This window comes from Streptomyces lacaronensis, from assembly GCF_047337785.1.
Lineage (GTDB): Bacteria > Actinomycetota > Actinomycetes > Streptomycetales > Streptomycetaceae > Streptomyces > Streptomyces lycopersici.
Genome location: NZ_JBLHDK010000003.1, coordinates 2,050,961 through 2,269,610 on the forward strand (window position 1 = coordinate 2,050,961; position 218,650 = coordinate 2,269,610).

Consider the following 218,650-nt stretch of genomic DNA (forward strand, 5'->3'; position numbering starts at 1 on the left):
CGGCGTTGCTGAGCTTGGCCCAGCCGCCCTGCTCGCCGGAGGGGACCTGCTGGAAGTTCACCTTGATGTCGGTGTGGGTGCGGTTGAACTCGTCGACGACCTCCTGACTGCCGCGCAGCGCCGACCAGAAGGTGAGGCGCACGGGGCCGTCACCGGCGGTGTCGGCCCCGCGGCTTGTGGAGCAGCCCGCCAGGACGAGGACGAGCAGCGTGAGCAGTGCGGTGGTGCCCGCCGTAGCCCGGTGTCCGGGCATCGGGCGTCCTGGGCGTCTATGACCAGGCATGGACCCTCCCCTGATTCAACGGTGGAGTCAGAGGGAATCCTGAGCGCTTGACTGAAATTCCGTCAATACTTCGAACAGTAGAAACTAAAGCGGTCAAACGCTCAGGGGAGCTGGGCGGTGGAATCCCGGACCACCAGGTGCGGCAACAGCTCCAGATGGCGGGCGGCGCCGGCCCACCGCCCGGCCCGGGTCCGCTCCAGCTGGCGGGTCAGCAGTTCCAGCGCCGCCTGCCCGACCTCCCCCTTGGGCGGGGCCACCGCCGTCAGCGCGATCTGCCCCATGTCGGCGACCACGTCGTTGTAGGCCACCACCGAGCAGTCGCGCGGCACCTCGATACCCGCCTCGCGCAGCCGCTGGACCAGCACCAGCGCGTCCATGTCGCCGTGGATCAGGGCGGCGGTGGCCCCGGCGCGGCGCACCGCGGCGGCCAGGTCGGCCTCCCGTTCGTCGCGCGGGCGGGGATCGGGCCCCGCGGTGCGCGAGCTGAGCATCACCGGGCACCCCTCGCCGATGCCGCGGGCCGTGGTCTGCGCGGCGAACTCCGACCGGATCACCCGTGCGGTGGGGCTGTCGTCGCGCGCCGCCAGCACGATCCGCAGGTGCCCCAGCGAGATCAGGTGCTCCAGCGCCAGATGCACCCCGTAGGCGTGGTCCGAGCGCACACAGTCCAGCCCGTAGATCGCGCTGCCCCGGTGGGGCCGGCGCTCCACCAGCACCACGGGGACCTCCAGGGCGGCGAGCCAGGCGTGGTCCGCCCGCGCCTCCGCCTCGGTGCGCCAGCGCGGGGCGAGCAGCAGCCCCCGCGCGCCCGCGTCCAGCGCCTGGCGGACCGCGCGCTCGGTCCCGCGCTCGTCAGCGGCGATGTGCAGCGCGAGCCGCAGCCCGGCCTTCTCGGCGGCCTCGCGCGCCGCCTGGACGACCTCGGTGAGGTAGGTGTTGCGCTCCGGGACCACCATGCCGATGGTGTCGCCGGTGGCGGTGGACTCCGTAGGCATGGGCCGCAGCGAGCGCGCCACTCCGTGGCCGCGGCGCAGCTCCCCGCGCTGGGCCAGTTCCTCCACGTCCCGCCGTACGGTGACGACGGACACCGCCAGCTCGTCCGCTAGATCGGTGATCCGGGCGCTGCCCCGGGCCTCCACGAGGGCCGCGATCCGTGCCTGCCGCTTCTGCGCCGGCTCCCGCATGTTCCCCACCTCCGACGCGATCGGCTTTCGTCTTCATATCGAAACACCGCCATAGTAGCGATCATTCGATCAGAAAGCAGTCGGCGAGTGGCCGGGGCAGTCAGCAGTCGGTGATCCCCCGCTCTCGCAGGGCCGACCGCAAAGCCCGAGTCGCGTAGTACGTCCGCGACTTGACGGTTCCGGGAGGCACCCCGAGCGCCCGGGCCGCCTGGCTCACACTGCGGTCCAGATAGTGCAGATGCAGCAGCACCTCCCGCTGCGGGGGCGCCAGGTCCGCCAGCGCGTCCCACACCACCCGGGCGGTGAGCGTCTGATCGACCGCGTCCGGCGCGGCCAGCATCGCCATATCGGCCTCACCGGCCATCTCCATCCGCGGCTCCACCTGGTCCTGGCGGGCGTCGCCGACCAGATCGCCGACCAGATCGCTCACCACCGTGAACAGCCGGTGACGGGCGGTGGCGTCCATGGGGCCGACGTCCATCGGCCGCTGCCAGGCCCGGATCGCCACCTCCTGCACGATGTCCTGGGCCCGGTGCCAGTCCCCGCCCAGCAGCCGGGCCGCCAGCCGGCGCAGCGCCGAGCCGTGGCGCCGGTACAGCGTGTTCAGGAAAGTGTCGGCGTCGGTCATGGCGGCCGCCGCGTTGATGTCCATCGTCCCGTTCCCCCCGAGGCGAATGTGTTGATGGCGGGAGCGTAAGAGAAGGGGGACGCCGATTGAGTGACGAAAGTCTGACGAGACACCACGGCCGGAAGAGGACGGTGCCCGAAACGGGCTCGACTAAGATCCCTACTTGTGCGATTTACGGTGTTAGGCCCGGTCAGGGCGTGGCGCGAGGACGCCGAACTGGAGCTGGGCCCGCCCAAACAGCGGGCGCTGCTGGCGCTGTTGCTGGTGCGGGCGGGGCAGCCGGTGGCCCTCAGCGAGATCGTCGACGTCCTCTGGCCACAGGATCCGCCGAGCACCGCGGTGAATGTGGTGCACCGCCATGTGGGCTCGGTGCGCCGGCTGCTGGAACCGGGTCTGGCGGCGCGGGCGGAGGGCAGTCGGCTGGTGCGCAGCTCCGGCGGCTACCGGCTGAACGCCGACCCGGACGCGCTGGATCTGCTGCGCTTCCGGCACCTGAGCGAATCGGCCCGGCGCACCGCCGCCGAGGGGCAGCCGGAGCGGGGTGCCGAGCTCTTCGCACGGGCGCTCGCCCTGTGGCGGGGACCGACCGCCACCGGGGTCCCCTCCGACATCCAGACCCATCCCGTCTTCTCCGGTGTCGACCGTGAACTTCTGGCCATTGCCAAGGAGGCCGCCACCACGGCGCTGGCCTCCGAGGTGCCGGAACAACTGCCCACCGTGCTCCAGCACTTCGCCGCCCACCACACGCTGGACGAGACCCTCCAGGCGCAGCTGATCCGGGTGCTCGCCACCACCGGACGGCGGGCCGAGGCGCTGGAGGTCTTCGCCGCGGCGCGGAACCGGCTGGCGGACCAGCTCGGTGTGGCGCCCGGCCCGGAACTGCGCGCCGCCCACCGCGAGGTGGTGCCCCGGTCGACCCCGGCCCCCGCCGAGCCGGTCCGGCCCGCCCCTCCGGCGACGCCGCCCACCCCGGCGGTCCGCCCGGCCCAACTGCCGCCCGATCTGCCCGCGTTCAGCGGACGCCACAGCGAACTCGCCGGTATCCAAACCCTGCTGCCGGAGGGCGCCGGGATCGCCTCACCGGCCCCGCTGGTGATCAGCGCGATCGACGGGATGGCCGGGATCGGCAAGACCGCGCTGGCCGTGCACTGGGCGCATCGGATCGCCCATCGCTTCCCGGACGGACAGCTCTACGCCAATCTGCGCGGCTTCGATCCGACCGGTTCGATGGTGTCGCCGAACGAGGCGCTGCGCGGATTCCTCCACGCGCTGGGAATCCCGCCGAGCCGGGTGCCCACGGGTCTGGACGCCAAGACCGCGCTGTACCGCAGCCTGCTGGCGGGGCGGCGGATGCTGGTCCTGCTGGACAACGTGGTGGACTCCCAGCACGTACGGCCGCTGCTGCCCGGCTCCCCCGGCTGTCTGACCGTCGTCACCAGCCGCAATCAGCTGCACGGTCTGATAGCGAGCGAGGGAGCCCGTCCTCTTACTCTGGGGCCGCTGTCCCCGGCCGAGTCCCATGAGGCACTCGTCCGGCGGCTGGGCACGGACCGGGTCGCCGCGGAGCCACAGGCGGTGGCGACCATCATCCGGCTGTGCGGGCGGCTGCCGCTCGCGCTGGCGGTGGTGGCGGCCCGCGCCGCGACCCGTCCTTCCTTTCCCCTTTCTTCTGTCGCCGCTGAGTTGCGCGAGAGCCAGGGCAACCTCGACGCGTTCGCGGGCGCCGATCCGAGCACCGACGCGCGGAGCGTCTTCTCCTGGTCCTACCGGGCGCTGGAGCCGGAGGCCGCCCGGCTGTTCCGGCTGCTCGCCCTGCATCCGGGGCCCGAGGTCTCCACCGCGGCGGCCGCGAGCCTCGCCGGGCTGCCGCTCCGGGTCACCCGGGCCCTGCTGGCCGCGCTCACCCGCGCCCATCTGCTGGTGGAGCACGACCCGGGCCGCTACACCTTCCACGATCTGCTGCGGGCGTACGCCATGGAGTTGGTCCAGGACCATGAGGCGGAGGAGATCCGCCAGGACGCCCGGCACCGGATGTTCGACCACTATCTGCACACCGCGCGCACCGCCGCCACGCGGCTCGCCCCGCACCGGACCGAACCGCTGCCGGTGTCCCCGGCCCGGCCCGACGCGGCGCCCGAGCACCTCGGTGGCCAGGAGCGCGCCGAGGCATGGCTCTCGGCGGAGCGCCGCGTACTGCTGTCGGTCGTCGAGCACGCACGCGACCACGGATTCCCGGCCCATGCCTGGCAGTTGGCCGTGACACTGGAGATCTTCCTGGACCGGCGCGGCCACTGGCAGGAGCAGACCGCCGTCCAGCGCACCGCGCTGGGGGCGGCCCGCGCCCTGTCCGATCGGCTCGGCCAGGCGCACAGCCACCGCACCCTGGGCTTCGCCGAGGGACGGCTGGGCCGGTACGAGGAGGCGCACGGCCAGCTGGAGCGGGCGCTGGAGCTGTTCGCGGAGCTCGGCGAGCGGGGCGGTCAGTCCCGCACCCTGCGCGCCCTGGCCTTCCTGGCCAACTGTCAGGGCCGCTACCAGGAGGCGCTGGACCACTACCGGCCCGCGCTCGGCCACTATGCCGCCCTGGACCACATCAGTGGACAGGCCAGCGTGCTCAACGAGATCGGCTGGACCCATATCCTGCTCGGTGAGTACGAACACGCCCTGGCCCGCTGCCGGGAGGCCGTCGAACTGCACCGGCGGATCGGCGACGCGTCCGGTGAGGCCGCCGCGCTGGACAGCCTGGGGTACGCGTACCACCATCTCGGACGGTATGAGCGTGCCCTCACCTCATACGGCCGGGCGCTCGCCATCTACCGCGAGATCAGCGACCGGTATCTGGAGGCCGACACCCTGCACCACCAGGGGGACACCCGGTTGGCCGAGGGCGATGTGGCCACCGCCCTCGCCGACTGGCGGCGGGCCCTGGAAATCCTCCAGGAGCTGAACCACCCCGATGCCCGGGTCCTCGACGGCAAACTGGGGCAGTACCGGCAGTCGCCGCATCCGGTCTCGGCTCTGAGCAGATGATGACGGGGCCTGAGCAGTTGACGGGGCCTGGCGGGCCTGGTCTTCCGCGCTGTCGCATCCACGGCGGGCGCCTCCGGGTCGTCGGGACGGTGTGCGGCCGGGCCGCTCGGGCGCGGCCGTGCACCGGGTTCTCCCTGCCGTACGTACGGGCCCGGTGAGTTGCTCAACCGGGTGGGAAAAATCTTTGTGAGCGCCCCCCGGAGGGCGGCCGCGCAGAGTACCAGCAGGTAATGATCTCTGTCCCGGCTTTATTCACTAGTGATGAGGTCTCCACGACCGAGCCACACGAGGTACTAGCGTCCGGTGTCACTCCGAACCAAGGAGGGCGCTGTGCCATCAGCAAACCTCACCAGATCCATCGCCTCCAGCCGTACCATCGGCACCGGGCTCATCATCGGGGCGCTCGCCGTCACCCTGGCGGCGATCCTCATTCCGGTGTCGTTGTTCGGTGAGAGCAGCGTGGCCCAGCCGCGCAATGGCGTCACGGACGACGGCGGTGGGACGGTCAGCACCCAGTACGGGCCGCTCACGGCCACTGACCGGGACTTTGTCCGCAAAGTCAGGCTCGCCGGAACGTGGGAACTCCCCGCCGGGCGCCTCGCGCAGGAGCGTGGCGGCCGGGACGCCGTGAAGACCGCCGGTGAGCATCTCATCGAGGGACACACCGAACTCGACCGCCGCTCCGAGGAGGTCGGCCGGGCCCTCGGAATCCAGCTGCCCAGTCAGCCCAACGCACAGCAGCAGGGCTGGCTGAATGAGATGACCAACGCTGGCAGCAGTGCCGAGTTCGAGCGGGTTTTCGCAAACCGGTTGCGGGCCGCTCACGGCAAGGTGTTCAACCTTGTGGCGCAAGTGCGAGCCGAGAGCCGCAACTCCATGGTCAGATCTCTGGCCACCAGGGCCAATGCCATCGTTCTCGACCACATCACGGTCCTCGAGGACACCGGGCTTGTCGACTTCGACGCCCTCTAACGACTAAGTGAAGTGATCTCATGAGGCAACAGACCCACAAACGCGGGCGGTTCACGAACAAGACCGTCGCCATCGTCGCCGCGCTGGCGCTCGGCGGCGGCGGGGCCGCGATCATCGCCGCCAACGCGTCCGCCCACGGCGACAAGAGCGGCTCCGACCAGAACAACACCGTGGCCGCGAAGGCGGGGACGATCCAGTGCCCCGATGTGGGGCAGCAGCTGAGTGACGTGCCGTCGAAGGCCAGGCCCGAGGTCGACAAGAACCTGGCCGAGCTGGACAACCAGGTGGCCAAGGCGTACCAGCAGATGAACCAGCAGCAGGGTTCGAACGACGCCGTGCTCTCCAAGCTCAACGACGACCGCTCCCAGACGCTGAACAACATCGGCTCGGCCATGGGCGGCGGCGACTCCCAGCTGCAGGGCATGGCCGACTGCAAGTGGCAGGAGGTCGCCACCCAGGCCGACCAGGGCCAGGACGGTCAGCAGCAGGGCGGTCAGCAGCAAGGCGGCGACCAGCAGGGCGGCGACCAGCAAGGTGGCGACCAGCAAGGTGGCGACCAGCAGGGCGGCGAGGGCGCCAACGAGGTGCCCGGCAACGCCGGCGGCCAGGCCGGCAACGGCCCGTCGCAGGACGACTTCGTCGACATCACCAAGGTGCAGCCGAACGTCCAGCAGCCGCCGGAGGCCCAGGGGAACGGCTCCACCGGCACCTTCTCCTCGGAGTGCGGAGTCGGCGACCCCCAGCTGCGCAACAGTGACAACGTCATCGTCGCGCCCGGTGTCGGCAACGGCGCCCACCACATGCACGACTACGTCGGCAGCGACAAGAACGACGCCTTCGCCAACAACCAGACCTTCGAGCAGGGCGGCACCTCCTGCGAGAACCAGGACGACAAGTCGACCTACTACTGGCCCGTGGTCCGCGCCCAGGACGGCAAGGACGAGGCGGACGCCGACCAGCTCGGCGGCGGCCAGGAGGGCAACGTCGGCACGATCCTGACCCCCAAGAGCTCCAAGATCGAGTTCAAGGGCAACGCGCAGAGCAAGGTCACGGCGATGCCGAAGTTCCTGCGCATCATCACCGGTGACGCCAAGGCGTTCACCAACGGCGACAAGAACGCCAACGCCTCCTGGAGCTGCACCGGCTTCGAGGACCGTCAGCTGACCGACAAGTACCCGCTCTGCCCCGAGGGCAGCTCGGTCACCCGGACCTTCGACTTCCAGAGCTGCTGGGACGGCCAGAACATCGACAGCGCCAACCACCGTGACCACGTGGCCTTCGCCAATGAGGACGGCTCCTGCCCCAACGGCTTCAAGGCCATCCCCCAGCTGGTGAACACCATCACCTACGACGTGCCGGCCAACACCCCGTTCGCCGTGGACGGCTTCCCCGAGCAGTTGCACAAGCCCATCACGGACCACGACGACTTCATCAACGTGATGTCGGAGGACCTGATGAACGAGGCGGTGGACTGCATCAACAGCGGCAAGCAGTGCGGCTGATGGAACACACTCACCAGGCGCGCGTCGGCCGGAAGGCCGGCGCGCGCCGCGCTGTCACCGGGCACTTACACCAGTCCGCGGACGACGAGGCGGCCACCGACCCTCCGGCGGTGGAGCACCCGGACACCGAGGGGTTCCCGGGACCGGAACATACCGACCGACCGGTCCGTCCCCTCTCGGACCAGGAGCTCACCCGGCAGTTGGTGGAGGGCTACCGGTCGGGCAGCAGCAGTCCGGCCGCGGCCGACCTGCTCTACCGCCGCCACCACCCGGCGACCCTTCGCTACGCCCGGACCTGCTGCCGTGACCCCCACGACGCCGAGGACCTGGCCTCCGAGGCGTTCTTCCGCACCTTCCAGGCCGTTCGCGCCGGGGGCGGTCCGCGGGGCCCCTGGCGGCCGTATCTGCTCACCGTGGTGCGCCATACGGCGATGGAGTGGAGCGCCGGGGAGCGCCGGGTGCTGCTCACAGCCGACTTCGAGTCCTGGCGGCAGCACGCGGCCACGGCCGACCCCCAGCAGCATCTGGTGGCCCGGGAGGACCGCCGGTTGCTCATCCGCAGCTTCCGGGGACTCCCCGAGCGCTGGCAGACCGTGCTGTGGCTGACCCTCGTCGAGGAGGAGCCCCCGCACCGGGTGGCCATGGCCCTGGGCATCTCCCCCAGCGGGGTGACCTCGCTGGCCTTCCGGGCCCGGGAGGGGCTGCGGGAGTCGTATCTGCGCGCCCATCTGGACTCGGCGCGCGACGACCGGTGCCGGCACTACAGCGGGCAGCTCGGCGCCTCGGTGCGGCGCGGCGGGGTGCGCGGCCGGGCGCTCGCGCGCCATCTCGCCGAATGCGCCTTCTGCTCCCACGCCTACCGCGAACTCCTCGGCCTGAACGCCGCGATGCGGACCGCCCCGCGTACGGCGGCGCCCGCCGGGGCGAGGGGCTGAACCACCCCGCTCCGGCCGTCCCGGCGGGCTTCCCGAGCCCCGGCCGTCCCGGCGGGCTTCCCGAGCCGCCGGGGGCAGCGAAAACCGCCGACCGCGTGAGCGCGGCCGGCGGTTCGCCTCCTGTTGGCGAAAGTCCTGGTCAGAGTCCGTTGACGCGCGCCTCCCTGGCGATGCCCAGCGGCCGGACACCGGGGGGCGCGCCGGTACGGGTCCGGCGGCTCACCCGGGACGCGTGACGCCGTATCCGGTCCACCTGCGCCATCAGCCTGCGGCCGCGCAGCGCCATCTCCAGCTCGAAGCGTATTCGGGGGTCCCGGAGGCCGGGCCCGAAGAGCTTCTCGATCTGGCGCAGCCGGTATCGCACGGTCTGCGGATGCACCTTGAGGGCCTTGGCAGCCTCGGGTGCGCCACCGCCCTCCAGCCAGGCCAGCAGCGTCATCTGCAGACGCTCGCTCTGCCGGGGGGTCAGCCCGACCAGCGGCTTGAGCCACCGGGCGGCCAGCGCCCGGACCAGCGACTCGTCCTGAAGGAGCAGCAGCATCGACAGATGGTCGTCGACGAAGAGCACCCGGGCCTCGGGGCCGGAGCGGGCGGGCGCCAGGGTCAGCAGGCGCCGGGCCCAACGCACCGAGGAGGACGCGTCGTTGAGCGGCACCACATGGCCCACGGCCGCGGTACGGCCGCGCAGCGCGGTCTCCAGTGCCGCCCGGGGGCCGGGCTCGGCCGGTGTGGGCTCCCGCTCCGGGTCCTTCTCGCCCTCCTGGGCGGCGGCGCCGGTGTCCGGGGTGGGTCCCGGGTCCGCGTCCGGGTCGGGGATCAGCAGGCACAGCTCGTCGCCGACCGCGCCGATGAGGGTGTCTCCCAGCACGGCGGCCAGCTGCGGGGCCTCGCCCGGAGTGGGCAGGGCGATGGCCTGCACCGTCTCGGGAAGCGGCCAGCGGGCGGCCCGGGAGAGCTCCGCCAGGGTGCGCTCGGGGACCGCCACCTCGCCGATGAGGGCCTCGAACAGATCACGCCGGGCCCGCTCGGGCGGCACCTCGGCCAGCGCCTCCTCACCGGAGGCGGCGGCCAGTTCGCCCGCGCTGTCCTCGCCCGCCTTGCGGTGGCCGAGTGCGGTCAGGAGAGCCTGCTCGACTCCCCATCGGACCTTGTCTCGCTCAGAGTCCTCCAGGAGTTCGGCGAATCCCGGGATTCTGTGCCGAAGGTTCTCAACCACCTCGTCGGCCAGGGACGGGAGTTCATTGCGCAGAACGCGGGTCCACTCGCCACGGGGGCGGGACCAGATGCGGTTCACGAGTTCGCCCATCATTACCTCGTTCTTGCCGGGGGGAGACCTGGCCGTTGGGGGGTCGGTCAGGTCCGTGGAGGTTGCCTCCGTCACCGGTTCGTCCAGTACCGGTCAGGGAGTCGAGGGTCCTCCGCTACGTCATAGAGGACCCCGCCCCCTCCCGGTCCCGGCACTTTGCCGGTTCTTTGCCATTGAGATGACAGTGGATCAGCCGGGGACGGTGTGGGCACGGTGCGTCCACTAGAAGTTGTCACGTTACGACAAATCTTATGGAGATCAGGTGTACTTCCGAGAAGCTGCTGCCCCCAAGACGACTTTGACGTATCTCGTCACCCGCGCGAATCCGCGCGATCGGGAGGCTCCAATGTCCATGTCCCAAACGCCGCTCCCCTCCTCTCAGGGGCGTCACGGGGGACGCCGAGCTCGTGGCGGACGACGAGCCGCTCGCCGGACCCAGCAGCATGATCCATCCGGCCTGGGATGGCCACGCCACATCCGGATCTATGCCGTCGTCGGCTCCATCGCACTGTCCTTGTACGTGACATGGAGCGCCGGCGCGTTCTCGAAGATGTTCGTGTTCCTCGACTTCGGCGCGGGTGTGCTCGCGCTGGTCTGTCTCACCTCGGCGGTGCTGTGGGGGCTCGCCGCGACCGACCAGCTGATCCTGCACACCAAACAGCGGCTGCTGGCCCAGGCCATCCACCGGGCGGCCGCGGTCGCCGGGCTGCTCTTCCTGGCCGTCCACATCTGGGTCAAGGTCGCGGAGAGCCACACCAACACCGCGGCCATCGCGATACCGTTCGCTGACGCAAATCAGCCGGTGCTGATCGGGCTCGGTACCATCGCCGGCTATCTCTTCGTGATCGCCGCGGTGACCGGCGCCGCCCGCAGCTCGTTCGCCTCCAGGGGCAACTCCCGCTGGCGCTACCGCTGGTGGCGGGCGCTGCATGTGGGCGCCTACCCCGCGTGGTGCGCCGCGCTGATCCACGGTCTGAAGGCCGGGCGCGCCGCCAAGACCTGGGCGACGTACGGCTACATCGCGGCGCTCGCCGGTGTGGCCATCGCGCTGTGGCTGCGGCTGGTGCAGCGGCGGCGCCAGGACATCGACCGGGCGGACGGCATCGAGGTCCGGAACCCTCCGGCCCGCAGCATGCAGGAGGGCCGGACCGGGCGGTCCGATCCCACCGTGCCGCGCCCCCGTTCGGCGGAACCCGGACGGCGTGACAGCCAGCCGCTCGGTGCCTCTCGCGGGTGGGACCGGTGACCGCGACCAAACCCAGGCTCGCCTGTGTCGATCCGCCCCGGCTGCTGGCCGGGCTCGACGAGGTGTACCGGCTCGACCGCGTCGGCCATCTGACCGTCCATGGCACCATGCCCGCCCTCCGGGCGGACGAGCTCGTGGCGCTCGCGGAGAACATCGATCTGCGCGGGCGCGGCGGCGCCGGATTCCCCTTCGCCAAGAAGGTCCAGGCGGTCGTGGAGTCGGCCGGCCGGCGCGAGGGCCGCTGCACCGTAGTGGTCAACGGCAGCGAGGGCGAGCCCAGTTGCCTCAAGGACACCGCGCTGCTGCTGCACACCCCGCATCTGGTGATCGACGGTGCCGTACTGGCCGCCGAGGCGCTCGGCGCCGAGGAGGTGGCCATCGCGGTGCACCGCCAGGACGTCGAGGAGTCCGTGGCCGCCGCGATCGCCGAGCGCGGCCCCAGTGGCGTCCCGGTGGGGGTGAGCCGCACCCCGGACCGGTTCGTGGCCGGTGAGGGCGGCGCGGTGATCAACGGCATCAGCGGCGCCCCGGCCATCCCCAACGGCCGGAAGATCCGGACCAGCGACAGTGGGCTCGGCGGGCTGCCCACCCTGCTGTCCAACACCGAGACCTTCGCCCAGCTCGCGGTGGCGGCGCGGATGGGCGCCCTGCCGTACCGCTCGGTGGGGCTGCCCACCGAGCCGGGCACCACGCTGCTGACGGTCGGTGGCAAGTACGTGATGGAGACGCCCACCGGGGTGCCGCTGACCTACGTCCTGGAGCTGTGCGGCCTCACCCCCGGCCAGGCGGTGCTGGTGGGCGGCTACCACGGCAAGTGGCTGGACCCCAAGAGCATCAACGCCGCCACCATCTCCCGGGAGTCCATGAAGAAGTACGGCGCCCGGCTGGGCGCCGGTGCGGTGCTGCCCATCCCCGAGAACACCTGCCCGCTCGGCGAGACCGCACGGATCGCGCGCTGGCTGGCCGCCGAGACGGCCGGTCAGTGCGGGCCCTGCTTCATCGGGCTGCCCGCGCTCGCGGACGCCATCGGCCAGGTGGAGCGCGGCGGTGGCCAGTCCTCGATCGACAATGTGCGCGCCTACGTCAACTCGGTGAGGAAGCGGGGGGCCTGCAGCCATCCCGATGGCACCGCCGGTTTCGTGACCACCGCGCTGGACGCGTTCCCCGAGGAGTTCGAGGCGCATGCGCTCGGGGCCGGCTGCGGACGGCCCACGATGGGGGTGCTGCCGCTGCCGGAGGACGCGCTGCCGCTCGCCCTGCCGCCCGCCCCGCTGAACCCCGCGGCGCGCGATGAGCGCCGCCAGCGGGGGCCGATGGAGAAGCTCCTGGTGGACTGGTCGCTGTGCCAGGGCCACGGGCTGTGCGCGGACATCCTGCCGCCCGAGGTGCTGACGCTCGGGATCGACGGCTATCCGGCCTCGGCCACCATGGAAGTGCCCCGGCAGCTGCGGGCGCAGGCGGTCCGCGCGGTCCGCCGCTGCCCCGCCCTGGCGCTGCGCATCGAGGAGTAGTCGAGGAGCAAGGGGGCGATCCAGCCGCACCACCGACACCGCGACGGCCGTGAGAAACGGCCGTCGACTGCTGTGTGCTCAGCGATCCGGCGAATTGTGCGTCCGGTGACAAATTCGCAAGCCGCTGAACGCCGGTCCGCACGGGCTCCGTATGGACCGGCGTCGGCGCAATCACCGCCGGACCGATCGAGATTGCAGAGGAATGGTCATGGAGAAGCGGCGTCACATCGCATTCGCCGGGGTGTCGGTAGCGATGGTTCTGCTGACGGCGGCTTGCGGCAGCAGCAAGGACAACAGCGCGGGCAGCGCCAATGTGCAGCCGGCCGGTGGCAGCCAGACCGTGGGTGCGGGGGCCTCCGCGTCGGCGGGCGCGGGGGCCGCGGCCGGTGCCGGCGGCGGGTACGAGGCGGGCGGTGACACCGGTGCCGGCGCGGGCGGCGAGGCCGAGCGCACCGGTCCGGCGAAGCAGCTGGCGGTCAAGGAGGACGCCAAGCTGGGCAAGTTCGTCACCGACAGCAAGGGCTGGACGCTCTACCGGTTCGACGAGGACACCCCCAAGCCGGCCAAGTCCAACTGCAACGACGACTGCGCCACCAAGTGGCCAGCGGTGCCCGCGGACGACGCCGCGGCCACCACCGGTATCGAGTCCGGCAAGCTGGGCTCGGTCACCCGCGCCGACGGCACCAAGCAGCTGACGCTGGCGGGCTGGCCGGTCTACCGCTTCGCGGGCGACAACAAGCCCGGTGACACCAAGGGCCAGGGCGTGGGCGGCACCTGGAACGCGCTGGCGCCCGACGGAAAGCCGGCCGGCAAGACCGCGGCCGCGGACGACAGCCTCCAGCTGATGGTCAACAACAACGCCGAGCTGGGCAAGATCATCGTGGACGGCAAGGGCATGACCGTCTACCGGTTCAACAAGGACAGCGCCTGGCCGATGAAGACCGGCTGCCTCGGTGCCTGCCTGGACACCTGGAAGCCCGTCAAGGCCGTGGACACCACCAAGGTCGCCGGGCTCGACGCGGCGAAGGTCACCTCCTTCAAGCGCCCCGACGGCACCAAGCAGGCGGCGTTCGACTGCTGGCTGCTGTACACCTTCACCGGGGACAAGAAGCCCGGTGACATCAACGGCCAGGGCGTGAAGGGCACCTGGTTCGCGGTCACCGACAAGGGCAAGAAGGCGGGCCAGTAAGGGAGACAACCACTACTTCTGGTCCACCGCGGCGGGTGGCCCGAGGCATCAGAGCCCGGGCCGCCCCGCCGGATTTTCTACGGGAGGTTGATGTGTCACTCGCTCTCCGTGCCACCGCGGTCGGCGCGGCCCTGCTGTTTCTGGCCGGCTGCGGTGGAGGCGATCGGACACATGGCTCCGGCCACGAGCAGAAGAAGGTGTCCCCCGCCACCAAGGAGTTCGCCAAGCCCGGGAAGCCCGCGCCGCTGACGAAGATCGCCGACGCCATCGGCTGCAAGGCCACGATCGTCACCGAGGCGGAGGAGCTGCGTCAGGGCTCCTGCGGGTCCGGCCAGAAGCGGTTCACGATGGTCACCTTCGCCACCGACAAGGGCCAGCACGACTGGCTGACCACGTCGAAGGACTACGGGGGCATGTACCTGGTCGGCAAGCGCTGGTCGGTCACCGGTCTGTCCATGGGCTCGCTGGAGCCGCTGCGCGAGAAGATCGGCGGATCGCTCGAGAAGGGGATGTCCATGTCCCACGGCGGGTCCCACGGCGGGACCAGGACGGGGGACGGAATGGACGGAATGGAGGGCATGGACGGCTCGGCGAGCGATGCGGGTCACAACGGGAAGAAGTGACCCGCGGCGCCCGCCGGCCAGGCGGTGAGCCTGACTCAGGCGGTGGCGTGGCTCAAGCCCCTCAAGCCCCTCAGGCCGCCCGGGAGTCCGCCCACTTGACCAGGTCCGGGTCGGCGAGGGTGGAGACCCACACATCGACCGGCGGAGGCTCGTCCACCGGCTTCCGCGGGCCCACGCCGAGCACTGTCAGCCCGGCGCGCGAGGCGGACAGAAACCCGCAGTGGGAGTCCTCCACCGCGAGGGCGTCCTCGGGAGCCGCCCCGCACAGCCGGGCGGCCTCCAGATAGACGTCGGGATACGGTTTGGGCCGTACGTCCCCCTCGGGGACCAGCACATGGCCGAAGTACCGCAGCAGCCCGGCCTTGGCGAGTCCGTCCTCGACGACGTCCCGCGGGCAGTTGCTGGCCACGGCCAGCGGTGCGAAGGCGGCCGCCTTCGCGACCAGTTGGGGCGCCCCCGGCATGGTGACCGGGTCGTCGGCCACCAGCCGGCGGAAGGCGTCCAGGAGTTGTTCGGTCATGTCGTCGGCGAGTTCGGGGCGCCCGGCGAATTCGGCCAGCATTCGCCCGCATTCGGTGTAGTGGAGCCCCTTCGTGCGCCGTGCGAACTCCTCGTCGGGGGCGGTTCCATGGCTTCTGAGGACCACTTCGCGCGCCTCCTCCCAGTGTCGTTCGGAATCCATCAGGGTGCCGTCACAGTCGAAGACGATGGCGGCTGGGGTCCATCCGAGAAACTTTTCGGCTGTCATCTGTCTGCCGTTCCATGGGAGGTGGAGGAATCGGCGCAGGGGATGCCTGTACCTGCGGGAGCCACGCGGTGGAAATCGTCCTGGCGGCTCATGAGGGCGCTGCGCGCCGACCGCTGTTGTCGTACAGGTCGTGGGGTTCGCCTGCCCGAAACATAACGATCACTACGTTAGTTTGATGACCCGCAGTAAGCAAGAGGCTACTGAGTGTCGGCGTTTTGTTCGTCGTTCAGCCTGTTCGTCGTCACATTGTTCGTCACACGGCGTGTTCGTCGCTCAGAGGTACTGGAGCACGCCGACCGCCGTGCAGATACCGGCCTGGCGCAGCCGGAAGACACACGTCCGGCCGTGGGAGGTGCACTCGACCACGGCCGGCGGATATGACTCGGTGAAGCGGATCGCCTTCATCCGGCAGGCGACGGGCCGGGTCAGCGTCCCGCCGGTGGCCAGCGCCGCCGCCTGCCGGGCGCCCTCCAGCAGCACCAGGCCCGGCATATGGTCGCTCCAGTGGTCGAAGAAGAACGGATGGCGGGGGTCGGCGGGGTCGAGGTAGACCACTCCCCCGTCCCGCACCACCAGGACGTCCCGGGCCGCCGGAACGGCCAGTTGCGCGGGTGAGGGCCGTACGGCGGCACGCAACCTGCGGCGCGCGGTGTGCCCGTGGACGGCGGCCCGGGTCTCCGCGTAGGTGGTGCCGTCGAGGAAGCGCGCGGTGCCCCCGGCCCATGCGAAGAGCTTGCCGCCCGCCGACAGCACCACATCCAGCCGCATCCCGGTGACGAAACGTCCGCAGGGGCTGGTGCGGACGTCGGTGACGGCGCCCCGGCAGGTGATGTCGGAGGCCCCGTACGGCGCCCTGGGCTCGGTCTCGGGGTCCAGCCGGTAGGAGATGTCCCGGATCAGGAAGTGCGCCCCCGCGGGCACCGCGTAGTACCGCGTGGGGATGTAGATCCCCAGCTCGCGCAGGGTTTCCGCGATCATCAGCGGATGATGGCGGCCATCTCCGCCGTGCGGGAAGGTGGGATGGGACCTCGGCCACTGGGCCGCGGCCTCGAACCGGTTGTCACCGTGGTTGCGCACATCGGTGAGCAGCACCTCGGCCACCGAGACCCGGTGCACCGCCTCCCGCGCCACCGTGCGGGACCAGCTGAGCGGCCGCCCGGCGGGACCGGACGGCTCCGAAAGGCCATGAGCCTCACGAACGATCACCTTAAAATACTAATAATGTTTGACCTGTCTCGCCTCATCACCATCTCAGGCCGAAAGTCCGCTAAGTTCTCCCCGTCACATCCGACGGGGAAGGACGGCGAACACGTGCAAGAACGGGCCGAACAAACACGCCGATCCCTTCTGGAGGCCGCAGCGTTCCTTTTCGACGAACGGGGATACGCGGGAACGAGCATCAGCGACATCACCTCCCGGTCCGGCCACACCAGCGGCGCGATCTATTTCCACTACACGAGCAAGGAAAGGCTCGCCCTCGCCGTGGTGGAGGAGCACTTCGCCACCTGGCCCCCGCTGATCGAGCGCTTCGCCGCCCTCGACACGCCGCCCCTGGAGCAACTCGTCCGGCTCAGCTTCGCGGTGGCCCGCGCCTTCCGCGATGACATCGTGGTGCGGGCCGGAGCCCGGCTGTGGGCCGAGCGCACCCTGATCGAGGCGCCCATGCCACCGCCCTTCGTGGGGTGGATCGACGCGGTGGGGCAGCTGATGGAGAAGGCGCGCGCCGAGGGCGATCTGGCCACGCATGTCGACCCGCTGCCCGCCGCCCGGACCGTCGTATGCGCCTTCTTCGGGCTGCACACCGTCTCCGAGGCGCTCGACGGGCGGCGGCTGGTCGAGGACCGGCTGGCCGATCTGTGGACCCTGCTGCTGCCCTCGCTCCAGGCCCGGCCCGGGGACACATCTGGGCTGCTGGCGCTCGCCCGCGGTGACGCCGCGCCGCCGTCAGAGTGAGGCGCCCGCGCACATCACCAGTGTCTGGCCGGTGACCGCACCGCCCTCCGGGCCCAGCAGGAACGACGTCAGCCCCGCCACCTCCTCCGCACGGACCAGCCGCCCCAGCGGTGGCATCACGGGCGGGGTGCGGCTACGGCCGGGGTCCCGCAGCATGGGGGTGTCCGTCGGCCCCGGCGCCACCACGTTGACCGTGACCGCCCTCGGCGCCAGCTCGGCCGCCCAGGACCGGGCCAGCGCGGGCAGCGCCGCCTTGGTGGCGGCGTACTGGCTCTTGCCCGGGACGCCCGTCATCGTCCGGCTGCCCACCAGCACCACCCGGCCACCGTCCGCGACCCGGTCCACCAGCGTGTCCACCAGGACACCCGCCGCCTGCACATGGATCCGCCACATGAGGGACCCGTCCTCGGGGTCGAGCTCCCCCAGCCGCGCCGAGCGCTGAACGCCCGCCGCGTGCACGATCGCGTCCACCCCGGACACCGGGGCGAGCACCTCGGGGAGACCCTCCGGCCGGGACATATCGGCCGGAATCCAGTGCAGCCGGGTAACCGGGTGCGCGGGGGCCGTACGGCTGAGTCCGGTGATCCGCCACCCCTCGTCCAGCAGCCGGGCGGCGATCGCGGCGCCGATACCGGAGCTGACACCGGTGACCACGGCGTGGCGGGGGTCAGCCATCGGCCGCCCAATCGGGGGCGACGCGGACGTACTTGATGGCCTGGCGGTGGTAGGTGTACGCGATGTGCAACGTGCCGTCGGAGCCCTGCCGGATGGTGGGGTAGGACAGCTCGCGGTTGAGCCGGTCGCGTGAGTTGTTGGTCAGGCAGTGTCCGTCGCCGGTGTCCAGATCGCGTCGTACGGGCCAGGTCAGGCCGTGGTCGGAGGAGAGCGCGAGGGTCATCGGGGCGCGGGGCGCGCCCCAGAAGGCGCCGGGCGCCGAGTCGTCCGGCGTGGCGGCCGGTGCCGGTGTCCCTCCGGTCCGCCCCTCGTCGTCGATCTCGTCGTAGAGGGACAAGCGGCGGGCCGTGGCGTCCGCGCGGCTGCTGTGGTTGTAGACCAGCGCGAGCCGTCCGTCGGCGAGCGGGACGTACTGCACGGAGGAGTTGTTGTTGGGCAGTTCGGTGCGGACCGGCTCGCTCCAGGTCTCCCCGCCATCGGTGCTGTGCGAGCGGTACACCGCGTCGGCCCAGCGGCTGCGGAAGAGGGCCAGCAGGGTGGTGTCCGGCAGCTGGTGGACGTTCATGTGCACACAGCCGGTCGAGCCCGGCACCGGCCGCTCGCGCCAGGTACCCCCCTGGTCGTCGCTGATCATCACCGCGCTGGTGTCACGGTCGCCGACCCATTTGACACCGGGGGTGGCCACGCAGTGGAACACCGGCAGCAGCCACCGCCCGGAGTCCAGGACGGCCACCGGCTGACGGATGAACACCCCGCCCGCCCCGGTGGCCGGGAACAGCGTACGCGGCGCGCCCCAGGTGACACCCGCGTCGGCGGACACCCGCAGCCGGACCTCGGCGGTGTCCTGATCGCCCGCCCGCTGGGCGGTGTACAGCAACCACAGCTCCCCGGCCGGGGTCGGGAACAGCAGCGGGTTCTGCTCCGAGCGGGTGTCATCGTCCGAGAGCCGGACCGGCTCGGTCCAGGTGTCGGCCCCCGGGGCGAGCCGGGACAACCACACGGAGATGTCCGGCACGCCCTCCTGCGTACCCCCGAACCACACACACCCGAGGTCCCCTCCGGGCAGCACGGTGAGGTTGGCGGCATGGTTCTGCACGGCGGGCGCGGGCAGGAACGCCTCCTGGCGCGCCGGATCGTCCGGGCGCGCCCGGAGCCGCCCGTCCGTCGGCGGTATCGCGGTGTCATGGTCGGCGGTCATGGCGCCGGGCTCCTCATGGTTGTGGTGGTACGGGAATGTCTACGGCCGGTCCGCGCCTCGGGAAGAGCCCTCGGGCGGCGCCCGCCTGCGGCCGCGCCGCACGGCGCGGTGCGGGAGCCGGGTCCCGACGCGCGTTCGGGGTCCAGGGGCGGAGCCCCTGGCATAGGCATGACGGCCCGTCAGCAGGCCACCGCCCAGCGGGTTGTAGACCATGGCGCGCAGCACGCTGGTGGCCGCGTACTCCCGGTACACCTCCTCGATCCGCCGCGCCGGCAGGTTGTACAGCTGCTGGGCCACCACCGGGCGCGGCGCGCCGACCCGCTCGGCGGTGTGGGTGATCCCGGCGATCTGCCAGGCGGCGTAGTTGGAGACGCCGACCGGCGTCCAGCGCGGTGTCCGGCATCGCGGCGGCGCCCACCCGGACCACCGTGTCACCGAAGGTCGTGGTGCCGAGCACCAGCCGCGAGAGCGGCACCGGGATGCCCGGCGGGGCGACCCCGCCGGGGGACGCCTGGCTGGTGGTGTGGGTGTGTGGGTGCGCGTTCACCGCGTCGCTCCTGGTTCCTGGGCGGTCGCGACGTCGGTCGCGACGGGTTCCTGGTCGGAGGCGATCGCGGACACGAGGGCGCGCGGTTTGCGTCCCCGCATGGTCGTCGGGTCGAGCGCCGCCCGTCGCAGCGCCCGGGTGTAGGGCTCGGCGGGCGCGGAGAGCACCGTGCCGGTGGGCCCGGATTCGATGATCCTCCCGGCGCGCATCACCACCACCTCGGAGCTGATCTCGCGGACCACGCCGAGGTTGTGGGAGATGACGATGTAGGCGAGCCCCTGTTCGGTCTGGAGCTCCCGCAGCAGCTGGAGCACCTGGGCCTGTACGGAAACGTCCAGCGCGGAGGTGGCCTCGTCGCACACCAGCAGCTCGGGGCCGCTGGCCAGGGCGCGGGCGATGCCGATCCGCTGCCGCTGGCCGCCGGAGAACTCGGCCGGGCGGCGCTGGAGCGCACCGGCGGGCAGCCCGACCTGGTCGATGAGGGCGGCGGCGCGGCGGGCGCGTTCGGCTCCGGAGCGCATGCCGTTCAGCCGCAGCGGCTCGGCCACGATCTCCTCGGCCGTCAGATGCGGGTCCAGGGAGCCGTACGGATCCTGGAAGACCATCTGCACCCGCTTGCGCAGCGGACGCAGCCGCCGCTCGGGCAGGCCCGCGATATCGGTTCCGTCGAGCAGGATCCGGCCCCGGGTGGGGCGCAGCAGCCGGACGATGGAGCGGGCGATGGTGGACTTGCCGCAGCCGGACTCGCCGACGACGCCGAGCGCCCCGCCGGGCGGAACGGCGAAGCTGACGCCGTCCACCGCGCGGAAGACACCGCCGGCGACCGGGTATTCGACCACCAGGTCCTCGACGGCCAGCAGGGGGGTGGGGGTCACAGCGCCTCCTCGGTGACGGCTGCCGCGGGGGTCTCGTCCCAGGGGCCCAGGGTGGGCACGGCGGCGAGCAGATCGCGGGTGTACCGCTCGCGGGGGTGGTCCACGATCTGTTCCACCGGTCCCGACTCCACGAAACGGCCGTCGCGCATGACGTGGATGCGGTCGGAGACCAGCCGGGCCACCCCCAGGTCGTGGGTGATCATCAGGATGCCGATGCCGGTGCGCTCCTGGAGCTCCATCAGCAGGTCCAGGACGCCCGCCTGGACGGTGACGTCGAGCGCCGAGGTCGGCTCGTCGGCCACCAGCAGCCGGGGCTCGGCGGCCAGCGCGACGGCGATGAGGACGCGCTGGAGCATGCCGCCCGAGAACTGGTGGGGGTAGGCGCCCCAGCGGGTCTCGGGGCGGGGGATCCGCACCCGGCCGAGCAGTTCCACACCCTTGGCGCGGGCGTCGGCGCGGGACATCCCCGGGTGGCGCAGCCGGAGCGCCTCGCCCAGTTGTCGGCCGATGGTGTGCACCGGGCTGAGCGCGGTCATCGGGTCCTGGGGGATCAGGGAGACCCCGCGGCCGCGGATCCGCCCGGCGGCGGTGGCGTCGGCGATGACGTCGGCGCCGAAGATCCGGGCGGTTCCGGAGAGGACGGCTAGCCCTTCGGGCAGCAGCCGCAGCAGCCCCATCGCGGTGGTGGACTTGCCGGAGCCGGACTCGCCGATGATGGTCACCGTCTCGCCGGGGCCGATGGTGAAGCCGACCCCGTCGACCGCGCGCACCACACCGCGGTCGGTGATCAGCTCGATCTGCAGGTCCTCGACGTCCAGCAGCGGGGTGTTCGCCGGATCGCTCGTCGTGTCGCTCATCGGGAGCCCTCCGTCGTACGCCGTCGGGTGCGGTCGCGCAGTCCGTCGCCCAGCAGGTTGACCCCGACCACCAGCAGCACGATGACGAGGCCGGGCAGGGTCACCAGCCACCAGGAGGTGGTGATGTAGTCCTGGCCGTCGGAGATGATCCGGCCCCAGGTGGCGAACGGCCGCTGGGGGCCCGCGCCGAGGTAGCTGAGGGCGCTCTCCAGCAGCACCGCCTGGGCGAGCAGCAGCAGGACCACGAGCGATGCCTGGCGGACGATATTGGGGATGACATGGCGGGCCAGGATGGCGATCCGGGGCAGCCCCAGCACCTGGGCGGCGGCCACATACGGCTTCTCCCGCTCGACCAGCACCAGCGACCGGGTCAGCCGGGCCACCTCGGGCCACTGGGCGATGGCGATGACACAGGTGATGACGGTGACGGAGGGGCCGAAGAGGGCCACGACGAGCAGCAGCATCATCAGCAGCGGCAGCGACATCTGGGCCTCCAGCAGCCGGGAGACGACGGCGTCCACCCAGCGGCCGTAGTACCCGGCGGCGGCGCCCGCGACGATGCCGATGAGGCCGGAGACGACGACGGCGAGCACCCCGACCGTCAGGGACACCTGGCCGCCGTGCAGCACCCGGGAGAGCACATCGCGGCCGAGCTGGTCGGTGCCGAAGAGATGGCCGTCGGTCAGCGGGGCGAGCCGGCGCCGGGAGAGGTCCTGGTCGCCCGCGCCGGGCAGGGGCAGCACCTGGGCGAGGGCCACGGGCACCACGACCAGCAGGGTGCACACCGCGCCCGCCCACAGCTTGAGGCTCACGCTGCGGCGGCGCCGGGTGGCGGTGGCGCGGGCCAGATCCCTGGCGGTGACCGCGCTGGGGCGGGTCCCGGGGCCGGCCTGCGCGGGGGCCGGGGGTTCGAGGGCGCCTTGCATCTCAGGCCGCCTTTCCCAGGCGTACCCGCGGGTCGAGCAGCGGGTACGCCAGGTCGATGAGGAGTTGGACGAGGACCGCCAGCGCGGCGGTGACCAGCACGGTCGCCTGGATCAGCGGATAGTCGCGGGTCTCCAGGGCGCGGACGACCAGCGAGCCGACGCCGGGCCAGCCGAACACCACCTCGACCACCACGACACCGTTGAGCATCGCGGCGAACCGGGTGCCGAGCGCGGTGAGCACCGGGATGGCGGAGTTGCCCATGGCGTAGCGCCAGGTCAGTACGCGGGTCGAGACCCCGCGGGAGCGGGCGACGGTGACGTACGGCGAGGCGAGGGCCGCCACCATCTCCCGGCGGACCAGCCGGGAGATCAGCGCCATCTGGAGGATCGCCACGGTGACGGTGGGCAGGATCAGTCCGCCCCAGGTGGTGAAACCGGATGCGGGCAGCACCGGGAAGGCCACGGCGAAGAGGGTCAGCAGCATCACGCCGATCCAGAAGTCGGGCATGGACTGCCCGGCGATGGTCAGCACATTGGCGCCCAGCTCCCGCTTGGTGTCGGCGCGACGGGCCATCCACACGCCGAGCGGCACGGCCACCACCGTGGTGAGGGCGATCGCGGACAGCGAGAGGGTGATGGTGTACGGAACCCGGTCCAGCACCACGTCCAGGGCGGGCGCGTGGAAGGAGTAGCTGGTGCCGAGGTCGCCGGTGAACAGATCGCGCAGGAAGAGCCCGTACTGGGTGAGCAGTCCGCGGTCGAGGCCGAACTGCTCCCGGATCCGGGCGAGGTCCGCGGTGGAGGGGTTGGGCCCGGCCAGGGCGGCGGCGGGGTCGCCGGGGGCCATGCGGACCAGGACGAAGACGGTGGAGAGGGTCAGGAAGACGGTCAGGACGCTCTGGCCCAGGCGGCGTATCAGATAGCGCGTCACGGCTCAGCCCTCCAGACGCACGGCGGCGAGGTCGTAGGAGTTGAGCTGGAGCAGGCCCACATCGCGCACCCGGGTGCGACGGGCCAGCACCACATCGGGGACGAAGGCCCACAGGCAGGGGCGGGTGTCCCAGATCTGCTTCTGGACGGCGGCGAGCCTCTCGTTACGCGTCTTCTCGTCGGTCTCGGCGGAGGCGTCGGCCAGCCGGGTGGCGATCCGGGGGAAGACATAGCCCTGGTAGGTGTCCCGGGTCTTCTCCTTCTCCGGCGTGCCGCCGTACATGCCCTGGAGGCTGGTGGAGGCGTGGCCGGTGGGGACGGAGAAGCCGTTGCCGAGGACGTCCCAGTCGCCGCGGCGGCCCTGCCGCCACTGCTGGATGTCGCCGCCCGGTTCGAACTGCTGGAGGCTGGCGCGGACGCCGACCCCGCGCAGCATCTCCAGCACGGCCTCCATCACCGAGGTGTCCGCGGGGAACTCGCCCGACTCCCAGATGATCTTCACCTTGAGATCGCTCGCGCCCAGCGCGGCGAGGCGCTTGCGGGCCTCGCCGGGGTCGTGGACGTAACGCCCGGTGCGTACGGCCCCCTTGAGGGCGAGCGGAACGACGCCCTCGGCCTGCTGGGCCGAGTCGGTGAGCACATCGCGCACCAGGGCCTCGCCGTCGATGGCGTAGCTGAGCGCCTCGCGCACCCGGGCGTCGGCCAGCGGATGCCCGCGTGGCTTGCGGAAGTTGAAGAACAGCTGGTTGACGCGGGTGCCCGAGGTGCGGTCCAGACGCACCCCCGGCAGGCCCTTGAGCTGCTCGGCGGAGTCGGGGGTGATGGTGTCGATGACGTCCAGCTCACCGCTGCGCACGGCGACGACACGGCTGGACTCCTCGGGCACGAAGCGCACCCGGACCCGGTCCACGGTGGGGCGGCGGCCCCAGTACCGGGGGTTGACGGCGAGGGTGTACTCGCCGGTGCCGGAGTTGGCCGAGGTGACCACGTACGGGCCGGAGCCCGCCCCGCCGGACAGCTCCTCGGGCCGGTTCCTGGCGGCCGGGCTGATCAGGATGTTGGCCATCAGCTGGTCGAGGATGGGCACCGGGCGCTTGGTGTGCAGGCGGAAGGTGCGCTCGTCGACCGGCTCGACGGTGGGCATCTCGGGGAAGAGACCGACGATGAACGAGCCGTTGACGCCCGCGTACATCTTCAGCGCGGTCGAGACGTCCTTGACGGTGACTGGAGTTCCGTCGGAGTAGCGGACCCCCTCGCGGAGCCGCACCGTCCAGGCGGTGGGCTCGGTCATCTCGAAGCGGTCGGCGAGCACGAGTTCGGGGCGGAGCCCCCTGCCGATCCGGGTCAGCGCCTGGCGCACCGCGCGCTGCACGGTCACCGCCGCGTCGAACTGGTTGAGCTTGTTGTCCAGGCTGACCAGCGAGCGGTTCAGCCCGAGACTGATGGCGCCGGGCCCGGGGGCGCCGGTGGGTCCCGCGCACCCGGTGAGCGGGGCGAGGGCCATACCTGCTGAGGCGCCTGCTCCGAGGCGCAGCACGGACCGGCGGCTGAGGGCCGGAGCGTAGGGGATACGGGTCATCGTTGACCTCTCGGCGTTCCTGAGGCGAGCGACGTTCTGGGCGAGCTACCGGCTCGCTCGACTCGTGCGGCGCCCGGATGAGGGCCGTACGGGTCGAAGTGTCGCGGCGGTCACCGTGACATGGCTGCGCGCTTTACGCAATACTTCTCGCGCACTTCGCGCAACGTATGTCATCATCGGGGCCACGGAGACGATGCCCACGGCGTTGGGCCGCTCCGCCTGTCATGGTCATTCGAGGAGGTACCGGTGGACATGACGCCCAGCCGGAGACTGCTGGCCATCGCGGATGACCTGTCGGGCGCCGCGGAGGTGGCGGCCGCGGTTTGCTCGCGCACAACACGCAGTCGGGTGCTGCTCTTCGGGGGGCCGGGCGCTGTCGGCATGGCAACGGCCCTTCGCCCCCGCCATGCCGGCGAGGCGACCGTCCTGGACCTGGACTCCCGGTACCGCCCGGCGGCGGAGGCGGCGGAGGCGGTCCGCGGGGCACTGCGGATGTCCTGGCCGGACGGGGGCGGCCAGGACGCCGTGGCCGCGCCGGCCGCCTCGGCCGCGCTGGACACCCTGGACACCTTCGTCCTGAAGAAGATCGACTCGCTGCTGCGGGGCAATGTCGCCGCCGAGATCGCCGCACTCGCGGAGGGCGGGGCGGGGGTGGTGCTCGCCCCCGCGCTGCCGATCGCCGGGCGCGTGGTGCGCTCGGGGGTGGTCCACATCGGCGGAGTGCCGCTCCACGAGGGCGACGCATGGCGCGCCGAGGCCGTCTCCCCGCCCGCCTCGGTGGCCCAGGCGCTGGGCGGGCTGCCCACCGCCCTGATCCCGCTCACGACCGTACGAGCCTCCCACTCCACCCTGCTCACCGCCCTGCGCGCGGCCGCGACGGCGGGACGGGTGGCCATCTGCGACGCGGAGACGGACGCGGACCTCGACGCGATCGTCGAGGCATCGCTGGCGGACGGCCCCGGGATGCGCCTGGCCGGTTCGGGCGGCCTGGCCCTGGCCGTGGGCCGCCACCTGGCGACGACCTCTCCGGTCACGGGGGCGCTGGCCGCACCGGATGCCACGGACCTGGCCGCGCCGGATGCCACGGGCCCGGCCGGGCCGGGTGCCACGGGCCCGGCCGGGCCGGGTGCGGCTGGTCCGGCTGCGCCGGGTGCGCCGGGTGCGGCTGGTCCGACCGCTGCGGGCACCACGGGCCCGGCCGCGCCAGATGCCACAGGCCCGGCCACTCCGGCCGCCACGGGCCTGGCCGCTCCGGGTGCCACGGGCTCAGCCACTCCAGGCACCACGGGCCCAGCCACCCCAGGTGCTACGGGCCCGGCCGCACCGGATGCCACAGGCTCAGCCGCGCCAGATGCCACGAGCCCAGCCACTCCGGGTGCGGCGGGTCCGGCCGCCACGGGCCCGGCCACTCCAGATGCCGCGGGCCCAGCCACTCCGGGTGCCATGGGTCCGGCCGCGCCAGATGCCACGGGCCCGGCTGCGAAGGGTACTGGGAGTCCGGCCGCCGCGGGCCTGGCTGTCCCTGACGCCACATGCCCGGCTGTCGCTGACGCCACAGGCTCGGTTGCCACCGTCGTCGGGGGTCCGGCTGTCTCGGACACCCTGCGCCGGGGCGCCGTCGATACCACCAGGGCTCCGGCCCTCGCCACACCGACGGCGGCCGCGTCGACGGCCGGAACAGCCGCGCCCTCGGCGCACACCGGGCGGCCGGTACTGGTCGTCGTGGGTACGGCCGAGCCGGCCGCCGTTGAACAGGTCCGGCGGCTGGTCGAGGACGGGGCAAGCCACCAGCGGCTTCCGCTCGCGGGGCTGTTGGCGGACGGACCCCCGGTGGGGCTGCCCGCGCTGACCGCCGCCGTCACCGTCGTCTCCCTCGGCGCCTCGCCCAAGTCCCCGGGACCGGCACCCGCGTACGAGGCGGTGCCCCTCCCCTCCATCCGCGAAGCCGAGCCCGTGTCCGGGCGGCGGCTGGTGCTCGGGCTCGCCCGGGCCGTCGGCGCGGCCGTCGCCGCGCACGACGGGGCCGTCGACCTCGTGCTGACCGGTGGCGAGACGGCGCGCCGGGTGCTGGACGCCCTGGCGGTGACCGAACTCGACCCGGTCGGCCAGGTGCACCACGGCGCCGTCCATCTCCGCACCCCCGACGGGCGATCCGTCGTGACCCGACCGGGCAGCTTCGGCGATCCCGACTCCCTGCGCCACATCGTCCAGGCGCTGCGCCCCCACTCGACCGAACGGAAGGTCACCTCATGAACTCCTCCCCCCACCTCGCCCCCACCGGGGCCGCTGGTGCGGACGCCGGTCCCGCCCCGCTTCCGCTGATCGCGGTCACCATGGGCGACGGCACCGGCATCGGACCCGAGGTGGTCGTCCCCGCGCTGCTCGACCCGGACACCCTGCGGCGCTGCCGTCCAGTGGTCGTCGGGGACGCGGAGCGGCTGCGGCAGGCCGCCCGGCTGCGCGACATCGCGTGCGAGGTCGTCACGGTGGCCGCGCCCGGCGAGGCGGTGTTCACCCCGGGCCGGATCAACGTCATCGACCTCGGGCTGCTCCCCGCCGATCTGCCCTGGGGCGAGCTCTCCCCCGTCGCCGGGGACGCGGCGTACCAGTACATACGGACCGCCGCCGAACTCGCCATGAACGGTGAGGTGCAAGGCATCTGCACCGCGCCGCTCAACAAGAAGGCGCTGCACGCGGGCGGCCATGTCTTCCCCGGCCACACCGAGCTGCTGGCCCATCTCACCGGGGTCGAGGAGGTGTCGATGATGCTGGCCACCCCCACGGTGAAGGTCATCCACGTCACCACCCACATCGGGCTCATCGACGCGGTGCGGAAGATCGAGCCCGGCCTGGTCGAGCGCACCGTACGCCGCGGCCATGAGGCGATGGTCCGCGCCGGCACCCCCGAACCGGTCATCGGGGTGTGCGGGATCAACCCGCACGCCGGTGAGAACGGCCTGTTCGGCTACGGCGAGGAGGAGGAAAAGATCGTGCCCGCGCTGGAGGCGCTGCGCGCGGATGGCATCGACGCCCGCGGTCCGCTCCCCGCCGACACCGCCTTCTTCCTGGCCGGGCGCGGGGACTACGACCTGATCGTGGCGATGTACCACGACCAGGGGCACGGCCCGGTCAAGGTGCTGGGTCTGGAGGCCGGGGTCAATCTGACCGTCGGTCTGCCCGTCATCCGCACCTCCGTCGACCACGGCACCGCCTTCGACATCGCGGGTACGGGTGTGGCCGACGCCGGTAGCATGATCGAGGCGCTGCGGCAGGCCGCCGAGATGTCGCCGTCTCCCGCCCGCTGACGCGGAGAGCCACGTCGAGGAACGCGAGGCCGAGTCCACGGTGAAGAACGCGAAAGACATGCCGGTGAACGGAGCGCGAGCCCGGCGCGACCAGATTGTCCACCTGGCCACGACCACGGGTCTGACCAGCGTGGAGGAGCTGTCCCGCACCTTCGGGGTCACCGCCTCCACCATCCGCCGCGACCTCGCCCAGCTCACCGCGGACGGTCGGCTGGCGCGGACGTACGGCGGGGCGATGGCCCTGGTGGCCCACCCGGAGGCGTCGCTGCGCCAGCGCACGGGCGAGGCGTTCGAGGCCAAGCGGGCCATCGCGCTCTGGGCGGCGTCGACGGTGCGCGCCGGGGAGACGGTGCTGCTCGACGCCGGTTCGACCGTCGGCGCCCTCGCGCATGAACTGCGCACCGCCGAGGGGCTTACGGTCGCCACGACCGGGCTCACCGCGCTACAGGAGCTCGCCGATGTGGAGACCGTGCAGGTGGAATGCCTCGGCGGTACGCTCCGCCCGCTGAGCCAGAGCTTCCTCGGCCCGCTCGCCGAGGCCGCCCTGGAACGCATGACCTTCGACCGGGTCTTCCTGGGCGCCGACGGGGTGACGGCCGAACACGGCATCTGCGAGGCGGATCTGCGCCAGACCCGCCTGAAGGAGCTGATGGCCCGCCGAGCGGAGGCGGTGTACGTCCTGGCCCACTCGGCGAAGATCGGCCGCCGCCCCTTTCACACCTGGGTACGGCTGCCGCCCGGCTGGACCCTGGTGACCGACGGCGACGCGGACCCCGAGGAGATCCGGGCACTACGCGCCCAGGGGGTCGAGGTCACGGTCGTCGAGGACGAGTAGCCTCCGCCTGCCTGGGCCGGCCCATCGCGTGTGAGCCGCGCACATCATGCGCGATCCGCGCACATCATGTGCGATCCGCGCATCCGTCGTACGTACGATGTGGGTGAGGGATGGTCTGGATCTCCCGGATCCGGATCAGGAAGACGTCGCATGGCGACAGCGACCGCGGCGACAGCGACCGCCGGGACCATGCGTATATCACGGGGGACCGGGGCACCCGCCCCGGGAGTGACGTGGCCACCAGCCCAGGAGCTTTGGAGGACACCGTGGCACGGCAGACCGACCCGACCCCCATCCACCCGACGCTGCGAGATCCCGGGCCGCCGTCTCCGACCCCGTCGCCCGGTCCGGGCGGACCCGAACCGGGTCCCGCACCGGGCCCCGTGCCCGGACCGCCCCCGGGTCCGCCGCCCGACCCGATTCCCTCCCCTCCGCCCGAGCCGCCGCCGAACCCCACGCCCGGCCCCCCACCGGACCCGTCCCCCGACCCGGTGCCCAAGCCGCCGGGCCCGGATCCGGTCCCGGACCCCTCACCGGCGCCCGGCCCCTTGACCCGGTGAGGCCGTTGCCTCGGTGAGCTCACCGGCTCGGTGAGTGCCCGGGTGGCGTAACAGCGGTGGGTGCCGCGGCGGCCGGGGTGAGACCGTCGGACGGAACCGGACCGGCAAAGGAGAAGCAGATGGCCACCACCGCTCCGGCCCGCCCCGTCCTCGAACCCGCCGCCGCGGCGTTCGCCGAGGCCACCGCCAAACCGCCGTATCCGTACCAGGTGACGCCCGCCGAGGGCCGTCGCACGCTCGACGAGGTGCAGTCGGGCGAGGTGCCCAAACCCGAGGTGGACGAGGAGTGGATCAGCGTCGGGGGCATCCCGGCGGGCGGCGTCAGGGCGCGGATCGTGCGCCCTCCGAAGGCCGTCGGCACCCTCCCGGCGATTCTCTACGTCCACGGCGCGGGCTGGGTGTTCGGCAACGCCCACACCCATGACCGGCTGGTCCGGGAGCTGGCCGTCCGGGTGGGCGCCGCGGTCGTCTTCCCCGAGTACGACCTCTCCCCCGAGGCCCACTACCCGGTGGCGGTGGAGCAGAGTTACGCGGTGGGCCAGTGGATCGTGGCCCACGGCGAGGGCGCGGGGCTCGACGCCTCCCGGATCGCGGTGGCCGGGGACTCGGTAGGCGGCAACATGGCCATCGCCCTCACCCTGCTCGCCAAGGAGCGCGGCGATCTGCCGCTGGTGCGGCAGGTGCTCTTCTACCCGGTGACCGACGCCGCCTTCGACACCGGCTCCTACGAGCAGTTCGCCGAGGGCTACTTCCTCACCCGTGAGGCGATGAAGTGGTTCTGGGACCAGTACACCACCGACCCGGCGCAGCGCGCCGAGATCACCGCCTCCCCGCTGCGCGCCACCCCCGACCAGCTCGCCGGGCTGCCGCCCGCCCTGGTCATCACCGGCGAGGCGGATGTGCTGCGCGACGAGGGCGAGGCGTACGCGGCCAAGCTGCGGGAGGCCGGGGTGCCGGTCACCGCCCTGCGGATGCAGGGGATCATCCATGACTTCCTGATGCTGGACGCGCTGCGCGACACCCGGGCCGCACGGGCGGCGCTCACCCTGGCCGTGGACACTCTGCGGGACTCGCTGGGCACCGCCTGAAGAGCCCCGCCCCGAAGTGAACGGGATCCCCGACGGGATCCCCGAATTGAAGGGGATGTCCCGCCTCAGGCGCCGCCCTTCGTCCGCTTCGCCTGCCGCTTGAGCTCCTGCTTGTGGGCGCGGACCTTGTCCAGCGACTCGGGCCCGGTGATGTCGGCGACCGAGCGATACGCGCCCTCCTCGCCGTACGCCCCGGCCGCCTCGCGCCAGCCTTCAGGCCGCACCCCCATCCGCTTCCCCAGCAGGGCGAGGAAGATCTGCGCCTTCTGCTTGCCGAAACCGGGCAGCTCGTTCAGCCGCCCGAGCAGTTCCTGCCCCGAGGAGACATCGCGCCACAGGGCGGTCGGATCGCCCCCGTAGTGCTCGGCCAGATACCGGCACAGCTGCTGGACGCGACCCGCCATCGAGCCCGGGTAGCGATGCACCGCGGGCTTCTCCGACAGCAGCGCCGCGAACCCCTCGGGGTCGTGGGCGGCGATCTCCTGGGCGTCCAGGTCGTCCCCGCCCAGGCGCCGCGCGATGGTGTACGGACCGGAGAACGCCCATTCCATGGGCACCTGCTGATCGAGCAGCATCCCGATCATCAGGGCCAGCGGGTCGCGCTCGAGCAGGGCGTCCGCCTCGGGCTGCTGGGCGAGACGAAGGCGTGCGTTCATCCCGTCTGAATACCCCGCCACGACCGGGACGAAGCACCTAAAACCCGCATACCACCCAAAGGTGCTCACACCGTAACCAATTTGGTCGAATTGCGAGGTGTTCGGGCTCATGCGAATCTGGTGGCGACCGCCGTGACATCGGACCACGGAGGCGAGTGACCATGTCAGCAACCGCGACTCGCCAACGACGCCATGACGACACTCCCGACACCGGCGGTGCCTTCCTGCGTCTGTCCCGGCTCCCGTCCGGGCCCGAACGCGACGCGCTGCGCGAGGCGATCATCTGCGCCTGGCTGCCCGTCGCCAAACGCCTGGCGCTGCGCTTCCGCAACAAGGGCGAGAACATGGAGGATCTCACGCAGGTCGCCTCGCTGGCCCTGGTGAAGGCCGTCGACCGCTACGACCCCGACCTCGGCCACGCCTTCCCCTCCTATGCGATCCCCGTCATCACGGGCGAGCTCAAGCGCCACTTCCGCGACTATCTGTGGACCCTGCACATCCCCCGCAACATCCAGGAGGTTCGCTCCCGCACCCGCTCCGCGCGTGACGCGCTGGAGCAGGAGCTCGGCGGGCGCACCCCCACCATCCACGAGATCTGCCTGCGCACCGGTATGCCCCAGGAGGATGTGAAGGCCGGTCTGGAGGCCAGCGCCTCCTGCACCCCGCTCTCCCTCAACGCCGCCGTACAGGGCGCCGAGGAGCGGCTGCTCGCCGAGACGGTGGGCGCGGACGACGCCGCGATCGAACGCGTCGTCAACCGCGAGGCGCTGCGGGTGCTGATCGCCGAGCTGTCGGAGCAGGACCGTTACGTGCTCTATCTGAGGTTCTTCGCGGGGCTTTCGCAGAGCCAGATCGGTGAGATCCTGGGCTTCTCCCAAATGCACATATCCCGCAGGCTCTCCCGGCTCTACAGCGAGCTGCGGCAAGGGCTCATGGCCTACGCCTAGCGACGGCGACGCCGACAGCGACAGCGACAGCCCGCGCAACCCTCGGCAGGAGGTGGCCGATGCGCTCCGAAACCGCCCGTATCGCCGCGGACGACGCCATGCTCGTGGGCGATCTGGCCCTTCCCGAGCAGCCCATCGGCGTCGTCGCGTTCGCCCACGGCAGCGGCAGCTCCCGGCACAGCCCGCGCAACCGCGCGGTGGCCCGGGTGCTGCAGGACGCGGATCTGGCCACCCTGCTGTTCGATCTGCTCACCGAGGCCGAGGAGCGGGTGGACGCGATCACCGCGGAGCTGCGCTTCGACATCCCGCTGCTGGGCCGCCGGCTGGGGGCCGCCGTGAACTGGCTCGACGGGCACCCGGCCACCTCCGGATTGCCGGTGGGGCTGTTCGGCGCCAGTACGGGCGCGGCGGCGGCGCTGACGGCCGCCGCGGAGCGGCCGGAGCGGGTGGCGGCCGTGGTCTCCCGCGGCGGGCGGCCCGATCTCGCGGGCGGTGCGCTGAACCGGGTGCGGGCGCCGGTACTGCTGATCGTGGGCGGTGACGACCATGAGGTACTGCGGCTCAACCAGCAGGCGGCCGCCATGCTGGCCGCCCCGCAGGAGATCCATGTGGTGCCCGGGGCGAGCCATCTCTTCGAGGAGCCCGGCACCCTGGAGCAGGCCGCCGAGGCGGCGCGCGACTGGTTCGTACGGATGGCCGAGCGCCCGGCCCGGGGCGGCAAGCGCTGACGGACCGCGGCTAGGACCCCGGGGCGAGCCCCAGCGCGGCTAGGACCCCGGGGCGAGCCCCAGCACCTGCCGCAGATCGTAGGAGACCGGCTCCTCCAGCTGGTCGTAGGTGCATTGCGGGGGCTCCCGGTCCGGCCGCCAGCGCCGGAAGCGGGCGGTGTGCCGGAAACGGCGGCTCTGCATGTGGTCGTAGGCCACCTCGCACACCCGCTCCGGGCGCAGCGGCACCCACGACAGATCCTTGACCCTGGTCCAGCGGCTGGGCGCGCCCGGCATCCGGCCCTGGGCATGGGCCTCCTCCCGCGCCCAGTCGGCCCACGGGTGGCCCTCGACGGTCTCCATGCGCAGCGGCTCCAGCTCCGCCAACAGCTCCTGGCGGCGGCGCGCGGAGAAGGCGGCGCTGACGCCCACGTGCTGGAGACGGCCGGTGTCGTCGTACAGGCCGAGCAGCAGCGAGCCGATGCCCTGGCCGGACTTGTGGACGCGGTACCCGGCCACCACACAGTCCGCCGTGCGCTCATGCTTGACCTTGACCATCACGCGTTCACCGGGGCGGTAGCGGAGGTCGGGGCTCTTGGCCACCACGCCGTCGAGCCCCGCACCCTCGTAACTCTCGAACCACTGCCGGGCCACCTCGAGATCGTCGGTGCAGGGGGCCAGGTGCACCGGGTCCTCGGCGTGGCGCAGCGCCTCGGTGAGGGCCGCGCGGCGCTCGCTCTGCGGGGTGTCCAGCAGCGAGGCGTCCCCGAGGGCGAGGAGGTCGAAGGCGACGAAACTGGCCGGGGTCTGCTCCGCCAGCATCCGCACCCGGGAGTCTGCGGGGTGGATCCGCTCCAGCAGGGCGTCGAAGTCCAGCCGCCCCTCCCGCACGATGACGATCTCGCCGTCCAGGACGCAGCGCGGCGGGAGGTTGGCGAGCAGCGCCTCGGCCAGTTCGGGGAAGTAGCGGGTGAGCGGCTTGGTGGTGCGGCTGCCGATCTCGATCTCGTCCCCGTCGCGGAAGACGATGGCCCGGAAGCCGTCCCATTTGCCCTCGTAGACCATCCCGGGCGGGATGGAGGCCACGGCCTTGGCCAGCATCGGCTCGACGGGAGGCATCACCGGAAGGTCCATGATGTCCGATTGTGCTCCTGTGGCGGGCCGGGCGCCCGCCGGGAGGCGGCCCCGGGCGGGCGGGCCTAGCGTGTCCGTATGGGAGAGTCGGTGGAGCTCACGGTCGGCGGTCGCACGGTGCGGGTGACCAACCCCGGGAAGGTGTACTTCCCGGAGCGCGGGTTCACCAAGCTGGACCTCGCGCGCTACTACCTGGCGGTCGGCGAGGGCGCGCTGCGGGCGCTGCGGGACCGGCCGACGACGCTGGAGCGCTATCCGGACGGGGTGGACGGGGAGTCGTTCTTCCAGAAGCGGGCCCCGAAGAACCTCCCGGAGTGGATTCCGACCGGCCGGATCTCCTTCCCCAGCGGGCGGCACGCGGACGAGATCTGCCCCACCGAGACGGCCGCGGTGGTGTGGGCGGCGAATCTGGGCAGCCTGACCTTCCATCCGTGGCCGGTGCGGCGCGGGGACACCGAACACCCCGATGAGCTGCGGATCGACCTCGACCCGCAGCCGGGCACCGACTACCAGGACGCGGTGCGGGCCGCGGGAGAGCTGCGCGAGGTGCTGGACGGGCTGGGGCTGCGCGGGTGGCCCAAGACCTCGGGCGGCCGGGGGCTGCATGTCTTCGTCCCGATCGCGCCGGAGTGGACCTTCACCCAGGTGCGACGGTCCGCGATCGCGATCGCGCGGGAGCTGGAGCGACGCGCTCCGGAGCGGGTGACCACCAAGTGGTGGAAGGAGGAGCGCGGCGAGAAGATCTTCGTGGACTACAACCAGACCGCCCGCGACCGCACCATCGCCAGCGCCTATTCGGTGCGCCCCCGCCCCCATGCCCCGGTCTCCGCGCCGCTGCGCTGGGAGGAGGTCCCCGACGCCCGGCCGCGCGACTTCGACCTGGCCACCATGCCGGTGCGCTACCGCGAGCTGGGTGATGTGCACGCGGACATGGACGAGCACACCTTCCGTCTGGAGGCCGCGCTGGAGCTGGCCGCGCGGGACGAGCGGGAGCACGGTCTGGGCGACCTCCCGTATCCGCCGGAGCATCCGAAGGTGAAGGGCGAGCCGAAACGGGTGCAGCCGAGCCGCGCCAAGAAGTGATGGCCGGATCCTTGGCTGCTGCGAGAATCGCGCCATGTCCGTCTTCATCCATCCCGGCCGCCATCGGGTGGCGGTGCTGGTCCGCCACGGGCTGCTGCCGTTCGAGCTGGGCATCGCGCACCGGCTGTTCGGCCGGGCCGTATCGGCCGCGGGCCGGCCGCTGTATGAGGTGGTGACCTGCGCGCTGGTCCCCGGTGAGGTGCGTACGGATTCCGACGTCACGATGAACGTCGCACATGGCCCGGAGGCGCTGGCCGAGGCCGACACCGTGCTCGTCCCGGCCGCCAACGAACCGGACGCACCACAGACCGAGGGCAAGCTGGACGCCCCGCTCACCGGCGCCTTCGCCCGGATCCGCCCCGGCGCCCGGATCGCCTCGATCTGCACGGGGGCGTTCGTCCTGGCGGCCGCGGGGCTGCTGGACGGCCGCCGGGCGACCACCCACTGGCAGGAGGCCGACCGGTTCCGGGAGCTGTTCCCGGCCGTCGCCCTCGACCCGGACGTCCTCTACGCGGACGAGGGCGAGGTGCTGACCTCGGCCGGGGACGCCGCCGGTATCGATCTGATCCTGCACATCATCCGGCGCGACCACGGCGCGGCGGTGGCGGGCGAGGTGGCCCGCGCATCGGTGGTGGCCCCGCATCGCGACGGCGGCCAGGCGCAGTTCATCCGGCGGCCGGTGCCGGAGCGGCGCGGCGGCTCCACCGGCGCGGCCCGCGCCTGGGCACTGACCCGGCTCGACCGTCCGCTGACCCTGCGGGAGCTGGCCGAGCGGGAGTCGATGAGCGTACGGACCTTCTCCCGGCGGTTCCGGGACGAGGTGGGGATGACCCCGGTGCAGTGGCTGACCCAGCGGCGCCTCGAGCGCGCCCGGCAGCTGCTGGAGGAGAGCGATCTGCCGGTGGACCGGGTCGCGGCGGACGCGGGGTTCGGCACCGCCGCCTCGCTGCGGCAGCATCTGCACACCGCCCTCGGGGTGTCACCGAGCGCCTACCGCGCCACGTTCCGTGGCAGCGCCGCCCATCCCTGAGGGGTGTCCGGTGGCAGGGGCTCGCCCCCTGGACCCTGGGGTCGGTTGCGCCCCGAAGGGGCCCGTGTCGATGTGCGGCTCCGCCGCGTGGGCGCGACCAGCCACGACGCGGCCGCGGATGAACGACCGAACCTTGCGCCACTCCCCGCGGAGCGCCTAGGGCCCTTCTGACGGATCTCCGCGGCGTCGCGACGCCCGGCACGCCCTCTCGCCCCACCGCGCGAAAACCCAAGTAGCTCCGCTACGAGGGCTTCCGCGCGGCACGCCGAGAGCACGCACCGGACGCCGCTCCTTCCTCCACGGAGATCCGTCAGAAGGACCCTAGTGACGGGCCGTGAACTGGCCCGTGCCCAGGGTGTGGAACCAGGTCTGGATCCGGTGCTCGTTGTGGGTGGTGGCGAGCGAGAGGAGCAGCAGCAGCCGGGCCTTCTGCGGGGTGAGGTCCTGGGCGCCGATGACGCCGCGCACATCGGGATCGTAGACCGCGCCGGAGCCGGTGCGGGAGGCGGAGACCATGACCACCCCGTTCTTGACGGCGTCGTCCCGGGCCTCGGTCATGGCCGGGGAGAGACCGCCCGCCCCGGTGCCCGCCGTGACGATCCCGGCCGCCCCGGCGTCGGCGAACGCCTTGACGGCCTGGGGTCCGGCGCCCTGGTAGCTGTAGGCGATGTCGACCTTCGGCAGCGGCCGCCGGGCGATCCGGTCGAGGTCGAACGGCGTCTTCCAGCCTGGCTTGCCGCACTGCTCGACCCGGGCGGGCGCGTGGTTGACGCGGATGTGGTTCTGGTCGATGACGCCGAGCTCTCCGCTGCTGCCGCTGTTGAAGGCGTTCAGCCGCAGGGTGTCGGACTTGCGCACCTCGCGGGCGGCGTGGATCTGGTCGTTGAGCATCACCACGGTGCCGAAGCAGGTGGTCCGGCCGCTGGCGGCGAGGTGGATGGCGTTGTAGAGGTTGGCCGGGGCGTCGGAGCCGATCACCGTCCAGGGCCGCATGGCGCCGGTGAGCACCACGGGCTTGTCGCTGCGGACGGTCAGGTCCAGCCAGTACGCGAACTCCTCCATGGTGTCGGTGCCGGTGGTGACCACGACCCCGTCGTTGAACTTCAGGGCGTGGTCGACGGCGGCGGTGAGCCGGCGGTACTCGGGGATCGTGTAGTTGTTGGAGTCCTTGTTGCCGAACTGCTGGGCGGTCACGTCGGCGATCCGGTGCACCCCGGGTCCGAGGTCGTTCACCAGCCGGGACACCGGGAGCTTCCCCGCCTGGTAGTCGTCGAAGGACACCTTGGTCTTGCTGACGCCCGCGATGGTGCCCCCGGTGCCGATGACGGCGACCTTGGGGGTGGGCCTGGGGATCGGCTCCGCGGCACCGGCGAGGGAGGCCGTGGTCCCCAGGGCGAGGGCCACCAGAGTGATCAATACGCCGGAGCGGCGGGCGAGCTGAGCCATGGGGACGTCATCTCATCGATGGAGTGTATGAGGGGTCGGCCCTTCTTCAGCCACTCTCCACGGTAACCACGGAGTTCTCCGGCAGGCGAGGGCGGCGCAGCCGGGCCAGCAGCAGGGCCACGTCGTCGTCCGGCGCCCCGTGCAGCGCGGCCAGCACCTGGTCGCAGATCCGCTCCAGCGGGCCCTGGTGGCGGCGCAGCAGCTGGACCAGGGTGTGCAGCCCCACGTCGAGGGACTGGTGGCGCTTCTCCACCAGGCCGTCGGTGAACAGGGCCAGCAGCGCCCCCTCGGCCAGTTCCCGCTCCACCGAGGCGAACGGGACGCCGCCGACGCCGAGCGGGGCGCCGGTGGGGATGTCGATGAGTTCGGCGTCGCCGCCGGGGTGCACCAGCACCGGCGGCAGATGGCCGGCGGTGGACATCTCGCACCGCCCGGTGCGCGGATCGCACACCGCGTAGAGACAGGTGGCGATGGACTCCCCCAGGCTGGGCGTGAGCTCGTCGAGATGACACAGCACCTTGGCCGGGGGCAGCCCGAGGCAGGAGAAGGCCCGGGTGGCGGTGCGCAGCTGGCCCATGATCGCCGCGGCGTGGATGCCCTTGCCCATGACGTCGCCGACCACCAGCCCGACCTTGCCGTCCGGGAGGGGCAGCACATCGAACCAGTCGCCGCCGGCGGCGCTGACCGCGGGCAGGTACCGGGAGGCGATCTCCAGGCCGTCCAGGTCGCGCGGCTGCTGGGAGAGCAGGCTGCGCTGAAGGGTGAGGGCGGCGTCGCGTTCGCGGGCGTAGAGCCGGGCGTTGTCGATGCACAGGGCGGCGCGGATGGCCAGTTCGCAGGCGAGGGTGAGGTCCTCCTCGTCGAACGGCCTGGGGTTGATGGTGCGGTGCAGGCTGAGGGTGCCGAGCACACTGCCGCGGGCGATCAGCGGGGCGGCGATGTACGAGTGCACTCCCTCGCGCAGCAGCACCCTGGCGGCGGCGTCGTCCCGGGCGATCCGCCGTACGTCGTTCTCGGTCACGTGCGGCACCAGCAGCGGCCGGGCCTCGCGGACGCACTGGGTGATCAGCCGGGTGGGGTCGTAGCGGGCGATCTCCCCGACCGGGTCCGCCGCGTGGACGGCGTCGGTGGGGTACCCGGCGGCGACGGCGAGCGCCCGGAAGCGGGCGGAGCCGTCGGTCCACACCCGGGGCGTGGCCTCGCGGTGCACCACGGAGTCCAGGACGTCGACGGCCGCGAGGTCGGCGAGCCGGGGCACGGTCACATCGGCGAGTTCCTGGGCGGTCTGGCGCAGATCCAGCGTGGTGCCGATGCGGACGCTCGCGTCGGCGATCATCGCCAGCCGCTCCCGCGCCTCGGCGATCTCGCTGGTCTCCCGGTGGCGCCGGGAGATGTCCATGATGGAGACGGCGATGCCCAGGATCCGCCCGCTGGGGTCCTCCAGCCGGTAGTACGACTCCGACCAGGCATGGTCATGGTCGGGGTCGGCGGGGGTCCGGCCGACGCTCTGCTGGTCCAGCAGCGGCTCACCGGACGCCAGCACCTGCCGCATGGCACCTTCTATGGCCCGGACGTCGAGCCCCGGCAGCACCTCGCCGAGGCGGTGGCCGCGCACCTGGGACTCGGTGATCGAGTTCATCTGCTGGAGGGCCGGGTTGGCGAGCAGCCAGCGCAGCTCGGTGTCGAACACCGCGAGCCCCACGGGCGACTGTTTGATCAGGAAGCCGGAGACGGCCAGGTCGGTCTCCAGCCGCCGTACGGTCCCCTCGTCGGCGGCCAGGCCGAGGGCGTAGCCCTCGCCGTGGGCGTCGCGCAGGCCCATGGTGCGGAACTCCACCTTGAGGGTGGAGCCGTCCGGGCGGCGGACCGGGAAGACACCGGCCCAGGTGTCGCCCGCCCGTACCCGTGCGAAGAGCTCCACGGCCGCCCGGCGGTCCCTCGGGTGGACCAGCAGCTTGTCCGCGCGGCGCCCCAGCGCCTCGGCCGCCCGGTAACCGAACAGCTGTTCAGCCTCGGGGCTCCAGAGGGCGATCCGCCCCTCGACGTCCAGGGCCACGGCGGCGACCCGCAGCAGGTCGAGCACCCCTCCCGGGCCGGTCGCCATGCTGCTGATAGCCGCCTCTTCCTCCTGGTCCACACGGTCATGCGTCGTCATACCGGCACCTCACCGGCTCGCCGTGCCCTCCTACTGTCATACCTCGCCCGGCGGGCCGACGCACACGGATATGACATGGGCACGGTCTCAGATCCCGGTTCAGATGGTGAAGGGCCGCTGCCGGGCGAAGGCGGAGTTCAGCGCACCCGCCTGGAAGAGGTTGGGCGTCTGGTCGGGCGGCATCCGCTGGACGATCTCCCGGTGCAGCCCGCGGTAGCTGCCCGCGAAGGCACCGCCCCGCCAGACCTCCAGCAGGGTCCCGGTGAACAGCCCGTTGACGATCCCGTCGGCCGAGGTCTGATTGTCCTGGCAGCCGGAGATCTGCAACACACTGGCGTCGATCTTTGCGAGGTCCTTGGCGGTACGGGTGTTCTGGATCCGGTCGTAGACGTCGCGGTCGCGCCGGTAGACGGCGGCCTGCACCGACTGGGGCATGGCCCGGATCCTGCGGCCGACCTCCTGGGGGTCGGCGGTGCTGAAGCGCCGGTCGAGCTCCTGGGGGCTGAGCATCTCGGGCAGCCGCCGGGCCACGGTGCCGCTGTGGCAGCTGTCGGAGAGCAACCAGATCCGCACGCCCTTGGCGAACTTCCCGAACAGCTCGAAGAGCTCGTCGTCGACCAGCTGCCGGTCGTACAGCACCCACGTCTCGTCGAGACGGTCGCCGGTCTCGTCGTGGTTGAGGTCGGGCACCTGACCGCCGTGACCCGAGTAGGTGAGGAAGAGGATGTCCCCCTCGGCCAGCCGCCCGGCCGCGGCCTCCAGAGTGGCGGTGACCGTCTCCGCGGTGGCGGCCGGGCTCAGCAGCGGGCCGGTCACATCGAACCCCGCGGCGTCGGCGAGCCCGGCCATGTCCACGGCGTCCTGCTCACATGCGCCCAGCTCACCGCTCCAGCCGTCGTACGCCGCGGGGTCGACCTGGTTGAGTCCGATGTGGACGGAGAGGCCGATGGACATGGGGGCTCCTTGGGTCGAGGACGTGCGGCGGCTCACCATCGCTCGTCACTAAGCGATGATGCGGGGCCGCGCCCCGCCATGCCCTGTTCTCCGGCCCATCCGGAGGAGGCACCTCGCACGCACTCGGCGGGCGACCCGGCCGTCAGGCCCCGCGCGGCCGGGCGTCCAGGGCCCGCAGCGCCATATCGGCGGCGCGCTCGAAGTAGCCGGGCTCCAGGGGCGCGCCACGGGCCGAGACCCGCCAGTAGACCAGCCCGCCGAGCAGATCGAGCGCCAGCTCGCGGTCGAGGTCCGGCGGCAGCTCGCCGCGCTCGACCGCCCGGTCCAGCGCATCGGTCATCCGGGCGCGCCGCGGCTCGCCGATGCAGCGGGCCAGGGCCTGGCTCAGCTCCTCGTCGCGCTGTGCCTCGGCGATCAGGTCCGGCAGGATGCGGGAGAACCGCGGATGGGTCAGCCAGTCGGCCACCGCGCGCAGCCCGGCCAGCACGTCGCCGCGCAGGGTCCCGGTGTCGGGCAGCTCGACCAGGGCGACGCTCAGCTCGGACACGACCGCGATGACCATCCGCTGCTTCGACGGCCACCGCCGGTACAGGGCGCTCTTGCCCACCCCGGCCCGTTTGGCCACCGCCTCCATCGACAACCGGCCGTAGCCCTGCTCGGCCAGCTCGTCGAGGACGGCTTCGGAGATGGCCGCGGTCTTGTCCGCGCGCAGGGTGGCGGCGCCGCTCGGGGGGCGCCGGGTGGGCTCCGACATGACTCCGAGGTTAACAGATGGACGGGACGGTACCGTCTCGTCCTATGCTGTGTCGGCGGGACGGTACCGTCCCGTCCTGTTGATTTCCGTTGACTGAGGAGAGGTACGTCATGGACGACCGCGTCAAGGTGTTCGAGCGGGCGAAGGAGCTGCTGCTCGGCCACGACATGATGGGTTTCGCGGATCTGTGGGCCGTCGACGGCACCATGGAGTTCCCCTTCGCCCCGCCCGGCCGGCCGCGGCTGCTGGAGGGGCGTGAGGCCGTGCGCGCATACGTGCGGGACTACACCGACCACATCGACCTGCGCGCCGTCGCGCACGAGGTCGTCCATCTCACCGATGACCCCGGCGTGCTGATCGTGGAGTTCTCGATGGACGCCGTGGCCGTCGGAAGCGGCCGCCCGCTCCGCCCCGGCTACGTCGCCGTCATCACCGTCCGCGACGGCGAGATCGCCTCGTACCGTGACTACTGGAATCCGCTGATGCTCGACGAGATGAGCTTCGGTTCCGAGGAGGGCCGGACCCATGGCTGAACCCACCGTTCTGGTCCTCGGCGCCACCGGGAACACCGGCTCCAAGGTGCTGCGGATGGTGCGCGCGGAGGGCGCGCGGGCGCTGGCCGCCACCCGGCGGCCCGAGGCCGCGGCCGCGGCGGGCGTGGCCGACGCCGTGCGGTTCGACTGGCACGACCTGGGCGGCCACGCGGCGGCGCTGCGCGGCGTGGACCGGCTCTATCTCGTCGCGCCCCTGGGGGTGGCCGAGCCGCTGCCGGTGGTCGAGCCGTTCCTGAGGACCGCGGCCGCCCAGGGCGTACGGCGGGCGGTGCTGCTGAGCTCGTCCGCGGTCGACGAGGCGGACACCGGCCTCGGCGCGCTGCATACGCTGGTGCGGCGGACCCTGCCCGAGTGGGCGGTGCTGCGGCCCTCGTGGTTCATGCAGAACTTCACCGGTGACCATCCGGCGGCCCAGGCCGTCCGCGGCGACGGCGAGATCGTCACCGCCACCGGGGACGGCAGGGTGGCCTTCGTCGACGCGGCGGACATCGCCGCCGTCGCCACCCGGGCCCTGCTGGACGAACGTCCGCACAACACGGACCACGTCATCACCGGCCCGGAGGCGCTCGGTTACCGGGAGGCGGCGCATATCGTGGCGGAGGTCGCCGGGCGGCCGGTCCGCCATATCGCGGTGGAGACCAGGGAGTTGGTCGCGAGGCTGAGGGCGACAGGGCTGCCGCCGGAGTACGCCGCGTTCCTCGCCGGGCTCGACGAGGACATCCGGCACGGCGCGGAGGACCGTACGACGGACACCGTCGAGCGGGTCACCGGGCGCGCTCCCCGTTCCTTCCGCGCCTTCGCCGAGGCACACCGCGCCGCGTTCGCCCCGGAGTCCGCCGCCTGAGCGGCCTCGCTGAAGTCCGGTGCGGTCCGGTCGCGCCCCGAAGGGGCGCGGGGCTGTGTCGATCCGCGGCTCCGCCGCGCGGCCGCGACCAGCCACGACGCGGCCGCGGACGACCGACCGCACCTCGCGGCGCTTCCCGCGGAGCGCTCAGCGGAACAGCACACCCGGGAGGCCGGGGCGGTCGACGGCCTCCTGGAGGGCGGCGCGCAGGGTGTGGCTGTCGGTGAGGGGGCCGCCGGGCCGGATCAGCCAGACATGGCCCTGCCGTACGCAGCCGGGCCTGGGGCAGCGCAGCACCCGGCCCGGCCCCGCCGCGGCCACCGTCCGGCGGCGGGCGTAGGCCGTCCCGGCCAGCCAGACCTTCCACTCGGCCGCGGATCCGGGCGGCACGAGGAAGGAGAGCACATGGCTGGCGGTGGCCAGCATCACCGGCCCCGCCGCGTCGCGCCGCCGCAGCGCCTGGACCACCGCGGTGCCGATGTCGTCGCACATCCGCACCAGGTCGAAGACCGGGCCCACCGGCAGATCGGCGAGGCCGGTGCCGCTGGCCCACTGGAGCCGCACCCGCCCGGGGTCGTCGCTCGCGGCCAGCAGCCATTCGGCCGCGTCGGTCTCCACGGTGACCCGCATCCGGCGCTCCCCCCGCGCCCCCGCGTTCATGAAGTGACCGCCAGCGGCAGGGTGAACCACACCTTCTTCCCCCGGACTCCGGGATCGGGCGGCTCGGTGCCCCAGTCGGCCGCCAGGTCATCGACGATGGCCAGCCCCCGTCCGGACTCCTCGGTGGGCTCCGGCCTGCGGGCGACCGGGATCACCGGCGAGCCGTCGGCCACCTCCACCCGCAGCTCACGGCCGAAGCGCTCCAGCGAGACGGTGATGGTGACGGTGTCGGCGGGGCCGGAGCTGCCGTGCTCCACGGCGTTGGCGAACAGTTCGTTGGTGGCGAGGACGACATGGTCCACGATCGCGCCGAGCCGCCAGTCGCGCAGATGCCCGGCGACCATCCGGCGCACCGCGGCGGCGCGGTCGGGGAGGGCGGGGAACTCCGCCCGGAAGAGCCGGCGGGTGTCCAGCGGGATCACCGGCCTCTCCCCTCCGGGGCAGGGGACGGGGATCGCCGCGACGGCCGGGCCGTCGACCGGCGCGGTTCTCGGCGCGGCGGCCCGCCCGGTAACCGGATCGGTTCGCGGGCGGTCCGCGGAGACCGCGACGCCACGGCTCGGGCCCATCGTCTCGCCCTCCTCATCGGCCGACGCCGGCCGGTGCGACAGTCCTGGACAGGATCGGCTCACGGTGTCGGTCCTCACGGTCCTCATCGGTCTGTGGACTCTGGTGGCATACGGGCACATGGGGTGATTGATGTTCGGGTAAGCGGGTAAGCGCATTCTGGCGACCGACGGCGTGGCATCTGGGCTGGTGACAGGTGGTGCGCACGCCCCACCCGACCCGCCTGGACCAGCTGCCACGGACGGAGACGGCCCGGTCGCGGTGAGTGCCGGTTACCGGCATGGTTCCTCCTTCGAAGGCAGCGCAATGCGCCATCGGTCGCCGTTCATGTAGACAAACGGTTGGACCGGCCGGTGGGCGAGAGGGCATGGGGGTTGTCCGGTTGTACGGGCGTAGTGGTTCGGGCTGTACGGTCCGGACGTGGCAAGCGTGAGCGGGGGCCGCGAGGGGCGGCCCGGCCCGGGGGAACGGTCCGGTGTGGACGGCAAGCGCGTCCTGGTGACCGGGGGCTCCCGGGGGCTGGGTGAACAGATCGTACGGCTCCTGGCCGCCGGCGGGGCGCGGTTGGCCACGTGCGCGCGGACCCCGGAGCACCTGCGGTCCCTCACGGCGTCCCTGAGCGCCGGGGGGCACGGGGAGTACGGGGACGGGGAGTACGGGGAGCCGTTCACCCGTGCGCTGGACGTCACCGAGCCGGAGCTGCTGGAGCGGTTCGTCGATGCGGCGGCGGAACGTTTCCGCGGTCTTGACGGCGTGGTGGCCTGCGCCGGTGGCGCCCGCGGCCGCGGCATCGAGGACGCCGGTCCCCAGGACTGGTCGCTGACCTGGGAAATGAACGTCGGTCATACGGCCCGGCTGGTGAAGGCCGCGGTGCCGCATCTGCGCCGGGCGGGCGGCGGCTCCGTGGTGGTGATCGCCTCCATCTCCGGCTGGAAGCCGGGGCCCCAGGCACAGTACGGGGCGGCCAAGGCCGCCCAGATCCATCTGGCGGCCTCACTCGCCCGTGAGCTGGGCCCGGACGGGATCCGGGTGAACGCCGTCTCCCCGGGGTCCATGCTGATCCCGGGGAAGCGGTGGGACCGGATGCGCACCGAAGAGCCCGAGGCCTACGCCCGGTTCACGGCCGAGCTGCCACGCGGTGAACTGGTCACCCCGCGGGAGGTCGCCCAGGTCGTGGCGTTCCTGCTCTCGGACGCCTCGAGCGGGGTCTCCGGTGCGCATCTGCCCGTGGACCGAGCCCAGAACGCCCCCACGCCGGGAGGCTATTGACCCCCCGGCGCTCCCCCGAGCGGAGGCGCTCCGGACACGCCACCGGCCGCCCCCGTGGAGCGGCCGGAGACTTCACCCAAGGCACCGGCGGGGCGAGGCCCCAGAGACTGGATGCCCCAGCGGCCGGATGCCTCAGAGGCCGGATGCCTCAGGCGGCCACGCCGAGCACGGTCCGGGAGCGCTGCTCGAACTCCCTGACCATGGGCTCCCCGCGGTGCGGCCGCAGCCGGGTGCGGAAGTCGCGCAGCGCCTGGATCGAGCGCTCGCTGTGCACCCCGCTGAGCGTGTCGAGCGCCTCGCCCGCGGTGCCCACGGCCTCGTCCAGCCGGCTCTGCTGGAGATAGGCCGTGGCCAGCACGGATCTGCTGATGGCCTGGCGCCGGCGCCGCTCGGCGTTGGCGCGCACGGATTCGGCGGCGGCGTGCTCGGCGTCCGTGGCATTGCCCAGGTCGCGGAAGCACAGCGCCGCCTCGGCGGCCAGATAGTGGTGGTCGAGGAAGCGCACCCAGGGCGACTCCTGCTCGGGGCCCTGACTGGCCTCCAGCTGGGCGTCGGCCGCGCGCAGCGACTTGGACGCCTCCCGGGGCTGGTCCAGCGCGGCGTAGCCACGGGCGGCCATGGCGTGCAACCGCATCAGCCCGAGCGGGCTTCCGGCGTGCTTGGCGGTGGCGACACCGACCCGGGCCAACTCGACCCCCGCCTCGGGCTGGCCCAGGTTGGTCGCCAGATGGGACAGGCCGGCCAGGATCTGACCGCCCAGGACCCGGTCGCCGCCCTCGGCGCACAGCCGCAGCGCCTGGGTCATATAGCGCTGGGCCAAGCCGTATTCGGCGTTGTCATAGCTGCTCCAGCCGGCCATCGCGGCCAGCTTGGCGGCGGCGGTGAACAGCTGGCGCCGCTCCTGCGGAGGCGCGCCGCGCTGCTGGAGCATGGGGACGACCTCGGTCGACAGATAGAGCACGATGCTGGCGCGGACCTGGCCGCCGCCGAAGCGATTGTCCATCTCGTCGAACATGTTGATCGCCGCGTGGACCTGTTCGACGCGGCCGCCTTCGGCCGCGGGTGCGAGCCGGGCGGTGTCCTGGTTCTCGACCAGCCACAGCAGCCATTCGCGCTGTGGGGTCACCAGCGCGCCGGCGACGAAGGGCACCGCACCCAGCAGGCTGCGGCGGGATATGTCGGTGGAGCCGAGTTCGGCGAGCGTGTGCAAGGTTTCGCTTACGTCCTCCCGGTAGGCCAGCGCCCGGGCCACGACCGGGCGCTGTCGGTCGGAGATGAACCCCAGTTCGGCGGGGCCCACGGGCCTGCCGAGCCGGTGGGAGAGCACGGCGGCGATCAGCTCCGGCGTGGTGCCGCGCGGCTGTCCGCCTTGCAACCAGCGGGTGACGGACGCCTTGTCGTAGTTCGACTCGCGCCCCTGCCTACGGCCCAGTTCATTGACCCGCAGGGCCAATGAGGCGTAGGAGCACCCGGATTCCTTCAGAGCGGCGGCCAACGCGCCGTTGACCACGGCGCCCTGGCGCCCGGTCACCGGCTGTGCGTGATGCGTCACCGTGACTGTCCCTGTTTCGGGCCACGGCGGCCTGCGGGATCCCCGCCGCTCGCCGCCCACCGGTCAGCCGGGGGCCTCAACGACGTTGTGGACATAGGTGGTTGGGAGCCCTCGCCATCGAGGGTGAGATGGGTCACGTGCTCACTATGAGTGGTGAAGCCGTCACCCCGCAACCTTCGTTCTGATAATTTCAAAGCGCTCCGCTCGCTCTGTCTGTGTCATCCATCGCGTGGCACACTGTGCAGGCATATGACAGCCATTCCTACGGGAGGCGGACGTGAGCGAGGCACGGCCGGCCGGCGCCGCCCCCACCGTCTTACGGAGAGTCCTGGGCAAGCGTCTGCGGCATCTGCGCGAGCGGGCGAAGGTGTCGTTCGAGGAAGCCGCGAAGGCCATCGAGGTCACCCCGTTGACCGTGCGCAGGATGGAAAAGGCGGAAGTCGGCCTCAAGATCCCGTATCTGAAGGAGCTGCTGCGGAACTACGGCGTCCGCGGTCCGGAGATGGAGGATTTCCTCGCTCTGGCACGCGAGGCCAACCAGCCGGGCTGGTGGCATCAGTTCCGCGATGTGCTTCCGGACTGGTTCAGTGTTTACGTAAGCCTCGAAAGTGAGGCCACCGTCATTCGTGCGTACGAGCCCCACTACGTTCCCGGGCTGCTCCAGACGGAGGACTACGCACGAGCAGTGCTACGCATGGGCTTCCCGCGGGACACCGAGGAGGAGCTGGAGCGCCGGATCGCCCTGCGGGTCAAGCGCCAGGGCCTGCTCACCAAGCCGGACGCGCCGACCATCTGGGCCATCCTCGACGAGACGGTGCTGCGCCGTCCGGTCGGCGGCTCGCGGGTGATGCGCGACCAGATCGACCACCTCATCGAGACCTTGGACATCCCCAAGGTCAGGCTGCAGATCATGCGGTTCGCGGCGGGGCCGCACCCCGGGGCCTTCGGCCCCTTCCACTACTTCCGCTTCGGATTCTCCGAACTGCCGGACGTCGTCTACACCGAGAGCCTCACCGGGGCCGTCTATGTGGACAAGCCGGCCGAAGTCGTCGCCTATCTCGAGGTCCTGGACCGGATGGCGGTCCAGGCCGAGCCGATCGGCGACAGCAGCACCATCCTGGCCGAACTGCGTAAGGAGCACTGAGATGCATGACCCCGTCTACACCGGAATGCCGGCCACCGACCTGGGCACGGAGGGCTGGGAAAAGCCCTGGAGCGGGTCGAACGGCGGCACCTGCATCGAGGCCAAACGACTGCCGGACGGGCGGATCGCGCTGCGCCAGTCCACCGACCCGGCCGGGCCCGCGCTGATCTACACCCGCTCGGAGGTGGCGTCCTTCCTGGAGGCGGCGAAGGCCGGCGAAGCGGACTTCCTCATCGCCTAGGCGGCCACCCACCATCGGCTCGCCGAAACTCCGCGAAAACCACTACGCCCGCACAACCGCACAACCCCGCACCGCACTCCCGTCCCCACCGTCCCGCCACGCACACTGAAGACGCCGTGGCGGGCGGCGGTGTCGTCCCCCTTGCAGATGTGCAGAGCCCATGGGACCGACAGGATGCCGTAATGAACCTCGACCACGCGGTGACACAGCACCGCACCCTGATCGTCGAGGGCTGCGACGGAGTCGGCAAGGACGCGTTGCTGACCGGTCTCGCCCGCCGGCACGGCTACACCGTCACCCGCGCCTCCCGCGAACTCCCCCATGTCGACCCGGTCCGGCCGTACCGCGAACTCCTCCAGCACGACGGCGCGCTCGCGGTCGACGCCGGGCTGGTCGGCGAGCTCGTCTACGGTCCACTGCGCCGTGGCCACTCCCGGGTGACATGGATTCAGGCGTTCGACTTCGCCGAGGCGGTGGCCGAGCGCCACGGCGCCTTCGTCCATGTGACCGCCCCGGTGCATGTGCTGGAGCACCGGCTGGCCGCGCGCGGCGCCTCGGCGGCGGCGCTCGCGGAGATCGACGCCGCGGTCACCGGTTATGACCACGCCTTTTCCACCCTCGCCGAGCACGCCCCGGTCCTCACCGTCGAGGAGCGGCCGGCCTCCGGCGGCGGTCCGGACCCGGATCCGGGCCACGGCGAGGCGGCGCCGGAGCCCCCGGTGGTCTCGTTCGCCCGGCCCTTCCCGCGCATCCGTTCCCCCGTGCCGTTCGCCGAGCAGAGCTGAACTCCCCGGCACCGGCCCTAAGTTGGTGCCCCGCGAATCGCATCCGCATCGCATCCGCATCGCATCCGCACGGCAGGAGACTGGCGCTATGACAAACGGCTCGTCCACCCCCGACCAGCAGGCCCTGACCAAGATCGACACTACGGTGCCGCATTCGGCCCGGATCTGGAACTACTGGATGGGCGGCAAGGACAACTACGAGGTCGACCGGATCGCCGGTGACGAGTACCGGGAGGTCGCCCCGAACATCGAGACCATGGCCCGCGCCTCGCGCGCGTACCTCATCCGCACCGTCACCCATGTGGCGGGCGAGTGCGGGATCCGGCAGTTCCTGGACATCGGCACCGGGCTGCCCACCTACGACAACACCCACCAGGTGGCCCAGCGGGTGGCGCCCGAGGCCCGCATCGTCTACGTGGACAACGACCCCCTGGTGCTCCGGCACGCCCAGGCGCTGCTCACCAGCACCCGCGAGGGGGTGACCGACTACATCGACGCCGATCTGCACGAGCCCGAGCGAATCCTGGAGGCCGCGTCGAAGACGCTCGACTTCGGCCGGCCCATCGCCCTGATGCTGATGGGCATCCTCGGCCACATCCAGAACTACGACGAGTCGGTGTCGATCGTGCGGCGGCTCCAGGCCGCCTTACCGTCCGGCAGCTACTTCGTGCACTACGACAGCACCGACACCGACCAGGCGCTCAAGCAGGCCCAGCAGGGGTACGACGACACCGGCGCCGTGCCGTACGTGCTGCGCAGCGTCGAGCAGATCAGCCGCTTCTACGAGGGCCTGGAGCTGATCGAGCCCGGTATCGTGTCGTGTCCGCTGTGGCGCCCGGCGCCCTCCGAGACGGACATCGAGACCACCGATGTCCATGGGGGCGTGGCGCGCAAGCCGTGACGGCGGTGACGACCAAACGAATGGTTCGGCCACCGGGGAGGTAACCCCCGCCCCCGTCGCGTCGTCAGACACGGCGCCGGGAAGCGAGGCGGAGGGACGCGCGGGTGTTCGAGGTCGGGGCCTGGAGAGTGCCCTCCTTCAGGCGGCTGCTGCGGGCGTCGGTCGCCGGTGCCCCCGCCGTCGTACGGCAGCGCCGCGGCCCCCAGGAGGAGGCGCCGGGGCGGCCGCGGCACGTGGCCATCATCATGGACGGCAACGGCCGCTGGGCCGCCCTGCGCGGCCTCTCCCGCACCCGCGGCCATCAGGCCGGGGTGCTCGCGCTGCCGCGGGTGGTGGACACGGCCCTGGAGGAGGGCATCGAACACCTGTCGCTGTTCTTCTTCTCCACCGAGAACTGGAACCGGCCGCGCGGCGAGGTGGCCGCGCTGATGCGGCTCACCGCCCAGCTGGCGGATGTCTTCCGCGACTACGGCGAGCGGGGGGTGCGGCTGCGCTGGCTGGGCTCGGAGGCCCGGCTCCCCCGGGCCACGCTGGCCGCACTCCGCCGGGCGGAGGACGACACCCGCGACAACCGCGCCATGACGCTGGCCTTCTGCTTCAACCACGGCGGCCGGGAGGAGATCGCCCGTGCCGCCACCTCGCTGGCCCGCGCCTCGGCGGACGGCGCGCTGGACCCCGGGCTCATCGACGAGGCGCTGTTCACCCGCCATCTGCCGCACGCCGATCTGCCGGACATCGACATGCTGGTGCGGACCTCCGGGGAGCAGCGCATCTCCAACTTCATGCTCTGGCGGGCGGCCTACGCGGAGCTCTTCTTCGTGGACACCCTGTGGCCCGACTTCACCGGTGAGGAGCTCCGCGCGCTGTTGGCCGCCTTCGCGACCCGTAAACGGCGCTTCGGCGCGGGCGTCGGCCCCGTCTGACGCGCCCGCCGCTCCTGGCGGATCCGGCCTAGCGGATCTGGACGCCGGAGAGGGTGCGGGCGATGACCAGCCGCTGGATCTCGCTGGTGCCCTCGAAGATGGTGTAGATGGCGGCGTCGCGGTGCATCCGCTCGACCGGGTACTCGCGGGTGAAACCGTTGCCGCCGAGGATCTGCACCGCCTGGGCGGTGACCTGCTTGGCGGTCTCACTGGCGAACAGCTTGGACATGGAGCCCTCGGCCGACTCGAAGGGCCGTCCGCTCACGGCCATCCACGACGCGCGCCACACCATCAGCCGCGCGGCGTCGATCCGGGTGCGCATGTCGGCGAGCTGGAAGGCGACGCCCTGGTTGTCGATGATGGGGCGGCCGAACTGCTGCCGGGTCTTGGCGTAGTCCAGCGCGACCTCGTACGCGGCGCGGGCGGTGCCGACCGCCATGGCGCCGACGGCCGGGCGGGACGCCTCGAAGGTGGCCATGGCGGCGTTCTTCAGCCGCTCCCCGCCCGACTTGGCCCGCTCCCGGGCGCGCGCGAGGCGTTCGTCCAGCTTCTCCTTGCCGCCGAGCAGGCAGCTGCCGGGCACCCGCACCTGGTCGAGGACCACTTCGGCGGTGTGCGAGGCGCGGATGCCGTGCTTCTTGAACTTCTGCCCCTGGGAGAGACCGGGGGTACCGGGCGGGATGATGAACGAGGCGTGGCCCTTGGAGCCGAGGTCGGGGTCGACGACCGCGACCACCACATGGACGCCCGCGATGCCGCCGTTGGTCGCCCAGGTCTTGGTGCCGTTGATGACCCATTCGTCCTTGGCCTCGTCGTAGACGGCCCGGGTGCGCATGGCGGAGACGTCGGAGCCCGCGTCGGGCTCGGAGGAGCAGAAGGCGGCGACATTCACGTCATTGGCGTCGCCGTACATCTGCGGGATCCAGGTGCCGATCTGCTCCTCGGTGCCGTTGGCGAGGACGCCGACGGCGGCGAGGCCGGTGCCGACGATGGACAGGGCGATGCCCGCGTCGCCCCAGAACAGCTCCTCCATGGTCATGGGGATGCCGAGGCCCGTGGGGTCGAAGTACTGCTGGGCGTAGAAGTCCAGGGAGTACAGGCCGATCTTGGCGGCCTCCTGGATAATCGGCCAGGGGGTCTCCTCGCGCTCGTCCCATTCGGCGGCGGCCGGTCGCATGACGTCCGCGGCGAAGCCGTGGATCCAGTCGCGCACCGCCTTCTGATCGTCGTCGAGCTCGAACGAGAACTCCGCCATGACCCCTCCACGTGCTTATTACCTGCGGTAACAGCAGTCTGTTACCGCCCAGTAGGCGATGTCAACTCCCCCGGGCACGCGGGCCCCGCGCCCCCTTCGAGTGTTACGTTGCGCTCCAGCGCGGAGCGCGATCGCGCCGGGAAACGCGAGGTGCGTAAGGCGCGAGTACGACATCGGGGGCGGGGAGGCAACGCATGCGGACCGGGACCAGCCAGCGGGACGACCAGCGGCAGACGGCCCAGCAGAGGCGCAAGGAGCTGCTGGAGGCCGCGGACCGGGTGGTGCTGCGCGACGGACCAGAGGCCTCGATGAACGCCATCGCCGCCGAAGCGGGCATCACCAAGCCCATTCTGTACCGCCACTTCGGCGACAAGGGCGGACTGTACCGCGCCCTCGCCAAGCGCCACACCGACGCCCTGCTCGCCTCGCTGCGCGCGGCCCTGGACGCGCCCGCCGACAACCGCAGGCAGCGTGTGGAGGCCACCCTGGACACCTATCTGGCCGCGATCGAGGCCCGGCCCCAGGTGTACCGCTTCCTGATGCACCCGGCCGACCACGGCCAGCAGGAGCCGGAGCAGAGCTTCGACGTGGGCCACCACTCCGCCCCGCTGCTGCGGCGGCTCGGCGAGGAGTTGGCCACGGTGATCGCCGACCGGGTGGAGCTGGGCCCCGGCGGCGACGAGGTGGCCCGGGTCTGGGGCCATGGGATCGTCGGCATGATGCACGCGGCCGGTGACTGGTGGCTGCGCGACCGGCCCTGCGCACGCGGCCAGTTGGTGCACCATCTCACCGATCTGCTGTGGGGGCGGCTGTCACTGGCGGACGACCGGGGCGGCGCACCCGGCTTCTGAGGCCCCGGCAGCTCCCCGGCATCGCTCGCGGCCCGCCCGTAGCCCGCTGGTGCCCCGGCTGGAACGGGCCGCGCGCCCAGGGTGTGTGCCGCGGACCGTGACGCCTGCGGGGCCCCTACGCCTCCACAGCCTCGGCGCCGCCGGTCGGCGCCCACGGGGCGCGGCGGATCGCGCGCAGCGCCCTGCGCCGCCGCAGCCCGGTCAGCCGGTCGATGAACAGCCCGCCGTCCAGATGGTCGCACTCATGCTGAAGGCAGCGCGCGAAGAAGCCCGTGCCCTCGATCCGCACCGGCTCCCCGGTCATCGTCGCGCCCTCGATCACCACGTGGTCGTGGCGCGGGGTGCCCGCCTCGAGCCCCGGCAGCGACAGACAGCCCTCCGCCCCGCGCACCGTCACCCCGTCGGCCGCGACCGGCCGGGGGTTGACGACATGCCCCAGATGGCGGTGGTCCTCGTCGTCCGGGCAGTCGAAGACGAAGACCCGCAGCCCCACACCGATCTGATTGGCCGCGAGGCCCACCCCGTGGGCCGCGTACATCGTGGCGTACATGTCCTCGATCAGCAGGGCCAGCTCGGCGTCGAACGCGGTGACCTCCTCGCACGGCGCGCGGAGCGCCGGATCGCCGAAGAGCCGCAGGGGCCGCACCGCTCCGCGGCTGCCCGGGATCACGCCATGTCGCATGGCAGCCAAGCCTACGGCGCCGATGAGGTGGGCCCCGTGCGCGCGGCCGGAATTCGGGACAGCCGCCGGATCTCGATAGGCTGCTCTCCGACCGTGGCCTCCCGGCCGGCGACGCGGCACGGAGGGGGCCTACCACCGGCGCCTCGGGGGGCAGAAGCGGCGCCGGTATGCGAGGAGGATCGAGAAGACGATGGCAGGCAACTCGGAGCCGCTGTCACCGCGGGCCAAGCTGGCCGTGACGGCGGGCAAGGCCGCGGCGGCGGTGTCGCGGGCCGCGGGCCGCGGCAGTGGATCGGTGATCGGCGGCAAGGTGGCCCTGCGGCTCGACCCCGATCTGCTGGGCAGGCTGGCGCAGCACCTGGACGTCATCCTGGTGTCGGCGACCAACGGCAAGACCACGACCACCCGGCTCATCGCCGAGGCGCTGCGGGCGGCCGGCCCGGTCGTCTCCAACGCGCTGGGCGCCAATATGCCGGCCGGTATCACCTCCGCTCTGGCGGGCGGGTCCGATGCCCGCTACGGCGTGATCGAGGTCGACGAGAAGTACCTCGCCGGTGTGGCGCGCGACACCGAGCCCAAGGCCATCGCGCTCCTCAACCTCTCCCGTGACCAGCTCGACCGCGCCGCCGAGACCCGGATGCTCGCCGAGAAGTGGCGCGAGGGCCTGACCGGCTCCAAGGCGGTCGTGATCGCCAACGCCGACGACCCGCTGATCGTCTGGGCCGCCTCCTCCAGCCCCAATGTGGTGTGGGTGGCGGCCGGGCAGGAGTGGAAGGACGACGCCTGGTCCTGCCCGTCCTGCGGCGGTGTGCTGCAGCGCCCGGGCGACGACTGGGTCTGCGGGGAGTGCGGCTTCCGCCGCCCCGTCCCCAGCTGGGCGCTGAACGGCGACTACGTCCTGGACCCGCACGGCGCCGCCTGGCCCATCCACCTCCAGCTCCCCGGCCGCGCCAACAAGGCCAACGCGGCCACCTCGGCCGCCGTCGCCGCCACCTTCGGGGTGCCCCCGCAGGTCGCGCTGGAGCGGATGTACCAGGTCCAGGCCGTGGCCGGCCGGTATGACGTGGTCACCTTCCAGGAGCGCCAGCTGCGGCTGCTGCTGGCGAAGAACCCGGCCGGCTGGCTGGAGACCTTCTCGCTGATCGACCCGCCGCCCACCCCGGTGATCCTCTCGGTGAACGCGCGCGGCGCCGACGGCACCGACACCTCCTGGCTCTGGGACGTGGACTACACCCGGCTGGCCGGGCACCCGATCTGCGTGATCGGCGACCGCAAGCTGGACCTCGCGGTGCGCCTGGAGGTCGCCGGGCTGGACTTCCGGGTCTGCGCGGACGTGGACGAGGCGGTGCGGATCTCCCCGCCCGGCCGCATCGAGGTGATCGCCAACTACACCGCGTTCCAGGACCTGCGCCGCCGGGTCGGCAACTGACCCCCGTACGAGAGGCACGAAGATGCGTAGCACGAGCCAGAACGGCCTGCGTCTGGTGTGGGTCTACCCCGACCTGCTGAGTACGTACGGCGACCAGGGCAACGTCCTGGTGGTGGAGCGCCGGGCGCGGCAGCGCGGGCTGGAGGTCTCCCGCCTGGACGTCCGCTCCGACCAGCAGATCCCCACCTCCGGGGACGTCTATCTGATCGGCGGCGGCGAGGACCGCCCGCAGCGGCTGGCCGCCGAGCGGCTGATCCGGGACGGCGGGCTGAGCCGGGCCGTCGCCAACGGGGCGATCGTCTTCTCGGTGTGCGCCGGGTACCAGATCCTCGGCCACGAGTTCATCAACGACCTCGGCCAGCGCCAGCAGGGCCTGGGCCTGCTGGACGTGGTCAGCACCCGCGGCGAGGGCGCCCGGTGCGTCGGGGACGTGCTGGCCGACATCGACGAGCGGCTGGCGCTGCCCCCGCTGACCGGCTTCGAGAACCACCAGGGCGTCACCCACCTGGGCCCGACCGCCCGCCCCTTCGCCCGGGTCCGGTTCGGCAACGGAAACGGCACCGGGGACGGATTCGAGGGCGCGTACAGCGACACCGTCTTCGGGACGTACATGCACGGCCCGGTGATGGCCCGCAACCCGCACATCGCGGACCACCTGCTGAAACTGGCCCTCGATGTGAACGCGCTGCCGCCGGTCGACGACCAGTGGTACGAGGCGCTGCGCAACGAGCGGATCGCGGCGGCGACCCAGCCCGCCTGAGCCGCGTCCCGCTCGCTCGAGCGCAGCTCAGAGGCCATTCGAACGCAGGGTGACCGCATGGCGGACATCAGGCCACAGGCCGCGCCCCCGTCGCCCGCGCGCTTGTAGGGTGGCGGGGTCCCGCCGGACGACGCGGTCCGGCCGTCGGCCCCCATCTCAGACAGAGGTATGCGTGCCATGCGCATTGGTGTGCTCACGTCCGGCGGCGACTGCCCCGGCCTGAACGCGGTCATCAGGTCAGTCGTCCACCGCGCCACCGTCGACCACGGCGATGAGGTGATCGGCTTCCAGGACGGCTGGAAGGGCCTGCTTGAGTGCGACTACCGCAAGCTGGACCTGGACGCCGTGAGCGGCATCCTGGCCCTCGGCGGCACCATCCTCGGCTCCACCCGGGTGCGCCCCGAGCATCTGCGGGACGGCGTGGAGCGGGCCAAGGGCCATGTGGCGGAGCTCGGCCTGGACGCGGTCATCCCCATCGGCGGGGAGGGCACGCTGAAGGCCGCCCGGCTGCTCTCGGACGCCGGGCTGCCGATCGTCGGCGTGCCGAAGACCATCGACAACGACATCGCCTCGACCGATGTGACCTTCGGCTTCGACACCGCGGTCGGGGTGGCCACCGAGGCCCTGGACCGGCTCAAGACCACCGCCGAGTCCCATCAGCGGGTGCTGATCGTCGAGGTCATGGGGCGGCACACCGGCTGGATCGCGCTGCACTCGGGCATGGCCGCGGGCGCCCACGCCATCGTCGTCCCGGAGCGCCCGTTCGACATCGAGGAGCTGGCCGGGACCGTCGGGGCACGGTTCGAGGCGGGCAAGAAGTTCGCGATCGTGGTGGTGGCGGAGGGCGCCAAGCCGCGCGAGGGCACGATGGACTATGAGGCCGGCGGCAAGGACGTCTACGGCCATGAGCGCTTCGCGGGCATCGCCCGCCACCTCTCCGTGGAGCTGGAGCGGCGGCTCGGCAAGGAGGCGCGGGCGGTCATCCTGGGCCATGTGCAGCGCGGTGGCACCCCGACGGCGTACGACAGGGTGCTCGCCACCCGCTTCGGCTGGCACGCGGTCGAGGCGGCCCACCGCGGCGAATTCGGCACGATCGCCGCGCTGCGCGGCACGGACATCACGCTGGTGCCGCTCGCGTCGGCCGTGGAACGGCTGAAGACGGTCCCCGCCGAGCGGTACGCCGAGGCCGAGTGCGTACTGTGATCTGAGCGGTTCTAGGCTGGTGCGAGCACATTTGGTGCGCACCGGGAGGAGATCTTGCTGATGGATCACGGCGGGCACGGCATGATGATGAATCTGCCGCCGTTCACGCTGTCGCGCGGCCTGGAGCTCGGCGGCGATCCGTTCTTCCTGGTCGGCTGTGTGCTGGCGCTCGGTCTTTACGGCTGGGGCGTCGCGCGGCTGCGGCGGCGCGGCGACGCCTGGCCGGTGGGGCGCGTGGTCTCCTTCGTCCTCGGGGTGCTGACCATCGCGGTCGCGATGTGCACCAAGCTGAACGACTACGGCATGGTCATGTTCAGCGTCCATATGGTGCAGCACATGATCATCAGCATGGTCTCGCCGATCCTGCTGCTGCTGGGCGCGCCGGTCACGCTGACCCTGCGGGCCCTCCCGGCGGCCGGGCGCGGCCGTAAGGGGCCCCGGGAGCTGCTGGTCGCGCTGTTGCACAGCCGCTATATGCGGATCATCACCCATCCGGCGTTCACCATCCCGCTGTTCATCGCGAGCCTGTACGCGCTGTACTTCACCCCGCTCTTCGACTTCCTGATGGAGAGCAAGGCCGGGCATATCGCGATGATGGTCCACTTCCTGGCGGTGGGCCTGGTCTTCTTCTGGCCGATCATGGGCGTGGACCCGGGCCCGCACCGGCCCGGCTATGTGATGCGGATGCTGGAGCTGTTCTCGGGCATGCCGTTCCACGCGTTCTTCGGCATCGCGCTGATGATGGCGTCCGAGCCCATGGTCGGCGCGTACAAGCACCCGCCCGCCTCGCTGGGCGTCGACGCGCTGTCGGACCAGACCTGGGCGGGCGGTATCGCCTGGGCCTTCAGCGAGATCCCGTCGGTGATCGTGCTGGTGGCGCTGGTCTACCAGTGGTACAAGTCCGAGCAGCGCCAGGCGCGGCGCATCGACCGCACCGCGGACCGGGACGGCGACCAGGAGCTCGCGGCGTACAACGCGTATCTGGCCTCGCTCCAGTCCCGGAGCCAGTGAGGGGTCACCGGGTCCTGCCGCCCGCGGCGGGCTGTTCCCCTCCCCGCCCCTTCCCCCAACTGGGGCTCCGCCCCGGACCCGGGGTCCAGGGGCGGAGCCCCTGCCACGCGGCGGAGCCGCATAAAGACCCGCCGGACGGCCCGTAGCGGCCAGGGCCCGGACCGCGAGACCATGGACCCGGGCCCTGGGTGGCCCGGGTCCTGGCGAAGGGGCGTCGGGACCGCCGTGAGGAGGTCGGGGATGCCCGGTTCCGCGAAGGCGATGACGGTGGCCACGGTGGGGGGTCTGGTGCTGGTGACGGCCTACACCGTGGCTCTGGGGAGCAACGGCTGGCTGTGGTTCAGCTGGGTGGTGCTCGGACTGCTGACCGTGGGGGTCGTGGTGGCCCGGGGCTGATCTCTCTACCGTGCGGAGGACCCCTTCGCAGCGGATCCCGAGCGCCTGCCCAGCAGCCACCGCCGTAACGCCGCCCACCACGGGACGCGCCCGGGGGCCACCGTCTCGGGCCCCTCGGTGCCGGACCGGACCGGGGCCGCCGTCTCCTCGGGGATCGAGGGCACCCGCTGCCGAGGGGGCAGGAGCGCCTCGACGGGGAGGTCCATGACATCCGGCTCGGGGCGCCGGGGCATGAACTCCACCGGCAGCTCCACGAGATGGCGGGAGATCCAGGACGAGAGCCAGGTCAGCTCGGACTCGTCCACGGCCAGCCGCAGATCGGGCAGGCGCAGCAGCAGGGTGTCGATGGCGGTGTCCGTGATGGCGCGGCCGATGTCCTGCCCCGGGCATTCATGGGGGCCGCCGCTGAAGGCGAGATGGGACCGGTTGCCGTACATGGGCGCGGCGATGTCGGGGCGGATGGCCGGGTCGACGTTCCCGGCGGCCAGCCCCAGCAGCAGCATGTCCCCGGCCTTGATCCGCTGACCGCCCAGCTCGGTGTCCCCGGTGGCCCAGCGGCCGGGGACGACCGTGAGCGGGGGCTCGTTCCACAGCACGTGCTCGATGGCGTCCGGCAGCGTCATATGGCCGCCGGCCAGGGACGCGCGGAAGCGCGGATCGGTGAGGACCATGCGCAGCGTGTTGGCCATCAGATTGGTGGTGGTCTCGTTGCCGGTGAGCAGCACCAGCCGCAGATGCTGGACCACCTCCTCCTCGGTGAGGCCGGAGGGGTGGGCCAGCAGCCAGGACGCCAGATCCTCGCCGGGTTCGGCGCGCCTGCGGTCCACCAGACCCTTGAGGGCGCCGGTGACGTACGCGTCGCTGCGCAGGGCCGTCTCGGTGCCCTTCATCAGGTCCCGGGTGGCCTCGACCAGCCGTGGGCCGTACTCGTCCGGCATGCCCAGCAGTTGGGTGAGGACGAGCATGGGCAGCTGCTGGGCGAAGGCGGTGACCATTTCCGCGCCTCCTTCGGCACAGAAGTCGTTCACCAGCTGGTGGGTGAAGCGGGTGACATGGCGGCGGATCCCGCGGCGGTCGAAGCGCCCCATGGACTCGGTGAGCGCGGCCCGCAGCCGCTCGTGCTCGTCGCCGTCGGCGAAGGTGCACATGGGCTGCCAGCCGACCACCGGCAGCAGGGGCGAGTCGGCGGCGATCCTGCCGTCCTTCCAGGCGTGCCAGTGGCGGGAGTCGCGGGAGAAGCGGGAGGGGGTGCGGGAGACCTCCAGGTTCTCGCGGTAGCCCAGCAGCAACCAGGCCGGTATGCCACCGTCGAGCACGATCGGGGCCACCGGGCCGTGCTCGGCGCGCAGCCGCTCGTACAGCCCCATCGGGTCCTTCTCGTTCTCGGGCCCGAGGAGGTCCACCAGACCGCCGTCTCCGTCGGAGAGCGCGGTGTGGACGGGGCACCGGGTGGGCGGCAGACCGGCGGGCCCGGTGCCGGGGTCGTCGGGATGAGGAGTCACGGTGTCTCCGGGGTCACGGTGTGGAGAGATTGCAGATGGCGCACGAGGGCGAGGAGGGTGTCGCGGCTGGAGCCGCGGTCGCGGGCATCGCAGTCGATCATCGGTACGGAGTCGGGCAGGTCCATGGCAGCGCGCAGGTCCGCCATGGGGTGGACGGGGGCCCCGGGGAACGCGTTGACCGCGACCACGAAGGGCACCCCGCGCTCCTCTAGCCGTCCGACCGCGTCGAAGCTGACCTCCAGACGGCGGGTGTCGATCAGGACCACGGCGCCCAGGGCGCCCTCGAAGAGGCCGTTCCACAGGAACCAGAACCGCTCCTGGCCGGGGGTGCCGAACAGATAGAGCACCAGCCGTTCGTTGAGGCTGATCCGGCCGAAGTCCATCGCGACGGTGGTCTCGGTCTTGCGCTCGATCCCGGCGATGTCGTCGACGCCGACCCCGGCCTGGGTCATGGTCTCCTCGGTGGTCAGCGGGCGAATCTCGCTCACCGAGCCGACCATGGTGGTCTTGCCCACGCCGAAGCCGCCGACGATCACCACCTTGACGGCGGCGGCCGCGGAGGCCGGGAGGGTGTCCTCGCTGCGCGGTCCGGCGACTCCCTCAGAGGTTCTGTAGTCCATGCATCACCGCCTGCAGCAGTTCGGGGTCGGGCAGCACGGCGGCCGGGACCGGCGCCCTGACCTCCACCCGGTCGTCCCGCAGCAGCCCCGCGAGGAGCACGGTGACGGTGGAGACGGGCAGGACCAGATACGCGGAGATCTCGGCCACCGAGAGCGGGAACTGGCACATCCTCAGCACGGCCGCGGCCTCGGGAGCCGTCCCCGGCTCCGGTTCGGCGCGTGCCACGATGAGGCTGACGAGTTCGACGGGCCGGTGCCGGGGTTCCTGCGAAGCGCGGCCGCGGCTGACCGTGTAGAGCCGCTCGGGGCCGCCCTCGTCCCACGGCTTGCCGGGCTCGCTCATGTCACGCGTCCGTCGACCCGCGGCGGGCTGCTGAGGTGCTCCCCGAGCCGGGCGACGAGATCTCTCATGCACTGGCCCATCAGCCCGGCGTCCACGCTGTCCTCGGCGAGCACCGCCAGATACGAACTGGTACCGGCCGCCATCAGATAGAAGAACCCGCCGTCGACCTCGATGACGACCAGCCGCATCCGCCCGTCCCCCTCGGGGAACTGGGCGGCGATCGCGCCGGAGAGGCTCTGCAGCCCGGCACAGGCGGCGGCCAGACGGTCGGCGGTGTCCTTGTCCGTGCCGACCTGGGCCATGCACAGGCCGTCCGAGGACAGCAGGACCACGTGCCGGGTCTCCGGAACGCTGGACGCGAGGTCCCGGAGCATCCAGTCCATGTTGAACCGCGGTTGCGTCACTTGCCTACTCATCCTTGTCCGACGTGTTCGGGGTGCTTGAGTTGTCCGGGGCGTCGGGCGACTTCCGGGGGTCCGGCGCGTCCGCGGCGGCGTCCGCCGCCGGGATCGGCTCGCCGTTGAGCCCCTTGGTGAAGGCGTCCAGCCAGATCCCCGGCTGTACGGGCTGCCGGGCCGGATCGCGGGGCGGGGCGGGCGCCGCCGGGGGCGCGGAGTCGACGCGGAACGACGAGGGGGCCGGGGCGACCATGGGCATCCGGCGGCGGCGCTGCGGGAGTCCGGCGCCGTTCTGCCGGAAGCCGGGGCCGGGGCGGCCCTGCGCCACCGGGCCGGTGCGGGTGGGCGACGGGAGGGGCGTGGCCCGCTTGATGGGCTTGGGCGGGGGCAGTTTGGCCGCGCGGGCGATCGCGCCACCGGGCGCGGGGGTGGGGCAGATGATGTCCTGCGGGACGACCAGCACCGCGCGCACCCCGCCGTACGCCGAGGGCCGCAGCGAGATCTGGAACCGGTACCGCACGGCGAGCCTGCCGACCACGGCCAGGCCGAGCCGCGGTGTCTCGCCGAGGTCGTTGAGGTCGAATCCGGTGGCCGCCTGGAGCAGCACCGCGTCGGTGCGTCTGCGGGCCTCCTCCGACAGGCCCACCCCGGCGTCCTCGATCTCGATCGCGACCCCGGACTGGACCTCGATCGCGGTCAGGTGCACCCGGGTCTTGGGCGGCGAGTAGCGGGTGGCGTTGTCCAGCAGTTCGGCCAGGGCGTGGATCAGCGGCTCCACCGAGGGGCCGACGATGGCGACGTCCGCCACCGAGTGCAGATCCACCCGCTCGTACTCGAGGATGCGGGACATGGCGCCGCGGCAGACGTTGAACAGCGGCACCTCCTTCTGCCACTGGCGGCCCGGCCGCGAGCCGCCCAGGACCGCGATGGAGTCCGCCAGCCGGCCGATCAGGGCGTTGCCGTGGTCCAGGTGGAGCAGATCCTCGAAGACGTCCGGGTCGGCGCCGTGCTTGTCCTCCATCTCCCGCATGTCCTGGGCCTGTTGGTGGACGATGGCCTGCACCCGGCGGGCGATGTTGACGAACGCCCGCTGGGCCGCGTCCCTCAGGTCCTCCTCGGTCCGCACGGTGTCCAGCACCCACCGCAGCAGTTGCTCGTGGGCGGCGTCGAAGTCCGGGTCGAGACGGGGCGCGTAGTCGACGTCCTTCATCGCCTCGTGCACCATGGCGCCGCGCCGCAGCCGGGCCACCGTCGCGGGGAGCACCTCCCGGGTCAGCCGCCGGATCTCCGCCTCCTGGGCCGCCAGGCGCTGCCGGAACCCGGCCTCCTGGGCGGAGAGCCGGGTGCGCAGCGTGGTGATCAGCCGGCCGCGGCGCATCGCCTCGGCCGCCGCGAGGGCCACCGCGAGCGTCGCCGCCACTCCGCACCAGGCGACCGTGGCCCGCGCCCCGGACGGGACCACGGCGACGGCCAGCGCCGCGCAGAACGCCATCGCGGCGGGAGGGATGACCCATACGAGCGTGGAGGCGGGCCGTCGGCCTCCGGGTGAGGTGCCGCCTCCGGATGAGGTGCCGGCGAAAACCATGGGCATCCTTAAAAACAGCGAAGAGAAAATGAGTGCGAAATGCGGGCGATGAGCCAGCCCGTCATGGGCCCTGGAGCATAGCGGTTTCACCGTCGCATGAATTGAAGATGCTTTTTTCTTCGGAATGCATCACGGTGAATTCAAAGAGCGTGAAAAAGCGATCATCTGCACTCACCCTTTGACCGTGAATGATCGGCCGAGGGCGAATCTGCTCATGGCGAAGGAGTCTGGGCAGCGTGGCGCTCGGGCCCTTAGCGTCCCGGCATGAGCACTGGGAGCGCATGTGTGATCGGGGCCACGGGGCAGATCGGCCGGGCGGCGGTGCGCGCGCTCGCCGAGGAGGGATGGCGGGTGCGGGCCGCCTCGCGCGGTGGGGGCCGCGACGAGGGCTGGCCCGGGTCGGTGGAAAGCGTGGCCGTGGACCGGGACGACGACGCCGCGGTGGCCGCGCTGATCGGCGACGGCTGCGATGTGGTGCTGGACTGCGTCGCCTACGGCCGGGCACACGCACGGCAGTTGCTGGACCTCGCCGACCGGATCGGATCGGCGGTGGTGATCTCCACCGGAGCGGTGTACGAGGACGACCAGGGCCGGGGCTTCGGGACCCAGGACCGGCCGGACGGCGGCCCGCGGTATCCGGTGCCGCTCCCCGAGTCCCAGCGAACCGTCCCGCCGGGCGACGGCTACGGCAGCCGGAAGGTGGCGCTGGAGCGGGAGCTGCTGGCCGCCGGGGACCGGCTGCCGACCACTCTGCTGCGCGCCGGGGCGATCCACGGCCCGCACTGCCGCACCCCGCGTGAGCTGTACTTCGTCAAACGGGCGCTGGACGGGCGGCCAGTGCGGATCCTGGCGTACGGCGGCCGCAGCCGGTTCCATCCGGTACATGTCGACAACATCGCGGAGCTGGTGCGGCTGGCCGCCCACCGGCCCGGTTCACGGGTGCTCAACGCGGGCGACCCGCAGGCCCCGACGGTCGCCGACATCGCCGCCGCCGTGGACGCGGTGCTCGAGGTGCGCGGCGAGCTGGTGCTGGTCGACGGGGAGCCGCCGCATCCGCATATCGGCAGCACCCCCTGGAGCCTGGCCCACCCCCTCGTCTACGACATGACCGCGGCCGAACGGGAGTTGGGCTACCGCCCGGTGACCGGCTATGCGGAATCGCTCCCGGCGACCGTCGCCTGGCTGACGGACCGGCTGACGGCCGACCCGGACTGGCGCACGGCTTTCCCCGACATGGCCGCCGCCTACGATCCGATGACCGATCTGTTCGACTACGCGGCCGAGGACGCGTGGCTGCGGGGCGGCGGGAATTCCCCCGCGCCCTGATCGACGCGGGCGTACGGCGAAGAAACGGAACCGGGCCCGTGCGGGGAACGCACGGGCCCGGCCCAGCACCGCATACCGCCGACCAGCCGACTACTTGACGACGGCGGCCGCCTCCTTGGCGGCCTTCGCGTCCTTCGCGGACGCGCCCGACTTGGCGGGCACCGGCGTGGCGTGCGGGGCGCAGGTCACGTCCTTGGCGTCCACCGTGCCCTTGAGCAGGTAGGCGTCCACCCGGTCGTTGACACACGGGTTCACCAGACCGGTGACCCCGTGCGAACCGGCGTCCTTCTCGGTCACCAGACGCGAGCCCTTCAGCCGCTTGTGCAGCTCGACCGCGCCCTCGTACGGGGTCGCGGCGTCACGGGTGCTCTGCACGATCAGCGTCTTGGGCAGCCCCTTGGCGGCACCCACCTCCAGCGGGGTCCCCTGCTTGGCCCCCCAGGTGGCGCACGGCAGGTTCATCCAGGCGTTGGACCAGGTCAGGAAGGGGTAGTCGCGGTGGAGCCGGGTGTTGTCCCGGTCCCACTTCGCCCAGCTGGTCGGCCACTTGGCGTCGGCGCACTCGACGGCGGTGTAGACGGCGTTGCCGTTCTCCGAGGCGATGTTGCCCGCGGTGTCGGACATGTCCGGGCCCGCGGCCTCGACCAGCGCTTTCTCATCGCCGCCGAGGTAATCGCTCCACACCTGGGCGACCGTGGCCCACGACGAGTCGTAGTACGGAGCGCTCTGGAAGAACCCGAGCAGCTCGGCCGGGCCCACGACCCCGCCGATGGGGCTCTTCTTGGCGGCCGCGCGCAGCTTCTCCCACTGCTGCTGGACCTTCGCCGGGGTGTCGCCGATGTGGTAGGCGGCGTCGTTCTTCGCCACCCACGCCTTCCAGTCGTTCCAGCGCGTCTCGAAGGCGACGTCCTGGTCCAGGTTGGCCTGGTACCAGATCTTCTCCCGCGAGGGGTTGACCACGCTGTCCACGATCAGCCGGCGCACATGGGTCGGGAAGAGCGTCGCGTAGACCCCGCCGATGTACGTTCCGTAGGACACGCCCAGGTAGTTGAGCTTCTTGTCGCCGAGCGCGGCCCGGATGACGTCGATGTCCCGGGCGGTGTTGGGCGTCGTCATCTGCGGCAGCATCCAGCCGCTGCGCTCCTCGCACCCTGAAGCGTATTCACGGGCCAGCTTGCGCTGGACGCGCTTGTCCGCCTCGCTGTCGGGCACCGGGTCCAGCTTCGGGGCCTTGACGTACTCCTGGGGATCCACGCACGAGATGGCCGCGGAGTGGCCCACCCCGCGCGGGTCGAAGCCGACGAAGTCGTACGCCTTCGACACCTTCGTCCACAGCGGGTTCTTGGTGGTGACCCGGGTCGGGAAGCGCAGCCCGGAGCCGCCGGGCCCGCCCGGGTTGTAGATCAGCGAGCCCTGCCGCTCGGAGGCGGAGCCGGTGTTGGCGATCCGGTCCACCGCGAGCTTGATGGTGCGGCCGTTCGGCTTGGCGTAGTCGAGCGGTACGGTGACATAGCCGCACTGGATGGGCTTGGCGAGCCCCCAGTCGGCCGGGCAGTCCGTCCAGTCGATGCCCTTCTTCGCGGCCTTGGCCGCGGCCACCGCCACACCACGGGCCTCGGCGGCCCCGCCGGGGGTCCGCTCCGATGCCCCGGCCGTGGGGGCGGCCAGCGCACCGGTTATCAGCGCACCGGCGATCACACCACCGGTCGCGCCGAAGAGTGCTGTGCGTCTCACTTAGTCATCCCCCTGCTTTGTTGCGCCGCCAGGAGCGGCGATGATCACAGAGTGTCAGGGGGATTCTTCTGTCTTGCTTACCGCCGAGTACAGGGCAAACCGCCGTTTCTTTATCAAGACGTGAACATCAGCCCACGGCCGCGGCCGCCGCGTCGAGGGCCCGGCGGAGGTGGAGGGCGTCCGGGGCCACGGCGGTGGCGAGGGCGGCGGGGCCGGTCAGCGGCGTGAGGACGGCGGTGTCGGCGAGGCGGCGGGACGTGATGGGACGAGCGCCATAGGCCGGGTCGACCACGAGCAGCTGGCCCACCGCCCGATGGCCGCCGAGGACCGCGCCGCCGTCCCAGCCGGGGGCGCCGGGGCCGTGGGCGAGCTCCTGGTCGAGGAGCGGGCGCCCGGCTCGGTGGACGGTGAGACGGCTGGTCAGATGGCCCGGGGATTCGCCGGTACGGCCCAGGATCTGCTCCTCGCGCAGCACGAGGCGGGCGGTGGGCGCGAGTTCGACACGGGTGGTCATCAGCAGTTCGCTGCCGTGGGCGGAGATCAGGGGCTCGGGCAGCCAGTGCAGGGTCGCGCCGTCGGCGACGGTCAGCCGGATCTCGTAGTACGCGGGGCCCGCCGCCCGCCCCGGCAGGGCGATGGTGGCCGCGGCGGAACCGACGCGCAGCCGGGCACCGGGCCCGGCGGTCGCCTCGAGGGCGATCCGGTCGCCGCCCAGGGGCGCGCTCATGGCCCCGACCACGGTGACACACGCCTCCCCCACCACGCCCCGGGTCCGCCGCAACGCGAGCGGCCCGTCCCCGGCGAGCACGGGCAACGCGGTGCCCCCGCGCCCGTCCGCCTCGGCGACGAGACGGGCGGTGGCCCGTACTACCGGGCCGGAGACGCCCGTTGTGGGTGAGGTGCCCGCCGCATGCGAGACGACTGCAGACGCACCCGAGGTGCGTGTCGCAGCCGAGGCACGAGTCGCAGCCGAGGTGCCCGCGGCACCTGCGGTGCCCGCCGTGCCCGAGGCGGCTGCCCCTGCCGAGGCGGCCGGGCCGCGCCGGATGTCCGGGGCTTCCCGCTCCCGAGCACTCCCTGGCATCCGCGGCGCGGTGTGCGGCGGTACGCCACCCGGTGCGTCCGGGGCGGGGGTCATGCCGGGGCCGCTGTCCAGGCGGCCAGGCGGGTGCGGACCCAGTCGGCGATGGGGCGGACGCCGTCCTCGGCGACCAGGGAGGTGAAGGCCACGGGCAGTTCACCGCGCTGGGCCTCGGCGTCGCGGGCCATGCGTGCCAGGTCCGAGCCGACGTAGGGGGCCAGGTCGGTTTTGTTGACCACGAGCAGATCGGCGGTGGTCACGCCGGGGCCGCCCTTGCGGGGGATGTCGTCGCCGCCCGCGACATCGATGACGAACACCTGCGCGTCCACCAGGCCCTTGGAGAATGTCGCGGTGAGGTTGTCCCCGCCGGACTCGACCAGGATCAGATCGAGCGGGCCCACGGTCTCCTCGAGCTCCTCGACGGCCTCCAGGTTGGCGGAGATGTCGTCGCGGATCGCGGTGTGCGGACAGGCTCCGGTCTCCACGGCGGTGATGCGCTCCGGCGGCAGTACGGCGTTGCGCAGCAGGAACTCGGCGTCCTCGCGGGTGTAGATGTCATTGGTGACCACGGCGAGGGAGAGCTGGTCGCGCAGCGCCCGGCACAGCGCGGCGACGGTCGCGGTCTTGCCCGAGCCCACCGGCCCGCCGAGTCCGATGCGCAGCGCCCGGCGGGTGCCGTCGGGGCGGTGGGGGCCGGCGGCGCCGTAGGTGTGGCGCGGGGGGTAGGTGTCCGCGTGGTCGAGGTGCATGAACGGCTCCGATGTTCCAGCAGGGGCGGGTGCGGGGCGGGCCCGGTTACGAGGCGAAGAGGCGTACGGACCAGGTGGCGTGGTGTTCTGCGGCGATGTCGAGCAGCGGCGCGGAGGCGGCGGGCAGCGCGTCCGGGCCCTCGTCGAGGGCCCGCCACGCCGCGTCGGCGGCTCGCGCCACGACCCGGTCCAGCTCGGGGGCGAGGCGGGCGAGGACGGCGGTGGCATCGAAGGGGTCGAGGCTCAACAGCCGTACGGCGGCGGTCGCGGGCCCGCTCACCGCCTCGTACCCGGCGGCGTACGCGGCGTCCGTCGGCCCCAGTGCGGCGGCGCGCGCGGTGAGTCCGAGCACCACGGGCTGATGCGCCCCGCGCGGCCGCGCGGCGGCCAGGGCGTCCAGTTCGGGCGAGGGCCAGGTGGCACGGGCGGCGCGCATCAGCTGGCGCCCGAGCCGCCGGGCGGTGGCCCGCAGCGCGGAGCTGGGGGTACGGGCGTCCGCCGCATCGTCCAGCACGAGCGGATCGAGCCCGGCGGCGGCCGCGGCGGCGAGCCCGGCCGCGGTGAGCCCGGCGGTGTGCAGCCGCCCCCGGCAGAACGCCTCCAGGGAGGCCGCGTCACGGATCCGACCCGCCGCGACAGCGGCCTCGGCACCCCCCGAATGCGCATGGCCTCCAGCGGGAAACCGCCCATCGGCGAGCACGAGCAACGCGGCGGCCCCGCCCGCGGCCCCTCGCCGCGCGGCCTGCGACCCGGCCCCCACCTCATGCCCTACAGCCATGTCCGCCACCCCCGAGCGAGCCCGATCCAACCCACCCGGCGACGGGTCACCGGAGGCCCAGGAGGCAGGAGCGGCAACCCCACCAGAGGCATCACCCCGGACCCGCCGGAGGGCATCTCTTCCGCCCCCGAACGGGCCCGATCCAGCACGCCCGGCGACGGCGCACCGGGGCCCCAGGCGACGGAAGCGACAGCCCCACCAGGGGCATCACCGCCCCGGAGACCGCCAGGGGCCCCGCCCCCGAACGCCCGTTGGCGGGCCCGATCCAACCCACCCGACAACGGCGCCCCTGAGCCCCAGACGACGGAAGCGACAGCCCCACCAGGGGCATCACCGCCCCGGAGACCGGGGGTCCAGGGGGCGAGGCCTCCTGGTTTCGGGAAGGGGCGGGGTGGGGGAAAGCCCGCCGACGGACCACCCGCGGCCGGACCGCGAGCGCCCCGGGGAGCGGGCGGAGTCTCGTTCGTGGGCATGACGGGTCCGGTCAGAAGAGGAAGTACCGCTGGGCCATGGGAAGTTCGGTCGCCGGGGCCGGTTCGACGGGCTCGCCGTCGATCGTCACGGTGAACGTATCGGGGTCGACCTCGACCCGCGGCAGGGCGTCGTTCTCCCGCATGTCCGTTTTGGTGACCCCCCGCGTGCCGCGGATCGGGGCGAACCGCTTGCGGAGGTCCAGCCGGTCCGCCAGGCCGTCGTCCAAGGCGGCCTGGGTCACGAAGTTGACCGAGCCCCTGGCCGCCGCGCGGCCGAGCGCGCCGAACATGGGGCGCGGCAGGACCGGCTGCGGGGTCGGTATGGAGGCGTTGGCGTCGCCCATCTGCGCATACGCGATCTGGCCGCCCTTGATGACCAGATGCGGTTTGACGCCGAAGAAGGCGGGCTCCCACAGCACCAGATCGGCCAGTTTCCCGGGCTCCACCGAGCCGATCTCCCCGTCGAGGCCCTGGGCCACCGCCGGGTTGATGGTGTATTTGGCGACATAGCGACGCGCCCGGTGGTTGTCGGCGCGGCCGTCCCCGGCCAGCGCCCCGCGCCGTCGCTTCATCACATGCGCGGTCTGCCAGGTGCGCAGCACCACCTCGCCGATCCGTCCCATGGCCTGGGAGTCGGAGGAGATGATCGAGATCGCGCCGAGGTCGTGCAGCACGTCCTCGGCGGCGATGGTGCTGGGCCGGATGCGGGACTCGGCGAAGGCGAGGTCTTCGGGGACGGCCGGGTTGAGGTGGTGGCAGACCATCAGCATGTCGAGGTGCTCCTCGACGGTGTTGACGGTGTGCGGGCGGGTCGGATTGGTGGAGCTGGGGAGAACGTTGGGCTGCGAGACCACGGTGATGATGTCGGGCGCGTGCCCGCCGCCCGCGCCCTCGGTGTGATACGCGTGGAGGGTGCGCCCGGCGATGGCGGCCAGGGTGTCGCCGACGAAGCCCGCCTCGTTGAGGGTGTCGGTGTGGATGGCGAGCTGGGCGCCGCTCTCCTCGCAGACGCCGAGGCAGGCGTCGATGGCCGCGGGGGTCGCCCCCCAGTCCTCATGGATCTTGAATCCGAGGGCTCCGCCGCGCAGTTGGGACCACATCGCCTCGCGCGAGACGGTGTTGCCCTTGCCGAGCAGTCCGATGTTGACCGGAGACCCCTCCAGCGCCTCGAACATCCGGGCGAGATGCCAGGGTCCGGGGGTGATGGTGGTGGCCTTGGTCCCTTCGGCGGGGCCCGTGCCGCCCCCGACGAGGGTGGTGATCCCGGAGCAGAGCGCCTGGTCGACGAGGGTCGGGGAGATGAAGTGGACATGGGCGTCGATGGCGCCCGCGGTGAGGATCCTGCCGTTGCCCGCGATGACCTCTGTCTCGGGCCCGATGACGAGGTCGGGGTGGACACCGTCCATGGTGTCGGGGTTCCCGGCCTTGCCGATTCCGGTGATACGGCCGTCACGCAGGCCGATATCCGCCTTGACGACGCCCCAGTGGTCGAGCACGACGGCCCCGGTGATCACGGTGTCGGGGGCGCCCTCGGCGCGGGTGGCACGGGACTGGCCCATGGATTCGCGGATCACCTTGCCGCCGCCGAAGACCGCCTCGTCCCCGGCCCGGCCGGGCCCGCCGCCGCGGTCCTCCTCGATCTCGATGAAGAGGTCGGTGTCGGCGAGCCGGATGCGGTCCCCGGTGGTGGGGCCGAAGAGATCGGCGTACGCGGCGCGGTCCAGTTCAGCGGTCATCGAGCTCTCCTCCCGTCTCCGCGCGCAGCCCCGGCACGATCCGCTCCCCCGCGATCGGGATCAGGGCGACCTCGACGGGGATGCCCGGTTCGAAGCGCACGGCGGTGCCCGCGGCGATGTTCAGCCGCTTGCCGCGGGCGGCGGCGCGGTCGAAGTCGAGGCCGGGGTTGGCCTCGGCGAAGTGGTAGTGGGAGCCGACCTGGACGGGCCGGTCGGCGGCGTTGAGCACGGTCAGACGGGTGACCGGCCGCCCCTCGTTGAGGAGCACCGGCTCATCGGCGTAAAGGATCTCTCCGGGGATCATGAGCAGGCCTCCGTCAGGCTATCGGCTGGTGGACGGTGACCAGCTTGGTGCCGTCGGGGAAGGTGGCCTCGACCTGCACGTCCTTGAGCATCTCGGGTACGCCCTCCATGACCTCGTCGCGGGTGAGCACCCGGCGGCCGGAGGCCATCAGCTCGGCGACGCCGCGGCCGTCGCGGGCGCCCTCCAGGATGTGGGCGGTGATCAGCGCCGTCGCCTCGGGGTGGTTGAGGAGCACGCCCCGGGCCCGTCGCTTCTCGGCCACGTCGGCGGCCACATGGATGAGCAGACGTTCCTGCTCATGCGGGGTCAAGCGCACGCTTACCACCTCATTCTCGCCCTTACTCCACAAAAGCCCTGATCCGGCGGAAACAACCCGTTCCGCACGGTCCGGGGCGACTTGCGCCCAGCCTTCGCAGGCTAGTTCCGCGGCATTTCGTCGGCGTTAACTGAGCCATTGACCGAGCAACCCTGATCAATCCGATCGATGCTGGTCAAGACGGTCCCATGAGCCACCGTCACGTCTCCGTAACCCGCCTCGGCCGGCGCCCCGCATCCGCTCGGCGGAACCGTACGTCCGGCTATCGCACTTGACGGCCCCACCGCATAGCCCCGATTCTCATCACCGCAACACCATGATTCACCTGCTCCGCTCCAACCCCCCACATCACAACGGAGCCCAACTGTGAAGCGAATAGCGTCAATTCGCCGCGGAAGCCTCGCGGCGGCAACCGGTGCCGCGCTCGCCGCGGCCCTGCTGAGCGGCGCCTCCGGCGCCGAGGCCACCGGCAGCACCAAGGCCGCCGCCCCCGACGTGGACGTCGCGGCCGTCAAGGCCGATCTGGGCGAGCTGCAGTCCATCGCGGACGCCAACGGCGGAAACCGCGCCCATGGCGAGCCCGGCTACCAGAAGTCCCTGGACTTCATCAAGGGCAAGCTGGACGAGGCCGGATTCACCACCTCCGTCCAGGAGTTCACCTCCGGCGGCAAGAAGGGCTACAACCTCATCGCCGACTGGAAGGGCGGCGCCGACGACAAGGTCGTGATGGCCGGTTCCCATCTCGACTCGGTCGAGGCCGGCCCCGGCATCAACGACAACGGTTCCGGCTCGGCCGCGATCCTCGAGGTCGCGCTCGCCGTGGCCAAGGCCGACCTCCAGCCCGCCAAGCACCTGCGGTTCGCCTGGTGGGGCGACGAGGAGGACGGCATGGTCGGGTCGACGCATTACGTCGACAGCCTGGCGGCCGACGAGCAGTCGAAGATCGACTCCTATCTCAACTTCGACATGCTCGGCTCCCCCAACCCGGGCTACTTCGTCTATGACGACGACCCGGAGCTGGAGAAGGTCTTCAAGGACTGGTACGCGGCGAAGAACATCACGACCGAGAAGGAGACCGAGGGCGACGGCCGCTCGGACCACGCCCCGTTCAAGGACGCGGGCGTGCGGGTCGGCGGTCTGTTCACCGGCGCCGAGGCCACCATGAGCCAGGAGCAGGCCGACCAGTGGGGCGGCAAGGCGGGCGAGGCGTTCGACCCGTGCTACCACTCCGCATGCGACAAGACGTCGAACATCGACGACAAGGCGCTGGACCTGAACACCGACGCCATCGCCAACGCGATCTGGACGCTCAGCTCCTGATCAGCACCCCCACACCGGACCGGCCGTGAGCCGGTCCGGTCCCGTCCGTCACTCCTCGCGGCCCGGACGCCGATCCCCGGCGTCCGGGCCGCTGTGTTCCGCCGCGATGCCGAAGCGCCGCCGTTCGCCCGGAGCGGACGAGGTGGGGCGCATCGAGGACACGGTGCTGATCACCTGCTCCTCCCCGCCCGTCTCGATCTCCTCGAGTCGCCGCAGGTCCGCAGCGGACACCAGGGCGACAAGCGGCTTCCCGTGGCGCGTGACGACCACCCTCTCGCCGCCGTACACCACGCGGTTGATCAGCTCCGCGAGCTCTGCACGGGCTTGCGTCACCGGAATCTCGTAAGCCATGCTCCTAGCTTACGAGGCATCCGTGGAGTCCATCAGTTCCACTGGGCGCAAGGAAAGACCAGGTCAGATGCCTCTCGGCTGCCGCCTCTCATACAGTCCGTGAGATATGTGTGAGAGGCGGCAGCCGTCTGTCAGCCCTACTCCTCTGCCTTGGCCGGGCATCGCGTCTTGCCGGTCGACGACTGCGTCTTACCCTTGCCGGTGAGGATGAGCTCACTGCCACACTCGCGGCACCGCCACCTCCGCTGGTCATCCATGTCAACCTCGCGAGCGTCCACGTCCACCTCGTGACCGAGTGACGCAAACCACTCCAATCCGGCCTCCGCGCGAATGGCCGACCACTCGGCGGCTGGGGGGCGTTCCGGGAGTCGCGAGCCGGGACGGCGCAGGTACCAGCGGATGAGTTCGCGTACGGCCTCAGGGGCGCCGGCTATCAGATGCCGTGCCAGGTCCGTGACGATGATGCCGCATGACGACCAGCCTGAACACGGAGGTTTCAGGCGCCGTCCGTGACGCCATGGCCGCGCTGGATGTCCTCTTCGCGGTCACCCCGAACCCCGACCTGCCCCGGAAGGACATGCGGAAGTTCGTCGACGAGGCAGCCGCCAGGATCAAGGCGATCCGCGCGTTCAACGCTCTCGTCACCGAAGAGGACATCACGGTCGTGGAGTGGCCCATGGTCACCTTCAACGAGAAGGTCCGCAGCGGATTCAGGGCCCACTACCTGGAGAAGGATGGCGTCCGCCCCCTCATCGTCCCCAAAAACCAGGCACCCACCGAACGCCTCCACGCCGCCCGCCAGCTCCTCACTCACCAAGGAGTGACGGCTCGCCGCACACTCCGCGCCGAGCCTTCGGCAGCGTAATCCGCTCCCCAAGAACGGCCAGGCCGGTGATCCCGGTCATCCCTTATCGACGGGACAGGACGGACAATACGCCGGGTTCTGTTCCGCTCAGGGAGCGATCACGCTCTGACCTGCATGTTTATGGACATTCGGCGGCGGTACCAGCCCTCTGAGACTTCTCAGGGGCTTTCAGCCGAGGTCCGAGAACCACGCCTCGATGGCGGACAGTCCCCGCGCGCCGGCCTGCGGCATGAAGTGCGTGTAGGTCCGGAGCGTGAACGCCGGGTCGGAGTGCCTCAGCCATTTCGCCAGCGATACGATCGACTCACCGGCTTCGAGCATCACCGAGGCGTACGTATGGCGCAAGACGTGGAAGTCGTGCTCACGGCTCGGTTCCCATACGCGCGACGGCTTCTCCCCCGGCTGCCGCTCGGGCAGCAGCGGGATGGCTCCCACGTTGGCGAGCGCGGGCTTCCAGGCCTTGGTGTTCCAGGTGGTGCCGTTGATCGCGCCGCGCCGACCGGCGTACACGAGCAGCGGAACGGTGACCTTGCGCCGATCCTCGCGTGAGAGGTCGGGCTCCTCGGGATCCAGCCACGGCAGGGTGACGTCAAGCGGTTCGAAGCGTTCCTGGTGAGTGAGGAGCCGCTTCGCGAGTTCCTTCGGCAGAGGCACGTCGCGTTCCTTGCCGCCTTTGGGCGGACCGAAGTACAGCGCGACTTATACATGAGGATCTGGCGTTCCACGTGGATGCCCTTCAGCCGGTGGCGACCTCCAGCGCGCCGAGCAGGGTGAGCTGCCGGTTCTTGTCATGGGAACGCGTCGGCTACCCACACCACCGCCCGTGGTGGCAGCAGCCGCAGCCGTTTCGCGATCGTGGCCACCGCCGATCCCGCCACCCTCTGTGAGAAACCCTGTGCCGCTCAAAAAGTCATCGCCGCAGCTGAGCGGGGTGCGGTCAGTTCGCTGGGATCATGCCTTGCATGATCGTGTCCTTGTTGTACAAGGTGACCCGGAAGCTGCTGACGGTTCCCTCGGTACTCCTTCGCCGTCCCGCGACGCAGGAGCACCGATGGAAAGTGAGCAGTCTGACCAGCCAGGCCAGGCCCGAGCCAGTCGTGGGACCCAGCATCCGGCGCGGTGCAGCGACTGCAGTTCTTCCTCTCGGAAACGCGCTGGGACCATGAGCGGGTCAACGCCCCTACGACTCAAGGGCTGCTGGTGTGCCGACCCGGAAAGTTCACAGCCAGCAAGGCAGCGCCCACGGCAGGGCTGTGACGACCCCGCCCGGCCGTGGCCTCCGTTAGGAGGCGGCCAAGCCGCAGTTTGCCTGCGCGGGATGATGGACAGCGGCGCGTTGGCGCCACGACTGAGGAGAGAAAGGTGGGTCGGTGGCACGGGACGCGGAGATCACGACGGCCGAGCAGGCGGCGAACGACGGGCTGGTGCTGGCATTCGGCCGGTTGCAGGGAGCCGCGAACCGACTGGAGTACATCCTGGGCCGGGCTATTGAGGAAGAGTGCGGGATCAGTCACCTGATGTTCGAGGTGCTGCTGATTCTGGGACGGGCCGGCGGGCCGGGGATGTCCATGCGGGCCATCGCCCAGGAGCGGGTCCTCACCACGGGTGGGGTGACACGGCTGGTGGACCGGATGGAGACAGCGGGCCTCGTGGCCCGCGAGCAGAATCCAGGGGACCGCCGGGGACGGCTGGTCACATTGACACAGCTCGGAGAGGAGACCGTGGTACGGGCCGCCCGTCTGCACGCGGAGAACGTGCAGCGGTTCCTCCTCGATCCACTGCCCGCGGACCACCGAGAGCAGTTCACGCGCGACCTGCGGACAGTGAGCCTGACCGCGCGCGACGCGCTCCCCCGCCTGCGCTGAGCAGTCCTCCGGCACGCGCCGCCCGAAGCCGGGGCGCCGACGCCCGGAGAGTGGCGGGGCCGGGAGTTTTACTGGGACGGAATACCTGACGAGTCAGATACTGTTGTGTCAGGCGAATGGCCCGCGGAAGGCGGGTTCCGCGACCGAGAGGCACACCCCTGATGAAGCTCGTCTACGTCTTCGACGCCTACTGCGGCTGGTCGCACGGTTTCGCGCCAACCTTGACCGAGCTCGTCCGACGTCGCCCCGGTCTGGACGTGGAAGTGGTTTCCGGCGGACTGTTCACCGGCCCGCGCCGGGTGCCGATCCGGGAGTTCGGGTACGTCCAGGGTGCCAACGCCAAGATCAGCGAGCTGACCGGGGCAGAGTTCGGTCCCGGTTACGCGCGGCTGATCGCGGACGGCTCGTTCGTGATGGACTCCGAGGCCGCCGCACGGGGTGTGGCCGCGTTGCGCCAGGCTGCGCCCAACCGCATCGTGGAACTGGCCGCCGCAGTGCAGCATGCGTTCTACGTGGACGGCCTGAGCCTGTCCGACCCGGCCACCTATCGCGCTGTCGCCGAAGCGGCCGGCCTGGACCCGGACACCGTCGCCGAACTAATCGCCGCACCGGATTCGGCCGAAGCCGCGAAAGACGACTTCGCGCGAGCGGCCAGTCTGGGCGTGGACAGCTTCCCCACCCTGCTGGCCATCGAGGGCGACCGCACGACAGCCCTGGCCGTCGGCCATGCCACCACCGACCAGATCGACCAGGGCCTGGACGCCCTCACCGCCGCGTCCTGATCGACTTCTCCTCGCTCCAGCCCCTCCTTGCCCCGCTCCCCTCTCCCATAGAAGGAATCATCATGAGTACCCTCGACTTCAAAGTCATCGACCTGGACTTCCCCTTCGGCTCCAAGAACAAGACCGCCACTTTGATCACTGGCGAGGAGCAGGCGTTCCTGATCGACGCCGGGTTCACCCGCGCCGACGGCCACCGCCTGGTCGCCGAGATCCTCGACTCCGGCAAGGCGTTGGCCAGGGTCTTCATCAGCCACGCCGACCCCGACTTCTACTGGGGCGCCGAGGTGATCGCGGACGCCTTCCCCGAGGCCGAGATCGTCGCGACCCCGCTGGTGATCGAGCACATTCAGGCCGCGTACGAGGGCAAGCTCAAGACCTGGGAGACCGTCGGCGTCAACCGTCCCACCCGGCTGGTCGACCTGGCCGAACTGACCGGCGACATCACCTTCGAGGGCCATGTGTTCCAGCTCAGGGGCGGCCGCCCCGGCCTGCCCGACCGCCACTACCTGTGGCAGGCCGAGCACCGGGCGATCGTCGGCGGCGTGCTGCTCTTCCAGAACGAGCATGTCTGGGTCGCCGACACCGCCAGGCCCGAAGACCGCGCCGTGTGGATCGAGCTGCTCGACGAGATGACGGCCCTGGACCCCACCTTCGCCGTACCCGGCCACCGGCTGCCCACCACCACCGTCGACGCGAGCCCGATCGCCTACACCCGTGACTACCTCACCGCGTTCGAGGCCGAACTGGACAAGGCCGACAGCGGCGAGGCGCTGACCAACGCGCTGGTCGCCCGCTATCCGGACGCGGGCATGCTCATCGCGGCGCAGCTCGGCGCCAAGGTCGCCAAGGGTGAAATCACCTGGGGCTGACCCGCCCCGCCCGCAGTTCGGTGCCGGACTTGGCAGACACCCGGCACCGAACCGCCACACCCCGCGCCGCCTGCTGACGCGTCGCGCGGCGGCCTGGGCGGCCGCGCCCGTCGCCTGCGTTTCCCCTCCCTCGCTGCTTGCTCGTGCCCACCCACCGATAAGGCCACCACCATGAACGAGACGACCGACTTCCACACCTCCACCGCCCCTGCCGATGTGGTGCGGCGCCAGTATCTCGCATCCGCCCGCGGCGACCTCGAAGCCCTGCGGGCCACCTTGGCCGACGACGTGGAATGGACCGAGATGGCGGGCTTCCCCCTGGCCGGCACCTACCGCACCCCGGGCGGCGTCACCTCCGCAGTCATGGAACGGCTGGGCAAGGACTGGGACAACTGGACCGCCCATGACGACACCTACATCGTCGACGGAGAGAACGTCGTGGTCCTGGCCCGCTACACCGCCACCAACAAGAACACCGGCAAGGACATCAACGTCCGCGTTGCCCACCACTTCATCGTCCGCGGCGGCCACATCGTCCGCTTCGAACAGTTCGTAGACACCGCCAAGGTCCGTGAGGCAATGTCGGCCTGACATCTCGTTTCGCGGTTTTGAGTGATCACCCACCGGAATTGAAGGCCAGGTAGATCAGGACCGCGTTGAGGCCGATGATGAGCACGCTGGCACCGCCCGCCAGAGCAGTCGTGAGCGGGCGGTTGACCCTGCGGGGTTCCACAACACGGCCACCTGTGATGACCTGCGTTTCTACGCCGCTCGCTCGTATTCGTTGATGAGGCCGCCGAGACGCTGTCGGCGCTTGATCCGCTCGTGAGAAGGATCGGCGATGGGGTGGTCGGGCCGTGGCGGGTGGAGTTGTTGTCCGCGGTGGGGCCTTCGTCCGTTGTAGTGCTGGATGTACTCGTTCAGCACGGTGCGTAGGTGGCGTCGGCCGAAGATGAGGATCCGGTCGGTGACCTCTGAACGGACGGTGCGTACGAATCTCTCCGCGTACGCATTCACTTGGGGGCACCGCGGAGGGATCTTTACAACTTTGATGCCCTCGCTGGCGAGGACCACGTCGAACGACCTGCTGAACTGGCTGGCCCGGTCGCGTATGAGGAAGTCGCACTCGGATGCGCGGTGGCCGAGGTCCATCAGGAGCCCGCGGGCCTGTTGCGTGGTCCAGGGGCCGTCCGGATGGCCGGTCACTCCGAGGACGTACACGTACCGGGTGCCGACTTCCATCGCAAAGAGCACATACAGCCGCCGCAGGGTGACGGCGCAGTCCACGTGGAAGAAGTCGACGGCGAGTGTGGCCTGGGCCTGGGTGCGCAGGAAGTGCCGCCACGTTGTGTCGGTCTGCCGTTCAGGTGCCGGGGGTATCTTCCGGCGTTTGAGGACTCTGCGGATGGTGGAGGCGCCCACGCGGTGGCCGAGCTTGAGCAGCTCGCCCTGGATGCGCTGGTATCCCCACGAGGTGTTCTCCCGGGCGAGTTGTTCGATGAGCCTGGCGATCGCCTGGTCGATCGGCGGGCGGCCGGTTCGGTTCGGGTACGTCCACTTCTTCGTCACCAGTCGGCGGTGCCACCGCAGAATCGTGTCGGGTGTGACCAGACGGTGCCGTCGCAGTCGCCGCGGCAGCTGTCGGATCAGCGCGGCGAGGTACCCGCGGTCGGCCCAGGTAAAGCGCGGCTTGGGGTTCGTGCGGCGCAGCACCGCTACCTCGTGCCGCAGAACGAGCAGCTCGATGTCCTTGGATGTGGAAGAGCGGCAGAGGAGCACGCACCAGCCGAGCAGCCGGGTGAAGATCAAATAGAGCAGACGTAGCGGCACAATCCGAGTCCTTCCCAGCGAGTACTACTCCACTCATTACCGCTGGTCATCGCGCCGGGCCGAGTTCTGGAACCCCGCACGCCGCGGCCGTCGCCCCGACGCCCGCCCGGGAGGAGGCTGACCGGGACGAAGCTTGCCCGCGGCTGGGTGAAGAAGCCGAGTCCCATCGGCCGAGCTGGCCTACGAGGAAGACTCGGGTCCGTCGTCGCCGTACTGCCGGTGTCGGGTCATCGAGCGGTGAGGACGTGCGCCCACGGCTCATCGATGTCGGCCAGCCCCAGCACATGCAGTGCCAGCGCGACCAGTCGGCATCTTCCCCCACGACCAGCCCTCCGCTCGAGGCAGGAGGACGGCTAGCTTAAACCGGAGATTTCGGGGCCGGTGGCGTTGCCAGCCAGGTCGTCGCAGATGGCAGAACTGGGCCTCCTGGAAGCCCAGCAGCTCTGGCCTCGGCCACGGCATGGTCACCCACCCCGTTGGGAACGAGCTGACGCTCCCGCTGACCTTCCCCCCAGCTGGAGCGATGCTGGGGGAAGCCGTGTCCGCGTCGGGGCGATCACTCCTCCGTCGATGAGCGCGACGTCTTCATCGGCGAGGAACTGTCCGGGCTCGATTCGTGCGGGGCAACGCGATCACCATGCCTCCCCATCGCGGGGTCAGCCTGTGGGTCGACACACCACACGAAGACGTCTCGGATCTCGGTGATGTCAGTGACGGCGGGCGAACCGTCCGGCAGCCTTCATGGCCAGGGGGGCCGCCGCAAAGGCCGCAACGAGCTTGATCGTGTCCCCCAGAAGGAACGGCGTGACACCCATCGCCACTCCCTCGGCGAGGTTGGCGCCGGTGACGGTCATCAGCACCGGCACGCCGATGGCGTAGATCATGGCGCTGCCGGCGAGAAGTGGTGCCACGCGACCAACGACGGAGCGCCCTTCCAGCCTGACCGAGAGCAATCCGGCGATCATGGCGGCGGGGATCGCGCCAAGCAAGTAGCCGGCCGACGCGCCAGGGTTACCGGCCGCGTGCTCCGCGAACCACGGGACGCCGGCAAAGCCAGCAGCCACGTACAGGGCGAGCGACGCACCGGCCCTGGCCCACCCAAGAGTTATCCCCGTCAGTAGCACCGCCAGCGTCTGCAGCGTCATGGGCACGGGCGTCCCCGGCAGAGGCACGGCGATCTGAGCCGAAGCCCCCACCGCGGCCGCGGCCGCGAGCGCGATGCCCGCTTCCCGCAGAAGGACCGCAGATGCCTGACGGGTCATGATGGGTTGGTGGGCTCGCTGGTCCAGCTGGTGCGGCTGGTGCGGCTGGGACATGAGGTCATCTCCTTTAAGTGCCGGGTTGCGATGCGCAGGCGCGCCAAACAAAACTAACGTACGTACGTATTAGAGTCCACAGCGATCTAGCGCACGTTCGTATCGATGGAATCAGCGCAGAACTCTTGCCATCTGGCCGAGACGCTTCTAGCTTCCACAAGCTAGTGATTGTTCGTTTCACGGGAAGGTCAGCTCATGTCCGCGCCTCAAACCCCACTCTCGCCCAAGCCGCCGCCGGATGTGTCCCAGCTGCTGGACAGCCCGGAGATGCAGGAGCTCATGCGCCAGCGTCGCCGGTTCTTCCGGTGGTCCCTGAGCGTCTTCTTCGGCTCCCTGGCCGTTCTGTTCGGCTGGGCCGCGCTGGCTCCGTCCGGGTTCGGAACGCCCATCGGCGGGGGCACGAGCCTGGGCTTGCTGGTCGGGCTCGTGTTCGTCGTCGTTGTCTTCACGCTCACGACGCTGTACGCGCGGCAGGCCGAGCAGTGGGACGTCCTCATCGAGCGTCTGGCCGAGCGCTGGACCGCCGAGTCCGGATCGCAGACGGAAGAGGAGGGCTGACCGATGGCCTCAGACTTCAACATCACTGCTGTCCTGGTCAGTTGCGCGTTGGTCGCTGTCACACTGTTCGCGACCTGGGCCGCGTCCAGGCGCGCAAGCTCAAGCTCCGAGTACTGGACGGCCGGCAGCAGCATCTCCGGCCGCACCAACGGAGTCGCCATTGCCGGCGACTTCCTTTCCTCTTCGTCCCTACTCGGCTACACAGGCCTGGCGTTCCTCTTCGGCATCGACGGCGTGCTGTACGCCATAGCGGCCTCCGGGATCTTCCTGGTGGTCCTGTTCCTGCTCGGTGAGAAGATGCGGAACCTGGCCCGGATCACCCTCGCCGACGCACTCACCCTGCGTCTTCGGTCGCGTCCGGTGCGCATCGTGTCGGCAGTGTGCAGCGTCTTTGTCAGCCTGCTCTACATGGTGGCGCAACTCGTGGCCGGAGGGGTGCTACTCGAGGCCCTGACCGGGATCGGGTTCGTCTGGGGAGTGACGATCGCGGCGGCGCTGATGCTGACCTACGTACTGTTCGGCGGCATGCTTGCGACGACCTGGGTCCAAGTGATCAAGGCACTGCTGCTGATGGTGGTCGTCCTGCTGCTGACCGTGCTGGTGCTGGTGCGCATCGACGGCAACCCGCTCGACGTCATCAGTCAGGCGATTTCGCAGTCCCCGCACGGGGACGGGTATCTCACGCCCGGGCTCACCTTCAAGACGCCGCTGGACCTGTGGTCCATGGCGATCGCCGTGACCTTCAGCGCGGTTGGTCTGCCGCACGTGCTGATGCGCTTCTTCACGGTTCCGGACGCCCGACAGGCGCGCAGGTCCGGCGTGTGGGCAGTGGGCTTGATCGGCGGTTTCAACGTGCTGATCGCTTTCCTCGGGCTGTCCGCGCGGGCTGCGCTCGGCGAAGAGGGTGAGAAGGCGGCAGGCACCGGAGGCAACCTCGCGCTGCCGGAGCTGGCGCAGTGGCTGGGCGGCGGGGACACCTTCTTCGGCGACATCCTGCTTGCCCTGGTGGCCGCGGTGGGCTTTGCCACCATTCTCGCCGTGATGGCCGGCCTTGTGCTGGCTGCCTCCGGAGCGATCGCCCATGACCTGTGGAGCACCCTGCAGGAGACCAGTGACAAGCAGGAAAAGCGCGTCGGCCAGGTCGCTGCCGTGGTCCTGGTCGCCATTGCCCTGGGCGTAACGCTCGCCATCGGTGGGGGGCAGAACGTCACCTTCATCGCCACCCTGGCCACGTCCACAGCCGCCAGTTCCACCTTCCCCGTGCTGCTGCTGACCCTGACATGGCGTCGGATGACGACTTCCGGAGCTGTGGTCGGGGCCCTGACCGGCCTGATCAGTGCCCTGACGCTCATCTTCCTGGGCCCCTCGGCCTGGCCCGGCGGCGCGGAGAGCGCGCCGTTCCCCCTCGCCTTCCCGGTCCTGATCTCCATTCCCCTGGGCTTCCTCGGATGCGTGCTGGGCAGCCTCCTCGGCCGCGAGCGTCCGGACGAGAAGGCATTCGCCCGGGTGCAGGTGGGCGCCCTGACAGGCATCGGCACGCTGAGGGGTGTGCAGGACGAGCGGCCGTCGGCCGATGGAGACGAACCGGCAGCGGTGGGCACGTCGGATTCGAGGTAACTCTGGCCCCTCCGGGCCATGCACGGCACGAGCCGGTGGGCTGTCGACCGAGTGCGGCTGCCCACCGGCCCATCCTGCTCGGTTCGAGGAGCGGTCCAGCAGGCTGAGATCACCGTGACGATCCCGTCGGTGACCCACTACCCACATGGAGGCACACGCTCGCCAGATGCCCGTCTTGGCAGCGATGCGCGCGATCGTGCGAGTGCTGAGCAGAGCGCAGGTTCGTCGCGTGATCCCGAGCGCCGCGCCCACCGACGGAATTGAACGCTTCTTGACGCTCACTCATCAGCGGCCGGCGACTCGTGAGGTGACGTGACCGGAGCCGCCGGTCCACGGGATTGTCGTCGGCGGTTGAATCCTGGTTCTGGATCACTTTCAGTGCCGGAGCCACGGAGGGTCACCACAACCGCGATCACGAACGGCCTCACGCCGCGAGGAGGATCCGCTTGCGGAGTAGGTCGAAGTTGGCGCGGCCGAACATCTGCCGCTTGATCATCTTAACCTTGTTGTTGTGGCCCTCGACGGCGCCGGAGCTGTAGCGGAGGCTGAGCCCGGCGACGACGGCGTCGAGGTCCCGGCCGAGGCCGGTGACAAAGCCGTGCAGGGCGGGCACGTCGTCAGCCTGCTCGCGTTCTATCCATTGACCGAGTTCGCGACCCCGGCGGTCGTTCATCAATTCGGCGAAGCCGCCGACGTGTTCGGCGGTTCGGTCGAGGGCGGGGCAGCGGGTGAGAATCTGCTTGAGCTGCTGGGCCTGGTCGTCGTCGAGCCGGTCGGGACGGCGGGTGATCCAGCTGGTCACGTCGCGCACGGACGGCGCTTTGCGGGGCGGATCGTCGTGCGGGAAGGCTTCGCGGAGCCGGGGTGCCGACGGAGCGGTCGTAGATCCGGAGGAAATCGGCGCCCTCGCCGTGTTCCTGATCTCCGATGACGCCAAGAACATCAACGGGGTCGACCTCGTGATCGACGGCGGCGCAACGCAGACCTTTCAGCTGCTCGATCGAATCTGAGTGTGAAGCATGCCGCAGGCCTTCTCCAGAGGCCGCCCGGTCCTCAGCGTGCCGATCCGGCACGGCTGCGGACGAGTCCTTCCTGGGCACCGGACACGATGAGGTTCGCGTTGAGGTCCGTCATTCTGCAGGTGGTGAAGGCTCTCCCTCCCTCGCTGATGGGGCTCCGCTGTTCGCACATCAGCCATGCGTCAGCCCGCGGTGGAAGGTGGAACCAGAGCGCGTGATCGAGGCTCGCCCCGTCGACCGGATCGGAGTACCAGGACTGCCCGCTTGGGAACAGAGCCGAGTCCAGAAGAGTGAGGTCTGAGGCGTAGGTGACCAGGGCCGCATGCAGCAATGCGTCATTGGGCGGTGTGCCAGCCGTCCGCATCCAGAAGCGCTGCACAGGTTCACGAACCCGCCCCTTGGTCAGTCCGGTCGGTTCCTCCACGAACCGCAGATCGAAGGGGTGGGGAGTGGACCACCAGTCCGGCAGCATCGCGCGGTGAGGATCCAGCCAGTACTCCAGCGAGGGGGCCGCGTCCGGGCGCGGCACGGCCGGTGCCACCACATCCTGATAGTGGGGACCGTCCTCGGGTGACTGGAAGGAGCACATCAAATGCACGATTTCCCGGCCGTGTTGGGAGACCGTCACCTCACGGACGGTGAAGGACCCGCCATCGTGAAGCCTCTTCACAGCCAGATCGAGCGGTACGCAGGAGTCGCCAGGCCGGATGAAGTAGGCATGCAGTGAGTGGGGCACGCGGGTGTCAGGGACGGTCCGCCCTGCGGCGATGAGTGCCTGTGCCAGTGCCTGACCGCCGAAGAGGCGGGGTAGCCTCCTTCGGGCGTACGGCCCGCGGAACAGATCTTGCCCCACAGCGCGGATATCCATCACGCCAAGGAGTTCGTCGAGTTCGGCCTGCTGGTCGTCCGTCACCATGACATCTGCTTCCCGAGGGGTATTTGAGGGATGCCCCGGAACTGACTGCGGCGAAGGGAACCGGCGATCGGCATGGTCACTTCGCACTGGTCCGTGCCGCCCGGGCTCCAGATATCGCTGGCAGCGTGGGCCGGCCGCGGTGCGAGGACGACCAGGAGGTCGCCGGGGCGCATAGGGGCCGAGAACGACTCCCGGGAGACGAGCGTGTGCAGCGAATCGGCCAGTTCCGCGACAGGGTGGTTCAACACCCTGTCGCCGTTGACGAGGGCGGTGAGCTGCCCCTTGGAGGTCTCACGAAATTCGTCGGGAGTGATCAGGTACGGCCCCCAGGCGGCGGGCCCGTCCGCGTAACAGGTGTAGCCAGCGATCACCTCGGGGGCGCGGGCCGTTGGCACGCGAGCGCAGTCGTAGCCAACCACAGCTGCGAGTCCGGGGCGCCAACTGATTTCATCGTTCGCGGAGTCGGCTTCATCCACCGCCGCTGACACTGAATTCCTGCCCGGTGCGCGTGTGGTGGAGCTGGGGGCACTCTGGCCGGGGCGCTGGCTGTCGCCGTCGAAGCGGATGATCCGAGGAGGTTGGGGAATCGGAGGCAACAGGTCGACGTCGTCGAGCTTGTGGTCCGGGGCGAGGCCGACGGAGTTCATGGCAATTCCCATGAGGTCGTCACCGCGCAGGGCCTCAATCAGGGTCGGGGCCTCGAACGCAGGACGAGCGCCGAGATCCAGGACCTCGGCGCCCTCCAGCAGCCCCCAGGATTCACGACCGGCGTGAGTGAAGGAGAGCAGCTTCACGTGGGTCTACTCCAGGTTGGTGCCGGCCGCGGGGCCTTCGAGGAAGCGGTTCGGCTTGAGGAAAAAGCACAGCACCAGGGCGCCATTGGGCGCCGAGGCACGGTGCTGGTTGCCCTTGGGCCGCCAGGAGAAGTTGCCGACGGTCGTCTCGCCCTCAGCATCGACGATGCTGCCTTCGAGAACCCACGTCTGCTCGATCTCCACGTGCTCGTGCAAAGGCAGCACGGCACCGGGCTCCCAGCGGAACAGGGCGGTCAGCAGCCCTGTCTCCTCCTCGCGGAGCAGGACCTTCATGTCGATACCGGGGAACCCGGTGGGCTTCCACGGCAGCTTCTCCACGTTGACGTAGCGGGAGGCAAGAGGCGGTAGGGCGTTCAGATCGTCGGCCATGGGCGTAATGGCGGGCATGAGATCTCCTCTCGATGTGCGATGCCCGGACAGGCGTACTTGGGCTGCCGGGCCTGGGAGTCAGAAGGACCTGGGGAGGCCGAGCAGCCGCTCGCCCAGGTAGTTGCGGATCATGTCGTCGGTGAGCGGCGCGAAGGTATAGAGGCGAGCGTCGCGGAAGTAGCGCTGCATGGGGTATTCGCGGCTGAGACCGGCGCCGGCCATCAGGCGCATGCCGTTGTCGGCGGCCTGGGTGGCAGCCTCGGATGCGGCCAGCTTCGCCATGGCCGACAGGACGTCGGCGCGCTCCCCGGCGGCTTCCGCGCTGGCTGCGCGGCGTGTCAGTTCACGGGCAGCTTCGATGCGTACGGCGTCGTCCACCATGCGGTGCTGGGGCGCCTGGAAGCCGCCGATCGATCGTCCGAAGGCCTGGCGCTCCTTCGCATACGCCAGGGCCGTCTCGTGCGCGCCGCGGGCGATGCCGAGTGCGGTGGCAGCGGCATTGAGCCGCTCCCCGTTGAGAGTGGCGAGGACCTGCCGGAAGCCGCGACCGGCCTCTCCCAGAACTGCCCCGGCCGGGATCTTTACGTCGTCGAAGTTGACTTCGCAGGTGTCGAGCCCGTGGATGGCGACGGTCTGGAGTTCCCTGACGTCGATGCCGGGAGTGGACAGCGGCACCAGGAACATGGTGATGCCGTCGATCGCCGACGGCTCCGGCGCCGCGGTCCGGGCGACGACAATCGCGTGCTCGGCGTTGGCCGCCCCGGAGATCCAGGTCTTCGTCCCGTTGAGGACCCAGCTTCCGTCGTCTTGGAGGTCAGCCTTGGTGCGCATCACTCGCGCCACGTCCGTGCCGCCGTCCGGCTCGGTCAGCGCGAAGGCCACCATGGTCCGGCCCTCAAGCAGCGGCGCCAGGATCTCCTTGCGCTGGAGCTCACTGCCATGGGACGTGAGCAGCTGCACGCCCATGTACTGGACGACCAGGCACACGGCCATGGAGGTGGCGGTGGCGCCCAGTTCCTCGAGCACGACCGTCTGGCTGCGAGGGTCGGCGCCCTCCTTGCCGTCAGCACTGGCTTCCAGGCCGATCAGGCCCGCCTCCCCGAGCGTTGTGTACAGCTCTTGGTCGAACTGCTCGGCCTCGTCGAGCGTGCGCAGTCGCTCGTCCGTCGCCTCGCCGGCGACGATCTGGCGGACCAGCGAGCGCAGTTCGGCGCGCTCCTCGTCATCACCAGTGGGGGAGGAAATGCTCATTGCGCTACCTTCATCAGTTCCTGTGGCACCGCGGTGGGCAACAGCGCTGCCGGTCACAGCAGGCTCATGCCACCGTCGATGCCGATGACCTGCCCGGTCATCCACTCGTCGCGGGCGGCGAGGCGCGTGATCCAGACGGCGATCTCCTCGGGCGTGCCGGTACGGCCCAGCGGGATCTGTTGTGCCCGCTGCTTGAGGAAGGTTGCGGCCTGTCCCCGGTCCATTCCGGCTTCTGCGAAGAGGTTGGTCTCCGTCGGGCCCGGGGCGACCGCGTTGACGCGCACGCCCGACGGAGCGAGTTCCAGCGCCCAGCACCGTGTGAGCTGCGCGATCGCTGCCTTGGACGCCGCGTACAGCGCGTTCGAGGCACTCGGACGCAGGGCGACGGTGCTGGAGATGTTAACGACCGCGCCGCCGGACTGAGCCAACGAGTCCTGCAGAGCCTGAGTGACCAGAGCCGTGCCGACCACGTTCACGTCGAAGAGGCGCCGCGCCGACTCCGGTGCGGTCTCGGCGAGCGACCCCTGCAGGAGCAGGCCCGCGGAGTTGACCAGGAAGTCCACGCGTCCCCAGCGCCCGTGCACCGCGCGGGCCGCCTCGGACAGGGCCGGCTGGTCCCGAACGTCCACCGTGCAGGCGTGGCCCGCCGGGTGCTCCTTCAACCAGCTGAGGCTCTCAGCGGTCAGGTCCCATCCGGACACGGCCGCTCCGCCGTCCAGCAGCCGCTGCGCGACCGCCCGTCCGATGCCCGAGCCGGCGCCGGTCACTACGCCGACGAGCCCCTTGTACTCCTCAATCCTTACGGGAGTGTCCACCTTGGTCTGGCCGCCTTCCTGGGTCATACCGGAGTAACCGCCTGGCGGCGGGCGGCCGGGGTCGCGGGCCGACGGCCGTAAATCCGGAGGCGTTCGGTCAGTTCGCGGCGCAGGTCGTTCGCGGGCACGACGGCGTCGACGGCGTTCTCGTTGGCGATCTTGAACACGTCGATGCCCTCGGCGTATTCGGCCTGCTTCTCCGCCACGAACTTCTTGCGCTCGTCGGGGTCCTCGATGGCCTGGATGCGGTTGTAGTGGACGCCGTTGACGGCGGCGTCCGGACCCATCAGGGCCGGCTTGGCGGTGGGCAGCGCGATCACGGAGTCCGGCCGCATCGGCGCCCCGGACATCGCGAGATATCCGCCGCCGTAGGCCTTGCGCACCAGCACGGCGATGCGCGGAACCCGGCTCTCGGCGACCGCGAAGAGCATCTTCGCGCCGTGGCGGATGATGCCCTGCCGCTCGACCTCGGAGCCGATCATGTAGCCCGCGATGTCGACGAGGAAGAGGATCGGGATGTTGAAAGCGTTGCAGATCCAGATGAAGCGCGCGGCCTTGTCGGAGGAGTCCGGGAACAGGACGCCACCGCGGTGGATCGGCTGGTTGGCGACGATGCCCACGCTGCGGCCGTCGAGGCGGGCGAACCCGGTGACCATCTCCGGGGCGAACAGTTCCTTGTAGGGGAAAAAGCTGTCCTCGTCGAAGACCGCGTCGATCAGTTCGTGGACGTCGTAGACCTCCGACTCCCGCAGCGGCACGACCTGCTCGACCGTGCGCTCCGAGCCGGGCTCCAGCGCATCGGTGGCCGGGGGCTTCTGTTCCCAGTTGGAGGGCAGGTAGGACAGCCAGACGCGAATGGCCGCGATGGCTTCCTCGTCGTCCTCCACGAGCGCGTCGCCGAGGCCCGAGGTCCGGCAGTGCATCTCGGCGCCGCCCATTTCCTCCAGCGTGACCTGCTCGCCTGTCACCATCTCGGCGAGCCGCGGCGAACCGAGATAGGCGGTCGCGTTGCCCCGCACCATGACCGTGTAGTCACACAGGGCGGGCACGTAGGCCGAGCCCGCCGGGGACGGCCCGAACAGGGCGCAGACCTGCGGGATGCGGCCGGAGATCTGGACCTGGTTGTAGAAGATGTTGCCCCAGGCCCGTCGGCCGGCGTAGCTCTCGAACTGCTCGTCGATACGGGCTCCGGCCGAGTCGAAGAGGTAGACCAGCGGGATGCCTGCCTCGTCGGCGACTTCCTGGGTCCGAGTGATCTTCTCAAAAGTGCGCTTGCCCCAGGTTCCGGCCTTGACGGTGAAGTCGTTGGCGATCACCGCCACGTCACGCCCGTCGACCTTGCCGATGCAGGTGACGACCGCGTCGCCGGGGAGTCCCTCCTCGAACCGGGCGAGCAGACCGTCCTCGAAGGACCATCCATCGTCGAAGAGCAACTCCAGTCGTCGGCGCACCAGCATCTTGCCGGAGTCCAGGACCTTCGTGCGGTTCTTCTCCGGACCTCCTGCCCGTGCCTGCTCCAAACGCTGGGCGAGCTCCTCATGGACTGATTCGGTCATGGTTCCCATCCGATTCGCCAACGATGTGTATTGCTTGACCGCGCTGAGCGGCATGAATAGCGTAGCTAACGAACGCTTGTAAGTTAAGAGGAGGATGCAGATGACCACGACTGACGGGCATGACGAGCGTCACGCAGTGACGGGCCAGTCGGAGCACCACTGGGAGGACCTGAAAGCTGGGGACGTGCTGCGAGGCCCGGGTGTCACGGTCACTGACGCGCACCTGGTGAACTGGGCCGGTCTGACCGGCGACTGGGTGTCGCTGCATCTGAACGAGGACTACGCGTCCACCACACCGTTCGGCGGACGCATCGGCCACGGCCCGCTCTCCCTCGCGTTGTCGCTGGGACTGATCACTCAGACCGGCCGCTTCGGCAACGTCCTGGCGTGGCTGGGTCTGGACGAGGTGCGAGCCACCGGCCCTGTCCGGGTCGGCGACACCATCCGGCCCGTCGCCGAGGTCGCCGAAGCGCGCCCTTCTTCCAAGCCCGGACGCGGCGTATGGACCCTCTCCTACCGCACACTGAATCAGCGCGACGAGACCGTCATGACCTTCACCAGCAGCTTCCTTGTCAAGCGCCGCGACGGCTGAGCAGCCTAGACGCTGAAGACGGCGGCCCCGGCCGGTGCATTTGCACCGGCCGGGGCCGCCGTCTTCAGCGTGTGCCATGCCGTTGGGCTACGGCTTGCACTGCATCAGTGCCGCTCGCCGCAGTCGGCACACCAGCTCGTCGCGCTGGTTCAAGGCACGGTGCTCGAGCTTGACGATGCCGGTGCCAGGACGGGACTTGGACTTCCTCGTCTCCAGCACCTCGCTCTCGACGCGGATGGTGTCGCCGATGAACACCGGCTTGGGGAAGGTCACGTCCTCGAAGCCCAGGTTGCCCACGGTGGTTCCGAGCGTCAGGTCCGCGACGTGGATGCCGGCGACGAGGCCGAGCGTGAAGACGCTGTTGACGATGCGCTGACCGTAGATGGAGCCCTTGGCGAACTCCTCGTCCAGATGGAGAGGTTGCGGGTTCATCGTCAGTGACGTGAACAGCAGGTTGTCCGTCTCGGTGACCGTCCTGGTGGTGCTGTGCCGCACCACGTCGCCGACCACGAACTCTTCGAAGTAGAGGCCACTCATGCGGTTTCCGTCTCCTTGCTTTCCTCGTGCACGGCAAGGATTTCCCTGGCGTGCTGTGCATGGGCGAGGTCGATGTGCTCACCCTCGAACATCACGGCGCCCTGCCCCAGTGCGGCACCGCTCTCGTAGGCATCGACCAGGCGCCGCAGCCGGTCGATCTCGGCAGCGCTGGGCCCGTACTCGTCGTTCACGATCGCCGCGTGCGAGGGATGGATCAGTACCTGCCCGCCGTAGCCGAGCCGGCTGTTGGCGCGGGCGAACTCGCGCAGCCCGTCGAAGTCCTTGATCTCCTGCCAGAGGCCGAGAACGATGTGGCGCAGGCCTGCGGCCCGTGCAGCAAGGACGACCTTGCTGCGCAGATACAGGGTCTCCGCGCCTTCTGCCGTCCAAGTGAAGCCGACTTCGCGGGAGATGTCGGCGTCCTTGGCCGCTGCTGCCATCAGCGACATCACGCGGGGCGCGGCAGCGATTTCATCGACGGCTGCGAGCGAGCGCGCCGTCTCCAACGACGGCATCAATCCCACGCTGCCCCTGGCCATCCCGCGCTCGATCTCCGCGGCCGTGACCAGAGCGTCGTAGGCGACGACGTCGTCTCGCCCGTAGACCTTGGGCAGCAGCAGCCCGGTCAGGCCCGGCCGCACGACAGCAGCGATGTCCCGGGCGAAGTGCTCGGTGTCCAGCGGATTGATCCGCACGAAGACGCCGATGGAGCTCCCGGCGAGCTGGTCGACGGAGCTGGCGACCGCTTCGCGCGCAGCCTGCTTGGACTCCTCGGGAACAGCATCTTCGAGGTCGAGAATGACGGCTTGGGCTCCGGCCCGCACCGCCTTCGCGACCCAGTCGGGCTTATGTCCCGGAACGAACAGCAGCGAGCGATAGGGCTTCATGGGTCCTCCTCCTCGTTGGGACGGCGTACGCGCCAGTCACTGGTACTGCCACCGGAATACGGCGGTCGCTCCCCCGTCCACCACGATGTTCTGGCCGTTGACGCAGGCGGCGGCCGGACTCGCAAGGAAGCCGAAGACGTCAGCCACCTCTTCCGGTGCCGCGATGCGGTATGCCGGGGTCTGCTTCAGGAAGATCTCTTCCGCGGCCTCGTTGAGCATCGGGGTGCGCATCGGCCCAGGACTCACCGTGTTCACCGTGACCGACGTGTCCCAGAAGTCGATCAGGAGGGACCGCGACAGGTTCGCCACCCCGGCCTTGGACGCCGCGTAGGCCGGGAACTCATAACCTCCGACCGACGCGATCGAGGCGGTGTTAACGACCCGGCCGTGCGCCGCGGACTTGAGATCTTCGGCGAATGCGCGGACCACCAGGTAGGTACCGGTCAGGTTGATGTCGACGACTCGGCGGAAGGCCGCACCGTCGAGGTCGGCCAGTTGCCGGCGGTCCAGCACGCCCGCGATGTTCATCACGGCTCCGGGGACCCCCAGGTCCTCGTGCACGCGCTCCCGCAGTTCAGCGAGCGCGGCCTCCGAGGTGATGTCCACTCCATATCCGGCGGCCTTGGCGCCCTTCTCCCTCAGCCGTTGAGCTGCGACCTCTGCCGCTTCTTGAGCGACGTCCACACAGGCGACGGTCATGCCGTGCCCGGCGAGCTTGCGTGCCACGGCGGTTCCCAGGCCGCCCGCCGCACCGGTGACGACAGCGACGCCGCCGACGCTCTCGGCGGGCGCGGTCACTGGCCAGCCTCCACGACGGCCAGGGCGGCTCCGGCCGCAACGACCTCGCCCACCGCGACCTTGACGGCTCCGACGGTCCCGGCAGCCGTGGCACGCACCGGGTTCTCCATCTTCATCGCCTCGACGACGAACAGCACATCACCATCGGCGACAGCGTCGCCCTCGGCCACGTTGACGGCGATGATGGTGCCCTGCATGGGGCTGGTGACCGAACCGTCGGCGGAACCGGCACCTCGTCCAGCGCTCCCACGCCCCTTCTTGCCGCTGCCGGTGCTCCGCCGCCGCTGCGGGCCGACAGCGGAAGCGGGCTGATCCGCCGCAGCGGAAGCGGTCGATCCGAAGAAGGGAATGACATAACGGCGCCCCGCCACCCAGACCTCGTTCTCCGCCTCCGGGAGGTCGGCATCATCTTCGGCCGGACTCGTCTCAGGCTGAGTGGCCGCCGGGAATTCGACGGTCTGCTCCAGCCAGAGGGTCGAGATGTCGACCGCAGCGAAGTCGGGGTGTTCCAGGACGGCGAGTGCCGCCGGAGCAGTCGTCGGTACACCGCTCACAGTGAAGCCCCGGAGCACGGAACTCAGCCGCTTGATCGCGGTGTCACGGTCGGGAGCCCACGCCAGCAACTTTCCGATCATGCTGTCGTAGTAGGGCTGCACCTCGTCGCCGGCCTCGTACCCGGTGTCGAAGCGCACGCCTGGCAGCGACGGAACCTTCAGCGCCGTGATCTTTCCCGGTGCGGGAATGAACAGCCCACCGGCGATGTCCTCGGCGTTGATGCGGCACTCGATGGCGTGCCCGCGCGGCTGTGGCCCGGAAGTGCGGACGCTCAGTTCTTCGCCCTGTGCGACACGCAGTTGCTCCGCGATGAGGTCGAGTCCGAGGACCTCCTCAGTCACCGGGTGCTCCACCTGGATGCGGGTGTTCATCTCCAGGAAGAAGAAGTGCTCGCCCTCGACCAGGTATTCGACGGTGCCGGCACCGACGTAACCCACCGCCTGGGCGAGACGGACAGCGGCCTCTCCCATGGCGGTCCGCAGTTCGGACGAGAGCCCGGGCGCGGGGGATTCCTCCACCAGCTTCTGGTGCCGACGCTGTACCGAACAGTCACGGTCACCGAGCCACACGGCGTGGCCGAGCGTGTCGGCGAACAGCTGGACCTCTACGTGCCGGGCACCGGCGAGGTAGCGCTCAACGTAGACGTCGGCGTGCCCGAAGGCGGATGTGGCCTCCCGGCCAGCGGCTTCCAGGGCCGCCTCTGCCTCCTCCGGCCCGGCGACGGTGCGCATGCCGCGGCCGCCGCCTCCGTACGAGGCCTTGATCACCAGGGGGTAGCCGTGCTCGGCGCCGAACGTGCGGACCTGCTCGGCGTCGGTCACCGGCTCCCGCGACCCCGGGATGAGAGGGACCTTTGCCTGGTCCGCCACCTGGCGGGCCGCCACCTTCTCGCCCATTACCTCGATCGCCGAGGCCGGGGGGCCGATGAAGACCAGCCCGGCGGCCTCGACCGCACGGGCGAACTCCGCGTTCTCAGCGAGAAAGCCGTAGCCCGGGTGAACCGCCTCTGCCCCCGAACGGGACGCCGCCTCGAGCACCTTGTCGATGTTCAGGTAGCTGTCACCCGGTGCGGTGCCGCCCAGTGCCTCAGCCTGATCGGCGACGCGGACGTGCAGAGCATCGACATCGGCATCGGAATGGACGGCTATACCGGTGAGTCCCAACTCCGTACATGTGCGCAGAACGCGCGCGGCGATCTCACCTCGGTTGGCGACCAGAACCTTCGAAAACGTCATTGTCAGCTCGTCTCCTCGACGCAGGCGTTCCGGCAGCTGCCGATGCCCTCAATCGTTGTGGTGAGCACCTGGCCGGGGCGCAGGAACTCCGCGGGACTGCGGCCGGCTCCCACCCCGCCGGGAGTGCCCGTGAGCAGCACATCGCCAGGCCTAAGTGTGGTGATGGCCGATACGTAGGCCACGATGTCCGCAGGAGTGAACAGGAGCTGCGAGGTGCGGCTGCGCTGCTTGACCACGCCGTCCACCGTGCAGCTGATCTCCAGGTCGGCTGCACCGTCCACCTCGTCGGGGGTGACCATGACGGGGCCCAGCGGCGTGGACGACTCGAACGCCTTGCCCTGCAGCCACTGCCCGGTGCGGCGCTGCCAGTCCCGCATGGAAATGTCGTTGGCGACGGTGAAGCCCCCGATCGCCGCCTGCGCCGCATCCCGGTCGGCATTACGGACTTCGCGTCCGACGACGACCGCGAGCTCGGCCTCCCAGTCGACCCCCTCTGACGCGGCCGACAGCCGGAGCTCGTCCCGCGCTCCGGCCAACGTGTCCGCGAACTTCGCGAACAGTGTGGGGTACGCCGGGAGTTCGCGCCCCATCTCCAGAATGTGGTCCTTGTAGTTCAGCCCGACGCAGATGACCTTGGAAGGCCTGGTCACCAGAGGCGCAAAATCAGCGGCCTCGACTGCGGGCCCGGACTCGCCGGCCTGACTTTCCAATCCGCCCAGGCCTTCACCGGCCTCCCGGGCGGCGAGCAGGGCACCGACATCCGCATAGGGCAGCAGCCTGGTCTCGTTTCCCTCCACCAGGGCAGCCACGGTCTGTTCCCCGCACCTGAGCGTCGCCACTCGCACGGCCTCATCCTCCAAACGAACAATCGCTTGTTTTTAACGTAGGCCGACAGGGCCTCCCAGGTCAACCCGCTAGCTACCGGCTGCCGACTGAGAGATCTACTGGCGTGAAGACAGCAAAAAGCCCGCATCCGAAGGGCTTTCGGAGGCGGGCGTCCTGCTGCGGGCGGGGTCAGGCCAGGGCAGCGCTCGCGCGGGTGACCCGTTCGATCTCCGCTCCGGTCACACCGAGCTGCCGGAGCACCATCAGAACGTACTTCTCGACGATCTCGTCCAAGGACATCGGCCCCCGTGGGCGGTACCAGGTGGACACGTGAGAACCCATGGCCACGATCGCGTACGCCTGCAGCTGCGGATCGATTGCATCGGCCCGCCCCTCGTCGGTCGCCTGCTCGACCAATTCACGCAGGATCGCCTCGTACTCGTCGCGCTTGGCCACCACGGCCCGGAGGTCGGCCGCACTGAGCGAGCGCAGCTCGGAGTTGCCGATGAAGACCTCCCGGGCACGATCCGCGTGGAACCGGATGTGACAGTCCACTGCCGCCCGGAGCCGGTCGATCGTGTCCGTCCGGCCCCGCAGGGCGGCCCGCTGCGCAGCGAGCAGATCATCCATGATGCCGAGCATGATCGACCGCAGCAGGTCGTCCTTGCCCTTGATGTGGTTGTAGAGGCTGCCAACTTGAATACCCACCTTGGCAGCCACCTCGCGCAATGACGTGGCCTCGTAACCGTGCTCGTAGAACAGCTCTGTGGCGGCTTCGAGAATTGCGTCAGCGGTGTGCACACCTCCGGCGGGGCGGCGCGGCATATTTCGTACTCCGATCCTCGTTAAGCCTTGATTCCCTCCGCGCGTGCGGACGGTGGCGGCCGTCAACTCTACCGCAAAACGAACGGCCAATAGTTTTGCTGTTACGTCACCAGCCCATGTCTTCCTTGAGGTTCCGCTTCAGCAATTTGCCAAGGCCGGTGCGCGGTATCTGGCTCGCCTCACGGAACACGACCCTCTTGGGCACCTTGTAGCCGGCGAGGCGGCTGCGGACGAAGTCCCGCACCATGATCTCGGTGAGGTCGGCGCCCGTCCGCCGCACGACCACGGCCCGCACCTCCTCACCCCACTCCTCGCTGTGCGTGCCCAGCACGATGGCTTCCGTAACATCCGGGTGTGTCAGCAGAAGCTGTTCGATCTCCGCGGAGTAGACGTTCTCGCCACCCGTCTTGATCATGTCCTTGGCCCGGTCGCGGAAGAAGAAGAATCCCTCTTCGTCGCGGACTGCCAGGTCCCCGGTGCGCAGCCAACCGTCACGGAACACCTCGGCAGTCGCCTCCGGCCGGTTGTAGTAGCCGCTCATCAGGCCCGGGCCGCGGACACAGATCTCACCGAGTTCGCCAGCTGGCAATTCGGATCCGTTCATGTCCTGCACCTGGGCCTCTGCGAGGAGGTACTCCTTGCCGATGGAGCCCTCCAAGTCCTCCCTGAGTACGTCGGCCGGCTGGAGGCGGGTGACCATGGGGCCCGCCTCGGTCAGCCCGTAGCGGAAGTACAGCTGCAGACTCGGCAGCTGTTCCAGGAGCTGGAGCTTGTCGTGATGCCGGAAGAGGCCTGCCCCACTGTGCAGCGCGCGGAAATGGTTACGGACACCGTCTCGCTGGAAGACGCCTGCCTTCATCAACCGCGCGATCATGTTCGGCACGAGGAAAGTATTGGTGATCCGTTCCCGTTCCAGGGTCTCGGCCACCACCCCCTCGTCGAATCGCCGCATCAGGACGCTGGTGGCGCCGCTGGCGTAGTGCGAGAGGAACCAGCACAGCAGGCCGGCGGAGTGGAAGAGCGGTACGGTGATAAGACCACGGTCGTCCGGGCGGGCGCCGACCTTGCAGTCCACGAGTTCGTTGATCACGTTGGCCAAGGCGGCTCGGTGCGAGAGGACGACCCCCTTGGAGAATCCCGTCGTTCCGCCGGTGAAAAGGATGCACAACGGGTCTTCCGGAGTGGCCCCGCCATCGAACGGGCCACCCTGCTCCTGCCCGATCAGGGCCTCGTACTGCTCGCCCTCGCGGACCACGTGCTGGATCTGTCCCAGTCCGCCTTCGGCGTCGGCGAGGTCGTAGTCGTCGCTGCGGGTCTCCTGGACCAGGACCACGCGGGCGTCGGTCTCCTGGATACCGACCGTCAGCTCGGCGGAGGCCCACCGTGCGTTGTAGGCAACAAAGACGCCTCCCGCGGCCGCAATACCGAGGAACGCCTCCGCGCAAAAGACGCTGTTGTCAGCCAGGACCCCTACTGGATCTCCGGGCTTCACACCCAGCTTCACCAATGCACGGGCGAGCTTCCAGGCGCGCTCAGCGAGCTCCGCGTGAGTCAGTCGCCCCGCCTCGTCGGCCACGGCCTCACGAGACGGATAGCGGCGTGCATTCATGCGTATCAGGTCGGCGACCGTCCGCATCGAACCTCCACGTTCTTGCTACGGCAACACTAACGTTCGTTCGGGGAAGCGTCTATGCACGTCTTCGCCGTCCCCTTGCGCACCGACAGGCGGAGCCGGGTCGAGATCCACACGCAGCGGGAAGGGCAACATACGAGCTGGTCATCCTGACCCCGAAGGCTAGGCGCCAGGGCCGATGCCCGTCACCTGGGAGGTCCGGTCGCCTGCTCGCATGGGCGTCGGCTGCGACACCCAGTTCAACGAACGTACGTAAGTTTGTTTCCGGGAAGCTAACTAGGTATTGCGCGGCCCGTCAATCCCCTCAGGGGTGAACGGGCGGCAGGTCACTCTGGAGCGGCGCACCTCATCTCTGCGACCTGCACGTGCAGCACGGCACCGCACAGGGCGGGCAGCTGGCCGTCGCGCCATTGACAGGCCCGAAGCCTACTCCCAAGCCACACACGAACGAACGCTTGCACGTGCTTGGGTGGGAGGCGATAATCCCGTCATCCGCAGGGGGAAGTGGGCCCGCCTCATGCGTTCACCCACTCTCCAGATCTCGGGCGTCAGGTTCGTGCCCCGAGGTCCCGCCGTGGGTACCGGCCGTCCCCAAGAAGGCCGGCCCTGGCAGCCCTGGCTCAGCCGACCTGCCGGTCACCTCTCACCAGCGGCGGCCGTGTGTACGTCTCGACCTCGTCAGGTAGCCCGCGTACAGCACTCCACAGCCACCTGCCGGCCGAGGGGCGTCACCGCGCAGGCCTTACCAACACCCGAACAGGGGAGCATCGATGATCAAGGTTGTTGCGCTGATCAAGCGCAAGGAGGGCCTGACGCGGGAGGAGTTCCTGCGCTACTGGCAGGGCGAGCACCCTGCCGTGGTCCGAGAGTTGCCGAACGTGCGGCACTACACCCAGAGCCCGGCGATCGAGCACCGTAAGCAGTGGGCCTGGGACGGGGTGGCACAACTGTGGTTCGACTCCGTCCAGGATGTCTCCGCGGCCTTCCGCGGGGCGCCGGCCGATGCCATGAGGGAACACGAGGAGCACTTCATCGGGGAGATGGAGTGGTTCCTGGCTACCGAGACAGACGTGCCGCTTTCGCGCGATGCAGTGAGTAGTTCGTAACAGAAGGCCGGACTGGCCTTGCTGCCTCTTCGTTGGTGTGATCTCGAAACCCGGCCGCGCCAACGAAGCGGCATCCCCACGTCCTGAGCGCTTGTGAACCCGCGGGGCGTGAGCCCCCGCCGGTGGCGCACTCGATGCCGAGACTGGCCGCTTCGACGATGCGGGGCGCCCGCTCTGCGCTGTCGTTCCCGTGTCCCTAAAGTGCCCGAGCCGTGGTTCTGGCAGCAGAGAGTCGGGGCTGGCGTGCCGAGCGCCTCGCCCCTGTCCGGGGCGAGGCGCGTCAGGCGCTCTCGTGCATCGGCAGATGCGCTACCTCTGGCAGGGCGCTTGCGCAGCCACCGCTGGAGCCGCATCCCAGTAAGGGACATCGGGATTGGGGGTGTCGGTCGACTTCCAGCAGTCCCCCTTCAGCAGGGGGAGGTTCAGCGAGGAACTGCGATCCGGGCCGAAGTACAGCGATGTGGTGCTCCCCTTCAGCTTGGCGGCCTGGGGGTCGGTGGGGAAACAGGGGTCGACGCCGAGGGTCGGCGAGCACTTCGACGAAGGAGTCTGCGTCGTCACGGTCAGCCGCAGCGTGCTGCCCGCAGGGACTCTGGCGAAGCGAGGCGAAATAGCGAAGTCGTACTTCTTGACCGCGCCGGCCGGAACCGGGGCCTCGGCGCGGTACGTGCCGTAGGGGCGCACCGGCACGCCGTTGGTGTCGGACCAGGAGCGTTGGGGATCGTTCGCCGCGAGGCTGCCGAGCACCGTGCCCGACGAGATGGGCGTGACCTTTCCGTTGGCGTCGACCAGTTGGACGGTGGCGATCAGTTCCAGATTCGAGGTCGTGGAGGATGCGTAGAAGGATGCGCTGATGGGGCCCGCGAGGGTGATGTTCTTCTTGAAGGCGGGACTGTTGTACTGCAGCGTGCTGTTCGCGTCGGGCTGTGCCCACGCAGCACTGTCATGCCCCGAGGAAGTCGGCCTGGCCGGGGAGAGAGTGCCCTTGTCTCCGAGGTAGTAGCGCGTGTACGAAGGGGCCACCGGGTAGGCCGAGGTGTTCACCCACCTGTTGGACACCAGTTCATGAGCGTGCAGAGGCTCCGAGGTGTCCTGGATCCCCGTCTTCATCCCCTTCAGCCAGGTGTCGAACCATTCCAGAGTGACTCGCTGGTCCTCGCTTGCGCAGTGCCCGCCTTGACCCATGATGATTTGGTAGCGGCCGGATGCCTTCTGGTTCGGCCGCATCGCGTCAAAGACGGGGTGACCACTGCTGGCGTTCTGCAGGTATGTGTAGAGCTCGAGCGAGCTCTGGGCGTAGATGTCGTCGTTGCTGCTCCACAGCAGTGCGGGGACCTTGGCGTCGACGATTTTCTTGGCCAGGTTGCCGGGGGTTCGCTCCTGCCAGAACTGCCCGTCGTAGGCTTGTGGTCCGCCTGACGTGACGTCCTTCACCAGTGCCGCACCGGTCGGTGCGGTGTTGCCCCCCATCGAACTTCCGATGACGCGCTGGAAGTTGAGTGTCTGCGTCGGGATCCCGCCGGCAAAGTACGTCTCCCGGTAGAACTCCGCCCCCATGCAGTACGGGGCGATCGCCTTGACCGGGGAATGTGCTCCCGCTTCCGCCACGGTGAAGGCTTGGTTGATCCCGGCGTAGGACCCGCCGGTCAGGCCGACCTTCCCGTTGGAGTTCTGCACGCGGTTCGCCGCCCACCGGGTCAGCTCCACCCCGTCTTGCGCGTCTCGCTTGCTGAAGAACGAGAAGTCGCCGCCGGACGTCGTCGTCCCGCGTACGTAAGCGGTGATGAAGATGTAGCCGTGCCGCACGAAGTAGTCGCCGGCCGTGGGCTTGGTGTTGAGGTAGGGCGTCTGGGTGAGGAGCACGGGGAACTTCCCCTGTGCCCGCTGCCCCGTCGCCGGGTCGGTCGGGTAGGAAACATCCGCCTTGAGCACCGTGCCATCGCTCATCTTGACGGGCATCTGGCTGTCCAACTTGCTTCCGTACTGCTCCTCACCCGGAGTCCATGTCCCTCCGGGCCATGGCGACGTCGCGGATGCCCGAGGGGCACCGCCAGGGGAGGCCGCGCCGCAGGCGGCGAGGAGAAAGAGCACGCTCAGGGCTGCGATACCGCGGATCCACCGGCGTGGTCGGCTCTGTCTGGCCTTCTTCATCTCCATCAGCTTTCGCTCGAGGGTCACATCGGCAGCGCAGGTCCCGGAGCGCTGCCGGTGTTCGGATGACCACGGCTGACCGGTCGCGTGTGTACCTGGACGGGATGAGAGGGCCTGCCGTGCCGAGGTGGGGCCACGTCACGCAGGAGTCACGTACCGCTGTCTCGCAGGACCTGGGCATCCTGAATGACATTAAGAACGTTCGTACGTTTCTTTACGCGGGATCAACTGTGGTCTTAGGCTGATGCGAGAAGATAGCGAACGGTCGCTCGCTAGTCCAGGCTCTACGCATGCGCCTCTTCGTGCGGAACCGGGCGCCACGGCGTCGGCCTGGACTGCGAGTCGGCGGCACGTCTAGCGGCGGAGACGACGACTGTGCGGAAGCGAGGTACGGGACTGGGACTCCGGGTCTGGTGTGCGGCTCGCTTTTCGAGCCATCGGCAAGGCGTACGCGAGGCCGTCGCCGCCCCTGGGCGTCGCGGCCGGGGCTCCGTGCGCGATCAAGCTCTGCCGTCGCCCGGCCTGTGGCCTGGGCGGATCCGGCTTGACCTTGACATTGACGTAAAGGTTTACGTTCTCGATCGTGGCCTCAAGGGTGCTGTCGCCCCACAAGCCAACAGCTACTCCGCGCCCGACCTAGCGCTACAGCGTCACGCCCCGGCGCTTCAGATCTCTGCACGTGAGGTTTCCATGACCAACAAGCGCAGCCTGCTTGTCTTCCCGCTGGGGCTGAGCGTTTTTGCCACGATCACCACCGAGATGAATGTGATCGGGGTGCTCCCCCAGCTCGCCGAGCGATTCGACCGATCGGTCTCTGCTGCCGGGATCATCGTCTCCATCTACGCGCTGGTGGTCGCCGTCGCGGGCCCCTTCGTGACGCTGGTCACCTCGCGCCTCAATCGCAAGACCGTGCTCCTTGCCGTTCTCGCGATCATGACGGTGTCGAACGTGGCATACGCGCTGTCGACCAGCTTCGGGCTGACGCTGGTCTTCCGGGCCATCCCCGCGGTTATGCACGCCACGCTGTTCGCTGTCGCCACTGTCGTGGCGGTGAGCCTGTCCAAGCCCGAGGCCTCCACCAAGGCCAGCGCCCAGGTGTTCGCGGGGGTGGCGGTAGGACTGGTGCTGGGTGTGCCCATCACCTCCTTCCTCGCCGACACGCTCTCGCTCGGGACAGCCTTCTTCTTTGGGGCGGCCGTCAGTGCACTGGCCTTCGTCGGGCTCCTTGTCGCCATGCCCTCGATGCCCGTGGCAGCGAAGCTCTCCTCCGGGGCACAGCTGCGCGTTCTCAAGCGTGGCCAAGTGTGGTGGAACCTGGCCGCCGTCACCTTCATGTTCGCCGCCATGTTCGCCGTCTACGGCTACTTCGCCGAGTATCTCCAGCGGGTGACACAGGTCAGCCCCGGGACGACCAGTGTGCTGCTGGTGGTGTTCGGAGCCTTCGGCATCCTCGGCAATACGCTGTTCAGTAAGTTCCTCCAGCGCAGCGTCGCGCGCACGACACTCATCTACCCGGTCGTCTTTCTGGCCGTGTACGCGTTGATCTACCTGCTCGGTGCGCAGTTCGCGCCGATGATGATCCTTCTGGTGGTCTGGGGCACCGTCCACTCCGGCGGCCTGATCATCAGTCAGACCTGGCTGAGCCAAGCGACTGCGGATGCACCCGAGTTCGGCAACAGCCTCTACATCTCCTTCTCCAATGTCGGCATCACATTCGGCACCCTTCTCGGCGGCCTCGTGATTTCCGTGCTCGGCACAGACCAGCTGCTCCTCGGCGGCATCGCCTTCCTGCTGCTCGCCGTTCTGGCCATCGGCACGAAGGTTCTCCACGATGCTCGATCCAGCCGGGGGACTCTGCCGCCGCCACAGCAGCAGCGAGAACCTGCCCCGGCCGCCCACGCCTAAGGCGCTCGAAGACTTGGGGCCGCGAGCCATCCGTGCCCCGCAGGGGCGGGCCCGTCCAGACGGCCACCCCACCCACATCCATATCCGCATCCACATCAAATTTGGAGTGCACCGTGCCTGAAGCCGCATCGCTGTTCGGTCCCACGCAACTGGGTGCCTTTGCCCTGTCCAACCGAACGGTCATGGCGCCCCTGACCCGCAGCAGGGCTCTGCCTGACGGCAGGCCGGGCCCTTCCGCCCGTCTCTACTACGCGCAGCGCGCTTCGGCGGGACTCATCGTGTCCGAGGGCACCGCGATCTCGCCGGAAGGGGTGGGCAACCCCAATATTCCGGGTCTGTGGAGCCAGGGCCAGATCCAGGCGTGGAAGCCGATCGTCTCGGCGGTCCATGACGCCGGCAGTACGTTCGTAGCCCAGCTCTGGCACACCGGCCGCGCCTCGCACCCCTCCCTGCAGCCCGGCGGCAAGACGCCTGTCGGTCCCTCCGCCATCGCCATCTCGGGCCGGACGTTCACGCGCGACGGTCGTGTCCCCTACGTCACGCCCCGCCCGCTGGAGACCGACGAGATCGCGGGCATCGTCGACCAATACCGCCAGGCCGCGGTGAACGCCCGCGAGGCGGGGTTCGACGGCGTTGAACTGCACGCCGCCAACGGGTACTTGATCGACCAGTTCCTCCAGGACAACGCCAATCACCGTACCGACCGCTACGGCGGCTCCGTGGAAAACCGCGCTCGCCTCTTGCTCGAAGTCCTCGATGCGCTCAGTGAGGCTGTGGGCGCCGCCCGAGTCGGGGTCCGCCTGTCGCCGAGCAGCACCTTCCAGGACATGGCCGACTCGGATCCGATCGCCCTGTTCACGCACGTCTTTGAGGCTCTGTCCTCCCGCCGCCTCGCTTACCTGCACCTGGTGGAGCCGGGCATCTCCGGATCGGAGACCGCACAGCGTTCCGCGGATGCCATCGACAGCGCGTGGACCCGAAGCCGCTACGCAGGACAGCTGATCGCAGCTGGCAACTTCACCCGTGAAACCGCGATCAAGACCGTCGTGGACGGTACGGCTGACGCGATCGCCTTCGGCCGTGACTTCCTTGCCAACCCCGACCTGCCCGATCGCCTCGTGCGCGAAGCCCCTCTCAACGAGGCACAGAGGCCCACGTTCTACGGCGGCACCGACCAGGGCTACATCGACTACCCGTCCATGGAGGCGGAGCAACTGCTTGCCGAGGTCCGCACACGGCAGGAGTTGCCGGGTCATGTGGAGCTCAACGGAGAAACGCCGCTTCACCAGTGGCCTCTCGCCTGGGCCCTGCAGCAGTTCGCCCTCGAGCGTTCATCGGTCGACTCCGCCTCGTAATGCGTAGTCACGACGCCGCCGTTGCCTCAGAGAGCGGAGCGCAGCTGAGTAGTTTCGGTCAGCTTGCGAGCTGACTCGCCACGCGTGAGACGAGTCAGCGAGACGTACGGGCGCGCGCCGGGTAGCCGGTGCGCGCCCCGCAGCGGCGGGAACGGCCCGTCCGCGTCCGGGATCACCAGGGCCGGCTGGGCAGGTCCGAAGCCCGCAGTCGGCGAACAGCGAGTCCGGCCTGCGTCGCGGGTGGCCGACCCGGCCGCGGATGGGCGGGATCGCGTCCAGGAGTGGCATCAGCTGGGTGACGTCGTTGCGGTTACCGCCGGTGAGGAGGACCGCGAGCGGGGTGCCGTGCCCGTCGGTGATCAGATGGTGCTTGGTGTGTGGAACGCCGAGTAATTCCCAGGGGCTGGGGTCATGTAATTCCCCAGCCCCTGGCGTGATCTAGGGCGCCGGCACCGAAACCGAGCCCGAGACCAGCGGCGATGCCGGAGCCGCCGCCTTCCTGCACAGCCCGCAGCAACTGTTCGCCGCCGCCGCGACCACCGGCACCGCGGACCAGGACCGCGACGACCGGGCAGCCGACGACGCCGAGGGGAGCCTGCGATGAGCGTGATGGACACCGCCCTGCCGGTTTCTGCGTGGACGCCGCAAGGCTGATTCGTTCTAAGGGCAGCCTCGAGACGACTGAACGTGAAGGGAAGTGTCTGACCGGACACCTGGTCCTCGACCGTCTACGTCGCGTTCGTCGTGGACACCTTCTCCCGCCGGATCGTCGGCTGGTCGGCGGCCACCGTGAAGGAGACCGTCTTCGTCCTGGACGCTCTGGAGATGGCCGTCTGGCAACGCGACCGCGACCAACAGCCCATCCAGCCAGGCGAGTTGATCCATCACTCGGACGCCGGGTCGCAGTACACATCGTTCAAGCTCGCCCAGCATCTGGACGCCGCCGGCATCGCCGCCTCATCGGCTCGGTCGGCGACGCCTACGACAACGCCCTGATGGAATCGACGATCGGCCTGTACAAGACCGAATTGATCAAACCCCAGCGGCCCTGGAAGACACTTTCCCAGGTCGAGTTGACCACCGCCGAATGGGTCGACTGGTACAACCACCGCAGGCTCCACGGAGAGATAGGTCACGTCCCGCCCGTCGAATACGAAGCCAGCTACTACACCGAATCCACGAAACTCCAGGTCATCACCACAATCTGAGATCTCTACCGAACCCGGGGCGGTTCACAGTGACGCTATCCGATCGTGAGCTGTTCGGCTGGCTTCGCATCGCCGGGCGATGAGGCAGGTCCCTGGCAGTTCCCGGAAAGGCGCGACCTCACCAGCTGCGGGGCTCTGCCATCGACTGGGGCCTGTCAAACGAGCGGCTCTGTTCCGTAGTCGGTGGTGACGGCAGGTGACGGGCGTCGTTGACGTTGTATGCGAGATGTCAACTCCCTTGTGGCAACGGTGTTTTCAGGGCTCTCGGCGCTGGTCATCAAGGATGTGGCGGACGACGGCGAGACGATCCGGGTCTTGGCCCGGACCCGGGATGTTCACTTTCCCTGCCCGATGTGCGGGGTCCCGACTGGGAAGGTGCACGGATACCACGTCCGGACCGTTACGGATGTGCCGGTCGATGGCCGCCGGGTCGTGGTCAACGTCCGGGTACGACGTCTGGTCTGCCCGGTCCTGGGCTGTCGGCGGCAAACCTTCCGCGAGCAAGTCCCTGGGCTGATCGAGCGACTTCAGCGCCGCACCACGCGTCTGACCAGCCAGGTCTCGGAGGTGGTCAAGGAGTTATGCGGCCGGGCGGCTGCACGGCTCACCCGGTCACTGGCCGTGCCCGTATCGTTCGCCACCGCCCTGCGGGTGCTGCGGGGAATCCCCCGAGTTACCTTTTTCGTGGCCTCGCAATGGGGCTCCCGGCCTCCGGGTCCGGCATGACTGTTGCCCCCTGTCGACGGCGCTTGGGCGTCCATGATCCGGGGGGTGGTCCTACGTTGTTGATGGGTCGGATGGGCTGTCGTACGGTCCGGAGGATCCACTGGCTCCGGGTATGGCTTGGGGGTAGTTGCCTGTGATGGCTCCTTGTGACACCTGGCCGCCCGGGGCCGTACGACGACTCGACCACTGATGAGGAGCTGCGGGCCCACGGGTATCGCTGAGTAGGACCATGCTGGCGGAGTCGTCCGGACGCAACGGAGCACGTCGAACGACCGGAGGCACGCATGGCCCGGAACTGGGCGGGGACCGATATCGGCAAAGCTCACCGCCACACCGTCGTGCTGAACAGCGACGGCGACGTGCTGCTGTCGCGGAGAGTGGTCAACGATGAGCCGGAACTGCTGAGCCTCATCGGCGACGTGCTCGAGCTCGGTGAGGATGTGGTGTGGTCCGTCGACGTCGCCGACGGCATGGCTTGCCTGCTGGTCAATCTCCTGCTCAACCACGGGCAGACGATCGTCTATCTGCCCGGCCTTGCCGTGAACCGGGCCTCCGCCGGCTACCGCGGCCTGGGCAAGACGGATGCGAAGGACGCCCGGGTCATCGCAGATCAGGCACGTATGCGCCGTGACCTGCACCTTCTCGCTCCCGAAAGTGACCTGGCCGCCGAACTGCGGGTCATGACCGACCGGCGGGCCGATCTGGTCCAGGAGCGAACGCGGAAGACCAACCGGCTGCACGCGCAGGTGCTGAGCATCTTCCCAGCTCTGGAACGCGCTCTGGAACTGACGAACATCGGGCCGCTGGTACTGCTGTCCGGCTACCAGACGCCGGCTGCGCTGCGGCGGTTGGGCCGCAAACGGCTGACGACATGGCTGCGTAACCGCAAGGTCCGCAGCGCGGAGCTCCTGGCCGGCACTGCCGTCGACGCCGCGGAACGGCAGCACACACAGCTGCCCGGCGAGGCCGCAATCGCCCGTGTGATCTGTGATCTGGCGCTGGAGGTGATCAGCCTCCATGAGAAGATCCACGACCTGGACAAGCTCATCGAGACCCGGTTTCACGAGCACGAACTCGCCCCAGTGATCTCCAGCATGCCGGGCATCGGCCCGCTGCTGGGTGCCGAGTTCCTCGCAGCCACGGGTGGCGACCTGGCCCGATTCCCCAGCGCAGACCGGCTCGCCACCTTCGCCGGCGTCGCCCCGGTTCCCCGGGATTCCGGCAACGTAAACGGCAACCTGCACCGCCCTCACCGCTACCGCCGCGGCCTGCAGCGAGTTTTCTACCGCTCCGCGATGATCAGCATCCGCAGCTGTCCGGAATCGCGGATCTTCTACGACCGCAAGAGAGCCGAGAACAAGACACACAAGCACGCTGTCCTCGCGCTCGCTCGTCGCCGCGTCAATGTCCTGTTCGCCATGATCCGTGACCGACAGTGCTACGAGGCTCCGCCTTCCGTCACGGCTGCCGCTTGACAACAACATGAGGAGGTCCTACCGGCTGGCCGACGGCAGTGCACAGCTCGTCGCTTCCCGCGGCCTCGACGCGGCGGTCCCTGCCGCGTCCTGACCACCCCGGCCGTGGCCGCCCCTACGTGATTTGCCCCGGTCGGAAGAGAACCGTATGCGTGGAGGGGAACTCACCGGGTCCACCGCTCGCTCCCCCGAAGGGCACCACCCGATGGCTCACGGAGCCCAGCACCGCCCCCGCGCCAACCTGGCGCGGGCCGCGGGCTGCGAGGTGTGCCGGGGATGGGGAACGGTCGTCACCGACGAGGGCCCCCTCGACCCGGTCACCGCCCAGCCGCAGATTCCGGTCTACGACGAGAGTCCGTCGCCGAGCCGGTGAACCACCTGCACTGGGTGGCTTGTCATAAGGCAGCGGGCCACCGGACCCGGCCGGTGTCCGTCGTCGTGCTGTGGATGGTCCGTCATCGGGCCGGAGAGTGCTTGCGGTGGCTGGGATCCAGCCGGAAGTCGGGGCACTCGCGGTTCTGGCATGCGCCTGGGCCCCACACGGGAACGAAGACGCCGAGGGTCTTGTGGCGGTGGACCGTGGCCGGCACGGACAGGGAGCCGGCGCGGGCGGAGCGAGCGGGCGGCCGGGATGCCGTAGCCCACCGGTCGGCGGTTCACGGCGACGCGAACCACCTCTTGGCCGCGGGCAGCCGGGTGTGCTTCGACATCACCCAGGACGCCAGCGGCATCCGGGCCGACAACATCCACCCGCCGACTCGGCTGTGCTGTCCGCCGGCCGAGTCGGCGGCGCTCGACGGCACGCCGGTCCAGTGGCCAGAACGGTCCGCTGTCTGGACGGTGCCTCCAGGACTGCCCCCACGTCTTGCGCAGGTCGATGGTGGATGACGGCGAGCTCGGTGCGGTACCGCTGGTCGGCCGCTTCGGTGCCTGCGGTGTGGCGGGCCTTGACGACCGGCCCCCGCAGCGGACGGCCCAGGCTGGGCGGCAGCCGGCCGTCTGGCCGCGGCCCAGGCGGCTCGCTCGGCCAACTCCTGACCACCGCCGCGCCCTGGACCAGCCCCTGGTTCCCGACCAGTTGCCAACAGGACGTCTCGTGAGCGCTTAGCCTGCTGCCATGCTGCGAAGGATCCTGGACGCCATACCAAGGTAGCTGTGTAGGTGTCAGTGGGAGGCGTTTGTTGCTGACTTCGGATGGCGGTTGGCGGCTTGAGGGCCCGTGAATGTCGATGAGGTTTGAAGTCGCTCAGAAGTTGTGCCATACCCCCTCGGTCGGTGATGCCCTGTGAGGATCGGCCTCGGAGAGCATCGCCGTCGCCCTACCGGATCGTCGGCAGCAGGGAGTCGTGGACGAGTGCCGGGGGTAGGGGCCCGGTGCCGGTGGCGCACATGCCGTCGAAGGTGAGCCGCAGGTAGCGCCGCCAGGCCGACGGATCGGCAGCCAGCAAGGGTGCGGCGGTGTAGTACACGCCGCAGATCAGCAGCATCACGTCCTGCCCGTTCACATCCGCGCGGAGTGAGCCGTCGCGTTGCGCCCGCCGCGCCAGTGACTCGGCTGTGGCGATCAGCTGCTCCTGTCCGGCCTGTATTTCCGGGTGCCGGACATCCGACACCATGCGTAGGGCCTCCGCGAGCGCCCGGTTGTTTGCGTAGATATCGACGCCCGCGCTCATGAACTGCAGCAGGGCGGTGTCGGCGTCGGCCTGCTCGGCCTGCTGGCGGCCCACTGTCACCAGCCCGTCGATTTCCTCGCTGATGATCGCGGCGAACAGGTCCTCCTTGGTGGGGAAATGCCGGAAGACGGTTCCCTTTCCGATCCCCGCCCGTGCCGCGATCTGCGCAACGGACGCTTCCGCGCCGTGCTCGGCGAACACCTCCGCAGCAGCCTTCAACAGCGCCTTGCGCGTCCGCACCGCGTCGGCTCTCATCCGTCGCGCGGGCGGCGCTGCAACGGCTTCCTCTTCAGTACTCATGGGTCCACTCTACGCAACATGACCGAGCGGTCCGGTTGGGTGGTACGGTAGCCAACATGACCAGCCGGTCCGGTTACGGTTCGTGGCTGTGGCCGGTCCGGCATTTCCTCATCCCATGGGAGAACAGAGCACCATGAGCAAGACACTCGCCTTCATCGGCAGTGGCAACGTCGGCGGCACCTTGGCCCGCCTTGCTGTCACCGCAGGCCTGGACGTCGTCCTGAGCAACTCCCGCGGCCCCGAGTCCCTCGCCGATCTCGTCGCCGAACTCGGCCCCCGCGCCCGGGCGGCCACTGTCGCCGAGGCCGCCGAGGCCGGGGACCTGGTAGTGGTGTCCATCCCGCTGAGCGCCTATGAGCAGATCCCGGCCCAGCCGCTGGCGGGCAAGATCGTGATCGACACGCTGAACTACTACCCGGAGCGCGACGGCCGCATCGCCGAGTTGGACGCGAACGAGGTGACGAGCAGCGAGCTGGTGCAGCGCCACCTGGCCGACTCCCGTGTGGTCAAGGCGGCCAGCAACATCGTCATCAGCCAGCTGTTCAGCCTGGCCCGCCCCTCGGGTGCGCCGGACCGCAGTGCCATGCCGATCGCCGGCGACGACGCCGCCGCCAAGGCGGAGGTCGTGGACTTGCTCGACCTCTTCGGCTACGACGCGGTGGACATCGGCACGCTCGCCGACAGCTGGCGCAGCGAACCAGGCACGCCCGTCTACTGCAAGCCCTACTTCGGGGAAGTACCCAAGGACGTGAGCTTGGACAAGACGATGGAATGGATCTTCCAGGCCCCGGGCGTTCCGACACCTGCCGACCGCGTGAGGGAACTGACCGCCACGGTTGTCCGACCCGCGGGCGGCAGCTTCTCGATCGCCGACTGGAGGTGAGTGGAGAGCATCGCGGAAGAGGTGGAACCGGAACTCCTGCCCGGGTCCGCACACCGACCCACCGCGGTGGTTCCGGCCGCCAGCGGGGAGACAGACGCCCGCGGCCGCCGCCCCGGCCGCGACTGCTGCGGCTGAGCCGACACCTGCACGAGGCAGAGGAACCCCGGCCCGCAACCCGTCACCGACCTCCCACGGCTTCCGCCGCGGCCGGTCACACCCCCAGAAAACACGGGATTACGCACATCTCCACCGTGCCACAACACGATCTTCCTGCAAGGACCCCTAAAAAGGACGTAACACCGCTATGAACGCTTTCCCCACCGCCATAGCCGTCGGGTCGGAGGAGCCGCTCAGCCCCGGCTACGACGCGGGGGCCAAGGACGACGCCGAGTTCAACAAGCTCTTCCGGCACGGCTTCACCACCATCGACGACGTACAGATGCACTACGTCATCGGCGGCGACGGCCCGCAGGTCATGGTGCTGCTGCACGGCTGGCCGCAGAGCTGGTACGAGTACCGCCCGATCATGCCCTCACTGCTGCCCGGCCGCACCGTCATCGCCATCGACCTGCCGGGCATGGGCGACTCGACCGGAAACCCGCCCTCCATGACCAAAACGGTCCTGGCCACCTACGTCCACAAGCTGCTCAACCACCTCGGCCACCACGAGAACGTACACGTCGTCGCCCACGACCACGGCCTCAACGTCGCCTACCCACTGGCCGCCCAGTACCGCGACCAGGTGGCGGGCCTGTTCCTCATGGACGCCGCCCTCGTCGGCAAGAACCTGAAGTTCGCCACCCTCGAATCGATGTTCTGGCACTTCTCCTTCTTCCTGCAGGATCCGCTCGCCGAGGAACTGGTCACCGGCCGGGTCGAAACCTTCCTCACCTACTTCTTCCAGAGTGTGAAGACCGCCGGCGAGAACGTCTCCGACGACGAACTCGCCGAGTTCGTCCGGGTGTACTCCCGCCCCCAGGTCCTGCACGCCGGCTTCGGGCTCTACCGGACCCTGACCCAGGACGAGGCCGACAACACCACACTCCAGGACACCCCGCTGACCATCCCGGTCCACCTGATCACCCAGGCCGGCCTCGCCGACGCGTTCCTGCCGTCCCTCCAGGACGCCGCCCCCCACGCCACCTCCGCCGTCGTCCCCGGGGCCGGACACTTCCTCCTCCACGAAGCACCCGACCGCGTCCTGGCCGAGATCAACGCCTTCTACCCCAACCCCACCCCCTGACCAAAAAGCACCACACGACCACACGACCACACGACGTCCAAACCGTCCGATGCCAGAACTCGCGCGGTCCCTGAACGGCGACCTCGAAAGCCGGCACACCGAGGCCAACGTAAACGGCGCCTGACGACGTCTCAGCCGGATCACACCTGCCGGTATCCGCGTACGAGTGGATCCGCACCCCGGTCGGGGAACACGTCGAGGTACAGTCCGCGAGCGGTGGGACGGGCGTGGCGACCGCGCTCGTCGGCGGCGCACGATCCTGCCGGTCCGGCCGGTGACCTGTCCGGTCCGTCCCTGGGTGTCACGCTGGAGGCGTGGGGTCCGGCGGGCGGGCCGGTCGTGGGCAGACCGCCGAGCTGGTGATCACGCGACCGATGCCGTCCATGCCGCTGCACTTCTGGAACGACGCAGGTGGCAGCCGTCACCACGACGCCTACTTCCCGCCTACCCGGGAGTGCGGCGGCACGGGCGCTTGCCCGCAAATGGTCCACGCCGGGAGCAACGCTGCCGCGAGTGCCCGCCGCGTGGCGAAGCCCCTTCCGAGGACTCCAGTCAGGCGTGCTCCGCCGTGCGCTCGATCCGGTCGAGGAGTCGGTGGTGTCGGGCTGCGTGGGCGAAGTCGGGCACCTCGGAGCCGCCCTCCGTCAGGTCGCGCTGGATCTGGGCGTAGGCGGCGCCGACGTTGTATGCGGGGGTACCGCGCAGCCCTTGGAGCGCGGGGTCGAAGTACCGCTCGGGTACGGTGAGGCGGTTGAGCTCGGCGTCGGATCCGTGCGCCCCGGCGATGCTGAACTCGCCGACCTGGAGGTGTCCGGTGTCGCCGGTGATGACCAGGTCCCCGTCCGTTCCGTTGGTCGCCCCCGTCCCTGCTCACATGCAAATTGCGCGGTTCAGGCGGACAAGGTATTCCGCGTCTGGTTGCACGCCGACCCCGAAGCGTTCCTGGACCACGGCGAACCCGAGGTCGCGCCGCTTCGGTGATCGCGCCGCGTCGGCCGTCGCCAGTGCGTCCGGCAGCTCCTGACGGGTGAGATCCGTGCAGTAGGCGGGCGTGCCGGGCTGCTGCCGCCAGGATTCCGCGAGCGGCCCCGCATCAAAGGCGTCGAACCCGGTGTCCTCAACGAGTGCCATGGCCAGGTCACGCTCTCGCGGACTGTCGGCCGCGACGGGGAGCGCGATGCGGTCCGCGCTTCCGGCCGACTTGTTCCTGTACGCGAACGACTCGGCTCCGATCGAGTTCCACGCCTTGACGATGGGCCGGCCCAGCTGCTTGGCGGCCCACACGCTCTCGGCCTGGCCGTCCTCGATAGCCGCGATTGGGTTGTCCCGGTGCGGGATGTAGTTCGACGTGTCGATGACCACAGTGTCAGCCGGCACGTTGGCTATCAGTGGCGCGACCTGCGGAATGCGGTCGAAGGGGATGGAGAGGATCACGGCGTCGACGTCCACTACGGCTTCCGCCGCGGTCACCGCGCGTCCGCCCGAGGCCAGCACGTCCGCCTCGATCGTCTCCGGGCCGCGCGAATTGGCCGCCTTTACCTCGTGCCCGGCCGCGCTCAACCGCCTGGTCAGCGTCTTGCCGATGTTTCCAGTGCCGAGAATGCCGATCTGAATGGTGAACTCCTTGTCCGGAACGGAACCCCGGTGTCGGTGACCGAGGTTCCGGGGTTTGGTACCTGCGGCGGACCGGGACTGCGGCCGACCGCAGACACGGTGGTGTAGGTGAGTGAAGGCGGCCGTGCCGAAGTGAGCCCCGCTCTTCGTGTTCGTCTTGTGTTTTCGCGGGCTGTCGGCGCTGCCACTCTCGTGCCGTTGCGTGCGCGAGCGCCGCGTCGGGTGTCTCAGCGGTGGGCGGCGCGGTTCATCTCGACGACGTCGTCGACGGTGGGGTTGGCACCGAGGGCGGCGAAGCGTTCCGGGAGGCTGTCGCGGATAGCCGCGTCCTTGGCGCGGTCGGCCGCGGCCAGAGCCGCCGGCAGCTCGTCCAGGGTCAACTCGGTGCAGTAAGCGGGGCCGTTGGGCTGCTGCCGCCAGGAGTCGGCCAGTGTGCCGGCGTCGTAGGGGTCGAAGCCGGTGTCGTCCACCAGGCTCATGGCCACCTTCCGCGCCTTGTCGGAGTCGCCGGCGACCGGGATTGCGAGGCGGCCGGGCGTTCCGGCCGGAACACCCTTGGTCCGCTGGGTCTCGGCCAGCGCGGCGTTCCACGCCTTGATGACGGGACGGCCGAGCTGCTCGGCGGTGTACACGCTCTCGACTTGGCCGTTGTCGACCGCCTCGATCGGCTCGCTGAGCATGCCGGGGTAGTAGTTCGCGGTGTCGATGACCACTGTCTCGTCGGGCACCGACGCGAACAGGTCCGCCAGCTTCCCTGCCACTCCGAACGGGATCGACAGGATGATGACGTCCCGGCCCTGGACGGCGGCGTCGGAGAGGTCCGTCGCGCGGGCCCCGGATTCCAACACCTCGGCCCGGACGGCCTCGGGGCCGCGGGCGTCGGCCACCTGGACGTCGTGACCGGCCGTGCTGAGCTTGGCAGCGAGGTTCCCGCCGATGGCACCGGCGCCTATGACAGTAATTTTCATGATTTGTTCCTTGAGAGGTTGTGCCGCCGCCGAGGGCAGCGCGATGGGATGGCTGGGTGGTGGGTGCCGCCTGGCGTTGCCGGGGGCGGGACGGGATCTCTGGCGTTTTACGCCTGGGTGTCCTGCTGGCGGTAGCCGCTCGCGATGAGCGTGCGGAGCCGGTCGAGCGACTCCTCCTCGGTGCCGGTGCCCTTGATCCAGGCGACGGAGCAGGCCGCGAGGAACAGGTCGTGCCCGCGCACCGACGCGCGCACCCGCCCGGCGAGCTGCGCGGCTCGCACGTACTGATCGGTGGCGGAGATGAGGATGCCGCAGGGGATGGTGAGCGGGTTGTCCGGCTTCTGCGCCCGGGCCGCGGCCATGAGCGGGTCCGGCAGCCCGCTGAAGGCGCTGAAGTACTCCTCCATCGCGCGCAGCCACTGCTCCAACGCCTCGACAGGATCGCCGAGTTGCTCGATGTCCGCCTGGCGGGCCACCAGCTCCTGCGAGCGGGTCTGCAGCACGGCCGCCAGCAGCGCCTCCCTAGTCGGGAAGTGCCGGTACAGGGTGCCGGGCCCTACGCCCGCCTCCTTAGCCACCGCCTCAAGAGAGGCGCCGACCCCATGCCGCAGGAAGTGACGCTGCGCGGTCTCCAGGAGGGCCGCGCGGTTGCGCTGGACGTCCGCGCGCGGCTTGCGTCCTCGCTGTTCGACGGCGCTCATACGCCCTCCTGCCTACCGTGATTTGGCGGCCGCACCAAAGCGGATACTGCCTCCGTATGCACTCGAGCGTAAAGCGGAGGCGGCATCCGGTCAAACCGGCGGCCCGACCACGGGAGCCCGGACAGTGCGGGGGCCGACGTATCTGGCCGCAGAGTGCAGGGCAGAAGTCGTGCCGGCTGCACCATTCCAGGGTGCCTTTGTCCGGCCCCTGCCGCGAGCGCGGCCCGGTCCCCGGTCCGGGGCGTCAGGGGGTGAGCTGTTGGTGTCCGATGACGGAGAGCAGTTCGAGTTTGCTGTGGCTCTCCGTGCCGGGGCGGGTGGTCAGCACCACCAGGGTCTGGGCGCGGTTCTCGGTGTAGAGGAGCTGGGCGTCGACGTCGATGCGGCCGAGTTGGGGATGGAGGAGGGTCTTGCAGTCTCCGTAGCGGGCGACCTCCTGGAGTTCCCACATGCGGACGAACTCGGGGCTGTATTGCTGGAGTTCGGCGAGGATCCGGGCGGCTCGGGGGGTGTCGCTGCCGGCTGTCAGCGCGGCCCGCAAGCGCGCGGCCTGGGCGCGGCCGTGGCTTTCGTGGGTCTCCTCTGGATACACCAGACGTTCGGCCGGGTCCATGAACCAGCGGTAGTAGCCGCTGCTGGCCAGGCCGGTGTGGCGGGTCTGGTCGCCGAGCAGCGCGACGGCCAAGGGGTTCATGGCGAGGGTGTCGACCAGGTCGGTCGTTACCAGGGCCGGGGTGTCGTCCAGGCGGTCCAGGACCCGCAGCAGCGTCGGGCTGACATGTTCGGAGCGGTGGAAACGGGCCGGGGCGTTGTGACCGATGAGGACGAAGAGATGGTCGCGTTCGTCCAGGGTCAGCCGCAGCGCCCGCGCGAGAGCCGCGGTGATCTGGACGGAGGGCTGCGGAGCACGCTGCTGCTCCAGCCGGGCGTATGTAGTCGGTGGACATGCCGGCAAGCTGCGCGACCTCCTCGCGGCGCAGGCCCTGGGTACGCCGGCGGGGCCCCTCGGCCAGTCCGACGTCGCGGGGGCGCAACGTCTCACGCCGACGGCGCAGGAATTCGGCCAGTTCCTTCTTGTCCATGGCCCCATCCTCGCCGCATCCCGCCCGGCTATCCAGAGACCACCGATCCATGGCTGAGCCCCCTCGCCCGCGGGCACGAAGCCGCTCGGACGGCCGACGCAGAGGGCGCGCGCAGCAAGAAGACCCGTTGGTCACCGGACCTGGTGACCCGCTGGGAAATCCGCCGACCGTCAGCGGCGCGGTGCAGACCGTCGGTATGGACGGCCCGCGACGGCCCCCCGTCGAGGACACCCAACGCTTTGAGTGGTCCCGAGCCTCGTCGCCCGGCCGACACGACTATGGTCGCCGTGTCAGACGGCCGCTCGCGTGCCCCTCGGCGCTCAGGAAAGAGCCGGTCGCCTCCAGTGCGACGCCCGGGGCGAAGCCGAAGGCGCTTCCTGACCGTTCTGCGTCTTGGGCGAGGACCTCCCCGAGGCGGGTCGAGCTCGCGTTCGCCCATGCTGTGGCCCCACAGGACCCGCCTGTGTGCTGTTGTTCCGCCTCGGGCATTTCGGGTCGGTCAGCTGCTGGTCATCATGGCGAGGACGTCGTCGTAGGAGCCGGTGGCCACCGCGTCGCGGATAAACCTGGCGGGCTCGACGACCAGCTCCTTCGCGTCGGGCTTCTCACGCAGCAGGCCGAGGACCTCGGTGAGGAAGTCGTCCAACGGCATGGCGTGGTCGTCGTCCTGCTGGCCCAGCAGGGTCGTGCGCACGCCTGGCGGGACCACCTCGATCACCTGGACGCCGGCGTCAGCACCGGCGAGCTGGATGCGCAGGCTCTCGGAGAAGGAGTGCAGCGCGGCCTTGGTCGCGCTGTAGGCCGGGGTGCTCGGGAACGGTACGAACGCCAGCGCGGAGGTGACGTTCATGACGGCCGCGTCGTCCTTGCCCACCAGCAGCGGCAGGAAGGCGTACGTCATCCGGATCGTGCCGAGCAGATTGGTCGCGACGTGATCCTCGGCGACCTGGAGTCCGGCCGGGTCGAGGAGGTTCTCCCACTGCATGATGCCGGCGTTGTTGACCAGGACGTTCAGCTCCGGGCGGCTCGCTGCCACGGTCTCACGGGCCCGGGCAATCGAGTCGGGGTCCGCGACATCGAGGACGAGCGCGTCGATGCCCGGGTGCTCGGCCGTGATCTCGTCCAGGAGTTCCTTGCGCCGGCCGGCGACGATCACCTTGTTGCCGGCCTCGTGCAGACGCAGGGCCAGACCAAGCCCGATGCCCGAGGTTCCGCCGGTGATCAGAATCGTGTTGCCGGTCATCTTCATGGGGGTCGCGCTCCTTCGTTACGGCGGGCCGATGAGCGCCCGCGGCCTCGACCGTAGGGGCGCCCGCGCAGGGGCGGGAGAGGACGGTTTATCCATGGATCGGCGGTCTCTGCCTGGTGAAGTGGCCCCGCCCGGCGGATCCGGTGTCGTGGGCGGTGGAGGTGGCGGCGATGGTGACGTCGATGCCGAGACGGTCGTCGTCGGATGACAGCTGAGATGACGTCGAGGCGGTGACCGAGCCGCCCGGCGTCGCCACCATGCGGGCCGCCGTCGGCAAGCTCCTCCCCGTCACCCGCCAATGGGGGGAAGAGGCGCTGACGGCCCACCGCGCCTTCCACCTCACACCAACGGCATGCCGAAAGGATCATGAGCCGTCACTACCGACGACAACCCGAAAAGCTCAGTAACCGCTGTGCCGATGTAGAGGCCGAACCCGTACACAGGGGGCCTAGGATCCAGTAGTCGCATACGAGTTCCTGCGGCCTGGCGTCCAGGAATCCTGGAACCCGCGCGCCTTCGCATGCTCCTGCAATAAGGAGAACGCGCCGTCACCACCGACTACGGAACAGAGCCAAACGAGCGGTGTAACTGGGGGTGGTTGTTACTGCCGGGCTGCTGAGAGTCGGCCGTCGAAGGTGATGTCGAAGGCGTTCAGTGCGGTCTTCCAGCGCATGGTCCAGCGGGCCTGGCCCTTGCCGGTGGGATCGAGGGACATGATCGCCATGTACTGACCCACCAGGGCTACTACGCGTACTACGGCGACATCGTGCACTTCATGGCCGGCCTCCCGCTCCCCCGCGAGACCGCCTCGCGGGCACAGTGGCTCGACGGAGAACCCACCGCCCGGCAACGGTGGCGCGCCCTGGTCACCGCACGCCGCGACCAGGTGCGCGCAGCACCGTGAATCAGCCGCTGGTCAGGGGGTGAGGTCCAGGACGCGGACCCGTTCGCCTTCCCACCGCTTCGGGGTGGTGGTGGCGACGACCGCCCCGTCGGGCCGCTCGGGGGTGGGCTGCGCCGCGTACCGGCTGTGTGCCGCTGCCCACGTCGCCTCTTTCGCCACGGCCAGCGCGGCGGACAGGTCCAGGTCCAGGACGGTGATGCCCGGCAGGGCGGCCAGATGCTCGGCCGTGCCCGGCCGGGCACGGTCCGCTTCGACCAGCGCACACGAAGGGGCGTAGAGGAACCAGCCGGGTTCGGCGTGGGCCCGGTGGATGAGGCGGGAGGCGAGGACGTTGCCCTGGCCGGCCGCGGCCATGGCCGTCTCGTCCAGCACGATGTGCAGTTCGCTCACGGGGCGGTCACCGCGGCCAGGCGCCGGTCCAGCTCACTGTCCAGGTCGCCCTGCTCGGCCGCCGACGGGGCATAGCCGTTCCACTTCTGCAGCGTGGCCAGGGCCTTCTCCGCTCGCTCGGCACGCTCGGCCGGGGTGAGCAGCGTCTCGGCCAGACGCGCCAGATACGCGCGCAGCGACAGGCCCTCGGCGGCCGCGATCGCGGCGAGCCGGTCCTTGGCCTCCTCGGGGATACGGACATTGGCATCAGACATGATCGTGCTCCTTTCCACCCCCGAAGGGTACGGGTACGTACCCGCACACGTCACATAGACGCGGGAACCTGCCAACGCGCGCCAGGGCGGGCACGCGGACCCGACAATGAGCGCATGGGCGTCCCTGAGCTGCTCGAATCAGCTTCCCTGCTGGTTCCGGAAGAGACCGCCACCGAGAACGACATCACAGAAGCTTCTATAGATCGTCAAGCTGCAGGAGACGGCCCGGGTGCGCTGGTGAGGTGGCGGTAGACCTATCGCGCGACGAAGCGCTTGAGGCAGCTGAAGATGTCCTTCGTCTTGAGTCCTTCGACGGTGGACGTAGTCGCGGGTGCGCGGGTCGTGACGCATGCGGACCAGCACGATTGTGTGCAGCGCGCGGTTGGCCTGGCGGTCGCCACCACGGTTGAGTCGGTGGCGGTCTGTGCGCCCGGATGAGGCTGGCACAGGTGAGGCGGCGCACAGGTGAGCGACTGAGGCCTCTGAAGCGAGCCTGTCGGGGTTGTCACCGACGGTGACCAGTAGCTGCCCGGCGGTCTCGGTCCCGACGCCCGGCAGCGCGAGCAGACCGGGGGCGGTGCGAGCCGGTCCTGCACGTACGCACACAGCCGCTCGTTCACGGTCAGCTTCGCCGCCTTCGGCCGCCGGGCCCGCCGCTCTGCATACCACTGCGCGGTGGACGCCCGATACTCCACACGATAGGTCCGCGTGGAATCGTTCCGGCGGAGCTCTCGCGAGATCGTCGACGGCGACCGGCCCAGCCGCCTCGCGACGTCATTCTCGCGGCCTGGGCGGGCCACACGGCGATGTCCTCGCGCTCGGCGAACGACAGGTAGCGCCCTGACACCGTCGGTGAAAGGTTCGGATTCACGCCGCCAGCGTGGCGAAACCACCGAGTCCCGACCGCAGGCGACACACCGCTCTCGCCCGCCGCCTCCTCATAGCGCAGCCCCTTGGCGATGGCAGCCCAGAACCGGACACGATCCTCTCGCCACGCGACCGTCAGACGACCCGGCGACGGCATCTGCCCCCGATACTCACGGGCCCTGCGCTGCTGCGGACCAACACCCATCACGCCACCTCCGACTACGAGGTGTTGCGACGATCAGTTGAATCCATCCCGCCGGAACGGTTCAGGGCCTTCCTTGAGGATCCAGTTGGTCAACTGACGCACGACAGTGAAGAGCCGGGCCGCCCACACCCATTGACGGATACCGCGGCGAGCCGCGACAAGCTCGCAGATCAGGGTGGCCACAGGGAGGACGACTGGCTAGTTGCCGAATGCAACGGCGACAACGCTCCCGCCAAAGGGCCGTCAAACGGTGACAGGAATGTGAGACACGAGCCCCCACAGGGAGCAATAAAGCCCCCTCTGACCTGGGAATTTGACTTGATCACTAGAATCCGGTCCCATCATATTGGGATGTACGTCCTGTACATTTTTTATGGAGCCAACGACACCGCGAACGACGACGCCGAGAGGTGACGCGATGGAACGACCGACCGCGCGCTATGTCCTGCCCGAGTTCACCGAGCGCACCGGCTCGGCGACGCACACCATGGACCCGTACTCCAAGCTGCTCTCCGAGCGCATCGTCTTCCTCGGCACCCCGATCGACGACACCGCCGCCAACGATGTGATCGCGCAGCTGATCCATCTCGAGCACGCCGCGCCCGACCAGGACATCTCGCTCTACATCAATTCGCCCGGCGGCTCGTTCGGGGCCATGACGGCGGTCTACGACACCATGCACTTCGTCTCCTGCGACATCGAGACGGTCTGCCTGGGCCAGGCCGCCTCGGCGGCCGCCGTGCTGCTGGCCGCCGGCACCCCGGGCAAGCGCCTGGCCCTGCCGGGCGCGCGCGTCCTCATCCACCAGGCCGCGTTCAGTGAACCGGTCGAGGGCACCACCTCGGACCTGGAGATCCAGGCCAATGAGTTGCGGCGCACCCAGCGGATGCTCGAGGAGATGCTGGCGCGGCACACCGGCCGGAGCGCCGAGCGGATCCGGGCCGACATCGACCGCGACAAGGTCTTCGACGCCGAGGGCGCGATGGCCTACGGGCTGGTGGACGAGGTCACCCAGAGCCGTAAGCGGCCGGGCCCGCCGCCGCGGACGAGGTGAGCGCGATGCTGCCACCGGAGCTGCCCCCGCTGCCCGCGCTCACCCGCGCGGAGGGGAATGTGATCGACGGCTATCTGGAGGTGGCCGATCTGCTGGGCCGGATCAATCCGGCGCGCGGCCATGACACCTACGGCAGTCTGCGGGCCGCCCAGGCGCTGGTGGGGAAGGCCACCGCGCTGCGGGACGCGCTGACGCTGATGCATGAGCGCGGGGAGAGCGAACTGCACACCGCGACCCTGGCCCGGGCGCTGCGAGTGCTGGACGGTGAGCGGCGCACGGAGCGCGTCACGCTGCCCCCGGCGCTGCGGGCCTGATGGCCGCGCTCGTCAGGGGCGCGGGGCGGCCGGCCCCGTCGCCCGAACGGCGGAGCGGGATTCCGGCGCCACGACCGGGATCGGCTTGCGTCCCGCGGCCGCACCGGGTCCGTTCCACCGCCCGCCCCACCACGCCGCAGCACGGCCGTTCGGGCAGGTCATCGCCGTGGGACGGAGCGGTCGGCACCACCCGAACGGCCCCGTAGTGACCTCCGTCACATCGCGCCCTCTCGAGTCGGAACCGCCGGTGCGCCTGCGTGACCATCCCTGGAGACGACAGGACCCCGCCACCGCACCGGGGCGGGGTCGGCTCACGAAGGGTTTCGTGTGATGTCTGCGCACATACGTATCCCCAGGATGTTCTCCCGAGCAAGCGCCGTCTCCGCCCTCACCGTCGCCGCCGTGGGCGGCACCGTGGCGACGCCGGGCTGCCCACCGGAGGCCGAGGCCGCGACCGTCGCCGCCAAGGCGCTGCGGATCGCGGCCGCCAAGAAGGGCGCACCGTACACGTACGGCGCGGCGGGGCCGAAGCGCTTCGACTGCTCCGGGCTGACGCAGTACGCCTACAAGCGGGCCGGAAAGCGGCTGCCGCGCACCGCCGCCGCCCAGTACAACCGGACCCGCCATATCAAGGCCGCCTCCCGCAAGGGCGGTGACCTGGTGTTCTTCCATTCCGGCAGCGGGGTGTACCACGTCGGGGTGTACGCGGGCGGCGGCCGCCTCTGGCACGCCCCCAAGACCGGCGAGGTGGTGCGGCTGGAGCGGATCTGGACCAAGAAGGTCTGGTACGGACATGTGCGCTGACCCGCCGTAGGCGTCAGTGGCCGTGGGTAGGTTCACGGGGCCGGGACACCGCCGTGGACCGGCCACGTCGACCACCGGAGGCATCGCATGGCGTATCTCAACCCGGTCCGGCACATCACCTTCGACGCCCGTGATCCCCACGCCCTCGCACGGTTCTGGTCCCGGCTGACCGGCTACCCCCTGGAGGACTCCGATCCGGACGGCGAATGGGCGCTGATCAGCCCGGGGCAACCCGGGGTGCCGGGGCTGCTGTTCCTGCGGGTCCCGGACGCCAAGGCCGTCAAGAACCGGGTGCACCTGGACATCCAGCCGCCGTCGGGCACCCGGGACGCCGAGGTGGAGCGGCTGATCGGGCTCGGCGCGCGCGTCGTGGACGACCGGCGCACGGAGGACGGGCTGGGGTGGGTGGTGATGTCCGATGTCGAGGGCAATGAGTTCTGTGTGGAGCGCGGCGCCGTCGAGCGCGGTGTGGTGCCGGCATGAGCGAGCCCTTCCAGGCGGACCGGACCTACGACCAGGTGTATCTGCTCTTCGTCGACACCTCCGGGTATTCGACGATCGTCCGCTCGAACCCCAGGGACCGCGCAGCCCACGCCTTCGATCTGCTGCGCGAGCGGATGCGCGCGCGGATCGAGCAGTTCTCGGCCCAGCACCGCTGTGCCCGCGGCGACTTATGGAGCTGGCGCGGCGACGGGGGCTTCTTCGCGGTCCACGACGACCGCGAGAGCGTGGCCCGCGATGTCGCGCTGGAGTCGGCCCGCACCTTTCTCACCCTCGATCTGCGCCATCTGCGGGACGAGTTCGCCCAGGCGGGGGTGGAGGGCGAGCTGCATGTGCGGATGGCGCTGCACAAGGGGGCGATACGGCACACCGGCGAGGGCCGGACCGGCACCATCCACTCCCCCGACATCAATCTGGCCGCGCATCTGGAGAAGGCCACTCCGCCGGACTGCCTGGCGGTCTCGGAGGATGTGTACCGCACCGCTGGTCCGTATGCGGAGCTGTTCGCCCACGTGGGAAGCCATGAGGGCAAGGACGTCTATCTGATGGCGGGCGACGGCGGCCCGGACGGGGCGGCCAAGGCATGGCTGGCGGGCCGGGGGCTCACGGACGGCTCCCCGGTGCACGCGTATCCGGAGCGGCCGAGCCCGCAGGAGAAGGCGCGGCTGCTGGACGCGGCGGCCGAGGAGGTCCTGGACATGGGGACGGCGCTGCGCACCACCTCCGGCCGGCTGGTCACCACCGAGCGCCCGGCCCGCTTCCGCGACGCGGTCCTCGGGCTGCTGCGCCGGGGCGGCACGTACCACTGCTATCTGCTGGACCCATCCTCGGACGCGGCGGCCACGCTCTCCCGCCAGTACCAGGAGGACATGACGCGGAAGATCAAGGATTCGCTGGAGCGGTTCGGCCGTTTCAAGGAGCGCTACGGGTCGGAGGCCGACGGCCTGCGGGTCTACCAGACGGAGGAGTTTCCCGGCTTCTCGGCGCTCACCATCGATATGCGCGGATCGAGCGGGCTGATCCTGTACTCCTCGTATCTGATGGGCACGAGCCGGTACGGGGTGATCGAGCGCGGCGATATGCCGCACTATCTGATCGGCCCGGCCGCCGGGCGGGTCTACACCCGGATTCGCCAGCTGGCCGAGGCGCGGGGCTCGGAGGGGCGGGCCCAGCGCGTGCTGTGAGCGGTTCGGGCGGATCGGGGCGATCCGGCCGGGCCCGGCGGACGGGGACGGTCCACCCTTCAGCGGACGCGGACGCGGACGGGGACGGTCCACCCGCTCAGCGGACCGGGACGGTCCACGGCAGGGCGATCCAGACGGTCTTGCCGCCGTCCGCGGTCGGGGTGACGAACACCTCGCCGCCCGACTCCGCGGCCAGACAGCGGACGATCACCATCCCGCGCCCGCTGTCCTGCTGGGTGGCCAGCGGCAGCCACCTGGGCCACTTCGGATGGCTGTCGGTGACCCCGATCTCCAGCCGCTGCTCGCGGTCGAGCCGTAGGTCCACGGTGAAGGTGGGCGACTGGCCCACGGTGTGCTCCACGGCGTTGGTGGCGAGCTCGGAGACCATCAGCCGCACGGTGTCGGCGGCCTCGGCTCCCGCCCCGAGCCCCCATTCGGCGAGCACGTCCGTGACATAGGCGCGTGCCGCGGGAACCGACGCCGGTGCGCTCGGCAGAGTGACGGATGCTTCCTGATGGTCTGCCATGACGGCCTGTCCCTTTCCGGCCGGGGCGCGGCTGCGGACGCTTTTCGAGGGTGGTGCTGCGAAGCCGGTGGTCGTGGGCTGCCCCGACGGCTCTACGCGTCAGACTGCCACCAATGGCCTCTGTAGCGGGGGCGATCCACCGAGTTATGCATATATCCGTCGCCCAAAGCGGTGAACTCTGCTACGGAAAACCGGATTTGGAAGGCACACTGGGCCACTGGTGCGGACACGCGCTGTGGGTGACGCGCCAAAAGGAAGGCGGAGGGAGAACTGATGCGATACGGCCCGGCGGTGCGTCGCCGCAAGCTCGGTGCGGAACTGCGCCGCCAGCGCGATCTGGCCGGACTCACCAGCGGTGAGGTCGCCCACCGGCTGGGCTGGCACCAGTCGAAGGTGAGCCGGATCGAGACCGGGCGGAGCGGCGCCAAGCCCTCGGATGTGGCACGGCTGCTGGAGGTCTACCAGGTCGCCGACCCGGAGCTGCGTGCCCTGCTGGAGGCGCTGTGCCGTGGGGGCGCCTCGGATCCGGAGGGGTCACGGCGCGGCTGGTGGTACGCGTACCGCGATCTGCTGCCGCCCGCCTACCGGGATTTCATCAGCCTGGAGGCGGAGGCGTCGGACGCGTACACCCTGGAGACCACGGTGGTGCCGGGCCTGCTGCAGACCCCGGACTACGCCCGTGCGGTGACCCTCGCGGCGCTCCCGGATCTGCCGGGGCCGCAGGTGGACTCGCTGGTGGAGGTGCGGATCGCGCGCCAGTCCGTGCTGCACGGCGAGCGGCCGCTGCGGCTGCACGCGGTGCTCGACGAGGCGGCGCTGCGGCGCGAAGTGGGCGGGCCCGGAGTGATGACGGCGCAATTGCGCCATCTGGCCGAACTCCACGCATTGCCTCAGGTGCAGCTACAGGTGCTGCCATTCTCTATCGGAATGCCCATCGGTATGACAGGTCCTTTCATTATTTTCTCTTTTCCGCACATTAGTGACCTGGACGTAGTAGTTCTCGACCACTTGACGAGTAGCCTCTATCTGGAGCGGAAAGAAGACCTCCGGGCGTACAGCGCCGCGTTCGAAGTACTGCGCGCTCACGCCCTGACACCTGAGGAATCGTTGTCCTTCATCAACAAAATCGGGGGCGGCGCCTGAGGGGGCACCATGTCCAAAATGTCCGCTAACTCCGTCGACTGGCTGCGCAGCAGCTACAGCGTCGGAATGAACAACTGCGTCGAGACGGCCCTGCTGGGGCCCGACCGGCTCGGCGTGCGCGATTCGAAGAACACGGCGGGCCCCGTCCTGCTGTTCACCCCGTCGACCTGGGTCTCCTTCCTCGAGGGACTCAAGGGCGACGGCCCCGGCTCCGGCACCTCCCGCTCGACCGGAACCGGAAGCTGATCCGTCAGTGAAGTACCTCTTCCACCGGTGAGCTGATCCGCTCGCCATCCCGTCAGTGAGCCATCAGGCGGTCGGCGCGGTTCTCACGATCACGTCGACCGCCCCTTCGACCTGCGCCTCCGTCAGATCCCCGCGCGCGGTCAGCCGCAGCCGGGAGACGCCGTCCGGAACGGACGGCGGGCGGAAGCACCCCACCATCAGCCCGGCCGCGCGGCAGTCCGCGGCCCAGCGCACCGCCTTCTCCGGCGACGGGGCCCGCACCGACACCACCGACGCGTCCGGCCGCACCGCGGCCAGCCCGGCGGCGGTCAGCCGCCCGTACAGCCCCATGGCGACCGTGCGGACGCGGGTGGCGCGCTCCGGCTCCCGGCGCAGCAGGCGCAGGCTCGCCAGGGCGGCGCCCACGGCCGCCGGGTTGAGCCCGGTATCGAAGATGAACGTCCGCGCGGAGTTCACCAGATGGTCGATGACCCGGGCGGGCCCCAGCACCGCCCCGCCCTGGCTGCCCAGTGACTTGGAGAGGGTCGCCGTGACCACCACGTCCGGCGCGCCCGCGAGTCCGGCCTCATGCACCGCGCCGCGGCCGCCCTCGCCGAGCACCCCCAGGCCGTGCGCCTCGTCCACCACCAGCGCCGCGCCGTACGGCCGGGAGGCACCGGCGAGGGCGGCCAGCGGGGCGGCGTCGCCGTCGACGGAGAAGACCGCGTCGCTGACGACGAGGGCGCGCCGCCGCGCCTCCCCCGCGTCCGCTTCATCTGCTTCATCCGCTTCGTCCGCCCCGGCCGCGTCCAGCGCCTTGCGTACGGCGTCCGGGTCGGCGTGCGGGACGACGGCGATCTCGGCGCGGGAGAGCCGGCAGCCGTCGATGAGCGAGGCGTGGTTGTCCGCGTCGGAGACGACCAGTGCGTCCCGGCCGCTCAGCGCGGAGACGGCGGCCAGATTGGCCGCGTAGCCGGAGGAGAACACCAGGGCCGCCTCGAATCCGCAGAACTCGGCGAGTTCCCGCTCCAGCGTGGCGTGCAGCTCGGTGGAGCCGGTGACCAGGCGCGACCCGGTCGACCCCGCGCCCCAGCGGTGCGCCGCCACGGCCGCGGCGGCCGTCACCTCCGGATGCCGGGCCAGCCCCAGATAGTCATTGCTCGCCAGATCGAGCAGCGGGGAGTCGGCGGGGCGGGGGCTGAGCCGGCGCACCAGCCCCGCCCGGTCGCGCCGCTCCCGCTGTGCGTCGATCCATGCGAACGCGTCGTGGCGGTCCTGGGGCATCGGCTGCCTCGCCTTCCGTGGCCTCGTCTCGGGCACCGGCTGTCGGGTCCGGATAGAACGTAGCCTCGTCCATGCCCGGTCATGATGTGGCAATACACACACCCCGATCAGCGCGTCTTGTACGGTCCCTCCTTGGCCGCGGGCGGTGGGGTAGGAAAGGATCGTCGCCATGGACCTGCTGAACACGCTGGTGGAGAAGGGGCTGCGGCGCGAGACGCCCACCCGCGAAGAGGCGCTCGCCGTCCTGGCGACCTCCGATGACGAGCTGCTCGACGTGGTGGCCGCGGCGGGCAAGGTGCGCCGCGCCTGGTTCGGGCGGCGGGTGAAGCTCAACTATCTGGTGAACCTCAAGTCGGGGCTGTGCCCCGAGGACTGCTCGTACTGCTCGCAGCGGCTGGGCTCGAAGTCCGAGATCCTCAAGTACACCTGGCTCAAGCCGGAGCAGGCGGCCGCCGCGGCGGGCGCCGGGGTCGCGGGCGGCGCCAAGCGGGTGTGCCTGGTCGCCAGCGGACGCGGCCCGACCGACCGCGACGTGGACCGGGTCTCCCGGACCATCGCCGCCATCAAGGAGGAGCACCAGGACGTCGAGATCTGCGCCTGTCTGGGGCTGCTGTCCGACGGCCAGGCGGAGCGGCTGAAGGACGCGGGGGCGAACGCGTACAACCACAACCTCAACACCTCCGAGGCGACATACGGCGACATCACCACCACCCACACCTACGCCGACCGGGTCTCGACCGTACAGCAGGCCCAGGCTGCGGGGATGTCCGCCTGCTCCGGGCTGATCGCGGGCATGGGCGAGTCGGACGAGGACCTGGTGGACGTGGTCTTCTCGCTGCGCGAGCTGGACCCGGATTCGGTGCCGGTCAACTTCCTCATCCCGATCGAGGGCACCCCGCTGGCCGGGGACTGGAACCTCACCCCGCAGCGCTGTCTGCGGATCCTGGCCATGGTGCGGTTCGTCTGCCCGGACGTCGAGGTGCGGCTCGCGGGCGGCCGCGAGATCCATCTGCGGACGCTCCAGCCGCTGGCCCTGAACCTGGCGAACTCGATCTTCCTCGGCGACTATCTGACCACCGAGGGCCAGGCGGGCAAGGACGATCTGGCGATGATCGCCGACGCGGGCTTCGAGGTCGAGGGCACCGATACGACGACGCTGCCCGCGCACCGCGCGGACGCGGCTGCCGCCGCCGGTTCCGGCTGCGGCGGTCACGGCGCGGAGGGCGGCGGCTGCGGCCCGTGCGGCGACGCGGCGCCCGCCGACGCCGCGCCCGCCGACGCGGTATCCGCCGACGCCGTATCCGCTGACGCCGTACCGGCACAGGCGGCGGCCGGTGCGACGGTGGCCGCCCCGGCGGGCACGCGGGGGTCCCACGCCGGCCTGGTCGCGGTGCGCCGCCGCGGCGCGGGCACGGATCTGCCGCCCAATGCCTGAGCCGCTGGCCCCGGCCGAGCTGCGGGAGCTGGACCGGCAGCACGTCTGGCATCCGTACGGCCCGATGCCCGGCCGCCAGGACCCGCTGGTCGTGGAGTCCGCAGCCGGGGTCCGGCTGCGGCTGGCCGAGCCGGTGGAGGGCGTCCGCGAGCTGGTGGACGGGATGTCGTCGTGGTGGTCCGCCATCCACGGCTACAACCACCCGGCGCTCAACGACGCCGCGCGCGGTCAGCTCGACCGGATGAGCCATGTGATGTTCGGCGGGCTCACCCATGAGCCCGCCGTCCGGCTGGCCACCCGGCTGGTGGAGATCACGCCCGAGCCGCTCCAGCACGTCTTCCTCGCCGACTCCGGTTCGGTGTCGGTCGAGGTCGCGGTGAAGATGTGCCTCCAGTACTGGCGCTCCCTCGGCCGCCCCGCCAAGCGGCGGCTGCTGACCTGGCGCGGCGGCTACCACGGCGACACCTGGCAGCCGATGGCGGTGTGCGACCCGGAGGGCGGTATGCACCGTCTGTGGTCCGGTGTGCTGCCGGAGCAGATCTTCGCGGACGCGCCGCCGCCCGGCTTCGACGCGGACCCCGACCCGGCGTACGAGCGCCACGTCCGTGAGCTGGTGGCCCGTCACGCCCATGAGGTGGCCGCGGTGATCGTGGAGCCGGTGGTGCAGGGCGCGGGCGGGATGCGCTTCCACTCCCCCGCGCTGCTGCGGGTGCTGCGCGAGGCGTGCGACGAGCACGACGTGCTGCTGGTGTTCGACGAGATCGCCACGGGCTTCGGCCGCTCGGGCGCGCTCTTCGCGGCCGGGCACGCGGGGGTGTGCCCCGATGTGATGTGTCTGGGCAAGGCGCTGACCGGGGGTTATCTGACTCTCGCCGCCACCTTGTGCACCCCGCGGGTGGCGGAGGGCATCTCGCGCGGCGAGGTGCCGGTGCTCGCCCACGGCCCGACCTTCATGGGCAATCCGCTGGCCACGGCCGTGGCCAGCGCCTCGATCGATCTGCTGCTCTCCTACGACTGGCGGCAGGAGGTCAAGCGGATCGAGACCGGGCTGCGGGACGGTCTCGCGGAGGCCGCCGCCGTGCCGGGCGTGCGGGACGTACGGGTGCTCGGCGCGATCGGCGTCGTCCAGCTGGACCGTCCGATGGACGACGCGGCGATGGCGGCGGCGACACGGGCCGCGGTGCGCGAGGGCGTATGGCTGCGCCCGTTCCGCGATCTGCTGTACACCATGCCGCCGTACATCACCGGGGACCACGATCTGGCCCGGATCTGCGCGGCGGTCCGGGCGGCCGCCGCGGCGGCCGTCTGACCCGCCCGCCCCGCTCGCGGTCGGCGCTTCCCAGGGAAACGGAGACCGACCGCGGGCCGGGGCATGCGAGGGCGGCCCGGAGCTCACCCCGGGAGCACAAACGAAAGCGAAAGGCAACGGAAACAAAGATGACAGTCCTGATCGTCACCGGTACGGGCACCGAGATCGGAAAGACCGTCAGTACGGCGGCCGTCGCCGCCGCGGCGCTCGCGCACGGCCGCTCGGTGGCGGTGCTCAAGCCCGCCCAGACCGGTGTCGCGGAGGACGAGCCGGGTGACACCGCGGAGGTGGCCCGCCTCGCCGGGGCGGTGACCCTGCTCGAACTCGCCCGCTACCCCGAGCCGCTGGCCCCCGCCACCGCAGCCCGCCGCGCCGGACGGCCTCCGGTGCGGCCGCACGAGGTGGCCGACGCGGCCGAGAAGCTGGCCACCGAGCACGATCTGGTGCTGATCGAGGGCGCGGGAGGACTGCTCGTACGGTTCGACGAGACGGGGGCGACGCTCGCCGACGCGGCCCGGCTGCTCGGCGCGCCCGTCCTCGTCGTCGCCCACGCGGGTCTCGGCACGCTCAACGTGACCACCCTGACCACCGAGGCCCTGCGCGCCCGCGGGCTGGAGTGCCCAGGCGTCGTCATCGGCAGCTGGCCCACGGCCGCGGATCTCGCCTCCCGCTGCAATGTGGCCGATCTGCCGGAGTCCTCCGGTGTCCCGCTGCTGGGCGCCGTCCCCCAGGGCGCCCCCGCCCTGCCGCCCGCCGAGTTCCGCGCCCAGGCCCCCGGTTGGCTGGCGCCCCGGCTGGACGGCACCTGGGACCCGGCGCGGCTGGCCGCGTAGCGACACCCCCCGCCTGGGCAGAATCCCGGTACCGGTCATCGTCCATCCCCGGGACACCCGGGACAAACCGCCCGCACCTGGGACAAGGGGGAGCTCCCATGCCCGTATGCCGTCGCACACCCCCGCGTGACGCCGTCCACCATCCGCTCTTCGCCCGCTGCTACGCCAGACTGAGCCCACTGGCCGACGAGCGGGCCGGTCTTGGTGAGCTGCGCGACGAGCTGCTGGCCGGGCTCTCCGGCCGGGTCATCGAGATCGGCGCGGGCAACGGGTTGAACTTCCCGCACTACCCCGAGACCGTCTCCGAGGTCGTCGCCATCGAGCCCGAGCGCCATCTGCGGCGGCTGGCCACCCGGGCGGGGCTGCGCGCCGGGGTGCCGGTGGACGTGGTGCCGGGCGTCGCCGAGGCGCTGCCGGTCAAGAGCGAGGGGTTCGACGCGGCGGTGGCCTGTCTGGTGCTGTGTTCGGTACGCGATGTGCGGCGCGCGCTCGCCGAACTGCTGCGGGTGCTGCGGCCCGGCGGTGAGCTGCGCTTCCTCGAGCACGGCCGCGCCGAGGGGCGGGTCCTGGCGACGACCCAGTGGGCGCTGGACCGCACGGTGTGGCCGCTGATGTTCGGCGGCTGCCATACGGCGCGTGAGGCGCGGTCGGAGATCGCGGCGGCGGGCTTCGAGCCGATCGGCCACCGCCGGCTGCGCATCCCGGACCGGGGCCCGGCACTGCCGACGTCCCCGTGCGTGCTCGGCGCCGCCCGCCGGCCGTCCGCGCCTTCCGGTCCCTGATCGCCCTCCCGTCGGCGTTCGCGTTCCCGTACGCCCGCGTCCACAGGCGCGCGTACCGGCGGCCGGGTCCCTACCATCGAGGGCACGACGTTCCGATACGGGAGGCATCATGTCCACACCGGCGGCAACGAAGACGGACGGGTTCGCGGACGGCGGCGCCCGTGCGGCGGCCCGTGCCCGGGCCCTGACCAAGGCGTACGGCAGCGGCGAGACGGCCGTGCTCGCGCTGGACGCGGTGGACGTGGAGATCGAACGGGGCAGGTTCACCGCGGTGATGGGCCCGTCCGGCTCCGGGAAGTCCACCCTGATGCACTGTCTGGCGGGTCTCGACACGGTCTCGTCGGGCCGGGCCTGGCTGGGCGACACCGAGATCACCGGCCTGGGCGACAAGGAGCTGACCCAGCTCCGACGCGACCGGATCGGCTTTATGTTCCAGTCGTTCAATCTGCTGCCCACGCTCAACGCGGCCGAGAACATCACCCTGCCCATGGACATCGCGGGCCACAAACCCGACCGGGAGTGGGTGGACCGGGTCATCGACACCCTCGGGCTGCGGGACCGGCTGCGGCACCGGCCCGCCCAGCTGTCCGGCGGGCAGCAGCAGCGGGTGGCGTGCGCGCGGGCGCTCGCCTCCCGCCCCGAGCTCATCTTCGCGGACGAGCCGACCGGCAATCTGGACTCACGGGCGGGCCTGGAGGTGCTGCGCTTCCTGCGGGAGGCCGTGGACGAACTGGGCCAGACGGTCGTCATGGTCACCCACGACCCGACCGCCGCCGCCCACTCCGATCTGGTGCTCTTCCTCGCCGACGGCCGGATCGTGGACCGGATGGAGCGGCCCACGGCCGAGGCGGTGCTGGAGCGGATGCACATCTTCGCCGCCCCCGCGCCACCCGGGCCCGCCCCGGACCCCGATCCGCTGAACTGAGCGCCGGCCCCGGCCCGGTGCCCGATCGGCCGGGCCGCCGAATCAGGGTGAGCCGCCCCGGACGGAGCCGATCTCGGATACGTTCGCGGTATCCGCGATCAAGGAGGGCTCATGGCAAGGCCGTTCCGTTTCGGAGTCAATCTGCTCACCCTTGAATCGGCCGAGGCATGGCGGGGCAAGTGCCGCCACGCCGAGCAGCTCGGCTATGACGTGCTGCTGGCCCCCGACCACCTCGGCAACCCCGCCCCGTTCCCGGCACTGGCGACCGCCGCCGAGGCGACCGAGCGCCCGCGGCTGGGCACCTTCGTGCTCAACGCCGGCTTCTGGAACCCCGCGCTGCTCGCCAGGGAGGTGGCCACCTGCGACGCGCTCACCGACGGCCGGCTGGAGCTCGGCCTGGGCGCCGGCTATGTCAAGGCCGAGCACGACAGCGCCGGGCTGCCGTTCGGTTCGCCACGGGAGCGGGTGGACCATCTGGTGCGCACCGTGGCCGACTTGGAGCGGCTGCTGACCGATACCGAGCACCGGCCGCGGTCCACCCAGTCCCCGCGCCCGCCGCTGCTGCTCGGCGGCAACGGCGACCGGCTGCTGCGGCTGGCCGCGCGCCACGCGGACATCGCCGCGTTCACCGGCGCGGTGCAGCCCGCCGGCAAGCCCCAGGGCACCCTGCAGCTGATCAGCCCCGAGGCGCTGGAGGGCCGGGTCGCCGCCTTCCGCCGCTTCGCCGCCGAGGCGGGGAGGACCGAGGGGGCCGACGAAAGCGACGACACCATCGAGCTGAACTACCTCATCCAGATGGTCGGCCCCACCGACGACCGGCGCGCCAAGGCGCGTGAGCTGGCCCCGTACGCACCGGATCTCACCGAGGACCAGCTGCTGGAGCACCCGGCGCTGCTGCTGGGCGGCGCCAAGGAGATGGCGGAGCAGCTGCGGGCCCACCGCGAGCGGTTCGGCTTCTCGTACTTCACCGTGCTGGAGCACAACATGGAGGCGTTCGCGCCGGTGATCGAGGAGCTGCACGGCAGCTGACCCGACGGAATCCCGTCGACGCCGCGGTCCGCCCGATGGTGGGATACGGACATGAACGATCTCCGGATACGGGCCGCGGCCCCCGCCGACCTCGACACCGTGCTCACCTTCTGGAAGGAGGCGGCGGAGGGCACCAGCATCAGCGACGACCGGGACGGGGTGGCCCGGCTGCTCGACCGCGACCCGGAGTCGCTGCTGCTGGCCGAGCGGGACGGTGAGCTCGCCGGGACCGTGATCGCCGGTTTCGACGGCTGGCGCTGCCATCTGTACCGGCTGGCCGTCCACCCCGGGCACCGCCGCCGGGGCGTGGCGACGGCGCTCCTGGCGGCGGCCGAGGAGCGGTTCGCGGCCCTGGGCGGACGGCGCGGGGACGCGATGGTGCTGAACGGGAACGAGCTCGCCCACCACGCGTGGAGCGCGGCGGGCTATGCGCCGCAGCCGCAGTGGAGCCGCTGGGTCAAGCCGCTGCGCCCCTGACCCCGGCGGCCCTCCCGGTCGCGGCGCCGCCGTGCGGGGCCTTTCAGGGCCTGTCCGGAGTTGAGATCCGGGCTCGCTGATCCAGATCACAGCTCCGGACAGGCCCTAGCATGGGACAGAGGTGAACCGATGACCGAAGTCCTCCTCCTGGCCGTGGCGCTCCTCCTGGCGGTGGCCTGTGGCGCCTTCGTCGCGGCGGAGTTCTCGCTGACCACGGTCGAGCGCAGCGAGCTGGAACTCGCGGCCGGGCGCGGGGAGCGCGGTGCGGCCGGGGCGCTGAAGGCCGTACGGAGCCTCACCTATCAGCTCTCCGGCGCGCAGCTGGGCATCACCGTGACCAATCTGGTCGTCGGCATGCTGGCCGAGCCGTCCGTCGCGGCCCTGCTGGCCGGGCCGCTCACCGCGATCGGCGTGCCCTCGTCGGCCGTCCACTCGACCGCGCTGGTGCTCGGCACCTTCCTGTCGACCGTCGTGCTGATGGTCGTCGGCGAGCTGGTGCCCAAGAACTGGGCGATCTCCCGGCCGCTGCCGGTCGCCAAGGCCGTGGCCACTCCGCAGCGCGTCTTCAGCTCCGTCTTCCGCCCGTTGATCAGCCATCTCAACAACACCGCCAACCGCACCGTGCGCCGGATGGGCCTGGAGCCCGCCGAGGAGCTGGCCTCCGCGCGCGGTCCGCAGGAGCTGATCGCCCTCGCCCGGCACTCGGCCAAGGAGGGCGCGCTGGAGAAGGGCACCGCCGAGCTGTTCGTCCGCACCCTCAACCTCGCCGGACTCACCGCGGAGAACGTGATGACCCCGAGGGTGCGGGTGGTGGCGCTGGACGTACGGGCCACCGCCGAGGACGTGGCCAACGCGACCCGCGCCACCGGGCTGTCCCGCTTCCCCGTCTACCGGGGCAGCCTGGACACCGTCGCCGGGCTCGTCCACATCAAGGACGTGCTGGCGGTCCCCGCCGAGGAGCGGCCCCGGCGCCCGGTGTCGGAGGTGATGCGCGAGGCGGTGTTCGTCCCGGAGCCGCTCACCGTGGACCGGCTGCTGGACCGGCTCTCGGCCCAGCGCAGCATGGCCGTGGTGATCGACGAGTACGGCGGTACGGCCGGGGTCGTCACCCTGGAGGACATCGTCGAGGAGGTGGTCGGCGAGGTCCGCGACGAGCACGATCCGCATGAGACCGCCCAGCTGATCCCGATGGGCCGGGACCCCGAGGGCCATACGCTGTACGACGCGGACGGCGCGGCCCGCGTCGACCAGCTGGAGCGCATCGGGCTGCGGGTGCCCCCGGGCCCGTACGAGACGCTGGCCGGGCTGATCGCCACCGAGCTGGGCCGGATCCCGGCCGTCGGCGACACCGTCGAGCCGGCGGGCTGGTCGGTGGAGGTGCGGAAGGTGTCGAGCCACCGGGCGGCCCGGGTCCGGCTGCGGGCGCCGCTGCGCGGCGCCGGGGGCGACGCGGCCGACGGAGTGCACGGAGCCGAGGGGGCGACGGGCCGATGACCGTTCTCCAGCTGCTGATCGGCCTGTTGACGCTGGTCCTCAACGCCTTCTTCGTGGGCGCGGAGTTCGCCCTGATCTCGGTGCGCCGCAGCCAGATCGAACCGCATGCCCAGCAGGGCGACCGGCGGGCGCGGGCCGTGCTGTGGGGCCTGGAGCACCTCTCCGCGCTGCTGGCCGCCGCCCAGCTCGGGATCACCCTGTGCACGCTGGTGCTGGGCGCCGTGGCGGAACCGGCCATCGCGCATCTGCTGGAACCCCTGTTCCATGTGGTGGGTCTGCCACTGGGTCTGGTGCACCCGATCTCGTTCGTGATCGCGCTGAGCCTGGCCACGTATCTGCACATGCTGTTCGGCGAGATGGTGCCGAAGAACGTGGCGCTGGCCGAGCCGGTGCGCACCGTGCTGCTGCTCGGCCCGCCCCTGGTCGCCCTCGCCCGCGCCCTGCGCCCGGTGATCTTCGGTGTGAACGCCCTGGCGAACGGGGTGCTGAAGCTGTTGCGCGTGGAGCCCAAGGGCGAGGTCTCGGCCACCTTCTCCGACGATGAGCTGGCCCGGATGGTCTCGGACTCCAGCGAGGCCGGGCTGCTGGACGACCGCGCCACCGAGCGGCTGCGGGACGCGCTGGAGCTGAGCCGGCGACGGGTGCGGGACGTGGTGCTGCCCATGGGCCGGGTGGTCAGGGCGCGGCTCGGGGTGACCCCCGATGAGCTGGAGCGGCTGTCGGCGCGGACCGGCTTCTCACGGTTCCCGGTGGTGGACGACTCCGGGCGGATCCTGGGCTATCTGCATGTGAAGGACGCGCTGGACGCACGGCCCCGGGATGTGCCGTTCCGCCCCGATCAGCTGCGCCCGATCCCCCGGGTGCGGTCCCTCACACCGCTGGACGACGTGCTCACCGCGATGCGCGACAGCCGTACCCATCTCGCGGCGGTCATCGCCGCGGACGGACGGCTGGAGGGGCTGGTGACCATGGAGGACGTGCTGCGCGAGCTGGTCGCCTGAGCGCTCCCGCCGACCCGTGCCCGATCATTCCTCGGTCTGTCTGGACTCATGGGCGATGATGCACGCCTGCCAGTGGGCGAGCGCCTCCTCCCGGCCGCCACCGCCCTCCTCGGCCACCGCCACCAGCGCATGGGCGGCCATCGCGGCGAGCCGCACCGCGACCCGGCACACATCGCGCGTCTCCAGCGGCTCCAGGAGGGCGGCGGCGCCCTCCCCGTCGTCGCCGAGCGCGGCGGCGACGATGGCCATGGTCGTACGGTCGCATTCGAAGGCATCCACGCCGACCAGACTGCCCCGTCGCGTGGCGCGCGGAACCCCGGGCGGTCCAACCGGTCCAACCGGTCCAACCGCGGCCCCGGCCGGACGGCCGCGCGAGGCTCAGCGGCGGGGGCCGGGACCGGGGCCGGGACCGGGACCGGGCCGGCTGCCCATCGGGTCGTAGCGGAAGATCACATACTCGACCCGTCCGATGACCTTGGTGCGGTTCGTCCGCCGGTAGAGCTCGGGTGGCCGGAAGATGTTGTCGTCGTAGATGTCCGCGCCGGGCTCCACATTCCAGCTGGCGGTCGTCCCGTTCCGCGCTCCGCCCTCGAAGTAGATGTGGGTCATCGCCATGCGGCTCATCATGCTCGCGCTCGGCGGTCCACGCAGCCCACGCACCGGATAAGATCTCCCGAGCCATGCAGAAGAACATCACCTACAGCAGCTTTGTCGCGGTCGGCGACTCCTTCACCGAAGGCATGTCGGACGCGCTTCCCGACGGCACCTACCGAGGCTGGGCGGATCTGCTCGCCGGGCGGCTCGCGGCCCGCGGCCCCGGGTTCCGCTACGCCAACCTCGCCGTGCGCGGCAAACTCATCGGGCAGATCGTCGAGGAGCAGACGGGCCCGGCGGCGGCCATGGGCGCCGATCTGGTGACCCTGGTCGGCGGGCTGAACGATGTGCTGCGGCCGAAATGCGACGTGGGCCAGGTGTGCGGGCTGCTGGAGGAGGCCGTCGAGCGGCTGGCGCCCAGTTGCAAGCGGCTGGTGCTGATGCGCAGCCCGGGACGGCGCGGACCGGTGCTGGAGCGGTTCCTGCCCCGGATGGAGCGGCTTTTCGCGTTCATCGACGAGCTCGGCACGCGGCATGACGCGACCGTCGTGGATCTGTACGCCTCCGAGGCCGTCGGGGACCCCCGGATGTGGCACGAGGACCGGCTGCATCTGAACGCCGAGGGGCACCGGCGGGTCGCCGAGGCCGTATGGCAGGCGCTGGGCCTCGAGCCGGAGGAGGACTGGAACGCGCCCCTGCCGCCCGCGGTGCCCGTCGGGTGGCTGGCCCGCCGCACCTCGGATGTGCGGTTCGCCCGCCAGCACCTCGGGCCGTGGATCGGCAGGCGGCTGACCGGCCGCTCCTCGGGCGACGGGCGGGCCCCCAAGCGCGCCGAGTTGCTGCCGTACGAGGGCTGATCGGAGCGGCTCGGGCCCCGGGCCGTTCGGCGGGGTCCCTCGGCCACCGGTCTGGCCTGCGAGGACGGCCAGTAGACTCTGTGCACGTGACTGGTAAGCCGCGCATCCCGAACGTCCTGGCCAACCGCTACGCCTCCACGGAGCTGGCCGTCCTGTGGTCCCCCGAGTACAAGGTGACGCTGGAGCGGCGGCTGTGGCTCGCCGTGCTCCGCGCCCAGAAGGACCTCGGAATCGAGGTGCCGGACGCCGCCCTCGCCGACTACGAGCGGGTCCTGGAGACCGTCGACCTGGCCTCGATCGCCGAGCGCGAGAAGGTCACCCGCCACGATGTGAAGGCCCGCATCGAGGAGTTCAACGCCCTCGCCGGCCATGAGCACGTCCACAAGGGCATGACCTCCCGCGACCTCACCGAGAACGTGGAGCAGCTCCAGATCCGGCTCTCCCTGGAGCTGGTGCGGGACCGTACGGTCGCGGTGCTGGCCCGGCTCGGCAAGCTGGCCGCCGACCACGCCGAGCTGGTGATGGCCGGCCGGTCGCACAATGTCGCGGCGCAGGCCACCACGCTCGGCAAGCGGTTCGCCACCGCGGCGGACGAACTGCTGGTGGCGTACGAGCGGCTGGAGAACCTGCTGGGCCGCTATCCGCTGCGGGGCATCAAGGGCCCGGTCGGCACCGCGCAGGACATGCTGGACCTGCTCGGCGGCGACGCGCGGAAGCTGGCCGAGCTGGAGCGGCGGATCGCCACCCACCTGGGCTTCGGGCAAGCGTTCACCTCCGTCGGCCAGGTCTATCCGCGCTCGCTGGACTACGACGTCGTCACCACGCTGGTGCAGCTGGCCGGGGCCCCGTCCTCGCTGGCCAAGACCATCCGGCTGATGGCCGGGCACGAGCTGGTGACCGAGGGCTTCAAGCCCGGCCAGGTCGGCTCGTCCGCGATGCCGCACAAGATGAACACCCGCTCCTGCGAGCGCGTGAACGGCCTCGCGGTGATCCTCCGCGGCTATGCCTCGATGGCCGGGGAACTGGCGGGCGACCAGTGGAACGAGGGCGATGTCTCCTGCTCGGTGGTGCGCCGGGTCGCGCTGCCGGACGCGTTCTTCGCCTTCGACGGGCTGCTGGAGACCTTCCTGACCGTGCTCGACGAGTTCGGCGCCTTCCCCGCCGTCATCGCCCGTGAGCTGGACCGCTATCTGCCCTTCCTCGCCACCACGAAGGTGCTGATGGGCGCCGTACGGGCCGGGGTGGGCCGCGAGGTCGCGCATGAGGCGATCAAGGAGCACGCGGTGGGCGCGGCGCTGGCGATGCGCGAGCGGGGCGCCGAGCGCAATGAGCTGCTCGACTCGCTCGCCTCCGATGAGCGGATCCCGCTGGACCGGGCCGCGTTGGACGCGCTGATGGACGACAAGCTCTCCTTCACGGGCGCGGCCGCGGACCAGGTGGGCGCGGTGGTCGCCCGGATCGAGGAGATCGTCAAGGAGCGGCCGGAGGCCGCCGCCTACGCTCCCGGCTCGATCCTCTGACGCGGGCGATGACCCCCGCGATGACCCCCGCCGAACTGGAGGCCGCCCGCGACCGCCTCGTCCCCGATGTGGTCGCGGACGGTCTGCGCGTCCTCTTCTGCGGTATCAACCCGGGGCTGATGACGGCCGCCACCGGCCACCACTTCGCCCGCCCCGGCAACCGGTTCTGGCCCGCCCTCCACGCCTCGGGGTTCACCCCCCGACGGCTCGATCCGTCCGAGCAGTCGGAGCTGGTGCGCCATGGGCTCGGCATCACCAATGTGGTGGCGCGCGCCAGCGCCCGGGCCGATGAGCTGAGCGACGAGGAATACCGGGAGGGCGGCCGGATCCTGGAGGAGAAGGTGCTCCGGCTGCGGCCGCGCTGGCTGGCGGTGGCGGGGGTCACCGCCTACCGGGTGGCGTTCGGCGACAAGAAGGCGAAGATCGGGCCGCAGACGAGGACCATAGGCGAAACCCGGATCTGGGCCCTGCCGAATCCGAGCGGCCTCAACGCGCACTGGACGCTGCCCGCCATGGCGGAGGAGTACGGCCGACTGCGCACCGCCGCCGAGGCCGACGGCTAGACGGGCGCCGGGCCAGACGGCCAGTCGGACGCCGGTACCGAAGGGCGGAGGGGTGTCATGTCGTCTCCTCCTGCCCTTCCTCCCCCATCGCCACCAGCAGGGGCCCGCGAGGCCACCACCGGCCGCGGTCGGCTCGTCCGGGGCGGCCTCCCGGCCCAGCCGGCCACCGCCGTCGGCGCGGTCACTCGAACCGTGCCGTGTCGCCCGCCCCTCGACGTACGATCTCGGCTTCGCCGCCGGACAAGTCGATGACCGTGGTCGGCTCGGTGCCGCAGTCACCCGAGTCCACCACGGCGTCCACCACGTGGTCGAGCCGTTCTTTGATCTCCCAGCCCTGCGTCATCGGCTCGTCCTCGTCGGGCAGGAGCAGGGTGCTGGAGAGCAGGGGCTCACCGAGGTCGGCGAGCAAGGCCTGAGTGGCGGCATGGTCAGGAATCCGGACTCCGACCGTCTTTTTCTTCGGGTGCAGCAGCTGCCGCGGCACCTCCTTCGTCGCCGGGAGGATGAAGGTGTAGCTGCCGGGCGTCGCTGCTTTGATCACGCGGAACACGTCTTTGTCGACGTGCACGAACTGGCCCAGCTGCGCGAAGTTCTGGCACACCAGGGTGAAGTGGTGACGCTCGTCGAGGTTCCGGATCGACCGGATCCGGCCGATGCCGTCACGATTGCCCAGTCGGCATCCCAGCGCGAAGCAGGAGTCCGTCGGGTAGGCGATGAGCGCGCCGGAGCGGATCATGTCAGCCACATTGCTGATGGTGCGCTGCTGTGGGTTCTCGGGGTGCACATCGTAGTACTTCGCCATCCGCCGAGCCTATGCGATCGGGACGCCCCGGACGTTTGGTGCCCCGGACGCGGCCGAGCCCGACGATGTCATAGCGTGCCCTCCTCTCCTATCGCCACCAGCAGCTGGAACGGCAGCTCGCGGTCGCCCTGACCGACGCCCAGCCCGACCCAGCGGCCGTCGACGCGCCAGACGCGCAGCTCGGGTACGTAACCGCACAGGGTGTCCAGCGGGGGCGGCACCGGCTCGCCCATCGCCGAGCGCTCCAGGGAGTCGGTGAGGTCGAGGACATCGGGGGCGCCCCACCGTAAGGTCAGCACCTGCTCCAGCGCGCCCAGCTCTGCCTCGAACTCCTCCAGGACCTCCTCGACCCGGCTCAGATCCGCGTCCCAGAAGTCCTCGCTGACGCGGAGGTCGGCCACATGGAAGCCGGGGCCGCTCGCCACCCATCCGTCGGCGGTCCGCTGCGCGGGGAAGTCCCGCACGCGCAGCTGATCGATCGTGCTCACATGGTCCGCCGTACTGGTCATGATGTCAGTAAACCGCGTAGGTCGGACATCTGGCCGCCCGTCAGATGACCATCTCGGTGGCCGGGCGGCCCGGGTCGGCAGTCGGCACTCGCCGCCTCCGCGCCCAGCGGATACGATCCGGCAGATACGCACTGGGAGGGAGGCCGACGTTGGGGCGGCTCACCGGCGGGGATCCGTCTCTGCTGCGACGCATCAACTCCGCCGTGGTCCTGCACGCGCTGCGCGCGGCGACCGCGTCCGGCACCGCCGACGGCGGTGGCCAGGACGAGGCGAGGGGCTGCGCCGGGAGCGCGAGCCTCACCGATCTGACCCGGGTGACCGGGTTGTCCCGGCCCACCGTCGAGGGGGTGATCGACGGGCTGGCCGACAGTGGTCTGGTGGTCGAGGTGCCCGCCGAGGAGGGCGGTGTCCGCCGCCAGGGACGCCCCGCGCGCCGCTTCCGCTTCCGGGCCGAGGCCGGGCATCTGCTGGGCATGGAGATAGGGCCGCACCGGGTGGCCGCGCTCCTGTCGGACCTCGATGGACGCCCGCTCGGCTCGATCGTGCGCGAGGTGTCGGAGAAGGCGTCCGCGGACGAGCGGCTGGAGCGGGTGCGCACCACCGTCGCGGATCTGCTGCGGCGCGCCGGGGTGGCCCGGTTCTCGCTGCGCGCGGTCGGGGTGGGCAGCCCCGGCGTCGTCGAGGCCGATGGCACCATCCATCTGTGCACCGCGCTCCCCGGCTGGACCGGACTGCCCCTGGGCGAGCGGCTGCGGCGGTCCTTCCGCTGTCCGGTGCTGGTGGAGAACGACGCGAACACGGCCGCGGTGGCCGAGCACTGGAAGGGCGCGGCGGCCGGTTCGGACGATGTGGTCTTCGTGCTGGCCGGGTTGAGCCCGGGGGCCGGGTCGTTGATCGGCGGGCGGCTGCACCGCGGCTTCGGCGGCGCGGCCGGGGAGATCGGGGCGCTGCATCTGCTGGGCCGGGAGGCCGCCCCGGAGGAGGTGCTCTCCACGACCGGGGAGCCGCTGAACCCGCTGGACGAGGCGCAGGTGGCGCATGTCTTCGCGCTGGCCCGGGACGGCGACGTACGGGCGCGCGCGGCCGTGGACCGCTTCGTCCGCAGGCTGGTGCACGACACCGCGGCCCTGGTGCTGGCGCTGGACCCCGAGGTCGTGGTGGTGGGCGGCTGGGCCGCCGGTCTTGACGGGGTGCTGGCCCCGCTGCGCGATGAGCTGTCGCGCTACTGTCTGCGGCCCCCGCAGGTCGCGCTCTCGCTGCTCGGCGAGGCGGCGGTGACCACGGGGGCGCTGCGGCTGGCCCTGGACCATGTGGAACAGGAGCTGTTCGCGGTCGACAGCACGGTGACGACCCGCCGCGCGAGCCGCTGACGCGGGTCGCACGGGGGCCGTTACGGGAGGCGTACGGAGCGGTGGCGTGGGGCGGGCCCGGATCAGCCCGCCAGCAGCTCCTCGCCCGCGTCGCCGAAGGTGAGCCGGCAGGTGTCGGCCCGGTAGGTGGCCACGGCGACGGCCGCGGTGCGGCCCTGGGCCACATAGCGGGTGGTCACGAGGAGGACGGGGGCGCCGGGCAGCCGGTCGAGCTCCTTGGCGTCGTCCGCGCGGGCCGAGCCGAGCTCCACGGTCTGCTCACGGCCCTCCAGCTCCAGCCGGCGCAGCTCGCGCAGCACGGCGCGGGCGCGGGCCAGCCCGCTGGGGGTGTCGATGGCGGCGAGGCCGGGGACGGACTCGGACGGTACGTACAGCAGCTCGGCGGCGAGCGGCTGGCCGTGGCTCATCCGGGTGCGGCGCACCCGGTGGACCGGGGTGTCGGGGTCGATCTCCAGCAGCCGGGCGACCTCGGCGGGCGGGGCCACCTCGGTGCTGTCGACGGTCTGCCAGGTGTCCTCGCCGGAGGCGTCGGTCCAGCCGTGGGCGTAGTCCCCGACGGCCACGCCGACGCGGGGCGGGGCGACGGTGGTGCCGACGCCGCGGCGGCGCTGCAGCCTGCCCTCCAGCTCGAGCTGCTCGAGGGCCTGCCGGAGGGTGGCGCGGGCGACGCCGAAGCGGGCGGCCAGCTCGCGCTCGTTGGGCAGGATCTCGCCGACCGCGAACTCCGAGTCGAGTGCGTCGCTGAGCACGGTCTTCAGATGCCAGTACTTGGGCTCTGGCACCGATTCCAGCTGCGTGGTCCCCACCCTGTCCCCCTTGATTCCGATGGCCGACGGTCCCGCGCGCCTTCACAGTTATGCGCGCTTCTTTATTAAAGGTTGTTGCAGTATCAATGCGACCATAAGGCGGCGTGTGTACTTGGTCAAGACCAATCCCTGACCGGTTATCGTCGGTGACCGTCGGAGCGGGATGCGTCACGGGGCGGGAGCTGAGCTGAGCTGATGGGCATGGACCAGGTCACGGTGGTCACGGGGGGCAGTCGCGGCATCGGCGCGGCGGTGGCGGTGCGGCTCGCGCGCGCCGGGCACGGCGTCGCGATCGGCTACGAGCACGCGCGGGACGCGGCGGAGCGGTGGGCGGCGGCGGTGCGCGCGGAGGGTGTGCGGTCGATGACCGTCCAGGCCGACACCAGCGACGCGGAACAGGTCGAGGCGATGTTCGACCGGGTGCGGGAGGAGTTGGGCCCGATCACCGGGCTGGTCAACAACGCCGGGATCACGGGTCCGTTGGGCCGTTTCACCGAGACCTCACCGGAGGTGATGCGACGCGTCGTGGACGTCAATGTGACCGGGGCCCTGCTGTGCGCCCGGCGCGCGGCGCGCGAGATGTCCACGCGCCACGGCGGGCAGGGCGGCGCCATCGTCAACATCTCATCGGGCGCGGCGACGACCGGCAGCCCCGGGGAGTATGTGCACTATGCGGCCAGCAAGGCGGCGGTCGACGCGATGACCGTCGGGCTGTCGAAGGAGCTGGCGGCGGAGGGGATCCGGGTCAACTCGGTCCAGCCCGGGATGACGCTGACCGACATCCACGAGCGGATGGGCGACCCCGAGCGGCCGTGGCGCGTCCAGGGGCGGGTGCCGATGGGACGGCCCGGCGAGCCGGAGGAGATCGCGGGCGCGGTGGCGTGGCTGCTGTCGCCGGAGGCGTCGTACACGACGGGGGCGGTGCTGCGGGTCGCGGGCGGGCTGTAGCGGCGGCCGCGTTCACTCACGGGCGGCGGCGTGCGGGTGTCCGGGCTGTCGGTCATCGGTATCGGCCATCGGGTCTACCCTCCGGTAACTCTTGCTGACATGCTGTCTCATACGCCGCGTGCGCCTGCCGGAACGCCGATCGTGAGGAGCCACCCGATGCCCGCGTCCCTCTCCTTCTCCGTCGCCACCCCCGGTGGCCCCCGCACCGCCCGGGTCGTCCACGAACGGCGCGGCGCGGGGCGGCCGTTGGTGCTGTTGCACGGCATCGGCCACCACTGGCAGGCATGGGAGCCGGTGCTGGACATCCTCGCGGCCGACCGCGATGTGATCGCCGTGGATCTGCCCGGCTTCGGGACGTCGGACGCGCTGCCGGACGGCATCCCGTACGACCTCGACGGGGTCATACCCGTGCTCGACGCGCTCTTCGAGGCGCTCGGCGTCAGGCGCCCCGACGTGGCCGGGAACTCGCTCGGCGGGCTGATCGCCCTGGAGCTGGGTCGGCTCGGACTCGTGCGGTCCGTCACCGCGCTGTCCCCCGCCCGGTTCTGGACCGAGGCCGAGCGCCGCTACGCCTTCGGCGTGCTGGCCGCGATGCGGGCCGGGGCGCGGGCGCTGCCGCCGCCGATGGTGGCGTGGCTGGCCCGCGGCGCGGCCGGACGGGCCGCGCTGACCGGCGCCATCTACGCCCGGCCCGCGCGGCGTTCACCGGACGCCGTCGTCGCCGAGACGCGGGCGCTGCGCGAGGCGGTCGGCTTCGGCGCCACGCTGGCCGCCGGAAGCTCCGGGCTGTTCACGCACGACATCCCCGATGTCCCGGTCACCATCGCCTGGGGCTCGCGCGACCGGCTGATGCCGCGCCGCCAGGGCGTCCGCGCCAAGCAGGTGATCCCCGGTGCCCGGCTGGTCCGCCTCCCCGGCTGCGGCCACGTGCCCATGAACGACGATCCCGCGCTGGTCGCCCGCGTCATCCTGGACGGCAGCCGCTGACGCCCCACCCGCCTCCCTCGCCCACCCTCGCACCGCACGCGGCCGGGGTCTTTACTCCGGGCGGCCGCACCGTTATTCACTGGGCGTTCGCAAGAGCGGCATCTTGCACCGATAACAAACACAACAGCACAGCGGTTCTACGAGCGACGGAGGGCACCATGGGGCGGGAATCGGGCAGAGGGATCGGACGGCGCGCGGTACTGCGGGGATCGGCGGCCGCCTCGGCGGCACTCACGGTGCCCACCGTGGCATCGGCCGCCGCGTCGGCCGCGTCCGGCGCGCCCGCTCAGGCGCTGTCGGGGCGTCCGAGCGCCCAGTGGGGCGTTCAGGTGGGCGATGTGACGACGTCGTCGGGGCTGGTGTGGGTCCGCTCCGACCGTCCGGCCCGGATGATCGTGGAGACGTCCGCGACCGAGTCCTTCGCGCGAGCCAAGCGCTGGCACGGCCCGGTGGTCGGCCCCGGCACCGACTTCACCGGGCGCACCGCGCTGCGCGGCCTGCCCGCCGGGAGCCAGGTGCACTACCGGGTGCTGCTGGCCGACCCGGAGGACCCGCGCCGCACCAGTGAGCCGGTGCACGGCACGTTCCGCACGGTTCCCGAGCGCCGTAAGGGCGTGCGTTTCGTCTGGTCGGGCGACCTGGCGGGCCAGGGCTGGGGCATCAACCCCGACCACGGCGGCTACCGCGTCTTCGAGGAGATGCGCCGCCGCGAGCCGGACTTCTTCCTGTGCAGCGGCGACAACATCTACGCCGACGGCCCGATGACGGAGACCGTCAAGCTGCCCGACGGCTCCACCTGGCGCAATCTCATCACCCCGGAGAAGACCAAGGTCGCCGAGACGCTGGACGAGTACCGCGGCAACTTCCGGTACAACCTGCTCGACCCCGCCCTGCGCCGGTTCCACGCCGAGGTGCCGACCATCACCCAGTGGGACGACCACGAGGTGCTCAACAACTGGTACCCGGGCGAGATCCTGGTCGACGACCGCTACACCGAGAAGAACGTCGACGTGCTCGCGGCCCGCGCGCGCCAGGCGTTCGCCGAGTACTTCCCGATCAGCACGCTGCGCCCGGACGCGAGCGGCCGGGTCTACCGGGTCCAGCACCAGGGCCCGCTGCTGGACGTCTTCGTACTGGACTGCCGTACGTACCGCGACCCCAACTCGCCGAACCGCCAGCCGGAGGACGCCCAGGGCATCCTCGGCGCGGAGCAGCTGGCGTGGCTCAAGCGCGAGCTGTCGCGGTCGCGCGCGGTGTGGAAGGTCATCGCCTGCGACATGCCGCTGGGCCTGGTGGTCCCGGACGGAAACACCGACTTCGAGGCCGTCGCGCAGGGCGACCCGGGCGCCCCGCTCGGCCGTGAGCTCCAGATGGCCGAGCTGCTGCGGCACATCAAGCACCGGAAGATCACCGGCACGGTGTGGCTGACGGCGGACGTCCACTACACCTCGGCGCAGCACTACGACCCGTCGCGGGCGGCGTTCAAGGACTTCGCGCCGTTCTGGGAGTTCGTCTCCGGTCCGCTGAACGCGGGTGCCTTCCCGGCAGTCAAGCTGGACGGCACGTTCGGCCCCGAGCAGCCCTTCGTCAAGGCGCCGACCGTGGCGAACGTCTCGCCCGCCGAGGGGTTCCAGTTCTACGGCGAGGTGGATATCGACGGCGACAGCGCCGAGATGACGGTCCGGCTGCGCGAGGACGGCGGGAAGGTGCTGTTCACCAAGGTGCTGCGGCCGGGGCTGGTCGGCCAGTAGCAGCGCTGTGCGGTTCGCGGCCCCGTACGGTACGCCGACGGGGCCGCGCACCGTAAGGCCGCCGCGTACCGTACGGGCATGGGATCCAGCGACGCCCCCGGCCCGGCCTCCCGGCTCACCTATCCGGAGGTGGGCGCCACCCGGCGGTGGCCGCTGCCGTCCGGCTATCGCCATCTGCGGGTGCGGACCCGTGTCGGCCACGGGCGGGGCACGTTCGAGGCGGCCGGGCGGGCGGTGATGGACTGGCGGATGCACCGCGCGGTGGGGGTGTCGATCCGCGCCGCGGATCCGGTCGCCACCCCGGGGCGGCCGGTCGTGGTGGGCCTGGGGGTCGGGCGGCTGCGGCTGCGCGCGCCGTGCGAGGTGGTGTGGACGGTCGCGGAGGAGTCGCGGACCGGCTTCGCGTACGGCACGCTGCCCGGCCATCCCGAGCGGGGCGAGGAGTCGTTCGTGGTGGAGCTGGGGCCGGATGGCTCGGTGGTACTCACGGTGACGGCGTTCAGCCGTTCGGAGTCCTGGTTCGGCCGGGCCGGAGGGCCGCTGGTGCCGCTCTTCCAGCGGGCGTACGCACGGCGGTGCGGCAGAGTATTGCGCAGGTGGGCGGTAGGATGACGGAACCTCAGGCTTCAACCTTTTGATTTCGGACAAAATAAGCTTCTGTTACCAGATGCGCCCTTAACCCTTAGGTCACAGTCTGTTCGTGATCACGCAACACCTCTGCGCGAGGGTGTTTGCATGACATTTCGAGCGACCCCCGAGCCCCCTCACCGGCGCCGCCCCCGCTGGCGGCACGATCTGGTCGCATGGTGGTCACGGCGTCAGGGTCACGCGCCGCCGGACAGCTCACGCTCGCCCGCGGCCGACGCCCACCCCGCCCACGCCGCGGGCGCCCCGGAGACCACGGCCCCCGAGGCCACCACGCTGTGGCGGATGCGCACGACCGTACGGGACGAGCCGGGCACCCTCGCCGCGCTGTGCGCGGCGCTGGCCGGGCACCGGGTCGACATCCTGGCCCTGCAGACCCATCCGCTGACGGACGGCACGGTGGACGAGTTCCTGCTGCGCGCGCCCGAGGCCCTGCCGTCCGACGGGCTGACCGGCGCCGTCGCCGCCGCGGGCGGCCGTGACACCTGGGTCGAGCGGGCCGACACCCACGACCTGGTGGACGCGCCGACCCGGGCGCTGACCCTGGCCACCCGCACCGCCCTGGACGCCGCCGAACTGCCGCTCGCCCTGCGCCAGTTGTTCGGCCGCTGCACCATCCACTCGGTTCCCGCCAAGTCCCTCAGCGGGCGGTCGCTGGACAGCACACCGCCCGCCGAAGGTGCCCTGGAGGAGACCGTGATGCGGCTGCGCGACCCGTCCGGCGGCGCGATCATCATCGAGCGGCCGTATCTGCCGTTCACCCCGACCGAGTTCGCCCGGGCCCGCGCGCTGGTCGAGCTGGACGCCCGGCTCGGCCCGCGGATCCCGCACGACGGCGATGTGCTGACGCTGCCCGAGGGCAACGCCATCACCGTGCGCCGCGCCGACACCGGCGACCTCGCCGCCGCCCGCGAGATGCACGCCCGCTGCTCCTCCACCACGCTGGGGCAGCGCTACCACGGGCCGGTCGGCGACGCCGACCGCTACCTCGCCCATCTGCTGAGCCCGCGCTTCGGCCGCACCCTGGCCGCGTACACCGCCTCCGGGCGGCTGGTGGCCCTCGGCCATCTGCTGTGGGACGGGGACGAGACCGAGGTCGCGCTGATCGTCGAGGACGAGTGGCAGCGTCGCGGCGTCGGCGGGGAGCTGCTGCGGCGGCTGGTGGCGATGGCCGCCGAGACCGGCTGCGAAAGCGTCTACGCCGTCACCCAGTCGGCCAACACCGGCATGGTCGCCGCGATGCGCGCCCTCGAACTGCCGCTGGACTACCAGATCGAGCAGGGCACGCTGGTGATCAGCGCCCGTCTCGACCCGGCACCGGCACCCGAGCCGGCCCTTCCGCTGCCGGTCCCGCCGCAGGCGCGCTGAGCCCGACCGGGGCCCCGTGCCCCGCCCGGCGGGCGTCGCGCCCCGCCGGGCCGCCGCCGTCGAGCGCCCGGTCCAGATCGCGCCACAGGTCCGCCACGTCCTCGAGCCCGACCGACATCCGCAGCAGCCGGTCGCCGATCCCCGAGGAGCGGCGGTCCCCCTCGGCCACGATCCGGTGGCTGATGGAGGCCGGGTGCTGGATGAGGGTGTCCACACTGCCCAGGCTCACCGCCGGAGTGATCAGCCGCACCCCGCCGATCACCGCGTGCGGATCGCCGTGGGGCTCGAAGGCCACCATCGCCCCGCCGATCCGGGGATAGTGGACGCGGGCCACCCGTGGATCGCCGGCCAGCCGCCGGGCCAGCTCGGCCGCCGTCGCCGACGCGGCCCGCATCCGTACCGGCAGCGTGGACAGCCCGCGCAGCAGCAGATATCCGGCGAGCGGATGCAGTACCCCGCCGGTGGCGAACCGCACCTGGCGCAGCACCCGGGCGAACTCCTCGTCGCAGGCGACCACGCCGCCCATCACATCGCCGTGTCCGCCGAGGTACTTGGTGGCGCTGTGCAGGACGAGGCTCGCGCCCCGCTCGGCCGGGCGTTGCAGCACCGGTGTGGCGAAGGTGTTGTCCGCGAGCAGCGGGACCGTGCCGCAGGAGTGGGCGACGGCCCGCAGATCGAGTTCGGCGAGCGTCGGATTGGCCGGAGTCTCCACCATGACCAGGCCGGTGTCGGGGCGGATCGCGTCCGCGATCCCGGCCGGGTCCACCCAGGTGACCTCGGTGCCCAGCAGCCCGGTGTCCAGCAGATGGTCGCTGCATCCGTACAGCGGGCGGACCGCCACCACATGCCGCGGCCCCTGGGCCCCGCGCGCCAGCAGACACGCGCTGAGCGCGGCCATACCGCTGGCGAACGCGACCGCGCTCTCGGTGCCCTCCAGCCGGGCCATGGCGGTCTCGAAACGGGCCACGGTGGGGTTGTCCAGGCGGGCGTAGACCGGCGGGCCGTCCGGCCGGGCGCCGGTGGCGGCGAACGCGTCGATCCTGGCGGCCTCCTGGCGGCTGTCGTACGAGGGATACGTCGTCGACAGATCCAGGGGTACGGCGTGCAGGCCCATGGCCGGGAGGTCCTCGCGCCCGGCGTGGACGGCCTCGGTGGCGAACGCGTGCCGTGCGGCGGCGTCGCCGTGCGGCCCCTGTGTGCCCGGCGCTGTCTCCGTGCTCCGTATGGTTCCCGTGCTCCCTGTGCTCTCCGTGCTCTGCCTGATGTCCATGCGTGAAGGGTGAACAATCACCGGACTCTCGCGGTCGATGTCCGTGCTACGTTCGGCCGATGGCCGAAACCGTCGCCCTCGATCCGGTGGATCTTCAGATTCTGCGGCTGCTGCAGAACGACGCCCGGACCACCTACCGCGATCTGGCCGCCCAGGTCGGCGTGGCCGCCTCGACCTGTCTGGACCGGGTGGCCCGGCTGCGCCGCTCCGGGGTGATTCTCGGAAATGAACTCCGCCTGGACCCCGCCAAGCTGGGGCGCGGTCTCGAGGCCCTGCTCTCGGTGCAGCTGCGGCCCCACCGCCGGGAGCTGGTCGGCCCGTTCGTGGAGCGGATCCGGGCGCTGTCCGAGTCCCGGGCGCTGTTCCACCTGGCCGGGCCGGACGACTATCTGGTCCATGTGGCGGTGGCCGACACCGCCGATCTCCAGCGGCTGGTGCTGGACGAGTTCACCTCGCGCCGTGAGGTGGCCCGGGTCGAGACCCGGCTGATCTTCCAGCAGTGGAGCTGCGGCCCGCTGCTGCCACCCGCCCGGGACGGCTCGGCAACCTCGTAGCACACCCCTGTTCCCATGCGTCACACCCCCGTGGTGCTGACGCCACACCCCGGAACGTACGAGGATGGGCCGCATGTCCGATACCAAGAACGCTCCGCTGCCCCGTCAGGTCGCCGACAGCTATGTCGACGCCCTTATCGAACTCGACCCGATCACCGGCACCTACCTGGGCGTTCCCGAGAGCTCCCGGCGCCTGCCGGACTTCTCCCCCGAGGGGGCGAAGGCCATCGCCGACCTCGACCGCACCACCTTGGACCGGCTGGCCGAGGCCGAGGCGCGCCCCGGCGCTGACAGTGACGCGGAGCGCCGCTGCGCCCGGCTGCTGCGGGAGCGGCTGACCGCCGAACTCGATGTGCACGAGGCCGATGAGCACCTGCGCGCGGTCAGCAATCTGAGCTCCCCGCTGCACTCGGTGCGCGGCATCTTCACCGTGATGCCCACCGAGACCGAGGAGGACTGGTCGGCGGTCGCGGCCCGGCTGCGCGCCGTACCGACCGCGCTGGAGGGGTACCGCGCCGCGCTCGCCGAGGGGCTGCGGCGGAATCTGCCGGCCGGCCCCCGGCAGGTGGCCACGGTCCTCGAGCAACTGGCGGAGTGGATCGGGACGGACGGCGGCTGGTTCGCGGACTTCACCTCCGAGGGCCCCGACGCGCTGCGCGGTGAGCTGGACGAGGCGGCCGCGGCGGCCACGGGCGCGCTGGCCGAGCTCCGCGACTGGCTGCGCGACACCTATGCCCCGGCCATCGAGGGCGAGCCCGATGTGGTGGGGCGTGAGCGCTACCGCCGCTGGGCCCGGATGTGGAACGGCACGGACCTCGACCTGGACGAGGCCTACGCGTACGGCTGGTCGGAATTCCACCGGATCCACGCCGAGATGCGCACCGAGGCGGAGAAGATCCTGCCCGGCGCCAACCCGTGGGAGGCGCTGCGCCACCTCGACGCCCACGGCGCCCATATCGAGGGCGTCGAGGAGACCCGGGTGTGGCTTCAGGAGCTGATGGACGAGGCCATCGAGCAGCTGGACGGCACCCACTTCGACCTGGCCGAACGGGTCAAGCGGGTCGAGTCGATGATCGCCCCGCCGGGCAGCGCGGCGGCGCCGTACTACACCCAGCCGTCGGTGGACTTCTCCCGCCCCGGCCGGACCTGGCTGCCCACGATGGGCGAGACCCGCTTCCCGGTCTACGACCTGGTCTCCACCTGGTACCACGAGGGCGTACCCGGCCACCATCTGCAGCTCGCCCAGTGGGCGCACGTCTCCGACCAGCTCTCCCGCTACCAGGCCACGGTGGGCATGGTCAGCGCCAACGCGGAGGGCTGGGCGCTGTACGCGGAGCGGCTCATGGACGAGCTGGGCTATCTGTCGGACCCGGAGCGGCGGCTGGGCTATCTGGACGCGCAGATGATGCGGGCGCTGCGGGTGATCGTGGACATCGGGATGCACCTGGAGCTGGAGATCCCCGCCGATTCGCCCTTCCACCCCGGTGAGCGGTGGACTCCGGAGCTGGCGCGCGAGTTCTTCGGACTGCACTGCGGCCGTCCGGCGGAGTTCCTCGACAGTGAGCTGGTGCGCTATCTGGGCATGCCGGGCCAGGCCATCGGCTACAAGCTGGGCGAGCGGGCCTGGCTGACGGGGCGGGAGGCGGCCCGTAAGGCGCACGGCGACGCCTTCGACGCCAAGAAGTGGCACATGGCGGCGCTGTCGCAGGGGTCGCTGGGTCTTGACGACCTGGTGGAGGAGCTGTCGGCGCTCTGAGGCCCGCCCACTACGGGCTGTCCGGCGGACCACGCGGAGGCTTCGCCCCTGGCCCCCGGGATCTGGGGCGGAGCCCCGGCCCGGGATCTGGGGCAGAGCCCCGGCCCGGGATCTGGGGCAGAGCCCCGGCCCGGGATCTGGGGCAGAGCCCCGGCCCGGGATCTGGGGCAGAGCCCCGGCCCGGCGTCTGAGGCGGAGCCCCGGCCCGGGATCTGAGGCGGAGCCCCGGCCCGGGATCTGAGGCGGAGCCCCGGCCCGGGATCTGAGGCGGAGCCCCGGCCCGGGATCTGAGGCGGAGCCCCGGCCCGGGGTCTGGGGCGGAGCCCCGGTTGTGGGAAGGGGCGGGGAGGGGAAAGCAGCTCGCCGCAGACGATCCACGGCAGGTCAGGGCACTCCCAGCGGAGCGCTTAGTGCGCGGCGGCCATCCGATGCCGTACGGCCGAGCCCTGGCGGCCCTTGACGACCTCCAACTGGGCGGGGATCCGCCGGCGCAGATCGGCCACATGGCTGACGATGCCGACCGTACGGTCGCGTTCGCGCAGCGAGTCCAGCACGTCCATGACCTCGTCCAGGGTCTGCTCGTCGAGGCTGCCGAACCCCTCGTCGATGAAGAGGGTGTCCAGGTGGACCCCGCCCGCCTCGTCGGTGACCACATCGGCCAGACCCAGCGCGAGGGCGAGCGAGGCGGAGAAGGTCTCGCCGCCGGAGAGGGTGGCGGTGTCGCGTTCGCTGCCCGTCCAGGCGTCGACGACATGCAGTCCGAGACCGGAGCGGCCGCGCCCGCCGGAGCGGGCGTCGGAGTGCACCAGGGTGTAGCGCCCGGAGGACATGTGGCGCAGCCGTGCGCTCGCCGCCGCCGCGACCTGCTCCAGGCGGGCCGCCAGCACATACGCCTCCAGCCGCATCCTGCGCTCGTTGTCCGCGGAGGTGCCCGCCGCGAGCGAGGCGAGGCGGGCGATCCGGTCGTGCTCCGCGCGCAGCGGGGCGAGCCGGCGGGCGTCGGCGACCGCCTGCGCGGAGAGCGCGTCGAGCTCCTCGCAGCGGGTGCGGGCCGCGGCGTCCGCGGCCGAGACCTCGCGCAGCGCGCGGGTGGCCGCGTCGGCCGCCGTCTGCGCCGCCGCGGGATCGGCGGGCGGCTCCTGGGCGGCCGCGAGCACCCTCGGGTCGGACAGCTCGGCCGCGACCGCCGCCGACTCCGACTGCCAGGCGTCGAGACGGCGGCGCGCCTCGCGCTGCCGGTCCGGGTGCAGCACGGCCTCGGCGGCCTGCTCCGGGGTCTCGAACCCGGCCCGGTAGGCGGCGTCGGCGAGCCGGGCGTCGGCCTCCTTCAGCCGGTTCGCGGCCGCGTCGGCGGCCCGCGCCGCCTCGGCGGTGTCGGCCAGCAGCGCCGCCTGCCGCTCGAGCCGCGCCGCGCGCCGCGCGACGGTGGCGTCCGCGCCGCGCGCCTGGTCCAGCTCGGCCAGCAGCGCGGTTCGCTCCCGGGCCAGTGCCTCGCGGTGCGAGGTGCGGGCGGCCGCCCGCCGTTCGGCCTCCTGCCGCTGTTCCGTACGGCGGGTGTGCTCACCCTCGGCCCGGTCCAGGGCCTCGCGGGCGGCGTGTGCGTCGGCCGCCGCGTTTCGGGCCTCGGCGTACGCGGTGCGCAACTCGGCCAGGGCCCGGTCGAGTTCGGCCGCGTCCTCGCCCTCCGCCGTGGCCTCGGCCCCCGCACGGGCCTCCCGCAGCGCGTTCCGCGCCCGCTCGGCCTCCTCGCGGACCTCCTCGGCGCGCTGGTAGTCCGCCAGCGCGGCCTCCTCCGCCGTGCGGTCCACATGCCCGGCCCCGGGCCGGGCCGGGCTCGGGTGCTCGGTCGCCCCGCACACCGCGCAGGGCGCTCCGGCGCGCAGCCCGGCCGCGAGCTCGGCGGCGATACCGCGCAGCCGGGCCTCTTTGAGGTCGAGCCAGTTCTGCCGCGCGGCGGCGGCCCCTTCCCGTAGCCGCAGCACCTCTTCCCGCGCCTGCTCCTCCTGCCCGGCGAGCCGGTCCCGCCGCCGGGCGGCCTCCAGCCGCCGCTCGGCGGGCTCGATCCGCCCGCCGAGCTGCTCGGCCCGGGCGACGGCCTCCTGCGCCGCCTCGACCCGCCGCTGATGCGCCCGGTGGGTTTCCTCCCACCCGGCGAGCCACTCGGTGGCCTCCTCGATCGCCTCGTCGTCGGCGCGGGCCTCCCGCTCAAGCGCGGCGATCTCGCGGACGACGGCCTCCGCGCGGACCTCGCCCCGCCGCGCGGCCCCCAACGCCCCGAGCTCCTCCCGCACCCGCCGCTCAACCTGTCCCAGCCACTCGGCATCGGCTTCGGCGAGCACCACGGCCACACCCGCGCCCCGCGAACCGGCGTCCCGCTCGCCATACGGCCCGTCACCACCACGGGCCGCGCCCGCCGCCGCACCGCCACGACTCGCCTGGGGCGCGGCCTCCGTCGCCGCGTCGGGACGCGTCGCGCCCGCATCGGCGTCGGGACGCGTCGCGCCCGCACCCCGCGCCCCCGTGGCGGCGGCCTCGTCGGTGGAAGGCCCTGGCTGCGACGCACCGGGTCCTCCCGAGGCGGCAGTGTCGCCGGAAGGCGCCCCACCCGGCGCGCCTGCCCCGGAACCGGCCTGCCTACCCGCCCTCTCGTTGCCGGCAGCCGTACCACGGCCCGTGGCGCACACACTCGACGCACCCACGTCTGCGGAGGAGACGGCCTCCGGCGCCTGGTCCGCCGCGCGGACGGGCGCGTCCGGGCCCGGCGCGCCAGTTCCGTTACGGCCGTCCCCGACCGTCTGCGCCATGAGGCGCCCCTGCGGGCCGGGGCCGCCGGAGGCCGACGTGCACGCTTCACCGGACGACGCCTGGCACGGCACGTCGTCCGCGGTCTCCTCGTCGCGAGCCGGCCCGGCCCACGCACCTTCCGCGACCGCGTGCGGGGCGCGCTCTTCCGGGGACGTGGTGGCCTGCGCGGGCAGGGGTGCGCCGGGCGAAGCGGTCGGCCCGGCGGGGGTGCGTTGGTCGGGGATGTCCGGGATCGGCGCGAGAGTCATGGCCGCCAGGCCGGGCTCGGCGGACAGGCGGGCGCGGGCCCGGCGTTCGGTGGATTCGGCGGTGTGATGGTCGCGGGCGGCGGCGGTGCGGAGGTCGAGTGCGGGGACCACCGCGTCGGCGGCGCGGGCGCGTTCCAGCAGTTCGCGCAGGCGGTCGTGGTCGGGTCGCTGCCGTTCGAGACCGTCCGCCCGGCGGCGGGCCTCGGCGTGGCGGCGCTGGAGTTCGGCCCGTTCGCGGGTCGCGTCGGCGGTCCGCTGGGCGGCGTCGTGGGCCGCCTCCGCGGCTCGTACGGCGGCGAGCGCGATGTCCTGCCGCTCGCGCGCGCCCGCGCGCGCGATGGCGGCCCATTCCAGGACCGCGTCGGCCAGCCCCGGTTCACCGGGGGTCAGTTCGGGCAGCGGGTGCCCGTCCGGCTCGGTGGTGCGGCCCGCCGCCTGCGCCATGCGGTGGGCGAGCGCGAGCAACCGCTCGTCCCCGGCCGCGACCCGCTTCTCCGCCGCCCGCCGCTGCTCCGCCAGCCGTTCCTCGACGGCGGCGAAGCGGCCGGTGTCGAACAGCTTGCCCAGCAGCTTGCCGCGCGCCAGCTCGTCCGCGCGCAGAAAGCGGGCGAAGTCGCCCTGCGGCAACAGCACCACCTGGCAGAACTGCTCCCGGCTCATGCCGAGCAGCTGCGCGATCTCCTCGCCGATCTCCTGGTGCGAGCGGCTGAGGGCCTTCCACTTCCCCGCCCCCGCGCTGGTCGAGGACGTCGGCGGGACGTACTCGCGCAGCAGGGTCTGCGCCTTCTCCCGGGTCATTCCCGTGCCCCGCTTCTTGGGGCGCGGCTGCTCGGGGCGCCGGGTGATCTCCAGGCGCCGCTCCCCCACCGTGAATTCGAGAACGACCTCGGTCGGGGTCAGCGGTTCGGCGTGGTCGCTGCGCAGCGAGAGGCCACTGCCCTGGCGGGCGCCGGGCACCTGGCCGTACAGCGCGTAGCAGACCGCGTCCAGGACGGACGTCTTACCGGCGCCGGTCGGCCCGTGCAGCAGGAAGAGCCCGGCGGCGGACAGCTCATCGAAGTCGATCTCCTGGGTGGCGCCGAACGGGCCGAAGGCCGTGACGGCCAGCCGGTGCAGCCTCATCGCGCCGCCTCCCCCGCGGTCTCCCCCGCGGTCACCGTCGTCGCCCCCGCGCCGTTCTCGTCGTCCGGCACGACGCCCTCGTGCGCCTCGCTCCGCACCGTCTCCAGCGCGTCGCCGAGCAGCGCGCGCTCCGCCTCGTCCGGGCCGCGGCCGCCCCGCACATGAGCCACGAAGTCCTCGGCGATCTGCCGGTCCGAGCGGCCGCGCAGCCGCTGTGCGTACGAGGCGAGCGGATCCTCGGGGGGCCGCTCGGGGTCGAAGACCAGCGTGAGCACATGGGGGAAGCGCCGCGTCAGCCGGGCCATCGGCTCATGCGGCCGCACCGCGTCGGTCAGCGTGGCCTCGACCCACGCCTCCTCATGGCGCTCGAGGTCCGGATCGGCCAGCAACTCCTCGATCCGGCCGCGGATCCGGGCCAGCGGCCGCGGCACCGGGCACTCCACCCGTTCGCACGACGGCGTCCCACCCGCCGCCCCCAGTTCCACCGCCCACATGGACTTGCGGTGCGCCGCCTCGGAGAAGGAGTACGCGAGCGGGGAGCCCGAGTAGCGGATGCGCTCGGTGATGGTCTGACAGCCGTGCAGATGGCCCAGGGCGGCGTAGTCGACGCCGTCGAAGACCTCGGCGGGTACGGAGGCGACCCCGCCGACCGTGATGTCCCGCTCGCTGTCGCTGACCGCGCCACCGGTGACGAAGGCGTGCGCGAGGACGACGGACCGGGTGCCGGACGGCCGGGTGGCGAGGTCGGCGCGCACCCGGTCCATGGCGGCGCCCAGCACCGCCGTATGACCGGCCGCCGAGGCGCCCAACTCCTCCCGCACCAGACCCGGTTCGAGATACGGCAGACCGTAGAAGGCCACCTCGCCGTGGTCGTCGGAGAGGACGATGGGCGTGGCGCAGCCGGCGGGGTCGGTACGCAGATGGATGCCGGCCCGGTCGATCAGCCCGGCGCCGACGCCGAGGCGGCGGGCCGAGTCATGGTTGCCGGAGATCATGACCGTCGGCACCCCGAGATCCGCGAGCCGGTGCAGGGCGTCGTCGAAGAGCTCGACGGCGGCGAGCGGTGGCACGGCGCGGTCGTAGATGTCGCCCGCGACGACCACCGCGTCGATGTGCCGCTCGCGCACGGTGGTGACGAGGTGGTCGATGAACTCCCGCTGCGCGGCAAGGAGGCTGACCCGGTGAAAGGACCGTCCGAGGTGCCAGTCGGATGTGTGCAGAATTCTCACAAGTGGTCTCCGACCTGCACTTCTGTCCTTCCTCCCACCCCAGTGGCCAGCATCACACCCGCGGCGTGTACGCGGTGCGGGCACCGACCACGTTAGCCGCGGTCGGTGCCCGGTCTCTCACGGACCTCGTATTTCCCGCCCGTGTCGCCGATGCGGCGGCCCGTTTCCCGACCCGCTTCCAGGCCGTGGTCAGCCGTGGTGGTCCCGCCACCGCGCGTCCTCGGAGTCCTGGAGACCTTCGAAGGGGCGGGTGTCGAGGTAGTACCACTCCGCGGACGGACCCGGCTGTGACGGGCCGTAGAACGCGTCGTACAGCGCGCCGGACGACGACCGCTCATGCGGCTGTGGCGGCGGCCACGACGGGGACACGGGCGAGGACGCGGGGCTGGGCTTTCGCTTCGGCTTCGGCCTCGAAAGGTCGGGCAGCAGCAGTTCCACCCGTACGGTGCCCGACGCCCGCTGCTGCTGCACGAACTCCTCGATCTGGCTGCGGCAGGCGTGGTCCAGATGGGTCACCCCCATCAGGTCCAGCCGGATCCGCGGCGTTTCCGCCGACCCCACCGCCTCCAGCGCGTCGATCACCTTGGGCAGCCGCAGAAACGTGGCGTTGCCCTTCATGACGACCTTGGCGGTGTCGCCCTCGATGTGGTGCTCGACGGAGGTCTGCGACATCCGCAGCGCGGCCAGCACGATCCCGGCGGCGAGCCCGATCAGCACCCCTTCCAGGAGCGCGGTGGCGACGATGGCGCCCGTGGTGAGGACCATGACGGCGAATTCACCGCGGTCCTGGTGCCACATCGCGGGAAACTGCTCGGGAGCCAGTAGCTTCCAGCCGCTGTGCACGAGGACACCGGCCAGCACCGAGATCGGGATCAGGGCGAGAACGCCCGGCAGCAGGAGCGCGAAGGCGAGCAGCCACAGGCCGTGCAGGGTCCGGGAGATCCGGGTCTTGGCGCCGGACTGGACGTTGGCCGAGCTGCGGGCGACGACGGCGGTCATGGGGAGCGAGCCCAGCATGCCGCAGATGGTGTTGCCCGCGCCCTGGGCGATCAGCTCGCTGTTGAACTGGGTGCGCTTGCCGCTGTGCATCCGGTCCACGGCGGCGGCCGTGAACAGGCTCTCCGCCGAGGCGATGACGGTGAAGGTGACGATGGCGGTGAGGATCGCCGGGTCCGTGAGCCCGGCGAACTCTTCGGGGCCCGGGACCTGGATGGCGGCCAGCAGATTGCCCACCTGGAGCGTTTTCACCTCCACGCCGGGGAGGGAGGCCACGACGATGCCGAGGCCGACCGCGACGAGCGCGGCGGGGATCTTCTTGACGGGCCCCGGCACCTTCTTCCAGACGAAGCTGAGGACGACCGTGGCGATGCCGAGCAGCGCGGCGATCGCCGTCTGCGCGTTCATGAAGGTGTCGACGACGTGCGCGGGGAAGCCGAGGATGTTCTCGATGGCCGTGCCGGGGGCCGTGGCATCGGCCAGCGGATAGGACTGGCTGAACATCAGCGGCAGCCCGATCCCGGCGAGCATGCCCTGGACGACGGCGATCGAGGTGGCCTGGAACATCCGGCCCAGCCGGATCAGCCCCAGCACGATCTGCAGAATTCCCGAGCCCAGCACGATCACGCCGAGCATCGCGATGCCGTTGGCCTCCACCGTCTCCGCCACCAGCGCGGCGAGTCCGGCGGCGGGCCCACTCACCTGGAGGGTGCTGCCCGGGGTCATGCCGACGACGAGGCCACCGATCACACCGGTGATGATGCCGAGTTCGGCCGGGGCACCCGAGGCGACGGCGACGCCGATGCACAGGGGCAGGGCCACGAGGAAGACGACCAGGGAGGCGGTGATCTCGGTGCCGAGATCCACACCCTGGACGGTCCCGCCGATCCTTCCGCCGGCCTTGCCCCTTCCCCCGCCTTTGGCCTTGCCCTTGGCCTTGCCTTCGGCGGTGTCCCCCGCCCCGTCATCGGCCTTATGGAAGCCAGGCGCCTCGGCCGTCTCTCTTACGGTTCCGGCGGCGGGCGCATATGCGGGCATCGGTTGCGTCGACCGGGAGTCGCGCGCCCCTTCCGACGGGAACACCTCGTCGATGTCGTACGACGGCGATGAAACCGGCTGAATCCGGCCACGGGCATGTCGTCCGCTCGTCATGAGTACGCCCGGACGTCACCGTCGTTATCGAGATCGAGTTCCTTGCCCGCGTTGCGCGGCCGGAATTCGGGAAATTGCCCGTCGACCGGTTTCCGGTATTCGCACGGGGTCCTCATCATGCCTCCCTGACGGGTGGTTGGGCCAGATGCGAATCACCGTAGGGAGGGCCGTACCAGGCGAAGGCTAAACGAACACTAGAGCATGACAAGTTCTTCTCCAATATTCGGTTCCGCGCTCGCAACATTACAAAAACCAGGAAGCCATTCCGGTATTGCGGTACACAGGTCCCCATGACCGTACGAGCGCTACTCATCGAGGATGACGAGACGATCGCCGAACCCCTCGTCGAGGGACTGGGGCGGTATGGGCTGATGGTGGGTCATGTCAGCACGGGTGCAGCCGGGCTGGAGGGGCCGTACGGGGACATCGTCCTGCTCGACCTGGGACTGCCGGACATGGACGGCATCGACGTCTGCCGCGGTATCCGGCAGGTGTCCGACGTGCCGATCATCATGCTCACCGCGCGGGGCGAGGAGGCCGACCGGGTCCTGGGCCTGGAGCTGGGCGCGGACGACTACTTGGCGAAGCCGTTCAGCATGCGGGAGCTGATCGCCCGGATCCGCGCGGTGACAAGGCGTTCTCAACGCACCGCCACCGCCATGGGGCACACCGCGACGGCCGCCCCCGCCACCACCGCCCCGGCCCCCGCCGTCACCCCACCGGTCGCCGCCCAGCCGCCGCCCCGGGAGCAGGAGCCGCTGGTCGTGGACCGCCGGACGCGTCAGGTGTGGGTGGGCGGCGCACCCGTCAGCCTCACCCCCAAGGAGTTCGAGCTGCTGGCCCTGCTCACCGAGGACCCCGGCGCCGTGTACTCGCGCCAGCAGATCCTCGACCGCGTCTGGGACCCCCACTTCCACGGGCCGACCAAGACCCTGGACGTGCACATCGCCACACTGCGCCGCAAGCTGGGCGATCCGGCCTGGATCCAGACCCTGCGCGGGGTCGGCTTCCGTCTCGCCGTCCACTCGGGAGTCCGGGCGGGGACCCCTTCGGGGATCCCGGAGGCCGTCCGGCCGTGACCCGACGTCTGCTGCTCGGGTATCTGAGCCTCGCCGTACTGACCCTGCTGAGCCTCGGCATACCGCTCGGCTATGTCTACGGCAGAGCCGAGCGGGAGCAGATCATCTCCTCGGCGGAGGACGAGGCCGAGTCGGTGTCCGCGTTCGCCTCGCTGTCCATCATGGCGGGCCGGGAACAGCGCGAGCTGCCGCACCGGGCGCGGCACTGTGCCGAGCGCATCCGGGGCAGGGTGGTCATCGTCGGCGACGACGGCCGGCTGCTGGCGACCTCGCATCCGCTGTCCGCCGGCGAGTCGCGGAACCTGGTGTCGCGCCCCGAGATCGCCGCCGCGCTGCGCGGCCGGGACGCGATCGACGTCCGGACCTCCACCATCGGCGGCGTCCGCTATCTCTCGGTCGCCGCCCCCGTCGTCCACGGCGACGAGTTGCAGGGCGCGGTGCGGCTCACCGTGCCCACCGAGGCGGTGGAGGCCCGGGTCCACCGGATCTGGCTGCTGCTGGGCGTGGGCGGGCTCGCGATCCTCACGGCCGTCGCCGCCGTGGGGCTGGTCTTCGCCCGCTGGGCCAGCCGCCCCATCCTGGAGCTGGAGCGGTTCGCGCACCGCCTGGCCGACGGCCGGTTCACCACGCCCGCGCCCGTGACCTCCGGCCCGCCCGAGGTGCGCAGCCTCGCCGCCACCTTCAACCAGACCGCCGCCCGGCTGGAGCATCTGCTGGCCTCCCAGCGCGCGTTCGCCGCCGAGGCGTCCCACCAGCTCAAGACGCCGCTGGCGGCGCTGCGGCTGCGGCTGGACAACCTGGAGGCGGAGATGGCGGGGCACGCCCGGGACGGTCTCGGCGCGGCGATAACCGAGACCGACCGGCTGGCCCGGATGGTCGAGGGGCTGCTGGCGATGGCGCGGCTGGAGGAGAGCGCCGTCACCCCCGAACCGGTCGACCTGGACCAGGTGTGCGCCGAGCGCCTGCTCACCTGGAGCCCGCTCTTCGACCGGCACAAGGCCCACCTCGCCCTGCTCGGCGACCGGGTCGGCCAGGCGCTCGCGGTGCCCGGAGCCATCGAGCAGATCCTGGACAATCTGCTCTCCAACGCGCTGCGTGTCACGCCCCTGGGCTCCACCGTCACCATGGTGCTGCGCTGTTCGGCCGCCGACCGCCGCCATCTTCCCGCGCGGCCCGCCTGGATCGAGCTGCATGTCATCGACGAAGGGCCCGGCATGACCGCCGATCAGCGCCGCCGCGCCTTCGACCGCTTCTGGCGCGCCCCCGACGCCCCGAAGGGCGGCACCGGTCTGGGTCTGTCGCTGGTGCAGCGGCTCGCGCATGCGAGCGGAGGGGAGGCCGCTTTGGCCCGGGCGCCCGGTGGTGGCCTCGACGCGGCGATCCGGCTGCGGCCCGCGCCCCGCGCGGCCCAGGGCCGCCCGCCCCAGGGCCGCCCGTCCAGAATCGGCCTGCCCCGGAGGGTCCGGAGCGACCGGAGCACACCGGAGTCCGCCCCGTCCCCGCCCTCGGTGCGCTCATCGGCGTAGGCCCAGGCCGTCCTTACGCGTCCTGGTACGCCTCGCCGCCGAGCTCCAGTGCGGCGGTGCCCGCGGTGGCGTCCGCCAGCCAGTCGCGGAAGGCGTCCACATCCGCGTCGGGCAGCCCGAGTTCGATCGTCACGGCCTCGGCGTAGCGCACATCCCGGACCGCGCGCCCCGTCGCCCGCAGATCGTGTCCCAGCTTTCCGGCCCGCTGGTGGTCCACGGTGACGGTCACCAGCCGGAACCGCTGCCGGGTGACGGTGCCCAGCGCGTCGAGCGCCTCGCCGACCGCGCCGCCGTAGGCCCGGATCAGACCGCCCGCGCCGAGCTTCACGCCCCCGTAGTAGCGGGTGACGACGGCCACCGCGTACCGGATCTCGCGGCGCAGCAGCATCTGCAGCATCGGCACCCCGGCCGTACCGCCCGGCTCCCCGTCGTCGCTCGCCTTCTGCACACCGCCGTCCGCGCCGATGACATAGGCGAAGCAGTTGTGAGTGGCGGTGGGGTGCTCCTTCCTGACCCGCTGGATGACGTCCTGCGCCTCCTGCTCGGTCGCGGCGGGCGCGAGCGTGCAGAGGAAGCGCGATCTGTTGATCTCGATCTCGTGCACGCCCTCGCGCGCGACCGTCCGGTACCGCTCCTGCATCAGGCCACCTTATGTCCCGGCTCTCGAGCGGTGGTCACACGCGTGCGGCGGCGGTGGTCACGCGTACGCGACCGCCGCTTGCCGCGGAAACCCACGGCGTTGAGGGGATGCGCCCACTCATCCCTTCCCGCCGCTTCCGCCACGGCCGAACCGGGGCGGCCTGCGCAAGGGCCCCCAGGCGCCCCGCTGGCGTGCCACCACGTCCTCGGCTTCGGCGATCACGCTCTCGGCGATCCAGGCGACCGGCTCCACATCGCGGACCAGGGGTTCGTTGTCCGGCCCCCGGCCGGTCTCCTCCCCCTTGAGCGCCCAGGGGCGGACATCGGCGGGGCCCTGGGCGTCGTCACGGAGGTGGATGTAGTCGCACAGCCTCCGGGCGACCCAGACGGTCGTGGGCAGGTCCTTCGCCCACTCCTCGAAGACCAGGGGGTTGGCCGACAGGCCCGGCATCTTCATGCCGGTGAGCCCGTCCCGGCTGACCGCGCTGCCTTCCAGGTCCGCCTCGGGCCCCCGGGACCAGCGGACGAAGACCGGAGACTCCTGCTCGATCAACTCCACGAGCTGATGCAGAGCGGTGTAGGTGGGGAGTGGCGTGCCTGGCATGACCGTCCTTGAGTACCCGTGGCCGGCGCCGCCAATCCACCGCCCTCCCCCGATCGCACGGACGCCGCCCGGCCCCGCTGCTCGGCGGGGAGGGCGGCGTCCCGCTGGGGAAGTGCCGCGGCGTCCGGGTCAGCGGCCCAGGGCCTTGGCCAGCTGGTCCTTGGTCATATGGGAGCGGCCCTCGATGCCGCGCTGCTTGGCCTCGTTGTACAGCTGGTCGCGGGTCGGGCCCTTGGGACCCGTCCGGTTGCCGGAGCGCTGGCCGCCGCGCTGCGGCGCGGACTTCGGGTCCTGGGTCGAGGTCTTGCTGGCGGACCTGGACTCGCCCGAGCGCGCGCGCTCCTTGTTGACCGTACGGGCGGCCATTTCCTTCGCCCGGCCGGTGGACGCACCGCGCTGCTCGGCGCCTTCCTTGATGTGCTCGTACTGCCGTTCACGCTTACGGCTGGATCCTGCGGGCATGGTGTCTTCCTCTCCTTCCGCCCCCTCGGTCGGTCGCGGCCGACAGTTGATGATCGCCGACCGTATGAGCCGGGTTCCCTCCGTTTCCCCCTATAACCAGCATGCGTCTCCTGGTCGTCAACCGGATGCCGTGCGCCGTGCGCGATGCGCGGAATTGGTCTTTCGGCAGTGTCCGTCCGTCCCCCGTCTTCGTAAGGTCACCCCTGCGGCCGGCCGATCACGCGGGTGGGGGACATGACGACACGGACACACACGACCGGATCCGGCGCCCGCCCGTGCGCGTCCTGGGCCGGACACCTGCCACTGGGGGCCACCATCGCCCACCTGCCACTGGCGGCCACCATCGCCGCCGCCGGGTTGAGCGTGGTCAGCCTGTGGTGGGTGGTGCCCACGGCGCTGTGCGCGTTCGCAGCGGGGTGGCGGCCGGGGCGGACGTGGTCCACGGCGGTGGGGCTGATCGGGGTGGTGGCGGGCGCTGTGGTGGCCGTCGCCGCGGTGCCGTCCTGGATCACCTGGGCCGACCGCTTCGTGGCGGTGGTGGCGGGGGCCGTCGTCCTGCCATGGTTCGTGGGGCGGTTCTGCCGTCAGTACCGGGAGTTGGTCCGGGCGGGGTGGGAGCGGGCCGCGCGGCTGGAGCGCGAGCAGCGGCTGATCGCCGAGCAGGCCCGGCTGCGGGAGCGGGCCCGTATCGCGCAGGACATGCACGATGTGCTCGGCCATGAGCTCAGCCTGATCGCCCTCTCGGCCGGGGCCCTCAAGCTGGCACCCGGGCTGGCGGACGGCCACCGGGAGGCCGCCCGGGACATCAGGGCCAGGGCGGCGACCGCCGTGGACCGCCTCGGCGAGGTGATCGGCGTCCTGCGCCAGGAGCCGGACGGAACGCCGCCGGAGCCGGGGGGCGCGGATGTGGCGGAGCTGGTCGAGCGGGCGTCGGCGTCGGGTCTCGCGGTCCGGCTGCGGATCGACGGCGAGCCCGGCGAGCCGCCGCCGGACGTGGAGCGGGCCGTGCGCCGCGTGGTGCGGGAGGCGCTGACCAACGTGGCCAAGCACGCCCCGGGTGCGGAGGCGACCGTCCACGTCCGGCATACGGCCGAGGAAACCGGGGTCCGGGTGGTGAACGGCCCCGCGTCCGCCGCCGCTCCCGTCCGCTCCGGCGGCGAGGGCTTCGGCCTGATCGGCCTGGACGAGCGCGTCGCACTGGCCGGGGGCACCTTCGGATACGGCCCCGAGGCGGGCGGTTTCGCCGTCCGCGCCACGTTTCCCCGCACCACCACCCGGCGGCCGGGGGCGCCTCACGCCCCGGACGCCCCGGTGGCGGATGACCACCGGCGCGCCCGCCGCCGGCTCGGCCGCACCCTGCTCGCGGCCCTGATGGTGCCCCTGGTCGCGGGGGCCCTGCTGATCGGGGTGGCGCGGGTGTGGGACACACTGAAGGCCCGGGAGTCGGTGCTGGCCCCGGACGACTACGCCCGGCTGCGTATCGGAGAGGACCGCGACCGGATCGCGCGGTATCTGCCGGGGCGCCAGACCGGCCACCGGCCGACGGCCGCCGAACCGAGGGGAACGGACATCGTCTGTGAGTACTACGCGATGACGGCCGACCCCTTCGACGACCGCTCCGGGGACGTCTACCGGCTGTGCTTCCGCCACTCCACCCTGGTGTCCGCCGACGCCTTCACCGGGAAGGGCGTCCGATGATCCCGCGGCGGGAAGGGCGTCCGATGATCCGGGTCCTGATCGCCGACGACGAGCCGATGATCCGCGCGGGGATCCGGGCCGTGCTCGCCACCGATCCGGAGATCACCGTGGTCGCGGAGGCGGGCGACGGCCACCAGGCGGTGGAACTGGTGCACCGCCACCGGCCCCGGGTGGCGGTGCTGGACATCCGGATGCCCGGCACCGGCGGTATCGAGGCCGCCCGCGAGATCCACCGGACGGCGCCGGCCACCGGTGTCGTCATGCTGACCACCTTCGGCGAGGACGACTACATCCTCCAGGCGCTGGGCGGCGGCGCCATGGGCTTCCTCATCAAGTCCGGTGAACCGGAGGAGCTGATCGCGGGGGTGCGCGCGGTGGCCGACGGCGCCGCCTATCTGTCACCGAAGGTCGCGGCCCGCGTCGTGGCGCATCTGGCGTCCGGTGGCGCGGGTGCCCTGGCCGACCGCCGCACCGCCGCCCGCGCCCGGGTCGACGCCCTGACCGCCCGGGAGCGGGAGGTGCTGGCCCTGCTCGGCGGCGGGCTGTCCAACGGTCAGATCGCCCGTCGGCTGCATGTCGTCGAGGGGACGGTCAAGGCCCATGTGAGCTCGATCCTGGCCCGGCTGGGCGTGGAGAACCGGGCGGCCGCCGCCGTGGTCGCCCACGAGGCCGGAATCCTTCCGCCCCGCGCGCCCGAACAGCGCTGACACCGCCCGTACGGCCGGGGGGCCCGCCGCGACCAGCGTCGCCGCCACCACGGCGGCGCCCAGCAGCGCACCGGCGGCCACGTCGTGCGGATAGTGCGCCCCCACCGCCACCCGCAGCAGGGCCGCCGCCACCGCCAACGGCAACGCCACCGGGGCGAGACGGGGCCTGAGCAGCGTCAGCCCGACCGCGATCCCGGTGGCGAGGGTGGCGTGGTTGCTCGGAAACGACCAGTCCCCCGGCTCGGGACACTCCGCTACCGCCACGGCTCCCCGTACCGCCCGGCACGGCCGCTCCTCGTCCACCACGAGCTTCACCGCCTCGCTCGCCACATAGGCGGCCACGGTGCCGATGCCGGTGAGCACGGCCCCGGCCACGCCGGAGGCGTCGCCGCGCCGGAGGGCCGACCACCCCGTCCACAGCAGAAGCAGCCCCAGCGCCACCAGCGTGCCCTCGGTGGCCATCTCCAGCAGCGACCCGGCCCACGAGGGCGCTCCCGCCACCGCGTCCGCCACCGCCCGGTACACCGACACCGAGGCGCCGCCCGTGACCTCCACCCGATCCGCGTCGCCCAGCCCACCGGGCGACAGCCACATCACCGCTCCCGCCCCGGCGGCACACAGCGCCCCCGAGAGCAGCAGTCGACGGCCGAAGCCGTATCGCGTCCTTGAAACCATGGCCAGTGACCGTAGAAACGGCGACGGCCCGCCACCTCTGGCAAACGGCCAGGTCAGACCCCTGACCATCGTCGGGGTTGACACCCCCGGCGTGCCCCGGGGAATCTCCTGGGCACCCGGTCGGTTCTGCTGCGAAGAGACCGCATCGCGACCACAGGAGGCAGACATGTACGGCGACCCGGCCACGGTCCGCACGATCCTCACCGAGTTGGGCGACACCTGGGCCATCGTGGGCCTGTCGACGAACCAGCAGCGTGCGGCATACGGCGTCGCCGACGTCCTCCAGCGCTTCGGCAAGCGCATCGTGCCCGTACACCCCAAGGCCGAGACGGTGCACGGCGAGCGCGGCTACGGCTCGCTCGCCGAGATCCCGTTCCCGGTCGATGTGGTCGATGTCTTCGTCAACAGCGACCTGGCGGGCCCGGTCGCCGACGAGGCCGTCGCCATCGGCGCCAAGGCCGTCTGGTTCCAGCTCGGCGTCATCGACCCGGAAGCGTACGACCGCACTCGCGCCGCCGGGCTCGCCATGGTCATGGACCGCTGCCCGGCGATAGAGATCCCCCGGCTGGGCTGACCTGCGCCCACAGTCGACGATCTGTCGCACGAGGATGGGCGGCACGCAGGAAACCTGCGCTACGGCCGACGGCAGGCGCGAAAAGCCCCGCCCGGCGCCACGGGGGCACGGACGGGGCCGCTGTTGGGCTGTACTAGCTCCTCTTGTCCCCAGCCTGATCGCTGCCACGCTTGGGGACGAGGAACCCCTTCACCGGTCGCCCGGTGCCTTCTTGGAGCCCTCGAAGCGTCATCACGACAGCGCGATACCGAGGGTCAATCCAGTCTTTTCGCATCTCGAACCTCCCTCGGTGACGCTACTGCCGTCGCGCGCTCGATCAGGGACGAGCAGACAAGGTTCATCACTCCGTGGGACCGGGGTCCGGAGGCATCGGCATGATCGCGCACTCCTCGGTGTGCTGGCACTTGGCCGCCACGACGACCGGATCCGAACCGGGAGGGCCCCACAGCTCGGAGTCGACGTCGAAGCCCAGTTCCGCGATCCGCGTCTTCGTGCGCTCCAGGATCTTCGCGTCGTAGTTCCGCGGGTTGTACCCGGGCGTGTGGTGGACGTACCCGCCCCGCCTCGTACACAGGCTGGAGTACAGATACGTGTGCAGGATGAGCGCGTGCCACCCCTCGTCGACGATCCGCGACGGGGTCAGGTTCTTCCCGGGAGAGCACAAAGCGGCGATCACGAGCTTCGTCGCCTCATCGACGATTCGGCCAGCCATGGTCTCGTCCATGTCCGGGTTGTTGTCCATGACGGTCTTGACCACGACTGCCCGATCCTCGTCGGGCAGCAGAGCTGTACCTTGACTCATGCGCGTACCTCTTCTCTGTGAGTGGTGCGTTGCCCTCGTCCCGGTCACTGGCCTCCAACCATCCGGCCGGGACGAGGCTGCACGTACTTACGGCCCCCGTGCGGGGATCCTGAGAGCGTCCCTTCCACGCCCTGAGGACCCCCGCCGACGGCGTGGGCATGACGCGTGGGGCGCGTCCGCCGCCGATCCTCGTCCCCTCCGCAGCCGGTGATCAGGGTGGGAACGAGGAAGTCATCAGGCGGGATGGCTCACGGCCTCCTGGAACTGCGCCAGCCGTCGCTGTCGATCCTCTGCAACCATGATCACATCGGAGAGGGCCAGCCGAAGCAGCTTGATCGCGGCCTGCGCATCCTCGAGCGACGTGGACGGGTCCGCCAGATATCGCGACGACGCCGTGATGGCCGCGCGCCCCCGGTCCTCAAATGTCATTGCGGCCTTTTCGCCAGGCGTCACGGCCACGATGAGCGTGATTGCGTCCCGCCACGACAGGTAATCGTCCCTGCTGGGATACCGCGTCATGCCGTCGCCCCGTCGTGACGGACCAGTGTTGTGCCCGGCCCGAGCTGTTCCCCACTGGCGTGAAGCCTGCGCATAGCCACGTTACGGGGCGTACTCGGCACCACCTCGTCGTCGACGGCCACGCACGCGCCCCCAACGTGACTGACCGTCTGCCGCAACGTATCGCGAGCCGCGTCGTCGAACGCGATCCGGTGCCAGTTGGCGACGAGGCAGACGATTCGCTTTCCCTGCCCCTCGTGCTCCATCGCGGCGATCATGCCGTTCCAGATAGTCCGCCGGAGGGCAACAGCGTTGGATCCGCGGTCTACCCACTGTCCCACGACTGTCCACCCCTGTTCGCGGGCGTACTGACGACAGGTAAGGATCCGCTCATCCGCTGAATCCTTCTCGGTCACCTCGCGGTCGTAGATGAATACGAGGGTCTTCGACTCGTCGTTGGTCATTGAGGCTCCCGGTCGCTGATTTCCGCTGTGTGACCAGACAACTACGGGTGACTCATGATCAGTTGGCACAAAACTTGCACAACGGCGCGTCGGAACCCCTCGGAGGTAGGGACGCAGGCGAAACGGCGTGCGACAGTTGGTCCATGCAAAGCGCACCGTCAGCGGGCGAGAACATCGCGGTTTTGCGTAAGGTCCGCGGGCTGAGCCAGACGGCTCTTTCCCGCCAAATGGGGGTCACGCTCTCTTACCTGAGCAAGATCGAGACTGGACTTCGTCCAGCGACTCCGCCGATCGTGGCAGCAGCGGCAGGTGCGCTGAAGGTCACGATGGCCCGCATCTACGGAGATCCGTTCGCCGATCCGTCGAAGCAGACCGAATTGATGGATCAGCTGCGAACGGTCGTCCGTCGACACACGCTGCCGCGCGAAGACGTGCCGCCTCCCGACGAACTGGCTGCCTCCCTCAAGCGCGCCGCTCAGCTCCGTGCCAACACTGACTACCTGAGGCTGCTCGAGCTCCTCCCCAAGCTGCTCGGTCAGGTCACCGCGACGGCTATGGAGAGCGACGGGGACGCCACGGCGTGGGGGCAGGTGGCCGACGTGTATAGCTGTGCATACGCCTGTGCCCACCGCTTCCGACAGTCTGATCTGGCCGACATGATTGTGAGCCGTCAGCAGTGGGCGGCTCAGCAGACGTGGAATCCCGAGGCCGTAGCTGCTGCGGCGTGGAACGAAGCGGGGACGTACCAGTCGGCCGGCGAGTACTCCGACGGGCTGGCGATCATCGAGCGCGCTATCGTCCAGTACGAGAGGATGCCGGGCGACGACCTGGATCGCGTCGTCCACCTTGGCTCGCTCCATCTTCGCGGTATCGTCCTGGCCAGCCGTCACGAGGACGCGAACGCCACCGCGGACCACGTCCAGCGAGCGAAGGCGCTGGCGGAACGGATCAGCGGGCCCGATGTCCTCCAGCACAATCTGACGTTTGGGCAGGGCAACACGGCACTGTATGAGTTGGCAGCCCAGATCGAGCTGAACCACCCGGACAAGGCGGCCGAGGTAGCGGTCCCGTTGCTGAAGAATCCTCCCGCGGGGCTGAAGCCGTCGCGCGTCGGCCGACTGGCCATCGACGCCGCTCGCGCTCGACTGGCGACGAAAGACCTCGTCGGTGCGGAGGAGGCACTGAAGCAAGCGTTCAAGGTCGCCCCGCAGATGGCAGAGATCCACCCCATGGCGCGGGAGGTGCTGCGCGTGCTGTGGACGCTCCACCAACGCAGCCGACCGGACCTACTGGCCATGGCGAAGCGGTCCGAGCTTGCGTCCTGACCAACGCAAACAGCCTCCGCCGGATGATCCCGAAGGCCACCGTGGCGTCAGGCGCCCAGGCCCTCCAGGACCACCGCGCCCGGGAGGCCCGCGAGCAGCTTGCCCGGCACGATGAGCTTGCCGCGTCGGCTGCCGCTGCCGATGAGGGCGTACGGGATGTCGGCCACGGCGGCGTCCACCAGGAGTGGCCAGTCGGCGGGCAGCCCGATCGGGGTGATGCCGCCGAATTCCATGCCGCTCTCGTCCGTCGCCGTGTCCATCGGGGCGAACGACGCCTTGCGGGCGCCGAGGTGGCGGCGCACCACGCCGTTGACGTCCGCGCGGGTGTGGGCCAGGACCAGGCAGGCGGCCAGGGTGGTCTCGCCGCCCCGCTTGCCCGCGACCACCACGCAGTTGGCGGACTGCTCCAGCAGCCAGGAGCCGTAGTTCTCGACGAGCACGGCGGTGTCGGCCTTGTCCGGGTCCGTGTCCACGAAGAGCACCTGCTCCACCGGCTCCGGGCCGCGCCAGGTGCGCAGCGCCTCGGCGACGGGAGCGGTCAGCAGGTCCAGGCACTCGACGGCGGGACGGACCTCGTCGAAGGCATCCATCGGCGTACTCATGCCGCCAAACTAGCAGTCGGAGCGGGGCACGGGGGCCGGGCCCGGCGGCCTCAGCGCGCGGGCGGCACCGACACCGCCATGGTCATCTCCACCGCCGCCGTACCGTCGTTGCGGTAGGTGTGCGGGGTGTTCGCCTCGAACGCCACGGAAGTGCCGGCGGGGGCGGTGTGGGTCTCGCCGCCGATCACCAGGGTGAGCTCACCGGCCGTCACATGGATCAGCTCGACCGTGCCGGACGGATGCGGATCGGAGCTGCTCTCGTCGCCGGGCATCAGCCGCCATTGCCACAACTCCAGCGGGCCGTCCGCCTCGGTGCCGACGAGCAGCGCGGTGTAGCTGCCCGCCTCGGTGGACCACATCCGCACCGCCTGGTCGGGCGGGACGAAGGTCACCCGGGGCCCCTGCTCGTAGTCGAGCAGTGTGGTGATGCTCACGCCGAGCGCGTCGGCGAGCTTGACGGTGGTGCCCACGCTCGGATTCGTACGGGCCTGCTCAATCTGGATGATCATGCCCCGGCTGACCCCGGCGCGGGCCGCCAGGGCGTCGAGGGTGAAGCCGCGTTCGTTGCGCCACCGTTTGAGGTTGCGGGCGAGCGACTGGGTGAGCTGGTCGAGGTCCGTCACGTTCCGGTCCGTCCATCCGTCCAAAATAGTGAATGGCATAGTCGAGTGTAGTGAACTACTGTGGGCTGTACTCCCACGTCCACCACACTGTACGGCGAGGTTTCACCATGTCCGCACTCTTCGCTCTTGCCACCAGCCTGCTCTGGGGGCTAGCCGACTTCGGCGGAGGGCTGCTCACCCGGCGCACACCCGCGCTCACCGTGGTCGTCGTCTCCCAGATCATCGCGGTCACCGTGCTCGGCGCCATCGTGGTCGCCACCGGCGGATGGTCCGAGGCGGGCCCGCAGCTGTGGTTCGCCGCGGCGGCCGGTGTGGTCGGCCCGGCCGCGATGCTGTGCTTCTACCGGGCCCTCGCGCTCGGCCCGATGGGCGTCGTCTCCCCGCTCGGCGCGCTCGGCGGGGTCATCGTGCCCCTCGGCGTCGCGCTGGTGCTCGGCGAGCGGCCCGGCCTGCTCCAGGTCTCGGGCGTCGTGGTGGCGGTCGCGGGTGTGGTCCTGGCGAGCGGTCCGCAGACCGGCGGGGCGCCCGTCCAGCGGCAGACGCTGCTGCTCACCCTGGTGGCCGCGCTGGGCTTCGGCTCGGTGATGGCGCTGATCGCCGAGGCGTCGAACACGCTGACCGGGCTGTTCCTCGCGCTGTTCGTGCAGCGGGTGTGCAACGTGGCGGTCGGCGGCGGCGCGCTGCTGTTCTCCGTCCGGCGCGGCAACCCCGGGCTGCCCGAGGGCGGCATGGGCGTCGTGTGGGCGTCGCTGCCCGCGCTCGCCTTCGTGGGCCTGGCCGACGTGGCCGCGAACGGCACGTACAACCTCGCCGCGCACCACGGCCCGGTCACCGTCGCCGCGGTGCTCGCCTCCCTCTACCCCGTGGTGACCGCCCTCGCCGCCCGCGGACTGCTCGGCGAGCGGCTGCGGGTGGTCCAGGCCACGGGCGCCGGACTCGCCGTGGTGGGCACGCTGCTGCTGGCCACGGGCTGAGCGGCCCGCGGCCCGGCCCCCGCCCGGCCATGCCCATCCGGCCATGCATAAGCGGGCACGCCCCAGGAACCCACTCGCCATGGGGCACGGATACGACAAGCTGTACGTGGTGCGGGCCGAGGCCCGGGGGATCGTGCACGCCGCGGCGCGGGCGTGGCAGGGGCCGGGGCGCGAGCGGGACCTGCTCGTGCAGTCGCTCAAGGCGGCCGGGGCGGCCACGCTCGCCTGGGCGGTCTCGGGGTGGTGGCTGAAGGACCCGGTGGCGCTGATGGCGCCGTGGGTGGCGGTGGTCCTGGTCCAGGCCACCGTCTACCGCTCGCTGTTCAAGGGGTTGCAGCAGCTGGTGGCCATCGCCGTGGGCACCCTGCTGGCGGCGGGGGCCGAGGCCCTGACGGGGAACACCCTGATCTCGGTGGCCCTGGTCCTGCCCGTCGTGATGCTGCTCAGCAACTGGCCCCGCCTGGGCGACCAGGGCATCTACGGCCCCACCACCGCGCTGTTCACCCTCACCTCGGCCCCGGTGTCCAGCCTCACCGTCTCCCACCGGCTGTTGCAGGCCCTGCTGGGCGCCACGATCGGCATCGCGGTCAACGCGCTGGTCCTGCCGCCGGTCCATCTGCGGAACGTCCGGGAGAACCTCAGCAGTCTGGCGCACGGGACACAGGAGACACTGGCGAGCATCGCCGAGGCGCTGGCCCAGGGGGACTGGTCCGAGGACAGCCCCACCAACTGGCGACGGCTGGCCGACCAGCTCAAGCAGCGGCAGGAGAGTCTGCGATCCGCCCGGCTGTGGAGCCATGAGAGCCTCCGGCTCAATCCCAGGCTGCCGTGGAAGTCCCGCGAGAAGCTGCCTCCGTCGCTTCCCCCCGAGAGCGAGGACCAGCGGTGGAGCGCGATCGTCGCCGAGGTGGGCGCGGTCGTGAGGACGATGGTCGACATCGCCGACGAGAACCGCGCCATTCCCGCCCCCGACCAGCAGCCGCTGCGCGACTACGGCCGCCTGCTCGCCGAGCTGGCGGCGGCCTGCGAGGCACGGGCCGAAATGACCTATGAGCCCGCCGCCCCCAACGGCGCGCGCGGCCAACTCGACGATGCGCGCGGCCAACTCGACGATGCGCTGGAGGCCGTGGAACGGCACCACGGCGTCCTGCACAAACAGCTCATCGATGAGCGCTACGTCTCCCCCGGCACCACCGCCGTCCTGGGCACCCTGCTGATCCAGGCCCAGAACATCTGGCACGACATCGCCCCGGACACCTGGCCCCGCGCCGCCACCGGGGCATAGCACCCGGCCGCCGGGGTACATCGGTGCAATCCCCCGCGGTGGTGTCGGGGCGGAGTTGTGAGGAGTGGTGCCCATGAAGCCGATCGGCCAGGCACGGCCGGGATTCCCCTGCTGGGTGAGTCTCGCCGCCCCCAGCCTCCAGGCGGCGCAGGAGTTCTACACCGCGGTGCTCGGGTGGACCTGGCGCCCCACCGGGCTGGGTGAGGAGTTCCGTACGGCACTGTTCGGCGGAGCGCCGGTGGCCGGGGTCGGGGCGCTCGCGAACAGTCTCAGGGGCGCGGTCGCCTGGACGCCGTTCCTCGCCGTGGCGGACGCGGACGCCACCGCGGCACGCATCCGTGAGCGGGGCGGCACCGTCGGCGTCGGCCCGCTCCCGTTCGGCACCGGCCGCCGCGCCGGGCTGGCCGCCGACCCCGATGGCGCCGTCTTCGGCTTCTGGACGGGAGAGGCGCTGCCCGGCTGGCCATCGGGTCCGGCGCCGGGTCCGCGGGAGGGCGCCCCGGCCTGGCTGGAGCTGCGGACCCGTGACGCGTTCGCGGCCGCCCTCTTCTACGGCGAGGTCTTCGGCTGGGCGTCGCCGGAGGGCAACTGCTCCGTGGAGTACGAGAACGACGAGGTGATCGTGCGCGAGGCGGGCCGCAAGCTGGCGGTGGTCCACGGCGGCGCCGTCGAGCAGGCCCCCGACCCTCGGGTCCGGCCGCGCTGGTACGTCCACTTCCGCGTCCCCGATGTGACGGCCGCCGTGGCGGCGGCCCGCGCCGCCGGGGGCACGGTCGCCCTCCCGCCGGACGCCTCGCCCACGGGCCGTCAGGCGATCCTGCGCGACCCCGACGGCGGGCTGTTCACCGTCACCGCGGCCTGAGCGGACGGCCCTGACGGACGGCTTCGCCCCGGCTCGGCTCGGCTCGGCGAGATGGCGTAAAGACGACATCGACAGGTGAGGAAGCCGGTCCGGCCGGGAAGCCGTGGAGGCGGAGAGCGCGGGGGACCACGCTGTCGTCAGGACGGAGAGCGATGATGGCCACCACGGCGGAGGAAGCCCGAGCCGGTCTGCCCGCGTCACGCGTCATCCGGCTGCCGGGGATCGTGCTGGGGGTGGGGCTGGGCGGATTCCTCGACGGGATCCTGCTGCACCAGCTGCTCCAGTGGCACCACATGCTCAGCAGCACCAACCACGACCGCATCGGAGTGAGGTACTACAACCCGCACACCGTCTCCGGTCTGGAGATGAACACCGTGTGGGACGGCGTCTTCCACGCCGTGTGCTGGATCTCGGTGCTGCTGGGGCTGGCCATCCTCTACGCCCGGGTCACCCACGACCGGCGCCGGGTCTGGGGCTCCCGCGTCCTGTGGGGCTGGATGCTGGTCGGCTGGGGCCTGTTCAACCTCGTCGAGGGCGTGCTGGACCACCAGATCCTCGGCATCCACCATGTCCACGGCGGCCCGGAGCAGCCCTGGTGGGACGCCGGCTTCCTCGTCCTGGGCGCCCTTCTGGTGGCCGGCGGCTATCTGCTGCAGCGCGGCGGGGCCCCCTCCGGCCCCGACGCGCCGCGCACCACCGGGCACGTGTGATGGGTGGCGGCGCGGCGCATCCCGGCCATGGGCACGGCGAGGGCGGCGGCCCCCTGGACGTATGGACCCTGGACGTATGGCTGCCGGCCCTCGCCCTGCTGGGGTGTGCCGCCGCCTACGCGCTGGCCGTTCGCCGCGCCCGTCGCCGTCACCCCGCCCAGGGTCGGCCGTTCGCGCGGTCGCTGAGCTTCGCGGCGGGGCTCGTCCTGGTGGCCGTGGCGCTGCTGCCGCCGCTCGCGCCGTTCGCCCATCAGGACTTCCGCGGCCATATGGCCCAGCATCTGCTGCTCGGGATGTACGCGCCCCTGGCACTGGTGCTCGCGGCCCCGGTCACCGTGCTGCTGCGCGCCCTGCCCCCGGACCGCGGCCGACGGCTGACCGCCGTGCTCCGCTCCCGCCCCGCGCGGCTGCTCGCCCATCCCGTCACCGCCCTGCTGCTGACCACCGGTGGGCTGGTGCTCCTGTACTTCACCCCCGTCTACGACGCCACCATGAGCCACCCCGGATGGCACTGGCTGACGCACGCCCATTTCCTGTTCTCGGGCTGGCTGTTCGCGTATGTCATCGCTGGTCCCGATCCGGCCCCCGCCCGGCCGGGGGTGCCGACCCGGCTGGTGGTCCTCGGCGTCGCCATCGCCGCCCACGCCGTCATCGCCCAGTTGATGTACGGAGGCTTCTGGGTCGACGTCCACGCCCCGATCGCCGAGGTCCGGGGCGGTGCGGAGATCATGTACTACGGGGGCGACCTCGCCGAGCTCCTTCTGGCCGCGGCCCTCGTCACCACCTGGCGGCCCGTGAGGACGCCCCGGAGCCCGCACGGGTCACGGGTACGCCCGGCGGCACGCCCGGTGCGGCGGCCGAAGGAGGGGATCCGCGCCCCGCGCGCCCTGCCGAAATCCAGGTGACGGTGGGGGTTACCACCGGGGCCACGGGGTACCTGGGCGTCACGCCATCGCAACGGCCCCCGGGGACCACGGTGGCCAGGCCCTTCCGGTCCAGACCGCGGGCCGGAAGAGCCGCTTCGGCTGACGCGTCGGCTCGGGTCGACGCCTCAGTCGTCGATTCCACCGCTCTCGCAGATCTGCCGGGCGATGTCCCGAAGCTTGACGTTGCGCTCCTGGGACGCCCGGCGGATCAGTGCGAAGGCGTCATCCTCGGTGATCTTCAGGCGCTCCATGAGGATGCCCATGGCCTCGCCGATGGTGTGCCGGGTCTGGAGCGCTTGCTGGAGCTGGTCGGCGGTGCGGGCGCTGGAGAAGGCGACCGCGGCGTGCGAGGCCAGCAGCCAGCCGGCCGTCTCGCTGGCCTCGGTGAAGGCGGCGGGGCGCCGCGAGTAGAGGTTCAGGGCGCCGAGGTCCTCATGCTCGGTGTAGAGCAGAAACCCCATCATGCTGCCGATGCCGAGCTTGCGGCCCTCCCCGACGAAATCCGGCCAGCTCTCCTCGGGCGCGGTGAAGTCCTTGATCCGGAACACCCGCTCACCGTCCAACCGACGGGCGGCGTCGAAGCAGGGCCCCTCGCGGAGCCGCTCCTGCAGCCGGTCCGACCGCACCACCAGCCCTTCGGTGGGGGCGAGGGACTCCACTCGGCTGCCGTGGAGCACCAGGATGCCGGCCGCGTCACAGCCCTCCACGATGTCCACGGCGCACGCGCTGATCCGCTCCAGCGTGGCCTCCACGGACTCCTGCGCCAGCAGATCCCGTGCCATGGTGGCCATGCGCTCGGCGAAGGCTTCCCAGTCCATGACCACCATCCGATCACATCGAGCTACTCGCCGCCTCCGAGCGCTTCCCGGTATTGCTTCGCCCGGTCCGCGTACACCTGGGCGTTCAGCCTGATGCCTTCCCGTTCCTCGTCGGTGAGGGGGCGCTTCACCCTCGCCGGCACCCCCGCCACCAGCGACCCGGGCGGTATCTCCATCCCCTGCGGCACCAGGGCCTGGGCCGCGACCAGCGATCCCGCACCGACCCGGGCGCCGTTGAGGACCGTCGCCCCCATGCCGATCAGGACGTCGTCCTCGACCGTGCAGCCGTGCACGACCGCGTTGTGCCCGACCGAGACCCGCTCGCCGATGGAGACCGGGAATCCGGGGTCGACGTGCACCGTGCAGTTGTCCTGAATGTTGCTGTCCGCGCCGAGGACGATGGGGCCGCCGTCGCCCCGCAGCACCGCCTGGTACCAGACGCTGGAACCCGCCGCCAGCACTACATCGCCGATCACCACCGACGTGGGGGCCACGAACGTGTCGGGGTCGATCCGTGGCTCCTTTCCGTCGATGCCGAAGATCAAGGCGCGCACCGTCTCTCCCACCTGGTCTTTCCCTTCGCGTTCCGCGCCCCGGCCGGTAGCCCCGGCAGAGCCGTCCAGCCGGTCCGGCCGGTTGAACCGATCCGCCCCGGTCCTCGGCGCAACAGCCCGCCGCAGACGTCACGATCCGTCGGACGCCCCTGGAGTCCTTCTGACGGATCTCCGTGGAAGAAGGACCCTAGTCCCCGGCCGGGACCGGCTCCGGCTCGGTCTCGGAATCGGCCGCCGTGACCGCCGCGGCCTTGGCCTTCTTGGAGCGCCACTTCATGACCAGCATCGAGCCGAGGCCGAAGAGCAGGGCCAGCACGAGCCCGAGCCAGGAGAAGCGCTTCAGCCAGTCCTCCGCGACCTTGCCCAGGGAGTAGATGACCGCGGTGGTGCCACCGGCCCAGACGATGCCGCCGAGCACATTGGCGATGAGGAACTTCCAGTACGGCATGCGCAGCACGCCCGCGAGCGGCCCCGCGAAGATGCGCAGCAGCGCGATGAACCGGCCGACGAAGACCGCCCACATGCCCCACTTCTGGAAGGAGCGCTCGGCGGTGGCCACATGCTCGGCGCTGAAGTGCTTGGGGAATTTGCGGCCCAGCCAGGCGAGCAGCGGCTGTCCGCCCTTGCGGCCGATGAGATAGCCGATGGAGTCGCCGATCACCGCGCCCGCTACCGCGCACGTCCCCAGGATGTAGGGGTTGATGTGGTCCTGGGAGGCCGCCAGCAGCGTCGCGCTGACGAGGACGATCTCGCCGGGGAGCGGGATTCCCAGGCTCTCCAGGCCGATGACGATACCCACGAGCAGATACACGCTGACCGCGGGCACGGTCTCGAGCCATTCCTCGATATGCAACGCCGGTTCCTCCCCATGTGGCGACCGCTTCCCGGCGTGCGCCGGACCAGGGCCTGTCTGGAGTTGTGATCTGGGCTCGCGGGGCGTGGCACGCACGCTCGCGGCGTTGCCGAAATGCCCTAGTAGCTCCGCTACGAGGGCCTTCCGGCGCCTTGCGATCGCACGCACCACGCCCCGCTCCCTGATCCAGATCACAACTCCAGACAGGCCCTAGGGACGTGGCGCACGCCGGGAAGCCTACTCAATCGGCGCGCGGTCGCCATCATCCCCAAGTCGTGCTCCGGCTCGCGTCGGCTCCGGCGAAGGGAGGACGACGCGGGGCCGGGCTCGGGGCTGGGGAGGTCGGGCTCAGGACTGGGGGCGCAGGGTCCACACGATGGACATTTCGCCCGTAACCGCACCGTCCTCGCGTGTGATCGCGACGTTCACCGGGAATTCAGGCCGCTCCCCCGCGTCCAGCTCGGCGACCACCTCAGCGGCGGGCCGACCGAGGGTGGCGGTCGCGGTGACGGGCCCCTTGGCGAGCTTCTTGTAGCCGATCTCGGCGCGCACGGCCAGCGGTACGGCACGGCCGAGCTGATCGCCGAACGCCGCCAGCACGATGGCACCGCTCGCGGACTCGGCCAGGGTGAACATCGCGCCCGCGTGGGGGCCGCCGACGTGGTTGTGGAAGTCGGACTGGTCGGGCAGGCACAGCACCGCGCGCTCGGGCGACGCCTCACGGAACTCCAGGTTCAGGGTGCGCACCATGGGCACCGTGGCGGCGAGCATCTCACCGACGGAGGGCAGGGTTTCTGACATGCCCCGGAAGTTACCACCCAGTAGCAAACGGGGAAAGGGGCAGTTCAAGGGGCAGCCGTAGCAGCTGTCGTCGGCCCCCTCTATCGTTACTGGCCATGTGGCCAGGACAGCAGCCGCCCGGGGGCGAGCAGAACAACCCGCACGATCAGAACCCCTATCAGCAACCGGGGTATCAGCAGCCGGGATACAACCAGCCCAACCCGTATCAGCAGCCGGGATACCAACAGCCGAATCCCTATCAGCAGCCGCCCCAGCAGCAGCCGGGGCAGCCCGGCCAGCCGCCCCAGCAGCAGCCCGGCTACGGCCCGCCGCAGGGTCCGCCCGGCCAGCAGTGGGGCGCTCCGTCCGGCCCGCCCGGCGCACCGCAGCCGCCGCGCGACAACAAGAAGCGCACGACCACCATCGCCATCGTCGCGGCGATCGCGGTCGTCGCGGCCGCGGCCATCACCGGTGCGCTGGTCCTGGGCAAGGACGACAGCGACGGCGGTGACGAGTCGAAGGGGAAGGACAAGACGCCCGCCTCCACGTCGGCTCCGGCCTCCGAGGAACCGACCGAGGACCCGGGCGGCGGCGGTGCGGACAACCCGCGCGCCGGCGGCGACACCACCGACGTCAAGGCGGTCATACCCGGCTGGAAGCCGGTGGTCAGCCCCAAGCGGCACAACGCCTTCGACGTCCCCCCGGACTGGACGATCGAATCGCCGGGCCTGAGCACCGGGTTCGAGGACGACAAGGGCAAGCCCCTCGTGGTCATGTCCGCTCCGGCGAGGTACAAGAAGGACTACTGCTCGGTCAAGGACAAGGACGGCTACGTCAACAAGAGCCACGCCGCGGGGGCGGGCTCGAAGGGCGCCCAGGGCGCCAAGAGCGAGGCGTCGGCCGCCAAGATCGAGGCCGAGAACTGGGTCTTCGCCGCCTTCGACCAGAAGCAGACCGGGACCCGCAAGGTCACCGACGCCAAGAAGTTCAAGAGCGCCCACGGCCTCGAGGGCTACACCGCGTCGGCCACCGTCACCGGGGTGAAGAAGACCGACAAGTGCACCACCGACGGCAAGTCGGTCACCGTGACCTACACGGACACCAACGGCGACTTCGCCACCTGGGTCCTGTACTCGGTCAAGGGCACCAAGGAAGAGGTCCCGGACTCCACCATCAAGAAGATCATGAGTTCGCTGCGGCCGGTGAAGTCGGAGGTCTCCTGACCTTCTGACCGCTCCGATCGCGACGGCCGGAATTCGGTTGGACGCCGGGGCCCGCCCCCAGGGATAGTCCGGATGTGACGACTCCTCCGGCCCCGCGCCTCCGACCGCGCCGCCCCGCGTGGGCCGGCCGCAACTACACACTGCTGACCACCGCCGCCGTGGTGACGGGCCTCGGGAACGCCGGAGCCCTCATCGCGGCGGCGTTCGCGGTGCTGGAGGCGGGCGGGGACGGCGGCGACGTCGGGCTCGTGGCGGCGGCCCGCACCCTTCCGCTGGTCGTCTTCCTGCTGATCGGCGGCGCGGTGGCGGACCGGCTGCCCCGCCACCGGGTGATGGTGGCGGCCAACAGCCTCAACTGCCTCTCGCAGGCGGTCTTCGCCGTGCTCGTCCTGTCCGGCGAGGCACGGCTGTGGCAGATGGCCGCGCTGTCCGCGCTCGGCGGCACCGGGCAGGCGTTCTTCTCCCCCGCCGCCGAGGGCATGCTGCTCTCCAGCGTCAAAGGCGAACAGGCCGCCCGCGCCTTCGCGCTGTTCCGGATGGGCATGAACGGTGCGCAGATCGGCGGGGCCGCGCTCGGCGGCGCGCTGGTCGCGGTGGTCGGCCCAGGCTGGGTGCTGGCCGTCGACGCCGCCGCGTTCGCGGTCGCGGGCGCGCTGCGCTCGCTGCTCGACGTGCGTGCCGTCGCCCAGCGGGAGCCCGGCGGCGGCATGCTGCGGGATCTGCGCGAAGGCTGGCGCGAAGTCATCGGCCGGCCCTGGCTGTGGTCGATCGTCGTCCAGTTCTCCGTCGTCAACGCGGTGGTGGGAGCGGCGGAGTCGGTGTTCGGTCCGCTGGTGGCCGAGGATCATCTGGGCGGGGCGCGCCCCTGGGGGCTCGCGCTCGCGGCGTTCGGCGCGGGCACCGTCCTGGGCGGTCTGCTGATGGTGCGCTGGCGGCCGCGCCGGATGCTGCTCGCGGGCTCCCTGTGCGTACTGCCGCTCGCGCTGCCGTCGGCCGCGCTCGCCGTCCCGGTGCCGATCGCGCCGCTGGCCGTGGTGATGTTCCTGGTCGGGGTGTCGGTCGAGGTGTTCGGGGTGTCCTGGATGACCGCGCTGCACCAGGAGATCCCCGAGGACAAGCTGTCGCGGGTCTCGGCGTACGACTGGTTCGGCTCGGTCGCCATGGTGCCGCTGGCCACGGCGCTCGCGGGCCCGGCCGAGGAGGCGTTCGGCCGGGCGGCCTCGCTATGGGGCTGCTCGGCGCTGATCCTGGCGCTGACGCTGGCGGTGCTGACGGTCCCGGACGTACGGCGGCTGTGCCGGCACGAGACCAAGCCCGTCGCCGAGGGCGGACCGGCCGCCGCCGCGGACACCGCCCCGGAGCCGGTCAGCCCACGCTGAACGCCCCGTCCGGCGGCTCCGGCGAGGGCGTGGCGTCCTTGTCCCGCACCGGCGCCGCGCCGCCCATGAAGCGGTCCAGCGCCTCCCCGTACTCGACCCTGGCCGGGAAGGCGTCGGCCGCGGTGCGGCGGGCCAGCACGGCGACCGGCGGTTCGGACTGGGAGGCCACCAGCACGGCGTTGCCGAACCGACGGCCGCGCAGCACCGACGGCTCCGCGATCAGGGCGAGGTGGGCGAACGCGGTGCGGTAGGTGGCCAGTTGGGAGCGGAGGAAGGTGAACGGCGCCCCGTCGGCCAGATTCGCGGCGTACCACCCGCCCGGCCGCAGCGCCCGGGCCGCGACGCGGGCGTACTCGATGGAGGTCAGATGCGCGGGCACCCGTGAACCGCCGAAGACATCGGCCACGATGACATCGGCCGACCCCTCGGGCGCGGCCTCCAGCGCGGTCCGGGCGTCCTCCGGCCGCACCGTGATGCCCGTCCCGGACGGCAGCGGAAGGTGCTCGGCGACCAGCTCCAGCACCCCCCGGTCGGCCTCGATCACCACCTGCCGGGAGCCGGGGCGGGTGGCGGCCAGATAGCGAGGCAGCGTCAGCGCCCCGCCCCCCAGGTGCAGTACGTCGAGCGGGGCGCCGGGATCGGCGGCCGCGTCCAGGACATGGGCGATCCGCCGCACGTACTCGAACTCGAGATGGCCCGGATCGTCCAGGTCGACGTACGACTGCGGGGCGCCGTCCACCGTGAGCAGCCAGGCGCGCGGGCGGTCCAGGTCCGGCATCAGCTTGGCGGTGCCGCCGTCCACGGCACGGCTCACGGGTATCGGCTCGTTCACCCTCTCATTGTGCCGTCGCACGCATGACGTGGCCTCCGCTCGCCCGCCACCCCCGCACGGGGGAGGCGGACGAGCGGGGCCGGTGATGGCTACGGCAGCACGGTGGTCACCGTGCCCGCACCCACCGTGCGGCCGCCCTCGCGGATCGCGAAGCCGAGACCCGGCTCCAGCGGTACGGCACGGCCGAGCTCGACCGTCATGGTGACCGTGTCACCGGGGCGCGCCACCGCGGCGGCCCCGAGGTCCACGGCGCCTGCCACATCCGCCGTACGGAGATAGAACTGCGGGCGATAGCCGGTGGACACCGGGGTCCGCCGGCCGCCCTCGGCCGCCGAGAGGACGTACACCCGCGCGGTGAAGCGCCGCCGCGGCACGACGCTGCCGGGCGCGGCCACCACATGGCCGCGGCGCACCGCGTCCCGCGCCACTCCGCGCAGCAGCAGCGCCACATTGTCGCCCGCCTCGGCCGACTCCATGGACTTGCCGAAGGTCTCCACCCCGGTGACCACCGTGGCCACATCGGTGCCGGGCACCTCGACACGGTCGCCGACCCGTACCGTGCCGCGCTCGATGGCGCCGGTGACGACCGTGCCGCGGCCGGTGATGGTCAGCACGTTCTCCACCGGTAGCAGGAACGGCGCCCCGGTGTGGCGCACGGGCGTCGGCACGTAGATGTCCACGGCGTCCAGCAGCGCCTCGATCGCCCCGGTCCAGCGCGGGTCACCCTCCAGCGCCCGCAGCCCGGAGACCCGTACGACGGGCGTGGTGTCGCCGGGGTAGCCGTGCGCGGAGAGCAGCTCGCGCACCTCCAGTTCGACGAGGTCGGTGAGCTCGGGGTCGCCCGCGTCGGCCTTGTTGAGGGCCACCACGATGTGGTCGACGCCGACCTGGCGGGCCAGCAGCACATGCTCGGCGGTCTGCGGCATCACGCCGTCGAGCGCGGAGACCACGAGGATCGCCCCGTCGATCTGGGCGGCGCCGGTCACCATGTTCTTGATGAAGTCGGCGTGGCCGGGCATGTCGACATGCGCGTAGTGCCGGGTGTCGGTCTCGTACTCGACATGCGCGATGTTGATGGTGATGCCGCGCGCGGCCTCCTCCGGCGCCCGGTCGATGCGGTCGGCCGGCACATAGGCGCCGCCGGTGCCCCGCTCGCTCAGCACCTTGGTGATGGCGGCGGTCAGCGTGGTCTTGCCGTGGTCGACATGGCCCATGGTGCCGATGTTCAGATGCGGCTTGGTGCGCACATACGTCTGCTTGGACATGCGACGATCTCTCCTCGTCAGCGGGGGTGGGAAGCGCGGACCCCAGAACCTCGCCGACCCTCCCCCTGGGGGATCCGTCGGAGTTGTCCGAGGAGGGTCAGCTTCGGGCGCCGTCGAGGCAGGCGGCGGGAACGGCGGCAGGCGGGTCCGTGGTGAGGCCGGCGACCGCGGCCGGAGCGAGAGAGGGGACGGCAGCCTTCGGCGCGTCCGCGACCGCGGACGTCGGCGTGAGGAAGGCGAGCCGGAACATGCTGTGATCTTCGCGCACTGTTCGGTCCGCGTCGAATGGTTTTCGGTGCGCTTCGGTACGCGCGGGGTGGGTGGGGCGGGTGGTTCGGAACCCTCCGTCGACGGTCTGCCGACAATCAGACGACATCACAGCGTCCGCCGGTCCCGGTCGGTTACGCTCCACCGATGCTCGATGTCGCCCCGCCGCCCGCGAATCCGGCCACCCGCCGCGCCCGCGCCGTGCTCCTCTCGCCGTGGTCGCGGCTGGGGTTGCTCGCCGCGCTGCTCACCGGTTCCGCGATCGCGGTCTGGCTGTGGCAGCCGCAGCGGCTGCTGACCCATGGCTGGCCGGAGTTGACGGGCGGGACGGCCGTGATGCTGTTCACGGCCGCGTACGGGGTGGGCACCGCCGCGCTGGTGCCCCGGCCGCTGCTGAACCTGGCGGCCGGTGCGCTCTTCGGCATCCAGGCCGGGCTGGCAACGGCCATCGGCGGCACGGTGATCGGCGCCGGGATCGCCTTCGGCCTCGGGCGGCTGCTGGGGCAGGACGCGCTGCGGCCGCTGCTGCGGGGCCGCTGGCTCACTGCGGCGGACCGGCAGTTGAGCCACCACGGGTTCCGGTCGATGCTGGCGATCCGGCTGTTCCCCGGGGTACCGTTCGCCGCCGCCAATTACTGCGCGGCCGTCTCCCGGATGGGCTGGCCGTCGTTCCTGCTGGCCACCGGGTTGGGCAGTGTGCCGAACACCGCCGCGTACGTGGTGGCGGGCAGCCGCGCCACCACCCCCACCTCGCCCGTCTTCCTCCTCGCGCTGGCCTTCATCACGGTGCCCGCTGTCGCGGGGGCGCTGGTGGCCTGGCGCAAACGCGGCCGTATCCGACCCGTACGGCCCGTGGGGCCCGTCCGGCCCACGGAGGACACGGCGGCAGACGAGGAGATGGCGCCGCGGGGATGACCGGCGGCTCCGCGGGGATGACCGGGCCGGAGTCCGTCAGCCGCCGGCCGGGGTCCGTCAGCCGCCGGCCGGTCCGGTGGCGGAGGCCGATGTGGCCGCGGCGCGGGCGGACAGCGGCTCGGCGATGTCCTCCAGCGGACGCCGCTCCGCCGGAATCGCGAGGAAGACGGCGACCAGCCCGGCCGCGACCATGAGCGACGCCCCGATGGAGAAGGCCAGCGCGGTGTCGGCCACGACTCCGCTCGCCGTCAGATTCGAGAAGATCAGCGGTCCGCTGATGCCCCCGGCCGCCGTGCCGATGGCGTAGAAGAAGGCGATGGCCAGGGCGCGCGTCTCCATCGGGAACACCTCGCTGGCCGTCAGATACGCCGAGCTCGCACCGGCCGACGCGAAGAAGAGGACCACGCACCAGCAGGCGGTCATCGTGGTCGCGCTGAGCCAGCCGCTGCCGAACATCCAGGCCGTGATGAACAGCAGCACGCCGGAGAGGGTGTACGTCCCCGAGATCATCGGCCGGCGGCCGACCGTGTCGAAGAGCCTGCTCAGCAGCAATGGTCCGAGGAAGTTGCCGAAGGCGATGACCGCGAAGTAGTAGCCGGTGTCGCCGCTGGGCACGCCGAAGAACTTCACCAGGATCGAACCGAAGCCGAAGGTGATGGCGTTGTAGAGGAACGCCTGCCCGATGAAGAGGGCCAGCCCCAGGAAGGCGCGCCGGGGGTACGCCCGGAAGAGCGTCCGGGCGATCTCGATGAAGCCGGTGCTCTTCCGCGTGCGGATGGTGATGGCCTTGTCCGGCTCGGTGAGGCGCCGCCCGGTCTCGTCCTCGATCCGCCGTTCGGCCGCCGCGACCAGTTCCTCGGCGCCCTCCGCCCGGCCGTGGATGAACATCCAGCGCGGGCTTTCGGGGACGTTCCGCCGGACCAGCAGGATGACCAGGCCGAGGACGACACCGAGGGCGAAGGTGAGCCGCCAGCCGACGTTCAGGGTGAAGAAGTTCGTGTTGAGCATCAGCACGGAGAGCAGCGAGCCGCCCATCGCGCCGAGCCAGAAGCTCCCGTTGATGACCAGGTCGACGCGGCCCCGGTACCTGCCGGGGATCAGCTCGTCGATCGCGGAGTTGATGGCCGCGTACTCGCCGCCGATACCGAAGCCGGTGAGGAAACGGAAGAGGAAGAACCACCAGGCGGAGAAGGAGATGGCGGTGAGCGCGGTGGCGGCGAGATAGACCCCGAGCGTGATGAGGAAGAGCTTCTTGCGGCCGTAGCGGTCGGTGAGCCAGCCGAAGACCAGCGCCCCGGTGCAGGCACCGGCCACATAGAGGGCCGCCGCCATCCCGGTGACCTGCGCGTCGGTGATGGGCAGCCCGCTGCCGGGCTCGGAGAGACGGCTGGCGATATTGCCGACGACGGTCACTTCGAGACCGTCCAGGATCCATACGGTGCCGAGGCCGATCACGATCATCCAGTGCCAGCGTGACCAGGGCAGCCGGTCCAGCCGGGCCGGGACCTCGGTGGTGATCGTCCCGCCCGTTCGCTTTCCGGCGCCGCCCCCGGCCCCGTCCCGTCGGCCACCCTGTTCTCCGCCGTGCCCGATCGCGGTCATACGGTTCGGCTCCTCGGCTGTCCAGGCTGTCCACGACTGATCCTCACCAGGCGCCCGCGGCCCGGCGGCCGAGCCCCGAGTACCCAAGGGCAAAGCGCTGAACCGATGGTCTGACCAGGCCCTTGATGGGCCACGCACCCGGGGACGCTACGCTGCCCCCACAACCGGTCGTCGATCCTCGACGGTCGGCTTCCCACTGACCGCCCCGCCTGAATCGGTCATGCCTGGACATCTGAGACCAGGGATCGAGCAGCGCACGATCAGCCTTGGATAGCGAAGACTCAATGTCGTGGTTTGAATCATTCATCCTCGGGCTGGTCCAGGGGTTGACTGAGTTTCTTCCGATCTCCTCCAGCGCCCATCTGCGGCTCACGGCCGCGTTCGCCGGCTGGAACGACCCTGGGCCCGCCTTCACCGCGATCACCCAGATCGGCACGGAGCTCGCGGTACTCATCTACTTCCGCAAGGACATCGTCAACATCGTGTCGGCCTGGTTCCGCTCGCTCTTCAGCAAGGAGTGGCGCGGCAACCACGACGCCCAGATGGGCTGGCTGGTGATCGTCGGCTCGCTGCCCATCGGCGTGCTCGGCCTCACCCTCCAGGACGCGATCGAGGGTCCGTTCCGCGATCTGCGGCTCATAGCCACGACCCTCGTGGTCATGGGCGTCGTGCTGGGCTTCGCGGACCGGCGGGCGGCCCGCGACGAGACGGGCGGCCGGCATCGCGTCGCCAACCAGCGCAAGACGCTCCAGGAGCTGAGCATCCGGGACGGGCTCATATTCGGGGTCTGCCAGGCGATGGCGCTGGTGCCGGGCGTCTCCCGGTCGGGCGCCACGATCAGCGGCGGACTGCTGATGGGTTACACCCGAGAGTCCGCGGCCCGCTACTCCTTCCTGCTCGCGGTGCCGGCGGTGCTGGCCTCGGGCGTCTTCGAGCTGAAGGACGCCTCGGAGGGCCATACCGAGTGGGGCCCGACGATCTTCGCGACGGTCATCGCCTTCATTGTCGGCTATGTGGTGATCGCGTGGTTTATGAAATTTATTTCAAGTAAGAGCTTTATGCCGTTTGTGATCTACCGGATCCTGCTGGGCATCGCGCTCTTCGCGCTCGTCGGCTTCGGTGTGCTGAGCGCGCACGCGGCCGAGTCGGCAGGCTGACGCACCTCTCGGATATCCGATCGGATATCCGCCGGGCAGGCAGGGAGATGGGCCGCCGGCCGAGGAGGGAGGAGTCCGGCGGCCCCTTCGCTCAGGTCTGGCGCCCCCTGAGCGGCATGGGACGAGTCAAGCGCCATACCGGGTAGCGGGGAAGGGTGTGCGGTAGATATATGCAAGCACTCGCGTCACACCGGGTGTGAATTCCTCACCCAGCGCACTCCCCTGCCCTGAGCTGCGGCCTTACGGGGACGATGACCCCGACGGTCCGGTGACGATCTCCACCAGCTCTCTCAACGAGTCGATCCGCCAGTCCGCCATCGCCGCGTCGGCCGTATCGGCCCACAGATACGCCCACGGCCCCCGGCGGATATGCGCGGCCCGCAGCCCGGCGGCCTTCGCCGGGCGGATGTCGAAGGCCGGGTAGTCACCCACGTACACCGTGTCCCCCGGCGCGGCGCCGCCGAGCTCCAGCACCCGCCGGAAGAACTCCGGATCGGGCTTGACGACCCCCCATCCACCGGACGTCGCCACGGCGTCGACCGGCAGCTCCATTTCCCGCAGCAGCTCCCCCATCCGCAGCGACTGGTTCCCGGCCAGGACCACCCGCAGCCCGGACTCCCGCAGCGCGCCGAGCGCGGACCGTACGTCCGGGTACAGATCGGACTCGTCCAGCCACTCCCCCCGCCCCGCCGCCTCCCGCGCCCGACGCTCGGCGTCGATGTCCACGCCGTCCGGCCGCAGCAGCCGGATGGCGTCCCCGTCGTCCCGCCCCTGCGCTACGACGGCCCCCACCAGCGCGGACAGAGTGTGCCGGGGCACCCCGAGCCAGTCGGCCCAGGAGCCCCAGTAGCGGTCCTCACGAACGAGGGTCGAGCCGATGTCGAACACCACGCTCTCCACCACCACGACCCCTTCCTGTGGCCCGTGGCCCTCACGCCTTCTCCGGCGCTTGCCCCTCCCAGTCCGCGTAACGGATCCGGGCGAGGTCCAGCACCTCACCGACCGTGCCCCATTCGTTCTTCCCCAGCCGGGACAGCGGCCGCAACCTGGTGACCTCGGCATGCCCGTCGACCATCGCCTCGTCGTCGATCGCGGCATGCACCACCCGCCCGAAGACCACCGTCGAGTTCCCGAACCCCATCGTGCTGTGCACCACGCACTCCAGCGCCACCGGCGACCCCGCCACCCGAGGCGGCTTCACCCGCAAGCTCGCCTCCTGCTCCACCCCCACCGCCTCGAACTCGCTCACCCCGTGCGGAAAGTCCGTCGCGGTCGCGTTGACCTGCTCGAACAGCCCCTCGGGAGCGAGGTTCACCACGAACTCCCCGGTGTCCTCGACATTCCGCAGCGAATCCTTACGCCCCACGGAGGTGAACTGCACGACGGGCGGGGCCACGGCCGCGACGGTGAAGAACGAATGCGGGGCGAGGTTCGCGGCACCGTCCTGGCCGACGGTCGACACCCAAGCGATCGGCCGGGGCACGACGACCGAGGTCAGCAGCTTGTAGAAGGGGGTGGGGCCCATGGTCTCGGGATCGAAGTCGATACGCATACGGCCCAGTATCCGCGCAGGCGGCAGCACATCCCAACGACGGACGGCGGTGTCCCACCGCCGTCAGGGTGCACGTGCCGCGCCCGCGTTCCACACGATGACGCGAAGGCCACCCCGCCTGCGGCACGTTCAGGTGCCGGACCCGGCGGTGTCAGCCATTCATGGCCGCCCAGAACTCCTCGAAGGACATCTGGCGGTCGCCATTGGTGTCGAGCGAGTCGATCAGCTCCTGGGCCTGCGATTCGGTGATCTCCGAACCCTCCAACTCCGCCACGACCTTACGGTATTCGTCCGCGGTGACCAGGCCGTCCCCGTCGAGGTCGTAGCGCTCGAAGACCTTCCGCGCCGCCGTCTCCATGATGTCTGCCATCTTCTCCGCCCTTCTGCGATCTTCGCTGACGGGCCCAGATTATCCGTCCGCCCGGAGCAACGCGGAGGCTGGGCAGTTGTGCCGCCGTTGCCCCGGGCGGTCAGCCGCCCTGGCCTGCCCGCTCGATCAGCTCGACGACCGGCCCGTGCGAGGCGCTTATGCCTTGGCGCTTGCGGGTCCGAGCTCCCGTCGGTGCCAGCCCCAGCCGAAGGTCGCCAGGCCGAGGTCGACCTGGGGGTCCAGACCCCGGTAGGCGGCATCGCGCAGCCGGTTGGACGGGATCTGCGACCTGGCCGGTGATCGCCGCCCACACCCAGCTCGGGCTCGCCCGCCAGCTCGCCGCCGACCTGCGGCGGCCCTGGGAGAAGAAGACGGAGCCGAACAAGCTCACCCCGGCCCGGGTCCGCCGGGGGCTTCGGAACCTCCACGCGAAGACCCCCTCTCCGGCGCGTGCACCGCAACCTGCCCGACCAGGTCCGGGGCGGCCTCCCGGCTCGAAAAACCGCCGCTCAGCACCACGTCACGACGTGGGTCGAGTCCTCGCGACAGGCGAGGTATACACCCGCCCAGCCCATCACAAGAAGGGAACCAAGCCTCGACGAGTAGTGCCGGCTCCGAACTGAGAGATACACCGCTGCACGACGACCATGGTCCGAGCAAGATGGCACCGTGGACACGACTCGAAGCGGCCCCGTTGAAGATCTCGTGCACTGGCGCGGCGAGTTGGCCGATCTCATCCAGGCCGTTGGGCAGAGCGAAGCGAAGGGGACTGTCACCTTCAGCCGTAGCCATGCCGCAGCCGCTGTGACAAAGGTAGCCACCGGGCTTGCACACCCCGACGAGCTCGTCGACTGGGCGAACGCGGTCCATTTCGAAGACGGAGTGCGCATCGAAGACGGGCACGAAGACCTGCTGACACAGTTCCTCCTTGAGATATCGACTCCCGAGCTCTTCGAGCCGATCACCGTCCCGGTCTGTCAGCGATGGCTGCACATCATTCGGGCATCGCTCGCATCAGAAGCAGAAGCGACCGGACGTTAAACGACAAGGTCAGAGCCTGTGAACAAACCCCAGTCTGCCCAGATCACTCCGTTATGGGCAGGCACTCGGCGAGCAGGTCGACGACGTCCCGCCAAGCTCGCTGCGCGTGCTGAGGGTGATAACCGACCCCGGGAAGCACGATGTGGTCGACCGGTGGGTGATGGAAGGCGTGCAAGGCGCCGCCGTAGACCACGAGGCGCCAGTCGACGCCCGCAGCCTGCATCTCGGCGGTGAATGCGTCCCGTTGCGCGGGCGGCATGATCGGGTCTTCCGACCCGACCCCGGCCCACACAGGGCAGTGAATGCGCGCCGTCTCGCCTGGTCGGCCCGTGGTCAGTCCGTTGACTGTCGCGATCGCGCGCAGGTCGACGCCGTCGCGCCCGAGTTCCAGCGCGATTGCGCCCCCGGTGCCGTAGCCGACGGCGGCGATCCGGTCCGGGTCGGTCCGCGGCTCGGCGCGGAGCACGTCGAGCGCCGCGTGGCCGATGCCTCGCATCCGGTCGGGGTCGGCGAGCAACGGCATGCAACGGGCCAACATCTCCTCAGGGTCGCCCAAATAGCGCCCGCCGTGGAGGTCGAAGGCCAGCGCCACGTATCCCAGCTCGGCGAGCGCATCGGCCCGGCGGCGCTCGACGTCGCTGAGCCCCACCCCCTCGGGCCCGACCAAGACCACGGGCCGGCGGTCGACACCGGCCGGGAGCGCGAGATGCCCGATCATCGTCAGGCCGTCGGCCGCGTATTCGATCGTGCGCGTTGTAACCGTCGTCATGAGCCTGGACTGTAGTGATCGTCGAGCCCGGTCGGGCCGGTGTTCTGCTGCGGGAGTACTACCCCGCCGCGCTCGAAGCGGTCGCCGGCTGGCAGAACGGCCTGACGCGTCCCGAGGCCCGCGCGCTCCTGGCGGTCGTCCCGACGCCCGGCAAGGCGGCCAAGGTCACCCGTCAACGGCTCTGCACCGCCCTCAAGAAGGCATCGAGGCGGAGGCCGAACGCCGGCAGAAGATCCTCCAGACGCCACAGGCCCGGCATCCCGAGCTGGTCGAGGACGCGCCGGGCAGGCAGATGCTCGGGCTGCTGCGGCAGTTCGACGCGGCCTGCCGCACCGTCGGCGCTCTCACGGACGCGACGGAGAAGGCGTTCCGGCAACACCCCGACGCGGCGGTGATGCTCAGCTTTCCCGGCCTCGGCCTGCAGCTCGGCGCCCGCATCCGGCAGCGTGGTTCGAACGAGATCACGAACGGTCCGCTGCGGCAGTACTTCCCCAAGGGCACTGACCTGTCCCGGCACACCCGCGAGCGCCTCGACGCAGTCGCTGCCGGACTCAACAGCCGCCCACGCAAGACGCTCGGCTGGGAAACCCCAGCCGAGCGCCTGTCTAAACTGCTCGCCACCACACGTCAGTGATCACGTGTCGCGACGACCGCTGAAATCCGCCTCCCCCGGGCGGGGGCATGGCACGGCCGGACCACATCACGGTCCGCGATAATTGACGGTCACCGCGTTGCGGTGGCCAGTGCCGCGCGGATGGCGTCCTCGCCGACCGGCCGGCCCTTCTCGTTCGAGTACGGCCCGTACGGTGTTCCCCATACCGGCGTGCCCGTCGCCTGCCGCCAGCTGTCGGCCAGCGTTCCCGCGTCCACCACGCTGTAGCCGATGGAGTCGATGAATTCGGTCACCGCCGCCTTCGCCGGTGCGGAGTCCCCGGCGATCGGCAGGTAGGAGCGGTCCGCCGCCCCTGCCGGGCGGGCGAGTGACAGCAGGTGCTTGAAGAAGATGTTGTTGAATGCCTTTACGAGCAGGGCGTCCGGGAGGTGCCGCAGAAGCAGCTCGCTCGAGGTGAGGGACTTGCTGTCGAGCTCGGGGATGTGCCCGTCACGCTCGGGGCCGTAGTTGCAGGTGTCGATGACCGTCTTCCCGGCCAGTGGCGCGGCGGGCACGCGGGGGAAGGCGCTGACCGGCACCGTGACCACGACGATGTCACCGGCCGCCGCGGCCTCTTGGCTCGTCGCCGCGGACGCCCGCGACCCCAGTTCCTCGGCCGTGTCCACAAGCGTTTCGGGACCGCGCGAGTTGCTGAGCACCACCTGGTGCCCGGCCCCGACAGCGAGTCGCGCGAGGGTTCTGCCGATACTTCCGCTTCCGATGAATCCCACAGTCGTCATAATCTCAACGTCCTTCAGAAGAGCCGAACTTGCCGGTTGCCGGGCTCGTTACGATCCGGGTTCCCGCCGTCAGCCGGCGGGGAAATAATGGCCGTTGTCCAGATCGGCGAGCAGGCCGGGCCGGGCGGGTTCCCAGCCGAGGGTCCGGCGGGTGATGAAGTTGGACGCCGGGTAGCTCTGCGTGACGATATTCGTGAGGAACCCGAAGTACCCCGGCGTCATCAGGACATCGTTGGGAACGCTCACGGCGGGCAGGCCCAGGCGGCTGGCGATGGCCTCGGCGATGTCGCGGAACGGGATGCCGCCGTCCTCGACCGCGTGCCAGTATTTGCCGCCAGGCCCCTTCTCCAGCGCCAGGCGGAACAAGGTGGCGGCATCGCGGATGTGCACGGCGTTCCACAGGTTCGCGCCGTCGCCGTGGTAGCCGACGAACCCCTTTTCCTTCGCGAGCGCGATCAGCGTGGGGAGGAAGCCGGCACGATCGGTCGTGCTGTGCGCGATGTTGGCGATCCGCACGACCGAAGACCGCACCCCCTGCTCTGCGAGGTCGACAACGGCCCTTTCCACGACGTTGCGGACCCGCAGGGTGCCCTTGTGCTCCTCGCCGACGGGGAGGGCCGGGTCCTCCTCGGTGGCCGGCCGCCCCAGGTTCCCGGGCGAGCCTATGCTTCCCGCCGTGACCAGCGGCTTTCCGGTTCCCGCGAGTGCCTCGCCGTACGCGAGCATGATCGGGAGCTCCGCGGCGGCCACGGCGTCCATCCCGCCGGAGGGCAGCAGATCCTGCCTGTGGGCGACGTGGACGACACCATCGGAGCCCGAGGCCGCCTCCTTGAGCCCGTCGAGATCCTGAAGGTCGCCGCGACGCACCTTCGCGCCGAGCGCAGACAGGGCCGCCGCGGAAGCGTCCGACCGGGCCAGGCCGGTGACCTCGTGCCCGGCGGCGATGAGCTCGGGAATGATGTACGAACCGGAATGGCCGGTCCCTCCAGCGATGAATACGCGCATCTAACTGTCCTTGTGAGGGTAGGTGCAGGGTCTTTTCGTGCCGTAAGTGAACTGGCGTAATGCGGCACGAGAGGTGGTGGTACGGGTGTGCTCAGCCGAGAAGGGTGATACCGAGGGAGAAATTGGTGTGCTTGACGGAGTGGTTCATAAGGCCCAGCTCCAGCAGGCCGACGTTCTCCAGTGCTCGCGCCATGAACAGTTCCCCGGTGTCCCAGGGGCGCAGCCCCAGGCTCTCGACGAAGGCCGACACGCGTGCCTTCGCCTGCGCGTCGTCGCCCGCGATGAACACGTCCAGAGGGCGGTCCTCGGCCGGGCCGGCCGCCAGAACGTGGGAGAACACAGTGTTGAACGCCTTGACGACATGCGCGTCGGCGGGAGCCGCCTTGGCGATCTCCTGTGCACCGGAACTGTCGTCGGGGACGACGAAGCCCCGCAGGTCGGGGGCTACGGGGTTGGTGATGTCAACGATGATCTTGCCGCGCAGTGCGTCCCCGTACTCCCTCACCACCGCCGCCGCGCCGGCGTACGGCGCGGCGAGAATCACGATGTCCCCGGTCGGGGCGGCCCCGGCCGTCCCGACCGTGGCGCCGCCGAGCGTGGCGGCCAATCCCTTGGCCTTGGCCTGGTCGCGGCCGATGATCTCGACGGCGTTACCGCCGACGAGCGCCCGGCCGGCCAAAGCACGGGCCATGTTTCCCAGTCCGATAATGCTGATGCTGCTCATCGGTGTTCCTGCTTTCCGGACCTTGGCCCTGCCGTCAAATTCGGGTGTCGAATTCTTGGGTCGAATTCATTTCGACGCCCTTAAGCGCCTGTTTTTCATGCTGCCATCGGGTCTGAGTGGGTGTCCAAGACCTATTGAAGACGTGGTGATACCCTGGAGGCATCACCGGGCCGGGAGATTCTATGGATCTGGATCTGCGCAAACTGCGTTACTTCGTCACCGTGGCCGACCGGCTGCATTTCGGCCGCGCCGCGGATGAGCTTCACATCGCGCAGCCGGTGCTCAGCCGACAGATCCGCGCGCTCGAGCAGGATCTCGGCGCCTCGCTGTTCACCAGGGATCGCCACGGCGTAGAGCTGACAGACGCGGGCCGGCAACTGCTGGCCGACGCCGGTCCGCTGCTCGCCTCAACCCACGCGGTCCGCCGCCGGGTGTCCGCGGCCGCCGGCGGCAAGCGGCGGCTGATGGTCGGTTTCCGGGCCGGCATTGCAGTCACCCCGGCGGCCCGTGCGTTCGAGGACCGGCACCCGGACGTGGTCGTGGACGTGCAGCGGATCGAAGGGGACGACCAGGCTGCGATGCTGCTCGACGGCCGCATCGACGTCGGCTATGTGCGGCTGCCCATCGACGAGGCCGGTCTGCGCGTCACCCCGCTGTACGCCGAGCCGCGGGTAGCGGTACTGCCCGCCGGACACCGGTTTGCCGGCAAGGAGCAGGTCACCGAGGCCGACCTGGCCGGCGAACCGCTGGTCTGGCACGGTGACCCGAGCACGCAGCCCACCAAGCGCCCGCTCCCCAATGCCGGGTACCCGGTGCGTGGGGTGGACGAGACGCTCGAGCATGTCGGGGCCGGACGGGGCATCTCCTTCCTGGCCCGTTCGGCGTCCGTGTTCTACTCGCATCCGGACGTCGTCTATGTGCCCATCCCGGATCTGGCGCCCGACCAGGTGTGCCTCGCGGTGGCGGCATCGCACACCTCGCCGGTAGTAGATGACTTCGTCACCGCGGCTCAGTCGACGGCCGAGATCACGGCAGAATGTGGGAACTATGAGATGTGGCTGCTTGGCGGCGATGTCGCCTCACGGGACGCTTGAGTAGTTCGACTGGCCCCGTTCATCATGCGCTGGAGAGCGCAATGGCCTGACGGATCCGAGGGGCCCCGAAGCACCTGAGACCGACTGGAAGTACGTGCTGCGGACGCGGCTCAAGTCGGCTGATCGCCGACGGTCTGTTCAGCCGGCTCCGTCCAGAAGTCAACGCCGTGCTGCCCCGCGAGGAGAGCGCCGCGGTGGAGTGGATGAGGGGGTGGCAAGTCTCCGGCCCGTAGGGGGGCGCCGCTCTCCCCGGCGGCTTCTGCTGCGGTCTTCAGCAGGCGGGCGGCCAGTTCCGAAAGCCAGCAGGTCCGGGCCAGGTGCCGGGCGGCTGGTGTCGCGTACCAGCGGGTGCGGCCGCGCGACCGGCAGCGCGTCCAGCCCGGCCGCGGAGTGCCGAGTCAACTCGACACTTCCTCCCGTCGCCGGTCATCGCCGGCTGTGGCGGGGATGGCGTTGTCGATGAGGACGGCGGCGATGGCGGCGGCGGTGGGGAAGGCGTCGGCGTTGAGGACCCGGGTGCGGGCCGCGGCGCCGTCGATGAGCAGCGCGAGTTGCTCGCCGAGCTGTTCAGGGTCGGCGGCGCCGGCTTCGCGGGCGGTGTCGGCGAGCCGCGCGGCGACGGCTTTCTTGTAGTCGCGCGCGTACTGGGATGCGGGGTGCTGGGGGTCGTGGAGTTCGACGGCGGCGCCGATGTAGGGGCACATGGGGGTGGTGGGGGGGATGTCGAAGGCGGCGAGGAGCCGTTCGCGGGGCGTGAGGTCGGTGCGGTCGAACACGCCGGACAGAACGGAGGGGTCGAACCGGCGCAGGTACTCGGCGACGAGTTCGTCCTTGCCGGTGAAGTGCTGGTAGGCCGTGCGCTTGGACACCTGGGCCGCCGCGCAGAGCTCGTTCATGCCGGTGCGGTTGATGCCCTGCTCGCGGAACAGTTGCTGGGACACGCTGAGGATGCGCTCGCGGGCGCCCCGGCCGCGGCGGCGGCCCGTGGGGCCCTTCTCCAACTCCGTCATGGGTCCATGGTACCCCAGCTGGATAACGACCGGTGTACATAGTTTGCATCCCTGTCGCCCGCCCCGTACCGTAAGCACACAGGGCGGTGTACTTAACATCGTCACCCCAGGTGCACACGGCACCACCGACCCAAGGGAATGACTATGGGAAAGCTTGACGGCAAGGTAGCGGTCATCACCGGCGGCACCACCGGCATGGCACTGGCCGGCGCGAAGCTGTTCGTCGACGAGGGAGCGCACGTCTTCATCACCGGCCGCCGCCAGGACGCCCTGGACGAGGCCGTGAAGCAGATCGGCCGCAACGTCACCGGCGTCCAGGGCGACGCCGCCGACCTGGACGACCTGGACCGCCTGTACGACACCGTCAAGCGGGAGAAGGGAAGCCTCGACGTGCTGTGGGCCAGCGCCGGAGGGGGCGAGCCCGCCCCGCTCGGCGAGATCACCGAGGCCCACTTCGACGCCGCGTTCCACCTCAACGCCCGCGGCACCCTGTTCACCGTCCAAAAGGCCCTCCCGCTCTTCAACGACGGTGGGTCCATCCTCATGACCGGCTCCAACGCCTCCCTCGGCGCCTTCCCCGGCTGGAGCGTCTACGCCGGCAGCAAGGCCGTCCAGCAGGCCTGGGCCCGCGTATGGCTCAACGAACTCAAGGACCGCCGCATCCGCGTCAACGTCCTGACCCCCGGCCAGGTCGCCACCGCCAAGCAGGAAGAACTCTTCGACGAGGCCACCAAGCGCCAGTTCGAGTCCCTCATCCCTCGCGGCCAGATGGGCCGCCCCGACGAAATCGCCACCGCCGCCCTCTTCCTCGCCTCCGACGACTCCAGCTACGTCAACGGCATGGAACTCGTCGCCGACGGCGGCACCACCGCCATCTGAACCGAACAACCACAACCAGGGCAGGACATCTCATGAGCAACATCAGCATCATCGGCACCGGGAACATGGCCCGCACCATCGCAGCGCGGGCGATAGCGGGCGGCAACACCGTCGAGGTCATGGGCCGCGATCAGTCCAAGGCCGCTGACCTGGCCAAGGCTCTCGGCGGCAGCGCCACGACGGGAGACTGGGGCACCGCCCCGGCCGGGGACATCGTCATCGTGGCCCTGTTGTACGACGGTGTCGTGCCGGTCGTCGCGCAGTACGGAGACGCTCTCGCGGGCAAGGTCATCGTCGACATCAGCAATCCCTTCAATTCCACGTTCGACGGGCTGGCCCACCGTGAGGAGACCTCGATCGCGCAGGAAGTCGCCAAGGCGGCCCCGGCCGGCGCCAGTGTGGTGAAGGCGTTCAACACCATCTTCCGCCATGTCCTGGAGAAGGGTCGGCCGGACGTCTTCATCGCCTGCGATAACGCGCAGGCCAAGGCAAGTGTGGAGGCGTTCGTCGAGAGCCTCGGGCTGCGCCCGCTGGACGTCGGCGGCCTGAAAATGGCGCACTGGCTGGAAGGAGCGGGCGTGGTCACGGTGGGCCTCGCCAACCACGGGGTGGGGAACTTGGACTTCGCCCTCAGCATCACCGAACTTCCCGTCTGAGCAAACGGTTGACGGATCACCGAGAGGACTCGCCGAGTGAGCCCGTGGCGAGTCGGTGGGGTAGCGGTCCTGCACGTCCTTCTCGAAGCCGAAGATCACTTCCGTCAGGTCGATGACCGCTCCGTCCAGTCGTGCTTCGGCCGCCTCCAGCCCCGGGCCGCCAGGCAGCCGTCGGTGAACTCGGCAAGCAGGGTTGGCGTGTTCGGCCAGCACAGCATCCTGTCCGCCCTCGGCGATCTTCTCGGCGAGGGCGGACAGGATCATCTTGGTCAGCTCAGCCGTCGTTGCCCATGGCCTTGCGTACGGTGTCGCGGGTGCGGTCGATGACGGCGGCCATCGGGCCGAGTGCGATGTTCTTCGTCGCCGTCTCCACGCCCGGGTGCGGATGTGTCGGCGCCATGGCCTCGGCGGCCTTGACCGCCTTGGCCATCGCGGCGAGCTGTCCCGGCCCGATGCGCCGCCGCAGTTGGCTGAATTCATAGCGCTCCTCGGCCCGGGCGTGCCGCATGACCTCGGTGCGCAGCTCGCGAAGCATCGGCAGAAACTCCGGGGCGGAGGTATCCATCCCGTCCAGTCGGCCGAGTTTCTCCTTGGCCTGCTTCTCCTCCCGCAAGCGGTCCTCGACCAGCTGCTCGCCACCGTCGAAGGACCGCCGCGTCACGGGGTGGACGACTTCCTCCTCGGCCGTCTCATGGACCGCCAACAGGCTCACGAGCCTGCGGAAGGCGTCCTGTCGTTCATTGCCGGTGGCCCGTTCCACCTCGTCGAAGAGGTTGCGGATGTCTCCGTGCTGGCGCATCAGCAGCGCCACCACATCGTCCTGTTCGCCGACCGCGTCACTCCCCGCTCGGTGTGTCATGGCGTCCCTCCGGTTGACGGTTCAGTCGCTTGCGCGCTGCGACGGTTGGGGGTGCTCACCCTCGGTCTCCAGCCGGTACTCCCGGCCGAACATGTCACGGTGCTGCGCCATCACCCGCTCGCTCGGCGGCTGGTCACCGTCGTTGAGCAGCGACTGCATGGCCTCGAAACGTTCATGGGCCTCGCGCACATAGCCGGTGCCCAGCGTGGTGAGGTCGATCTGCGTGTCCAGCAGTTCGCGGAGGTACCCCTTGTTGGGCTCGAAGGTGAGCACGTTCGGCAGCTCCGGGGCGACGACCTCCTCCGGCTCGCGGCCGTCGTTGCGGCGCATCAGGTCGCAGGCGATGCGCAGATGCTCCAGCTCCATGTTCAGATGCAGCTCCCAGATGGACTTCACCTTGGGATCCGGCTCCTGCTCCATGAAGGAGTAGTAGAGGTAGCACTCGTTGTACTCGTGGTTGACCAGCTGCTCCCACCAGGTCTCGCCCGGGTCGACCAGGGACTCGTAGTGGGTGACGTGCTCCTCTTCGATCAGCCCGATCTCCTGGTAGAGCTGGCGGGCGATCGGCTCCATGTAGGTGGGCCCGACGTTCAAGTAGAAGTTCATGGTCTGCTGCTCCGCCGACATGATCGTCAACGCGTGCAGTTTGGACAGCGGGTTCGTCCGGTTCCGGTCGTAGGGCTCACGGACGTTGTCCACCGGATTGCGATGGTGGTACTTCGTCGGGCGGCCCGGCATGATCTCCGTCAGCCCCTGGACGATCTCCTCCGCCTTGCGGTGCTCGATCATCTCGTAGAGGTTGGCGTACCGGTACAGATGGTCGAAGTCCTCCAGCACTCCGAACTGATACGCCTGCGTGAGGTACGGATCGGGCTCCATCCGCGCCACCCACGCGGTCAGGTCCACCGCCACCTGCTCATAGGCGATCGTCGTCTCCAGCACCGAGGCCACCCCCGGCAGCAGCCAGTTCACCGCCTTCTGCTGCTGCGCCTCGACGGAGCGCGTCTCGGCCAGCTGCCGCTTCACGTCCATGTCCTTGCAGTGGCGGGCCATCTGGTGGCTGAAGAGGATCGCCTCGATCTCGATGCCGTTCATCGTGATGATCCGGCATCGGGTGTACGGGTCGCAGCGATCGGGATCGATCGGAGAGACATCCAGCTCACGCCAGGTGCGCGTCTGGCGGTCCAGCGGGATTCCACGCTGCTCCAGCGGGTTGAACGACATACGCGCTCCTTCACCCAGGGGAGCCCGGCGAGTACCCTGAGCGTTCCCGAGAAAACAGAACATTCCGGGTATCCACCGAATGGCCCGCCGGGCGAGCACGCGTGAGTACCGAAAGCTAGGCTGCCGCTCTTCCGGATCGCGCTCACCGGCGTGCGATAGTTTGCCCGCCATGGCTGAACTCGGACCCGTCGCCTGGCCACCTGCCCCGATAAGGACCGAACGGCTCGTGCTCCGCGAGTCCGAGGCCCGGGACCGTGCGGAGCGTCCGGGGCACGTCCGTCCGGGTGCCGGGGAGGCCGAGCTCGGCTACATGCTCCTGCCGGAGGCGTGGGGACGCGGCTACGCCGCCGAGGCGTGCGCGGCGGCACTCGGCTGGTTCGCCGACGCGCTTCCCGGCGAGCCGGTGGTGCTCTGCACCCAGACCGCCAACGACCACTCCATGCGCCTCGCGGCGAAGCTGGGGTTCACCGAGGTGGAGCGGTTCGAGGCGTGGGGCGCCGAGCAGTGGTTCGGCGTGTTGTCCTCGGTCACGCCACTGGTGCGCTGATCAACCCGCGGTCGCAGAAGCAGCCCCTCCGGTCGGCGGCCTCAGCGTCGGACCGCCTCGCGATCAGCGGGTGTCCACGATTCCACCCGTGACGGCGATCACCTCGCCCACCGTGTAGGAGTCCGCGTCCGAGGCCAGATACACGTATGCCGGTGCGATTTCCTCCGGCTGAGCCGGGCGGTGCAGCGGCGCTTCGCTGCCGAGGTCGGCGAGCCCTTCGCGTGGCATGTGCTCGTCGGCGTTGTTGAGAACCGTCCGGGTGGGACCGGCCACGTCGGCATCCGCCAGCACCTGCCCGGCTTCGTCGAGGCCGAGCAGCGCCTCGTCGAAGCGCCCTACCCGACCTGGACGATCATCGGGGTCAGCGGCCTCGCCAGCCCGGGACTCCTCGTCGAGATCCGCGCGACCGCCGCGTATCCCGACGCGTCCCGGTAGGCCACCACTCCTGGGCCCGCTCCCGGGCCCAGGAGCTTGTCACGATTGACGGTTGCGTGTTCGCGATCCAGGGCCGATCAGGAATCGCAGAGGCCGGTGCAGGCGTACAGCCCCAGGGTGCCGCAGCCGAATTGCGTGGTGGAGCAGTCGAAGTCGAACTGACACTTGATCACCGTGCCACACCATGGGTCGGCCTGGGAGCAGTTGCAGTCACGCAGCAAGGCGGACGCCGCGCCGTGCGGCGCTTCCCTGTGTGCCGTCCCCGGGTCGGTGGGCGAGCCGAGAATGGTGAAGAGCGCGGCGGCCTCGTCGTAACCGAAGGCATCACGTGCTCGACGTCCGAAGTCGACATCCCACGCACTGGGCTCTCGGCGCGGGGCGCTCAGCCCAGCTGGGGTGGCGGCGGCGTGAGCGGCCGCGAGCACCGCGGACTGGTCACGGGTCAGATCCGGGTTGCTCGCCCGGTAGCGGTCGAACTGCTCCCGCCATAGGGCGCTGCGAAGTCGCGGTGTGATCTGCCGGTAGATGGCACGGCGGTAGTCGAGCGGATAGCCGACGAAATCGTCGTACGTGGTGGGCAGCTTATGGGCGTTTGCGCGTACCCAGGCACCGGCGGGGTCGCTGGCGTAGGCAGGGAGCTGTCCGCGGATGATCAGCGTTCCGGCGATGGCGGTTCCCGCACCGAATTGCAGGAACTTCTTTCGGGTGACGCCGCGGCCGTGCTCCTCGTCGTGGGCGGCGGAGAGTTCATCGCGCAGCCCGCCCAAGGCGTATGTGACCTTCACCGATGACACAGGGCCGAGGTGCCGCAGCAGGGGGAGGACCATCGAACGTCCGGTCCACGCGCGTACCGAGCCGACGGTGACATGGAAGAGCACGGGTTTCCATTCAGCGTCCTCACCCAGGGTGGCCTGTCGCCACTCCATCGCTTCCGGGTGATTCAGCGGAACGGTCTCCAGTCGTCCGGAGCAAGCTTTCCGAATCCTCTCGGACAGGCGCCTGCAGCTACCACAAGACGAGTCGAAGGCTAATACCCAACGACTCGACGGAACGGATTCCCGAGATGTCATTGCGTCCCTCCGTCTGTGAGAGAACAAGAGGTATAGCGCGGGCTCGACGGGACGGGTCCCGTCGAGCCCGCGCACCCCTACGCGGGTCGGCCGTCCTCCAGGCGGGAGAGCCAGGTCGTGAGCAGTGCTTCGAGCGTCTCGGCCTCCGCCGCGGACGTCGCCGCTCTGCGGGCGCTGCCCGCGGGGCTCGTGGCGGTGTCCCCGCTGACGATGACGCTCATCGCCTGGCCCCTGGTGTCCGAACGGCCCAGGACCGCGCACCTGTCCGGTGCCGTGGTCGGGCTCGCCGGGGTGTGCCTCATGCTGGACCGTGGGTCTGATCGGGCTGCTCAATCAACCTGACACGCGCCCGCACCCCGCACGGGACTCCTCGCCCTCCCACCCCAACACCGGTGAGGACACTGGGACTTTGGCTAGGGTGCTCCTGAAAGGCAGCGCGGGGAAGCACTCATGAGGTACGGGTGGCTCCATGCCACGCACGTTGAGTTCAACGAAAACCCGCGCCGCGCTCCGCGTATCGGCGCGCATCTCTCTCGAATTGCTTCTGATCCTCGTCATGGCCGCGGCGGTCCTGTGGGCCCTGGGCCAGATGTGGTCGGTCATCTGGCCGCTCGTCGTCGGCCTGCTCCTCACGACGCTGACCTGGCCCCTGGCCCGCCTTCTGCGCGGCTGGGGGTGGCCTCCCGCGCTGGCCGCCTCGGTCGTGACCCTGCTGTTCCTCCTGGTCGCCACGGGTATCGTGGCGCTGATCGCGGTGCCCGTGGCATCCCAGTCCGGTGAACTGGCCGACGGTGTGACCGAAGGCATCCAGCGGGTGCGTGAATGGGCCGCCGGGCCGCCGCTGAACATCGACGATGCCCAGATCGCACAGGCCACCGACACCGCGGCCGCCCGCTTGCAGAGCAGTGCCGGCAGCTTGGTCACCGCTGTCGTCGCGGGTGTGAGCACGGTGGTCGACGGTGTGATCACCGCCGTCCTGGCGCTCTTCTTGATGTTCTTCTTCCTCAAGGACGGCCCACGGTTCCTGCCGTGGCTCGCCCGCCAGCTCCCCGGTCGGCTCGCCACCGACATTCCCGCCGTGGCCGAGCGCAGTTGGGACACCCTCGGCGCCTTCGTGCGGTCCCAGGCGCTGGTCGGTCTGCTCGACGCCATCCTCATCGGACTCGGGCTATGGGCTCTGGGAGTACCGCTGGTGCTGCCGCTGGCGGTCCTGACCTTCATCTCCGCGTTCATTCCCGTCGTGGGGGCCTTGTTCGCGGGTGTGGTCGCGGTGCTCATCGCGTTGGTGTTCAACGGTCCGACGGACGCGCTGATCGCGCTGGCGATCATCATCGTGGTGCAGCAGCTCGAGGGCAATGTGTTCCAGCCCATGATCCAAAGCCGCGGCCTCGGCCTGCACGCGGCGGTCGTCCTGCTGGCGGTGACACTGGGCAGCAGCCTGGCCGGGATCGTGGGCAGTCTGCTCGCCGTACCGGTGGCCGCGCTGATCGCGGTGGCCTGGAACTACGTGCGCGAACAGCTCAGCCATCCGGCACAGGAGCCGGAGAGCGACGAGCAGCCCGCCGGTGGCGTTGTCGTGTCGTAGCCCCTCGGCGTCGTGCGCCGGGGGCGAGGCCCCCGGCGCACGACGGTGAGCGTGGGAGCGGTTCACAGTTCGCTGAGCCAGGACTCCACTGTCATGACTCGCGCGCCTCGTCCGGGGAAGATTCGCTCCATGAGGACGTCATGGACGTCCGCCTCGGCATCCGCGCAGGCATCGCTCAAGACGGTGGCCCTGTAGTCGCGTGCACTCGACAGTGAGCTGGGTGCGCATTGAGAGGCTCTTACGGTCTTCCTAGGGCCCTGGCCTCCATCGCCGGCCGGGTCGGCTACGGCAGCCCGCACGCACTCTCACACGCCTTCCAGCGGGAGTTCGGCACCACCCCGGGGCGGTACCGCAGGGCCGCGGCCCGGGGTGGAGAGGGTCAGGGGGTCAGCGGTCGCAGCTGAGGGCGCGGAGGGAGATGGCGTCGCCCATCACGCGCATACCGGTGTCATTGGGGTGGAGGTGGTCGCCGCCGTCGTAGGCGGGAAGCATCCGGGTGGGCGCCGCGGGGTCCCTGACGGCCTCGTCGAAATCGACGACCGCGTCGAACTCGCCGCTGGTGCGGATGAAGGCGTTGACCTGTTGGCGGACCGTCTCGTCGACGGCCTCGTACTCCCGCCAGCCCTCGTACGGCATGACGGTCGCCCCGACCACGCACCTGCCACGCGCGTGGGACCTGGCGATGATCTGCCGGTAGCCGGCGATGAGGTCGTCGGCCGTGGGGCCCGGCGTGGCCTTGATGTCGTTGATGCCCTCCAGCAGGATCGTCGTGCGCACTCCGGCCTGGGAGAGCACATCCCGGTCGAGTCGCTTCAGCGCGCTCTCGGCCGAGCCATCGGCGAGGATCTTGTTGCCGGAGATTCCTTCGTTGGCGACGCCCTTGAGCCGGGAGCGGGGGTCGGCGAGCAGCCGTCGGGCGAGGAAGTCCGGCCAGCGGCGGTTGGTGTCCTGAGTGGAGGCGGAGCCGTCGGTGATCGAGTCGCCGAAGGCGACCACGGCGCCGATGCCGCGCGGGGGCCGTACGACGGCGGCGTCCAGGTAGTACCAGGAGGTGATCTGCTGGGAGTAGGCGGCGGCGCCCTCCTCCGCGGCGTGGTCGCCGACCGGTGCGACGTATTGGGTCGAGCGGGCCCCCTTGTGGCCGGTCGCGAGGGTGCCCGCACTGCGCACGTAGAGGCTGATCGCGAGGTCGGACTGGGGCCGGACGTCGCCCGGCAGCGGATCGCTGTAGACGATGCCGCCCGCCGGTACGGTCACCGACGACGCGCCGCGGAAGGTCAGCCGCCCGTTGCTGCCGGGCACGACCGCCGCCCCGGACCCGCGTACCCCCGCGTAGGCGTGGCCGAAGGTCACCGGCTGGTCGCCGTAGGCGTTGGAGAGCCGGATGCGCAGGTCCCGGCCGCCGACGCTGGTGTGGACGACGAACCGGTAGGTCAGGTCCTGGGCGGCGGTTCCCGCCGGGTAGGCGCTGGAGGCCCAGGTGACGACGGAGGAGCGGGGGGCGGGAGGCGTCACGGGCTGGGCGGCGTAGGACTCGGTTCCGGTGGCCACGAAGGCCCCGAGGGCGGCGGCCGTCGCGGCCAGGAGGCCGAGGGCGCGTGCGGATAAGCCCGGTCTCTGCATGATGCGGCCTTTCCTTCTCTCGACAGGTCAGTGATCGGATGAATTGATACGCAATTCCGACCCGGCTGTCGAGAGGGAAGGCCAAACTGCCCGAGATTAGCTGCTCGTCACCCCACTGTCATCGGATCTATTCGATGGACGTACGTACGGTGTCGTCATCGCACGCGCGTGTACCGATGCACACCGTCGGCGCGGGCCGCCGTCACCCGCCCCCGCAGCACGAGGACATCCAGGTGTGCGGCCGTCTCGTTGATCGCCAGCATCTGGTTGAAGGCACTCAACTCCCCGAACGGCACCGCCCGGCGCGTCCAGGCGAGCTTCCGCGCCACCGCGTGGGCGTCGAGCGTGTCCTCGCCCAGCGCCGCCAGACTCCTGTCCAGCCGGTCGTCGTGGTGGGCGAGCAGTTCGGCGACCCGGGTGTGGGTGGAGTCGGCGACCGGTCCGTGGGCGGGCAGCAGACGGGCGTCGGCGTAGCGGGTCATCAGCCGCAGCGAGTCCAGGTAGTCGGCGAGCGGGTGGCCGCCCGGCTCGGCGAGTTCGAAGCCGATGGACGGGGTGATGTGCGGCAGGACGTGGTCCCCGGAGAACACCAGCCCCCGCTGTTCGTCCAGGAAGACCACATGGCCCTTGGTGTGTCCGGGAGTGGGCACGACACGCAGTTCGCGCTCGCCGAAGCGCAGCGTCTCCGCGCCGAGCCATTGATCGGGGGCCTCCCAGACACTCGGATCGTAGCCGCCGTGGCCCATCGCCTCGATGCGGTCGGCGAGTTCCCCGGCGCCCGCCGCGCGCAGGGTCCGCAGCGAACCCACGGGCTGGTCGCTGCGCAGTCGGCCGAGCATCTCCAGCCCCGGGCGCTCCCCCGCGCCGAGGTAGACGCGCGAGCCGAGCAGCCGACGCAGTTCCACCGCCTGTGTGTAGTGGTCACGGTGGATATGGGTGACCAGGATGTGGCTGATGTCGCCGGGGTCGCGGTCGATGGCGGCCAGGGCCTCCTCGAGCGTCTTGCGCGCCTCGGGGATCGCCCAGCCCCCGTCGATCATGACGATACCGCCGTCGTCGTCCAGATCCTCCAGGAGGTAGACATTCACGGCGTGCAGGCCGTCGTTGGGCAGCGGCAGCGGCACGCGGTGCACCCCTGGCTGTACGGTCTGGATTCCGGCCGTCGCCCATGGAGCCTGGTCGAACCGCGCTGTCATGATCCTCCTTCGCGGGTGTGCAGCCTGACGGCCAGGTCCCGGGCCCCGCCCCGGTCGAGCTTGCCGACCTTCGTCTGGGGCAGTTCCTCGACGTCGTAGACGTACTCGGGCCACTTGGTCTTGGACAGACCCACGCTCTCCAGATGGCCGGTCACCTCGGCCAGTTCGACGCCGCCACCGTCCTCGGCGACGACGAGCAGCGCCACGCGTTCGCCGAGGACATCGTCGGGGACCGGCGTGACACAGGCCCTGGCCACGCGCGGATGACTGGCGACCGCGCGCTCTATCTCGGTGATGTCGATGTTGCGGCCGCCCCGGATGATGATGTCCTTCTCGCGGCCCATGATGCTGATGGTGCCGTCCTCGTGAGCCACCAGCAGATCGCCGGTGGGCAGGTAGCCGTCCTCCGTCAGTGCCGGTGGATCGGTTCTGCCCTCGCGGGCGTATCCGAGGAAGAGGGAAGGACCGCGGACCTGCGCCCGGCCGGTCACCCCCGGACCGGCCACCTCCCCTTCGGGGGTCAGTGCGCGCACGTCCGTACCCGGGAAGGGACGGCCGTCCCTGCCGAGCCGGATCTCCTCGGGGTCGTCGGGGCTCGGCGTGGTGTGGCCCAGGCACTCGGACATGCCGAAGACACGGAGGATCTTCGTGCCCAGGGACCGTTCGGCCCGCGCCAGCGCCCCGCGGTCCATGGGCCCGCCGCCGACGGTGATCGACCGGACGCCCCGGAGGATGCCGGAGCCGGCCGCTTCGGCGCCCATCTGCAGCGCCATGGTCGGTACGCACATGGTCCAGCGGACACCGGCGTCAGCCATCCGCCGCAGTGCGACCGCCCGGTCCCACTTACCCGTGAGGGCGAGCGGTCCGCGCAGCACGAGGGAGAGATAGACCCCGAAGCAGTACGCCGCCGTGGACGACAGCGGCACGATCGCGGCGACGGCGTCGCCCGGCGCCAGGCCGTTGGCGGCGATGGTGCTGTCGGCGGCGTACCGCAGGGCCCGCTCGGACTGTACGACGCCCTTGGGCCGCCCGGTGGAGCCGGAGGTCAGGCCGATGAGGGCGCCGCCCGACCACCGCGCCACGTCGCGCTGCTGGGGTGCGGACCGGCAGGTCCAGCCGTCGAGGACGGTCCGAGCCGGGCCGGGGAGCCGGGTGTGGACGGCCCACTCGTCCATCGCCGAGGGCTCGGCGACGACCGCGTCGGGGCGGATGTCCTCCCATGCGGCGGCGAACTCGGCGGGGGTGGTGTGCCGATTGACCACCGCGAGGACCCCGCCCCGCAGGCCCACGGCGAGGGTGGCGGCGACGGTGCGCCATGAGTTGTCGGCCTGGACCAGGACGGTGCCCACCGGCCCGCCGCCCGCCGGTCCGTCGGGCGCGTCGGCGGACAGTGCTTCTGCCAGCCGTACGGCCTCCTCGAGCAGTTCCCTGGCCGTATGGCTGCCCGTGTCGTCGATCACGGCGATGAAGTTGGCTTCGTCCGCCTGCTGCTGGAACTCCCGCACTATCTGTCGCATCTGGCCCCTCGTCGCCCTGTGCCGTACGCCGTTTGCCCGGATAGCCGGGAATCCTCAGGCGGTGAACATCTCCGCCTCGTGCCCCATGACCGCGATCCGGCGGCCCTTCATGTCGCCGACCTGGGCGACGGCATCGGCCCACTCGGGGCTCGCGAGGGCCTTGCTCAGGTCCTCGGGCGAGTCGAAGCCGAGCACGGACATCCCGTCCCAGCCTTCGGAGCGCGGCTCCAGGGCGGCGTCGATCTCGGTGTGACGCCACGAGCGCAGCCCGGGCAGGCGGCGGGTCAGCTCGGCGTGGTCGTTGCGCCACCACGTGATGAACCGCTCGTGGGTCCACTCCGGGGGCCGGGCCGCCAGCAGGACGAGGTTGTACATGACGGTGCTCTCCATGGGGTCGAGGGTCAGGTGAAGCGGATCTCGGACGAGCGCCCGATCAGCAGGCGCCGCAACCGGCCTTCGCCGTTCACCTGCCCGGCGGCGACGAAGCTGGCCTCGGGGACGCCCCCGCGCCGTACCTCGCCCAGGAAGAGCTCGTCCTGGCCGAGGGTGGTCGCCGAGAGCAGATGGTGGGTGCGGGTGCCCTTCTCGCGCTGTTCGAGGTAGCCCACCAGGGCGGCACGGTCCCCGGCGAAGTCGGTGGCGTTGCCGTCGCCGGTGGAGAACAGGATGGAGAGCGAGAAGTCGTCGCTGATCAGGTCGAGGATACGGGACGGCTCGTCGCCGTCGAGGATCTCGAACCACGCGGTGAGGAAGGGGGCCGTGGCCGGGGTGTCCGTCATGCCCGGCTCCCGTCGCCCTGTCCGGTGTCCTGCCGGGCCCAGTCGACCAGTTCGAACGAGGTGGTGAAGAAGGACTGGTAGCGCGCGATGAGCCCGCCGGGCGAGATCACCGCGGCCGAGAGGAAGGAGCCGGTGTACCGCCCGCCCTCCGTCACCACCCCGTACACGGTCTCGAGGTCGCCCTCCCGGCTGTGGCGCAGGATCTCATGCGACCGTTCCTTGGGATTCCGGCCGGCGATGTACGCGGCGAAGTCCTCCTTGGACTCGCCGGTGACCTCACTGCCCGGCAGGGCGATGAGGAATCGGAAGTCGGGTTCGAGCAGGTCCAGCGTCCGTTCCGGATGGTCGCTGTCCATACTGGCCATATATGTGCGCAACGCCATGACTGCGCCCTTTCGATTGGCGGTCGAGCGCTCCCGGGGGACCCGGAGCGTCCACGGGCCCCAGATCAACCTGAGTTCAGTTCAATTCAGATTGGATGTTAATCCCGGAGAAACACGGCTGACAAGGGTCCGTGGAACGCGAAACGGCCCCCGGCGGATATCCGCCGGGGGCCGGAAGCGACAGGGGGTCGTTCAGGGGATCACGTGGCGACCATACGCACGCAGGCGCCCTCGATCAGTTCGCTGACCTCCGACAGCGGCGTCGGCCCCGAGGGCCGGTACCACCGCCAGACGCTGACGATCAGGCCGAGCACCCCCGAGCCCAGCAGTTGCGCGTCCCGGAGCGGGAACGCACCCATGGACATGCCCTTCACCAGCAGGTTCGTCCAGTTCCGCTCGACGAGCTGGACCAACTTGCGGGCCTCGACGCGCTCGGCCTCCTCCCGCTTGGACTTGCGCGTGCCGGAGAGCAGGTCCATGTGGTTGTGGAGGATCCGCATCTGCAGCACCTCTTGGTCCGAGACGTCGTAGGCCGCGCGGACGGCCGCCCGGAGCGCCTCGGTCGGCTCCTCGACGCCCTCGGTCGCCTCCGTGAACTTGTCGTGGGAGCGCTGGAGCTCCAGCCGCATGATGGTGAGCAGGCAGTGCGTCTTGGACTCGAAGTAGTGGTACAGCGCCGTCTGCCCGATGCCGACCCGCTCGGCCACGGTGGACCACTTGGTGGCCTCGAACCCCGTCTCGCCGAAGCAGTCGACGGCGGCCGCGAGGATGGCGGCACGCTTGGACCTCGGTCCCGCTTCCGGTTCAACGATTCTCGTCGCCATGCCTCGTCTCCTGGCCGAAGTCCACCTTGTCCGTACCCGAGAGTAGCCCCAAGCTGAACTCAGTTGCCAATCGACGTGAATGGGCCGTGCTCAAAGGCGTTCCAATACCGTCGCGTTCGCCATGCCGCCGCCCTCGCACATCGTCTGCAGGCCGTAGCGTCCGCCGGTCCTGCGCAGTTGGTGGACGAGCGTGGTCATGAGCCGGGCGCCGGTGGCGCCGAGCGGGTGTCCGAGCGCGATGGCGCCACCGAAGGCGTTGACCCGCTCCGGATCGGGGCCGATCTCCTTCTGCCAGGCGAGGACGACGGAGGCGAACGCCTCGTTGATCTCCACCAGATCGATGTCGCCGATCGCCAGCCCGGCCCTGTCCAGGACCTTCTCGGTGGCGGGGATGGGACCGGTCAGCATATGGATCGGATCGGAGCCGACGACGGCCATGGTGTGCACCCGCGCGAGCGGGGTCAGTCCGTGGCGGCGCACCGCCTCCTCGGAGGCGATCAGCAGGGCGGCGGCGCCGTCGGAGATCTGGCTGGAGACCGCGGCGGTCAGCCGGCCGTCCTCGGTGAGGCTCTTCAGCCCGGCCATCTTCTCCAGGGTGGTGTCGGCGCGTGGCCCCTCGTCGGCGGTGAGCCCGAAGGCCGGGGTGATCTCGTCGTCGAATGCGCCGTCGGCCTGGGCGGCGAGGGCCCGCTGGTGGCTGGTGAGCGCGAACCCCTCCATCTCCGAGCGGGAGATGCCCCATTTCTCGGCGATCAGCTCGGCGCCCCGGAACTGGGAGACCTCCTGGTCCCCGAAGCGCTCGCGCCAGCCGTCCCCCGCGTACGGGCTGCCCATACCGGCCTGTTCTCCGACGTACATGGGACTGGCGATGGGCACCAGGCTCATCACCTCCACCCCGCCGGCGACCACCAGATCGGCGGCCCCGGAGCCGACCGCCTGGGCGGCGAAGTGCACGGCCTGCTGGGATGAGCCGCACTGGCGGTCGATGGTGGTGCCGGGGACGTGCTGGGGCAGCCCCGCCGACAGCCATGCGGTACGGGCGACGTTGCCGGTCTGCGCGCCGAGCTGGCTGACGCAGCCGAAGTACACGTCGTCGATCGAGCCCGGGTCGGCCCCGGTGCGCTCCAGCAGGGCGCGCAGCGCGTGGGCGCCGAGATCGGCGGGGTGCACACCGCTGAGCGCGCCCTTGCGGCGGCCGACGGGGGTCCGGACGGCTCCGACGATGAATGCTTCCGACACGGTGGGGCTCCAGGGGTTTCGGGGAGGAGTCAGGTGCTGGGGACGGCGGGTGTGAAGTCGGGCGTCCGCTTGCCCAGGAAGGCGGCGACACCCTCACGGCCCTCGGCGGAGGCGGCCGCGGCGGCGATCGCACGGGCCTCGCGGTCCAGGTGCGTGCCGAGGTCGGAGGTCTGCCCGGTGGCGACGAGACGGCGGGTGGCGCCGAAGGCGGCGGTGGGCCCGTCGCGCAGCGCCTCGGCCGTGCGCAGCGCCTCGGCGGCCAGCCGGTCGGCGGGGACGACCCGGCTCACCAAACCGATGGTCTCGGCTTCCGCCGCCGCGATACGGCGGTTGGTCAGCAGCAGGTCCAGGGCCCGCTTGGGGCCGACGAGCCGGGGCAGGAACCAGCTCACTCCGGCGTCCGGTGAGTAGCCGATCCGGGTGTACGCGGTGGTGAACGAGGCGTCGTCGGCGGCCAGGGTCATATCGGCGGACGCGGCCAGGCCGATTCCCGCGCCGGCGACGGCTCCCTGCACGGCGGCCACCACGGGCGCGTCGCCCGCCGCGAACGTGCGCAGCGCGTCGTGGAGCGCGCCGGTCACCGCGACGAGGTGCCGCTCCAGTGGCTCTCCGGAGAGCCGGGAGAACTCCCCGAGGTCGCCGCCGACGCAGAAGGACTTCCCCTCGCCGGTCAGCAGCACGGCCCGTACGGACTCGGTGGCGCAGACCCGCGCCGCGTGCAGCAGTCCGCGTGCCATGTCCAGGCCGATGGCGTTGCCCGCCGCGCCCCGGCGCAGGGTGACACGGGCCAGACCGTCGTCGATCTCGATGCCGACGCTCATCGCGCAGTCCATCCGCCGTCGACGGTCAGGACTTGGCCGGTGCAGTACGAGGAGGCGTCCGAGGCGAGGAACAGCAGCGCGCCGTCCAGTTCATGGGCCCCGCCGCCGCGCCGCAGCAGGGTGTTGCGCTCGACCCAGCGGCTGGAGCGCTCGTCGCCGAAGAGGTCCGCGGTCATCTCGGTGCGGAACCAGCCCGGGGCGAGCGCGTTGACGCGGGTTCCGGTCGCGCCCCACTGACCGGCCAGTTCCCGGGTCAGCCCGATCAGCCCGGCCTTGGACGCCGCGTAGCTCGCGCCGCCCAGCGGGGCGGCGGTGACCAGGCCGAGGATGGAGGAGACGTTGATGACGCTCCGCGGCGGGTCGCCTTCCACTGCGGGTGCCTCCGCCACCAGGCGCGCCAGGTGGAAGGGGGCGGTGAGGTTGACGCCGAGGACGTCGGCGAAGGCGTCCGGGGATTCGTCCTCGGCGCGGGTCTCCCCGGATGTGGCCGCGTTGTTGACCAGGATGTCGATGCGGCCGGTGGCGCCCAGCGCCGTCCCGGCCAGCCGCGCGCGTTCGGCGGCGAGCGAGACATCGCAGGCGACCGGGTGGATGCGGGTGTCGGAGTCGGCGAGTTCGTTCAGCTTCTCGATGCGCCGGGCGGCGGCGAACACGGTGGCCCCGGCCTGTGCGAGGACGGCCGCGAAGCGTGCGCCGAGCCCCGCGGACGCGCCGGTGACCAGGGCCGTCCTGCCCCGGAGCGAGAACAGCTCGGCGGCGGGCCGGGGCACGTTCCGTGGCGCGGTCATCCCTCCGTCCCCCTCGGCGAGTCGTGGCGCGGTCATCCCTCCACCCCGATCGGCAGGGCGGTCGCGCCACCGTCGAGTACCAGGGTCTGGCCGGTCATCCAGGAGGAGGCGTCGGTGGCCAGGAACAGCGCCGCGTGTGCCACGTCCTCGACCGTGCCGAGGCGCCGCAGTGGCAGCTTGGCGGTGAGGATCGGCTCACGGACCTCCCATACCGCCCGTGCCAGCTCCGTCTTGATCAGTCCGGGGGCGATGGCGTTGACGCGGGCGCGCGGGCCGAGTTCGTAGGCGAGTTGCCGGGTCATGTGCAGCATGGCGGCCTTGGTGGCGTTGTAGTAGCCGATGTGCGGATCGACGACGAGCCCGCCGACGGAGGCGATGTTGACCACCGCTCCCCCGTGCTCGGCCATCCAGGCCCGCCAGGCGCACCGGGTCCAGGCGATCATGCCGTACTGGTTGACCCGGGCGGTCTTCTCCGCGCGCGGCAGATCCAGGTCGAGCAGGTCGCCGTGGTACGGGTTGGTCGCCGCGTTGTTGACGAGGACGTCGACCCGGCCGAAGCGGGCCATGGTCTCCTCGACGCACCGCTCGGCCTGGTCCGGTTCACCGGCGTTCGCCACCACCGTGTGCACATCGCCGTCGCCCTTGACGCGCAGCAGCTCCTCGCGCGCCTCGGTGAGTCCGGCCGGTTTGCGGGCCGCGATCACCACGTGGGCACCGGCCGCCCGGTAGGCGGTGGCGATGCCGAGGCCGATGCCCCGGGATCCGCCCGTGATGACGGCCACCTTGCCGTCGAGGCCGTTGGCGCTCACACTGCCCCCGTTGTCGGCTCGGTCTTCTTCTTGTACTGCGCGAGTTCCTGGCGGGCCACGGTCCGCAGATGGACTTCGTCGGGGCCGTCGGCGATGCGCAGCGCCCGGGTGATGGCATACAGCCGGGCCAGCACGGTGTCGTCGCTGACCCCCGCCGCGCCATGGGCCTGCACCGCCCGGTCGACCACCTTGTGCGCGACCTCCAGCGCCGCGACCTTGATGGCGGCCACCTCCATACGGGCGGCGGCGTTGCCGACGGTGTCCATCAGCCAGGCCGATTTGAGGACGAGGAGACGCACCTGCTCGATCTCGATGCGGCTGCGGGCGATCCACTCCCGGACCACTCCCCGGTCGGCCAGTGGCCCGCCGAACGCGGTGCGTTCGGTGGCGCGCTCGCACATCAGCCGCAGCGCGCGCTCGGCGAAGCCCACGGCGCGCATCGCGTAGTGCATACGGCCGGGACCGAGCCGTCCCTGGGCGAGCGCGAAGCCCTCGCCCTCGCCGCCGAGGATGTTCGCGACCGGTACGCGGACGTCCTCGAAGAGCACATCGCCGTGTCCGAGCCGGTCGGTGTAGCCGAACATCGGCAGGTCGCGCAGGACCGTGACGCCCGGGGTGTTCCGGGGGACGAGCAGCATGGACTGCTGCCGGTAGGTGGGCGCCTCCGGATCGGTCTTGCCCATCAGGATGATCAGCTGGCAGTCGGGGTCGAGGATCCCGGAGGTGTACCACTTCCGGCCGTTGACCACGTACGTGTCGCCGTCGCGGGTGATACGGGTGCGGATGTTGCGCGCGTCGGAGCTGGCGACCTCCGGCTCGGTCATGGCGAAGCAGGAGCGGATCCGGGCGTCGAGCAGGGGGCGCAGCCAGCGTTCCCGCTGCTCCGGGGTGCCGTACAGCGCGAGCAGCTCCATGTTGCCGGTGTCGGGCGCCGAGCAGTTGAACACCTCGGGGCCGATGATGGATTGGCCCGCCAGCTCGGCGAGCGGCGCGTATTCGAGGTTGCTGAGCCCCGCGCCCCAGTCGCCGTGCGCCATGAAGAGGTTCCACAGGCCCTCGGCGCGGGCCTTCGCCTTCAGCTCGGCCATCACCGGCGGCAGGGCGTGCGGATCGTCCCCTTCGGCCAGCTGCCGGTCGTACGTGGCTTCCGCGGGGAAGACATGCTCGTCCATGAACGACCGCATGCGGCCTTGGAGTTCACTCGCCCGTGGCGAGTATCCGAAATCCACGAGTGCTCCTGTTCGGTGGGGGCGTTACCGCTGCCGGGTCAGCCGAGGATGTCGCGTGCGGTGCGGATCATCGCGGCGATGGTGGGTGGCAGGCGTTCCTGGTCCGGGTCGTGGTGTTTGCCCTCGCGGTGGCGGCGCAGGTTATGACCCATGATCGCGGCCATCTTCATGCGGCCGAGCGCCCGGAACCAGTCCATCGCGGGCAGCGCGGGCCCGCCGTCGCCGTAGGTGTCCAGCAGTTCCGCCTCGCCGGGCAGGCCGGGCACCGCGTGTCCCAGCCGGGGGAAGTTGCGGTGGTCGGCGAAGAGCAGGAACCAGCCCAGGTCGATGCGGGGATCGCCGACGCTCCAGATCTCCCAGTCCACGACGGCCACCGCCCGCTCGTCCGCGCACAGCACATTGCCGAGCCGGAAGTCCCCGTGCAGCAGCACCGGCGGCAGGCCGCCCGGTACGCCATCGGCGAGACGTACCAGCAACTCCTCCCCGCCGGGCCGCAGTTCGGGAGGAACGGCACGCAGGGTGCGGCTCCACCGGTCCAGCTCGCCGGAGGGATCGAGCGGTGCGGGCGCGTCGAGCCCGGGCGTGTGCACGTCGGTGCCGTGCAGCCGCCGCAGAACGGACGCGATCTCCAGCATTCGGGCGCGGGCCGTCGCGGCGGGTACCTCGTGGTCGTCCAGTACCGGCTCGACGGCCTCACCATCCGCGAAGTCCATGGCGAACCAGGCGGGTTGCGCTTCGTCGACGGCCACCACTCCCGGTACCGGCACCGCGGACCCGGCCAGCGCGCCCAGCACCCGTGCCTGGCGCAGCACATCGTTGCGTCCGACGGGCCGCTGCCCCGGTGGCACGGCCTTGACGACGTACCGGGCGTCCCCGGCCGCGACCTCGTACGTCAGCCCGGAGTGGCCGCCCGGCAGCACCCTCAGCTCACCGACCGAGGCGCCCGGGTGGTGGCGGGCGAGCCGGTCGCGGACCCGGGCGGCCAGCTCCGGCGCCTCGGTGGCCATGCTCATCGGACGGGCTCCTTGGGCAGGCCGAGGACGCGTTCGGCGAGGATGGTGCGCTGGATCTCGTCGGTGCCGCCCGCGATGCTGTAGCCGGGGGCGCCCAGCAGGTGCTCCGTCCAGGCGTACGTGCCCCACTCCCCCGTGTCCGCCACCAGGCTCGGCCCCAGCAGCTCGGACACCAGGTCGCTGGTGCGCCGCATGGTCTCGGTGGCGTACAGCTTGCCGACCGACGCCTCCGCGCCGGGTTCGCGCCCCGCGACGAGGGCGGCGGTCACCCGCAGCCCCATGAGCCGCTGGACGAGGGTGCGGATGTGGAGGTCGGCGGCGCGCTGCCGCTCGGCGCCGGTGAGGGGGCGCGGCAGATGACCGGCCAGGTCCAGCGCCCGGTCGGCGTTGTCCAGGCCGAGGCCACCGGAGTCGAGCCGCTCGGCGGCCAGCACGCTGAGCGTGACCCGCCAGCCCTCGCCGACCGGCCCGAGCCGGTCGGTGTCCGGCACCCGCACACCGTCGAGGTAGACCTCGTTGAAGCTGGTGCCACCGGTCATCTGCCGGATGGGCCGTACGGTGACGCCCGGCGCGTCCATGCGCACCATGAAGACGGTGATACCGGCGTGTTTGCGGACGTCCGGATCGGTGCGGCACACCGCCACGCCCCAGGTCGCGACGCGGGCACCGGAGGTCCACACCTTGTGCCCGGTCAGCACCCAGCCGTCGCCCTCGCGCACCGCTCTGGTGCGTACCGCGGCGAGGTCGGAGCCCGCCTCGGTCTCCGAGAACAGCTGGCAGGCCAGCTCATCGGTGCGCAGCAGGGGTACGAGCCAGCGGCTCTTCTGCTCCTCGGTGCCCCACAGGCCGATGGCGGGGGCGACGAGCGCTTGTGTCACGGGGAAGATCTCGGGGCGGTGGGGTACGTCGAAGGCCGCCTCTTCGGCGCGGTAGAGCTGCTCGTAGTACGCGGGCAGCCCCTGTCCTCCGTACTCCCGCGGCCAGTTGAAGGCGGACCAGCCCTGGTCGTAGCGGGTGCGTTCCCACTCCTGGACGCGGGCGGTGTGGTCGCGCTCCTGCTCCTCGGTCCAGTTGTCGAACACGGCGACGGAGTCGGGGCCACTGCCCCACTCCCCGTCGGCGGCGCGGGGCCGGGCGACCCCGGCGAGCCACCGCCGGGCCCTCTCGCGGAACTCCTCGGGTCCCGGGATATCGCTCATCTCTTCCTCCACCCCCGATCGGCGGGCCGTTCGGCGGGACGTTTCAACGGGACAGGACCGTGCAGGCGCTCACGCCGGGGGCGCCGTACACATGGGTGAAGCCGATCCTGGGACGGTCCGGGACCTGCCGGTCCCCGGCCCGTCCGCGCAGCTGCTGGACGACTTCGTACACCTGGCGCAGCCCCGAGGCGCCGATGGGTTCGCCGTTGGCGATACAGCCGCCGTCGGTGTTGACCGGCAGCTTTCCGCCGATCCCGGTGGCACCGGAGGCGACCAGCCGTTCCTGTTCGCCGTCCTCGCAGAACCCGCACTCGGCCATGTGCATCACTTCGGCACCGCTCTCGGTGTCCTGTAGCTGGCAGACGTCCACGTCGCCGGGACCGAGTCCCGCCTCCTCGAAGGCGGCGGCCGAGGCGTCACGGCTGACGCTGGTCAGTTCGCCCCCGGGGATCCACGGGCTGAACACCTCGAACGAGCCGAAGCGCCGGGTGCGTACGGCCGCCGAGCGCAGGGTGACCGGCGGGCCGTCCAGCGCGCGGGCGGCCTCGGGCGAGCAGAGGACCAGCGCCGCCGCGCCCGCTCC

At 71.0% G+C, this 218,650-nt stretch carries 217 protein-coding genes and 13 pseudogenes (2 of these 230 cut by a window edge); 106 read left to right on the top strand and 124 right to left on the bottom strand.

Annotated features, from left to right (window positions below):
• From ACMTAK_RS08925 to ACMTAK_RS08935, 3 genes are all read right to left on the bottom strand, one after another.
• Positions 1–253 carry the 5' end (the start) of an ABC transporter substrate-binding protein gene (locus ACMTAK_RS08925; RefSeq protein ID WP_413805694.1) on the bottom strand. It extends 1,067 nt beyond the left edge of the window, so 253 of the gene's 1,320 nt are visible here — the first part of the coding sequence; its start codon is at positions 251–253; its stop codon lies beyond the left edge, outside the window.
• Between the two features lie 131 nt (positions 254–384).
• Positions 385–1,467, bottom strand: a complete 1,083-nt coding sequence (locus ACMTAK_RS08930) for a LacI family DNA-binding transcriptional regulator (protein ID WP_413805695.1) — start codon at positions 1,465–1,467, stop codon at positions 385–387.
• Positions 1,468–1,567: 100 nt separating this feature from the next.
• Positions 1,568–2,119 (bottom strand): sigma-70 family RNA polymerase sigma factor, encoded by a 552-nt coding sequence (locus ACMTAK_RS08935; RefSeq protein WP_413805696.1) that lies wholly within the window; start codon positions 2,117–2,119, stop codon positions 1,568–1,570.
• 141 nt (positions 2,120–2,260) lie between these two features.
• Between ACMTAK_RS08935 and ACMTAK_RS08940 the strand changes: the two genes are divergently transcribed.
• The 4 genes from ACMTAK_RS08940 to ACMTAK_RS08955 all read left to right on the top strand — a co-directional run bounded on the left by ACMTAK_RS08940 (position 2,261) and on the right by ACMTAK_RS08955 (position 8,534).
• Positions 2,261–5,125, top strand: coding sequence for an AfsR/SARP family transcriptional regulator (locus ACMTAK_RS08940; protein WP_413805697.1), 2,865 nt, complete (start codon positions 2,261–2,263; stop codon positions 5,123–5,125).
• A gap of 330 nt (positions 5,126–5,455) precedes the next feature.
• On the top strand, positions 5,456–6,097 hold the full coding sequence (locus ACMTAK_RS08945) for a DUF4142 domain-containing protein (RefSeq protein ID WP_413805698.1): 642 nt from the start codon (positions 5,456–5,458) through the stop codon (positions 6,095–6,097).
• 20 nt (positions 6,098–6,117) lie between these two features.
• Positions 6,118–7,599, top strand: coding sequence for a DUF1996 domain-containing protein (locus ACMTAK_RS08950; protein ID WP_413805699.1), 1,482 nt, complete (start codon positions 6,118–6,120; stop codon positions 7,597–7,599).
• Positions 7,599–8,534: an RNA polymerase sigma factor gene (locus ACMTAK_RS08955; protein ID WP_413805700.1), complete on the top strand. Its 936-nt coding sequence runs from the start codon at positions 7,599–7,601 to the stop codon at positions 8,532–8,534. Before ACMTAK_RS08950 ends, ACMTAK_RS08955 begins: the two co-directional genes overlap by 1 nt.
• A gap of 139 nt (positions 8,535–8,673) precedes the next feature.
• On the opposite strand, the gene ACMTAK_RS08960 is transcribed toward ACMTAK_RS08955, so the two are convergent.
• Positions 8,674–9,843, bottom strand: a complete 1,170-nt coding sequence (locus ACMTAK_RS08960) for a PucR family transcriptional regulator (protein ID WP_413805701.1) — start codon at positions 9,841–9,843, stop codon at positions 8,674–8,676.
• A gap of 517 nt (positions 9,844–10,360) precedes the next feature.
• Here ACMTAK_RS08960 and ACMTAK_RS08965 point away from each other — a divergent pair.
• The 4 genes from ACMTAK_RS08965 to ACMTAK_RS08980 all read left to right on the top strand — a co-directional run bounded on the left by ACMTAK_RS08965 (position 10,361) and on the right by ACMTAK_RS08980 (position 14,409).
• Positions 10,361–11,086, top strand: coding sequence for a hypothetical protein (locus ACMTAK_RS08965; RefSeq protein ID WP_413805702.1), 726 nt, complete (start codon positions 10,361–10,363; stop codon positions 11,084–11,086).
• Entirely contained in the window at positions 11,083–12,597 is a 1,515-nt protein-coding gene (locus tag ACMTAK_RS08970) for an NADH-ubiquinone oxidoreductase-F iron-sulfur binding region domain-containing protein (RefSeq protein ID WP_413805703.1), read from the top strand. The genes ACMTAK_RS08965 and ACMTAK_RS08970 overlap by 4 nt, the downstream gene beginning before the upstream one ends.
• Positions 12,598–12,805: 208 nt before the next feature.
• Positions 12,806–13,786: an SCO0930 family lipoprotein gene (locus tag ACMTAK_RS08975; protein WP_413805704.1), complete on the top strand. Its 981-nt coding sequence runs from the start codon at positions 12,806–12,808 to the stop codon at positions 13,784–13,786.
• Positions 13,787–13,878: 92 nt separating this feature from the next.
• Positions 13,879–14,409 carry a hypothetical protein gene (locus ACMTAK_RS08980; RefSeq protein ID WP_413805705.1) on the top strand — a complete coding sequence of 177 codons (531 nt, stop codon included), beginning with the start codon at positions 13,879–13,881 and terminating at the stop codon, positions 14,407–14,409.
• Positions 14,410–14,479: 70 nt separating this feature from the next.
• On the opposite strand, the gene ACMTAK_RS08985 is transcribed toward ACMTAK_RS08980, so the two are convergent.
• Both ACMTAK_RS08985 and ACMTAK_RS08990 read right to left on the bottom strand, forming a co-directional pair.
• The gene (locus ACMTAK_RS08985; protein ID WP_413805706.1) at positions 14,480–15,157 is read right to left on the bottom strand and encodes an HAD family hydrolase; all 678 of its coding nucleotides are present in this window, start codon (positions 15,155–15,157) and stop codon (positions 14,480–14,482) included.
• 273 nt (positions 15,158–15,430) lie between these two features.
• Positions 15,431–16,363, bottom strand: coding sequence for a ScbA/BarX family gamma-butyrolactone biosynthesis protein (locus tag ACMTAK_RS08990; protein WP_413805707.1), 933 nt, complete (start codon positions 16,361–16,363; stop codon positions 15,431–15,433).
• Positions 16,364–16,468: 105 nt separating this feature from the next.
• Between ACMTAK_RS08990 and ACMTAK_RS08995 the strand changes: the two genes are divergently transcribed.
• Complete coding sequence (locus ACMTAK_RS08995) at positions 16,469–17,110, top strand: ScbR family autoregulator-binding transcription factor (RefSeq protein WP_413805708.1); 642 nt, start codon at positions 16,469–16,471, stop codon at positions 17,108–17,110.
• On the opposite strand, the gene ACMTAK_RS09000 is transcribed toward ACMTAK_RS08995, so the two are convergent.
• From ACMTAK_RS09000 to ACMTAK_RS09035, 8 genes are all read right to left on the bottom strand, one after another.
• Positions 17,102–17,785 carry an SDR family NAD(P)-dependent oxidoreductase gene (locus tag ACMTAK_RS09000; RefSeq protein WP_413805709.1) on the bottom strand — a complete coding sequence of 228 codons (684 nt, stop codon included), beginning with the start codon at positions 17,783–17,785 and terminating at the stop codon, positions 17,102–17,104. The genes ACMTAK_RS08995 and ACMTAK_RS09000 overlap by 9 nt on opposite strands.
• On the bottom strand, positions 17,778–18,983 hold the full coding sequence (locus ACMTAK_RS09005; protein WP_413805710.1) for a sialidase family protein: 1,206 nt from the start codon (positions 18,981–18,983) through the stop codon (positions 17,778–17,780). The genes ACMTAK_RS09000 and ACMTAK_RS09005 overlap by 8 nt, the downstream gene beginning before the upstream one ends.
• Before the next feature lie 39 nt (positions 18,984–19,022).
• On the bottom strand, positions 19,023–19,418 hold the full coding sequence (locus tag ACMTAK_RS09010) for an aldo/keto reductase (RefSeq protein ID WP_413805711.1): 396 nt from the start codon (positions 19,416–19,418) through the stop codon (positions 19,023–19,025).
• Positions 19,419–19,526: 108 nt separating this feature from the next.
• Positions 19,527–20,405 (bottom strand): ATP-binding cassette domain-containing protein, encoded by an 879-nt coding sequence (locus tag ACMTAK_RS09015; protein ID WP_413805712.1) that lies wholly within the window; start codon positions 20,403–20,405, stop codon positions 19,527–19,529.
• Positions 20,402–21,262 carry an ABC transporter ATP-binding protein gene (locus ACMTAK_RS09020; protein ID WP_413805713.1) on the bottom strand — a complete coding sequence of 287 codons (861 nt, stop codon included), beginning with the start codon at positions 21,260–21,262 and terminating at the stop codon, positions 20,402–20,404. The genes ACMTAK_RS09015 and ACMTAK_RS09020 overlap by 4 nt, the downstream gene beginning before the upstream one ends.
• Positions 21,259–22,188 (bottom strand): ABC transporter permease, encoded by a 930-nt coding sequence (locus tag ACMTAK_RS09025; protein WP_413805714.1) that lies wholly within the window; start codon positions 22,186–22,188, stop codon positions 21,259–21,261. The genes ACMTAK_RS09020 and ACMTAK_RS09025 overlap by 4 nt, the downstream gene beginning before the upstream one ends.
• Before the next feature lies 1 nt (position 22,189).
• Positions 22,190–23,119, bottom strand: coding sequence for an ABC transporter permease (locus ACMTAK_RS09030; protein WP_413805715.1), 930 nt, complete (start codon positions 23,117–23,119; stop codon positions 22,190–22,192).
• A 3-nt stretch (positions 23,120–23,122) separates the two neighbouring features.
• Positions 23,123–24,697, bottom strand: coding sequence for an ABC transporter substrate-binding protein (locus ACMTAK_RS09035; RefSeq protein ID WP_413805716.1), 1,575 nt, complete (start codon positions 24,695–24,697; stop codon positions 23,123–23,125).
• Positions 24,698–24,949: 252 nt separating this feature from the next.
• Here ACMTAK_RS09035 and ACMTAK_RS09040 point away from each other — a divergent pair, with 252 nt between their 5' ends.
• The 4 genes from ACMTAK_RS09040 to ACMTAK_RS09055 all read left to right on the top strand — a co-directional run bounded on the left by ACMTAK_RS09040 (position 24,950) and on the right by ACMTAK_RS09055 (position 30,485).
• Positions 24,950–26,950: a four-carbon acid sugar kinase family protein gene (locus ACMTAK_RS09040; protein ID WP_413812833.1), complete on the top strand. Its 2,001-nt coding sequence runs from the start codon at positions 24,950–24,952 to the stop codon at positions 26,948–26,950.
• Positions 26,947–28,002: a 4-hydroxythreonine-4-phosphate dehydrogenase PdxA gene (gene pdxA, locus ACMTAK_RS09045; protein WP_413805717.1), complete on the top strand. Its 1,056-nt coding sequence runs from the start codon at positions 26,947–26,949 to the stop codon at positions 28,000–28,002. The genes ACMTAK_RS09040 and pdxA overlap by 4 nt, the downstream gene beginning before the upstream one ends.
• A gap of 58 nt (positions 28,003–28,060) precedes the next feature.
• Positions 28,061–28,837 (top strand): DeoR/GlpR family DNA-binding transcription regulator, encoded by a 777-nt coding sequence (locus ACMTAK_RS09050; RefSeq protein WP_413802734.1) that lies wholly within the window; start codon positions 28,061–28,063, stop codon positions 28,835–28,837.
• 679 nt (positions 28,838–29,516) lie between these two features.
• Entirely contained in the window at positions 29,517–30,485 is a 969-nt protein-coding gene (locus ACMTAK_RS09055) for an alpha/beta hydrolase (protein ID WP_413805718.1), read from the top strand.
• Positions 30,486–30,550: 65 nt separating this feature from the next.
• Here ACMTAK_RS09055 and ACMTAK_RS09060 read toward each other — a convergent pair whose 3' ends face one another.
• A complete protein-coding gene (locus ACMTAK_RS09060) occupies positions 30,551–31,141 on the bottom strand; it encodes an HhH-GPD-type base excision DNA repair protein (protein ID WP_413805719.1) in 591 nt (196 codons plus the stop codon).
• A 161-nt stretch (positions 31,142–31,302) separates the two neighbouring features.
• Here ACMTAK_RS09060 and ACMTAK_RS09065 point away from each other — a divergent pair, with 161 nt between their 5' ends.
• On the top strand, positions 31,303–32,088 hold the full coding sequence (locus ACMTAK_RS09065; protein WP_121825716.1) for a SigB/SigF/SigG family RNA polymerase sigma factor: 786 nt from the start codon (positions 31,303–31,305) through the stop codon (positions 32,086–32,088).
• 59 nt (positions 32,089–32,147) lie between these two features.
• Positions 32,148–32,816 (top strand): dienelactone hydrolase family protein, encoded by a 669-nt coding sequence (locus ACMTAK_RS09070; protein WP_413805720.1) that lies wholly within the window; start codon positions 32,148–32,150, stop codon positions 32,814–32,816.
• Between the two features lie 39 nt (positions 32,817–32,855).
• Here ACMTAK_RS09070 and ACMTAK_RS09075 read toward each other — a convergent pair whose 3' ends face one another.
• A complete protein-coding gene (locus tag ACMTAK_RS09075) occupies positions 32,856–33,929 on the bottom strand; it encodes an ATP-dependent DNA ligase (protein ID WP_413805721.1) in 1,074 nt (357 codons plus the stop codon).
• Between the two features lie 78 nt (positions 33,930–34,007).
• Here ACMTAK_RS09075 and ligD point away from each other — a divergent pair, with 78 nt between their 5' ends.
• Together ligD and ACMTAK_RS09085 are read left to right on the top strand one after the other, a co-directional pair.
• Complete coding sequence (ligD, locus tag ACMTAK_RS09080) at positions 34,008–35,012, top strand: non-homologous end-joining DNA ligase (RefSeq protein WP_413805722.1); 1,005 nt, start codon at positions 34,008–34,010, stop codon at positions 35,010–35,012.
• A gap of 34 nt (positions 35,013–35,046) precedes the next feature.
• Positions 35,047–36,042, top strand: a complete 996-nt coding sequence (locus ACMTAK_RS09085; RefSeq protein ID WP_413805723.1) for a GlxA family transcriptional regulator — start codon at positions 35,047–35,049, stop codon at positions 36,040–36,042.
• 321 nt (positions 36,043–36,363) lie between these two features.
• Here the strand turns inward: ACMTAK_RS09085 and ACMTAK_RS09090 are convergent, their stop codons facing one another.
• The 4 genes from ACMTAK_RS09090 to ACMTAK_RS09105 all read right to left on the bottom strand — a co-directional run bounded on the left by ACMTAK_RS09090 (position 36,364) and on the right by ACMTAK_RS09105 (position 41,351).
• Entirely contained in the window at positions 36,364–37,488 is a 1,125-nt protein-coding gene (locus ACMTAK_RS09090; RefSeq protein WP_413805724.1) for an asparaginase, read from the bottom strand.
• Positions 37,489–37,534: 46 nt separating this feature from the next.
• Entirely contained in the window at positions 37,535–39,643 is a 2,109-nt protein-coding gene (locus tag ACMTAK_RS09095; protein ID WP_413805725.1) for a SpoIIE family protein phosphatase, read from the bottom strand.
• A gap of 99 nt (positions 39,644–39,742) precedes the next feature.
• Positions 39,743–40,597 (bottom strand): caspase family protein, encoded by an 855-nt coding sequence (locus ACMTAK_RS09100; protein WP_413805726.1) that lies wholly within the window; start codon positions 40,595–40,597, stop codon positions 39,743–39,745.
• A 142-nt stretch (positions 40,598–40,739) separates the two neighbouring features.
• Entirely contained in the window at positions 40,740–41,351 is a 612-nt protein-coding gene (locus ACMTAK_RS09105) for a TetR/AcrR family transcriptional regulator (RefSeq protein ID WP_413805727.1), read from the bottom strand.
• 110 nt (positions 41,352–41,461) lie between these two features.
• Here ACMTAK_RS09105 and ACMTAK_RS09110 point away from each other — a divergent pair, with 110 nt between their 5' ends.
• Together ACMTAK_RS09110 and ACMTAK_RS09115 are read left to right on the top strand one after the other, a co-directional pair.
• On the top strand, positions 41,462–41,884 hold the full coding sequence (locus tag ACMTAK_RS09110) for a nuclear transport factor 2 family protein (RefSeq protein ID WP_413805728.1): 423 nt from the start codon (positions 41,462–41,464) through the stop codon (positions 41,882–41,884).
• Entirely contained in the window at positions 41,877–42,749 is an 873-nt protein-coding gene (locus ACMTAK_RS09115) for an NmrA family NAD(P)-binding protein (protein ID WP_413805729.1), read from the top strand. The genes ACMTAK_RS09110 and ACMTAK_RS09115 overlap by 8 nt, the downstream gene beginning before the upstream one ends.
• A gap of 147 nt (positions 42,750–42,896) precedes the next feature.
• On the opposite strand, the gene ACMTAK_RS09120 is transcribed toward ACMTAK_RS09115, so the two are convergent.
• On the bottom strand, positions 42,897–43,379 hold the full coding sequence (locus tag ACMTAK_RS09120; protein WP_413805730.1) for a hypothetical protein: 483 nt from the start codon (positions 43,377–43,379) through the stop codon (positions 42,897–42,899).
• A 26-nt stretch (positions 43,380–43,405) separates the two neighbouring features.
• A complete protein-coding gene (locus ACMTAK_RS09125) occupies positions 43,406–43,978 on the bottom strand; it encodes an ATP-binding protein (protein WP_413805731.1) in 573 nt (190 codons plus the stop codon).
• Between the two features lie 427 nt (positions 43,979–44,405).
• On the opposite strand from ACMTAK_RS09125, the gene ACMTAK_RS09130 reads away from it, so the two are divergent.
• A complete protein-coding gene (locus ACMTAK_RS09130) occupies positions 44,406–45,245 on the top strand; it encodes an SDR family NAD(P)-dependent oxidoreductase (protein WP_413812834.1) in 840 nt (279 codons plus the stop codon).
• A 148-nt stretch (positions 45,246–45,393) separates the two neighbouring features.
• On the opposite strand, the gene ACMTAK_RS09135 is transcribed toward ACMTAK_RS09130, so the two are convergent.
• Complete coding sequence (locus tag ACMTAK_RS09135) at positions 45,394–46,797, bottom strand: hypothetical protein (RefSeq protein ID WP_413805732.1); 1,404 nt, start codon at positions 46,795–46,797, stop codon at positions 45,394–45,396.
• 277 nt (positions 46,798–47,074) lie between these two features.
• Here ACMTAK_RS09135 and ACMTAK_RS09140 point away from each other — a divergent pair, with 277 nt between their 5' ends.
• The 5 genes from ACMTAK_RS09140 to uppS all read left to right on the top strand — a co-directional run bounded on the left by ACMTAK_RS09140 (position 47,075) and on the right by uppS (position 50,791).
• A complete protein-coding gene (locus tag ACMTAK_RS09140) occupies positions 47,075–47,941 on the top strand; it encodes a helix-turn-helix domain-containing protein (protein WP_413805733.1) in 867 nt (288 codons plus the stop codon).
• A 1-nt stretch (position 47,942) separates the two neighbouring features.
• The gene (locus tag ACMTAK_RS09145; protein ID WP_210946467.1) at positions 47,943–48,182 is read left to right on the top strand and encodes a DUF397 domain-containing protein; all 240 of its coding nucleotides are present in this window, start codon (positions 47,943–47,945) and stop codon (positions 48,180–48,182) included.
• A 182-nt stretch (positions 48,183–48,364) separates the two neighbouring features.
• Positions 48,365–48,967, top strand: coding sequence for a hypothetical protein (locus ACMTAK_RS09150; protein ID WP_413805734.1), 603 nt, complete (start codon positions 48,365–48,367; stop codon positions 48,965–48,967).
• Positions 48,968–49,055: 88 nt separating this feature from the next.
• Positions 49,056–49,868 carry an SAM-dependent methyltransferase gene (locus ACMTAK_RS09155; protein ID WP_413805735.1) on the top strand — a complete coding sequence of 271 codons (813 nt, stop codon included), beginning with the start codon at positions 49,056–49,058 and terminating at the stop codon, positions 49,866–49,868.
• Positions 49,869–49,972: 104 nt separating this feature from the next.
• A complete protein-coding gene (gene uppS, locus ACMTAK_RS09160) occupies positions 49,973–50,791 on the top strand; it encodes a polyprenyl diphosphate synthase (protein WP_413805736.1) in 819 nt (272 codons plus the stop codon).
• Between the two features lie 28 nt (positions 50,792–50,819).
• Here the strand turns inward: uppS and ACMTAK_RS09165 are convergent, their stop codons facing one another.
• On the bottom strand, positions 50,820–52,046 hold the full coding sequence (locus ACMTAK_RS09165; protein WP_413805737.1) for an acyl-CoA dehydrogenase family protein: 1,227 nt from the start codon (positions 52,044–52,046) through the stop codon (positions 50,820–50,822).
• 194 nt (positions 52,047–52,240) lie between these two features.
• Between ACMTAK_RS09165 and ACMTAK_RS09170 the strand changes: the two genes are divergently transcribed.
• Positions 52,241–52,897 (top strand): TetR family transcriptional regulator, encoded by a 657-nt coding sequence (locus ACMTAK_RS09170; protein ID WP_413805738.1) that lies wholly within the window; start codon positions 52,241–52,243, stop codon positions 52,895–52,897.
• Between the two features lie 115 nt (positions 52,898–53,012).
• Here the strand turns inward: ACMTAK_RS09170 and def are convergent, their stop codons facing one another.
• Positions 53,013–53,579: a peptide deformylase gene (gene def / locus ACMTAK_RS09175; RefSeq protein ID WP_413805739.1), complete on the bottom strand. Its 567-nt coding sequence runs from the start codon at positions 53,577–53,579 to the stop codon at positions 53,013–53,015.
• A 190-nt stretch (positions 53,580–53,769) separates the two neighbouring features.
• Between def and ACMTAK_RS09180 the strand changes: the two genes are divergently transcribed.
• The 5 genes from ACMTAK_RS09180 (at position 53,770) to ACMTAK_RS09200 (ending at position 58,378) form a co-directional block, all read left to right on the top strand.
• Positions 53,770–55,008 (top strand): Mur ligase family protein, encoded by a 1,239-nt coding sequence (locus ACMTAK_RS09180; protein ID WP_198270686.1) that lies wholly within the window; start codon positions 53,770–53,772, stop codon positions 55,006–55,008.
• 22 nt (positions 55,009–55,030) lie between these two features.
• Complete coding sequence (locus tag ACMTAK_RS09185; RefSeq protein WP_413805740.1) at positions 55,031–55,768, top strand: type 1 glutamine amidotransferase; 738 nt, start codon at positions 55,031–55,033, stop codon at positions 55,766–55,768.
• A 177-nt stretch (positions 55,769–55,945) separates the two neighbouring features.
• On the top strand, positions 55,946–56,971 hold the full coding sequence (locus ACMTAK_RS09190; RefSeq protein ID WP_413805741.1) for a 6-phosphofructokinase: 1,026 nt from the start codon (positions 55,946–55,948) through the stop codon (positions 56,969–56,971).
• 60 nt (positions 56,972–57,031) lie between these two features.
• Positions 57,032–57,982 carry a cytochrome c oxidase assembly protein gene (locus tag ACMTAK_RS09195; protein ID WP_413805742.1) on the top strand — a complete coding sequence of 317 codons (951 nt, stop codon included), beginning with the start codon at positions 57,032–57,034 and terminating at the stop codon, positions 57,980–57,982.
• Between the two features lie 240 nt (positions 57,983–58,222).
• Positions 58,223–58,378: a hypothetical protein gene (locus ACMTAK_RS09200; RefSeq protein WP_020866563.1), complete on the top strand. Its 156-nt coding sequence runs from the start codon at positions 58,223–58,225 to the stop codon at positions 58,376–58,378.
• Between the two features lie 5 nt (positions 58,379–58,383).
• Here the strand turns inward: ACMTAK_RS09200 and ACMTAK_RS09205 are convergent, their stop codons facing one another.
• Genes ACMTAK_RS09205 through ACMTAK_RS09225 form a run of 5 tightly spaced genes read right to left on the bottom strand, consistent with a single transcriptional unit; the run spans position 58,384 to position 62,826 of the window.
• Positions 58,384–59,880, bottom strand: a complete 1,497-nt coding sequence (locus tag ACMTAK_RS09205; RefSeq protein ID WP_413805743.1) for a cytochrome P450 — start codon at positions 59,878–59,880, stop codon at positions 58,384–58,386.
• Positions 59,877–60,500 (bottom strand): GTP-binding protein, encoded by a 624-nt coding sequence (locus ACMTAK_RS09210; protein WP_413805744.1) that lies wholly within the window; start codon positions 60,498–60,500, stop codon positions 59,877–59,879. The genes ACMTAK_RS09205 and ACMTAK_RS09210 overlap by 4 nt, the downstream gene beginning before the upstream one ends.
• Positions 60,481–60,843: a DUF742 domain-containing protein gene (locus tag ACMTAK_RS09215; protein WP_413805745.1), complete on the bottom strand. Its 363-nt coding sequence runs from the start codon at positions 60,841–60,843 to the stop codon at positions 60,481–60,483. Before ACMTAK_RS09215 ends, ACMTAK_RS09210 begins: the two co-directional genes overlap by 20 nt.
• Positions 60,840–61,259 carry a roadblock/LC7 domain-containing protein gene (locus tag ACMTAK_RS09220; RefSeq protein WP_413805746.1) on the bottom strand — a complete coding sequence of 140 codons (420 nt, stop codon included), beginning with the start codon at positions 61,257–61,259 and terminating at the stop codon, positions 60,840–60,842. The genes ACMTAK_RS09215 and ACMTAK_RS09220 overlap by 4 nt, the downstream gene beginning before the upstream one ends.
• Positions 61,252–62,826 carry a sensor histidine kinase gene (locus ACMTAK_RS09225; RefSeq protein WP_413805747.1) on the bottom strand — a complete coding sequence of 525 codons (1,575 nt, stop codon included), beginning with the start codon at positions 62,824–62,826 and terminating at the stop codon, positions 61,252–61,254. The genes ACMTAK_RS09220 and ACMTAK_RS09225 overlap by 8 nt, the downstream gene beginning before the upstream one ends.
• 264 nt (positions 62,827–63,090) lie before the next feature.
• Here ACMTAK_RS09225 and ACMTAK_RS09230 point away from each other — a divergent pair, with 264 nt between their 5' ends.
• The gene (locus tag ACMTAK_RS09230; protein ID WP_413805748.1) at positions 63,091–64,152 is read left to right on the top strand and encodes an NAD-dependent epimerase/dehydratase family protein; all 1,062 of its coding nucleotides are present in this window, start codon (positions 63,091–63,093) and stop codon (positions 64,150–64,152) included.
• Between the two features lie 90 nt (positions 64,153–64,242).
• On the opposite strand, the gene ACMTAK_RS09235 is transcribed toward ACMTAK_RS09230, so the two are convergent.
• The 7 genes from ACMTAK_RS09235 to ACMTAK_RS09265 all read right to left on the bottom strand — a co-directional run bounded on the left by ACMTAK_RS09235 (position 64,243) and on the right by ACMTAK_RS09265 (position 71,323).
• On the bottom strand, positions 64,243–65,886 hold the full coding sequence (locus tag ACMTAK_RS09235; protein ID WP_413805749.1) for an alpha/beta hydrolase: 1,644 nt from the start codon (positions 65,884–65,886) through the stop codon (positions 64,243–64,245).
• A gap of 127 nt (positions 65,887–66,013) precedes the next feature.
• Positions 66,014–67,024, bottom strand: a complete 1,011-nt coding sequence (locus tag ACMTAK_RS09240) for an urease accessory protein UreD (RefSeq protein ID WP_413805750.1) — start codon at positions 67,022–67,024, stop codon at positions 66,014–66,016.
• Positions 67,021–67,716, bottom strand: a complete 696-nt coding sequence (ureG, locus tag ACMTAK_RS09245; RefSeq protein WP_413805751.1) for an urease accessory protein UreG — start codon at positions 67,714–67,716, stop codon at positions 67,021–67,023. The genes ACMTAK_RS09240 and ureG overlap by 4 nt, the downstream gene beginning before the upstream one ends.
• A 46-nt stretch (positions 67,717–67,762) precedes the next feature.
• Entirely contained in the window at positions 67,763–68,494 is a 732-nt protein-coding gene (locus tag ACMTAK_RS09250; RefSeq protein ID WP_413805752.1) for an urease accessory protein UreF, read from the bottom strand.
• A 484-nt stretch (positions 68,495–68,978) separates the two neighbouring features.
• On the bottom strand, positions 68,979–70,703 hold the full coding sequence (locus ACMTAK_RS09255) for an urease subunit alpha (RefSeq protein ID WP_413805753.1): 1,725 nt from the start codon (positions 70,701–70,703) through the stop codon (positions 68,979–68,981).
• On the bottom strand, positions 70,693–71,007 hold the full coding sequence (locus ACMTAK_RS09260) for an urease subunit beta (protein WP_413805754.1): 315 nt from the start codon (positions 71,005–71,007) through the stop codon (positions 70,693–70,695). The genes ACMTAK_RS09255 and ACMTAK_RS09260 overlap by 11 nt, the downstream gene beginning before the upstream one ends.
• Before the next feature lie 13 nt (positions 71,008–71,020).
• On the bottom strand, positions 71,021–71,323 hold the full coding sequence (locus tag ACMTAK_RS09265; protein ID WP_413805755.1) for an urease subunit gamma: 303 nt from the start codon (positions 71,321–71,323) through the stop codon (positions 71,021–71,023).
• A gap of 366 nt (positions 71,324–71,689) precedes the next feature.
• Between ACMTAK_RS09265 and ACMTAK_RS09270 the strand changes: the two genes are divergently transcribed.
• The gene (locus tag ACMTAK_RS09270) at positions 71,690–72,643 is read left to right on the top strand and encodes a M28 family metallopeptidase (protein ID WP_413805756.1); all 954 of its coding nucleotides are present in this window, start codon (positions 71,690–71,692) and stop codon (positions 72,641–72,643) included.
• Positions 72,644–72,691: 48 nt separating this feature from the next.
• Here the strand turns inward: ACMTAK_RS09270 and ACMTAK_RS09275 are convergent, their stop codons facing one another.
• On the bottom strand, positions 72,692–72,994 hold the full coding sequence (locus ACMTAK_RS09275) for a type II toxin-antitoxin system Phd/YefM family antitoxin (RefSeq protein WP_020866580.1): 303 nt from the start codon (positions 72,992–72,994) through the stop codon (positions 72,692–72,694).
• 469 nt (positions 72,995–73,463) lie between these two features.
• Between ACMTAK_RS09275 and ACMTAK_RS09280 the strand changes: the two genes are divergently transcribed.
• Entirely contained in the window at positions 73,464–73,859 is a 396-nt protein-coding gene (locus ACMTAK_RS09280; protein ID WP_413805757.1) for a hypothetical protein, read from the top strand.
• 168 nt (positions 73,860–74,027) lie between these two features.
• Here ACMTAK_RS09280 and ACMTAK_RS09285 read toward each other — a convergent pair whose 3' ends face one another.
• A complete protein-coding gene (locus tag ACMTAK_RS09285; protein WP_413805758.1) occupies positions 74,028–74,513 on the bottom strand; it encodes a site-specific integrase in 486 nt (161 codons plus the stop codon).
• 85 nt (positions 74,514–74,598) lie between these two features.
• A pseudogene (locus ACMTAK_RS09290) lies at positions 74,599–74,728 on the bottom strand (IS630 family transposase); the annotation flags it as partial.
• A gap of 501 nt (positions 74,729–75,229) precedes the next feature.
• Here ACMTAK_RS09290 and ACMTAK_RS09295 point away from each other — a divergent pair.
• From ACMTAK_RS09295 to ACMTAK_RS09310, 4 genes are all read left to right on the top strand, one after another.
• On the top strand, positions 75,230–75,724 hold the full coding sequence (locus ACMTAK_RS09295) for a MarR family winged helix-turn-helix transcriptional regulator (protein WP_413805759.1): 495 nt from the start codon (positions 75,230–75,232) through the stop codon (positions 75,722–75,724).
• A 161-nt stretch (positions 75,725–75,885) separates the two neighbouring features.
• On the top strand, positions 75,886–76,506 hold the full coding sequence (locus ACMTAK_RS09300) for a DsbA family protein (protein ID WP_413805760.1): 621 nt from the start codon (positions 75,886–75,888) through the stop codon (positions 76,504–76,506).
• A 62-nt stretch (positions 76,507–76,568) separates the two neighbouring features.
• The gene (locus ACMTAK_RS09305; protein WP_413805761.1) at positions 76,569–77,375 is read left to right on the top strand and encodes an MBL fold metallo-hydrolase; all 807 of its coding nucleotides are present in this window, start codon (positions 76,569–76,571) and stop codon (positions 77,373–77,375) included.
• A gap of 171 nt (positions 77,376–77,546) precedes the next feature.
• Positions 77,547–77,966, top strand: a complete 420-nt coding sequence (locus ACMTAK_RS09310) for a nuclear transport factor 2 family protein (RefSeq protein WP_413805762.1) — start codon at positions 77,547–77,549, stop codon at positions 77,964–77,966.
• 171 nt (positions 77,967–78,137) lie between these two features.
• Here ACMTAK_RS09310 and ACMTAK_RS09315 read toward each other — a convergent pair whose 3' ends face one another.
• A complete protein-coding gene (locus ACMTAK_RS09315; RefSeq protein WP_413805763.1) occupies positions 78,138–79,205 on the bottom strand; it encodes an integrase core domain-containing protein in 1,068 nt (355 codons plus the stop codon).
• Positions 79,206–79,912: 707 nt separating this feature from the next.
• On the bottom strand, positions 79,913–80,521 hold the full coding sequence (locus tag ACMTAK_RS09320; protein WP_413805764.1) for a biotin transporter BioY: 609 nt from the start codon (positions 80,519–80,521) through the stop codon (positions 79,913–79,915).
• A gap of 195 nt (positions 80,522–80,716) precedes the next feature.
• Between ACMTAK_RS09320 and ACMTAK_RS09325 the strand changes: the two genes are divergently transcribed.
• Both ACMTAK_RS09325 and ACMTAK_RS09330 read left to right on the top strand, forming a co-directional pair.
• A complete protein-coding gene (locus ACMTAK_RS09325) occupies positions 80,717–81,079 on the top strand; it encodes a DUF485 domain-containing protein (RefSeq protein ID WP_413805765.1) in 363 nt (120 codons plus the stop codon).
• A 3-nt stretch (positions 81,080–81,082) separates the two neighbouring features.
• Positions 81,083–82,696, top strand: coding sequence for a solute symporter family protein (locus tag ACMTAK_RS09330; RefSeq protein WP_413805766.1), 1,614 nt, complete (start codon positions 81,083–81,085; stop codon positions 82,694–82,696).
• 424 nt (positions 82,697–83,120) lie between these two features.
• Here ACMTAK_RS09330 and ACMTAK_RS09335 read toward each other — a convergent pair whose 3' ends face one another.
• Positions 83,121–83,498 (bottom strand): ISL3 family transposase, encoded by a 378-nt coding sequence (locus ACMTAK_RS09335; RefSeq protein WP_413805767.1) that lies wholly within the window; start codon positions 83,496–83,498, stop codon positions 83,121–83,123.
• Between ACMTAK_RS09335 and ACMTAK_RS09340 the strand changes: the two genes are divergently transcribed.
• A complete protein-coding gene (locus ACMTAK_RS09340; protein ID WP_413805768.1) occupies positions 83,482–83,706 on the top strand; it encodes an SDR family oxidoreductase in 225 nt (74 codons plus the stop codon). The two genes, ACMTAK_RS09335 and ACMTAK_RS09340, sit on opposite strands and share 17 nt — an antisense overlap.
• A gap of 43 nt (positions 83,707–83,749) precedes the next feature.
• Here the strand turns inward: ACMTAK_RS09340 and ACMTAK_RS09345 are convergent, their stop codons facing one another.
• The 6 genes from ACMTAK_RS09345 to ACMTAK_RS09370 are packed head-to-tail and all read right to left on the bottom strand — an operon-like array spanning position 83,750 to position 89,437.
• A complete protein-coding gene (locus tag ACMTAK_RS09345; protein ID WP_413805769.1) occupies positions 83,750–84,631 on the bottom strand; it encodes an acyl-CoA thioesterase in 882 nt (293 codons plus the stop codon).
• Positions 84,625–85,425 (bottom strand): hypothetical protein, encoded by an 801-nt coding sequence (locus ACMTAK_RS09350; protein ID WP_413805770.1) that lies wholly within the window; start codon positions 85,423–85,425, stop codon positions 84,625–84,627. Before ACMTAK_RS09350 ends, ACMTAK_RS09345 begins: the two co-directional genes overlap by 7 nt.
• 6 nt (positions 85,426–85,431) lie before the next feature.
• Positions 85,432–85,833, bottom strand: coding sequence for a cupin domain-containing protein (locus ACMTAK_RS09355; RefSeq protein ID WP_413805771.1), 402 nt, complete (start codon positions 85,831–85,833; stop codon positions 85,432–85,434).
• Between the two features lie 60 nt (positions 85,834–85,893).
• Positions 85,894–87,123 (bottom strand): acyl-CoA dehydrogenase family protein, encoded by a 1,230-nt coding sequence (locus ACMTAK_RS09360; protein ID WP_413805772.1) that lies wholly within the window; start codon positions 87,121–87,123, stop codon positions 85,894–85,896.
• Positions 87,120–87,908, bottom strand: a complete 789-nt coding sequence (locus tag ACMTAK_RS09365; RefSeq protein WP_413805773.1) for an SDR family NAD(P)-dependent oxidoreductase — start codon at positions 87,906–87,908, stop codon at positions 87,120–87,122. Before ACMTAK_RS09365 ends, ACMTAK_RS09360 begins: the two co-directional genes overlap by 4 nt.
• Positions 87,905–89,437, bottom strand: coding sequence for an acyl-CoA carboxylase subunit beta (locus ACMTAK_RS09370; RefSeq protein ID WP_413805774.1), 1,533 nt, complete (start codon positions 89,435–89,437; stop codon positions 87,905–87,907). The genes ACMTAK_RS09365 and ACMTAK_RS09370 overlap by 4 nt, the downstream gene beginning before the upstream one ends.
• A gap of 100 nt (positions 89,438–89,537) precedes the next feature.
• Between ACMTAK_RS09370 and ACMTAK_RS09375 the strand changes: the two genes are divergently transcribed.
• Complete coding sequence (locus tag ACMTAK_RS09375) at positions 89,538–90,029, top strand: MaoC family dehydratase (protein ID WP_413805775.1); 492 nt, start codon at positions 89,538–89,540, stop codon at positions 90,027–90,029.
• Between the two features lie 87 nt (positions 90,030–90,116).
• Here ACMTAK_RS09375 and ACMTAK_RS09380 read toward each other — a convergent pair whose 3' ends face one another.
• The 7 genes from ACMTAK_RS09380 to ACMTAK_RS09410 form a co-directional block, all read right to left on the bottom strand.
• The gene (locus ACMTAK_RS09380) at positions 90,117–90,566 is read right to left on the bottom strand and encodes a MaoC family dehydratase (protein ID WP_413805776.1); all 450 of its coding nucleotides are present in this window, start codon (positions 90,564–90,566) and stop codon (positions 90,117–90,119) included.
• The gene (locus ACMTAK_RS09385) at positions 90,563–91,453 is read right to left on the bottom strand and encodes an HpcH/HpaI aldolase/citrate lyase family protein (protein ID WP_413805777.1); all 891 of its coding nucleotides are present in this window, start codon (positions 91,451–91,453) and stop codon (positions 90,563–90,565) included. Before ACMTAK_RS09385 ends, ACMTAK_RS09380 begins: the two co-directional genes overlap by 4 nt.
• 36 nt (positions 91,454–91,489) lie before the next feature.
• Positions 91,490–92,251, bottom strand: a complete 762-nt coding sequence (locus ACMTAK_RS09390; protein WP_413805778.1) for an SDR family NAD(P)-dependent oxidoreductase — start codon at positions 92,249–92,251, stop codon at positions 91,490–91,492.
• Complete coding sequence (locus ACMTAK_RS09395) at positions 92,248–94,041, bottom strand: ATP-binding protein (RefSeq protein WP_413805779.1); 1,794 nt, start codon at positions 94,039–94,041, stop codon at positions 92,248–92,250. The genes ACMTAK_RS09390 and ACMTAK_RS09395 overlap by 4 nt, the downstream gene beginning before the upstream one ends.
• Positions 94,042–94,043: 2 nt before the next feature.
• Positions 94,044–94,850, bottom strand: coding sequence for a fumarylacetoacetate hydrolase family protein (locus ACMTAK_RS09400; RefSeq protein ID WP_413805780.1), 807 nt, complete (start codon positions 94,848–94,850; stop codon positions 94,044–94,046).
• A gap of 205 nt (positions 94,851–95,055) precedes the next feature.
• On the bottom strand, positions 95,056–95,667 hold the full coding sequence (locus ACMTAK_RS09405; RefSeq protein ID WP_413805781.1) for a TetR/AcrR family transcriptional regulator: 612 nt from the start codon (positions 95,665–95,667) through the stop codon (positions 95,056–95,058).
• A 130-nt stretch (positions 95,668–95,797) separates the two neighbouring features.
• Positions 95,798–97,327, bottom strand: coding sequence for a class I adenylate-forming enzyme family protein (locus ACMTAK_RS09410; protein ID WP_413805782.1), 1,530 nt, complete (start codon positions 97,325–97,327; stop codon positions 95,798–95,800).
• A gap of 767 nt (positions 97,328–98,094) precedes the next feature.
• Here ACMTAK_RS09410 and ACMTAK_RS09415 point away from each other — a divergent pair.
• On the top strand, positions 98,095–98,430 hold the full coding sequence (locus tag ACMTAK_RS09415) for an EthD family reductase (RefSeq protein WP_413805783.1): 336 nt from the start codon (positions 98,095–98,097) through the stop codon (positions 98,428–98,430).
• A gap of 309 nt (positions 98,431–98,739) precedes the next feature.
• Here the strand turns inward: ACMTAK_RS09415 and ACMTAK_RS09420 are convergent, their stop codons facing one another.
• Positions 98,740–100,401 (bottom strand): CocE/NonD family hydrolase, encoded by a 1,662-nt coding sequence (locus ACMTAK_RS09420; protein WP_413805784.1) that lies wholly within the window; start codon positions 100,399–100,401, stop codon positions 98,740–98,742.
• A gap of 870 nt (positions 100,402–101,271) precedes the next feature.
• Here ACMTAK_RS09420 and ACMTAK_RS09425 point away from each other — a divergent pair.
• Positions 101,272–102,486, top strand: coding sequence for an MFS transporter (locus tag ACMTAK_RS09425; RefSeq protein ID WP_413805785.1), 1,215 nt, complete (start codon positions 101,272–101,274; stop codon positions 102,484–102,486).
• A gap of 113 nt (positions 102,487–102,599) precedes the next feature.
• On the top strand, positions 102,600–103,841 hold the full coding sequence (locus ACMTAK_RS09430; RefSeq protein WP_413805786.1) for an alkene reductase: 1,242 nt from the start codon (positions 102,600–102,602) through the stop codon (positions 103,839–103,841).
• A 201-nt stretch (positions 103,842–104,042) separates the two neighbouring features.
• Here the strand turns inward: ACMTAK_RS09430 and ACMTAK_RS09435 are convergent.
• A pseudogene (locus tag ACMTAK_RS09435) lies at positions 104,043–104,264 on the bottom strand (transposase); the annotation flags it as partial.
• Positions 104,265–104,564: 300 nt separating this feature from the next.
• Between ACMTAK_RS09435 and ACMTAK_RS09440 the strand changes: the two are divergent.
• The 5 genes and pseudogenes from ACMTAK_RS09440 to ACMTAK_RS09460 form a co-directional block, all read left to right on the top strand.
• Positions 104,565–104,837 (top strand): annotated as a pseudogene (locus ACMTAK_RS09440) (DDE-type integrase/transposase/recombinase); the annotation flags it as partial.
• The gene (locus ACMTAK_RS09445; protein WP_413805787.1) at positions 104,837–105,049 is read left to right on the top strand and encodes an integrase core domain-containing protein; all 213 of its coding nucleotides are present in this window, start codon (positions 104,837–104,839) and stop codon (positions 105,047–105,049) included. The pseudogene ACMTAK_RS09440 and the gene ACMTAK_RS09445, both read left to right, overlap by 1 nt.
• A 219-nt stretch (positions 105,050–105,268) precedes the next feature.
• Positions 105,269–105,718, top strand: a pseudogene (locus ACMTAK_RS09450) (transposase family protein); the annotation flags it as partial.
• A 341-nt stretch (positions 105,719–106,059) separates the two neighbouring features.
• Positions 106,060–107,250 (top strand): IS110 family RNA-guided transposase, encoded by a 1,191-nt coding sequence (locus ACMTAK_RS09455; RefSeq protein ID WP_413805788.1) that lies wholly within the window; start codon positions 106,060–106,062, stop codon positions 107,248–107,250.
• 205 nt (positions 107,251–107,455) lie between these two features.
• The gene (locus ACMTAK_RS09460; RefSeq protein WP_413805789.1) at positions 107,456–107,623 is read left to right on the top strand and encodes a hypothetical protein; all 168 of its coding nucleotides are present in this window, start codon (positions 107,456–107,458) and stop codon (positions 107,621–107,623) included.
• A gap of 946 nt (positions 107,624–108,569) precedes the next feature.
• On the opposite strand, the gene ACMTAK_RS09465 is transcribed toward ACMTAK_RS09460, so the two are convergent.
• Positions 108,570–109,223 carry a TetR/AcrR family transcriptional regulator gene (locus tag ACMTAK_RS09465; RefSeq protein ID WP_413805790.1) on the bottom strand — a complete coding sequence of 218 codons (654 nt, stop codon included), beginning with the start codon at positions 109,221–109,223 and terminating at the stop codon, positions 108,570–108,572.
• 133 nt (positions 109,224–109,356) lie between these two features.
• Between ACMTAK_RS09465 and ACMTAK_RS09470 the strand changes: the two genes are divergently transcribed.
• Positions 109,357–110,106, top strand: a complete 750-nt coding sequence (locus ACMTAK_RS09470; protein ID WP_413805791.1) for an NADPH-dependent F420 reductase — start codon at positions 109,357–109,359, stop codon at positions 110,104–110,106.
• A gap of 304 nt (positions 110,107–110,410) precedes the next feature.
• Complete coding sequence (locus tag ACMTAK_RS09475) at positions 110,411–111,349, top strand: alpha/beta fold hydrolase (RefSeq protein ID WP_413805792.1); 939 nt, start codon at positions 110,411–110,413, stop codon at positions 111,347–111,349.
• An 870-nt stretch (positions 111,350–112,219) separates the two neighbouring features.
• Here ACMTAK_RS09475 and ACMTAK_RS09480 read toward each other — a convergent pair.
• From ACMTAK_RS09480 to ACMTAK_RS09510, 7 genes and pseudogenes are all read right to left on the bottom strand, one after another.
• Positions 112,220–112,963: an NADPH-dependent F420 reductase gene (locus ACMTAK_RS09480; RefSeq protein WP_413812835.1), complete on the bottom strand. Its 744-nt coding sequence runs from the start codon at positions 112,961–112,963 to the stop codon at positions 112,220–112,222.
• 227 nt (positions 112,964–113,190) lie between these two features.
• Positions 113,191–113,931: an NADPH-dependent F420 reductase gene (locus tag ACMTAK_RS09485; RefSeq protein WP_413805793.1), complete on the bottom strand. Its 741-nt coding sequence runs from the start codon at positions 113,929–113,931 to the stop codon at positions 113,191–113,193.
• Positions 113,932–114,038: 107 nt separating this feature from the next.
• A complete protein-coding gene (locus ACMTAK_RS09490; RefSeq protein WP_413805794.1) occupies positions 114,039–114,632 on the bottom strand; it encodes a TetR/AcrR family transcriptional regulator in 594 nt (197 codons plus the stop codon).
• Between the two features lie 244 nt (positions 114,633–114,876).
• Positions 114,877–115,714: pseudogene (locus ACMTAK_RS09495) on the bottom strand (helix-turn-helix transcriptional regulator).
• Between the two features lie 499 nt (positions 115,715–116,213).
• The gene (locus ACMTAK_RS09500) at positions 116,214–116,963 is read right to left on the bottom strand and encodes an SDR family oxidoreductase (RefSeq protein ID WP_413805795.1); all 750 of its coding nucleotides are present in this window, start codon (positions 116,961–116,963) and stop codon (positions 116,214–116,216) included.
• Between the two features lie 88 nt (positions 116,964–117,051).
• Positions 117,052–117,222 (bottom strand): hypothetical protein, encoded by a 171-nt coding sequence (locus tag ACMTAK_RS09505; protein ID WP_413805796.1) that lies wholly within the window; start codon positions 117,220–117,222, stop codon positions 117,052–117,054.
• Between the two features lie 342 nt (positions 117,223–117,564).
• Positions 117,565–117,705, bottom strand: a pseudogene (locus tag ACMTAK_RS09510) (IS256 family transposase); the annotation flags it as partial.
• Positions 117,706–117,738: 33 nt separating this feature from the next.
• On the opposite strand from ACMTAK_RS09510, the gene ACMTAK_RS09515 reads away from it, so the two are divergent.
• A complete protein-coding gene (locus tag ACMTAK_RS09515) occupies positions 117,739–117,867 on the top strand; it encodes a hypothetical protein (protein ID WP_413805797.1) in 129 nt (42 codons plus the stop codon).
• Positions 117,868–117,879: 12 nt separating this feature from the next.
• Here the strand turns inward: ACMTAK_RS09515 and ACMTAK_RS09520 are convergent, their stop codons facing one another.
• From ACMTAK_RS09520 to ACMTAK_RS09535, 4 genes and pseudogenes are all read right to left on the bottom strand, one after another.
• Positions 117,880–118,248 carry a PIN domain-containing protein gene (locus tag ACMTAK_RS09520; protein ID WP_413812836.1) on the bottom strand — a complete coding sequence of 123 codons (369 nt, stop codon included), beginning with the start codon at positions 118,246–118,248 and terminating at the stop codon, positions 117,880–117,882.
• Between the two features lie 5 nt (positions 118,249–118,253).
• Positions 118,254–118,511 (bottom strand): hypothetical protein, encoded by a 258-nt coding sequence (locus tag ACMTAK_RS09525; protein ID WP_413805798.1) that lies wholly within the window; start codon positions 118,509–118,511, stop codon positions 118,254–118,256.
• A 254-nt stretch (positions 118,512–118,765) separates the two neighbouring features.
• Positions 118,766–119,087 (bottom strand): annotated as a pseudogene (locus ACMTAK_RS09530) (transposase); the annotation flags it as partial.
• A 2-nt stretch (positions 119,088–119,089) separates the two neighbouring features.
• Positions 119,090–119,583 (bottom strand): annotated as a pseudogene (locus ACMTAK_RS09535) (transposase); the annotation flags it as partial.
• Positions 119,584–120,001: 418 nt separating this feature from the next.
• Between ACMTAK_RS09535 and ACMTAK_RS09540 the strand changes: the two are divergent.
• The 5 genes from ACMTAK_RS09540 (at position 120,002) to ACMTAK_RS09560 (ending at position 123,440) form a co-directional block, all read left to right on the top strand.
• Entirely contained in the window at positions 120,002–120,637 is a 636-nt protein-coding gene (locus tag ACMTAK_RS09540; RefSeq protein WP_413805799.1) for an ATP-dependent Clp protease proteolytic subunit, read from the top strand.
• Between the two features lie 5 nt (positions 120,638–120,642).
• Complete coding sequence (locus tag ACMTAK_RS09545; RefSeq protein WP_413805800.1) at positions 120,643–120,951, top strand: hypothetical protein; 309 nt, start codon at positions 120,643–120,645, stop codon at positions 120,949–120,951.
• 330 nt (positions 120,952–121,281) lie between these two features.
• Positions 121,282–121,755, top strand: coding sequence for a C40 family peptidase (locus ACMTAK_RS09550; RefSeq protein WP_413805801.1), 474 nt, complete (start codon positions 121,282–121,284; stop codon positions 121,753–121,755).
• 87 nt (positions 121,756–121,842) lie between these two features.
• Positions 121,843–122,238, top strand: a complete 396-nt coding sequence (locus ACMTAK_RS09555; protein WP_413805802.1) for a VOC family protein — start codon at positions 121,843–121,845, stop codon at positions 122,236–122,238.
• Positions 122,235–123,440 carry a nucleotidyl cyclase domain-containing protein gene (locus ACMTAK_RS09560; protein WP_413805803.1) on the top strand — a complete coding sequence of 402 codons (1,206 nt, stop codon included), beginning with the start codon at positions 122,235–122,237 and terminating at the stop codon, positions 123,438–123,440. Before ACMTAK_RS09555 ends, ACMTAK_RS09560 begins: the two co-directional genes overlap by 4 nt.
• A 97-nt stretch (positions 123,441–123,537) precedes the next feature.
• Here the strand turns inward: ACMTAK_RS09560 and ACMTAK_RS09565 are convergent, their stop codons facing one another.
• A complete protein-coding gene (locus ACMTAK_RS09565; protein ID WP_413805804.1) occupies positions 123,538–123,966 on the bottom strand; it encodes an ATP-binding protein in 429 nt (142 codons plus the stop codon).
• 273 nt (positions 123,967–124,239) lie between these two features.
• Between ACMTAK_RS09565 and ACMTAK_RS09570 the strand changes: the two genes are divergently transcribed.
• Both ACMTAK_RS09570 and ACMTAK_RS09575 read left to right on the top strand, forming a co-directional pair.
• The gene (locus tag ACMTAK_RS09570; protein ID WP_413805805.1) at positions 124,240–125,109 is read left to right on the top strand and encodes a helix-turn-helix domain-containing protein; all 870 of its coding nucleotides are present in this window, start codon (positions 124,240–124,242) and stop codon (positions 125,107–125,109) included.
• Between the two features lie 18 nt (positions 125,110–125,127).
• A complete protein-coding gene (locus ACMTAK_RS09575) occupies positions 125,128–125,355 on the top strand; it encodes a DUF397 domain-containing protein (protein WP_413805806.1) in 228 nt (75 codons plus the stop codon).
• Positions 125,356–125,418: 63 nt separating this feature from the next.
• Here ACMTAK_RS09575 and ACMTAK_RS09580 read toward each other — a convergent pair whose 3' ends face one another.
• On the bottom strand, positions 125,419–126,618 hold the full coding sequence (locus ACMTAK_RS09580) for an 8-amino-7-oxononanoate synthase (RefSeq protein ID WP_413805807.1): 1,200 nt from the start codon (positions 126,616–126,618) through the stop codon (positions 125,419–125,421).
• A gap of 169 nt (positions 126,619–126,787) precedes the next feature.
• Here ACMTAK_RS09580 and bioB point away from each other — a divergent pair, with 169 nt between their 5' ends.
• The 9 genes from bioB (at position 126,788) to ACMTAK_RS09625 (ending at position 135,903) form a co-directional block, all read left to right on the top strand.
• A complete protein-coding gene (gene bioB / locus ACMTAK_RS09585; RefSeq protein ID WP_413805808.1) occupies positions 126,788–128,053 on the top strand; it encodes a biotin synthase BioB in 1,266 nt (421 codons plus the stop codon).
• Positions 128,046–129,362, top strand: coding sequence for an adenosylmethionine--8-amino-7-oxononanoate transaminase (locus ACMTAK_RS09590; protein ID WP_413805809.1), 1,317 nt, complete (start codon positions 128,046–128,048; stop codon positions 129,360–129,362). The genes bioB and ACMTAK_RS09590 overlap by 8 nt, the downstream gene beginning before the upstream one ends.
• A 128-nt stretch (positions 129,363–129,490) precedes the next feature.
• A complete protein-coding gene (gene bioD / locus ACMTAK_RS09595; RefSeq protein WP_413805810.1) occupies positions 129,491–130,195 on the top strand; it encodes a dethiobiotin synthase in 705 nt (234 codons plus the stop codon).
• A gap of 98 nt (positions 130,196–130,293) precedes the next feature.
• Positions 130,294–130,977 carry a class I SAM-dependent methyltransferase gene (locus ACMTAK_RS09600; protein WP_413805811.1) on the top strand — a complete coding sequence of 228 codons (684 nt, stop codon included), beginning with the start codon at positions 130,294–130,296 and terminating at the stop codon, positions 130,975–130,977.
• A gap of 109 nt (positions 130,978–131,086) precedes the next feature.
• Positions 131,087–131,902 (top strand): ABC transporter ATP-binding protein, encoded by an 816-nt coding sequence (locus ACMTAK_RS09605; protein WP_413805812.1) that lies wholly within the window; start codon positions 131,087–131,089, stop codon positions 131,900–131,902.
• A 111-nt stretch (positions 131,903–132,013) separates the two neighbouring features.
• Complete coding sequence (locus ACMTAK_RS09610) at positions 132,014–132,931, top strand: LLM class F420-dependent oxidoreductase (RefSeq protein WP_413805813.1); 918 nt, start codon at positions 132,014–132,016, stop codon at positions 132,929–132,931.
• Positions 132,932–132,982: 51 nt separating this feature from the next.
• Positions 132,983–133,408 (top strand): GNAT family N-acetyltransferase, encoded by a 426-nt coding sequence (locus ACMTAK_RS09615; RefSeq protein WP_413805814.1) that lies wholly within the window; start codon positions 132,983–132,985, stop codon positions 133,406–133,408.
• Positions 133,409–133,537: 129 nt separating this feature from the next.
• The gene (locus ACMTAK_RS09620) at positions 133,538–134,902 is read left to right on the top strand and encodes a hemolysin family protein (RefSeq protein ID WP_413805815.1); all 1,365 of its coding nucleotides are present in this window, start codon (positions 133,538–133,540) and stop codon (positions 134,900–134,902) included.
• Positions 134,899–135,903 (top strand): hemolysin family protein, encoded by a 1,005-nt coding sequence (locus ACMTAK_RS09625; protein WP_413805816.1) that lies wholly within the window; start codon positions 134,899–134,901, stop codon positions 135,901–135,903. The genes ACMTAK_RS09620 and ACMTAK_RS09625 overlap by 4 nt, the downstream gene beginning before the upstream one ends.
• A gap of 24 nt (positions 135,904–135,927) precedes the next feature.
• Here the strand turns inward: ACMTAK_RS09625 and ACMTAK_RS09630 are convergent, their stop codons facing one another.
• Positions 135,928–136,182, bottom strand: coding sequence for a hypothetical protein (locus ACMTAK_RS09630; RefSeq protein WP_413805817.1), 255 nt, complete (start codon positions 136,180–136,182; stop codon positions 135,928–135,930).
• Positions 136,183–136,281: 99 nt separating this feature from the next.
• Positions 136,282–136,518, bottom strand: coding sequence for a hypothetical protein (locus ACMTAK_RS09635; protein ID WP_413805818.1), 237 nt, complete (start codon positions 136,516–136,518; stop codon positions 136,282–136,284).
• Positions 136,519–136,583: 65 nt separating this feature from the next.
• Between ACMTAK_RS09635 and ACMTAK_RS09640 the strand changes: the two genes are divergently transcribed.
• The 3 genes from ACMTAK_RS09640 to mug all read left to right on the top strand — a co-directional run bounded on the left by ACMTAK_RS09640 (position 136,584) and on the right by mug (position 139,437).
• The gene (locus tag ACMTAK_RS09640; RefSeq protein ID WP_413805819.1) at positions 136,584–137,354 is read left to right on the top strand and encodes an SGNH/GDSL hydrolase family protein; all 771 of its coding nucleotides are present in this window, start codon (positions 136,584–136,586) and stop codon (positions 137,352–137,354) included.
• Between the two features lie 86 nt (positions 137,355–137,440).
• Positions 137,441–138,874 carry an adenylosuccinate lyase gene (gene purB / locus ACMTAK_RS09645; protein ID WP_413805820.1) on the top strand — a complete coding sequence of 478 codons (1,434 nt, stop codon included), beginning with the start codon at positions 137,441–137,443 and terminating at the stop codon, positions 138,872–138,874.
• A gap of 20 nt (positions 138,875–138,894) precedes the next feature.
• The gene (gene mug / locus ACMTAK_RS09650; protein WP_413812837.1) at positions 138,895–139,437 is read left to right on the top strand and encodes a G/U mismatch-specific DNA glycosylase; all 543 of its coding nucleotides are present in this window, start codon (positions 138,895–138,897) and stop codon (positions 139,435–139,437) included.
• A gap of 181 nt (positions 139,438–139,618) precedes the next feature.
• On the opposite strand, the gene ACMTAK_RS09655 is transcribed toward mug, so the two are convergent.
• Both ACMTAK_RS09655 and ACMTAK_RS09660 read right to left on the bottom strand, forming a co-directional pair.
• Entirely contained in the window at positions 139,619–140,239 is a 621-nt protein-coding gene (locus ACMTAK_RS09655; protein ID WP_256651382.1) for an L-threonylcarbamoyladenylate synthase, read from the bottom strand.
• Between the two features lie 68 nt (positions 140,240–140,307).
• Positions 140,308–140,748, bottom strand: coding sequence for a hypothetical protein (locus tag ACMTAK_RS09660; RefSeq protein ID WP_413805821.1), 441 nt, complete (start codon positions 140,746–140,748; stop codon positions 140,308–140,310).
• Between the two features lie 149 nt (positions 140,749–140,897).
• Here ACMTAK_RS09660 and ACMTAK_RS09665 point away from each other — a divergent pair, with 149 nt between their 5' ends.
• Entirely contained in the window at positions 140,898–142,118 is a 1,221-nt protein-coding gene (locus tag ACMTAK_RS09665) for an ROK family protein (protein WP_413805822.1), read from the top strand.
• A gap of 62 nt (positions 142,119–142,180) precedes the next feature.
• On the opposite strand, the gene ACMTAK_RS09670 is transcribed toward ACMTAK_RS09665, so the two are convergent.
• Positions 142,181–142,924 (bottom strand): GntR family transcriptional regulator, encoded by a 744-nt coding sequence (locus ACMTAK_RS09670; RefSeq protein ID WP_413805823.1) that lies wholly within the window; start codon positions 142,922–142,924, stop codon positions 142,181–142,183.
• A gap of 201 nt (positions 142,925–143,125) precedes the next feature.
• On the opposite strand from ACMTAK_RS09670, the gene ACMTAK_RS09675 reads away from it, so the two are divergent.
• From ACMTAK_RS09675 to ACMTAK_RS09695, 5 genes are all read left to right on the top strand, one after another.
• Positions 143,126–143,872, top strand: coding sequence for an SDR family oxidoreductase (locus ACMTAK_RS09675; RefSeq protein WP_413805824.1), 747 nt, complete (start codon positions 143,126–143,128; stop codon positions 143,870–143,872).
• 156 nt (positions 143,873–144,028) lie between these two features.
• A complete protein-coding gene (locus ACMTAK_RS09680; RefSeq protein ID WP_413805825.1) occupies positions 144,029–144,859 on the top strand; it encodes an alpha/beta fold hydrolase in 831 nt (276 codons plus the stop codon).
• Between the two features lie 158 nt (positions 144,860–145,017).
• A complete protein-coding gene (locus tag ACMTAK_RS09685) occupies positions 145,018–146,610 on the top strand; it encodes an alkaline phosphatase D family protein (protein ID WP_413805826.1) in 1,593 nt (530 codons plus the stop codon).
• Between the two features lie 78 nt (positions 146,611–146,688).
• The gene (locus tag ACMTAK_RS09690; RefSeq protein WP_413805827.1) at positions 146,689–147,222 is read left to right on the top strand and encodes a DUF1990 family protein; all 534 of its coding nucleotides are present in this window, start codon (positions 146,689–146,691) and stop codon (positions 147,220–147,222) included.
• Positions 147,223–147,345: 123 nt separating this feature from the next.
• On the top strand, positions 147,346–148,623 hold the full coding sequence (locus ACMTAK_RS09695) for a GNAT family N-acetyltransferase (RefSeq protein ID WP_413805828.1): 1,278 nt from the start codon (positions 147,346–147,348) through the stop codon (positions 148,621–148,623).
• On the opposite strand, the gene ACMTAK_RS09700 is transcribed toward ACMTAK_RS09695, so the two are convergent.
• Complete coding sequence (locus ACMTAK_RS09700; RefSeq protein WP_413805829.1) at positions 148,550–149,893, bottom strand: trans-sulfuration enzyme family protein; 1,344 nt, start codon at positions 149,891–149,893, stop codon at positions 148,550–148,552. The genes ACMTAK_RS09695 and ACMTAK_RS09700 overlap by 74 nt on opposite strands.
• A 59-nt stretch (positions 149,894–149,952) precedes the next feature.
• Between ACMTAK_RS09700 and ACMTAK_RS09705 the strand changes: the two genes are divergently transcribed.
• Together ACMTAK_RS09705 and ACMTAK_RS09710 are read left to right on the top strand one after the other, a co-directional pair.
• Positions 149,953–150,447, top strand: a complete 495-nt coding sequence (locus ACMTAK_RS09705; RefSeq protein ID WP_413805830.1) for an Lrp/AsnC family transcriptional regulator — start codon at positions 149,953–149,955, stop codon at positions 150,445–150,447.
• 73 nt (positions 150,448–150,520) lie between these two features.
• On the top strand, positions 150,521–152,203 hold the full coding sequence (locus ACMTAK_RS09710) for a DUF885 domain-containing protein (RefSeq protein ID WP_413805831.1): 1,683 nt from the start codon (positions 150,521–150,523) through the stop codon (positions 152,201–152,203).
• 407 nt (positions 152,204–152,610) lie between these two features.
• Here the strand turns inward: ACMTAK_RS09710 and ACMTAK_RS09715 are convergent, their stop codons facing one another.
• From ACMTAK_RS09715 to ACMTAK_RS09725, 3 genes are all read right to left on the bottom strand, one after another.
• Positions 152,611–156,378 carry an AAA family ATPase gene (locus tag ACMTAK_RS09715; protein WP_413805832.1) on the bottom strand — a complete coding sequence of 1,256 codons (3,768 nt, stop codon included), beginning with the start codon at positions 156,376–156,378 and terminating at the stop codon, positions 152,611–152,613.
• On the bottom strand, positions 156,375–157,607 hold the full coding sequence (locus tag ACMTAK_RS09720; RefSeq protein WP_413805833.1) for an exonuclease SbcCD subunit D: 1,233 nt from the start codon (positions 157,605–157,607) through the stop codon (positions 156,375–156,377). The genes ACMTAK_RS09715 and ACMTAK_RS09720 overlap by 4 nt, the downstream gene beginning before the upstream one ends.
• Before the next feature lie 189 nt (positions 157,608–157,796).
• Entirely contained in the window at positions 157,797–159,641 is a 1,845-nt protein-coding gene (locus tag ACMTAK_RS09725; RefSeq protein ID WP_413805834.1) for a SulP family inorganic anion transporter, read from the bottom strand.
• A gap of 404 nt (positions 159,642–160,045) precedes the next feature.
• Between ACMTAK_RS09725 and ACMTAK_RS09730 the strand changes: the two genes are divergently transcribed.
• Entirely contained in the window at positions 160,046–160,834 is a 789-nt protein-coding gene (locus tag ACMTAK_RS09730) for a response regulator transcription factor (RefSeq protein ID WP_413805835.1), read from the top strand.
• Positions 160,831–162,360, top strand: a complete 1,530-nt coding sequence (locus ACMTAK_RS09735; RefSeq protein WP_413805836.1) for a sensor histidine kinase — start codon at positions 160,831–160,833, stop codon at positions 162,358–162,360. The genes ACMTAK_RS09730 and ACMTAK_RS09735 overlap by 4 nt, the downstream gene beginning before the upstream one ends.
• 13 nt (positions 162,361–162,373) lie before the next feature.
• On the opposite strand, the gene ACMTAK_RS09740 is transcribed toward ACMTAK_RS09735, so the two are convergent.
• The 3 genes from ACMTAK_RS09740 to ACMTAK_RS09750 form a co-directional block, all read right to left on the bottom strand.
• Positions 162,374–163,000: a YigZ family protein gene (locus ACMTAK_RS09740; RefSeq protein WP_413805837.1), complete on the bottom strand. Its 627-nt coding sequence runs from the start codon at positions 162,998–163,000 to the stop codon at positions 162,374–162,376.
• A 117-nt stretch (positions 163,001–163,117) separates the two neighbouring features.
• Positions 163,118–163,603 carry a DUF6098 family protein gene (locus ACMTAK_RS09745; RefSeq protein ID WP_413805838.1) on the bottom strand — a complete coding sequence of 162 codons (486 nt, stop codon included), beginning with the start codon at positions 163,601–163,603 and terminating at the stop codon, positions 163,118–163,120.
• Positions 163,604–163,732: 129 nt separating this feature from the next.
• A complete protein-coding gene (locus ACMTAK_RS09750; protein WP_413805839.1) occupies positions 163,733–164,065 on the bottom strand; it encodes a plasmid stabilization protein in 333 nt (110 codons plus the stop codon).
• 234 nt (positions 164,066–164,299) lie between these two features.
• On the opposite strand from ACMTAK_RS09750, the gene ACMTAK_RS09755 reads away from it, so the two are divergent.
• The gene (locus ACMTAK_RS09755; protein ID WP_413805840.1) at positions 164,300–165,763 is read left to right on the top strand and encodes a sensor histidine kinase; all 1,464 of its coding nucleotides are present in this window, start codon (positions 164,300–164,302) and stop codon (positions 165,761–165,763) included.
• Positions 165,764–165,786: 23 nt separating this feature from the next.
• On the top strand, positions 165,787–166,470 hold the full coding sequence (locus ACMTAK_RS09760; protein ID WP_413805841.1) for a response regulator: 684 nt from the start codon (positions 165,787–165,789) through the stop codon (positions 166,468–166,470).
• Between the two features lie 90 nt (positions 166,471–166,560).
• Here ACMTAK_RS09760 and ACMTAK_RS09765 read toward each other — a convergent pair.
• Positions 166,561–167,373 (bottom strand): annotated as a pseudogene (locus ACMTAK_RS09765) (phosphatase PAP2 family protein); the annotation flags it as partial.
• Between ACMTAK_RS09765 and ACMTAK_RS09770 the strand changes: the two are divergent.
• Positions 167,312–167,719, top strand: a complete 408-nt coding sequence (locus ACMTAK_RS09770; RefSeq protein ID WP_210946502.1) for a CoA-binding protein — start codon at positions 167,312–167,314, stop codon at positions 167,717–167,719. The pseudogene ACMTAK_RS09765 and the gene ACMTAK_RS09770 overlap by 62 nt on opposite strands.
• A gap of 340 nt (positions 167,720–168,059) precedes the next feature.
• Here the strand turns inward: ACMTAK_RS09770 and ACMTAK_RS09775 are convergent, their stop codons facing one another.
• The 3 genes from ACMTAK_RS09775 to ACMTAK_RS09785 form a co-directional block, all read right to left on the bottom strand.
• Positions 168,060–168,521: a glycine-rich domain-containing protein gene (locus ACMTAK_RS09775; protein ID WP_413805842.1), complete on the bottom strand. Its 462-nt coding sequence runs from the start codon at positions 168,519–168,521 to the stop codon at positions 168,060–168,062.
• Positions 168,522–168,755: 234 nt separating this feature from the next.
• The gene (locus ACMTAK_RS09780) at positions 168,756–169,040 is read right to left on the bottom strand and encodes a hypothetical protein (protein WP_413805843.1); all 285 of its coding nucleotides are present in this window, start codon (positions 169,038–169,040) and stop codon (positions 168,756–168,758) included.
• Entirely contained in the window at positions 169,037–169,483 is a 447-nt protein-coding gene (locus ACMTAK_RS09785; protein WP_413805844.1) for a recombinase family protein, read from the bottom strand. The genes ACMTAK_RS09780 and ACMTAK_RS09785 overlap by 4 nt, the downstream gene beginning before the upstream one ends.
• A 143-nt stretch (positions 169,484–169,626) precedes the next feature.
• Between ACMTAK_RS09785 and ACMTAK_RS09790 the strand changes: the two genes are divergently transcribed.
• On the top strand, positions 169,627–170,808 hold the full coding sequence (locus ACMTAK_RS09790; protein WP_413805845.1) for a helix-turn-helix domain-containing protein: 1,182 nt from the start codon (positions 169,627–169,629) through the stop codon (positions 170,806–170,808).
• Between the two features lie 47 nt (positions 170,809–170,855).
• Here ACMTAK_RS09790 and ACMTAK_RS09795 read toward each other — a convergent pair whose 3' ends face one another.
• Positions 170,856–171,410, bottom strand: coding sequence for a YbaK/EbsC family protein (locus tag ACMTAK_RS09795; RefSeq protein WP_413805846.1), 555 nt, complete (start codon positions 171,408–171,410; stop codon positions 170,856–170,858).
• Positions 171,411–171,460: 50 nt separating this feature from the next.
• Positions 171,461–172,033 carry a helix-turn-helix domain-containing protein gene (locus ACMTAK_RS09800; protein ID WP_413805847.1) on the bottom strand — a complete coding sequence of 191 codons (573 nt, stop codon included), beginning with the start codon at positions 172,031–172,033 and terminating at the stop codon, positions 171,461–171,463.
• Positions 172,034–172,140: 107 nt separating this feature from the next.
• Here ACMTAK_RS09800 and ACMTAK_RS09805 point away from each other — a divergent pair, with 107 nt between their 5' ends.
• The 5 genes from ACMTAK_RS09805 (at position 172,141) to ACMTAK_RS09825 (ending at position 176,769) form a co-directional block, all read left to right on the top strand.
• A complete protein-coding gene (locus ACMTAK_RS09805; protein WP_413805848.1) occupies positions 172,141–173,007 on the top strand; it encodes an EamA family transporter in 867 nt (288 codons plus the stop codon).
• A gap of 79 nt (positions 173,008–173,086) precedes the next feature.
• Positions 173,087–174,292, top strand: a complete 1,206-nt coding sequence (locus ACMTAK_RS09810) for an FUSC family protein (RefSeq protein WP_413805849.1) — start codon at positions 173,087–173,089, stop codon at positions 174,290–174,292.
• A gap of 73 nt (positions 174,293–174,365) precedes the next feature.
• Positions 174,366–175,154 carry a VOC family protein gene (locus ACMTAK_RS09815; RefSeq protein ID WP_413805850.1) on the top strand — a complete coding sequence of 263 codons (789 nt, stop codon included), beginning with the start codon at positions 174,366–174,368 and terminating at the stop codon, positions 175,152–175,154.
• 155 nt (positions 175,155–175,309) lie between these two features.
• Positions 175,310–175,864, top strand: coding sequence for a DUF2243 domain-containing protein (locus ACMTAK_RS09820; protein ID WP_413812838.1), 555 nt, complete (start codon positions 175,310–175,312; stop codon positions 175,862–175,864).
• Positions 175,864–176,769: a cytochrome c oxidase assembly protein gene (locus ACMTAK_RS09825; RefSeq protein WP_413805851.1), complete on the top strand. Its 906-nt coding sequence runs from the start codon at positions 175,864–175,866 to the stop codon at positions 176,767–176,769. The genes ACMTAK_RS09820 and ACMTAK_RS09825 overlap by 1 nt, the downstream gene beginning before the upstream one ends.
• Positions 176,770–176,915: 146 nt before the next feature.
• Here ACMTAK_RS09825 and ACMTAK_RS09830 read toward each other — a convergent pair whose 3' ends face one another.
• The 4 genes from ACMTAK_RS09830 to ACMTAK_RS09845 form a co-directional block, all read right to left on the bottom strand.
• A complete protein-coding gene (locus ACMTAK_RS09830; protein ID WP_413805852.1) occupies positions 176,916–177,608 on the bottom strand; it encodes a GAF and ANTAR domain-containing protein in 693 nt (230 codons plus the stop codon).
• A 23-nt stretch (positions 177,609–177,631) separates the two neighbouring features.
• On the bottom strand, positions 177,632–178,174 hold the full coding sequence (locus ACMTAK_RS09835; protein ID WP_413805853.1) for a gamma carbonic anhydrase family protein: 543 nt from the start codon (positions 178,172–178,174) through the stop codon (positions 177,632–177,634).
• Positions 178,175–178,349: 175 nt separating this feature from the next.
• Positions 178,350–179,015, bottom strand: coding sequence for a DedA family protein (locus ACMTAK_RS09840; RefSeq protein WP_413805854.1), 666 nt, complete (start codon positions 179,013–179,015; stop codon positions 178,350–178,352).
• A 348-nt stretch (positions 179,016–179,363) separates the two neighbouring features.
• The gene (locus tag ACMTAK_RS09845; protein ID WP_044568204.1) at positions 179,364–179,816 is read right to left on the bottom strand and encodes a DUF4442 domain-containing protein; all 453 of its coding nucleotides are present in this window, start codon (positions 179,814–179,816) and stop codon (positions 179,364–179,366) included.
• A 95-nt stretch (positions 179,817–179,911) separates the two neighbouring features.
• Between ACMTAK_RS09845 and ACMTAK_RS09850 the strand changes: the two genes are divergently transcribed.
• Entirely contained in the window at positions 179,912–181,018 is a 1,107-nt protein-coding gene (locus ACMTAK_RS09850) for a hypothetical protein (RefSeq protein WP_413805855.1), read from the top strand.
• A gap of 74 nt (positions 181,019–181,092) precedes the next feature.
• The gene (locus ACMTAK_RS09855) at positions 181,093–182,397 is read left to right on the top strand and encodes an MFS transporter (RefSeq protein ID WP_413805856.1); all 1,305 of its coding nucleotides are present in this window, start codon (positions 181,093–181,095) and stop codon (positions 182,395–182,397) included.
• On the opposite strand, the gene ACMTAK_RS09860 is transcribed toward ACMTAK_RS09855, so the two are convergent.
• Positions 182,384–183,229 carry a spermidine synthase gene (locus tag ACMTAK_RS09860; protein WP_413805857.1) on the bottom strand — a complete coding sequence of 282 codons (846 nt, stop codon included), beginning with the start codon at positions 183,227–183,229 and terminating at the stop codon, positions 182,384–182,386. The two genes, ACMTAK_RS09855 and ACMTAK_RS09860, sit on opposite strands and share 14 nt — an antisense overlap.
• Before the next feature lie 89 nt (positions 183,230–183,318).
• A complete protein-coding gene (gene tuf / locus ACMTAK_RS09865) occupies positions 183,319–184,494 on the bottom strand; it encodes an elongation factor Tu (protein WP_413805858.1) in 1,176 nt (391 codons plus the stop codon).
• A gap of 414 nt (positions 184,495–184,908) precedes the next feature.
• Between tuf and ACMTAK_RS09870 the strand changes: the two genes are divergently transcribed.
• A complete protein-coding gene (locus ACMTAK_RS09870; protein WP_413805859.1) occupies positions 184,909–185,676 on the top strand; it encodes a TVP38/TMEM64 family protein in 768 nt (255 codons plus the stop codon).
• Between the two features lie 57 nt (positions 185,677–185,733).
• Here ACMTAK_RS09870 and ACMTAK_RS09875 read toward each other — a convergent pair whose 3' ends face one another.
• Positions 185,734–187,278 carry an MFS transporter gene (locus ACMTAK_RS09875; RefSeq protein ID WP_413805860.1) on the bottom strand — a complete coding sequence of 515 codons (1,545 nt, stop codon included), beginning with the start codon at positions 187,276–187,278 and terminating at the stop codon, positions 185,734–185,736.
• A 284-nt stretch (positions 187,279–187,562) separates the two neighbouring features.
• Here ACMTAK_RS09875 and ACMTAK_RS09880 point away from each other — a divergent pair, with 284 nt between their 5' ends.
• Positions 187,563–188,435 carry an undecaprenyl-diphosphate phosphatase gene (locus ACMTAK_RS09880; RefSeq protein WP_413805861.1) on the top strand — a complete coding sequence of 291 codons (873 nt, stop codon included), beginning with the start codon at positions 187,563–187,565 and terminating at the stop codon, positions 188,433–188,435.
• A 240-nt stretch (positions 188,436–188,675) separates the two neighbouring features.
• Here ACMTAK_RS09880 and ACMTAK_RS09885 read toward each other — a convergent pair whose 3' ends face one another.
• From ACMTAK_RS09885 to ACMTAK_RS09895, 3 genes are all read right to left on the bottom strand, one after another.
• Positions 188,676–189,338, bottom strand: a complete 663-nt coding sequence (locus tag ACMTAK_RS09885) for an HAD family hydrolase (RefSeq protein ID WP_413812839.1) — start codon at positions 189,336–189,338, stop codon at positions 188,676–188,678.
• 28 nt (positions 189,339–189,366) lie between these two features.
• Positions 189,367–189,987, bottom strand: a complete 621-nt coding sequence (locus tag ACMTAK_RS09890) for a flavin reductase family protein (protein ID WP_413805862.1) — start codon at positions 189,985–189,987, stop codon at positions 189,367–189,369.
• 151 nt (positions 189,988–190,138) lie between these two features.
• Complete coding sequence (locus ACMTAK_RS09895; protein ID WP_413805863.1) at positions 190,139–190,357, bottom strand: EF-hand domain-containing protein; 219 nt, start codon at positions 190,355–190,357, stop codon at positions 190,139–190,141.
• A gap of 287 nt (positions 190,358–190,644) precedes the next feature.
• On the opposite strand from ACMTAK_RS09895, the pseudogene ACMTAK_RS09900 reads away from it, so the two are divergent.
• Positions 190,645–190,980: pseudogene (locus ACMTAK_RS09900) on the top strand (NF041680 family putative transposase); the annotation flags it as partial.
• A 46-nt stretch (positions 190,981–191,026) separates the two neighbouring features.
• Positions 191,027–191,398, top strand: a complete 372-nt coding sequence (locus ACMTAK_RS09905) for a hypothetical protein (protein ID WP_413805864.1) — start codon at positions 191,027–191,029, stop codon at positions 191,396–191,398.
• 43 nt (positions 191,399–191,441) lie between these two features.
• Here the strand turns inward: ACMTAK_RS09905 and ACMTAK_RS09910 are convergent, their stop codons facing one another.
• Complete coding sequence (locus ACMTAK_RS09910; RefSeq protein WP_413805865.1) at positions 191,442–192,167, bottom strand: dienelactone hydrolase family protein; 726 nt, start codon at positions 192,165–192,167, stop codon at positions 191,442–191,444.
• Between the two features lie 442 nt (positions 192,168–192,609).
• Here ACMTAK_RS09910 and ACMTAK_RS09915 point away from each other — a divergent pair.
• Positions 192,610–192,801, top strand: a pseudogene (locus ACMTAK_RS09915) (transposase); the annotation flags it as partial.
• 89 nt (positions 192,802–192,890) lie between these two features.
• Here ACMTAK_RS09915 and ACMTAK_RS09920 read toward each other — a convergent pair.
• The 3 genes from ACMTAK_RS09920 to ACMTAK_RS09930 form a co-directional block, all read right to left on the bottom strand.
• Entirely contained in the window at positions 192,891–193,550 is a 660-nt protein-coding gene (locus tag ACMTAK_RS09920; protein ID WP_413812840.1) for an NADPH-dependent F420 reductase, read from the bottom strand.
• A 78-nt stretch (positions 193,551–193,628) separates the two neighbouring features.
• Positions 193,629–194,564 (bottom strand): SDR family oxidoreductase, encoded by a 936-nt coding sequence (locus ACMTAK_RS09925; RefSeq protein ID WP_413805866.1) that lies wholly within the window; start codon positions 194,562–194,564, stop codon positions 193,629–193,631.
• A 91-nt stretch (positions 194,565–194,655) separates the two neighbouring features.
• A complete protein-coding gene (locus ACMTAK_RS09930; protein WP_413805867.1) occupies positions 194,656–195,288 on the bottom strand; it encodes an NADPH-dependent F420 reductase in 633 nt (210 codons plus the stop codon).
• Between the two features lie 182 nt (positions 195,289–195,470).
• Between ACMTAK_RS09930 and ACMTAK_RS09935 the strand changes: the two genes are divergently transcribed.
• Positions 195,471–196,382, top strand: a complete 912-nt coding sequence (locus ACMTAK_RS09935) for a LysR family transcriptional regulator (RefSeq protein ID WP_413805868.1) — start codon at positions 195,471–195,473, stop codon at positions 196,380–196,382.
• Between the two features lie 398 nt (positions 196,383–196,780).
• On the opposite strand, the gene ACMTAK_RS09940 is transcribed toward ACMTAK_RS09935, so the two are convergent.
• Complete coding sequence (locus ACMTAK_RS09940; RefSeq protein ID WP_413805869.1) at positions 196,781–197,392, bottom strand: TetR/AcrR family transcriptional regulator; 612 nt, start codon at positions 197,390–197,392, stop codon at positions 196,781–196,783.
• A gap of 144 nt (positions 197,393–197,536) precedes the next feature.
• Here ACMTAK_RS09940 and ACMTAK_RS09945 point away from each other — a divergent pair, with 144 nt between their 5' ends.
• Both ACMTAK_RS09945 and ACMTAK_RS09950 read left to right on the top strand, forming a co-directional pair.
• Positions 197,537–198,271 carry an SDR family NAD(P)-dependent oxidoreductase gene (locus ACMTAK_RS09945; protein ID WP_369258821.1) on the top strand — a complete coding sequence of 245 codons (735 nt, stop codon included), beginning with the start codon at positions 197,537–197,539 and terminating at the stop codon, positions 198,269–198,271.
• Positions 198,272–198,303: 32 nt separating this feature from the next.
• Positions 198,304–198,927, top strand: a complete 624-nt coding sequence (locus tag ACMTAK_RS09950; RefSeq protein WP_413805870.1) for an NADPH-dependent F420 reductase — start codon at positions 198,304–198,306, stop codon at positions 198,925–198,927.
• Between the two features lie 274 nt (positions 198,928–199,201).
• Here the strand turns inward: ACMTAK_RS09950 and ACMTAK_RS09955 are convergent, their stop codons facing one another.
• Positions 199,202–199,786 carry a hemerythrin domain-containing protein gene (locus tag ACMTAK_RS09955; RefSeq protein WP_413805871.1) on the bottom strand — a complete coding sequence of 195 codons (585 nt, stop codon included), beginning with the start codon at positions 199,784–199,786 and terminating at the stop codon, positions 199,202–199,204.
• A 21-nt stretch (positions 199,787–199,807) separates the two neighbouring features.
• Positions 199,808–201,010, bottom strand: coding sequence for a hypothetical protein (locus ACMTAK_RS09960; RefSeq protein ID WP_413805872.1), 1,203 nt, complete (start codon positions 201,008–201,010; stop codon positions 199,808–199,810).
• Between the two features lie 169 nt (positions 201,011–201,179).
• On the opposite strand from ACMTAK_RS09960, the gene ACMTAK_RS09965 reads away from it, so the two are divergent.
• A complete protein-coding gene (locus tag ACMTAK_RS09965; protein ID WP_413805873.1) occupies positions 201,180–201,557 on the top strand; it encodes a GNAT family N-acetyltransferase in 378 nt (125 codons plus the stop codon).
• A 63-nt stretch (positions 201,558–201,620) separates the two neighbouring features.
• Here ACMTAK_RS09965 and ACMTAK_RS09970 read toward each other — a convergent pair.
• Positions 201,621–201,827, bottom strand: a pseudogene (locus tag ACMTAK_RS09970) (SDR family oxidoreductase); the annotation flags it as partial.
• On the opposite strand from ACMTAK_RS09970, the gene ACMTAK_RS09975 reads away from it, so the two are divergent.
• Entirely contained in the window at positions 201,786–201,992 is a 207-nt protein-coding gene (locus ACMTAK_RS09975) for a RidA family protein (protein WP_413813276.1), read from the top strand. The pseudogene ACMTAK_RS09970 and the gene ACMTAK_RS09975 overlap by 42 nt on opposite strands.
• Before the next feature lie 77 nt (positions 201,993–202,069).
• On the opposite strand, the gene ACMTAK_RS09980 is transcribed toward ACMTAK_RS09975, so the two are convergent.
• The gene (locus tag ACMTAK_RS09980; RefSeq protein ID WP_413805874.1) at positions 202,070–202,918 is read right to left on the bottom strand and encodes a bacteriocin fulvocin C-related protein; all 849 of its coding nucleotides are present in this window, start codon (positions 202,916–202,918) and stop codon (positions 202,070–202,072) included.
• A 261-nt stretch (positions 202,919–203,179) separates the two neighbouring features.
• Here ACMTAK_RS09980 and ACMTAK_RS09985 point away from each other — a divergent pair, with 261 nt between their 5' ends.
• The 3 genes and pseudogenes from ACMTAK_RS09985 to ACMTAK_RS09995 form a co-directional block, all read left to right on the top strand.
• The gene (locus ACMTAK_RS09985; protein WP_413805875.1) at positions 203,180–203,404 is read left to right on the top strand and encodes a hypothetical protein; all 225 of its coding nucleotides are present in this window, start codon (positions 203,180–203,182) and stop codon (positions 203,402–203,404) included.
• Positions 203,405–203,531: 127 nt separating this feature from the next.
• Positions 203,532–204,647 carry an AI-2E family transporter gene (locus ACMTAK_RS09990; protein WP_413805876.1) on the top strand — a complete coding sequence of 372 codons (1,116 nt, stop codon included), beginning with the start codon at positions 203,532–203,534 and terminating at the stop codon, positions 204,645–204,647.
• 254 nt (positions 204,648–204,901) lie between these two features.
• Positions 204,902–205,051 (top strand): annotated as a pseudogene (locus ACMTAK_RS09995) (helix-turn-helix domain-containing protein); the annotation flags it as partial.
• On the opposite strand, the gene ACMTAK_RS10000 reads toward ACMTAK_RS09995, so the two are convergent.
• The 15 genes from ACMTAK_RS10000 to ACMTAK_RS10070 form a co-directional block, all read right to left on the bottom strand.
• The gene (locus ACMTAK_RS10000) at positions 205,035–206,270 is read right to left on the bottom strand and encodes an SGNH/GDSL hydrolase family protein (protein WP_413805877.1); all 1,236 of its coding nucleotides are present in this window, start codon (positions 206,268–206,270) and stop codon (positions 205,035–205,037) included. The pseudogene ACMTAK_RS09995 and the gene ACMTAK_RS10000 sit on opposite strands and share 17 nt — an antisense overlap.
• A 155-nt stretch (positions 206,271–206,425) precedes the next feature.
• Positions 206,426–207,466: an MBL fold metallo-hydrolase gene (locus ACMTAK_RS10005; RefSeq protein WP_413805878.1), complete on the bottom strand. Its 1,041-nt coding sequence runs from the start codon at positions 207,464–207,466 to the stop codon at positions 206,426–206,428.
• Positions 207,463–208,983 (bottom strand): class I adenylate-forming enzyme family protein, encoded by a 1,521-nt coding sequence (locus ACMTAK_RS10010; RefSeq protein ID WP_413805879.1) that lies wholly within the window; start codon positions 208,981–208,983, stop codon positions 207,463–207,465. Before ACMTAK_RS10010 ends, ACMTAK_RS10005 begins: the two co-directional genes overlap by 4 nt.
• Before the next feature lie 54 nt (positions 208,984–209,037).
• Positions 209,038–209,358, bottom strand: a complete 321-nt coding sequence (locus ACMTAK_RS10015; protein WP_413812841.1) for an EthD family reductase — start codon at positions 209,356–209,358, stop codon at positions 209,038–209,040.
• Between the two features lie 26 nt (positions 209,359–209,384).
• Positions 209,385–209,762 (bottom strand): hypothetical protein, encoded by a 378-nt coding sequence (locus ACMTAK_RS10020; protein WP_413805880.1) that lies wholly within the window; start codon positions 209,760–209,762, stop codon positions 209,385–209,387.
• The gene (locus ACMTAK_RS10025; RefSeq protein WP_413805881.1) at positions 209,759–210,145 is read right to left on the bottom strand and encodes a nuclear transport factor 2 family protein; all 387 of its coding nucleotides are present in this window, start codon (positions 210,143–210,145) and stop codon (positions 209,759–209,761) included. The genes ACMTAK_RS10020 and ACMTAK_RS10025 overlap by 4 nt, the downstream gene beginning before the upstream one ends.
• A 200-nt stretch (positions 210,146–210,345) precedes the next feature.
• Positions 210,346–210,969: a TetR family transcriptional regulator gene (locus tag ACMTAK_RS10030; protein WP_413805882.1), complete on the bottom strand. Its 624-nt coding sequence runs from the start codon at positions 210,967–210,969 to the stop codon at positions 210,346–210,348.
• A 90-nt stretch (positions 210,970–211,059) separates the two neighbouring features.
• Complete coding sequence (locus tag ACMTAK_RS10035) at positions 211,060–212,208, bottom strand: acetyl-CoA C-acetyltransferase (RefSeq protein ID WP_413805883.1); 1,149 nt, start codon at positions 212,206–212,208, stop codon at positions 211,060–211,062.
• Positions 212,209–212,237: 29 nt separating this feature from the next.
• Positions 212,238–213,029: an enoyl-CoA hydratase/isomerase family protein gene (locus ACMTAK_RS10040; RefSeq protein WP_413805884.1), complete on the bottom strand. Its 792-nt coding sequence runs from the start codon at positions 213,027–213,029 to the stop codon at positions 212,238–212,240.
• The gene (locus ACMTAK_RS10045) at positions 213,026–213,853 is read right to left on the bottom strand and encodes an SDR family NAD(P)-dependent oxidoreductase (protein WP_413805885.1); all 828 of its coding nucleotides are present in this window, start codon (positions 213,851–213,853) and stop codon (positions 213,026–213,028) included. The genes ACMTAK_RS10040 and ACMTAK_RS10045 overlap by 4 nt, the downstream gene beginning before the upstream one ends.
• Positions 213,850–214,626 carry an SDR family oxidoreductase gene (locus tag ACMTAK_RS10050; RefSeq protein ID WP_413805886.1) on the bottom strand — a complete coding sequence of 259 codons (777 nt, stop codon included), beginning with the start codon at positions 214,624–214,626 and terminating at the stop codon, positions 213,850–213,852. The genes ACMTAK_RS10045 and ACMTAK_RS10050 overlap by 4 nt, the downstream gene beginning before the upstream one ends.
• Entirely contained in the window at positions 214,623–215,855 is a 1,233-nt protein-coding gene (locus ACMTAK_RS10055) for an acyl-CoA dehydrogenase family protein (protein ID WP_413805887.1), read from the bottom strand. Before ACMTAK_RS10055 ends, ACMTAK_RS10050 begins: the two co-directional genes overlap by 4 nt.
• Positions 215,856–215,893: 38 nt before the next feature.
• Positions 215,894–216,868 (bottom strand): phosphotransferase family protein, encoded by a 975-nt coding sequence (locus ACMTAK_RS10060; protein WP_413805888.1) that lies wholly within the window; start codon positions 216,866–216,868, stop codon positions 215,894–215,896.
• Positions 216,865–218,067, bottom strand: coding sequence for an acyl-CoA dehydrogenase family protein (locus ACMTAK_RS10065; RefSeq protein WP_413805889.1), 1,203 nt, complete (start codon positions 218,065–218,067; stop codon positions 216,865–216,867). The genes ACMTAK_RS10060 and ACMTAK_RS10065 overlap by 4 nt, the downstream gene beginning before the upstream one ends.
• 43 nt (positions 218,068–218,110) lie before the next feature.
• A protein-coding gene (locus ACMTAK_RS10070) for a thiolase family protein (RefSeq protein ID WP_413805890.1) crosses the window boundary here: on the bottom strand, positions 218,111–218,650 show its end. 609 nt of this gene lie beyond the right edge of the window; only the last 540 of its 1,149 coding nucleotides appear in the window; its start codon lies beyond the right edge, outside the window — the gene reads right to left on this strand; the stop codon is at positions 218,111–218,113.

What these genes read in the sequence shown, in the direction of transcription:
- ACMTAK_RS08930 (WP_413805695.1), bottom strand. Translation starts at nt 1,467, where the DNA reads ATGCGGGAGCCGGCGCAGAAGCGGCAGGCACGGATCGCGGCCCTCGTG.
- ACMTAK_RS08935 (WP_413805696.1), bottom strand. Translation starts at nt 2,119, where the DNA reads ATGGACATCAACGCGGCGGCCGCCATGACCGACGCCGACACTTTCCTG.
- ACMTAK_RS08950 (WP_413805699.1), top strand. Translation starts at nt 6,118, where the DNA reads ATGAGGCAACAGACCCACAAACGCGGGCGGTTCACGAACAAGACCGTC.
- ACMTAK_RS08955 (WP_413805700.1), top strand. Translation starts at nt 7,599, where the DNA reads ATGGAACACACTCACCAGGCGCGCGTCGGCCGGAAGGCCGGCGCGCGC.
- ACMTAK_RS08960 (WP_413805701.1), bottom strand. Translation starts at nt 9,843, where the DNA reads ATGATGGGCGAACTCGTGAACCGCATCTGGTCCCGCCCCCGTGGCGAG.
- ACMTAK_RS08975 (WP_413805704.1), top strand. Translation starts at nt 12,806, where the DNA reads ATGGAGAAGCGGCGTCACATCGCATTCGCCGGGGTGTCGGTAGCGATG.
- ACMTAK_RS08985 (WP_413805706.1), bottom strand. Translation starts at nt 15,157, where the DNA reads ATGACAGCCGAAAAGTTTCTCGGATGGACCCCAGCCGCCATCGTCTTC.
- ACMTAK_RS09000 (WP_413805709.1), bottom strand. Translation starts at nt 17,785, where the DNA reads ATGGCTGACCCCCGCCACGCCGTGGTCACCGGTGTCAGCTCCGGTATC.
- ACMTAK_RS09005 (WP_413805710.1), bottom strand. Translation starts at nt 18,983, where the DNA reads ATGACCGCCGACCATGACACCGCGATACCGCCGACGGACGGGCGGCTC.
- ACMTAK_RS09020 (WP_413805713.1), bottom strand. Translation starts at nt 21,262, where the DNA reads ATGAGCGACACGACGAGCGATCCGGCGAACACCCCGCTGCTGGACGTC.
- ACMTAK_RS09025 (WP_413805714.1), bottom strand. Translation starts at nt 22,188, where the DNA reads ATGCAAGGCGCCCTCGAACCCCCGGCCCCCGCGCAGGCCGGCCCCGGG.
- ACMTAK_RS09035 (WP_413805716.1), bottom strand. Translation starts at nt 24,697, where the DNA reads ATGACCCGTATCCCCTACGCTCCGGCCCTCAGCCGCCGGTCCGTGCTG.
- ACMTAK_RS09040 (WP_413812833.1), top strand. Translation starts at nt 24,950, where the DNA reads ATGACGCCCAGCCGGAGACTGCTGGCCATCGCGGATGACCTGTCGGGC.
- pdxA (WP_413805717.1), top strand. Translation starts at nt 26,947, where the DNA reads ATGAACTCCTCCCCCCACCTCGCCCCCACCGGGGCCGCTGGTGCGGAC.
- ACMTAK_RS09050 (WP_413802734.1), top strand. Translation starts at nt 28,061, where the DNA reads ATGCCGGTGAACGGAGCGCGAGCCCGGCGCGACCAGATTGTCCACCTG.
- ACMTAK_RS09055 (WP_413805718.1), top strand. Translation starts at nt 29,517, where the DNA reads ATGGCCACCACCGCTCCGGCCCGCCCCGTCCTCGAACCCGCCGCCGCG.
- ACMTAK_RS09060 (WP_413805719.1), bottom strand. Translation starts at nt 31,141, where the DNA reads ATGAACGCACGCCTTCGTCTCGCCCAGCAGCCCGAGGCGGACGCCCTG.
- ACMTAK_RS09065 (WP_121825716.1), top strand. Translation starts at nt 31,303, where the DNA reads ATGTCAGCAACCGCGACTCGCCAACGACGCCATGACGACACTCCCGAC.
- ACMTAK_RS09070 (WP_413805720.1), top strand. Translation starts at nt 32,148, where the DNA reads ATGCGCTCCGAAACCGCCCGTATCGCCGCGGACGACGCCATGCTCGTG.
- ACMTAK_RS09075 (WP_413805721.1), bottom strand. Translation starts at nt 33,929, where the DNA reads ATGGACCTTCCGGTGATGCCTCCCGTCGAGCCGATGCTGGCCAAGGCC.
- ligD (WP_413805722.1), top strand. Translation starts at nt 34,008, where the DNA reads ATGGGAGAGTCGGTGGAGCTCACGGTCGGCGGTCGCACGGTGCGGGTG.
- ACMTAK_RS09085 (WP_413805723.1), top strand. Translation starts at nt 35,047, where the DNA reads ATGTCCGTCTTCATCCATCCCGGCCGCCATCGGGTGGCGGTGCTGGTC.
- ACMTAK_RS09090 (WP_413805724.1), bottom strand. Translation starts at nt 37,488, where the DNA reads ATGGCTCAGCTCGCCCGCCGCTCCGGCGTATTGATCACTCTGGTGGCC.
- ACMTAK_RS09095 (WP_413805725.1), bottom strand. Translation starts at nt 39,643, where the DNA reads ATGACGACGCATGACCGTGTGGACCAGGAGGAAGAGGCGGCTATCAGC.
- ACMTAK_RS09100 (WP_413805726.1), bottom strand. Translation starts at nt 40,597, where the DNA reads ATGTCCATCGGCCTCTCCGTCCACATCGGACTCAACCAGGTCGACCCC.
- ACMTAK_RS09105 (WP_413805727.1), bottom strand. Translation starts at nt 41,351, where the DNA reads ATGTCGGAGCCCACCCGGCGCCCCCCGAGCGGCGCCGCCACCCTGCGC.
- ACMTAK_RS09110 (WP_413805728.1), top strand. Translation starts at nt 41,462, where the DNA reads ATGGACGACCGCGTCAAGGTGTTCGAGCGGGCGAAGGAGCTGCTGCTC.
- ACMTAK_RS09115 (WP_413805729.1), top strand. Translation starts at nt 41,877, where the DNA reads ATGGCTGAACCCACCGTTCTGGTCCTCGGCGCCACCGGGAACACCGGC.
- ACMTAK_RS09120 (WP_413805730.1), bottom strand. Translation starts at nt 43,379, where the DNA reads ATGCGGGTCACCGTGGAGACCGACGCGGCCGAATGGCTGCTGGCCGCG.
- ACMTAK_RS09125 (WP_413805731.1), bottom strand. Translation starts at nt 43,978, where the DNA reads ATGGGCCCGAGCCGTGGCGTCGCGGTCTCCGCGGACCGCCCGCGAACC.
- ACMTAK_RS09145 (WP_210946467.1), top strand. Translation starts at nt 47,943, where the DNA reads ATGCATGACCCCGTCTACACCGGAATGCCGGCCACCGACCTGGGCACG.
- ACMTAK_RS09150 (WP_413805734.1), top strand. Translation starts at nt 48,365, where the DNA reads ATGAACCTCGACCACGCGGTGACACAGCACCGCACCCTGATCGTCGAG.
- ACMTAK_RS09155 (WP_413805735.1), top strand. Translation starts at nt 49,056, where the DNA reads ATGACAAACGGCTCGTCCACCCCCGACCAGCAGGCCCTGACCAAGATC.
- ACMTAK_RS09165 (WP_413805737.1), bottom strand. Translation starts at nt 52,046, where the DNA reads ATGGCGGAGTTCTCGTTCGAGCTCGACGACGATCAGAAGGCGGTGCGC.
- ACMTAK_RS09170 (WP_413805738.1), top strand. Translation starts at nt 52,241, where the DNA reads ATGCGGACCGGGACCAGCCAGCGGGACGACCAGCGGCAGACGGCCCAG.
- def (WP_413805739.1), bottom strand. Translation starts at nt 53,579, where the DNA reads ATGCGACATGGCGTGATCCCGGGCAGCCGCGGAGCGGTGCGGCCCCTG.
- ACMTAK_RS09180 (WP_198270686.1), top strand. Translation starts at nt 53,770, where the DNA reads ATGGCAGGCAACTCGGAGCCGCTGTCACCGCGGGCCAAGCTGGCCGTG.
- ACMTAK_RS09185 (WP_413805740.1), top strand. Translation starts at nt 55,031, where the DNA reads ATGCGTAGCACGAGCCAGAACGGCCTGCGTCTGGTGTGGGTCTACCCC.
- ACMTAK_RS09190 (WP_413805741.1), top strand. Translation starts at nt 55,946, where the DNA reads ATGCGCATTGGTGTGCTCACGTCCGGCGGCGACTGCCCCGGCCTGAAC.
- ACMTAK_RS09195 (WP_413805742.1), top strand. Translation starts at nt 57,032, where the DNA reads ATGGATCACGGCGGGCACGGCATGATGATGAATCTGCCGCCGTTCACG.
- ACMTAK_RS09200 (WP_020866563.1), top strand. Translation starts at nt 58,223, where the DNA reads ATGCCCGGTTCCGCGAAGGCGATGACGGTGGCCACGGTGGGGGGTCTG.
- ACMTAK_RS09210 (WP_413805744.1), bottom strand. Translation starts at nt 60,500, where the DNA reads ATGGACTACAGAACCTCTGAGGGAGTCGCCGGACCGCGCAGCGAGGAC.
- ACMTAK_RS09215 (WP_413805745.1), bottom strand. Translation starts at nt 60,843, where the DNA reads ATGAGCGAGCCCGGCAAGCCGTGGGACGAGGGCGGCCCCGAGCGGCTC.
- ACMTAK_RS09220 (WP_413805746.1), bottom strand. Translation starts at nt 61,259, where the DNA reads ATGAGTAGGCAAGTGACGCAACCGCGGTTCAACATGGACTGGATGCTC.
- ACMTAK_RS09225 (WP_413805747.1), bottom strand. Translation starts at nt 62,826, where the DNA reads ATGGTTTTCGCCGGCACCTCATCCGGAGGCGGCACCTCACCCGGAGGC.
- ACMTAK_RS09230 (WP_413805748.1), top strand. Translation starts at nt 63,091, where the DNA reads ATGAGCACTGGGAGCGCATGTGTGATCGGGGCCACGGGGCAGATCGGC.
- ACMTAK_RS09240 (WP_413805750.1), bottom strand. Translation starts at nt 67,024, where the DNA reads ATGACCCCCGCCCCGGACGCACCGGGTGGCGTACCGCCGCACACCGCG.
- ureG (WP_413805751.1), bottom strand. Translation starts at nt 67,716, where the DNA reads ATGCACCTCGACCACGCGGACACCTACCCCCCGCGCCACACCTACGGC.
- ACMTAK_RS09250 (WP_413805752.1), bottom strand. Translation starts at nt 68,494, where the DNA reads ATGGCTGTAGGGCATGAGGTGGGGGCCGGGTCGCAGGCCGCGCGGCGA.
- ACMTAK_RS09255 (WP_413805753.1), bottom strand. Translation starts at nt 70,703, where the DNA reads ATGACCGCTGAACTGGACCGCGCCGCGTACGCCGATCTCTTCGGCCCC.
- ACMTAK_RS09260 (WP_413805754.1), bottom strand. Translation starts at nt 71,007, where the DNA reads ATGATCCCCGGAGAGATCCTTTACGCCGATGAGCCGGTGCTCCTCAAC.
- ACMTAK_RS09275 (WP_020866580.1), bottom strand. Translation starts at nt 72,994, where the DNA reads ATGGCTTACGAGATTCCGGTGACGCAAGCCCGTGCAGAGCTCGCGGAG.
- ACMTAK_RS09280 (WP_413805757.1), top strand. Translation starts at nt 73,464, where the DNA reads ATGACGACCAGCCTGAACACGGAGGTTTCAGGCGCCGTCCGTGACGCC.
- ACMTAK_RS09300 (WP_413805760.1), top strand. Translation starts at nt 75,886, where the DNA reads ATGAAGCTCGTCTACGTCTTCGACGCCTACTGCGGCTGGTCGCACGGT.
- ACMTAK_RS09305 (WP_413805761.1), top strand. Translation starts at nt 76,569, where the DNA reads ATGAGTACCCTCGACTTCAAAGTCATCGACCTGGACTTCCCCTTCGGC.
- ACMTAK_RS09310 (WP_413805762.1), top strand. Translation starts at nt 77,547, where the DNA reads ATGAACGAGACGACCGACTTCCACACCTCCACCGCCCCTGCCGATGTG.
- ACMTAK_RS09320 (WP_413805764.1), bottom strand. Translation starts at nt 80,521, where the DNA reads ATGTCCCAGCCGCACCAGCCGCACCAGCTGGACCAGCGAGCCCACCAA.
- ACMTAK_RS09325 (WP_413805765.1), top strand. Translation starts at nt 80,717, where the DNA reads ATGTCCGCGCCTCAAACCCCACTCTCGCCCAAGCCGCCGCCGGATGTG.
- ACMTAK_RS09330 (WP_413805766.1), top strand. Translation starts at nt 81,083, where the DNA reads ATGGCCTCAGACTTCAACATCACTGCTGTCCTGGTCAGTTGCGCGTTG.
- ACMTAK_RS09345 (WP_413805769.1), bottom strand. Translation starts at nt 84,631, where the DNA reads ATGGTGACGGACGACCAGCAGGCCGAACTCGACGAACTCCTTGGCGTG.
- ACMTAK_RS09355 (WP_413805771.1), bottom strand. Translation starts at nt 85,833, where the DNA reads ATGCCCGCCATTACGCCCATGGCCGACGATCTGAACGCCCTACCGCCT.
- ACMTAK_RS09365 (WP_413805773.1), bottom strand. Translation starts at nt 87,908, where the DNA reads ATGACCCAGGAAGGCGGCCAGACCAAGGTGGACACTCCCGTAAGGATT.
- ACMTAK_RS09370 (WP_413805774.1), bottom strand. Translation starts at nt 89,437, where the DNA reads ATGACCGAATCAGTCCATGAGGAGCTCGCCCAGCGTTTGGAGCAGGCA.
- ACMTAK_RS09375 (WP_413805775.1), top strand. Translation starts at nt 89,538, where the DNA reads ATGACCACGACTGACGGGCATGACGAGCGTCACGCAGTGACGGGCCAG.
- ACMTAK_RS09380 (WP_413805776.1), bottom strand. Translation starts at nt 90,566, where the DNA reads ATGAGTGGCCTCTACTTCGAAGAGTTCGTGGTCGGCGACGTGGTGCGG.
- ACMTAK_RS09385 (WP_413805777.1), bottom strand. Translation starts at nt 91,453, where the DNA reads ATGAAGCCCTATCGCTCGCTGCTGTTCGTTCCGGGACATAAGCCCGAC.
- ACMTAK_RS09395 (WP_413805779.1), bottom strand. Translation starts at nt 94,041, where the DNA reads ATGACGTTTTCGAAGGTTCTGGTCGCCAACCGAGGTGAGATCGCCGCG.
- ACMTAK_RS09410 (WP_413805782.1), bottom strand. Translation starts at nt 97,327, where the DNA reads ATGCGGACGGTCGCCGACCTGATACGCATGAATGCACGCCGCTATCCG.
- ACMTAK_RS09415 (WP_413805783.1), top strand. Translation starts at nt 98,095, where the DNA reads ATGATCAAGGTTGTTGCGCTGATCAAGCGCAAGGAGGGCCTGACGCGG.
- ACMTAK_RS09425 (WP_413805785.1), top strand. Translation starts at nt 101,272, where the DNA reads ATGACCAACAAGCGCAGCCTGCTTGTCTTCCCGCTGGGGCTGAGCGTT.
- ACMTAK_RS09445 (WP_413805787.1), top strand. Translation starts at nt 104,837, where the DNA reads ATGGAATCGACGATCGGCCTGTACAAGACCGAATTGATCAAACCCCAG.
- ACMTAK_RS09455 (WP_413805788.1), top strand. Translation starts at nt 106,060, where the DNA reads ATGGCCCGGAACTGGGCGGGGACCGATATCGGCAAAGCTCACCGCCAC.
- ACMTAK_RS09460 (WP_413805789.1), top strand. Translation starts at nt 107,456, where the DNA reads ATGGCTCACGGAGCCCAGCACCGCCCCCGCGCCAACCTGGCGCGGGCC.
- ACMTAK_RS09465 (WP_413805790.1), bottom strand. Translation starts at nt 109,223, where the DNA reads ATGAGTACTGAAGAGGAAGCCGTTGCAGCGCCGCCCGCGCGACGGATG.
- ACMTAK_RS09470 (WP_413805791.1), top strand. Translation starts at nt 109,357, where the DNA reads ATGAGCAAGACACTCGCCTTCATCGGCAGTGGCAACGTCGGCGGCACC.
- ACMTAK_RS09475 (WP_413805792.1), top strand. Translation starts at nt 110,411, where the DNA reads ATGAACGCTTTCCCCACCGCCATAGCCGTCGGGTCGGAGGAGCCGCTC.
- ACMTAK_RS09485 (WP_413805793.1), bottom strand. Translation starts at nt 113,931, where the DNA reads ATGAAAATTACTGTCATAGGCGCCGGTGCCATCGGCGGGAACCTCGCT.
- ACMTAK_RS09490 (WP_413805794.1), bottom strand. Translation starts at nt 114,632, where the DNA reads ATGAGCGCCGTCGAACAGCGAGGACGCAAGCCGCGCGCGGACGTCCAG.
- ACMTAK_RS09500 (WP_413805795.1), bottom strand. Translation starts at nt 116,963, where the DNA reads ATGAAGATGACCGGCAACACGATTCTGATCACCGGCGGAACCTCGGGC.
- ACMTAK_RS09505 (WP_413805796.1), bottom strand. Translation starts at nt 117,222, where the DNA reads ATGGTGGCGACGCCGGGCGGCTCGGTCACCGCCTCGACGTCATCTCAG.
- ACMTAK_RS09515 (WP_413805797.1), top strand. Translation starts at nt 117,739, where the DNA reads ATGGCCGGCCTCCCGCTCCCCCGCGAGACCGCCTCGCGGGCACAGTGG.
- ACMTAK_RS09525 (WP_413805798.1), bottom strand. Translation starts at nt 118,511, where the DNA reads ATGTCTGATGCCAATGTCCGTATCCCCGAGGAGGCCAAGGACCGGCTC.
- ACMTAK_RS09540 (WP_413805799.1), top strand. Translation starts at nt 120,002, where the DNA reads ATGGAACGACCGACCGCGCGCTATGTCCTGCCCGAGTTCACCGAGCGC.
- ACMTAK_RS09545 (WP_413805800.1), top strand. Translation starts at nt 120,643, where the DNA reads ATGCTGCCACCGGAGCTGCCCCCGCTGCCCGCGCTCACCCGCGCGGAG.
- ACMTAK_RS09550 (WP_413805801.1), top strand. Translation starts at nt 121,282, where the DNA reads ATGTCTGCGCACATACGTATCCCCAGGATGTTCTCCCGAGCAAGCGCC.
- ACMTAK_RS09555 (WP_413805802.1), top strand. Translation starts at nt 121,843, where the DNA reads ATGGCGTATCTCAACCCGGTCCGGCACATCACCTTCGACGCCCGTGAT.
- ACMTAK_RS09560 (WP_413805803.1), top strand. Translation starts at nt 122,235, where the DNA reads ATGAGCGAGCCCTTCCAGGCGGACCGGACCTACGACCAGGTGTATCTG.
- ACMTAK_RS09565 (WP_413805804.1), bottom strand. Translation starts at nt 123,966, where the DNA reads ATGGCAGACCATCAGGAAGCATCCGTCACTCTGCCGAGCGCACCGGCG.
- ACMTAK_RS09570 (WP_413805805.1), top strand. Translation starts at nt 124,240, where the DNA reads ATGCGATACGGCCCGGCGGTGCGTCGCCGCAAGCTCGGTGCGGAACTG.
- ACMTAK_RS09575 (WP_413805806.1), top strand. Translation starts at nt 125,128, where the DNA reads ATGTCCGCTAACTCCGTCGACTGGCTGCGCAGCAGCTACAGCGTCGGA.
- ACMTAK_RS09580 (WP_413805807.1), bottom strand. Translation starts at nt 126,618, where the DNA reads ATGCCCCAGGACCGCCACGACGCGTTCGCATGGATCGACGCACAGCGG.
- bioB (WP_413805808.1), top strand. Translation starts at nt 126,788, where the DNA reads ATGGACCTGCTGAACACGCTGGTGGAGAAGGGGCTGCGGCGCGAGACG.
- ACMTAK_RS09590 (WP_413805809.1), top strand. Translation starts at nt 128,046, where the DNA reads ATGCCTGAGCCGCTGGCCCCGGCCGAGCTGCGGGAGCTGGACCGGCAG.
- bioD (WP_413805810.1), top strand. Translation starts at nt 129,491, where the DNA reads ATGACAGTCCTGATCGTCACCGGTACGGGCACCGAGATCGGAAAGACC.
- ACMTAK_RS09600 (WP_413805811.1), top strand. Translation starts at nt 130,294, where the DNA reads ATGCCCGTATGCCGTCGCACACCCCCGCGTGACGCCGTCCACCATCCG.
- ACMTAK_RS09605 (WP_413805812.1), top strand. Translation starts at nt 131,087, where the DNA reads ATGTCCACACCGGCGGCAACGAAGACGGACGGGTTCGCGGACGGCGGC.
- ACMTAK_RS09610 (WP_413805813.1), top strand. Translation starts at nt 132,014, where the DNA reads ATGGCAAGGCCGTTCCGTTTCGGAGTCAATCTGCTCACCCTTGAATCG.
- ACMTAK_RS09615 (WP_413805814.1), top strand. Translation starts at nt 132,983, where the DNA reads ATGAACGATCTCCGGATACGGGCCGCGGCCCCCGCCGACCTCGACACC.
- ACMTAK_RS09620 (WP_413805815.1), top strand. Translation starts at nt 133,538, where the DNA reads ATGACCGAAGTCCTCCTCCTGGCCGTGGCGCTCCTCCTGGCGGTGGCC.
- ACMTAK_RS09625 (WP_413805816.1), top strand. Translation starts at nt 134,899, where the DNA reads ATGACCGTTCTCCAGCTGCTGATCGGCCTGTTGACGCTGGTCCTCAAC.
- ACMTAK_RS09635 (WP_413805818.1), bottom strand. Translation starts at nt 136,518, where the DNA reads ATGGCGATGACCCACATCTACTTCGAGGGCGGAGCGCGGAACGGGACG.
- ACMTAK_RS09640 (WP_413805819.1), top strand. Translation starts at nt 136,584, where the DNA reads ATGCAGAAGAACATCACCTACAGCAGCTTTGTCGCGGTCGGCGACTCC.
- mug (WP_413812837.1), top strand. Translation starts at nt 138,895, where the DNA reads ATGACCCCCGCCGAACTGGAGGCCGCCCGCGACCGCCTCGTCCCCGAT.
- ACMTAK_RS09655 (WP_256651382.1), bottom strand. Translation starts at nt 140,239, where the DNA reads ATGGCGAAGTACTACGATGTGCACCCCGAGAACCCACAGCAGCGCACC.
- ACMTAK_RS09660 (WP_413805821.1), bottom strand. Translation starts at nt 140,748, where the DNA reads ATGACCAGTACGGCGGACCATGTGAGCACGATCGATCAGCTGCGCGTG.
- ACMTAK_RS09675 (WP_413805824.1), top strand. Translation starts at nt 143,126, where the DNA reads ATGGACCAGGTCACGGTGGTCACGGGGGGCAGTCGCGGCATCGGCGCG.
- ACMTAK_RS09680 (WP_413805825.1), top strand. Translation starts at nt 144,029, where the DNA reads ATGCCCGCGTCCCTCTCCTTCTCCGTCGCCACCCCCGGTGGCCCCCGC.
- ACMTAK_RS09685 (WP_413805826.1), top strand. Translation starts at nt 145,018, where the DNA reads ATGGGGCGGGAATCGGGCAGAGGGATCGGACGGCGCGCGGTACTGCGG.
- ACMTAK_RS09690 (WP_413805827.1), top strand. Translation starts at nt 146,689, where the DNA reads ATGGGATCCAGCGACGCCCCCGGCCCGGCCTCCCGGCTCACCTATCCG.
- ACMTAK_RS09695 (WP_413805828.1), top strand. Translation starts at nt 147,346, where the DNA reads ATGACATTTCGAGCGACCCCCGAGCCCCCTCACCGGCGCCGCCCCCGC.
- ACMTAK_RS09700 (WP_413805829.1), bottom strand. Translation starts at nt 149,893, where the DNA reads ATGGACATCAGGCAGAGCACGGAGAGCACAGGGAGCACGGGAACCATA.
- ACMTAK_RS09705 (WP_413805830.1), top strand. Translation starts at nt 149,953, where the DNA reads ATGGCCGAAACCGTCGCCCTCGATCCGGTGGATCTTCAGATTCTGCGG.
- ACMTAK_RS09710 (WP_413805831.1), top strand. Translation starts at nt 150,521, where the DNA reads ATGTCCGATACCAAGAACGCTCCGCTGCCCCGTCAGGTCGCCGACAGC.
- ACMTAK_RS09715 (WP_413805832.1), bottom strand. Translation starts at nt 156,378, where the DNA reads ATGAGGCTGCACCGGCTGGCCGTCACGGCCTTCGGCCCGTTCGGCGCC.
- ACMTAK_RS09725 (WP_413805834.1), bottom strand. Translation starts at nt 159,641, where the DNA reads ATGCCCGCATATGCGCCCGCCGCCGGAACCGTAAGAGAGACGGCCGAG.
- ACMTAK_RS09730 (WP_413805835.1), top strand. Translation starts at nt 160,046, where the DNA reads ATGACCGTACGAGCGCTACTCATCGAGGATGACGAGACGATCGCCGAA.
- ACMTAK_RS09740 (WP_413805837.1), bottom strand. Translation starts at nt 163,000, where the DNA reads ATGCAGGAGCGGTACCGGACGGTCGCGCGCGAGGGCGTGCACGAGATC.
- ACMTAK_RS09745 (WP_413805838.1), bottom strand. Translation starts at nt 163,603, where the DNA reads ATGCCAGGCACGCCACTCCCCACCTACACCGCTCTGCATCAGCTCGTG.
- ACMTAK_RS09750 (WP_413805839.1), bottom strand. Translation starts at nt 164,065, where the DNA reads ATGCCCGCAGGATCCAGCCGTAAGCGTGAACGGCAGTACGAGCACATC.
- ACMTAK_RS09755 (WP_413805840.1), top strand. Translation starts at nt 164,300, where the DNA reads ATGACGACACGGACACACACGACCGGATCCGGCGCCCGCCCGTGCGCG.
- ACMTAK_RS09760 (WP_413805841.1), top strand. Translation starts at nt 165,787, where the DNA reads ATGATCCGGGTCCTGATCGCCGACGACGAGCCGATGATCCGCGCGGGG.
- ACMTAK_RS09770 (WP_210946502.1), top strand. Translation starts at nt 167,312, where the DNA reads ATGTACGGCGACCCGGCCACGGTCCGCACGATCCTCACCGAGTTGGGC.
- ACMTAK_RS09775 (WP_413805842.1), bottom strand. Translation starts at nt 168,521, where the DNA reads ATGAGTCAAGGTACAGCTCTGCTGCCCGACGAGGATCGGGCAGTCGTG.
- ACMTAK_RS09780 (WP_413805843.1), bottom strand. Translation starts at nt 169,040, where the DNA reads ATGACGCGGTATCCCAGCAGGGACGATTACCTGTCGTGGCGGGACGCA.
- ACMTAK_RS09785 (WP_413805844.1), bottom strand. Translation starts at nt 169,483, where the DNA reads ATGACCAACGACGAGTCGAAGACCCTCGTATTCATCTACGACCGCGAG.
- ACMTAK_RS09790 (WP_413805845.1), top strand. Translation starts at nt 169,627, where the DNA reads ATGCAAAGCGCACCGTCAGCGGGCGAGAACATCGCGGTTTTGCGTAAG.
- ACMTAK_RS09795 (WP_413805846.1), bottom strand. Translation starts at nt 171,410, where the DNA reads ATGAGTACGCCGATGGATGCCTTCGACGAGGTCCGTCCCGCCGTCGAG.
- ACMTAK_RS09805 (WP_413805848.1), top strand. Translation starts at nt 172,141, where the DNA reads ATGTCCGCACTCTTCGCTCTTGCCACCAGCCTGCTCTGGGGGCTAGCC.
- ACMTAK_RS09810 (WP_413805849.1), top strand. Translation starts at nt 173,087, where the DNA reads ATGGGGCACGGATACGACAAGCTGTACGTGGTGCGGGCCGAGGCCCGG.
- ACMTAK_RS09815 (WP_413805850.1), top strand. Translation starts at nt 174,366, where the DNA reads ATGAAGCCGATCGGCCAGGCACGGCCGGGATTCCCCTGCTGGGTGAGT.
- ACMTAK_RS09820 (WP_413812838.1), top strand. Translation starts at nt 175,310, where the DNA reads ATGGCCACCACGGCGGAGGAAGCCCGAGCCGGTCTGCCCGCGTCACGC.
- ACMTAK_RS09825 (WP_413805851.1), top strand. Translation starts at nt 175,864, where the DNA reads ATGGGTGGCGGCGCGGCGCATCCCGGCCATGGGCACGGCGAGGGCGGC.
- ACMTAK_RS09830 (WP_413805852.1), bottom strand. Translation starts at nt 177,608, where the DNA reads ATGGACTGGGAAGCCTTCGCCGAGCGCATGGCCACCATGGCACGGGAT.
- ACMTAK_RS09845 (WP_044568204.1), bottom strand. Translation starts at nt 179,816, where the DNA reads ATGTCAGAAACCCTGCCCTCCGTCGGTGAGATGCTCGCCGCCACGGTG.
- ACMTAK_RS09850 (WP_413805855.1), top strand. Translation starts at nt 179,912, where the DNA reads ATGTGGCCAGGACAGCAGCCGCCCGGGGGCGAGCAGAACAACCCGCAC.
- tuf (WP_413805858.1), bottom strand. Translation starts at nt 184,494, where the DNA reads ATGTCCAAGCAGACGTATGTGCGCACCAAGCCGCATCTGAACATCGGC.
- ACMTAK_RS09870 (WP_413805859.1), top strand. Translation starts at nt 184,909, where the DNA reads ATGCTCGATGTCGCCCCGCCGCCCGCGAATCCGGCCACCCGCCGCGCC.
- ACMTAK_RS09875 (WP_413805860.1), bottom strand. Translation starts at nt 187,278, where the DNA reads ATGACCGCGATCGGGCACGGCGGAGAACAGGGTGGCCGACGGGACGGG.
- ACMTAK_RS09880 (WP_413805861.1), top strand. Translation starts at nt 187,563, where the DNA reads ATGTCGTGGTTTGAATCATTCATCCTCGGGCTGGTCCAGGGGTTGACT.
- ACMTAK_RS09890 (WP_413805862.1), bottom strand. Translation starts at nt 189,987, where the DNA reads ATGCGTATCGACTTCGATCCCGAGACCATGGGCCCCACCCCCTTCTAC.
- ACMTAK_RS09895 (WP_413805863.1), bottom strand. Translation starts at nt 190,357, where the DNA reads ATGGCAGACATCATGGAGACGGCGGCGCGGAAGGTCTTCGAGCGCTAC.
- ACMTAK_RS09910 (WP_413805865.1), bottom strand. Translation starts at nt 192,167, where the DNA reads ATGACGACGGTTACAACGCGCACGATCGAATACGCGGCCGACGGCCTG.
- ACMTAK_RS09925 (WP_413805866.1), bottom strand. Translation starts at nt 194,564, where the DNA reads ATGCGCGTATTCATCGCTGGAGGGACCGGCCATTCCGGTTCGTACATC.
- ACMTAK_RS09930 (WP_413805867.1), bottom strand. Translation starts at nt 195,288, where the DNA reads ATGAGCAGCATCAGCATTATCGGACTGGGAAACATGGCCCGTGCTTTG.
- ACMTAK_RS09935 (WP_413805868.1), top strand. Translation starts at nt 195,471, where the DNA reads ATGGATCTGGATCTGCGCAAACTGCGTTACTTCGTCACCGTGGCCGAC.
- ACMTAK_RS09940 (WP_413805869.1), bottom strand. Translation starts at nt 197,392, where the DNA reads ATGACGGAGTTGGAGAAGGGCCCCACGGGCCGCCGCCGCGGCCGGGGC.
- ACMTAK_RS09945 (WP_369258821.1), top strand. Translation starts at nt 197,537, where the DNA reads ATGGGAAAGCTTGACGGCAAGGTAGCGGTCATCACCGGCGGCACCACC.
- ACMTAK_RS09950 (WP_413805870.1), top strand. Translation starts at nt 198,304, where the DNA reads ATGAGCAACATCAGCATCATCGGCACCGGGAACATGGCCCGCACCATC.
- ACMTAK_RS09955 (WP_413805871.1), bottom strand. Translation starts at nt 199,786, where the DNA reads ATGACACACCGAGCGGGGAGTGACGCGGTCGGCGAACAGGACGATGTG.
- ACMTAK_RS09960 (WP_413805872.1), bottom strand. Translation starts at nt 201,010, where the DNA reads ATGTCGTTCAACCCGCTGGAGCAGCGTGGAATCCCGCTGGACCGCCAG.
- ACMTAK_RS09965 (WP_413805873.1), top strand. Translation starts at nt 201,180, where the DNA reads ATGGCTGAACTCGGACCCGTCGCCTGGCCACCTGCCCCGATAAGGACC.
- ACMTAK_RS09980 (WP_413805874.1), bottom strand. Translation starts at nt 202,918, where the DNA reads ATGGAGTGGCGACAGGCCACCCTGGGTGAGGACGCTGAATGGAAACCC.
- ACMTAK_RS09990 (WP_413805876.1), top strand. Translation starts at nt 203,532, where the DNA reads ATGCCACGCACGTTGAGTTCAACGAAAACCCGCGCCGCGCTCCGCGTA.
- ACMTAK_RS10000 (WP_413805877.1), bottom strand. Translation starts at nt 206,270, where the DNA reads ATGCAGAGACCGGGCTTATCCGCACGCGCCCTCGGCCTCCTGGCCGCG.
- ACMTAK_RS10005 (WP_413805878.1), bottom strand. Translation starts at nt 207,466, where the DNA reads ATGACAGCGCGGTTCGACCAGGCTCCATGGGCGACGGCCGGAATCCAG.
- ACMTAK_RS10010 (WP_413805879.1), bottom strand. Translation starts at nt 208,983, where the DNA reads ATGCGACAGATAGTGCGGGAGTTCCAGCAGCAGGCGGACGAAGCCAAC.
- ACMTAK_RS10015 (WP_413812841.1), bottom strand. Translation starts at nt 209,358, where the DNA reads ATGTACAACCTCGTCCTGCTGGCGGCCCGGCCCCCGGAGTGGACCCAC.
- ACMTAK_RS10020 (WP_413805880.1), bottom strand. Translation starts at nt 209,762, where the DNA reads ATGACGGACACCCCGGCCACGGCCCCCTTCCTCACCGCGTGGTTCGAG.
- ACMTAK_RS10025 (WP_413805881.1), bottom strand. Translation starts at nt 210,145, where the DNA reads ATGGCGTTGCGCACATATATGGCCAGTATGGACAGCGACCATCCGGAA.
- ACMTAK_RS10030 (WP_413805882.1), bottom strand. Translation starts at nt 210,969, where the DNA reads ATGGCGACGAGAATCGTTGAACCGGAAGCGGGACCGAGGTCCAAGCGT.
- ACMTAK_RS10040 (WP_413805884.1), bottom strand. Translation starts at nt 213,029, where the DNA reads ATGAGCGTCGGCATCGAGATCGACGACGGTCTGGCCCGTGTCACCCTG.
- ACMTAK_RS10045 (WP_413805885.1), bottom strand. Translation starts at nt 213,853, where the DNA reads ATGACCGCGCCACGACTCGCCGAGGGGGACGGAGGGATGACCGCGCCA.
- ACMTAK_RS10060 (WP_413805888.1), bottom strand. Translation starts at nt 216,868, where the DNA reads ATGAGCATGGCCACCGAGGCGCCGGAGCTGGCCGCCCGGGTCCGCGAC.
- ACMTAK_RS10065 (WP_413805889.1), bottom strand. Translation starts at nt 218,067, where the DNA reads ATGAGCGATATCCCGGGACCCGAGGAGTTCCGCGAGAGGGCCCGGCGG.